Genomic DNA, 225,909 nt, shown 5'->3' with positions numbered 1-225,909 from the left:
ACGGAGGACCTGGCGGACACCTGCAGGCCGCACACCCGGCCGTTCCAACAGGGGCCGGGGTGGATCAGCCGCAACAGTTCCAGCTCGGGGGATGGCAGGTGGGTCCTGGCGGGATGGCAGCATTCGGGCTCCTGGCAACGGCGGCAAAATAATAGGCGCCCTGGAGTTTGCACTCCAGGGCGCCTTCGGTACCGGGCCGGGGCGCGGGCAACGATTCCCAGCTGTGGTTCTTACTTGTGCTGGCCTTCCTTGGCGAGGACGTAGTCGTAGACCACTTCTTCGCCGGCCCCGCCGTCGGTGCGGGGCTTGGGGTCGAGCATCAGCTCGGGCTTGACCGCCGAGGCGATGTCGTCTGCGTTGTGCGGGTCGCCCGGGAAGTAGAGCTGCTGGGTTACCGGCTGGAACCCCGGCGCGGAGACCTTGATATGGATGTGCGCCGGGCGCCAGGCGTGCCAGCCTGCAGCGTTGATCAGCTGTCCGCAGGCCCCGTCTGTGGGGATCTGGTACGGCGCGGGGCGCATCGTGTTGATGACGAAGCGGCCGTCGTCGTCCGCCTTGACCGTCGCCCGGAAGAGCCAGTCCGGCAGGCCAGGGGCGTACTGGGAGTAGAACCCGGCACTGTCGGCGTGCCAGATCTCCACCTGGGCGTTCTGGATGGGGTTTCCGTCCGTATCGGTGAAGCGGCCGCTGAAGTGCAGCGGGGTGCCCTCCTCGTCCTCACGCATTTCGACGGTGCCCGGAGTCTGCAGCACCGGAGAGCCCGGCACATAGTAGGGTCCCTCGATGGTGCCCACGGTGCCGGGGCGGTCCTGGGAGTTGACATCCTCCACGGTGTGCTCCAGCCACACGTCGAGGAACAGCGGCCATTCCCCGTCAGTTCCTACCTTGATGAGCCAGGCCTTGAGCGCGTTGTACTCCTCGTAGGTGACCTGGTGTTCCACGACGATGTCGTTGGCAGCCTTGATGAGCGCACCGGCGAGCAGGCTCACCCGTTCCTTGGACACATCCAGGTGCGAGAGCTTGCCGGAGGTGGTGAAGCGCTCAGTGGCTTTGGAGCCGGCTTCGACTGCAGTGCCCTCGTCTTCTTTGCGGGTGTCTGCCTGGGTCTCGGTCATGGTGATGTCCAAACTCCTCTTTGAATATTGGGGGTGATGTCTGTTCATCGTAGATCTCAAATAAGGACGCTACAAATATCGATTTAGCCTGTTTTCTGTCAATAAGGAGACATAAAGACACCCTTGGTCGAACCTAGGTATTTGCCTGATGTGAGAGCTGTCACGGTAGGCAAGACTTGGCTGACAATCGTCCTGGCGCACCGCGCGCTTGCCCGGACCACCAGCCCATCCGCCCAGCACTCTCCAATGAAGGAGCAGCCATGACCGAGAACATGAACCATGTCCGCGAGGTCCTTGCCGACGCCGTGATCGACGACCGTGAGAACGGCGTCATCCGGGCCAAGCGCGAGATTTTCACAGATGAAGAGATCTTCGAACTGGAGATGAAGCACATCTTCGAGGGCAACTGGGTTTACCTCGCCCACGAATCCCAGATTCCCAATGTGGGGGACTACTTCACCACCAACATCGGCCGCACTCCTGTGATGATCACCCGGGACAAGGACGAAAACCTTAACTGCCTCGTCAACGCCTGCTCGCACCGCGGCGCGATGCTGTGCCGCCGTAAGACGGACAACCGCACCACGTTCACCTGCCCGTTCCACGGCTGGACGTTCAAGAACTCGGGTGAACTGCTGAAGGTCAAAGACTCCCGCAACGCCGGCTACCCGGAATCCTTCAACAAAGAGGGTTCCCACGACCTCACCAGGGTTGCCCGGTTCGAGTCGTACCGGGGCTTCCTCTTTGGCTCATTGAAGGCTGACGTTCTCCCGCTCGAAGAGCACCTGGGTGACGCCACCAAGGTGATCGACTCGATCGTGGACCAGTCCCCGGAAGGACTGGAGGTGCTGCGCGGCGCGTCCACCTACACCTACGACGGCAACTGGAAGGTGCAGGCGGAAAACGGCGCCGACGGTTACCACGTCACCGCAGTGCACTGGAACTACGCCGCTACCACTGCACGCCGCACCGCCGGCGACTCCGCGAACAAGACCAAGGCCATGGACGCCGGCAAATGGGGCAAGGTCAAGGGCGGCTTCTACTCCTACGACCACGGACACCTGCTGCTGTGGCAGGAATGGACCAACCCGGAGGACCGCCCATTGTGGGACCGCCGCGAGGAGCTCGTTGCCAAGTATGGCGAGGAGATGGCCAACTTCATGATCAACATTTCCCGGAACCTCTGCCTGTACCCGAACGTCTACATCATGGACCAGTTCTCCTCGCAGATCCGCCACTTCCGTCCCATCTCCGCGGACCAGACCGAGGTGACCATCTACTGCATCGCCCCCAAGGGCGAATCGCAGGAGAACCGGTCCAAACGCATCCGCCAGTATGAGGACTTCTTCAACGCCACCGGCATGGCCACACCGGACGACCTCGAGGAGTTCCGGTCCTGCAACAAAACGTACTGGGCCACCTCGGCGCCTTGGAACGACATGACCCGCGGGTCAACCCATGAGATCGCGGGCCCTGACGAGCAGGCCCAGGCACTGGGGATGACCAGGGTCATCGCTTCCGGGGTGCGCACCGAGGATGAGGGGCTCTACCCGATCCAGCACGGGTACTGGAAGGAAGTGATGGACCGGGCCCTGGCGGAGCAGGAGCTTTCCGCCCTGGACACCGTTCCCGTCACCGCCTGATCCGGACCACCTCGAACCAGAGAGAGTGCATTAGCCATGACCAACCTGACAAAGGACGCTCCGGCGCTCAAGAGCGCTGAAGAGATCGCGACCCTCGAAACTGTCCGTGCCTTCCTGTACAAGGAAGCCCGCCTTCTGGATGACCGCCAGTTCGACGAGTGGCTCCAGTGCTACCACCCGGACTCTGAGTTCTGGATGCCCGCCTGGGACGTCGATGACCGGCTGACCGGGGATCCGCAGAACGAGATCTCGCTCATCTACTACGACAACCGCGGCGGGATTGAGGACCGCGTGTTCAGAATCAAGACTGACCGGTCCTCGGCCACGTCACTCCCGGAGCCCCGTACCGGGCACAACATCACCGGCGTCGAAATCATGGAACGCGATGGCGACCAGGTGAAAGTCCGCTTCAACTGGTTCACCCTGTACTTCCGCTACAACACAACGGACACCTACTTCGGGACCAGCTTTTACACGATCGATCTTGCCGGCGGCGAGCCCGTCATCCTGAAAAAGAAGGTCGTCCTCAAGAACGACTACATCCATCACGTGGTGGACATCTACATGATCTGACGGCTCCGAGCCGGCGCCCGGCGTATGCCCGGCGCTGGCCTTGGACGCTTCCAAACACGTGTCCCTAGGGCACATCTTTACTTTCCCGGGCCGCGTCGACGCGGCCCCAACCAGGAGGAAACCATGGGCCACAAAGTTGCCCTCAGCTTCGAGGACGGCGTCACCAAGGTCATCAAGGTCGGCGACTACGAGACCGTCATGGACGCCGCGTACAAAGCACGCATCAATATTCCCTCGGACTGCCGTGACGGTGCCTGCGGCACCTGCAAGGCCTTCTGCGATTCCGGCTCCTTCGATCCGGGCGACTACATCGACGACGCTATGACGGAGGATGAGCTCGAAAAGGGCTACCTGCTGACCTGCCAGGCGGTTCCCGAATCGGATCTTGCCATTCAGATCCCCGCCACGTCCGAATCGGCGAAAACGGGAGCCACCACCTTCACCTCAACCGTGAAGGAACTCAACAAGCACTCGGACACCACTGTGTCCTTCACCTTGGAGGTGGAAAACCGGGATGCGCTGGCCTTCCTGCCCGGCCAGTACGTCAACATCAAGGTCCCCGGAACCGACGCGGAGCGTTCCTATTCGTTCAGCAGCGGCCCCGAGGTCCAGGATTCCTCCTTCATGGTGAGGGTTACACCACAGGGTGCGATGTCCGAGTACCTGCGTGACCGCGCAGCCGTCGGCGACAGCATCGAGTTCACCGGCCCGTACGGTTCCTTCTTCCTGCGCGAGCCCAAGCGGCCCCTGCTGCTTCTGGCAGGCGGTACCGGCCTGGCCCCCCTCCTGTCGATCCTCGAGAAGCTTTCCGGGAACCCGGCGTCGGTACCGGTCCACCTGATCTACGGACTGACCCGTGAGGCGGATATCGTCGGGCTCGAGTGGCTGCGGAACTATGAGGCGAAGCTGCCCGGATTCACGTGGGACTACATTGCTTCCGAACCCGGAACCTCTGCCCCCCACACGGGCTATGTCACCCAGATCATTGAGCCCTCACACCTGTTCGACGGCGACGTCGACATCTACCTGTGCGGGCCCCCTCCCATGGTGAACGCCGTGTCGAAATGGCTGGATTCCGAGGGCATCAAGCCCGCCAACTTCTACTTCGAGCGCTTTGCCCCCAAGGAAACCACCGGCGGTGATGCGGAAACTGGCGCGCCGGTACCCGCTGAGAAGATCGCGGCTGAAGGTGACACGATGAGCCGCAGCGAGGCGGTCTCGTCCCTGGAGACCGGCCGTCTTGATTTCCGTAAGGAGGACAGCTTCGCCCAACTCGACGCGCGCATGGGACTGGAGCTTGCCGTGAGCGAGCTGATGCTGGGCCGGTTGAGCGACGAGCAACTGCAGCAGTTCCGCCGGCTCGCCGAAGCCACCACCCGCTTCGTCAATGCCGGCACCATCCAGGAACCGGACGAGTTCGCGCGGACCAATGAGGAGTTCCACGAATACCTCTTTATGGTCTGCAACAACCCCATGCTGCTCGAGTCCTACCGCCGGCTGGACGTCCACGCGCAGATGGCGGCGGCCTTCGAAACGGGAACCAGGATTTTCGAGCGGGTCACCCAGGACCACGTCGATATCGTTGACGCCTTCGAGCGCCAGGACAAAGCGCGGGTCCGGGAAGTCATCATGGCCCACGCCCACGACGCCAAGGAAACCATGGCCGGGGCCATCGACGCCAAGGCCGGACGCTGATGTCGCAGCCCTATGCCGGACAGTTCGTGACGCCCGGCCGGTACGCCGGCAGGGTAGTTGTTGTGACAGGGTCCGCGCAGGGCATCGGCCAGAAGGTGGCCGAGCGCATCGGGGCCGAGGGGGGCGCCGTCGTCCTCGTAGACCGGGCCGAGCTGGTTCATGAGGTGGCGCGCGGGATACAGGAGGCGGCAAATGTTTCCGGTTCCGGCGGCTCCGCCCTCTCCGTGACCGCGGACCTGGAGACCTTCGCAGGAGCACAGCAGGCCGTGGACGCGGCACTGGCCGCCCACGGCCGCGTGGATGTGCTCGTTAACAACGTGGGCGGCACCATCTGGGCCCGCCCGTACGAAGAATACGACGAGGACAAGATCGAGAAAGAGATCCGGCGATCCCTTTTTCCCACCCTCTGGACCTGCCGGGCGGTGCTGCCGGCAATGCTGCAGCAGGGCTCCGGCACCATCGTCAACGTTTCGTCAGTAGCCACCCGCGGGCTCCACCGGGTGCCGTATGCGGCTGCCAAGGGCGGTGTCAATGCACTGACCCAGTCATTGGCGATGGAGGTGGGAGGACGTGGCATCCGCGTGGTGGCGACAGCCCCCGGTGGAACCGAGGCCCCGGCCCGCAAGGTCAAGCGTGGCCCGGAGGCCGAATCCTCCGCGGAGAAGGCCTGGTATCAGGTGATCGTTGACCAAACCGTCGACTCGTCGATTTTTAAGCGGTACGGGACTTTGGACGAACAGGCCGCCCCCATCGTCTTCCTCGGCTCAGATGAGGCGTCATACCTGACCGGAACCATCATTCCTGTTGCCGGCGGGGACCTGGGTTAAGGCCACCGTGATGGAAGCCCGCAGTCAGGTCCGGACGGCCGGCTCCGGTAGAGTTGCGGCCATGACGGCGGGCTCCATCAAAGGCGAATCTTCTGAGGGATTTCCCCTTGCCGGCCGGGCAGGAATCTTTGAGGAACTGCTGGGCATTCTCCGCACGGTCCGTAAGGGCAAAGTGGGCGCAGTTGTGGTCAGCGGCCCATCCGGGTCCGGGAAGACCGCCCTGCTGGAGCTCTTCCTCGAGCACTGCCGCACCGTGGCCCGTGGTGTCCGGGTGCTGTCTGCCATGGGCGACGAATGGGAGGCGCAGTTTCCGCTCGCCGGATACTCCCAGCTGATGCTCACCTCGCCGTTGCGCTCGGCAAAGGATTACGACGGCGGCCCTGCACTGCCCGCGGGCCCCGTTCCGGCTCTCACGGCCGCCCAGGTGGTTAATTACGCTTCCACCCTCAGTACCCACCTCGAAGCACTGCAGGCCCACGGCGGCGTAGTCGTCGCCATCGACGACGTCCACAAACTTGATGTTGAGAGTCTGCGCATCCTGACGTTTGTCATGCGCCGGCTGTACGGAAAACGGGTTCTTTTCGTGCTCACCCTCAACCCCGATGACGCCCTGCGCGTCCCCGGCGGTGTGCTGGACTTCCTGACTGGCCACCAGGTCGCCAGTATCCCGTTGGATCCGTTAACCCCGCAGCAGGTCCAGGATCTCGCGCGGAGGATGCTCGGCCTGGACCTCAGTGCCACGGCAGCACACGGCCTGGTCCAGCACACGCGAGGACTCGCTCAACCGATCGTGGAGCTGCTGCGTGAGCTGCCGGCGGAAACCTGGCAGACCTGGTTTCCCTCGCTGCCTCCGACGTCCCGTGTCCGCGCCCGGGTGCGCAGTGTCCTGGAGGCAGCGTCCCCGGAGCTGGTTGCTGTCGCGGAGGCAGCGTCAGTGCTCGGTCGCGCCGCGAGCATGGCGGAGGTTTCCCAGGTCAGCGGGGTGGAACACATTATGGCAGCACTTGACGAGGGGCACCGCGCCAGGCTGTTGGGGTTGAGTGTTGACCAGGCACGTTCCGCCGTCGCGTTCTTTGAACCGGGCACCGACGCGGCTGTCTACGAACAGATCGCCCCCAGCCGGCGGATCGCGCTTCATCGGCTGGCCGCTGAAGCCGTGCAGCCCGAGGGCGAACGGTTGGGCCACCGTGTCTCCGCCACACCCGGCGCGGATGAGGCCCTTGCCGGGGAGTTGGAGGATTTTGCCCGAGGCCAAGCACTTGTTGGAGCGTGGCAGGACGCCTCGACGGCCTTGTTCTCCGCGTCCCGTCTTTCCCAGGACATACGTTCCCGGAACGACAGGCTCCTGAGGGCGGTGGATGCCCTGGTGGGTTCGGGCAACATTGCGCAAGCCCAAATGTGGATGGCGGCAGTGGACGCGCTGCCGGCCTCGCCGCTTCGCTCCTCCGTATTGGGATACCTCTCCACCGCGTCGGGACAGAACGACAGTGCCCAGACGCAGTTGGAGATGGCCTGGCGCACCTCCAACCCGCAGCGTGATCCAACGGCCGCCGCGCAGGTGGCGCAGCGTTTCGTCCTGCACGGTGTGGCCTCGTGGGACGGGCCGGCCATTACCACGTGGGCAGAACGGGCCATGGAACTTACTCAGCCGGGGACCCCCGCCCACATTGAGTCGGAGGCCATCTACGGCCTGGGCCTGTATGCCCAGGGCCGGCTTTCCGCTGCGGAAGCCTCCTATCGCCGGGCCTTCGAACATGCTTCCGAGAACGCCCAGAAACAACGGGTCCAAATGGGCGCGGGCTGGCTGGCATTGCGCCTCGACAACGTCGAGACAGCGCTGGTGAACTTCGAGTCGGCAGCCCCTACTGAATACCGGGGTGGTTCCATGAGGATTTCGCTGTGGGCCGAGGCCTGGCTGGCCCGCACCCACCTGGTCCTCGGCAACTGGGATGCAGCAGCCGCCACCGTGGCGCGCGCCTCCGTTCGCCTTGAGACTTCGCGGATGCCGCTGATCCGCCCGCTGCTTTATTGGACTGCAGCGGAGCTTTGGTCCATGCGGGGCGACTGGGACCGGGCCCGGTACTACGTGTCGCAGGCAGCTGTGCAGCCAGGAACGTACCGCGCCATGCAGGTACCGGCCACCCTCGCCCGTGCGCGCTTTCACGAGGCGAGGGCGGATTATGAGGGGGCCTTGGCTGTCCTGCAGCCGCTCACGGAGCTGGACCCGTGGACCGAGAACCGGGTGTCCTTCTGGCCTTGGCAGGACACCTATGTCAACGCCCTGGTCATGACCGACCAGCTGGACGCCGCCGACGTTTTCCTCACGGCGTTCGAGCGCGTGCCGCGCGAGCGGGAAGTACCCTCGGATATGGCCCGGATGGCCTGGGCGAGGGGGAGACTGGTGGCTGCGCAGGGAGACCCCGACACTGCCAGGGAGCATTTCGAGGCGTCCTTGGGGCACCTCAGGGGGATCAACCGGCCATATCTGCGGGCGCGGGTCAGTTTTGCGTACGGCCAAAGCATGCGAAGGGCAGGCAAGCGGCGGCTGGCCTCGTCGGTCCTGCGGGCGGCCCGGGACCTCTACGACTCCCTGGGTGCAACCACCTACGTCGAACGGTGCGACAGGGAGCTCAAGGCAACAGGGCTCGACGTCGGGAACCTGCCGGACCCGGCCGACCCCATGCTGACCGCCGTCAGCGACCACCACCTTCAGCTCACGGCACAGGAACGCGCCGTGGCCGAGCTGGTAGCCGGCGGCGCCACCAACAAGGAAGCGGCCCGGACCCTGTTCCTGGCAGAGAAGACCGTGCAGTACCACCTGACCCGGCTTTACCGGAAGATGGGAATCCGCTCCCGCAGCGAGCTCGCCGCCGTGTTCCGGGCCAAGGATTGACACCGGAACACGGCAGGCACTGGCAGCCCCCTGGGCCGTCGATTACTTGATGTCTGGGATTACTTGACGTCAGACGGGTGTTTCGCGAGCGGGACCACGGAGATATCCATGTACGGGAACAGCGGCAGGTTCTGGAGGATCTCGTGGAGTTCATCGTTCGAATCGACGTCGAAGATCGAATAGTTGGCGTATTCACCCACCACCCGCCAGATCTCCGGCCACTTGCCCGAGCGCTGCAGCTCCTGCGAGTAGGCCTTTTCCGTGGCCTTGATCTCCGCGGCTTCAGCAGCGGGAAGGTCTGCGGGCAGGTTTACGTCCATGTGGACCAGATACTTCATGAATGTCCTTTCGGTACAGCGGTTGCTTAGCGGTCGGTGCGGTAGTGCGAGAGCTTTTCCTCATCAACAGCGGTGCCCACACCAGGCCCCTCCGGGACACGGATGCGTCCGCCGGTGATGGCCAAGGGCTCGGCCAAGAGGTCATCGGCCATGTCCAGGTAGTTGGACAGCTCCGCTGCACGCTTGGCCGAATGGGCGAAGGCGGCGCCGAAAACCACCGAGGCCACCGTGCCGACCTGGGTGTCGATCTGGTTGCCGATGTAGACGTCGATGCCCATCCCCTCTGCCATGCCAACAATTTTCGCCGCCTCGGTAAAACCTGACCGGGCTGTCTTCACCGCCAGGAGGTTTGCGCCGCCGGTAAGAATTTCCCGTGCGGCCTCCCCAAGGTTTGCAGCAGACTCGTCCGCGGCGATGGGGATGGGGGAGTTCGTCACGAGGCGACGCCGGCCGAGGACCTCGCGGGCGTCGTCGGGCTCCTCCAGGAACTGCAGGCCCAATTCCGCCGTACGGCGCAGCACCTCGGCTGCCTCATTGGCTGACCATCCGCGGTTTGCGTCCATGTACAGCTCAGCGTCCTCGCCGAGACCTTCCCGGAGTACCCGTGCGGCGTCAATGTCGAGGCTAAGGGGACGGCGGCCGGTCTTGAGCTTGAACGTGTTGATGCCATGGCGCTCGCGGAACTCCAGCGCCAAGGCCAGCAACTCCTGGGCAGGCTTAAAGCCGAGCATGTGGGAGACCCGGAGCGAGTCGGTGTACCCGCCCAGCAGCTTTGTCACCGGCTGACCGAGAGTCTTGCCGATGACATCCCACAGGGCGATGTCCACGGCCCCCTTGGCCGTCTGGTTGTGAATGGTCCGGTGCAGGATTGACTGGACTTTTTCGCGGTCAAAAATATCGACGCCGATCAGCTGCGGAGCGAAAATGTCCTCCACCACCGCCACGATCGACTTCTGCGTCTCACCGTAGGTGTAGGGGCGCGGCGGGGTATCAGCGGTTCCCACCACGCCGTCATCGGTGCGGAGCCTGATCAGCACGTGGTCTGCCTCGTGTACGGAACCGGACGCGAAATGCAATGGATGAAGATAGGGGATCGAGTAGGGAATCGCCTCAATGGCTGCGATCTTCATGAGCGGGAAAGCCTTTCATCAGTGGGAAACGGCAGAGGGCCGGCGGTGGGGCCTTGCGCCGCCGGTGCCGCGGTAGCGGTGACGACGACGTCCAGAAAGTTTTTGAGCAGTGCAGAGTGGTGCCCGCGCATCCAGGCGACGGCGAGCTCCACTTCGGGGACGTTTTCAATTTCGCGGTAGGCCACACCTTCAAGCTGGAAGGCCTGCACGCCGGACGGCATGACCGCCACGCCGCCCCCTGCGGCCACAAACGCCAGCATCGTCGAGGTCTCCCCGACCACCTGCGTGATGCGCGGCTGGAAACCCGCCTGGCGGCAGAGGTCGGCGGTGGTGCGGTAGAGCACGGATTCGGGCGGGTAGGCAATGAAGTCCTGGTCCTGCAGTTCGTGCATCGCCACGGGCTGGTCCACGGCCAGGGCACTGAAGGAGGGAAGCGCGACAATCAGTGGCTCGCGGGCCACGGTCAGGTAGTCGATGTCCTGTGCTGTGACTGGCGGCCGCAGCAACGCGGCGTCCAGAGTACCGTTCCGCAGGCCCGCTTCCATGGACGGCGTGAGCATTTCGCCGTGCAGGGCAAGGGACAGGCCCGGCAGCAGTTGTTTGGCAAGGCGCGCAACCTGGGGCATGACGCCATAGGTTGCCGAGCCCGAGAAGCCCACCCGCAGGACACCGGTTGCGCCCTTTCCCACCTGGTAGACGTCGGCCTGAAGAGTCGCTACGTCATTGACGATCTGACGTCCCCGGTCCAGGAGGAGTTGGCCCGCCGCCGTGAGGTCCACCCTGCGGGTGGTGCGGTTCAGCAACTGGACCCCAATCAGGTCTTCCAGCTGGCGGATCTGCTGTGAGAGCGGTGGCTGGGCCATATGGAGGCGCTTGGCCGCGCGGCCAAAGTGCCGCTCTTCGGCAACCGCGATGAAGTAATTCAGTTGGCGGATGTCCACGGTAGTGCCGTCCTTCAGCTAACCGGCCAGCGACGGTACCGCCCCAGGCTCATTGATTCAAATAATAGCCATAATAAGCCCTACTAGGATATCCGGAAGACGTAATAATGTCTGGGCGGCCGGGGTCCGCTACTTGAGTACCCCGGAAGGTGCGCTGTCCACTGTCCGCCCTTCGGCAATCTCCTCTACTTTGTGTTCGGCCTCCTCAAGTTTCCGCTGGCGGGGTACCAGGACTGTGACCACAGCGCCGAAGAGTGCCACGGCACCGTAGATGTAAAAAGCCGTGGACCCGCCGATGCCGGCAGCTGCCAGCCAGCCTCCGATGATCGGGCCCAGTACCCCGCCCAGCCGGCCCACGCTGGCGCACCAGGCAACGCCGGCCGCGCGGGCATTGGTGGTGAAGTAGTTGGACTGGAACCCGTAAATCAGTACCTGTGTGCCCAGCGTTCCGACGCCGGCGAGGGCAATGAAGGCGAAAAGCAGGGGCAGCGGGAAGCTGAAGGTCATCAGTGCCAGGGAAATCGTGGCCAGCGCGAACGTTGCGGCGATGACCCGCTGGGGTCCGCTCTTGTCAGCCAGGCGGGACGCGAGCAAACCGCCTGCCACTGCGCCAAGGTTCAGGGCGAGCGGGAAGAAGAGGGAGTACGTCCGCCCATAGCCGTAGCCTTCCATGATCTTGGGCAGCCAGGTGTTGAGTCCGTACGTCAGCAGGAGGCCGGAGAAGGACATCAGGGCCAGCAGGACCGATGCGACGGCGAACTGACGGGAGAATACGGCCGCAAAGCCGGTCTTCTGCGGCGCGGCACCGACCTCCAGGATGACCCGCTCCTCGATGAGCGGGACGCCGGTACGCTGTGCTGCGGCCAGGGCCTCCTGTTCACGGCCTCGGGAGAGCAGCCACCGCGGCGACTCCGGGAGCTTGAACCAGGCGATGGGCAGCAGGATGACCAGGGGGAGGGAGCCCAGGATGAACAGCCCGCGCCAGCCGATGCTGTTGAGGAACAGGATGCCGAGGATCGAGGCCATGACCCCGCCTGCCGGGACCCCGGAGTACACGATCGCGTTGTAGAACTGCCGCCTTCCCGCAGGGGCGAATTCAGCCATGGTGGCACCGGCCGTTGCGATAACGACTCCCAGGCCGAGCCCGGTGATAAACCGCAAGGCACCGAAGGCTGGGACGGTGGTGGCGAATGCTGTAACGAACATACCGACGGAGAACCAGGCGATGCCCAGGAGCATCAGACGCCGCCGGCCGAAAAAGTCACCGATGGCGCCGCAGACCAGTGAGCCCACAAGGACTCCGATGAGTGCCCAGGAGCCGAGAAGGCCGGCAGCAACCGCATCAAATGAACCGATCTGGCCCGGGTCGGCAAGCAGCCCCGGAAGGACGGTGCCGTAAATGACGAGGTCGTACCCGTCAAACAGGAGAGCCGTGCAGATGACGAAGGCGACCCAGTTTGCCGTGCGCGCCTCTTTTTGTGGATTTTCGGCGATGACAGCATGCGGTTGTGACATGGTCTCCAAGTCCTTTCTGAGCGAGGTGGAGGCCTGCGGCACCGGGAGGTTCCGAGGGGCCGTCCTCCGAGTGCCTCCAGCCTGACAGACGTGTGACACAAGCCATATGAGGGGAATGCCCGGCTTTCCGCCCGGGGGTCATTCATATGCCGGGGCTCTCAAAAGGCCCGTTTTAGTGGCGGCGGGTCCGTCGGTCTATCCCGTCTCAGTCCAGACGATTTGGGTATGGAACAGCGGCCCGCGAACGGTGGTTCGGGTAGCGGCCCGTGGGTAGGCTGGCACCATGATCAACCCAGCACGCCTCCACTCGGATCTGTCCCGCCTCGGCAGGGAGACGGACATGTTGCTCGCCACCGTCGAGTCCCTTGCCGATGACGAGCTCACCGTTCCCTCGCTGTGTGAGGGGTGGACACGCGCCGATGTTATTGCACACCTCGCCTCCAATGGCCAGGCGCTGGTAAAGCTCATTGACTGGGCGACAACGGGCGAGGAACGCCCCCTCTATGCCTCAAGCGAGGCCCGCTCCCAAGAGATCGCCGCCCTGGCAGCCCTGCCACGGGAGGAGCTCGTTGGGCAACTGCGGATATCCGCCCGGAAATTTGCCGAACAGGCACAACGGCTCAACGGGGAACTCGTGGCGCAAGAGGTGCAAGTGGGCGGCAATGCGGTCCCGGCCACCTCCATTGTGGCCCTCCGGATAGCCGAGGTGGTGGTGCATCACCATGACCTCGCCACAGCCTGGACCATTGAGGAAGCGGATCCGGATTCGCTGCTGAATGCCCTTGAATCCGCAGTGCGGTCGCTGCGTGCCAAGGGTGCTCCGGATATGACCCTGGTGACCGAAGAACGGGACGAATGGGTCATCGGCGACGGCAGACTGCGCGTGGCATCCGACCGCGAAGGCCTGCTTCAGTGGCTGGCTCGCGGAGATGCCGAACATGTAGATGCTGACGGCCCGCTGCCGGTCCTCCCGTCCTGGTGAACTGACCGGCTCCTCTGCTCCCGTTCCGGGGTGGCGAATTTCGCGGCCTCTGTTTCTGGCTGCCGGCGAGGCCTGGACTGGTTTTTGCATCCAGCGTTGTATGCAAAGGAGAACGTCATGTCGGTCATTGAGCAGGTGCGTGAAGGAATGCACGTGGTGGCTCCGGACGGGAAAAGCTCGGCAAGGTCGAGGACCTGAAGATGGGTGATCCTGAGGCCGTGACTTCGGATGGACAGGTCGACCCTGAAACGGGAGGCCTCGTCGGTTCGGTGATCAACGATTTCGCGGAGGCGTCCAAGCTGTCCCACCACACCGCCGAGAGACTGCTGCGAATCGGCTACGTGAAAGTCGACAAGCCCGGTTTGTTCGCTGGCCACGCATACCTGGCCTCGGATGAGCTCGAGCGGGTTGAGGGCGGCACGCTGTGGGTCAAAGAAGGCGTGCACACCGATCGTTGAAGAGGTCTCCGGCTGCAGGACGCCCGGCGGAGATCAGCCGTTGGTGGAAGCAGTCGCGAGGCGCGTCCACGGCCCGGTGATTGCCAAAGTGAAGCCGGGGGACTGGATGTTGGCGAAGAGCCACTTTCCGTCCTTGCTGAAGGCCGGCCCGCAGAACTCGGAGTCGTTGTACTCGTTCCGGGCCAGCGGGTAGGACATGCCCTCGCTTGTCACGCCAACAAGGTGGGTCATGCCTCTGCCGTCTTCGGCGACGATCAGGCCGCCCTGGGGTGCCACCGTGATGTTGTCGGGGCCCTCGAAAACCCGGTCGGGATCCGCGCCGCGGGTGATTCCAAAGCTGGTGGTCAGCGTGATCGACCTCGTGCCGGGGCTGTAGTGCCATACCTGGCCGTCGTGTTCGTTGACTGAACCATCACCCCTGCGGGCGAAGCTCGAGACGAAGTATGCTCCGCCGTCGCCCCACCACTGCCCCTCCAGTTTGTGCGCCCGGGTGACCTCGTTGCCGGAAAACTGCTTCCGGACAGAGGTGGTGCGGGCGTCACGGTCAGGCACGTCCACCCATTCCACTGTGTAGCAGGTGCCAACCGTCGTGGCCTCGGAAAGCTCCTTGATATGGGTGGAGCCAAGGAAGCACTTCATCGCCTGCAGCCGTCCGGCGACGTCGCCGCCGTTGGACATTGCCAGGTCATGGAGGGAGCCCTTGCCGGGGGTGAATCCTGCAGGCGGGGTCCAGCGGAGGTAGAGGCCGTTGGGGTTGACGGCATCCTCGGTGAGGTAGATCTGCGTGGTGGCGGGGTCGACGGCGACGGCCTCGTGGGAGTAGCGGCCCAGGAACTTCAGCGGGATGGCTGCGCGGCCGATGTTGGCCTCGCGGCTGGTGGGGTCCACCTCGAAGACGTAGCCGTGGTCCTTGGTGTTGCTGCCGGTCCCCGCGCGTGCTTCGGTTTCCTCACACGTAAGCCAGGTGCCCCAGGGGGAGATGCCCCCTGCGCAGTTATTGTTGGTGCCGGCAACGGAGGTGTACTGCCCCACCCGGTTGCCCTCGGTATCCACCAGGATGGTGGATGTTCCACCCTTCGCACCGGAATCGTAGGTAAGGCCCTCGACGACGGGAACCGGGTAAGGTTCGGACCCGCCGTTTTCATGGTTGCAGACCAGGACCGAGCCACCGTTGGGAGCGTCGAACACTCCGATCCCATCGGGGTCGGAGGGGTGCACTCCCTCGGCGGTGGACGTCTTCCCGGAACGAGCCAGGATCCTGTAGGAGAAGCCTTCGGGGAGCGCGAGGATGCCCTCCGGGTCCGGGACCAATGTCCCGTAACCGAGGGCGTTGCGCATGGGGGTTGTAGCAGGTCGCGCGAAGGGCGCCAGGCTTCCGGCCACTCCGAAGACGAAGCCCAGGGCAGCCGCGCTGGCACCGGCACCAAGCACGTTGCGGCGGGACGGGAGAGGGGACGACAAGCAAGCTCCTCGGTCAGGGATGGGGCCGTTCGGACCGTGGTTCGAGTGCCCCATCCGCAGAGTGCCCCGGACGCCTGGGTCCGCCGGCTTCGGGACATCATGTCAATACATCGCAATATAGCGCCCCACACCCCTGGCTGGGAGTTTATCGATTGCATCCGTAATGTCCGCCGACCTGCCCCCGGCCGGCATGTGGCTCGGGGACCTCGTTCAGCTTCAGGGGATTGTTGGTTCCGGTGAACTGCCATGCCTTCATGAGGGGTTCCCCTCCGGGTCCGAATCGATCAGTTCCAGGAGTTTCCTGGCGGCATCGCGGATTTCGTCGTGCCCGTGTTGGGCGGCCCGGCTTTCCAGCGAAATGACAGCACACCGGTGGACCTTTTTGAAGTCCCCGAAGGGAAAGCTGACGCTGCCCTTTGTCCCCTCGGACCTGTCGTCGTCCCGGCCAAGGTGCCATTCTGCGAAGTCTGCAAAGCCGTGTTTATCGATGAACGCATTCTCGTCGTCCGCAGAAGGTGCATGCTCGCTCCAGTCATCGCGGACATCGTGTGCAACTTTTCCGGCTTTTACCAGTTTCCGCGCGAGCGTCAATGCTTTGTGGTTGAGTTTGACGGCCATGCTGCCTCCCGGGGGCTACAACGTGGATTGCTTGGGTTTCCAGCGTAATCCCGGGAGTCACTGACGCAATCTGTCTGGTTGCCCACACTATTGCCTAAGTGAGCGCAGTATGCCCTAAACTGCTTCACTGAGGTGCCTGAAATGGTACCGCGCAGCAACGAAAGTGAACCCCGCCATGGCAACCGATTACGACGCTCCACGCAAGACCGACGACGAGTCTTCCGCCGAGTCACTGGAGGCTCTGCAGGCTTCCCGCGGTAGCAATGCCCAGACCGCGGTCATCGACGTCGAGGAGAACGACACCGCCGAAGGAATCGACCTGCCGGGAGCCGATCTTTCCGGCGAAGAGTTGACAGTGGTTGTTGTCCCCGAGCAGTCCGATGAGTTCACCTGCTCCTCCTGCTTCCTGGTCCGCCACCGGTCCCAGGTGGCACGCGAAAAGAACGGCATGAAGTACTGCATCGAGTGTGAAGGCTAGAGCCTCCCGAAAGCCCGGTCCGGCGTCGTTATGATGCATAACGGCGGGGTGCAGATTGGGCGTCAAACGTGTGTCAACGGTCCCAATTGGTGCTGCGGATTAACGCTTGCGTGACCGGAAAATACCCTCCCTAACAGTTGCGCGCCGAAGCGGCAACAGCCCTTAATAAGGCCGCATGAAACTCCTACGCTTGAGCTACCAAATCACTCGAAGGGTGGCCCACAATGAAGAAGTTTCATACGTGGCTGGCGGTCATTTTGATGGCTGCCGGGTTGGGTTTCGTGGCTCCGGGGCCTGCCTCGGCAACCACATCCTATTGCGGGCTCGTATGGGGATCGCTGGCGAAATCAGACAGCGACATGAGCGGCGCACCCGTCACCAACGTCAGGACGGGGCAGCACTACTGCTTCGACCGGATGGTGGTTGACCTCAACGGTTCAGTGGATGGCTATATGGTCCGGTATGTGCCTGCGGTGGTGCAGGACGGTTCGGGATTCAGTGTCCCGCTCCGGGGCAGCGCGTTCCTCCAGGTCAGGGTTAACTCACCGGCCTATGACGACAACGGACAGCCAACGTACCAGCCCAGCAATAAGGCCGAAGTGTCCAACGTTGCGGGATACCAGACCTTCCGGCAGGTGGCCTGGGCCAACAGCTTCGAAGGCTACACAAGCCTCGGACTAGGTGTGCGTGCCAGGCTTCCGTTCCGGGTGTTCACCCTGGACGGACCGGGTTCGGGATCCCGGCTGGTGGTGGATGTTGCCCACTTCTGGTGACAGCCCGCCCGCTGACCGGTGGCCGTTGAGATAGGAAATGGAACCAAAACAGCGGCGCCCTGCCGGAAGACCTTTCCGGCAGGGCGCCGCTGTGGTTTCTGACCGGCGTCAGTCGGCGAACCTTCGCTGGCGCAACGCCGCGCGCAGTTCCTTCCACGCTCCGGTAGACCACAGTGCCCACACCACCAGCACGGGCTGGAAGAACAGCCTCACCAGCCGGGCACGGTCCGTGTTCAAGCCGAACCCGTCCGTTTGAGTCACGTACTGCGAGATGTTCCCGGGAAAGATCAGGATGAAAAAGGCTGCCGCGCACAGTCCTACCGGGACACGGCGTTTGCGGAGGGCGATCAGTGCGGCCCCAAGGCTTATCTCCACCACGCCGGATGCCAGAACCACGAAGTCCTTATCCAGTGGGAACCAAGGCGGGACTTGGGCCTGGAACTCCTGGCGGGCCACGGTCAGGTGGCTGATTCCGGCGAAGACCAGCGAACCGCCCAGCGCCACTGCGGCAACTACCCGCGGAACCGAGACCCTCCCTGCAGGGCGGGTGAGGAGCCTGGCCAGCGCAGTTCTCGTGCTTGTCATTACTGAAAAGTAACATGGCATCCAACCTTGCCTTGGCAAAATTAGTAAGCTCACTGAGAAATCCGCACCTCTCCCGGTCCGCTGCGCCCGCGTGGCTGATAGCGTCGGCAGTACTGGACCGATCGAGGAGGATTCATGAAAGCTTCACCGACCCTGACCAACAATCTGCAGGCCGTTCTTGCTGATCTGATTGAGCTGCACATCCAGGGCAAGCAGGCCCACTGGAACATTGTGGGTACCAACTTCCGGGACCTTCACCTGCAGCTGGACGAAATCGTGGACGCTGCCCGGCAGTTCGCTGACGATATGGCAGAGCGAATGCGTGCCCTTCACGCCCTCCCGGACGGCCGCAGCGCCACCGTTGCCGAGTCCACCAGCCTGGCGCAGTTCCCCGAGGGCCTTATCAACACCAAGGATGCCATCGAGCGGATCGTCGCGGCACTCGAAGCCGCGGTGGGGACCATGCGCAAGGTCCACGACGAAGTGGATGAAGAGGATCCCACCACCGCGGACCTACTGCACGAATTCATCGCCAAACTGGAGCAGTACGCGTGGATGGTGAACGCAGAGACCCTGAAGGCCTCCGCCAGCGTCACCGCACCCGACGCGAAGTAACAATCCTGCGGCCCGGGGCCGCCGCCACTCTCCTGAGCATGACATCAAGAGAGTACGACGGCGGCCCGGGCTGTGGCGGAACGCCCCCTTCCAGCGGCCCCGGCACGGGTGCGCCGCTATTTGCCCGATGGCGTACCGGGTAGGAGAATTGGGCCTGTAGCGGCCGCCGTCAGGCCGGCCACAAGTCAGCAATTTGTACCTTGAATACGCCGTAGGAGCAGTCCTCTCCAGGAATCCCTCGGGCTAATGGATGGAGTTCCTTGTGAGTGTTGATTCAGCCCCCGCCACTTTCGTTGATCGGCATATCGGTGCCCGCCGCCAGGCCGACATCGACACCATGCTTAAGGCCGTTGGCTGCGACTCCGTTGACTCGCTGGTTGATACCGCGGTTCCGCACTCCATCCGGCAGGCCAGGCCGCTCGCGCTCAAGGACGCCCTCAGTGAGGTTGAGGTCCTTGCGGAGCTGCGGAAGCTCGCGGGCAAGAACAGGACGGCTGTGCAGATGATCGGCCAGGGCTACTACGACACCGTGACCCCTGCTGTGATTCGCCGGAACGTCCTCGAAGCCCCGGCCTGGTACACCGCCTACACCCCGTACCAGCCCGAAATCTCCCAAGGCCGGCTCGAGGCGTTGCTGAACTTCCAGACCATGGTCCAGGACCTGGTGGGCCTGCCGATCGCCAACGCGTCCCTGCTGGATGAAGCCACGGCGGTGGCCGAGGCCGTCCTGATGATGCGCCGGGCCAATAAGAACAAGGCAGCGCACGATGGTAAGACCGTGCTGGATGCTGATGTGATGCCGCAGACCATCGCGATCGTGAAGGGCCGCGCCGAGGCCCTGGGCTTCGAGGTGGAGGTAGCCGATCTGTCCAAGGGCCTGCCCGAGGGCGTTATCAACGGCATCGTGCTGCAGCAGCCGGGCGTGTCCGGCCGAGTGTTCAACCACGCAGAGGTCATTGCGGCGGCGAAGGAACGCGGCGCACTGGTCACGGTGGCTGCTGACCTGCTGGCCCTGACTTTGATCACCCCGCCGGGTGAGCAGGGCGCGGATATCGCCGTCGGCTCCACGCAGCGTTTTGGTGTTCCGTTGTTCTTCGGCGGTCCGCATGCGGCCTACATGGCCGTTGCCAAGGGACTGGAACGCTCCATGCCCGGCCGCCTGGTCGGTGTCTCCAAGGACGACGCCGGCGTCCCCGCCTACCGCCTGGCGCTCCAGACGCGCGAGCAGCACATCCGCCGTGAGAAGGCGACCTCGAACATCTGCACCGCGCAGGCGCTGCTGGCCATCGTCTCGTCGTTCTACGCGGTTTATCACGGCCCGGACGGCCTGAAGGCTATCGCCGAACGCGTCCACAGCCACGCCACCACGATCGCCGCCTCGCTTAAGGCTGCCGGCATTGACGTGCTGCATACGGGCTTCTTCGATACGGTGTCCGTCTCTGTGCCCGGGAAGGCTGCAGGCATTGTGTCGGCGGCCGCTGCCCAGGGGATCAACCTGCGCAGCATCGACGAGGACACGGTGGGGATCTCCGCTGACGAGACAACAACACCAGGGATCGTTGCGGACGTTGTTGGGGCCTTTTCCGCGTCCGTCGTCGACGCGACCGCCAGCGCCGGATTCAGCCTCGATGCCGCCGTGCTCCGCACCTCTGAGTATCTGCAGCATCCGGTGTTCAACACGCACCGTTCCGAGACGCAGTTGCTGCGTTACATCCGCCGGCTCTCCGACCGGGATCTGGCGTTGGACCGGACCATGATTCCGCTGGGTTCGTGCACGATGAAGCTGAACGCGACCGCGGAGATGGAAGCCATTTCCTGGCCGGAGTTCGCCTCGATCCACCCGTTCGCCCCGGAGTCCCAGACGGTGGGCTGGCGTGAACTGATCACCGGTCTCGAAGCCGACCTTGCCGAGATCACAGGCTATGACCAGGTCTCGCTGCAGCCGAACGCCGGGTCCCAGGGTGAGCTCGCGGGCCTCCTTGCGATCCGCGGCTACCACCTGGCAAACGGTGATACCCAGCGGAACGTGTGCCTGATCCCGGCCTCCGCACACGGCACGAATGCCGCCTCGGCTGTCCTGGCGGGCATGAAGGTTGTTGTTGTGGCGACGGCTGCTGACGGGTCCATTGACCATGCTGACCTGTACGCGAAGATCGAGGCGCACAAGGATGCCCTGTCCGCGATCATGATCACTTACCCCTCCACCCACGGGGTGTATGACGCGGACGTGACCGAGATCTGCGACGCGGTCCACGCCGCGGGCGGCCAGGTGTATGTGGACGGGGCGAACCTGAACGCCCTGGTGGGGTTGGCGCAGCCGGGCAAGTTCGGCGGCGACGTCTCGCACCTGAACCTGCACAAGACTTTCTGCATCCCGCACGGCGGCGGCGGACCCGGTGTTGGCCCGGTCGCGGCCAAGGCACACCTGGCACCGTTCATGCCCGGTGATGCGAACAAGGCAGCCCACGAGGCCGGCCACGGCGTCGCGATCAGCGCGTCGAACTACGGCTCGGCCGGGGTGCTGCCGATCTCCTGGGCGTATGTGAAGCTGATGGGCGCCCAGGGCCTGACCGAGGCGACCAAGTCCGCGCTGCTGGCGGCGAATTACGTCGCGGCCCGGTTGAATGAGTACTTCCCGGTGCTGTACACCGGTGAGGGCGGTTTGGTGGCGCACGAGTGCATCCTGGACCTCCGCGAACTGACCGCAAAGACGGGTGTGACGGCCGAGGATGTGGCCAAGCGCCTGATCGACTACGGCTTCCACGCCCCCACCCTGGCCTTCCCCGTCGCCGGGACGCTGATGGTGGAGCCGACCGAGTCCGAGGACCTCGCCGAGATCGATTGGTTCATCGACGCGATGATCGCCATCCGGAAGGAGATCGACCAGGTCGCCGCCGGCGACTTCACTGTCGCCGACTCCCCGCTGCGCCACGCACCCCACACGGCAGCCGCCGTCGTGAGCTCCGAGTGGACCCGGGACTACCCGCGCGAACAGGCAGCCTTCCCGCTGGCCTCGCTCAAGCAGGACAAGTACTTCCCGCCGGTCGGCCGCATCGACGGCGCAGCCGGGGACCGCAACCTCATCTGCTCCTGCCCGCCGCTCTCCGACTTCGAAAACTAGGCCAGCGCACCGAGGCCCCCAGGACGCTCTCTCACTTGATGCACGTTTTGACCGGACGCTCTCTCACTTGATGCAGGTTTTGACCTGACGCTCTCTCACCGCTGCTGACGGTCCGGCCGGGCCGTGATCGGCGTGTCCGGCCGCCGCTGCGGCTGCCCTTCGGAGCAATTCAGTTCAGCGGCAATCCCTGGCATGGTGCGTTTCCTCAAGTTTGGAGGTCAAAAGTGAGAGAGCGTCCGCCGAAAACGCGCGTTAAGTGAGAGAGCGTCCGGTGAAACGTGCACCGGACGGTTGGGCGGTCTCGGCCAGTTACACGCACGCGTCCGGGGCCTGTCAGTTGTTCAGGGCAGCCCAAATGTTGAGGCTGGTGGCGAAAACCAGCCATGAGATGTAGGGCAGCAAGAGCAACCCGGCCAGGCGGCTGATGGGACCGAAGTAGAGAACCGTGACCGTGACCGCGACGATCAGGGCGGCGATGATGGCCAGGGCGATCCAGAGTGCAGCTGATCCCAACGACGGATAGAGGCCGAAGAACACCGGCGTCCACGCGAGGTTGAGCAGCAGTTGGACACCGTACGCAATCAGGGCCGGCCTGGACTCTGCAGACCGGCTGCGCCATACCAGCCACGCTGCCACCGCCATGGCCGTGTACAGGAGGGTCCAGGCCGGGCCGAAAACCCAGTTGGGCGGCGACCATGGGGCCTTGTCCGCGGTGACGTACCAGCCGTCCACATTGCTCAAGGTGGCAAAGGCCCCCAACCATGCCACGAAAGCCGAGGCCCCCAGGAACGCCGCCAGGCCGATGACCTGCACGCCCGGCGTGAACTCCCTCCGGGTTGCGGGTCCTTGGCCGGACTTCTCTGGGTGAACCTGCATGCCTCCACCCTTACGAAGCGCGCATCAGGAGTCAAGGCTGCCCGTGCAGGGCCCAGGCAGGACCCGTTCCAGGCCTGGGCCGGGAGGCGCAGAGCCGGCCCGCTGGAAAGCCCGGAGCAGATCAGGCTTTAGACTTGAGGCTATATGTCCGCCCGCAGCCACGCCTCCAGAACAGCGCACAACCCCCTCAGATTGGACACGGCCCCCTTGCGAGAATTCACCGCCCGCTTTGCCACAGCCGAAGAAATTGAGAACTGGGACAAGCACGTGACGGCCAACCCCCATGGCGGCAATATGCTGCAGTCGGCCGCGTACGCGTCGGTGAAGAACGGCAATGGCTGGAGCGCCCGCTTCCTGGTCCTGGAGTCCGCCGGGACCGCCAGCTACAACCTGGTCCTGGAGAAGAAATTCCCTGTCCTGGGCCGCCTCTGGTACCTGATCAAGGGGCCGGACCTCAACTCCGTGGACGATCTCAAGCCGGCGCTGGAGGCCTGCGCCTCCTTTGCCCGAAGCCGGAAACTCAACGTTTTCACCATTAAGGTTGAACCCGATATCGTCGGCTCCCCGGAGGTCCGGGCGCAGCTCGCCGCGGCCGGCCTGGTGAAGGCACCCAACATCCAGTCCAACGACTCCACCGCGCTGCTGGACATCTCGGCTCCGGAGAGCCAGGTACTCCGCGCCATCTCGTCCCGGGCACGCAATGCGATCCGCCGCGCCGAACGGGAAGGCTGCGAAGTGGTGCAGCAGCCGCAAGGCCCGGAAACATACCGTGCCCTCTATGACCTGATGGCCGATACCGTCAACGCCAAGGGCTCCATGCCGCTGCGCAGCCTGGAGTACTACACCCGGTTCTGGGACGAATTCTGCAACCGCGGCCAGGGCAGCTTCTTCTTCGTCTACGAGAACGGCAAGCCCAGCGTCGGCGCCTTCGTGATCAACTACGGGTCCAAAGCCACCTACAAAGACGGCGGCTCAACCCAGAACCGCAAACAGTACGGCGACTCCCACCTGGTCCAGTGGGCGGCGATCCGGCGGATGCAGGAACTGGGCTGCACCGAATACGATTTCTGCGGAACGCCTCCCGCCAGCCAGATCAAGGACAAGACCCATTCCCTTTACGGCATGGGCATGTTCAAAACGAGCTTCACCAAGACGGTCACCGATTTCGTTGGCTGCTACGACTACGTGCTGGCTCCGGTCAGGCATGCCTTGTGGGTCAAGGGCGCAGAACGGATCTTCCGGCGGCTTGAAACCGCACGCACGGGGCGTCAGTTCTACTGACAGCGCACACAGTCCACCAGACCATTCCCACCACCAAGCGTCCGCGCCTGCCCCAGACGGCAGCACAGCGATAGATGAGGTTACTTCCGTGAATCCCACCAAAGCCGGAACCGGGCTCGAGTTCGGCGTCCTGAGCGATGCCGAGTTCGAGACGTTCTCCGTCAACCACCCGCAAAGCAGCTTCATCCAGTCCGCTGATTTCATCCGCTTCCAGCGCGCCCGCGGACAGGACGTGGAACTGTTCGGTGTCAGGCGCGACGGCGAACTCGTCGCTGCCGGCAAGCTGAACTACACCACCAACCGGTTCGGCTACCGTGTGTGCGAGTGCGCCAAGGGCCCCCTCATGGACTACACCGACTCCGCCCTGGTCAGTGACGTCGTCGGACTTCTCAAAGGACGCGCAGCGGACCGTAAGGCCGCGGAACTGCGGATTTCCCCCAACCTGCCGTTTATCGCCCGTGATGCCGACGGCGCCGAACACCCGGAAATCGCCGATAACAGGCCGCTGGTGTCCGAACTGGGCAGGCTCGGCCTGGCGCACCAGGGCTCGGACATGAACTTCGCCAACGTCAACTGGATGTTCATCAAGAAACTGGATGGCATCCAGGACTCCGAGGAACTCATCATGGGCACCAGCTACCGGACCCGGAAGGCCATCCGGAAAGCTGAAAAGAACGGCGTGTTCCTGGAGCAGGCCACGCTCGAAACCCTGGATGAGTTTTACGACGCCCTGAGCACCGCCGGCGATGAGAAGGGCTTCATCTACCGGGAGCGCGAGTACTACGAACAGCTCCTGCGGACCACATCGGCCGAGTTCACCAAACTCATGATGGCCAAGATCGACATCCCCGCCTACCGGAAATCCATCACCGAACGCCTGGAAGCAGAGTCGGCCTCCGCAGCCGAACTGCGCCGCGAGGTCGAAGAGACCGGCAGTAAAAAGAAGGCCAACCGCCTCAAAGTGGTCCAGGACCTCGTGGACAGCTATGAGCGCAGCCTCAAGGACATCGAACGGTTCCCGGACTCCGTAGGCGTGGCCACCGTGGCCGCCATCCACTTTGTCTGCTTCGGCGACGAAGTGACGTGCGTGATCGGCGGCACCAAGCAGGACTACATCTACTTCAACGGCGCCACCTCGCTGTACTGGGGCATGATGCTCCACGCACTGGAAAAGGGCTACTCGCGCTACAACTTCTACGGCACGTTCGGCATCCAGGGACAGGACGAAGAAGGCCACGGCGGCTACGAGTTCAAGAAGGGGTTCGGCGGGGACGTGGTCCAACTGGTGGGCGACTTCGTGATGCCGGTCCGGCCGCTCGTCTTCCAGGCGAACCGCGTGGGCCGGGCAGCCGTGGCCGCGGCGCGGACCCTGCTCGGCAAACTGCCCCTGAAACGCCAGGCGTAACCCTCGAAACACCAGCCAACCCTCAGGGAGGAGGACCAGCGTGACCAACCGACGTGACGATCCGCGGGGCAGGGCCGCCACCGACGGCCTGCCGAAAACCGAGCGGCTGACGCCCTCCCAGATCGGCCAGGACGCCGCCGCCAAACGGATGCTGCGCCGCCTGGTCCAGGGGGAGCACCCGCCGACGGCGCCGATGAGCATTGTGGACAGGCTCGCCGGGAGCCCATACGCCAACCCGATGATCCAGGTGGGGGGCGTGGACACCTCGGCGCGGAAGACCCTCGATTTTGCCCTGCACCTGGCCGAGACCATGTTCCGGTATGGGGCTGGGGCCCTTGAGGTGGAGACCAGCATCATCGCCGTCACGGCGGCGCTGGGCCTGAAAAACATCGAGGTGGACATTACCAACCAGTCCGTGGCCATCAACTACGCGCCCAAGGACCAGCCGCCGATCGCCCTGCTCCGCGTGGTGCGCTCCTGGACCAACAACTATGCCGGGCTGGCCAAGGTGCACCGGCTCGTGACCGACATCGTGGCGGGGGGAGTGGGCCGGGATGAGGCCATCCGCCGGTTGGATGAGGCCATCACCAGCCCCAAACCGTTCCCGCGCTGGATGGTCACTGTGGCCTTCGGCGTCTTCGCCGCCGCCTTCGTCGGGGTGCTGGGCGGCGGCCCCGTGTCCTCGGCCATCGCCTTCGTGGCCAACATCGGCGTGAGCCTCCTGGCCCGCCAGCTGGGCCGGTGGCGGGTTCCTGACTTCTTTACGACGGCGGCCTGCGCGTTCGCTGTCACCCTCAGCGCGCTGCTGCTGTGGCGTTTTGACCTGACCACTTCGCCGGCCATTGTGGTGGTGGGCGGCATCCTGCTGCTCCTGCCGACAGGCCGGCTTGTCTCGTCAGTCCAGGATGCCATCAACGGCTTCCCGGTGACAGCGGCCGGACGGTTCCTCTCCACGCTGCTCACCTTCGGCGCAATCGTGGCCGGCATCGCCGTAGCCTTCGTGGTGGGTGCGATGACCGGAATGCAGCCCATCAGCGTCACCCAGACCTTCCCGCCTGCCTACGACCTCTGGGTCCTGGTGATCCTGACCGCCGTCGCCGTGATCGCCATCGGCATCACCGAGCAGACGTCCTGGGAGCTGCTGCTGCCTACCGCTGCCGTGGGGGTGGCCGGCTACTTCGTGCTGTTGGGCGCCGGGCAGCTCGGCGTCGGCGACCGGTTCTCCCCGGCGCTCGCCGCCGTCGTCATTGGCCTGCTGGCAAGGGTGGTGGCACTGAAGATGGGCGCTCCACAGCTGGTGGTGGCAGTCCCGGCGGCCCTCATTCTGCTGCCCGGGCTGACCATTTTCCGCTCGATGTACGTGCTGACCATCGAGGAGTCCGAAATCCTGCTGGGCGCCGGCGGGATGCTCAACGCCGGCGCGATTGTCCTGGGCTCGGCAGGCGGAATTGTCCTTGGCGACACCCTTGCCAGGCCGCTGACCCGCAGCCTGGCCAGCAATGAGCGGCGGCGGGCCCGCCGCCGCTGACCGTCCCGGGCGGCCGTCAGAGTCCGCCGTCAGATCTGTCCGACGGGGAGCTTCTTCTCGGCCTGGAAATCATCCTCCACCCGGCCCTTGGCCCAATATCCGGACAGCGACACCTGGCTGCGTTCCAGGCCGCGCCGCACAAACAGCACGTCCCGCAGGGCCTTCATGTAGCCGCGCTCTCCGTGCGCAAAAACATCCACCCGTCCGTCCTGCCACTGAGCATCCGCCACGGCCGAGACCAGGAGGTCGCCGTCGCCGGCCGGGACGCCGTTGCGGAAAAGCCAGCTGACCTGGATTCCCTGCGGCGCTGCGATCGGCTGGATATCGGCCCCGCTGTCCACCTCCAGGAATGCCAGGCCGCGCGCCTCAGGCGGCAGCGCCTCGAGGGAGGCGGCGATCGCCGGCAGCGCGGCCTCGTCCCCGGCAAAAAGGTACCAGTCGGCGTCGGGCGACGGGTTGTAGCCGCCGCCGGGACCCGTGAAGGTGATCGCGTCCCCGGGCTGTGCAGCAGCAGCCCATGGCCCGGCCAGTCCCTCGTCGCCGTGGATCACGAAGTCAATGGCCAGTTCCCTGGCCCCGGCGTCCACCCAGCGGACCGTGTACGTGCGGGTAAAGGGCCACTGGGCGCGGGGCATGGTTTCGCGGATGGTCCACAGGTTCAGCGGCTGGGCGTAGTCAACCCCCGGCTGTGGGAAAACGATCTTGACGTAGCGGTCCACGAAGCTGTTGTTGACGAAATCGGCAAAGCCGTCGCCGCCTGCAATGATCCGCACCATATGCGGTGAGAGCTGTTCGCGGCGGATCACTGTGAGGTCGATCTGCGGGCGGGATTTCCTGGAGGCGCTTGTGGCTGCGGGGACTGTGCTCATAAGGCAACCCTAAGCTAAGGGGCCGGGGGGAGCTCCCAGGTTACGCCCGGGCATCCCTGTTCACGCAGGAGTCCGTTGATCCGGCTGAACGGCCGGGAGCCGAAGAAGCCGCGGGACGCTGACAGTGGGCTGGGGTGAGCGCTGGACACCACCGCTGCACCGGACAGGAGCGGCCTGACGCTCTCCGCATCCTTGCCCCACAGCACCGCAACAAGCGGGGCCCGGACGCCGTCGGGGGTGCGCCGGGTGGCAACGGCGGTAACTGCCGCCGTCGTGACGGCTTCCCACCCCTTGCCCCGGTGGGATCCTGCGCTGCCGGCGCGTACGCTCATGACGCGGTTCAGCAAAAGCACCCCCTGGTCTGCCCAGGCGGACAGATCGCCGTGGACGCGGGCGGGGATGCCGAGATCGGCCTCCAACTCGCGGTAGATGTTCGCAAGGCTCCGCGGAATGGGCCGGGTCCTGGCATCAACAGCGAATGACAGCCCGACGGCGTGGCCCGGCGTCGGGTAGGGATCCTGGCCTACCACCAGGACCTTCACGCCGGCCAGCGGCTGCCGGAAGGCACGCAGGACGTTCGACGGCGAGGGGAGCACTTGGTGGCCGGCGGCAACTTCCGTTGCCAGGAAGGCGAGAACGCTGCGCAGTTGAGGCTCAACGTCAGCCAGCGCCGCCGCCCAGTCCTCAGCCATCAGCTCGCGCAAAGGCAGTCCGGCCATCTCCGCGAAGCCCAGGGTGTCTGCCGGGTCCGTCTCCAGCTCAAACAAAGCGTCAGATTCAAACACGCTCCCATTCTCGCAGGGAAGCGGGCCCGTCTTTTGGATTATTGGGAAGGCGGTGGCACTGCCGGCGCGTTGAGGGGGCAAGGATTGGCCAGAAAACCGGAGCCGGGGGAAATGACAAGCGTGTTATTCGCGCCGTAACATGGGGTGGGATTTCCAACTTATCCAGCGAAGGGGTGTGACGTGGCGGAACCTGCTCGGGAGCACGTGCCGGAGCCGGCAGAGCTGACCTCACAGCTTGCCGATCTTACGCCGCGTGACTCACCGCTCAGCGGGCGCGACCAGCAGATGCTTGCCCTGGAACGCCAGTGGTGGAAGTACCCCGGCGCAAAGGAACAGGCCATCAGGGAGCTGTTCGATCTGTCCGCGACGCACTACTACCAGCTGTTGAACGCCCTCATCGACACCGAGGCTGCGCTGGCCCACGACCCCATGCTGGTCAAGAGACTGCGTAGACTACGTACGTCGCGTCAGCGGGCACGCACAGCACGCCGCCTGGGTTCCGACGCCTGACCACGTCTGTGCTGAGCCATCAGCAGCAATCAACAAGGATGTCTCACCACCATGACCAAATACGCTCGGGATGAATTCGACAAGGTCCCGGAGACCGCATCGCGCCAAGGTGTCCACCGTGCGGCCTCGGCGCCCGCCCGGCGCAAGCTGTGGCCCGTACTGGCAGTCGGTGTCGTGGCGTTGGCCATCGGCCTGGTTGCTTTTCTGATCCTTCCCAAACTCGGTTTCATGCAGGCCGGGAGCCAGGTGTCCACGAGCGTCGAAACCACCGCGACCCCGGATTCAAGCGCAGCTCCGTTGGCCACCACCGGAGCGACGCCCAGCGCCCAGCCCACGGCAAGCTCGGAGTCCGCGATGGCCAAGGCTGAGCCGAGCACTGCACCCAGCGCCACGCCGTCGGCCGCTCTCCTGGACAAAACACAGGGGATTGCGGTCTATAACGCCGCCGGAACGGCAGGGCTCGCTGGACGCATCAGCTCGCTGGTCCAGGCCGACGGGTGGACGCTTGGGCAGGTGGGCAACTGGGGTGGAGCGCCGCAGCAGACCTCGGCGATCTACTATTCAGGTCCGGCGCAGAAGGCGAACGCCGATGCAGTTTCTGCCTTGCTGAGCATCCCTACAGTTGTCCAAAGCCCTGATTTCCAGGTGCCGCTGGTAGTAGTCCTCGGACCCGATTACCGCTAGTGCCGCCTGCACAACACGTGGGCTCCCATAACTATTGGGCTCCGGCCCGGCCGGGTGCCTCGGCCTTCGGGGGAGCTTGTCGCTAGAGTGATTTCAGGCCTTGGTCCGTCACAAGCGGCACACAGCGAGGTGGGCCGGCGGCACGACCGAAAGAGTGGAAATCATCATGGCATTGGGAACCGTTAAGTGGTTCAACGCGGAAAAAGGCTATGGCTTTATTACCGTGGACGGCTCCGGCGACGACGTTTTTGTCCACTGGTCCGCCATCGAGGGCGAGGGGTACCGCGCACTCGATGAGGGGCAGCGCGTTGAGCTTGAAATCGGCGAAGGCGAGAAAGGCCCCCAGGCAGAAAGCGTCCGGCCCGCGGAGTGAAGCCGGCCAAATTCAGTTCGACTTTCCGTGTAGCCGCCCTTCGTGCCGTGGCCGGAAGCGCTGCCCTCCTGGCGCTGGCTGGCTGCTCCGGAGCGCCAGGCAATGCCCGGCTGGAATCCGTCGAAGCGTCAGGTGATGGCACCCTGCGCATCGGGCTGATTCTGGACAGCATGGGGGACCAGGCGTTCCTCAATGATTCCCAGTTCGCCGCTGCGACGCTGGCCGTGCAGGAAATCAACGCCGCGGGCGGCCACAAAGGCAGGCCGGTGGAGTTCCTTCCCAGGCCGGCAGGCACTGACCCGGCTGCACAGGCGGGGGAGCTGGTAGCTGCCAAAGCTGACGTGGTGATCGGACCCACTGATTCCAGCCATGCCGCCGCCGCCATCGATGTGCTCTCCCGGGCGCGGGTGACCCTGATTTCACCGGCAAACTCAGCTGCCGGCCTGACCGGCTATAAGAGCGGCGGCTACTACTTCCGGACTGCGGCGGCGGACGTTGCCCAGGCTTCCGTGTTGGTGAAGCTCGCCAAGGACGGCGGCGCAAAGAGGCTGGCTGTGGTCCACCAGGACAGCGCTTACGGCAAGGACGTCGCGGCTGCGGTAGCAAGCGCTGCGAAAGACGCCGGCCTGGACACCGTGGCCACGGCCGGATTCAAACCCGGCGATGCCCGGAAGGCGGCCGCGGAGGCCCAGGGGGCCACACCCGACGCCGTTGTGCTGATTGCCAGGGACGGCGCACGGGGCGCCATCGCCGAGCTCAACAATGTGGGGCTTTCCGGCGAAAAAATCGTTCTCAGCGAGGGCGCGTTCGCCCAGTACGGGTCCGGGCTGGGCTCCAAAGCCCTCGACGGCGCCCGGGCCGTGGTGCCCGGCGTCCTTCCCTCGGCCGGCTTCCAGGCGCGGTTGGTGGCAGTCAACCCGGCGTTGAAGGACCTGTCCTTCGCAGCGGAGACGTACGACGCCGTGAACCTGGCGGTCCTGGCGGCAGCCGCTGGGCAGGACGATGCCGGGCGCTCCATCGCGGCCAACCTGATCGCCGTGTCCGGGGGAGCGGCAGGCGGCCAGGCCGGCGCCCAGCCCGGCAAGCCGTGCCTGTCCTTCGCAGAGTGCAACGGCATTCTGAAGACCGGTGCCGGGATCAATTACGACGGCGAATCGGGGCCGGTTGCCTTCGACGCCAACGGTGACATCACCACCGCCAACTTCATGGTGTTCACCTATGCCGCAGACAACAGGGCCTCGCTCAGCGGCCGTGAGGCGGCCGGCCGGGCAGCTGGCTGATCGCCCGCGGCGAAACCGCCCGCCCGCAGAGTGAATAACCGGGCCGTTCGCTTGCACTCTCACCTGTGGAGTGCTAATTATTGAGTTAGCACTCTTACGTACCGACTGCTAAAGCATCGTCCGTTTTATCCCGGAAACGAAGCTTTGCGAAGGTCGTGGAGCGAAAGAAATACCAAGCTGGAGTGAGATCCCCAGCCGCGGCATACAGAGGCCGCCGGTTATGGATCGTCCGTCGCGGGCACTGCAGTGCGGTTCATTCTTAACGACTGTCCCGAAAGGACTACTGCCGTTATGGCCAAGATCATTGCATTTGATGAAGAGGCACGCCGCGGTCTTGAGCGGGGCCTGAACATCCTCGCCGACGCCGTCAAGGTCACCCTCGGCCCGCGTGGACGCAACGTCGTCCTCGAAAAGAAGTGGGGCGCCCCCACGATCACCAACGATGGTGTTTCCATCGCCAAGGAGATCGAGCTGGACGATCCTTACGAAAAGATCGGCGCAGAGCTGGTCAAGGAAGTTGCCAAGAAGACGGACGACGTCGCCGGCGACGGCACCACCACGGCCACCGTGCTGGCCCAGGCCCTCGTCAAGGAAGGCCTGCGCAACGTTGCGGCCGGCGCTGACCCGCTGTCCCTCAAGCGCGGCATCGAGAAGGCAGTAGAAGCCGTCACGGTTGAACTGCTGGCCTCCGCCAAGGAAATCGAAACCAAGGAAGAGATCGCGGCCACGGCTTCCATCTCCGCCGGTGACGACGAAATCGGCGCGCTGATTGCCGAAGCCCTGGACAAGGTGGGCAAAGAAGGCGTCATCACCGTCGAGGAGTCCAACACCTTCGGCCTGGAGCTTGAGCTCACCGAGGGCATGCGCTTCGACAAGGGTTACATCTCCGCTTACTTCGTCACCGACGCTGAGCGCCAGGAAACGGTCCTTGAGGATCCGTACATCCTGATCGTCAACTCCAAGATCTCCAACGTCAAGGAACTGGTTGCTGTCCTGGAAAAGGTCATGCAGTCCTCCAAGCCGCTGCTGATCATTGCCGAGGACATCGAGGGCGAGGCCCTGGCCACCCTGATCGTCAACAAGATCCGTGGCACCTTCAAGTCCGTTGCCGTCAAGGCTCCGGGCTTCGGCGACCGCCGCAAGGCCCAGCTGGCCGACATCGCTGTCCTCACCGGTGGCCAGGTCATCGCCGAGGAAGTCGGACTCAAACTGGAGACCGCCGGACTCGAACTCCTGGGCCGCGCCCGCAAGGTTGTTGTCACCAAGGACGAGACCACCATCGTTGAAGGTGCCGGCGACGCCGACCAGATCGCCGGCCGCGTTTCCCAGATCCGTGCCGAGATCGAAAACTCCGATTCGGACTACGACCGCGAGAAGCTGCAGGAACGCCTGGCCAAGCTGGCCGGCGGCGTTGCAGTCATCAAGGCCGGTGCCGCAACCGAGGTTGAGCTGAAGGAACGCAAGCACCGCATTGAGGACGCTGTCCGCAACGCAAAGGCTGCTGTTGAAGAGGGCATCGTCGCCGGTGGCGGCGTTGCACTGATCCAGGCCGGCGCCAAGGCGTTCGCCAACCTGAACCTCACGGGTGACGAAGCAACCGGTGCGAACATCGTCCGCGTTGCCATTGACGCTCCGCTGAAGCAGATCGCCTTCAACGCTGGCCTTGAGCCCGGCGTTGTGGTGGACAAGGTCCGCGGCCTGCCTGCGGGTCACGGCCTGAACGCAGCAACCGGCGAGTATGTCGACCTGCTGGCTGCCGGCATCAACGATCCCGTCAAGGTGACCCGCTCTGCCCTGCAGAACGCGGCTTCCATTGCCGGTCTCTTCCTCACCACCGAGGCCGTAGTGGCCGACAAGCCGGAGAAGAACGCTCCGGCCATGGGTGGCGGCGACGAGATGGGCGGCATGGGCGGCTTCTAGTCCCCATCTGCCGGAATCTTTCCGCACAAAAACGCGGCCCCCTCAGTGAGGGGGCCGCGTTTTTGTGTCCTGGAAGTCTTGTCTGAGCGGGAAGCAGGCCTGCTCTACTTGCGGGCAGTGGCGAGCATTCCCTCGACCTCTTTCTTGAAGGCCTCCGCTGCAGCCTGGGGCGTGAGGCGGTCATAAAGCACCTCGTCGGTGAAGCGCTTGATCACATTCTGAACGCTTCCGGCCCCTACCGGCGGAACCGGCGGTGCGTCAGCGATGTCCGGGGCGATGTCCTTGAGAAACGCCACCACGGTGGTGTCCGCCGGCTTGAGGTCAGGGGTGATTTTCTCAACGATTTCCGGGTTACTGGGCACCCCGCGGTCTGTCATGAGGATGGTGCCCGCTGCCGGGCTGTTGGCAAGGTAATTGATGAACGTGGCGGCCGCCTCCGGGTGCTTGGACCGTGAGGACGCCGACCAGAACATCGTGGGCTTGTAATACATTCCGTTCTCCGAGGACTGTCCATCAACGCTTGGGGCGCGGAGCATCTTGATGCCGCTCCCGGTGGTGGTTTCCAGCGAGCCAAGCTGGTTGGTCCACCACCACGCCATGCCGACGCGGTTGGTGCCGAACAGGCTTTCCTCAAGGCCCGCTCCCGAATCCTCCGTAGCTACCGTGGCCGGCGGGCTCGCCTTGGAATCGCGCTGTTCCTTCAGGCGCTCCCAGAACGAGGCGGCTGTTGCGGTGTCGAAGCCAAGGGTGCCGTCCTGCGAGTACAGGTTCTCGCCGTGCTGCCGCAGCCAGATGATGAGGTCGGCCTCGTTGCTGCCGTAGGCCGCACCGTAGTTCTTGCCATCCCCGGCTGCACTGAGTTTGCTCGCCGTTGCCATGAAGTCGTCCCAGGTCCAGGTGGTGTCGTCTGGAACAGGGACGTTGGCCGCTTCAAAGACCTTGGTGTTTGCCATGATGACGTAGGCGTTCTTCCCGGTGCTCAGACCGTACTGGGCGCCGTCGTACTGGCCCGAAGCCAGGGATTCCTTGTCCAGCTTGGTGGTGTCGATCCCGCTCTGCTTGGAAAGGTCCAGCAGCGCTCCGCGTCCGCCGTACTCGGCAATGTATTTCTGGTCCATCTGGATGACGTCGGGAGCGTCGTTGGCAGCCGTTTTCGTCGCAAGCTTGTCCCAGTAGCTGGCCCATTCGCCGGGTTCGGACTCGATCTTGATGTTCGGGTGCTCGGCCTCGAACGCGGAGATGACTTTCTCGGTCTGCGCGTTGAGGTACTCGTTTCCCCACCAGGCGAACCGCAAGGTGACTTCTTTATTGCTGTCAGACCCCGTGGACGCTCCGCATCCTGTAGCGAGCAGCGATACGGCCACTGCAACGGCGCTGAGCTGAAACCTTCGCCGGCTGAATTTCCGCTGATCTGTCTTAATCGTCATTGATCTGCCTTTCCTCGTCCTCGTGGAGCCACGCTCCAGGTATTCCGCTGAGGCGCCTTCGCCCTGGGGAAGTCTGCTGCTGAGAAAGCGGTTTCTCATCACGGTTGATTCTGCAGGATGTGGGCATTCCGCGTCAAGAGCTTCGGTAAGCGTTTTCCCACTTGTCCGTGCCGGCTGTGCGGAGATTCCTGCAAGGCGGTGTTGTGGCGGGCCGTCTGGCAGGATGGTTCAGTGACGATTACTGCGGCGGCCGATGGTTCGGCTTTAGGAAATCCGGGACCTGCTGGCTGGGCCTGGTACGTGAATGATGACTGCTGGCGGGCAGGCGGCTGGCCGCACGGCACCAACAACCAGGGCGAACTGATGGCCGTCCTCGATCTCTTCCGTGCCACCGCCCACGTTCCGGGTGAAGACCTGCGGGTCCTGTGCGACAGCCAGTACGTGATCAACTCCATCACCAAATGGATGCCAGGGTGGAAGCGTAAGGGATGGCGGAAGGCGGACGGTAAACCCGTCCTGAACGTAGAGCTCCTGAAGGAGCTGGACCGGGAACTCGCAGGCCGGAAGTACACCTTCGAGTGGGTCAAGGGCCACGCCGGCCATCACCTCAACGAGGCAGCTGATGAGCGCGCACGTGCCGCTGCCACCGCGTACCAGCAAGGGGTTGCGGCCCGTTCCGGTCCTGGCTTTGCAGGTGCTCCGGCCGCAGAAGCCCCTGCTGCCCCAGCCCCGGCGGCAGCAGCAGGTGCTCCGGCCGCAGCCGCTCCGGCACAGGCAGGCTCGGTTGCAAGCCCCGTCAAAGCCCAGTCAACCAAAGCCCCGGCAGCCCACGTTCCGGCGGCCAGGATTCCTGCGGCCGCGAATGGCCGAACCGGGTCTTTGCGTCCTGAGAGCTACGACGAGCCGGACCTTTTCAGCGAACTGGAAAGCGAATCCTTTGGCGCGCCCCAGGCCAATGGTGGAGGGCCTGGCCCCGAAGAAATCGCTGAGGCACTCGAACGCGAGCTGTCAGGCCCGGACGTCCGCGGCGACATCGGCCGCACCGGGGTGCTTCTCCACCCCGACTTCATGGAGATCGGGGCCTCCGGCAGGGTCTGGACCCGCGATGCGAAGATGATGGCCCTGGAGGAAGACCCCGGACACCAGGCGGAACTGGAAATCCTGGGCGCGGACCGTATCGGCACCGGCGCGGTCCTGCTGACGTACCGATGCTACTCGCGCTCGGGCACGACCCTCCGCAGTTCACTGTGGGTCCTCGACGGCACCAGGTGGCGGCTCCGGTTCCACCAGGAGACGCCCGAAGCCTAGCAGCGCCGCCCTGACCGGTCCCGGGGCCCAGCTCAGCTGAAGCGCTGGGTGTTTCCCTGCTCGGCCTGGGCATAGCTGGCGGCCGCCGAAGCCAGAGCCATGTTGATGGACGCCAGCGAGGCCTCAACCTTGCCTTGGGTCAGGGTCCATTCAGTGACCAGGGCCTGGAAGTTGTTGGCCGCGGAGCCGCGCCAGGTGGCCTGGAGTTCGTCGAGGCCACGTTTCATGGTGTGCACATCGGCGCTGATCCGGTCCACAGTTGCCCTAACGTTGGCTGACTTGAGCTCGAGCAGCTCGGTATCGACGGAAATGATGCTCATGGCAGGTGCCTCTCGACGTAGTGGGACAGCATCCGCTGCCCGGCCCGGCTGCTCCGGACCACTTCAACGAGCCTACGGAAGGGCCGCACAGGCCTGCCACGCTCAGTTCCTATATGTGGACAACCCTGCCGTCACTGGCCCCGCCGGTGCCTCCGTCGCCGTCGCCCGTAGCATCGTCGCTTTCACCGGGGTCGCTCGCATAGCCATGGGCGTCATCCGCGGGAGCCTCGTCCCGGATGGGCAGGCTGACCACAAGTGTGGCGCCGCCGCCGTCGGTCTGTTCCACCCGGACGGAACCGCCGTGCGAGCTGACGATTGCCGCTACGATCGCGAGACCCAGGCCGCTGCCACCGGTTTCACGGGTCCGTGAAGTGTCCGCCCGGTAAAAGCGTTCGAAGACCTTTACTGCGTCCGCATCTGAGATGCCGGGGCCGTGGTCCCGGACCTCAACGACGGACAGCTGCCGCCCGCCGTCGGACGTCCGGACACCAACCGCAAGTTCGATCGGGCTCCCCTCAGGCGTATAGCGCAAGGCGTTCCCCACCAGGTTTCCCACCACCTGGCGCAGCTTCGCTTCGTCGCCCAGCACAGGCGCCGGGGCCGCCGGGCCGCCGTCGAGCCCTATGAGGGAAATGGGACGCGTGCGGTCGCTGGCCTGGGTGTCCACCAGCGCATCATGGGCAATCAACTGCAGGTCAACCGGCTTCTGCTGCAGCGGGCGCTGTTCGTCCAAACGCGCGAGCAGCAGGAGGTCCTCCACCATGGACCCCATCCGTTTGGCTTCGCTTTCGATCCGGCCCATTGCCGTGGCCACGTCCTCGTCGGTGGTCAGCGCGCCGTGTCGGTACAGCTCGGAGAATCCCCGGATGGTCACCAGCGGCGTCCGGAGTTCGTGGGAGGCGTCGGCGGCAAACCGGCGCATCCTGCCCTCGGAGGCGGTCCGGGCAGCAAAGGCGGTCTCAATGTGCGCCAGCATGGCATTGAGGGAACTGCCGAGCCGGCCCAGCTCCGTGCCGGGATTATCAACATCCACACGCCGGGAGAGGTCCCCGGCGGCGATGGCGGCGGCGGTCTTCTCCACCCTGGCAAGCGGCCGGAAAGCCCGCGAGACCGTCCAGCTGGCAATCAGGGACGCCAGCAGGAGGGTGATCAGGCCAACCCCGCAGACCACCAGTGTGGCGTGCTGAAGGACATCGTCCACACTCTGCAGCGGCAATCCGATCACCACGACGGCGGGACGGTTGTTGCTGAGCACCGTCACGGCCACCACGCGCCAGTTCTGGCCGTCTGTGCCCCTGACCTGGTACGGGCGTGCCTCACGCTGTTGCGCTTCCTCAACCGAGAGGGTGCTGATGTCCGGGTGGTCGTCCGGGTCGCCGCCGAACAACTGCGGATTCTCGCCGGGCGTGAAAAGTATCAGGGAGTAGTCCGTGAGGACCATCGGGTTGGGCGCCGTCAGCGGCGTGAAGGAACGTTGTTTATCCGCGAGGTCGACGGCGGCGTTGAGCTTGTCGTCCACCTGGCCCTGAAGATAGCTGTGCAGCAGGGTCAACGTGCCCGCGCCGGTTACCGTCAGCGCAACAATCAGCAGGGCCATGATCATGGCCACCAGCTGGGACCTCAGGGAGGCCGATTTCCACCGCTGCAGCAAGGTCAGCGCTTCTCTGCCGTCCGGAGCACGTAGCCCACGCCGCGCTTTGTCTGGATCAGGGCGGGGACATCCGGATCGATGTCCACCTTGCGCCGGAGGTAGGAGATGTAGGACTCCACAATCGAGGCGTCGCCGTTGAAGTTGTACTCCCACACGTGGTCCAGGATCTGGGACTTGGACAGCACACGGTTGGGGTTCAGCATGAGGTAGCGGAGCAGCTTGAATTCGGTCGGCGACAGCTCGATCACCACGCCGCCGCGGCGTACTTCGTGGGCGTCGTCGTCGAGCTCCAGGTCATCCACGCGGATGACGGCGTCGTCGTCGAGCAAGGGCTGGGTACGGCGCAGGACCGCGCGGATGCGGGCCACTACCTCGTCCAGGCTGAAAGGCTTGGTGACGTAGTCATCCCCGCCCACGGTGAGGCCAGTGACCTTGTCCTCGGTGTCGTCCTTGGCCGTCAGGAACAGGACCGGGAAGTGTTTGCCGGAGGCGCGGAGCTTGCGTGTGACCGTGAACCCGTCCATGTCCGGCAGCATCACGTCAAGCACCGCAAGGTCGGGTGCGTGGAGCTCGGCTGCGGCCAGCGCATCACGGCCGTTCGCGGCAGATACCACCTCGAAGCCGGCGAAGCGCAGGGACGTTGACAACAGCTCGCGGATGTTCGGTTCGTCATCAACAACCAGCAGCTTGGCTTCGGGCCCGGTCTTCTTCATGCTCCCATCATGCTCCCGGAATCTGTGAGTTTTCTGGACGTTCACTGTGCTTTCGGCGGGAGGGCGGACGGATCCCTCACCAGCCCAGTGTGCCCGGCTCACCCTTGAACGGCCCCACCACCCTGTCAGTGACCCAACCGCCGTAGAAGCCCCCTGCCTGTGGACGCACACTTTCGCCGTCCACCTCGCAGCGGTCCACCCGGCCCGGATACACGGCCACTCTGTCAGCCAGGATCTCAAACCCTGCCGTCGGCCTCGGATAGAACCAGGCCGCTTCCCCGGCAACTGTTCCCCCGGCGCGGATGCTGAGGTAGCTCGCCGTACCTTTGAACTCGCAGAGACTGCTTCCCGCAGCCGGTTCCAGCACGCCCGGACGGAAGGCTGAGCGGGGCAGGTAGTAGACCGGCGGATGGCTCGTCTCGAGGACGCGGACCGAGTCATTGGTGTCCACGATCAGTTCACCACCCAGGAAGATACGGACCCTTTCCTTGCTGGCCTCTACACGGGGCGGCCGCGGGTATTCCCACGCCGATTCCTGGCCGGGAAGGGGGATGACGGGAGTGGGGTTCTGGCGCATTCCTCCAGTGTGCGGGACCACCGGGCTTTCTGCACGCACGACGCCGGGAACGCATTTTGGGTGCAGAACGTTCAGGTCCCTTTGGGTTCCGCAGCGCCCGCAGCGGGAATACAGTGAGGCTACCGGGCCTTCCGGGGCCTTCGTTTCCCGCAACAAACCAGTGACTCACAGCTACTGCCTACTAAGGGGAATTACCGTAATGCCTGATTTCAACACCTCCGAAAACACCGCCACCAGCGAGCGCAGCATCAGGGACTGGGCCGATCTGGCCGAGGAAATGTGGTCCTATCTCACCGGCAAGGGCGCTGCCATCAACTACCAGTTCGTTGACATGACAGTTGAGGTGCCGCGTGACATCGGCCCCGACGCCCCCCGCGCCACGTGGAAGCTCAACGGGAGCCTGCGGGTGACCACCAGCGACAACGACGCTGCCGGTTCAGACCAGAACCGCGCCTGACCGCCGTGCCCGGATACCGGCTGGACCTTGATCTGGATTTCTCCTATACGGACGAATCCGGAACCGTCACCCGCGGCAGCGCCCGGGCGGCGGGAACAGCGGTCACCATCACCGTGGACGGCTTGGATGCAGTCCGCGGGGGATCCATCCCATCCCTGGAAGAGATCCGGCCATTGGCCAAGACGCTCGCCGACCAAGGACTGAGTGTCACCATCGATGGCCCGGATGGAAGCATCGTCAGCCTCGGGGCCGTCAACAGCCCGGCGTCCCAGCGGCTGGTCACCCGATCACCACACATCAAGCTGGGAAAGCTCGGCGCCCTGGTCCCCTTGATGAGGCCAGGCCGCCGTCCATCCCGGGCCTTCTCGCTGCTGCCTCCCGAGACCCCGCTGCCTCTGATGCCCACGGTTAAACGGAAAATCACCCGGCGTGTCACCACCACGCACCACACACGTGGCAGCGGCCGGCCACGACTGATTTTTGTCCAGGACGCCGCAAAGTGGGACGGCCAGATCCCGCGGGAGGTGACCCTGGACCGGGAGACCTTCAGCATCGGGGCTGATCCCGCCTCGTCCCTGCAGCTCGCCGGCCTGGACCCGCTGCACGCGGAGATCAGGCATGACGAGAACGATGAGTACATTCTGGTACCGCATGGTGAGGTCAGCGGCAGTGTCAGCCGGACCGGTCCTTCCGTGCTCCGGACGGGCGCCAGGATCCAGCTGGGCCAGTGGCGGCTGGCCTACTTCCGGGAAGAGTTTGCTGACCACGGCAGGCCGTTCGGCGGCCGCAGCGGCGGCGAACTGGCCTACCAGCGGCCCCAGTTTGATCCGCGGACCGGCACGACGGAACGGGATGGCTCGCAGGGCATTACCTGAACCGGGGGGCTACCCCGGCAGTCCCACGTCCTTGGCGTCCATGATGCGGTAGGCATACCCCTGCTCGGCCAGGAAACGCTGCCTTTTGGCGGCGAAATCCTGGTCCAGGGTGTCCCTGGCAACCAGGGAGTAGAAGCGGGCAGCCCGGCCGTCTTTCTTGGGCCGCAGCAGCCTGCCCAGGCGCTGGGCCTCTTCCTGGCGGGATCCGAAGGAGCCGGACACCTGGATGGCCACTGCGGCCTCAGGCAGGTCGATGGAGAAGTTGGCCACCTTGGAAACCACCAAGGTCTGCACTTCCCCGGCGCGGAACGCATCGAACAGCCGCTGGCGTTCCTTCACGGAGGTGTCCCCTTTGATCACGGGAGCCTGCAGGCGCTCGCCGATTTCGTCCAGCTGGTCGATGTACTGTCCGATCACCAGCAGCTGTTCGCCCTGGTGCCTGGCCACGAGCTGTTCCACGACCAAGGTCTTGGACTCTGACGTGGAGCAGAGGCGGTACTTGTCCGCGTCCTCGGCCATCGCGTAGGCCACCCGTTCGTCACGGGGCAGGTCGATGCGGACCTCGACGCAGTCCGCCGGGGCGATGTAGCCCTGGGACTCGATGTCCTTCCAAGGCGCATCGTAGCGTTTGGGCCCGATGAGGCTGAAGACCTCGCCTTCGCGGCCGTCCTCGCGCACGAGGGTTGCGGTCAGGCCCAGCCGGCGCCGCGCCTGGAGATCGGCGGTCATCCGGAAGATCGGTGCCGGCAGGAGATGGACCTCGTCGTAGATGATCAGGCCCCAGTCGTGCCCGTCCACCAGTTCCAGGTGCGTGTACAGCCCGCCGCGCCTGGTGGTGAGGACCTGGTAGGTGGCGATGGTTACCGGCCGCACCTCCTTGAGCGACCCGGAGTACTCGCCGATTTCATCCTCGGTCAGGGAGGTGCGCTTGAGCAGTTCATCCTTCCACTGCCGGGCGGCAACGGTGTTGGTGACCAGGATCAGGGTGGTGGTGGAGCTGGCGGCCATGGCCGCTGCACCCACGATGGTTTTTCCCGCGCCGCAGGGCAGCACCACAACACCGCTGCCGCCGGCGCGGAAGTTGTCAGCGGCGAGCTGCTGGTAGGGGCGCAGCTTCCAGCCGTCTTCCTGCAGGGCGATCAGGTGCGGGGTGCCGTCAACGTAGCCGGCCAGGTCCTCGGCAGGCCAGCCGATCTTCAGGAGCTGCTGCTTGAGCTGGCCGCGCTGGGAAGAATGGACCACCACTGTTTCGCCGTTGATCCGCGGGCCGAGCAGCGGCTGGATCTTTTTGGCACGGATCACTTCCTCGAGCACCGGGTAGTCGTCCGTGCGCATGACCAGACCGTGCTGGGGGTCCTGCTCCAGCCGCAGCCGCCCGTACCGGGACATGGTCTCTTCGACGTCGATCAGCAGCGAATGCGGAACCGGGAACCTGGAGTATTTGAGCAGTGTGTCAAGGACCCTTTCGGCGTCCAGGCCGGCGGCACGGGCGTTCCACAGGCCCAGGGGGGTCAGCCGGTAGCTGTGCATGTGCTCCGGCGCACGTTCCAGCTCCGCGAAGGGGGCAATGGCGTGCCGGGCCTCCGTAGCGAGTTCATGGTCCACTTCAAGCAGGATGGTCTTGTCACTCTGGACGATCAACGGGCCGTCGTTCACGCGCAGGATTCCTTCACTGGCGCGGTTCCTCTGCGCCCTCAATATCGATGATGCGATGGATGGACAGGACCCGCTCGGTGTCCTTGGCGGGATCGAACACCCTGACGCGTCCGCCGCTTACGGAAAGGGGAACAACGATCTCAAGGTTGGCATTCCCGGAACTGTCCACCACGTTCATGCTGACCCGCTGCTTGAGCCGGATGGCCCGTTGCAGGGTCTCCAGCCCCAGCTGGGTTGCCGCCTCGCCCGACCCCGGCCCCGTTCCCGGCGCCGTACCGTTCCGGCTTCCGCCAACGCCGGCCCGTACCTGCCTCAGGACAGCCAGCTGGGCGTCGACGTCGGCCTCTGCGGGAGCGTTCCGCGGCGCGGTGTAGACGGGCCGGGCACCGCCTGGGGCGGTCCCGTTGGTCCGGCGCAGCCGGATCACGGAAGGTTCGGATTCCTCCACCGACGGCGAGAGCCCCAGCCCCCGCAGGATCTGGGCAGTTTCACGCGGCGTTGCGGAGGAGATCAGGACGGTGGGTGCGATCCGCGACAACGCCAGGCCGGCTGCCTTGGATTCAGCCGCCAGCTCCAGAACGGTTGTTTCGTCGTCGCTTTGGATGAAACTGGCTGCAGCGCCCACCCGGAGCCGGCCGTGCCGGGATGCCGTGTCCTCCACCAGGTAGGCGAGCGGCTGAGGCACGGCTGTTGCTGAATGCTCGCGCAGGAAGTCCAGCAGGGACGACGCGTCATGGCCGGCATCCAGTGCCCGTCTGATGGAGGCCGGCGAGAACCGGTAGATGGTGGCGGGTCCCTGGCCTTCGGCGTCCGCCATGAGCAGGAGCTTTTCGCTCAGTTCCGGCGCCAGGTAGCCCGGTGCCACTGCCGTGAGGTCGGCCTGGAGCAGGACGTGGTTCAGGGCGGCGGGAAGGTGCTCACCCAGGATGGCGAGGGCGTCGTCCGGCCGGTCCACCGCAATGGCGCTTCCGAGCTGGCTCAAAGCACCGGAGCCGATAAGGCCAAGCAGTTCCGCCTCCGCCAGGACCCCCTTGATCATGGAGCTGAACCGGCGGGCCATCCGTGGCTGCGCCCATTCGGCCCGCTGCAGCACTGCTGCTGCGTCCAGGACCGGGGCTGTGCCGTCCTCGGCAGCTGCCTCGGCCGTCAGTTCGTTGAGGATTTCCAGAATCCGTTTCCGGACCACCGGGGCGTCCGGCCGCTGCGCCTCGGCTGAGAGGGCATTCACGGTGTTGCCCGCCAGCGTCCGCTGGACGGCGGCCACCCCGGGACCGTTCACCGGCAGACCCACCAGCGAGGGCACCCGCTCACTCGCGAGCCAGGCGTTGACCAGCCACAGCCATTGTTCCTGCCGGGGGAGCGCCAGCCATTCCAGCTGCGGTGGCTGAACCCAGGCGGAGGAGTCCACATCCAGGCGCAGCAGGCCGGACAGGGCGCTGAGCTCCAGCAGCAGGCCTGCGAGGTTCTGGTCTATGCGGAGCACCTCGGCGACCCGCTTCATCTCCCGGACTCCAACCCCGCCGCTGCGCAGCGTCGCCAGCGGCTGTTCCTTGACCGCATGGAGGAGCTCGCCCAGCAGCCGCAAGGTCTCCGCGATGGCACCGAGGGCCGCGTTGCGTCGGAGCGCCGCGGTAGTGGTGCCCAGCTCCGGGACCGGCGGCGAGAGCGTGAAATCAGTGATGACGGCACCGCCACGCAGGGACAGACCCACGCTGTGCGGCAGTTCCACGTGTGCGGCATCCAGCGGGACCAGAAGTCCGCGTGCCAGGAGCCAGTCAACAGGCCCGACGGCGTGGCCCTGGTTCGCGACGGATGCTTTCCGTTGCGCCTGGGGGACGGCACCCATGGCCCAGTTGCCGAATTTGGCGAGCAGCGCCGTCGTGCGCTCCGGGGCCCCGGTCAGAGCCTCACTGAGGGCTTCGGGCGACGACGTCCAGTGCTGCAGTGCCAGCGCAGCCTCCATCGGAGTGGTGGCCTCCTGGATGGCGACTCCACTGCGGCGGAGTTCCGCCACCAGCTGGACTGCGCGCTGTGCAAACGCAGGTTGGAGCCGGACCAGCTCGGTGTAGCTGCGCCCCAGCCCGGCCGGATAGATGCCCACGACGTCCTTGAGACATCCCACGGGCAGGTAAAAGCGTTGCCGATGGCCGGGAACCGTTCCGTGTGGCGGCTCAGCGCGGTGAACGAGGGCAAGTTCCTGCAGGGCCGCCAGGATCCGTTCGACAGAAACGAGTGTTGCCCCGGCGATGAGTTTTCGTACGGTGGCTGCACTGGCGCTGTGTTCGGTGTCAGTATTCGTGCACAGGTGCAGTGTCTCCAGGACCTGCATCTGGGGCCGGTTCAGGCGTTCCAACGCGCGCTGGACGCTCACTCTTGCGCTGGCCCGCGCCGCCAGCGCCGGGAAATCGGGCACCGTGGGGGATATAAGGTCCGGCCGCGCCGCGAAGAGGGCCCGCAACGATTCGTCGCTGCGTGCCTCGAGTTCCTTGCTGAGCGCGCGAATAAGGGACATCAGGCCAACGTTACCGCCCGCCGGACTTTCCTGCCCGGCGTCTGCCGGCCACGCTGTCCAGCACCAGGAAAAGCATCAGCAGGAAAGCCACCGGCAAGCCGTACAGGGCCGTGGACGTAACCCATACCGGGGCAGCTGAGCCCGCGAAGGCCAGCGCCATCACGGCCCCCACCGCCACGAGGGAAAGCATGGCAACAACCGCTGCGCAGATCATCAGGGGCCGCCGGAAACGCGAGGGTGTCATGCACGTAACGCTAACAGGCGGGCGGCCCCGGGGGCGGTCCGGCCGCCTCTGCAAAGTCCCGGCCGGATGCAGCCGGTGACCTGTACAGGATGACGGGGCCCTAACAGCAGGTTTCCGGGCCCGGCAGGATAACCTTGAAGCAACAGACCAACACGGTCCGTGGCAGTCACACCCTGAACCCGCATATCAGTGCGGATGCGGTGGTTGCCCGCCGTGTCAGCAGACGCAGAACGAAGAAGGTTGATTACGTGCCTACCGGCAAGGTCAAGTGGTATGACAAGGAAAAAGGGTTCGGATTCCTCGCGGGCGAGGACGGCCAGGAAGTCTTCCTGCCCAAATCATCGCTGCCTGAGGGCGTCACCGAGCTGAAGGCCGGCACCCGGGTTGAGTTCGGTGTTGCCGACGGCCGGAAGGGTGCCCAGGCACTCGGATTGCGCGTCCTGGACAAGACGCCATCCATCGCCAAGGCCAAGCGGCCCAGTGCGAAGGATTTGGCCCCGCTGGTCCAGGACCTGGTGAGCGTGCTGGATAACCTGTCCGGAACCCTTTCCGCCGGCAAATACCCGGAAGGCAACAAGGGCAAGGCCATCGCGGCTGCCCTGCGCAAGGTTGCCGACGAGCTGGACGTTTAGGCCCCGATGATCCCGGAAGCTGAACAGCCGGAGCAGACCGCAGGGGACGCACTGCGCGTTGAACCTGTCCCCGTCAAGCGCCGCGCCGGCATCCCTGCATGGCGGACCGGCAAACCGGATGTCTTCCTCGCGGCCGCCGTCGATTTCGCGCGGACTGCCATCGAAGGCATCACTGCGCCATCCGACATCGGTGCTCACCTTTCTGCCAAAAGCGAGGGCGACCGCCTGGTCACGCACCTGTTCGAATCAAAGCTGCCCGGCTACCAGGGGTGGCAGTGGTACGCGGTCCTGACCCGGAATTCCCGCTCGAAAGTTGTCACGGTCAGCGAGCTTGGCCTGCTGCCCTCGGAGGACTCCATCCTGTCCCCGGAATGGGTTCCGTGGGCCGAGCGTGTCCGTCCGGAGGATTCCCGGGAAGCCGAGGAAGACGAGTCGCCTGCAGCAGAGGCGGAGGCAGAGCCTGCCCCCGCAGCTGGGCCGGAGGACGAAACCGGGCTCCACGACCCCGCCGATGAGGCTGACTAGGCGCTTGCCTACGGGCAGGGCTGATCACCACGGAGGCCGGACCTGATGTCCACCTTCAAATCCCTGCACATCCTCAACTACCGCATCTGGTTCTTCGGCGCGCTGGTCTCCAACATCGGAACCTGGATGCAGCGGACCGCCCAGGACTGGCTGGTATTCGACCACCTCACGGACCACGACGCCGGCGCCATGGGCATCACCATGGCGCTCCAGCTCGGCCCCCAGCTCTTCCTGGCGCCGGTAGCCGGACTGGTGGCGGACCGCTACAGCCGCCGGCAGCTGCTGGTGATCACACAGTCGACGATGGCTCTGCTCAGCACAGGGCTGGGCGTCCTGGTGGTACTGGGCGCAGGCCAGTTATGGCACGTCTACGGCTTCGCCCTGCTGCTGGGCATGGTCTCCGCGCTCGATGCTCCGGTGCGGCAGACGTTTGTTTCGGAGCTCGTCCGTGATGACTAGAACTCCATCATGGCCATCGGCTCGGTGGCCGGCGCCCTGCTCTCCGCAGGCCGCGGAAAACCCCGTCTGCGGATGATCTTCGGCGCGTCAGCTGCCTTTGGTGTGACCTCCGGGCTTGCCGCTCTGGCCCCCAACTACTTCTGGTTCGGCGCCGCCCTGGTACCCGTGGGCCTGTTCGCGATCACCATGCTGACCAGTGCCAACGGCTACGTCCAGACCACCACTGATCCGGTCATGCGCGGCCGGGTAATGGCCCTCTATATGGCCATCTTCATGGGCGGCACCCCTATCGGGGCGCCGCTGGTGGGCTGGGTGGCCAACGTGGCAGGGGCCAGATGGGCGCTTGCGGTTGCCGCCGCGTCAGGGATCATCGCCGCGCTGATCGGACTCGTGTGGATCATCCGGGCCCGGCAACTGAGAATCGCGTTCGACCGGCGGGCCCGCGGTCTGCGCCACTTCCAGGTGGTATCCCACCTGCGCGACGTCGCCCAGCCGGGGGACACAGCAAACGGCGCCGGCCGGGAGCAAAACCCGGACGACGCCGTCGGACGTTGAAGCGTCCACTACTTGCGGAGTTCGCCCACGACGAAGTCGATGCTGGCCAGCAGCGCGGAGACGTCATCGGGTTCGATGGCCACAAACGTGGCGATCCGGAGCTGGTTGCGGCCCAGCTTGCGGTAGGGCTCGGTGTCCACTACGCCGTTGGCCCGCAGCACCTTGGCGATCGCGGCGGCATCGATGGAGTCGTCAAAGTCGATGGTGGCGATGACGTTGGAGCGTTCCTCGGCCTTGGCCACAAAAGGCGTGGCGAAGTCCGACGCCTCGGCCCAGCTGTAGATCCTGCCGGCGGAGTCCGCAGTGCGTGCGGAGGCGAAGTCCAGGCCTCCGCTGGCGTTCAGCCACTGCACCTGCGCGTCGAGGGTCACCAGGGTGGAGAGCGACGGCGTGTTGTAGGTCTGGTTCAGCCTGGAGTTGTCGATCGCCGTCTGCAGGTCCAGGAAGTCCGGGATCCAGCGGTCCGTCGCCTTAATCCGGGCCGCACGTTCCAGGGCGGCGGGAGAGAACAGCCCCAGCCACAGGCCGCCGTCGGAAGCAAAGTTCTTCTGCGGCGCGAAGTAGTACACATCGGACTCGGCAACGTCAACGTCCAGGCCGCCTGCCGCCGAGGTGGCGTCAACCAGGACCAGCGAACCGGAATCGGCGCCTTCAACACGCTTGACCGGAGCCGCCACACCCGTGGAGGTCTCGTTCTGCGGCCAGGCGTAGACGTCCACGCCGGCTTCCGCCTTGGCCGCCGGGCGGGTGCCGGGGTCCGAGGTGATGATGGACGAGGCATCAAGGAACGGGGCCTTGTTGGTGGCCGAGGCGAACTTGGAGCCGAACTCGCCGAAGGACAGATGCTGGGCTTTCTTCTCGACCAGACCGAAGCTGGCGATATCCCAGAACGCCGTGGAGCCGCCGACACCCAGCACCACTTCATAGCCCTCGGGAGCGCGGAAGAACTGGCTAAGGCCCTCGCGGACGGACCCGACGAGGTTTTTCACCGGCGCCTGGCGGTGCGAGGTACCCAGGATGGTCCTGGACGCCGCGGACAGCGCTTCGATCTGTTCAGGCCTGACCTTGGAGGGGCCTGCGCCGAACCGTCCGTCCTTTGGCAGGAGGTCGGCAGGAATAGTGATGCTGGTTTCGCTCACAGGGGCTCCAAATTTCGGCGTTTGACATGACTCATGTCCGAAGGACGGTGGGGTGGCCGGCAGTGACTGCACAAAGGGCCTCCTTTATTCTGCCTGAACCGGCTATTTGGCACCGAACCGGCACCGTCATAGTCCAGTCAATGAGACAGAATGGCCCGGCTGCTGCATCGCCCGGAATTATCCGGACAAATTCAAAATAGGCTAAGCTTTTCACCGGACCTCGCCGCTGCGCCGGACGCGATACGGTGGGACAACGCAAGGTACTGCGCTCGAGGAGCTGAGCTGGATGACGGATCTGATTGATACCACGGAGATGTATCTTCGGACCATTTTGGAGCTTGAGGAAGAGAACATTGTTGCTCTTCGCGCCCGCATCGCCGAACGGCTGCGGCACTCGGGGCCCACGGTGTCCCAGACCATCGGCCGGATGGAACGTGACGGGCTGGTTGTTGTCTCGGGGGACCGCCACCTGGAACTGACCGGGACCGGGCGCAAGCGGGCCACCGAAGTCATGCGCAAGCACCGTCTCGCGGAGCGGCTCCTGGCCGACGTCATCGGCCTCGACTGGGCCTACGTCCATGACGAAGCGTGCCGGTGGGAGCACGTGATGAGCGAGCGGGTTGAACGGCGGATCTATGAACTGCTGAACCATCCCACAGAGTCCCCATACGGCAACCCGATCCCTGGGCTGGCCGCACTGGGCGGAGCACCGGCGTCCCTTCTTGACGACGGTGTGATCAATCTCCTGGAGGCCATGCAGGGCTACGGGCCCGATTCCACCATCAGGGTCAGCCGCCTGGCGGAGCCCATCCAGGTGGAGCCGGAGTTGCTGGTCCAGTTGGACGAAGGCGGGATCCGTCCGGGCGCTTCGGTCACCCTGGAGCGCGTAGGGGAGTACATCTCCGTCCGTGTTCCGGGCATTGAGGGAGCGCTCGAGCTGCCTCCTGAAGTGGCAGCGCACGTGTTCGTTTCCGTGGGCTGACGGGGCAGTCCTGCCTGCTCACGCGGGACTGAAGGGCTTTTGCGTGCCCGCTTTAGCGCAGTGACGGCTGATCTCCAAAGATAACGGAATTGTTACTGTCCGGCTTAATCATTTATAGTTTTAACAGAACGTCGATACAAAAGCGTTACCTGATCCGGAGCCGAGCTCTGCCAGCGGATCAGGTGCACGAGTCACTAACTGGCAGAGGCGGGGGAACCACAACCGGCAGTCGCAAGGCTGCCTTGGGGTGTAGTCCGTCAGCAGCAAGCCTCTCTCAATGAAGAATCCTCACGGGATATTTCTGCGCCAAGTGCTTGTCACGGCGGACCGGGTCTTTGATCTCTCTGACCCGAATCCGACAGCTAACTTCGCAGGCTATCCAGAGAGGAACATTTTTGACCACGCAATACTCCAGGGGCCGCCGTCGCGCTGCGGGCCCCACTTCGGCGCCGCGTGCGCCCGAGGTTATTACTGCCGACAGGCCGCGTGATTCGCAGCGCGAAGCCCGCCGTCGCCGGGGGCCCTTCCGGCAAATCACTGAATTCGCTTCCGCCAGTGGCATCGGCCAGAAGGCCGGCATCGCCCTGGCCGCAACCGGACTGGTCCTCACGGTGACGGTTCCAGCCACCAGCCCCGTGATGGCACAGCCGGAGCCGGGGCAGCCCGCATCGGCTGTTTCCGCCGCCCCGCAGCCCGAAGTCTCCGCCGCCGCCGGTGCGCAGATCGATTTCAGCCGCTCTTCCGTGGTCACGCAGGGCGATCCTGACGGCAAGCTCAAGCAACTACTGAGCGCCCAGTCTGCGGGCTCCATTACCCGTGCGGCCTCGGCGGGAAGCCTCGGCGCACCCTTGGCCCAGCTGGCCACCGCCTCACCGTTCGGCTTCCGGATCAGCCCCATCACCGGCGGTTCCGGCGACTTTCACCGGGGCCAGGACTTCGCCGCACAGTGCGGGACTTCGGTCCTGGCCGCCGCGAGCGGCACTGTGACGTTTGTTGGCTGGCACCAGTACGGCGGCGGCAACCGCGTGGTGGTGGACCACGGCAATGGCCTTGAAACCACGTACAACCACCTCTCGTCCGCCAGTGTGACCATGGGCCAGACGGTCAGCCGCGGCGACGTCGTTGCGCTCAGTGGAACCACCGGAGCCTCCACCGGCTGCCACCTCCACTTTGAGGTGCAGGTCAACGGCGAAGTCGTTGACCCGTCCGGCTGGCTCTGATCCAAATGATGGCCAACTATCAAATTCCAGTGACATGCCGTGACCTGAATGTGACATTGGCTGAGAAGTCCTGTAACGTCTAAATCGCGCCAGCTTTTCCGAAGCTGACGTTCTTGAGTGGATTGCCTAGCTCTGCCACCGCTCAAGGTCCGTTCGCATGAATTCGTCTGGCAGGGGCGGGGGAACCAATTTTGGCCTTTGATTCTGAAGGCCTTGGGGTTAAGTCACAAAGCTTCCCAGGAAGCCGCGTGGCCGGGTGCACTCCCATCCGAATCCGACAGCTCACCTCGCAGGCATTGGGAGAGGCTACCTTCGTGTCTTCACGCCATAATTCTGCGCGCCACCGTGCGCAAACGGTTCGCACGAACCCCTTGGGCTCAATGTCCAAGGCAGTAAGTGCAAACGCCGGGACCGTAGGTCGCCAGGCTGCTGTCATCGCAGCCGCGTCAGGTCTGATCCTGACAATGGGGCTTCCGGCCAACGCTGCGGATTCAACCGCCGGCGTGTCCGCCTCCACAGAATCCGGGTCAGCCCAGGCTGCCCTGGCCGTCACCGCGGCTCCCACGGCTACTGTTTCCTTCGAGCGTCCCGTGGTCAAGACCACCGCTGCGCCGAAGATCGAAACGGTCCGTGCGCAGTCAACGGCTACCGAAACTGCTGCCGCCAGCCAGGGTGCTGACGCTGCGGAGAAGGTTGCGACCAAGCTCGCAGACGCCGTCTCCACTGCTTCCGGCTCCGGCCTGGCAGCCATTGCCTACACCGGCATCGGCAGCCCCTACCTGTGGGGCGGCACCACTCCCAGTGGCTGGGACTGCTCAGGCTTCACCCAGTGGGTCTACGCCCAGGCCGGGATCAGCATTCCCCGTGTCAACGCCTGGACAGCAATGAAGCCGACCTCCACGCCGGTTCCCGGTGACCTGGTCATGCAGAATGGCGGCGCGCACGTTGGTATCTACGTCGGCAACGGCATGATGATCAGCGCGCTGAACCCCGGACAGGGCACCCTGCTCCACTCCGCGGCCTCCACGGGCACCTCCTCCTTCTTCACCATGGGCGGCTGACCAGCCAACGCCCCCGGTTCCTGCCTGGCAGTAGTTCCTGCAGCTTCACGCTGCAGGAACAGTGCCACCTGAACCATTTCGCTAAATCCCCGTTCGGGACGTGCCGGCGTACCCCCAAGATGCCGGCGCGTCCAAAACCCCTGGCCTGCCCACGCGGTCCTGAGGAAATCGAAAGAGAGAAATTAATGACTACTCGTGCAACAGTTGCACGGCACCGCGCCGAGGTCACCACCAAGACCAACTCGCTGGCTGTCATTGCCAAGGCTGTCGGCGACAACGCCGGCGGCATGGGCCGCCAGGCAGCGGTTATCGCTGCTGCCTCCGGCCTGGTCCTCACCAGCGGTATCGCGGCCAACGCCGCAGACACCAACGTCCAGCGTGAAGTGTCCCCGGTCTCGAACCTTGAGCTTGAGGTCTCCGCCCCGGCTGTCATCTCCGCTGAATCCACCATTGCCATCTCCTACGAAAAGCCTGCTGTCACCACCTCGCCGGCTCCCGTTGTTGAGGCACCTGAGCCCGAGGTTGAGGTGCAGGAAGCTGCAGCTCCCGTCGCGGCTCCCGCTCCCGCAGCTGCCGTCAAGGTAACCACCGCTTCGGCTCCGGCCGCCCCGGCTCCGGTTGCCGCCAGCGGCAAGGGTGCGGCAATCCTGTCCGCCGCTTACGCGCAGCTCGGTGTGATGCAGGACTGCACCATGCTGGTGACCAACTCGCTTGCCGCCGTGGGCATCAACTTCCACGACTGGCCTGCCGGCTACCTGGGCCTGGGCCGCACCGTCAGTGCCGCCGAGGCACAGCCGGGAGATCTCATCTACTACGCCGACGGCGGCGCAGGCGTTGCCCACATCGCTGTCTACGCCGGCAACGGCCAGGCAGTACACGGCGGCTACAACGGCAACCAGACCGTTGTTTTCAGCGCCAACGTTGGCTCGGGACCGGTCTTCATCCGCGTTTCCTAGCACCCGCTTCAGCACTAAGGACCCCCGCCACCATGGCGGGGGTCCTTTGCTGTCTCCGGCCCCCACATGGCGTCCCGTGGTGAACCCCAGTATGAACGGGACAGTGGGGTGGGCCCGACACGACAGCGGGCCGGCTGACGGCGATTAGCTGATAGCGGGTTTCTTTGTTTACTCTTGTGGTGTCGATCCATAGCCCGGATATGCCGGGGGCAGCCGGCCCTCGTGCCCCTGACGGGTGCGGCCACGAAGAGGTACGTGCATGCGCACTCTCGTTCTGAATGCTGGATATGAACCGCTGGCGGTGATCACCTTCCGCCGGGCGCTGGTCCTTGTGCTCACGGGCAAGGCGAGCGTTGTCGCCGAAGGCGAAGACCCCGTGGTGGGACCGCAGGAGATTCTGGGCCGCCCGTCCGTGATCCTCCTGAACCGCTACATTCGCCCGAGGTACAACCACAGCACCGCAGTGAGCCGCCGCGGGGTATTGCGGCGCGACGGCCACCGGTGCGCCTACTGCGGCAAAGCAGCCCACACGATTGACCATGTCCAGCCAAAATCACGAGGCGGCGCGGACTCCTGGGAGAACCTTGTGGCCGCCTGCCTGCGGTGCAACAACACCAAAGGCGACCACACCCCGTCCGAAATGGGGTGGAAGCTGAGGATTGTTCCCGAGCCGCCCCACGGCACCATCTGGCAGATCAAGGAACTGGAGAAGCCGACGCCGGCCTGGGACCCCTTCCTGCTGCCTGAACGGGCGGCCTGACCACCAGCGCCAACGGATCGCCTTGGAGCCTGCGCCCCGGGTGTGCCGCGGCGTGGCTGCACGGTTAGGCTGGAACTGTGGATCCTGACCCCCTGGACTTTGATGCCGTCATCCTGGCCGGCGGCCGTTCGTCCCGGCTGGGAGGTGTGCCCAAGCAGGGCCTGACGTACGACGGCGATACGCTCCTTCGCCGTTCGGCCGCCGCTGCCGGGGCCGCCAGGGCCGCCGTCGTAGTTGGTCCAAGCACCGCGGAACTGCCTGAAGGGCTGCTCAGCTGCCGGGAGGAACCCGTCTTCGGTGGCCCCGCTGCCGCGATCGGTGCCGGGCTCGCACGGCTGGCCGCCGTCGGCGGAAAACGCCCACCCTTCACCCTGGTGTTGGCCTGCGATATGCCTCATGTGGAACTCGCGGTGGCAGAGCTCAGGAAGGTGCTGGGCACAGCCTTAGCCGGGCAGCCTGACGGATTTGTTGCTGTCTCGGAGGACGGCCGCCGCCAGCCCCTCGTCGCGTTTTATAGCACATTTGCGCTACAAAACGCGGTGAATGTGCTCGCGGCCGGCCGAGGCCTCACCAACGCTTCAGTCACGGCACTCCTTGCTAGTCTGGACGTGCAGCTTGTCGCCGTCCCGGCGGGCTCCACGGCTGACGTGGATACCCGGGACGATGCCGCCGCACTTGGAGTGGCCGGCGTGGAACCCTTTGGTGGTTCGCAGCAAAACGCCGACGCAGATGATTTTGGAGGCAAAGCGTGAAAAACCAGGACGAGACACTGGACGAGTGGTGCCGGGCACTGCTTCAGGCCTACGAACTGGAGGACGTCCAGATCGATGTCAACGCGATCCTGTCGCTGGCCGGGGTGGCCGCGCATTCTGTGGTGCGCCCGGCCGCTCCGCTGACCACTTTCATTGCCGGTTTTGCAGCCGGGTTGGCTGCCGGATCGGGACAGGCCACTGACGCCGTCTCCATGTCCTCCGCCATGGAGGTGGCCCGCTCGCTGGCCAAAGACTACGACGCTGAAGCCGCAGGGACGCCCGTCGAATGATTCCCGTCGAATGACCGCCGCCCCTGGCGACGCAGACGAACGTCCGGACCCGCAGCAGCCCCCGGCACACCACCTGGCCCATACGTGGGAGGAGGCACGCAAGGCGGCCTTCGATGCCGCCACGCCGATTCCCCCTGGACGGGTGCCGCTCGGACAGGCTCTGGGCAGGGTCCTGGCAGAAGACATCACAGCACTGCACGATATGCCGCACTATGCGTCCTCCGCCATGGACGGCTGGGCCGTCAACGGCAGCGGCCCATGGATTGTCGCGGAGCGCGGCCAGCGGCTGGCTCCGCACCAGGCAAGCCCCATTGTCACCGGCGGACTGATTCCGCCGGGCGCCAAAGCAGTCCTGCGCAGCGAGAGCTCGGTGCTGGGCACCGACGACGACGGCCTGCCGCTCCTGCTGACCGGCGGAACCGCCCGCCCGGGAGAGCCCAAAAACGGCCAGCACATCCGGAAGGCGGGCGAGGAGGCGTTGGCGGGGGAGGCGCTTGTCAAAGCAGGTGTGGCTCTGAATCCGGCGCATCTGGCTGTCGCCGCACTGGCCGGACACGATGACCTGCTGGTCCAGGGCAAACCGGTAGTCAAGATGCTCCTGACCGGGTCCGAAGTGGTGGCCAAAGGACTGCCCGTTCCCGGGCAGGTCCGCGACACCTTCGGACCCCAGCTCGCCGCCGTCATAGGCATGCTTGGGGGCATCTACGGCGGGCAGGAAAGAATCGGCGACTCTTACGCCGAGTGGCTGGCAGGTCTGGAGGATCTCGCACCCGAGGTGCCGGACGCCGCGACCCCGGCTGCCGACGTCGGCCGTGACCGGATCATGCCGGGCGGACCGGGCCTGACCGGGATGGTACCGGATGACTTCGTGCCCGCAGACGTCGTCATCACCACCGGCGGCACCGGCCGCTCCGACACGGACCACCTCCGCCGCGCCGTGGCCGAACTCGGCGGACGGCTGATCATCGACGGCATAGCCATGCGTCCCGGCCACCCCGCCGTCCTGGCCGAACTCCCGGATGGGCGGTTCGTCCTGGGGCTGCCCGGCAACCCGTTGGCAGCCATGATGGCCTTGTCAACGGTGGGCGGACCGCTCCTGGCTGCCCTGGCCCACGGCCCGCTGCCCCCGGTGCAGGAGGTCCCGTGCGGAACCACCCTGGACCCCGAGCCGGGCCGGACCCGGCTGATGCCTTTCCGGCTCCTCTATGGCATGGCCTCGCCCGCCCGGCACACCGGCCCGGGAATGATGCGCGGGCTGGCTACGGCCGACGGCGTCATGGTGGTGCCGCCGCATGGGGTGCAGCTCGGCGAACTGGTGCCCGCATTCGCCCTGCCCTGGGGGCCGCCGGTGCCTGGCCCGGAACAGCCGGGCACAAAAACACGGGGCAGGGCCGCCAGGAGTGCCCCGCGGGCCTCCGCCACGGACAACGGCGCCAAGGACGGTGCAGGCAAGGAAAAGGCAAAGCCCGCCGGCCCGGTGGACTGGAGTGCCCTGCTGGATTGAGCGCCCCTGCCCGTCCCGTTCCCACGGTCCCCGTCCGTCGCCGGCGTCCGTGGTGCGATGATTGACTTATGAACACCCCCAGCCGGAACACCAGTAACATCAGCCAGAATCCCGCGGGCAGGACGGCCGGCCGCTGATGGGACGCGTGACCCAGCGCCGGAAGGTCCACAAGTACGTCCTTGACGGCTCGCCGAATGCCCTCGAATTCCCCGTCCGGCACCGCGAAGACGTGCTCGCCGTGGAGGAACCGCTCGAAATCAGGCTCGGCAGCATGTCCTTTTCGGTGACCATGCGGACACCCGGTGACGACTTTGACCTGGTGGCCGGTTTCCTGGCGTCCGAGGGGATTATCTGGAGTGCCGAGCAGCTTGTTTCCCTGCGGTTCTGCGCCGGCGAGGACGAGGACGGTGTCCAGACCTTCAACGTCGTGGAGGCACAGCTTCGCCCCGATGTGCAGCTCCCGGAAAAGGGCCGGAACGTCTTCACGTCCAGTTCATGCGGTATCTGCGGCACGGATTCGATCGATGCCGTGCGCAAGTCCTCCCACTTCAGCCCGGTCGCGGATCCGTTGACCGTTCAGGCGGACGTCCTGGCCTCGCTTCCGGAGCGGCTCCGTGAGGCCCAGGCTGTTTTCGATGTGACGGGCGGCGTTCATGCCGCGGGCCTCTTCCGCGTGGAGGACGACGGCGGCGTGCAGCTCCTGTGCCTCCGAGAGGACGTGGGCAGGCATAACGCAGTGGACAAGGTAGTGGGCTGGGCGCTGCGCGAACGTCTCCTTCCCCTCTCCGGTCTCATCCTTCAGGTGTCCGGCCGGGCATCATTTGAGCTCGTCCAAAAAGCGGCAATGGCCGGCATTCCGGTCCTGGCGGCGGTCAGCGCGCCGTCAAGCCTGGCAGTTGAACTGGCCGAGGCCAGCGGAATCACGCTCGCCGGGTTCAGCCGCGGCCACAGCCTGAACATCTACGCCGGGCAACGCCGGATTACCCTGCCGGACCTCCGGATTTCCGCGGAGCTTCAGGGATAAAGGCCGCAGGCCGGCACCCGGGATGGCGGGTGAAGCTTGGCTATTTGGCTACTTGCCAGTAGATTTTATCCATCGTTTGGACGGGTTTGTCCGGATGTGAATTCTCCAGTTCAAGCATTAAAGAGGGCTTACATTGCATGACAACCGCCGGATCACCGAGGTCCGCCTGGACCGGTTTGTCCGGGAGCGGATCAACCCCGCCGTCTACACCCGCAGCATTCCCCTGAAGCTGAGCAGCTGGGATGTGCCGGACGAGCCTGTCTCCGTGATGGAGGCACTGCGGCACGACTTCCTGCCACAGGAACATGGAGCGGCCTGGGGCAAGCCCTGGGGGACCAAGTGGCTTCGCCTGCAGGGCGACGTCCCTGAGGGCTGGGGCACGGGCCAGGACACTGCGGTGGAAATTGTGGCAGACATCGGGTTCACCACCGAAGCCCCGGGCTTCCAGTGCGAAGGCATTGCCTGGCGGCCGGACGGCACCATCATCAAGGCCATCTCGCCGCGGAACCAGTACATCCCGCTGAAACTGCTCGGCAGCGGTATGTCCGTGGACTTCTACATTGAAGCGGCAGCAAACCCTGATGTTGCGCAGGGTTGGACTTTCGCCGCCACGCCGTACGGGGACAAGTCGACGGCGGGAACGGCCCCGCAGTACAGGCTTGGCACCATCGCCATCGCAGAACTGAACCAGACCGTCTGGGAGCTCCAGCAGGACATCCGTACCATCGCCGGCCTGATGCATGAGCTCCCCACCGAGCTGCCGCGCCGCCACGAGATCCTCCGTTCGCTGGAACGGATGATGGATCTGATGGATCCTGACGACGTCGCCGGCACTGCGGCAGCCGGACGCGAGGCGCTGGCGGAAGTCCTGTCCAGGCCGGCGTACGCCTCGGCCCACCAGCTGGTGGCGACCGGCCACGCCCATATCGACTCCGCCTGGCTCTGGCCCGTGCGCGAGACCATCCGCAAATGCGCCCGGACGTTCTCCAACGTGGTGGCCCTGATGGATGAGGACCCGGGTTTTGTGTTCTCCTGTTCCTCGGCGCAGCAGTTTGCGTGGATGAAGGAGTTCTACCCTGAGCTTTTCGGCCGGATCCGGGAGAAGGTCAAAGCCGGCCAGTTCGTTCCCGTCGGCGGCATGTGGGTTGAATCAGACACCAACATGCCCGGCGGTGAGGCCATGGCCCGGCAGTTCATTGAAGGCAAGAACTTTTTCCTGGACGAGTTCGGCGTCGAATGCCGCGAGGCGTGGCTGCCGGACTCCTTCGGCTATTCCGCAGCCCTGCCGCAGATCGTCAAATCCGCAGGCAGCCGCTGGTTCCTGACCCAGAAGATCTCATGGAACCAGATCAACCGGATGCCGCACCACACCTTCAATTGGGAAGGCATTGACGGCACCCGGCTCTTCACGCATTTCCCGCCGGTGGACACCTACAACTCGGAGCTGAGCGCGCGCGAGCTCGCCCATGCCGAGCGCAACTACCGCGACCATGGGCGCGGTACCACCTCCCTGGTGCCGTTCGGCTACGGCGACGGCGGCGGCGGGCCCACGCGGGAAATGCTGGCAGCCGCCCACCGCGCCGCGGACCTCGAGGGCTCACCCAAGGTCAGGATCGGATCCGCCGAGAGCTTCTTCACCGAGGCGGAGGAGGAGTACACCGCGCTGCCCGTATGGGCAGGCGAGATGTACCTGGAACTGCACCGCGGGACGTACACCAGCCAGGCCCGTACCAAGCGCGGGAACCGGCGCAGCGAACACCTCCTCCGCGAGGCCGAGCTCTGGTGCGCAACTGCCGCGGTCCGCACCACCGGCGCCTACGAGTATCCGGGCGCTGAACTGAAGCGGCTCTGGCGGCTCGTGCTGCTGCACCAGTTCCACGACATCCTGCCGGGCAGTTCCATAGCCTGGGTCCACCAGGACGCCGAGCGTAACTACGCCGCCATCAGCGAAGGCCTCGAAACGCTGATCGGCCAGGCAGCAACGGCCCTGCTGGGTCAAGGATCACAGACCTTCCTGCTCAATGCGGCGCCCCATGCACGGAGCGGCGTCCCGGCCCTGGGTGTGGGCGAACCGGCAGCCGCCAAGGAACCCGTTCAAGCCACCGCCGCCGACGGCGGCTACGTGCTGGACAACGGTGTGATCAGGGCCGTGCTGGATTCTGATGGGCTCCTTGCCTCCCTCACGGACTATGCCACCGGCCGTGAGGCCATCGCTCCCGGGACCCGCGGCAACCTGCTCGAGCTGCACCGGGACACGCCGAACGAATGGGATGCCTGGGACATCGACGAGTTCTACCGCCGGAACGTCACACCCCTGACGGAGGCCCAATCAGTCAGCCTCGAGCGCACCGGCACCAGCGCCGTCATCGTGGTGAACCGAACGGCGGGCTCGTCGCCGGTGACCCAGCGGATCATGCTTGAAGCCGGCAGCGATTCCCTGAGCATCACCACTGCCGTTGACTGGCAGGAGCACGAGAAGCTGCTCAAGCTGGGCTTCCCGCTGGACGTCAAGGCGGACCGATCGGCGTCGGAGACGCAGTTCGGCCACGTCTTCCGGCCCACCCACGTCAACACCTCCTGGGAGGCCGCGAAGTTCGAAATCTGTGCGCACCGCTGGATCCACGTCGCGGAGCCGGGATACGGCGTCGCGATCTCCAATTCGTCCGCCTACGGCCACGACGTCACCCGGAGCATCAGGGAGTCCGACGGCGGGACCACCACGGATGTGCGGCTCTCCCTTTTGCGGGCACCCAAGTTTCCGGACCCGACGGCGGACCGCGGCCAGCATGAACTGACCGTGACAGTTCGGCCCGGTGCCGGCATTGCGGAGGCTGTGGAGGAGGGCTACCGCACCAACCTCGTGCCCCGGATGATGCGTGGCGCCCACGGCGCGGAACCGTTGTTCACCGTGGACAACCCCGCCCTCGTCATCGAGGCCATCAAGCTGGCCGAAGACGGCTCAGGCGATGTTGTGCTGCGGCTCTACGAGTCCTGGGGCCAGCGTTCCACGGGGTTGGTGACGGCGAACTTCCCGGTCTCTTCCGTCCTGGCGACGGACCTGCTGGAGCGCGCAACAGAAGCCCCAGGCGTCCGCATTTCCACCGGCAAGGCTGGAACCCACCCTGGCGCGGAGCTCTCGCTGCGTCCCTTCCAGCTGGTGACCCTGAGGTTTGCACGGTAGTTTCCGCGGCCGGGAATATGCGTATGCATACAAAGCTTGCACAGGGCATGGAACTTGGAATTTTCACCTTTGGCGATATCCACAAGGATCCCGTGCATGGCACCACCGTGTCCCCGGCGCAGAACACGCTGGACATCCTGGAGCGGGCCCGGCTGGCGGATGAGGTAGGACTGCACTACTTCGGTGTGGGTGAGCATCACCGGCCGGACTATTCTGTGGCCTCGCCTGCCACAGTGCTCGCAGCCGTGGCCGCCCAGACCAGGCGGATCAAGGTGGGCAGTGCTGTCACCGTCCTCAGTACCGAGGATCCGGTGCGGGTGTTCCAGCAGTTCGCCACGATCGACCTCATCAGCCAGGGGAGGGCCGAACTCACAGCGGGGCGGGGAAGTTTCATCGAGTCCTACGCCCTGTTCGGGGCCCGGTTGGAAGACTACGACGCGTTGTACGAGGAGAAGCTGGACCTGCTGCTGAAGATCAACGCCGGGGAGCGCGTGACCTGGAACGGCCGGTTCAGGCCCGCGCTCGACGACGCGGAGATCCTGCCGCGGCCCTTTCCAGCTCCGGACGGGCGTTCGGAGCTGGATATCTGGATCGCCACCGGCGGCACTCCGCAGTCAACCGTGCGGGCCGCAACCTTGGGACGGAATGTCATGTATGCCCTCCTGGGCGGATCCCTGCGGAACTTCGAGAGCCACGCCGCGCTCTACCGGAGGACCGCCGCGGGGCACGGCTTCGGGGACGCGGGCCTGAAAATCGGGGTGAGCACTCCTGGTCTGGTCCTGCGGGACGGTTCGGCAGGCTCCGGCCCGGCCGCACTCGGCCAGGCCGCCGCCAGCCGGGCCGCCGCCAGCCGGGCCAAGGACGCTTTCCGGCCGTACTGGACCGACTCCATGCGCCGGCTCGCGGCGGAGCGCGGTTTCCCCACACCCAGCGGAGTCACCTACAACATGGAATCAGCACCGGGCGGCGCCCTGTTCGTGGGGAATCCCGAGCAGGTGGCGGAAAAGATCATCCGGATGCACGGCCACCTCCACCACGACAGGCAGATCTTTCAACTCGACTTCTCGTCGGTTCCGCAGAAGCTGGTGTTGGAATCGATTGAGCTGCTGGGCACCGAAGTGTTGCCGCTGGTCCGGCAGGAACTTGGCTCAGTGGCGACCCGCTGAAAGGGTCACCCGGCAACCGTCCGCCGTATGGGCCTCAAGCGCGGTATGGGCTTTAAACAGGCTGAGTGGGGGCGGTCCCCAACGGCCCGCCACCACTCATCCCCCCAATGCGTGCAAAGGATCAACAGGCCCGGCGTCCAAGAAGTTATCCCCGTTCGTAAACACCGGCACCGACCTTCACACATTCATGATTGTGCCACATCTAATGATTTTGTGAAATGCAGAGGATGTTACTTTTCGGTAGAAGTCCGCCGGGTCGCCATTTTGCCCCCGTACCGCACCCTTGCGGCCCAGATCAGAGCCAGACCAACCACAAAACAGAGCACCGCCGTGTAATTGATCACAAACTGGATGGAACCCATCTCCGGGGGGATCAGGGGAAACAGCAGGCTCAGGCCAATGGCAACCGAGCCGATGGCCAGCAGGAGGGCCGCCAGCCGGACCAGCCGGGGGAGGGTGCTTCGGCAGGCGCGGCACATTGCGGGCAGCAGAACCAGTGCTACATAGGCCGGGTAGGCGCGCCCGGCGGCAGCGTAGTACTCCACGAGCACCTCATTGGGCCCGTCAGCGGCGGACAGTGCGCTTAGGCCTGCCGAAGAGCCTGCCGTATCCATCATCAGGAACACAGCCACCACCACCAGCGAGACCAGCCCCAGTACGGACATGCCGATCCGCCCGGTGATCAGCCGGTAGCCGTCGGCGGCATCGAACCCCTTGGTGATCCGGATGCCTACGAAGTAGATGGCGGCGAAGATGACGAAGCGGAGCAGGAGGTTGGCTGCGTTGACTCCGCCCATAGCCTGGTCGATGACGAGATAGGGACCCTCGATGCTGAGGAGGATGGCCAGGGCCATCAGCGCGAAGATGTAGAAAAGGGAGCGGTTCTGCCCCCGGACGGCGCTGGGCACACGGGCTGCCGCCACCACAACGCAGACGGCCAGTGTTGACCACTGAAGAATTGCGATCATCCCAGGTTCTCCCAGATTTTTTCGGTTTGTTCCTGGTCATGTTCGTGCCGGCGCAGGGCCCGGCCGAGGGCCTGAAGCCGCTCTCCGGCCAGTGTGGTCAGCTCTCCGTCGGAGAGGCTGACCAGGGCGTCCTGGCGGGCTCCGGGTGCCCAGCCTGCCTCGGCCTCCGTGACCAGGCCCGTGGCCACCAGGCCGTTGGCCGGTCCGACGCCGGCGGCCAGGGAAGTGGCCACCGCCAGTTCGGGTGCCAGCCGGTTCGCGGTCAGCTGGGCCGAATAGTTCTGCGGGGCGATTCCGGTGGCCTCGGAGACACGGTGCCGCAGCTCGCCGTCGTCGATTGCCTCCACCCAGTTCTTGACCGAGGTGGCATGCGGGGGCGGCTCCAGGGCCGGCGCGTCCGTCCCGGGCACTTCCAGAGCCGGCGCTCCGGACGGTGCGCCGACTGAGCGCGCCAGCAGCGCCCGCAAGAGGTCCGGTGTGGCGATCTGGCTGACCAGTTCGGACCTGGTGGGCTGCGGGGCCAGTTCCGCCAGGGAACTGTAGGCATCAAAAGCAGCCAGGGCAGAGAGCGGATTAACGTTGTAGGCGCGGCTGATGCTCACCACGGTTGACTCCGCCACCTTGCCGCGGACCAGTTGCTGCGCCAGGGTGGTCCGCTTGATTCCGGAGACCCGGCAGATGTCTGAGGTGCTGGTATCCGGGGCGATCCCTTGCAGCCAGCGTTGGAACACCTTGGCGGAAATGGGCATTAAGGGCTCTCTGCAGAACGGATGATTGACTTGATTTTAGCCTGAATCCGGGGTGCGGTTTGGTGCGGCGTGAAGAGTCGACTATGCTTGATGGTCGAGCCCGTTGGTCCGTACACCCCCCAAGTCCGGACCGGCGGGCTCTTTAGTGCCCCGGCACTTTGCGGAGCGCCGAGCTGCGGGAATACCCGCATTCCAGGCGGATTCACGCGGCTCCTCCAGCCCGGCGGCAGTGAGAGGAAAGACCCAAACCATGACTGCAACCCTTGTTGCCAAAGACCTTTCCGGTGGCCACGACCACCGCACCCTCTTCTCGAAGCTGTCCCTCACCGTGGCGCCGGGCGACGTGGTGGGCGTGGTGGGTGCCAACGGAGCCGGCAAGTCCACGCTGCTACGGTTGCTGGCCGGTGTGGACGAACCACAGGGCGGCACCGTGAGCCTTGCGCCTTCGGACGCCTTCGTGGGATGGCTGCCCCAGGAACACGAACGCGTGGCGGGGGAGACGGTGGCCGGCTACATCGCACGCCGGACCGGCTGCGCTCACGCCACCGCCGAGATGGAGTCCACCGCCGAGGCGCTGGGCTCGGGCGCTCCCGGCGCCGACGACGCCTACTCCCTGGCCTTTGACCGCTGGATGGCTTCCGGGGCCGCCGACCTCGATGAACGCATTCCGGCGGTTCTTGCCGATCTCGGACTGGAGACCGGTGCCGACGCACCTATGACAGGGCTGTCCGGCGGCCAGGCTGCCCGTGTGGCCCTGGCTGCATTGCTGCTCAGCCGCTTCGACATCGTCCTGCTGGACGAGCCCACCAACGATCTTGACCTCGCCGGCCTGGCCAAACTGGAGGCCTTTGTCCAGGGCCTGCGCGGTGGTGTCGTCCTGGTGTCCCATGACCGGGAGTTCCTGGCCCGCTGCGTGACCACCATCGTGGAGCTGGACCTCGCCCAGAATTCCGTGGCCGTGTACGACGGCGGCTACGAGGCATTCCTTGAAGGGCGCGCCGTTGCGCGCCGGCACGCCCGCGAAAAGTTCGAGGAGTTCGCTTCCACCAAGGCTGACCTCGTCTCCCGGGCGCGCACCCAGCGCGAATGGAGCTCACAGGGCGTACGGAACGCCATGAAAAAGAGCCCGGACAACGACAAGATCCGCCGGGCCGCCAGCACCGAATCCTCAGAGAAGCAGGCGCAGAAGGTCCGGCAGATGGAATCCAGGATCGCCCGGCTGGACGTCGTGGAGGAACCGCGGAAGGAATGGCAGCTGCAGTTCACCATCGGCCAGGCTCCGCGATCCAGCGCCGTCGTGGCAACGCTGCGTGACGCCGTCGTGACGCAGGGAAACTTCACGCTTGGCCCGGTCAACCTTCAGCTCAACGCGGGGGAGCGGATCGGCATCACCGGCCCCAACGGGGCGGGAAAATCAACATTGCTCCGCCTGCTGCTGGGCGTCCAGGAGCCTGACTCCGGAAATGCGGCCATGGGCGCCTCCGTGGCCATTGGCGAAATCGACCAGGCCCGCGGCCTGCTGGCCGGGCACCTCAGCCTGGGGGACGCCGTCGAAGCCGTCCTCACTGACCTGACGCCCGCAGAAGTCCGAACCCTGCTGGCCAAGTTCGGCCTGAAGGCTGACCACACTGCGCGTCCGGTCGATTCGCTCTCGCCCGGGGAGCGCACCCGGGCAGCGTTGGCACTGCTGCAGGCACGCGGGGTCAACCTGCTGGTCCTGGACGAGCCCACCAACCACCTTGACCTGCCCGCCATTGAGCAGCTGGAAGAGGCCCTGGGAAGTTATGACGGCGCTTTGCTGTTAGTAACCCATGACCGGAGACTGCTCGAAAACGTCGAGCTCGATGTCCGCTGGAATGTTGAAAATGGGATGGTAACTGAATTGATGACCGCAACGGAGCAGCCGCGATGAGCATGGATGGCGTCGCCTGGCACTCCCTCTACAACATTTCCCGGGCCAAGAACGGCTCCAAGCCCTTCTCCAAGGCCACCCTGAAGCGGGTCCTGGGCTTCGCCCGGCCGCACCGGACAAAACTGATCGCATTCGTGGCGCTGTCCGTCGTGATGGCGTTCCTGGCCGTGGCAACGCCCGTCCTGGCCGGCCAGGTGGTGGACGCCATCGTTGCCAAGGCCGGCGCCGACCAGGTGATCCGGCTGGCATTGCTGATCGCGGTGGTCGCCGTGGCCGAAGCCGGCGTGGGGCTGGTCAGCCGGTGGCTGTCCTCTAACATCGGCGAAGGCGTCATTGTGGACCTCCGCACGAGGGTCTTTGACCATGTGCAGAAAATGCCCATCGCGTTCTTTACCCGGACCCGCACCGGTGCCCTCGTCAGCCGCCTCAACAACGACGTCATCGGGGCCCAATCCGCCTTTGCCGGCACCTTGTCCGGTGTGGTCAGCAACGTGGTGGCCCTGGTCCTGACGCTGATCGTGATGCTGGGAACCTCCTGGCAGGTCACCGTGCTGGCCATGATCCTGCTCCCGATCTTCCTGATCCCCGCCCGCCGGATGGGGTCCCGCCTCGCGGACCTCCGGCGAGAAGCGGCCGAGCACAACGCAGCCATGGGCACCCAGATGACCGAGCGCTTCTCCGCGCCGGGCGCCACCCTGGTCAAGCTGTTCGGCAGGCCGGACGAGGAATCCCGGGAATTCGCGGTCCGGGCTGGCCGCGTCCGCGACATCGGCGTCCGCACGGCCATGCTGCAGTTCACGTTTGTCACCGCACTCACCCTCGTCTCCGCCCTCGCCCTGGCGCTGGTCTACGGCCTGGGCGGCTGGCTTGCCATCGGCGGGCAGCTCGCAGCAGGCGACGTCGTGGTGCTGGCCCTCCTGCTCACCCGCCTCTACGCCCCGCTGACGGCCCTGTCCAACGCACGCGTGGAGATCATGAGTGCCCTGGTCAGCTTCGAGCGGGTCTTTGAAATCCTCGACCTCAAACCTTTGATCCAGCAGAAGCCGGATGCAGAAGCCGTGCCGCGCGGCCCGGTATCCGTGGAATTCGACAACGTCCGCTTCGCCTACCCGTCCGCGGACAAGGTCTCACTCGCTTCGCTGGAGGAAGTCTCCACGCTGGACACCCGGGGCGGCGAGGAAGTGCTGCACGGCATCAGCTTCCGGGTTGAACCGGGGCAGACGGTGGCACTCGTGGGGTCATCCGGCGCCGGTAAATCCACCATTGCCCAGCTCCTGTCACGCCTGTACGACGTCGACTCCGGGGCAGTGCGGCTCGGCGGGGTCCTGCCTAAATCGGGGATGGACGTCCGGGATGTCACCTTCGATTCGCTGCGGGACACCCTGGGCATGGTCACCCAGGACGGCCACCTCTTCCACGAGTCGATCGCCTCCAACCTCCGGCTCGCCCGGCCGGATGCCACCGAGGACGACATGTGGGACGCCATCCGGCAAGCCCGCCTGGAAACCATGATCCGGTCCCTGCCTGACGGCCTGGACACCGTGGTGGGGGAGCGCGGCTACCGGCTCTCAGGAGGTGAACGCCAACGGCTCACCATCGCCCGGCTGCTGATCTCCCAGCCCCGCGTGGTGATCCTGGATGAGGCAACGGCCGCACTCGATTCCACGAACGAAGCCGCCGTCCAGGCAGCCCTCGGCGCGGCGCTCGAGGGGCGCACCGCCGTCGTGATTGCCCACCGGCTGTCCACCATCCGCGCCGCCGACGTCATCCTGGTGGTGGAGGACGGGCAGATCGTGGAGCGCGGCTCGCACACCGAACTGCTCGCAGCTGAGGGCCGCTACGCCGAGCTGTACCGCACCCAGTTCGCTGAGGCCACGGCCGTGGCTGAGGAAGCCGTCCCGGAGTACTGACGCAGGCTCAGCGTCGGGAGGCAGCGAGCTCCGGCAGGATATGGTCCGTCAGGAGCGGCGCCAGGTCCGCGGGAAGCGCCGCACTCCTGGCCAGTGCGGCCAGGTCCAGCCAACGGATCTCCTCGATTTCGGCGGAGGGATGCGCCGTCCAGGTCCCCGGGGCCCTGAACACCGTTGCCTCGATGTCCGTGGCGGCCTCGTTGGCGGCGGCGGCGATCCAGACGCCCATCAGCTCCAGCTCCGCCGGCTGCAGCACGATCCCCACTTCTTCGCTGAGTTCACGGGCTGCGGCCTCCACGGCCGATTCGCCGGCCTCCGGCTTGCCGCCGGGGTGCATGAACATCCCGGTGCCGCGCTTGCGGACGGTCAGGAGGCGCCCGGCGTCATCAAAGACACAGACGGCGGAGACAACAATGCGGGCTTTCACGGTTCAGAGCCTAGCCGTCCGCCCGGCATCCTGTGCAGCCGCGAGGTGAGCAGCAGGTTTTTGCGCGGTCCGCTGACATCCCAGGTGTAGCCGAACCGGTCCGGGCCCTGGAAGGTGTAGCTCACGCGGTAAGTGTCCGGATCGCACCAGTGGGCGTCGTGGCTGGCCGCCGGAGCGAAGCTCATCCGGTGGAAAGGGCGGCCGTCGGCGAAGAACACGTCCAGGGCACTTGTGTCGGCAGAAGGCCTGAGGAGGTATTCCCGGAAGGCGGGACCGGTGAAGGTGGGCCAGCGCACGGTGCCTTCCTCGCGGAAGGCCAGGCCGCCGTCGTCCGTGGGGGAAAACTGCACGACGCCGGAAAAGGTTCCATGGGTGCCTGTTGCCCGGTCCAGCAACTGCCGCTCCACAGCCCAGGTCCCAGGCCGCCCGGTACCCATGGCGGGACCCAGCAGGTACGTGCGGAGGTCAAACTCCTGGACGGACAAGTTCAAGTGCCCTCGATTGGAATCGAACCAACGACACCGGCTTTAGGAGAGCCGTGCTCTATCCACTGAGCTACGAGGGCGTGTTTCCCGATGATCCGGCAGGGCCGGTCCGTCCGGACACGGATACCAGCATACAAGGTGCGCGCCCGTACTACGCTCTTGGCATGAGATCAGCCCCGTCCGCTGCGTCCGCGGTGGCGTTTATTCCCGATACCACCTCCACCCGGCAGTACATCGGCGCGTGGTCCGTCCTGAGCGTGCTGCAGTACTTCGCCGCGGAGGCGGCGGTGATTGCAGCCTGGGCCGGCCCGCGTCCCTACGACCTGCGCACCGGCTATATCAGTGACCTGGGAGCCATCTACTGCGGGATCTACGATGGCCGGGAGGTGTGCTCGCCCCTGAACTGGCTGATGAATGCCTCGTTTGTGGTCCAGGGGCTCGGAATGCTCCTCGGAGCGCTGCTGCTCAGCACCGGCCTGTTGTGCGTGGCAGCCAAAGCCGGAGCACCGGTCCGGCCTGCCCGCAGGAAGCCGTGGCTCGCCGCCGGAGCGGTGCGCGTCCTGACCGGGACCGCCGGAGCGGGTACGGTGCTGGTGGGCCTCGTGCCCGAAGACGTGGGCTCGGGCTGGCACTTCGTGGGCGCCGTGATGTACTTCGTCGCCGGTGCACTGGCCCTGCTGGTCCTGGGCCTGCTCTGGCTGCACAAAACCCCGCTGGCCTGGTTCATCCTGGCCTGCGGGGTGGTATCGTCTGCAGCGCTGGTCACCGCAGGGCTGACCCGGCTGGACGTCCCGGAGCCTGGCACGCTGGAACGGCTGATGGGCTACCCCGTCACGGTGGGTGTTGCCGCTGCAGGGCTGGTGATCGCCCAGCGGGTGCACCGGCACCGCCAGGAACTGCGTTCTTCTGCGTCTGCGCGTGGAATCAGGACCGGTTGAGGAAGAATTCGCGGAAATCGGTCAGCGAACTGCCCCCGGGGTAGCCGAGTGCATCTGCCCCCACCGAGACGGCATCGTCCGGTGAGAAAATGCTGGTCGAGAAGGTGCCCGACTGGAGGTCTTCCGTTTTCTCAAGCATCGCCGGCAGGGCTCCGTCCAAAGCCTGAGCCAGCGCTGCCTCGTCGCTGTCAGTCCCCACAAGCTTCGCGGTGATGAAGTTTCCCGACGTGTTCATGTTCACGTGGACCTGGGCCGATGCCACCCCCGGAACTGACATCGCAGCTTCCTCCAGGGCGGATTTCAGGCTCTCAGCATCCGTCGCGCCTTTCACCATGCACGCCGAGAGGCCCAGGACGATCAAAGATAAGGATGCCAGCGTTCCGGCGAGGGCTACGAGTCGGCGCATCATCACTGCTTTCGGGAAATATTGGACACCGTTGCGGTCACCTGGCCGGCATCCGAGGTCAGGAATCTTTGGGTTGATTGCTGTTGACTGTACTGGGCAATGGGCCCGCCGGCCTCGTGGTTCCCGGTGGACTCCACGTAGGCGGAGCCGTCGTGATAGTTGATGCCCGCGATGCCTGGGTCGCCGGCGGGGTTTGGCATCGTCACAATGGTGGCCCCGTTGTCCTGGGTGGTGGAGACGATCCCGCCCGGCCATGCGGTGGCGTCTGCCAGGTCCACTTGCGGTACGGGATCTCCGGCATGCTGCAGGGCCAGGACATCGATGGACGGCGGGATGGGCGTCGAATCCACGGGCGAACCGAACGTGACGACGTTGGTGACGTTGAAGCGGTCCGTGAACGCGCCGTCGGAAGCGAGTGCCGCAGCGATCATTCCGCCTTGGGAGTGCCCGGAGAGCATCACCGGTGCGCCTTCGGGAATGCCTGCGTTCTCCATGGCCAGCCTTACAGCCTCGGCCGCGGTGGACAGGTTGCCGCCGGCCAGTTCCAGGTTCCCGGTGAGATCGGTGGGATTTTCCGCGCCGTCGGGCAGCCACCGGGTAGTGCCGGGGATGCTGACAATGTACGCGGGCGGCTCGCCTGGCTTCTCGATCCTGGTGATCCGGACCCCGGTGTCCTCGGTGCCGGGTTTGCCCTGGTCGCCGTAGGCCAGGTTGGTTGTGGCCAGGACATCGCTGATGGCGGCCGGAACGGGCGTATTGCCCCGGCCATTGGCGTCCAGGCTCCCGGGATCTCCGACGCCAACTGCGATGGGGTCCCCGGCGACCGGCCGGCCATCGTCAAACAGGTGCGGGTTGGACAAACCCAAGGCGTAGGCGGTGGCGCGCAGGTTGTCCACGGCGGCGGCCACCAGCAGGCCGTTGGAGACAAGCTCTGTGACGGAGGGTGGCTCACCGGATGTTAGCCACCGCCAGCCCATGTCCATCACGTTGCCGGTCTGGTCGAAGACATTTCCTTGGGCGTCCATCAGGTTACGGATGGGAAGCGGAGCAGCGTCCTGAACGGCGTTCCAGGCGTCGCCCACCGCATCCTGGACAGTGTCTGTGACGTTTCCGGCCGTGTCCCACAGGTCCCCGGCGGCGCCGGTCACGGAGTCCACCAGCGAGTCGAAGAACGATGGTGCATGTGAAGCCGGCGCGCCGCCCGATCCCTTGCCGCTGGCCGCAATCTGCTCCTGTACATTGCGCCTGACAGCATTGGAAGCGGCCTTGAGCGCATGCGCCGTACCGATCAGCTTTGTCCTGTGGCCGGTCCATTCCGCCGTGAATTTCCGGGCGTCCCCACCCTTCCAGGGCGAGCCCTGGATCAGGGGGGTAAGGCTGCTGCCGAGGGCCGTCAGCCGGTCACTGGCCCGGGCGAGCTCTTCGCTGAGGCGCCGTCCACTCTCGATGTCCATTCCGTAGAGGGTCATGATCAGGCCGCCTGTTCCGCAACGCTGGCGAGATATTCCCGTGCGCCCAGCAGGCGCCACGCAAACTCCTGGCTGATGGCATCCGAAGGAACCGGCGCGAGGGCGGATCCGTCACCGGCCAAACTGGTCCCGACCGCATACAGGCGGTCCGCCAGCGCCCAGATGTCCCAGCTGACATGACCGGGAGCGCCGGCCAGAGCGGGACCCGCCGCCGGACCTGGCCCCGCGATTCGTGATCCGCCCGGGTGGGCCGACACCTGGAGGTGAATGGTGTACCTGGCATTGGCAACGGTTTCGCCGACGGTGGCCTCCGCAAACTGAGGCAGTCCGGAAACTTCCGGCATGTCCGGGAGGTGGGGCTTGAGGGCGGCCCAGGCATACTGTTCCGCGAAGAAGGAAATTTCGACGGCGTTGCGGACATCCGTTACCTCGACGCCGGCATCCCCGTGACGTATCAGCCGGGCATAAGTGACTCCGATGCCCCGGCCGCCGGCGAGGGCGAGTTCGGTGTGGACGGACAGGTCCGAAGACTGAACCACTGAACTGACCTTCAACGGGCCGAAAGCCGAAATCCAGACGGCCAGCACCCACTGCCGGGTAATGGCGCCCTTCAGGTCCACTATTCCTGCCTGGCGCAGTTCGGCCTCGAGAGTCTGAACGGCCTCGGCATCCATCTCCTGGACTGCCTGGGCCTGGACTGAGCCGGCGTAGGCGGAGAAGTCAGCGTCCGGCTCGTGCGCGAGTGCCCCGGCCGCCTTGTGAACAGTCAGTGCCCAGGCCAGCCCGCTGATCTTGAAGACGTTGAGCGCAACGTCCGTCCGTGATTCCCCCAAGGATTCCCCCGATGTTAAATTCTCAGCACGCGCCCAGCGCACCTGTTCGCCACACTATCGGCCCCTGCTCGGGACGGTAATGGGGAGAACTATCCGGCCTTTGGCCGCTGCGGCTTTTTCCGCAGGAACACTGCGGCCGCACCGGCCAGCAGGCTGAGGACCAGCAGCACCCACCCCGCGATCGTCAGCCCGGACGCCAAAGCGGCCTGGCCGGCGTCGGGCGTTTCCGATCCAAACAGCGCATCGATGGCGACGTTGCCCCACAACCGGGCCACCACGAACAGCAGAGGGAGTGCCCAGAGCGCCCAACGGAGGGCCTTCCTGGCCACGTTGGTCCCGATCAGCAGCAGCCACGTGAAACCGAAGATGAGCGGGAACAGGGTGCCCGCCGTTTTGTGGACGTAGTTGAGCTGGCCGCGGGCGTCGCCGTCCATGGCATCACGCAACTGGCCCACGTACCCCGGGTCAAAGCCGCCCACCAGCGAATCCGGCATGGCAAGTCCATCGGAGAGCTGGGTCAGCTGGTTCAGCGTCAGCAGGTGGAGGTACCAGAACAGGAACAGGCTGACCACCACGCCGGCGATCAGGATGAGGTTGCTGTTGCTCTGGGCTTTCTGCGGCGACCGTGCCGTGGTGGGGTTGATGACGGGCGGCAGGTTGTGCTGTGGAACAACAGCCTTCGAGCCGTGCTTCTTGATCCGCTGCGCTGGGGTCTTAGCCATGGCACCATTATCCCGCCCCATAAACTGGGTCAATGACCACTGGCCGGCACAGCGCCCTTGAACTTGATCCCACCCTGGACGACTACCAACTGGCGGCCGCGCTGGTCCGGGAAGCCGGCCAGCTCGCGCTCCTGATGCGGATGGCCGGGCTGCAGTCGCAGCAGAAGACGTCGGTCTCGGATGTGGTGACAGCCGCGGACCACGCCGCGGAGGCGTACGTACTGGAGCAGCTGCGGCGCTGCCGGCCGGAAGACGGGATCCTCGGCGAGGAGGGCGCCTCGGTGGCCGGCACCAGCGGCCGCACCTGGGTCATCGATCCGGTGGACGGCACCTACAACTTCCTGCACGGCTCCACCTACTGGTGCTCCGCGCTTGCACTGAAGGACACGGCGGACGTTCTGCTGGGCGCGATCTTCCAGCCGGAAGAGGACAAACTCTGGCTCGGCGGCACCGCCCAGCCCACCACTTTGAACGGCGCGACGGTCACCGCCTTCCAGAACGACGGCGGTGCCCGCAACTCAACCCCGCTCGCCGAATTCGGCGCCGCCACCTACATCCACCCCACCTGGCTGATGGATCCGCTCTGCGCCATGCCCTGGCATTCGGCGGCCACTTCCGCCGCAGCCCTGCGGATGTTCGGCTCCGGATCCTGCGACCTGGGCCGGGTGGCAGACGGACAACTGGGCTGCTGGTTCCAGCACAGTTGCCCGGAATGGGACTGGCTGCCCGGCCAAGCGATCGTCCGTGCCGCCGGCGGGGCCACGGACACCGTCCGCATCAACGGCCTGGACTGGTTCATGGCCGGAGGAACGACGGCGGTGCGCGAGCTGCGGACGGCCCTCGAGGCGGGCTCGGTCACCTGAGCCCGCCATCTCCGTGGTAGCTGTCCAGGGGCCGGCTGGTTATGGGCCGACTTTTTGGGTCGGCACAAGGTGAGACGTTATCCACAGGCTGAAGTGACTGTCGGCCCCACCGCCTAGACTTGTAGGCACCATGGATATGTTGTTTGACCCGTACTCTGACGGACCGTTCAAGGCCGGCTCCAAAGCTGCCGCCATCACCAAGTCGCGCCCGGAGGGTTTGGCAGCGTTCCCGGAATTCGGTGGCGGCGGGCCGGCCAGGGAAGCCGGAGGCGGTGCCGGACACACCCCTGAACGCCGCGCCGAACCCGGCACGCAGAACGCGGGTTGGGCCAGCCAGCAGCCCGCCGGCGAGGGCAACGGAGGCGCAGGACACCATGAAACGCACCACAGGCCAAATGCCGCCGAACTCCTGGAGGGCCTGAATCCCCAACAGGAGGAAGCGGTCAAGCACGCGGGGAGTGCCCTGCTGATTGTGGCAGGCGCCGGCTCCGGTAAGACCCGTGTGCTCAGTAACAGGATCGCGTACCTGATTGCCACCCGGCGCGCCCATCACGGCGAGATCCTGGCCATCACCTTCACCAACAAGGCCGCCGCGGAGATGCGGGAGCGCATCTCGGCACTGGTGGGCGGACGCGCCAAGATCATGTGGATTTCCACGTTCCACTCTTCCTGCGTGCGCATCCTGCGGCAGGAGGCCGCGAACGTCGGGCTGAAGTCCAACTTCTCCATTTATGACTCCGCGGACTCCCTCCGGCTCGTGACCCAGGTGTCCAAGAGCCTGGACCTTGATCCCAAGAAGTTCGCGCCCAAGGCCATCCAGCACAGGATCTCGGCACTCAAAAACGAGCTGATCGACGCCGATTCCTACGCCTTGTCCGCCAACCACAACGATCCCTTCGAATCAGCTGTGGCCGACGTCTTCAAGGGCTACACCCAGCGGCTGCGCCAGGCCAACGCCATGGACTTCGACGACCTCATCGCCGAAACGGTTTACATGTTCCGGGCCTTCCCTGCGCTCGCAGACTCCTACCGGCGGCGGTTCCGGCATGTGCTCGTCGACGAATACCAGGACACCAACCACGCCCAGTACGCCCTGGTGCGCGAGATTGTGGGCGAGGGCCCGGGTGCCTCCGAGCTCACCGTGGTGGGCGACTCCGACCAATCCATCTATGCCTTCCGCGGCGCTGACATCCGCAACATCGTTGAGTTCGAGAACGATTACCCGGATGCCCGCACCATCAAGCTGGAGCAGAACTACCGCTCAACCCAGAACATCCTCAGCGCCGCGAACTCGGTGATCTCACGCAACCCCAACCGCCCGGAAAAGCGGCTGTGGACTGCCGAGGGAGAGGGCCACAAGATCATCGGCTACGTGGGCGAAAACGAACACGACGAAGCCCAGTTCATCGCCAAGGAGATCGACCGGCTCCAGGACGAGGACAACCTCCGCCCCGGCGATGTTGCCATCTTCTACCGCACCAACGCGCAGTCCCGCTCCATCGAGGACGTGCTGGTCCGCGTAGGCCTGCCGTACAAGGTGGTGGGCGGCACCAGGTTCTACGAACGCAAGGAAATCAAGGACGCCCTCGCGTACCTGAGGGTCCTGGTGAACCCGGACGACGACGTCAACCTGCGCCGGGTGCTTAACGAACCCAAGCGCGGGATCGGCGACCGCGCCGAGGGAGCCGTGGCCGCGCTGGCGCAGCGGGAACGGATGTCCTTTATGGCCGCCGCGCGCCGCGCCGACGAAGCCCCCGGCATGGCCACCCGATCCGTCAACGCTGTCCTCGGTTTTGTGAAACTCCTCGATGACCTCGCAGAGGTAGCCACCGGTTCCGGTGCTGCCGCTGCGCTGGAGGCCGTCCTCGAACAGACGGGGTACCTGGCCGGGCTGCGTTCCAGCACCGACCCGCAGGACGAGTCCCGCGTGGAAAACCTGGCTGAACTGGTCGCCGTCGTTCGTGAATACGAGCAGGAGAACCCGGAGGGTTCCCTGGGGGCGTTCCTCGAACAGGTCTCGCTCGTGGCGGATGCCGACCAGATTCCGGACGCACCCGGCGCGGACATCGATGCCGCCGTCGCCGAAGCCAAACGGCTGGGCGTGGTCACGCTGATGACCCTCCACACCGCCAAGGGCCTCGAATTCCCCGTGGTGTTCCTGACCGGCATGGAGCACGGGCTGTTCCCGCACCAGCGCTCCGCCACTGATCCCAAGGAACTCGCCGAGGAACGCCGGCTCGCCTACGTGGGCCTGACCCGCGCCCGGAAGCGGCTGTACGTGACGCGTTCCGAGGTCCGGAGCATGTGGGGCCAGAGCCAGTACAACCCCGCCAGCCAGTTCCTCGAAGAGATTCCGGCCGAGCTGGTGGAGTGGAAGCGTGAAGGCACCAGCCGGCAAACCGGTGGCTGGGGGAGCGGTGGGTCCATCGGCTCCAGCCGGTACGGCGGATCGTTCTGGGGTGCCGGCACATCCCGCGGCGCCGCCGCGGATTCCTCGGCCGGTTTCAACGCCGACGTTCCAGCCATCATTGCCAAGAACCGGGTCCAGCCGCAAAAGGAGATTGTGGCGGTCAGCGTGGGGGACAAGGTGAACCACACCAGCTTCGGCAACGGAACGGTGCTTGCCCTCGAAGGTGCGGGGGACAAGACGGTCGCCAAGGTGAAGTTCGACGTCGGCGAGAAACGGCTCCTGCTCCGTTATGCGCCGCTGACGAAACTCGACGCCTGACCGTTCACAGTGGGCAAGAGGTAACGCACAAACCACTCGGCTGCCAGTGCCGCCACCTGGGTCAACGTCCCCGGCTCTTCGAAGAGGTGCGTGGCTCCGCGGACAACCTCCAGCCGGGCGGTTGCCCTCAGCCGGGTGAGTGCCTGCCGGTTGAGGGCAAGGACATGGGGGTCGGCACTCCCCACGATCAGGAGCGTCGGGGCGCGGACAGCGGCAAGCCGCGGGCCTGCCAGGTCCGGGCGCCCGCCGCGTGAAACAACGGCTCCCACCTGGGCGCCTGGCTCTGCCGCGGCCCACAGCGCGGCGCCGGCGCCGGTGCTGGCACCAAAGTATCCGACCAGGCTCGACGCCGTGTCCTCCCGGGTGCTCAGCCACTGGGTTGCCGCCGTAAGCCGCGCTGCCAGGAGCCCGACGTCGAACACGTTCTCCCGGTTGGCTTCCTCGGCGGGGGTGAGCAGATCCAGCAGCAACGTGCCCAGCCCGGCTTTCTGGAGCACCGCGGCGACCTGCCGGTTGCGGGGACTGCGACGGCCGCTGCCACTGCCGTGGGCGAAAACCACCATCGCAGGGCAGGGCACGGGCACGTGCAGGTTTCCACGGAGCCGGGCATCAGCCGAGGGGATTTCCACGTCCTCATCGATGGCTTTCCCGCCGGTGGCGGTGGGTATGTCAGCCGGGACCGGCTGCACAGGCCGGGCGGCCGCCTCGAGCAGCTGCATGACCTCCTCATCCCCCGTGGGGGAGAAATCGCGGTAGTAGTTGCCCACCGAACGGAAGTTCCAGGCACGAACAAGGCAGACGACGTCGTCGGGGCCGGTCAGCGAGGCCAGCGCCCTGCCCGAGGCCACCGGAACGGCCAGAATCACCCTCGCCGCTCCCCGTTGCCGGGCAACCATGCAGGCGACGCGGGCGGTGGAGCCGGTGGCGATGCCGTCGTCGACGATAAGGGCTGTGCAGCCGGTCAGATCAGCCGGGGCCCGTCCCTGCCGGTACCGCACAACCCGGGACTCCAGCAGTTCGCGTTCGCGCCGCTCCACGGCTTCAAGGCTGGCGTCATTCACGCCGGCGGAGGAGACAACACGCGGGTCCACCAGCCGTGCATTTCCCTCGCCGATCGCCCCCATCGCAAATTCCGGCTGGAATGGGACGCCCAGCTTGCGCACCACGATCACGTCCAGCGGCGCGCCGAGGATTTCCGCAACCTCGAAGGCTACCGGCACCCCGCCGCGGGGCAATCCCAGGACCACCACGTCCTGCCCCCGCAGCTCGACCAGCCGCTCTCCCAGCTTTCTGCCTGCATCGGTCCGGTCCTGGAATTCAAACATCACCCAGGTCCACTCCAATCTCTGGCCGGAAAAGGCCCGCGACGGGGCCAATGTCCCTTCAGTAGATACCCCCCCGGGGAACGGGTGAAAGGGACGAAAGGCCCGATCATAGGTGGGCCCACCCGCCTGAACCGGAGCGCACCTCCCGGCTACTGGGGATTATCCAGGGAGACGGATTCGAGGTACTCGGGGACGCGGACCTTCCATCCCAGTTCCCGTTTGATCCGGAGGCGGAGGGCATCGGACGAGTCGGCTTCCCCGTGGGTGACGTAGGTCATGGCCGGCGCTGTGGGGGCCGCCTGCATCCATTGGATCAGCTCATCGGCGTCAGCGTGGGCGGACAGGCCTTCCATTTGGATGACTTCCGCGCCGATCGGGATGTCCCGGCCGTAGATGCGCAGATGCTGCCCGCCCGCTGCGAGGGACGCGCCTCTTGTCCCGCCGGCCTGGTACCCGCTGAGGATGATCGCGTTACGTGGATCCGGGCCGTAATTCTCCAGGTGGTGCAGGATTCTGCCCCCGGTGAGCATCCCGCTGGCGGACAGGATGATCATGGGCCCGCCGCGGAGATTGAGCAGTTTGGAATCATCGGCACTTCGAACGGGGGTGGCCAGCTTGTACATCGCTTCAAATTCGTGCCGCTCGAGCCGGTGTTCTTCACGGTGGCGCTGATACATGCCGGACGCATCAATGGCCATCGGACTGTTCAAGTAGACGGGGATGTGCGGGATTGCGTCCTTGCCCATCAGGCGTGACAGATGCAGCAGCACTGTTTCGGCGCGTCCCACGGCGAAGGCCGCAATCATGATCACACCCTGTCTCTTGGCGACGCGGCTGATGATTTCACCAAGCTCCGCTTCAGGGTCTCCACTGGGGTGTGCGCGGTTCCCATACGTGGATTCAGTCACGAGCACGTCAACGGTCTCCAATGCTCTGGGCGGATGCATCAGGGGATCGTTGGCCCGGCCAAGATCGCCGGTGAAATGGATGGAATGTCCACCAGCGTTGAGATGGATCTGTGCAGCGCCGAGGATGTGGCCGGCGGGAAGGAACGTGGCTTCCATTCCGTCTCCCAGTCCGAACGGGGCGTCGAAATCCCGGGTCTCGAAGCTGTTGAGGGACCGGACGGCGTCTTCCGCGGTATAGAGGGGTGCCGGGGGACGGTGCCGGGACGAACCCCGGTAATCCGCGTAGCGGGCCTCCTCCTCCTGCAGGTAGCCGCTGTCAGGCAGGAGCAGCGTGCACAGCTCAGTGGTTCCCGGTGTCGCGTAGACCGGGCCGCGGAACCCGTCACGGACCAGCGCCGGAATGTAGCCGGTGTGGTCCAGGTGGGCGTGGGTGAGGACCACAGCATCGATGCTGGCCGGGCTGACGGGAAAAGGGACGCGGTTTCGGTCGCGGATCAGTTTATAGCCTTGGAAGAGCCCGCAGTCGATCAGGATTCGCCGTCCGCGTGACTGGATCAGGTACCTGGATCCGGTCACGGTATCCGTTGCGCCGAGAAAGCGTAACCGCGGCGGGTGGTGCTCCTCCATGAGTGCTCCTAAGGTGCGGCATGCCGGCTAAGTGCGCAGTTCCAGGGGCTGTGCCCCGCTGGGGTCCTTCCAGTAGATACCTCCGCGGGACGGGGTGACAGGGACAAAAGGCCCGTGGAAGCCGGGGCGGCCGGTCGCAGGCGTGAGCGTGGCGATAAAGCATAATGGGGACCATGCGACGGACTGCTCTGGGGATCTTCGCCGCCTTCTTTTTGCTGGCGGCCACTTCGTGTTCCATCACCACCGAGGACCCGGGCTACGTGGCTCCACCGCCGCTCCCGGCCATGGAACAGCTGGAACAGGCAGCCCTGGTGGACCCGGCCGGGTACCGGTCCGGCGACAGCGTCATCTCCTTCATCACCGAGGACCGGAAGGTGGCCTGCTCGCTGACTGACGCCCGCGGGGAGCACCTGAACCTCTCTTACGAGCTGAACGGCTTCAGCGACGCGGACAACAACAAACTCGCCATCGTCCCCGTGGCACACTGCGAGCTCGCTGACTATCCGAAACCGGCAGCGGGCGACATCAAGGACGACTGCGCGGGCACCGGCCTGGGCTATCTGGGCGGAACAGCGCTGCTGACCCCGGACAAAGCAACCTACGGGGAGTGCCGGTCCGGCGTCACACAAATGGAGGCCGCCTACGGACCCAAGGGGGACAAATCCGGCCCCCTGACCAAACTGACCGTCCTGGCAGAGGGCGCAAACCTGGAACGGAACGGGCTGCGGTGTTCGGCATACAACGGAGGCGTGGCATGCGGAAATGTCTCTGCCGGCGTCGGATTCTTCGTTTCCCCGGAAAGCTACGAACTTATTTCAAAGCCGCTGGAAACCGCCGCGCCGGCACCGGCAGAGGCCTCAAAAACCCCGTAATCTAGGGGTTTTTCTACGCTCCATAGAATAGTGTCCTTACTCACATAAGCGGTACTGTGGGACGGGCCGGTCCTTGATAAGGACTAGAGTTCCGAATGGAGCATTGCGCTGGGTGGCTGGTTTCCGGACCGGCCGCAGGCGCTATCAATCCGCAGCCCGGTCATCGTCTTGCGATGGTGTCCGACTGTACAGAAACTACTTCGACGTAGAAGGACACTAAACCGTGGACCTGTTTGAATACCAGGCGCGCGATATGTTCGAGGCGCACGGTGTACCCGTGCTTGCCGGCATCGTGGCGTATACCCCAGAAGAAGCTAAGGCAGCTGCCGAGAAGATCGGCGGCGTAACGGTCGTCAAGGCCCAGGTTAAGGCCGGTGGCCGCGGTAAGGCCGGCGGCGTCAAGGTTGCCAAGACCGCTGATGAGGCACTTGAGCACGCCACCAACATCCTGGGCATGGACATCAAGGGCCACACCGTCAACAAGGTGATGATCGCCCAGGGTGCTGACATCGCCGAGGAGTACTACTTCTCCGTGCTGCTGGACCGGGCCAACCGCAACTACCTGGCCATGTGCTCGGTTGAAGGCGGCATGGAAATCGAACAGCTCGCCGTCGAACGCCCTGAGGCGCTCGCAAAAATCGCCATCGACCCCGCCGTGGGCATCGACCAGGCCAAGGCTGACGAAATCGTTGCAGCCGCAGGCTTCGCTGAGGAACTGCGCGGCAAGGTCGCCGCCGTGATCCTCAAGCTGTGGGACGTCTTCAAGAAGGAAGACGCCACCCTGGTGGAGGTCAACCCGCTGGTCAAGACCGGCGCCGGTGAAATCGTTGCCCTGGACGGCAAGGTTTCCCTGGACGAGAACGCTGAGTTCCGCCACGCCAAGCACGCCCTCCTTGAAGACAAGGATGCTGCAGACCCGCTCGAGGCCAAGGCCAAGGCGCAGGACCTTAACTACGTCAAGCTGGACGGCGAAGTGGGCATCATCGGAAACGGTGCAGGCCTGGTGATGTCCACCCTGGACGTCGTTGCCTATGCCGGTGAGAACCACGGCAACGTCAAGCCCGCCAACTTCCTGGACATCGGCGGTGGAGCTTCCGCCGAGGTCATGGCTGCAGGCCTCGACGTCATCCTGGGCGACGAGCAGGTTAAGTCCGTGTTCGTGAACGTCTTCGGCGGCATCACCGCGTGTGACGCCGTCGCCAAGGGCATCGTTGGTGCGCTGGCCGAGCTGGGCCACTCCGCGAACAAGCCGCTGGTAGTCCGCCTCGACGGCAACAACGTTGAGGAAGGCCGCCGCATCCTGGCCGAGGCCAACCACCCGCTGGTTACCCTGGCCGCAACCATGGACGAGGGCGCCGACAAGGCTGCCGAGCTCGCCAACGCAGCTAAGTAAGGGACGCACCATGTCTATTTATCTGAACAAGGACTCCAAGGTCATCGTCCAGGGCATCACCGGCGGCGAAGGCACCAAGCACACCGCCCTGATGCTGAAGGCGGGCACCAACATTGTTGGCGGCGTCAACGCCCGCAAGGCCGGCACCACGGTCCTCCACGGCGACAACGAAATCAACGTCTTCGGCACCGTCAAGGAAGCCATGGCTGAAACCGGCGCAGATGTCTCCATCGTCTTCGTGCCGCCGGCATTCACCAAGAACGCCGTTGTTGAAGCCATCGAGGCCGGCATCGGCCTGGTTGTTGTCATCACCGAAGGCGTGCCGGTCCAGGACTCCGCCGAGTTCTGGGCACTGGCCCAGTCCAAGGTTGACGCCGACGGCAAGCAGGTCACCCGCATCATCGGCCCGAACTGCCCCGGCATCATCACCCCGGGCGAGGCACTGGTGGGCATCACGCCGAACAACATCACGGGCAAGGGCCCCATCGGTCTGGTTTCCAAGTCCGGTACCCTGACCTACCAGATGATGTACGAACTGCGTGACCTCGGCTTCTCCACCGCCATCGGCATCGGCGGCGACCCCGTCATCGGCACCACGCACATCGACGCCCTGGCCGCGTTCGAGGCTGACCCCGAAACCAAGGCGATCGTGATGATCGGCGAAATCGGTGGCGACGCTGAAGAGCGCGCGGCTGACTTCATCAAGGCCAACGTCACCAAGCCCGTCGTTGGCTACGTGGCTGGCTTCACGGCTCCCGAAGGCAAGACCATGGGCCACGCCGGCGCCATCGTCTCCGGTTCCGCCGGAACCGCCCAGGCCAAGAAGGAAGCCCTCGAGGCTGCAGGCGTGAAGGTCGGCAAGACGCCGTCCGAGACCGCCAAGCTGCTGCGCGAGGTTTACGCAACGCTCTAGGCTCCACCAACAAACAACGCGGGGTCACTTTCCGCCCGATCCAGGGACCTGGACGGGCGTTTAGTGACCCCGCGTTGCTGTTTAAGTTAGGCGCGTTGAGTACGACGGCGGGAGGTTCCCTTTTCGCGGGAGGCGGGGGATCACGCCGTCGTACTTTTCCTGCCTGGCTGTCAGATCTGCTCAGTAAACAAGCAACGCGGGGTCACTTCCCGCCCGATTCAGGGACCTGGAAGGGCGTTAAGTGACCCCGCGTTGCCTGAGTCAGACTTTGGCGGCGGACAGCAGCCCGTCCAGCCGCTCGTAGCCTTCGCTCATGCCGCCCTCCATGCCGGACTGCGCCATGCCGTCGCGCGCTTCCTGGCTGGGGTAGACCGAGTGGCCCCGCAGGCGGGTGCGTCCGTTGCCGAGGTCCTCAAAGGTCATGAACTCGAGGCTGACCACGTCAGGGTAGCCGCCGAACTCGAAGGTCTGGATGGCGAACTCGTTTTCACGGACGGTGTGGAAGATGCCCTTGAATTCGTAGGCGACGCCGTCCGGTCCGGTGTGCAGGTAGCTGTAGCTGCCGCCGGTCCGGAAATCGTAGTGGTCGAGCTCCATCTTCATGCCACGCGGGCCAAGCCACTGGACGATCAGGTCCGGCTCCTTGTGGGCGCGGAATACCTCTGTGACGGGGAAGTCGAACTCCCTCTCGTAGTCGATGAACGGAAGGCCTTCCGGAACGGAGAGATGCAGTGGATTGCTCATGATGACTCCTTGGATTCTCTGCCATTGAGGGTGCCGCCGGTGCCGGCGGTTCTTGAGTGGAGCACGGCGTCGAGGCGGCGGAACTGATCTTCATGGATCAGCCGGTACTGATCGATCCAGGCTGTGAGCGCCTCCAGCCGTGCCGGGTCCAGGTGGACGGGCCGGCGTTGGGCATCCCGCGACCGGGTGACCAGCCCTGCCTGCTCGAGGACCTGGATGTGCTTCGAGACCGCCTGCTTGGTGATCGCGAAGGGTTCTGCCAATTCATTCACTGTGGCCGGGCCGCGGCTGAGCCGGGCAATGATGCGGCGACGGACTGGATCGGCCAGGGCCATAAAGGCCTGGTCCAGCGATCCGTCGTCCGCTTCCATTGGTGGCTCCGCCTTGCGCAGTGACAACTCGTTTATGATCAACGTTTTTATTGATCAACCATCTGGTTGTTTAAGAATAAATCCGACAGCCAAAGTGGTCAAGAGCCCGAAGCTTTCGTCCAAGGGGCAAGGGTATTAGACGGCTGCGTGGAGTCCCGGGAGGGCGTGGACCAGTGCTGCCAGTTCGGGAACATCCCGCGCCTCGGCGAGGGCGCGTTCGAGGGTGGCGTCGTGGACCGGCCGGGCTTCTTCGAGCAGTGCGACTCCGTTTGCCGTGAGTTCGGTGTAGATCCCGCGGCGATCGTCCGCGCAGAGGATCCTGGTCAGCAGCCCCCGGTCCTCCAGCCGGTTGACCAGCCGCGTGGTGGCGCTGGCGCTCAATGCGGTGGCGCGGGCCAGTTGCTGCATGCGCATGTGCCAACCGTCCTGCCGGCTGAGGGCGTCCAGGACGGTGTACTCCACCACGGACAGCTTTGACTCGGCCTGGAGGGAGCGCTCCAGCTCGCCCTCGATCAGTCCGTGCAGTGCCGCGAGTGTGCGCCATCCCTGTGCGCGGACCTCCACGGCGTCGTCCTTGATGCCCATCGTCTGTTCCTTTTCCGGTGTGCCACCCAACGCCGCGGGGCGTGAGGGTAGACACGACCACTGATAGTTGCTTGCGCGGGGTATCTGCTTGTGCAACAATAAATAAAGCGTCTGCAACTACTAGCTTACGCGCACTACCTCATTCCGTACAGTTTCAAAGGAGCATTCCATGCCCATAGGCCTGATAGCTCTTGCCCTCGGCGGGTTCGGCATCGGACTCACCGAGTTCGTCATCATGGGCCTGCTGCCCGAGGTTGCCGCGGACTTCCGGGTCAGCGAAGCAACAGCCGGCTGGCTGATCTCCGGTTACGCACTCGCGGTTGTGGTTGGTGCCCTGGTGCTGACGGCAGCCGTGACCCGCTTCGAACGCAAGCCGGTCCTGGCAGTCCTTTTGGTCCTGTTCATCGCCGGCAACCTGATCTCCGCCCTTGCTCCCGGCTACGGGATGATGATGGCCGGCCGCATTCTTGCCGCCCTGGCCCATGGTGCATTCTTTGGCATCGGTGCGGTGGTGGCCGCCGACATGGTGGCGCCCACCAAAAAGGCCGGTGCCATCGCCATCATGTTCACCGGCCTGACGGCTGCCAATGTCCTGGGCGTGCCCTTCGGCACCATGCTGGGACAGGCCGCGGGCTGGCGCTCCACCTTCTGGGCCATCACAGTCATCGGCGTCGTCGCCCTCGCCGGAATCCTGGCCCTGGTGCCGAAAACCGGCCATGGGGACACCACACCAGGAACCCTCCGCTCGGAACTGCGGGCGTTCCGCTCCGGCCAGGTATGGCTCTCCATCCTTGTCACGATTCTTGGCTACGGCGGTATGTTCGGCGCTTTCACCTACATCGCCTTCACGCTCACCGAGGTCACCGGCTTCGCGGCATCCACCGTGCCGTGGCTGCTGATTGTCTTCGGTGTGGGCCTCTTCATCGGCAACACCCTTGGCGGCAAGGCGGCGGACCGCAACGTCGACCGGACCCTTATTGTGGTGCTCGCCGTGCTGGTGGTTATCCTCGCGGCCTTCGCCCTCACGGCTAACAACCAGGTGCTCACCGTGGCCTCCCTTGTCTTGATGGGCGGCTTTGGCTTCGCCACCGTACCCGGGCTGCAGATGCGGGTGATGAAGTACGCCGCCGGCGCCCCCACCCTCGCTTCGGGTGCCAACATCGGTGCTTTCAACGTGGGCAACGCGCTCGGCGCCTGGCTCGGCGGGGTAACCATCACTGCGGGACTCGGCTACACCTCGCCCATCTGGGCCGGTGCAGGCATCACCCTGCTCGGGCTCGCGGTCATGCTGATCGCTGCTGCCGCTGCGCGGCGGTCGGCTGAGCAGCAAACTTCCCCGGCGGCCACCGAGCCCGCGGCCGCAGATCCCGCAGCCGCAGACCCCGCGGCCGCTGAGCCCGCGGCCGCCCTCCGCTAACCATCCACTCTCAACAGGAGCACCACCATGACGTCCACCTCCGTCCCCGCCGTCGTCCTTAATAACGGGGTCCGCATGCCGCAGCTCGGCTTCGGCGTTTTCCAGGTGTCCGACGACGACACCACCACCGCGGTCAGCCACGCCCTGGCTGCCGGTTACCGGAGCATCGATACTGCCGCCATCTACGGAAACGAAGCGGGCACCGGGCGGGCAATCGCCGAATCGGGCATCGACCGCGGCGAGCTGTTCGTCACCTCAAAGCTCTGGGTGGCCGACCTCGGTTATGATTCCACCCTGGCGGCCTTTGACGGCAGCCTGGCCACGCTCGGCCTGGACTACCTCGACCTGTACCTGATCCACTGGCCGGCGCCTTCCACCGACCTCTACCTTGACTCCTGGCGTGCCCTGGAGAAACTGCTCGCTGAGGGCAAGGTCCGGGCTATCGGGGTGTCCAACTTCCTGCCCGAGCATCTCCAAAAACTGATCGGGCTGGGCGGGACGGTGCCCGCAGTCAACCAGATCGAGCTTCATCCCGCCCTCCAGCAACGGGACACTGCCGCGTCCAATGCCGCGCACGGGATCGCCACGGAGGCCTGGAGCCCCCTCGCCCAGGGGGCGGTACTCGCAGATCCGGCTGTTACGGACATTGCGCACGAGCACGGGGTGACTCCCGCGCAGGTCATTCTGCGGTGGCACTTGCAGCAGGGACGGATCATCATTCCCAAGTCCGTCACCCCCCAGCGCATCAAGGACAACCTGGACGTCTTCGGCTTCGACCTGGCCGCAGGCGAGATCGCGGTCATAGACGGCCTTGAGCGTGACGGGCGCACGGGCCCGCACCCCGCAGACTTCAACGGCTGACAGCTTCACGTTTGTGAAGCACGACGACGGATGGTCACCATCGCCACTTTGGTGACCATCCGTCGTCGTACTTGTTTAAGGCCTGTCGTGGGGATGGTCCCTCTGGAGCGCGCCGGTCGCGGGCATTGCATTGTTCCTGGCAGCTTTGTTAGTATGTCAGGACAAAGTTGAGGAGATGGAAATGCCACTGGTACGAATTGATGTCAATGAGGGCCGCAGTGCCGAAGCCTTGCGCGAACTCAGCCGGGGAATCCATGATGCGATTCTCGCTGAGTATGGAATTCCGGAGCGCGACTACTTCCATGTCCTGACGGAGCATCCGCGGGGCCAGATATTCGCCCAGGACGCGGGCCTGGGGTTTGAGCGCACGGCTGACGTCGTTATGATCCAGATCTTCACGCAGGGAGGCCGTACCCAGGGCGCCAAGCAATCCCTTTTCGCGGCAATCGCAGGCGGTCTGGCGGAGTTGGGCGTGGCCGGGGAGGACGTCTTCATCGGTTATGTGGAAAACACTCCCGGGGACTGGTCCTTCGGGTTCGGGCGCGCCCAGTATGTCACCGGCGAACTGGCCGTGCCGCGCAAATAGGCACTGCATCGGGAGGGCCGGGGCTCCGATCAGCCTGGCTTTGGCCGCCAAATGCAAGTTGTAGTTATGTCAGTACAAACCTTTGACAGGACATTGATTCTAGGGCAAAGTAGTGGTGTGTTCCCGCTCACGGGAATGGCCAGGCAACGGAGCTCCAACTGTCACAGGTACCGAGTTCAATCAGGAAAGGTCCGCGATAACCGTGACCCACGAACTTCTTACGATCGGGCGCATCAGCGTTGATATTTACCCGAACGACATCGGGGTGGGCCTGGAGGACGTCACGTCCTTTGGCAAGTACCTCGGTGGTTCCCCGTCCAACGTGGCAGTAGCTGCGGCCCGGCATGGACGCAGCGCTGCTGTCATCACCCGGACCGGTGACGACGCGTTCGGCACCTACCTTCACCGCGAGCTTCAGAAGTTCAACGTGGACGATTCCTTTGTCACCCCTGTGCAGGAGTGGCCCACGGCAGTGACGTTCTGCGCCATCATGCCGCCGGATGATTTCCCGCTGTACTTCTATGGACGTTTTCCCACGGCTCCGGACCTTCAGATCAAGGCCGCGGAACTGGACCTCGATGCCATCCGGAACGCCCGGATCTTCTGGTCCACGGTCACCGGTCTGTGCCAGGAACCCAGCCGTTCAGCCCACCTGGCAGCCCACGAGACCCGTTCCCGCGCGGACCTTAAAGACGGTCAGTTCACTATCCTGGACCTTGACTACCGCCCCATGTTCTGGGCCTCCGAAGAGGAAGCCCGCGCCCAGGTTGCCAAAATTCTGCCTCACGTGACGGTGGCGATCGGTAACGACAAGGAGTGCGCGGTAGCGGTGGGGGAGGGAACCCCTGACGAGCAGGCAGACCGGCTCCTCGCCGCGGGCGTCGAAATCGCCGTCGTCAAGCTTGGTCCTGAAGGTGTGATGGCCAAGACCCGCACCGAGCGGGTTGTCTCAGCCCCCGTTCCGGTCGAAACACTCAACGGACTGGGCGCAGGGGACTCCTTTGGCGGGGCTTTCTGCCACGGGCTCCTCTCCGGCTGGCCCCTGGCCCAGGTTCTGGACTACGCCAACGCCGCCGGCGCCATTGTGGCCTCCCGCCTGTCCTGCGCCGATGCGATGCCGACGCCGGAGGAGGTCACCTCGCTGCTCGCGGAGCGCGGCCGCCTGGTTCCCGGGCAGTATGCCGCCGAAGAACTTGCCACCAAAGGACTTGCCACCGAAGGAGCAGCCCTGTGAGCACCAATCTTGGCACCGCCCCCATCGCGGTTGATGACGATCCCCGCCGCTACGCCCACCTGAGCACCATCCGCCTGGAAGACCCGGATGCGATCTCCCGGGCCGCCAAGGCGCGCCGCCGCCACCCCGGCCTGAAATCCGGCCGGCAGAACTTCATCGTCGCTGCCGACCATCCGGCCCGCGGCGCACTGTCCGTGGGGAGCGATCCGGTGGCGATGGCGGACCGCCGGCAGCTCCTGGACCGCCTGCAGATTGCCTTGGCCAACCCGGCTGTGGACGGCATCCTGGCCTCCCCGGACATCATGGACGACCTGCTGCTCCTGGGCGCGCTGGAGGGCAAGCTGGTCTTCGGCTCCATGAACCGCGGCGGCCTCACCGGCCTGGTCAACGAATTCGACGACCGCTTCACCGGCCACACGGCCGCGGCCCTGGAAGCACTGGGGGCCGACGGCGGCAAGATGCTGACGCGGATCTGCCTGGGCGATCCGGACACCGTGTCCCTGCTCGAAGCAACGGCCAAGGCCATCGATTCGTTGGCCGAGCGCAAGCTGATCGCCATGGTGGAGCCGTTCCTGTCTGTCTGGGAGAAGGGCAAGGTCCGCAATGACCTCTCCACTGACGCGGTGATCAAATCCATCGCGATCGCCGAAGGGCTGGGTTCAACCAGCGCCTACACCTGGATGAAGCTGCCCGTGGTGGCGGACATGGAACGTGTCATGGCCGCGACCACCATGCCCACCGTCCTTCTGGGCGGGGACCCGGACGGCACCCAGGAGGAAGTGTTCTCCACCTGGGAAGCTGCCCTGTCGCTCCCCGGCGTCCAGGGCCTGACCGTTGGGCGGACCCTCCTCTACCCGGCGGACGGAAATGTTGCCGGCGCGGTAGCTTCCGCTGCCTCCCTCCTCCACCACACCGCATCCGCCGACACCACGGCAGCCCACACCGCAGAAGTAACGGAGTAATCTCCCATGGGAATGAAGAATTCATCGGGAACACGCAGGATGACGGTCGCACAGGCTGTGGTCGAGTACCTTTCGAAGCAGTACACCGTGGACACGGTCGGGGGAGTCGACTACCGCGAACGGCTGATCCCCGGGACGTTCGGCATTTTTGGCCACGGCAACGTCGCCGGGGTGGGCCAGGCCCTGAAGCAGTACCAGCAGCTGGATCCGACGATCATGCCGTACTACCAGGGACGCAATGAGCAGGCCCAGTCGCACCAGGCCGTGGGTTATGCCCGGCACACCCGCCGCCGCCAGACGTTCGCCATCAGCACCTCGATCGGTCCCGGGTCATCGAACCTGCTGACCGGTGCTGCGCTGGCCACCACGAACCGTTTGCCGGTGCTGCTGCTGCCGAGCGACACGTTCGCCACGCGTGCCGCGGACCCGGTGCTGCAGCAGCTTGAGCAGCCGTACGCGTACGACATCACGGTCAATGATGCGTTCCGTCCGCTGTCGAAGTTCTTTGACCGGGTGAACCGGCCGGAGCAGCTGTTCTCCGCGTTCCACCACGGACTGCGCGTCCTGACTGACCCGGCGGAAACCGGCGCGGTGACCATCTCGCTGCCGCAGGATGTCCAGGCCGAGGCCTTTGATGTCCCGGAGGAGTTCCTGGCCGAGCGCGAGTGGCGGATCCGCCGTCCGGACGCCGACGACGACGACATCGCCCGCGCAGCCGCTGCCATCCGTGCCGCGAAGCGGCCGTTGATCATTGCCGGCGGCGGTGTCCTGTACGCCTTCGCCAACGACGAACTCGCTGCCTTCGCCGAGCTGACCGGGATCCCGGTGGGCAACACGCAGGCGGGCGTCGGCGTCCTGCCCTGGGACCACAAGTTCAGCCTCGGCGCGATCGGGTCCACGGGCACGACGGCGGCGAACGCCATCGCTGCCGAAGCTGACCTGATCATCGGGATCGGCACCCGCTACGAGGACTTCACCACCGCCTCCCGGACAGCGTTCCAGAACCCGGACGTGAAGTTCATCAACATCAACGTCGCACCCATCGATGCATACAAGCACGGCACCTCGCTGCCGATCGTGGCCGACGCCCGCAAGGCCCTGGTCAAACTCAACAAGGCCCTCGGCGGCTACCGCGTCGGCGCCGACCTGGAAGAGCAGGTCGCGGCCGAGAAGAAGCGCTGGGACGCCACGGTGGACGCGGCCTTCGACACCCGGTACACCCCGTTGCCTGCGCAGAACGAAATCATCGGCGCCACCTCCCGCGCCATGGACACCGCCGACGTCGTCATCTGCGCGGCTGGTTCCCTGCCCGGGGACCTGCACAAAATGTGGCGCGTCCGGGACCCGTTCGGCTACCACGTGGAGTACGCCTACTCCTGCATGGGCTACGAAATCCCGGGCGGCCTCGGCGTCAAGCGCGCGGCACTGGCCGAGGCGGCAGCGGGCGGAACCCAGCGCGACGTCGTCGTGATGGTGGGGGACGGCTCCTACCTGATGATGCACACCGAACTGGTCACCGCCGTCGCCGAACGGATCAAACTGATCGTGGTCCTGATCCAGAACCACGGCTACGCCTCCATCGGCTCGCTCTCCGAAATGCTCGGCTCACAAAGGTTCGGGACCCAGTACCGGGCCCTGAACGAGGAACAGCACAGCTTCGACGAAGGCGAAACCCTCCCGGTGGACCTGGCCCTGAACGCCGAGTCCCTGGGCGTGAAGGTCATCCGGATCGAACCCGGCGAGAAGGTCATCGCCGAACTCGAACAGGCCATCCGCGATGCCAAGGCAGCCCCGGAACGCGGCGGCCCCATCCTGATCCACGTCGAATCAGACCCGCTGCTGGACGCCCCGAGCTCCGAATCCTGGTGGGACGTCCCCGTCTCCCAGGTCTCCGAACTGGAATCCACCAAGCAGGCCTTCCAGACCTACATCGAGCACAAAGACCGCCAGCGAAAATTCCTCGGCTGAAGACCTACACGCTGAAGCCCGCCAACTGACACTTCGTTCCACCTACTCAAGGAAGAGTCCCATGACTGCCACCACCACTGAGACCACCACCATCAACCACTTCATCAACGGCGCCGAAACCGCCGGCGAAGGCACCCGCACCCAGCCCGTCTACAACCCGGCCACCGGCAAGGTCAGCGGCGAGCTGCGGCTGGCAAACCGTGCCGACCTGGACGCCACCGTCGCCGCTGCCCGCAAAGCAGCCGACTCCTGGGGCGATATTTCCCTGGCCAAGCGCACCGCCGTCCTGTTTAAGTTCCGCGAACTGGTCGCCGCCCACGTGGACGACCTCGCGGCCCTGATCACCGCGGAGCACGGCAAGGTCCTGTCCGATGCGAAGGGCGAGATCGGCCGCGGCCTGGAAGTCATCGAATACGCCTGCGGCATCCCCAGCCTCGTCAAGGGCGACTACTCGGACCAGGTCTCCACCGGCATCGACGTCTTCTCCTTCCGCGAACCGCTCGGCGTCGTCGCCGGCATCACCCCGTTCAACTTCCCCGTGATGGTGCCGCTGTGGATGGCCCCGATGGCGATCGCCACCGGCAACGCCTTCATCCTCAAGCCCTCCGAACGCGACCCCTCCGCCTCCATGCTCCTGGCCAGGCTCTGGAAGCAGGCCGGCCTGCCGGACGGTGTCTTCCAGGTCCTGCACGGCGACAAGGAAACCGTCGAGGGCCTGCTGACCCACCCGGACGTGGACGGCATCTCCTTCGTCGGCTCCACCCCGATCGCCCAGTACGTCCACGAGACCGCCACCCAGCACGGCAAGCGCGTGCAGGCTCTCGGCGGGGCGAAGAACCACGCCATCGTGATGCCCGACGCCGACCTGGACAACGCAGCTGACCACCTCGCTGCCGCCGCGTTCGGCTCCGCCGGGGAACGCTGCATGGCCATCTCCGTCGCCGTCGCCGTGGGGGACGCCGCCGACCTGATCGTCAAGAAGGTCGAAGAGCGCGCCTTGGCCGTGAAGGTCAACAACGGCACCGCACCCGACGCCGAAATGGGCCCGGTCATCACCCCGGCCTCCAAGGAACGCATCGTCCGGATCGTCACCGAAGCCGAAGCCGCGGGAGCGGCGATGGTGGTTGACGGCCGCGACCTGGTGGTCCCCGGCCACGAGGAAGGCTTCTGGGTGGGCCCCACCGTTATCGACCACGTCAAAACCGGAATGACCGCCTACACCGAGGAAATCTTCGGACCCGTCCTCGTGGTTGTCCGCGTCGACACCCTCGAAGACGGCATCACGCTGATCAATGCCAACCCCTACGGCAACGGCACCGCCATCTTCACCTCCTCCGGCGCCGCAGCCCGGAAATTCCAGCGTTCCGTCACCGTCGGCATGATCGGCATCAACGTGCCCCTGCCCGTCCCGGTGGCCTACCACTCCTTCGGCGGCTGGAAGGCCTCCCTCTTCGGCGACAAGCACATCTACGGCCCCGAAGGCGTCTCCTTCTACACCCGCGGCAAAGTCATCACCTCCCGCTGGCCCGAAACCCACCACGCCTCCGGCGCCTCCTACAACTTCCCCTCCAACTAATCCCCGAGAAAGACAACGCTGTCATGACTGAGAACAAGCTGATCATCGGCACCGCGCCGGATTCCTGGGGCGTCTGGTTCCCTGATGACCCCCAGCAGACCCCGTGGGAGCGGTTCCTCGACGAAGTCGCAGAATCCGGCTACAAGTGGATCGAACTTGGCCCCTACGGCTACCTGCCCACCGATCCCACCCGGCTGGCCGAGGAACTAAAACAGCGTGATCTGAAGATCAGCGCCGGCACAGTCTTCGCCGCCTTCCACCGCGGCCTGGACCAGTGGGAAACCGCCTGGGAACCGGCCCGCAAGGTCGCCGAGCTCACCGCGGCCATGGGCGGCGAACACATGGTGGTCATCCCGGCCATGTGGCGCGATGACGTCACCGGCGAGGCAGTGGAGAGCGGCCAGCTCACCGAGAAGGCCTGGAGCGACCTCTTCACAGGCCACAACCGGCTCGGCAAAACCCTGCTGGAGGACTTCGGCCTGAAGCAGCAGTTCCACTCCCACGCAGATTCCCACGTGGGCGCCCAGGAAGACATCGAGACGCTGCTCGCGGCAACGGATCCGCAGTTCCTGAACCTGTGCCTGGACACCGGCCACGCTGAGTACTGCGGCGCTTCCAGCCTGGAGCTCATCAAGAACTACCCGGACAGGATCGGCTACCTGCACCTGAAGCAGATCAACCCGGAGATCCTCAAGAAAGTCAACGAGGAAAACATGACCTGGGCGGCAGCGAACCTGGCCGGTGTCATGACCGAGCCGCCGAACGGCCTGCCGGACCTGCGCGCAGTCATCGAAGCAGTTGAAGCACTGAACCGGCCGATCTTCGGCATCGTGGAGCAGGACATGTACCCGGTGGCCTTCGATGTCCCCATGCCGATCGCCAAGCGCACGCGGAACTACCTGCTCTCCTGCGGCTCCCGCACCACCGTCAACTGACGGACCCCCCCTACCTTTCCAGCCTCACCCCAAAGGACACCACAATGACTGAAATCCTCCGCGTCGCTGTCATCGGCGCCGGACGCATGGGCGCAGACCACATCCAGCGACTGACCAAGCGGATCAATGGAGCCGAAGTTGCCGCCGTCGTCGACGTCGACCTGGCCCGGGCCCAGGCAGCCGTCGACGGCATCCCGGGTGCCGTCGCCCTGGCCGACGCCGAGGAGGCACTGAACAACGGGGACGTCAACGCCGTCCTCATCGCCACCCCGGGCTTCCTTCACGAGGACATCCTGCTTAAGGCCCTTGCCAAAGACATTCCCATCCTCTGCGAGAAGCCGCTGACCCCGGACGCCGCCTCCTCCTGGAAGATCGTCCAGGCGGAAGAGAAGCTCGGCCACAAGAGGATCCAGGTGGGCTTCATGCGCCGCTTTGACGCTGAATACGCAGCGCTTGGCCAGATCATCCGGAACCACGAGCTGGGCGAACTGCTGATGCTGCACCACCAGCACCGCAACCCCACCACGCCGCCGGGGTTCACCAACGAAATGCTGATCAACGACTCCGTGGTCCATGAATTCGATGCAATCCGCTACTTCACCGGCGAGGAAATCACCAGCGTCCAGGTCCGGCTCGGCAAAGCCACAAAAAACGCACCCGCCGGGCAGCACGACCCCCAGCACGTCCTGCTCGAAACCGAGTCGGGCGTCCTGGCCGACGTCGAAATCTATGTCAACGCAAAGTTCGGCTACGAAGTGGCCACCCAGGCCTCCTTTGAAGAGGGCATCGTCAGCATCGGCGGGGACAAGGGTCCGTACACGCGCAGTGCCGGACACTGGGGCGGCAGCGTCACGCCCGGGTTTGAGGAGCGCTTCGGTGCCGCGTACGACGTCGAGATCCAGTCATGGGTGGACGCCGCCCTTCGCGGTGAAATCGGCGGTCCAACCGCCTGGGACGGCTACGCTACAGCTGCTTGCTGCGAGGCCGGCGTTGAGGCGCAGAAGAACGGCGAAAAGGTTGCCGTGAAGCTCAACGCCAAGCCCGCCCTCTACAGCTAGCGCATGCCCGCAACCGCCCTGACGACCCCCTGAACCACCATGGAGTGTCCTTCGTGAAAATCGCCCTTGACCCCACCCCGTTCCACCACTCGCACAGCCTGCTCGAATTCCCGCGGGTGGTAGCCGACCTGGGCTACAAGTACATGCAAATGACCCCGCATGCCGACTTGATCCCGTTCTACAACCACCCCAAAGCCGACGACGAACTGGTGGGGCAGCTGAACAAGGCATGCAAGGATGCGGCCATCGAAATCGCCTCCGTCCTGCCGGTGCTCCGCTGGTCCGGTCCCGACGAGGATGCCCGCGAGGCCGCGGTCCGTTACTGGAAGCGTGCCATCCAGATCACTGTGGACTTGGGCGTCAGCACCATGAACACCGAGTTCTCCGGCCGGCCGGAGAAGGCCGAGGAGTCCGAGCGGGCCTTCTACCGCTCCATGGAGGAACTTCTTCCCATCATCGAACGGGAGGGGATCGATCTCCTGATTGATCCGCACCCGGACGACTTCGTTGAGGAAGGACTTGCCGCCATCCGGGTTATCCGTGGGCTGAACTCGAAAAATGTCGGCCTGGTCTACGTCGCCTCGCACAGCTTCCACATGAAGAACGCGCCGCTGGAGATCATGCGGGCCGCCGGGGACAAGCTCCGCCTCGTCCACGTGGCCGACACCATGGACCACCATGCCTCGCACGGGTTGCGCTACATCACCAACCCGCCCGGCAACCCGGTCCGGGTGCACCAGCACCTCAAGATCGGCGACGGCGACGTCAACTGGGATGAATTTTTCGGCGGCCTGCAGGAAATCGGCTTCCTGGACAACGAGAGCGCCGTCATGGTCTCCAGCGTTTTCGCTGAAGACGACAACGCTGCGGAGGTCTCCCGCTACCAGCTGGAGACCATGCAGCAATACGTCCGAAAGGTCAGCGTATGACGGGGACGTCCGCTTCCGCGGACACCAGCCGAAGGCAGCCAGCCAACCACAAACGCGCCCTGCGGACCGTCACCATCATCTCCACATTCGGCGGACTGCTTTTTGGCTATGACACCGGCGTGATCAACGGTGCGCTGCCGTACATGCAGGAAGACCTGGGACTTACGCCGCTAACAGAAGGCCTGGTGACGTCCTCACTGCTTTTCGGTGCAGCCTTTGGCGCGCTGTTCGGTGGCCGCCTCGCGGACCGGAATGGCCGCCGCAAGATGATCATGGTCCTTGCCGTCATCTTCCTGGTGGGAACGCTGGCCTGCACCTTCGCTCCGAACACCGAAGTGATGATCCTGGCCCGGTTTGTCCTGGGCCTGGCCGTGGGCGGGGCGTCCGTCACGGTTCCCGTCTACCTTGCCGAGGTCTCACCGAGCACACGCCGCGGGCGGATCGTCACGCAGAACGAACTCATGATCGTCACAGGGCAATTGTTGGCGTTCATCTTCAACGCCTACCTTGGCAACACCTTCGGCGAAGCAGGCGGAATCTGGCGCTGGATGCTCGTCATCGCCACGCTGCCGGCCATTGCCCTGTGGATCGGCATGAATTTCATGCCGGAGAGTCCCCGCTGGCTTGCGTCCATGGGGAGCTTCGGTGAAACGCTCAGCGTGCTCCGGCGAATCCGTTCCCAGGAGGAAGCCCGGACGGAGTTCGAGGAAGTCAAAGCGATGGCCGTGGAGGACTACAAGTCCAAGATGGGCTCGTGGAAGGACCTTGGCATTCCCTGGCTTCGGCGGATTTTTGTGGTGGGCATCGGCTTGGCCGTCATTCAACAGATCACCGGCGTGAACTCCATCATGTACTACGGCACCCAGATTCTCGCCCAATCAGGTTTTGGACGCGAGGCTGCACTGACGGCCAACATCGCCAACGGCATTATCTCTGTTGTGGCCACGTTCGTGGGCATCTGGCTCCTGGGCAAGGCCGGCCGGCGAAAGATGCTCGTCACGGGCCAGATCGGCACCACCAGTGCACTGCTTCTGATCGGAATTTTCTCCCTGGTCCTGCCGGAAGGGACCGGGCGGGGCTTTGTAATTTTGGCTCTGACCGTCACCTTCCTTGCTTTCCAGCAAGGTGCCATCTCGCCGGTGACGTGGCTGATGCTTTCCGAGATCTTTCCCCTGAAAATGCGCGGCCTCGGCATGGGGGCCTCGGCCTTTGTGCTCTGGATCGTGAACTTCCTAGTCGGTTTCGGGTTCCCGCAGCTGCTTGCGGCGATCGGGCTCTCCAACACGTTCTTCGTCTTTGCGGTCCTGGGCGTGGGCGCCATCCTGTTCGCCTCAAGATTCGTTCCTGAGACTAAGGACAAGAGCCTCGAGGACCTGGAGCACTACTTCAAGAACATCGCCGGAGTGAAACCGGAAGGCGCCAAAACACTCGCCGTCTGAATCTCCTGGCTACGAGAACCGAATGGGCAGTTCCGCCGAACACGGCGGAACTGCCCATTGTCGTATCCACAAAGCAACGCGGGGTCACTTTCCGCCCAAAAACCGGTCGTTATTGGGCGGAAAGTGACCCCGCGTTGTTCCCACACAAGGGAGACGTGACCCTGCCGTCCATCATTCCTGGCGCGAGAACGGTCGCCTCCAGCACGCAGGGTTCAATGTTTTGTCACGATTTACGTGTTTACATACTAATGTCAGGACAAAGTATTGACATGTGTGGTTCAAGTCACCATGATCGATGTAGGCGATATTCCGGCGGCTGCAAGGTAGCAGCCCGGAGCTGAAATCAAAGGAGATTCACAGTGGTAAAACTCTCTTGGCGTAAGGCGGCACTGGTAGCAGCAGTTGTCCCGATGCTGGCCCTCAGCGCATGTTCAAGCACCGGCGGCAAGTCCGAGGAGACCGGCGGCGGTGCGGGCGGCGGCCAGGTGGCCACGACTGAACGGATCAAGATTGCCCTCATTACCCATGCAGCCCCGGGCGACACCTTCTGGGACATCCTCCGTAAGGGTGCCGAAGAGGCGGCCGCCAAGGACAACGTGGAACTGCTCTACACCTCGGATCCCGAAGGTGGCCGGCAGGCCCAGCTGATCCAGCAGGCCATTGACCAGAAGGTGAGCGGCATCGCCGTAACCCTGGCCAAGCCGGACGCGCTCAAGGACGTCCTGAAGAAGGCCACCGACGCCGGAATCCCGGTTGTCAGCCTCAACTCCGGTGCGGATGTCTGGGGGGACGTAGGTGCCTTCACCCACTTCGGTTCCGACGAAAACCTGGCCGGCGCCGCTGTTGGCGAGAAGCTTGCCGCTCTCGGAGCCAAACGCCCGATCTGCGTGATTATGGAACAGGGAAACGTGGCACTTGATTCCCGCTGCGCAGGCGTCAAAACGAAGATCCCTGCCACCGAAAACCTGTTCGTCCAGGGAACTGACATGACCCAGGTTTCCTCCACCGTGACCGCAAAGCTACAGGCCACCCCGGACGCAGACGCGATCATCGGCCTCGGCGCACCGTTCACCCTCACCATCAACAAAGCGGTGGAAGCCCTGGGGCTGCAGGACAAAGTCAAGGTTGCTTCCTTCGACATGAACGGTGACCTTGCCCAGGCCATCATCGACGGCAAGGTGGCCTTCACCGTTGACCAGCAGCCATGGCTTCAGGGCTACGGCGCTATCGACGCCCTGTGGCAGGTCAAGCGCGGCGGCTACCACGTGGGTGGCGGACTTCCGGTCCTGACAGGACCGTCGATCATCGATCAGGCAGCAGCTCCTGACGTCCTCAAATTCGCCAAGGAAGGCATCCGCTAAGGATGCTCTGAGCCGGGTTCCGGAGTCCTCGGGCTCCGGAACCCGCCCTAGCAGGAGAACCCCATGACCCAGACATTATCCAAGTCCCCCCTCCCCGTTGCCGATGAACGAATCGGTAAGCGCAACCCCCTCCAGAAGCTCCTCGGCCGCCCGGAAGTCGGCGCGCTCGTCGGCGCGATCGTTCTGTTCATCTTCTTCGCGGTGGTTTCCCAGACCTTCCTCCAGCCGGCGTCCTTCGCCACAGTGCTGTACGGCAGCTCCACCATTGGCATCATGGCCGTCGGGGTATCGCTGCTCATGATCGGCGGCGAGTTTGACCTCTCCACCGGTGTCGCCGTGATCTCGTCGGCCCTCACGGCATCGATGTTCAGCTGGTACTTCAGCACGAACATCTGGGTGGGGGTGGCCTTGGCCCTGCTGGTTTCCCTGGCCATCGGCTTCATTAACGGCTGGATCCTGATGAAGACCAAACTCCCCAGCTTCATCGTCACCCTCGCTACCTTCCTCATGCTGACCGGCCTGAACCTGGGCCTGACCCGCATGATCGGCGGCGGTGTGTCTTCCCCCTCGATTTCGGACATGGACGGCTTCGCTGCCGCCCGTGCGGTCTTCGCGTCTTCAGTGAGGATTGGCGGGATTGACGTCAACATAACGGTGTTCATCTGGATCGCGCTGGTGGCCGTCGCCACCTGGGTGCTGATGCGGACCCGGGTGGGGAACTGGATCTTCGCCGTCGGCGGGGACGAGAACGCAGCCCGCGCCGTGGGTGTCCCGGTGAAGGCAACCAAGATCGGCCTGTTCATGGGAGTGGGCTTCTGCGGCTGGATCCTGGGCATGCACAACCTCTTCGCCTTCGACACCGTGCAGTCCGGTGAAGGTGTGGGCAACGAATTCCTCTACATCATCGCCGCGGTGATCGGCGGCTGCCTCTTGACCGGCGGCTACGGATCCGCGATAGGCGGCGCGATCGGCGCCTTCATCTTCGGCATGGCCAACAAGGGCATCGTCTACGCCCAGTGGAACCCGGACTGGTTCAAATTCTTCCTGGGCCTGATGCTTCTGCTGGCCACCATCGTCAACCTCATCGTCAAGCGCCGCGCGGAACTGAAGTAAGGGGCCGGAGAAATGAATGCAAAGCAGATCGACCAGCAAACACTGCTCAAGAATGAACGGGATCCGCTCACCCACACGCCCGTCCACCTGCTTTCCCTCGAAGGGGTGGGTAAGCACTACGGCAATATCATCGCCCTGTCCGATGTGACCATGGCCGTGGACAACGGCCGGGTCACCTGCGTCCTGGGCGACAACGGTGCGGGTAAGTCAACGCTGATCAAGATCATTGCCGGCCTGCACCAGCACGACGCCGGGGTACTGAACATCATGGGAGAGGAACGGAAGTTCAGCTCACCACGTGACGCCCTCGACGCCGGCATTGCCACGGTGTACCAGGACCTCGCAGTGGTGCCACTGATGCCGATCTGGCGGAACTTCTTCCTTGGCTCCGAACTGACGTCCGGCTTCGGCCCGTTCAAGAGCATGGACGTTGAAAAAATGAAGGACATCACGCTCAAGGAACTCGCCGAGATGGGCATCGACCTACGTGACGTGGAACAGCCCATCGGCCAGCTCTCCGGCGGTGAGCGCCAGTGTGTCGCCATCGCCCGCGCCGTGTACTTCGGCGCCAAGGTCCTGATCCTGGACGAACCGACGGCGGCACTGGGCGTGAAGCAGTCAGGCGTCGTTCTCCGTTACATCCTGCAGGCCCGTGACCGTGGGCTGGGGGTCATCTTCATCACCCACAACCCGCACCACGCCTTCCCCGTCGGTGACAGGTTCCTGCTGCTCAAACGCGGCAAGTCGATCGGCTACTACGACAAGAAGGACATCACCCTGGACGAGCTCACCGCACAGATGGCCGGCGGCGCCGAGCTGGCGGAGCTCGCCCACGAGCTCGAACAGCTCGGTGGCCACGGCGACATCGTCAAGGAAGTTAAAGCGGAAGTCGCTGACGTTGCTGACGTCGCCGAAGCCTCACGGGAAAGCAGTCCACGGCACGCCTAGGCAGCCGGGAGGGGGTCCGCCTGAAAGCAGGACCGGGCCCCCTCCCGCCACGCCGTGGCGCAGATGCCACCGCACGAAGCAGTTATAGAAGCAGAACGGAACACAACATGCCGATCCGGGTTGGCGTTATCGGCGCCGGTGTCATGGGCGCAGACCACATCAGGAACCTCTCCACCACCATCAGCGGGGCTGAGGTCACCTTCGTGGCAGACCTCGACGCCGGCCGGGCGGCGGCAGCAGCGCCGCCGTCGGCTCGCATCACCACCAACCCAACCGAGCTCATCGACTCGAGCGACGTTGACGCCGTCGTCATTGCCTCGCATGATGACACCCACGCCGGCCTGGTGCTGGAGTGCTTTGAAGCGATGACCCCGGTGCTGTGTGAAAAGCCGTTGGCCCCGACGCTCCTGGAAAGCCGCGAAGTGGTGGAAGCTGAGGCAGATATCCTTGCCGCAACCGGGGCCAGGCTGCTCTCCATGGGCTTCATGAGGCGGTTCGATCCCGGCTACGTCGCCTTGAAAGAAAACACCCGGACGCGCAGCCAGGGCGAGCCGCTGCAGGTGCACTGCATCAGCCGGACGGCAGACTCGGGACCGGGCGCAAGCTCCGAATCCGCCATCACCAATTCGGCCATCCACGAGTTCGACATCATCCCCTGGCTGCTGGGCTCACCTGTCACCGAGGTCTCCTGGCAGGCGGGACGCAGTTCCCGGCACAGCACCGGAGATCTGCGGGACCCTTCCTTCATGCTGCTGCGCGCAGCAGACGGCACGCTCGCCACCCTGGAACTCTTCCTCAACGCCCGGTACGGCTACACCACCGCATGCGAGGTCGTGTCGGAATGCGGCACCGCCGCACTGCCGGAGCCCGCCGCCTTGGCCATCAACCAAGAGGGGCACCGGCGTTCCGAGGTCCCCGCTGACTGGCGCCCGCGCTTCGCCGACGCCTACCGGCTGCAGCTCCAGGCCTGGATTTCCTCGCTCCGCCGCGGTGAACCGGCACCGCTCGCCACCGGGGAGGACGGCCTGCGGGCATCGCAGGTTGCCCAAGCCATGATCCGTTCGCTCCACAGTGATGGAGCCTTCACGAAAGTGACCTACTGATGCCCCTCAGCACCCTGCCGGCATCACGGGTACCGGACTCACGGGACGCACCTTCCCTGCGGTGGGGGATCATGGGCCCGGGGTGGATTGCCGAGCGCTTCACGGAATCGGTGCAGGCCCACACAGATCAGGTGATCGCCGCCGTCGGCTCCCGTTCCCTGGCCCGTTCCAAGGCCTTTGCCGATACCTTCGGTCTGCCGGCCGCCTACGGCAGCTACGAGGAGCTGGCCGAATCTCCCGATATCGACATCGTTTACGTCTGCACGCCACACAACGTCCACCACAGCGCTGCCCTGCTCGCCATCGACGCCGGCAAACACGTCCTCATCGAGAAGCCCATCGGGCTCAACGCGGTGCAGGCGCGGGATATCGCCGCGCGGGCCACAGCTGCCGGCGTCTTCGCCGCCGAGGCAATGTGGAGCTTCTTCCTGCCAAAATTCGACGTGATCAAGCAAGTGCTCGACGCCGGAACGCTGGGGACTGTGACCACCGTCCTGGCAGAATACGGCGAGTTCTTCGACCGGAGCCACCGCATCTTTGATCCGGCACTGGCCGGCGGTCCGCTGCTGGACCTGGGCACCTACCCGCTGGCACTCATCACCGAAGTCCTGGGCTCGCCCGAACGGCTGCACGCCGCGGGCCAGCCACACGAATCCGGGGTAAACGCCCAGCTCTCCGCCATCATGGAATTCCCCGGCGGGAGCCAGGCCGTGATGAACACCCAGCTCCACAATTTCACACCCACCGCAGCAACCATGGTGGGCTCCGAGGCCACATTGACCATCGACGGCCCCTTCAACATGCCCGGCGGTTTTGAGGTCAGGTTTCCCGACGGGAGCCGGCTCCGCCACGACGAACCAGCCGGCGGCCACTTCGAAGGCCTGCACTATGAAGCAGCGGCGGTGGCCCGCACCATCGCCGCCGGTCAAACGGAAACCACGCAGCGGCCCCTCGCTGCTTCCATCCGGACCATGGAAACAGCCGATGAAATCCGCCGCCAGCTTGGCATTGAATTCCCGGGCGAACACAGCGCTTCCGCCTGAGCAATTGTTGCATTGACTATCGAAAGGACGGGCCAATGGCCTATATCGAACACCGTTCCGCCGGACTTCCCGCCCCGGTGCGGCTGGGCCTCATCGGGTCCGGGTGGATGGGGGCGTTCCATGGTGAGAGCATCGCCCGACGGGTTCCCGGCGCTGTGCTGGCCGCCGTTGCCGATCCAAACCTGGACTCCGCAGCCTCTGTGGCAGCCGGCCTTGGCGCAGCGAAGGTCACCGCCGACGCCGCAGACATCCTGGCCGATCCGGACATCGACGCTGTCATCATCGCCAGCCCTGCCCGGTTCCACGCTTCCCTGATCGCCCAGGCCGCCGCGGCGGGAAAGCACGTCTTTTGCGAGAAGCCTGCTGCGCAGACCCTCGAAGAACTCGACGCCGCCCTCCACGCTGTGGAAGCGGCGGGAATCCACTTCCAGATCGGGTTCAACCGCCGCTACGCCGCTGACTTCCAGGCTGCCAAGAACGACCTGGCCAACGGTGTCGTCGGGACGCCGCAACTCCTGCGCTCGCTGACCAGGGACCCGGGCACCGGGAGCATCGGCCACGCAGCCAGGATCCCGGCCTGGACCATCTTCCTGGAAACACTGATCCACGACTTTGACACGCTGAACTGGTTCAACGAGGGCGCGGAGCCTGTGGAGGTCTACGCCGCCGCGGACGCCCTGGTGGAACCAGGCCTCCGCGACCAGGGATTCCTGGACACGGCCGTGGTCACCATCCGCTACAGCAACGGAGCCCTGGCGGTGGCCGAAGCGAACTTCAGCGCACTTTACGGCTACGACGTCAGGGGAGAGGTGTTCGGCTCCAAGGGTATGGTCCAGGCGGGACGCCCCACCGAGACAGCTGCCGTGAGGTACACCGCCGAAGGCCTGTCCGCAGACACGCCACGGCTCAACGTTGAGCTCTTCCGCGATGCCTACACGGACGAACTCGTGGACTTCACTTCGGCGGTCCGTGCGCGCCGCGATGGCGACCAGCCGCCGTCGGGCGCTTACACCCTTACCCCGGGGCCCGCCGATGCCCGGCGTGCCCTGGCCATGGCATTCGCGTGCATCGAGTCTGTCCAGCGAGGCGGACCGGTTGCTGTTGCCCAGAAGGCGGCAGTCTGATGCGGCTGGCCGTGTGCGCCGAAATGGTGTTTATGGGGCTGCCGTTCACCGAGCGGGTGCGGCGTATCCACCAAGCCGGATTCGACGTCGAACTGTGGGACTCGAGGAACAAGGACATCGCCGCGCTCAAGGCCACCGGCGCCGTCTTCTCCTCGATGACCGGCTACACCTCGGGCAGCCTGGTGGACCCGGACACAGCTGATGACGTGGTGAAGACCGCCGAAACCTTGATTCCCACAGCGTTGGAACTTGGCGTCAGCCGGATGGTGGTCCACTCCGCGGAGCTCATCGACGGGAAGGCGGCGCGTCCCGCCTACCGCTCCACGGGCAAAATGTGGATCACCGGCGCACGTACCCTGGAACGCCTTGGCGCGCTCGGTGAGAAGCACGGCCTGACGTTCTGCCTCGAAAACCTCAACACGGTGCTGGACCATCCGGGCATTCCGCTGGCCCGTGCTAAGGACACGCTGGCCCTTGTGGAAGCGGTGGCTCACCCCAACGTGAAACTCATGCTGGACCTGTACCACGCACAGCTGGGGGAGGGGAACCTGATCGAGCTCGTACGCACGGCCCTGCCGCACGTTGGCGAGATCCAGGTGGCGGACGTTCCCGGCCGCTGCGAGCCCGGCACCGGCGAAATCAACTACGCGGCCGTGGCCCGGGCGCTCGCGGCCGCCGGCTATGAGGGAACCGTAGGCATGGAGGCCTGGTCCAGCGGCGACGACCTGGCGGCGCTGGAATCGTTCCGGCGTGCCTTCTCACCACAGGACCTTTCCGCGCCAGCCACCACCGGTGAGGCAGCCGGGCACAACAGGACTTTTACAACGGAGGCAGCAGTATGAAGGACGTCATTCTCGGCTTGGTTGGCGTGGGCCGGATCGGCGTGATGCACGCCAACAACATCGCAGCGCTCAACGCGGAAGTCGCGGGCCAGGGCATCAGCGTCAAACTGCGGCTGACCGACGTCGCCGAAGACCACGCCCGCACGGTAGCAGCGGGCCTCGGCGCAGAATTCCTGCCGTCGGTGGATGCCTTGATCGCCTCCGGCATCCAGGGGCTGGTCATCGCAACCGGAACAGGCACCCATCCGGAACTGATCCGGGCGGGAGTGGACGCAGGGATTCCCGTTTTCTGCGAGAAGCCCGTGGCCATGAATGTGGCCGATTCCCTGCCCGTCCTGGAACACATCCGCGCCAAGGACGGCGTGGTCCAGATCGGCCATCAGCGCCGTTTTGACGCCGGGTACCTTGAAGCGAAGCGTGCCTACCAGGCCGGGGAACTCGGCTGGATCCACTCGCTGCGGGCCGTCACCTGTGACATGACGCCGCCGCCGGTTGAATTTCTGGCCACCTCCGGCGGGCTGTTCCGCGACTGCTCGGTCCATGATTTCGACATCCTGCGCTGGCTGACCGGGCGCGAAATCGTGGAGGTCTACGCCAGGGGTTCCAACAACGGCGATCCCGCCATCGGCGGGGTGGGGGATGTGGACACGGCCCTGGCTGTGATGACTTTCGACGACGGCACGGTAGGCACAGTTTCCGCCAGCCGCTACAACGGGGCCGGGCATGATGTCCGCCTCGAAATCCAGGGCTCCAAGGGTTCCCTGATGGTCGGCCTGGACGAAAAGTCCGCCCTGAAATCAGCCGAGGAGGGGATCACCTTCCCCGCGGGCGAGTCACACACAACCTTCGCTGAACGATTCGATACGGCCTACCGCTCGGAAATGGCAGCCTTTGTGGAGCTGGTCCTCGGCCGGCGGGCGAACCCCTGCACGCCGGAGGACGCCGTGGCCGCTTCACGCGTGGCGGATGCCGCGCAGGAGTCGCTGGCGAGCGGGGTTCCGGTCAGGGTGGCCCTTGCCGTGGCGCCAGCCGCATAAAGCACAGCCAACCAGAACCGCCCGGTTGAACGCCAAGGCGCCCCTGACGGAATCACTTTCCGTGAGGGGCGCCTTTGGTTTGCCGGCCGCTCTAGGCGCCGAACGGCAGGCGGGGGTCCACGTCCTGGCCATCCCAGCTCTGCCGCACCCAGCCGTGGTGCGGATCGTCGCTGATGAGCCATTCGCGGACTGGCCCCGGGCCCGCCATAACGTTGAGGTAGTACATGTCATAGCCGGGGGCGGCCATGGCAGGGCCGTGCCAGCCGTACGGAACCAGCACAACATCGCCGGTGCGGACCTCCGCGGCGACATCAATGGGACGGTCATCCGACGCGTACACGCGCTGGTACCCGATCGCATCGGCGTCGGCCGGAGCTCCGGAGCCGTCGGCCACCCGGGTCTCGAAGTAATAGATCTCTTCGAGCTGGGTCTCGCCGTCCTTCTCCTCATCGTGCTTGTGCGGGGGATAGGAGGACCAGTTGCCGGCGGGCGTGAGCACTTCACAGACGATAAACCGGTCAGCTTCCAGTGCTGCAGGCGTCCCGAAGTTGTGGACCTGGCGTGAGCAGTTTCCGGCGCCGCGGAGTTCCACGGGGGTTTCGGCGGCGGTGACCAGCCGGGTGGGGTAGGACGAGCAGGCGGGAGCGGTGGCGACCGCCACCCTGCCGCCGTCGGCCGAGCTGATGGTGACAGCCTTTCCCATGCCTGTGTAGAGCACATCGCTGGGGCCGTGGAAAACCGAAACCCGCCCGCCCAACCGGTGCTCGACGCCGTCGACCGTTGCGGTGAACGAGCCACTGAGGGGAACGATGATGCGTTCCTCGCCGGCGGCAGGAAGGACGACGGCGGCGCCGGCGGCCAAGGTGGCCACCTTCAGGCCGGTGTGCGCCCAGCCGTCTAGGGCCAGCGATGAATCAGAGGTTCCGAGTGAGATGTCCCAGCCGCCGTCGGCGGCGGTGCCCAGGGGATAGACCCAGTTGGCCATGGAGTTTTTCCTTGCGTTAGCGCTGTACGAGTGTCATTTCAAAGCTGTAGGAATCGGCGCGGTAAACGTGGTTCCCTGTTTCCACGCGCCGTCCGGTGTCGTCGGTGGCGGTTCGCTCCATCGTGACCAGTGCTGAATTCACCGGGGTATCCAGGAGGCCCGCCTGGTATTCATTGGCGATGACTGCGCCGATCCGCTGGGTGGCGAGGCGGAAGTTGACGCCGCCCCGGCGCAGCACGGCGTACAGGCCCTCGGCTGCGAGGGTTGCTTCGTCGATGGCGACGATGTCGTCCCGGACCCAGTTCTCCATCAGTGCCAGCGGTTTTCCGCCGACCTTGCGCAGGCGGGTGAAGTGGTAGACCGTGGACCCGGCGGGGATCTGGAGGGCGGCCACTGTGGCTGCGTCTGCCTCCCCATGCGAGAAGCTCAGTACCTCGGTGGTGGGCTTTTTGCCGTTGTTGGTGAGATCGTCGAACAGGCTGGAAAGCTCCAGGGGCCGCCGGACCTGGCTGGAGACCACCTGAGTTCCGACGCCGCGCTTGCGCACCAGAAGCCCGGCGCGGACCAGCTCATCCATGGCCTTGCGCATGGTGGGCCGGGACAGGTTGAGCTGGGCGGCGAGGTCAATCTCGTTGTCCAGCCTGCTGCCAGGTTCGAGGACGCCGCTGTGGATGGCCGCCTCAATTCCCTGGACCACCTGGTGGTACAGGGGGACAGGGGAGGACCGGTCGATGATGAGGCCGAGTTGGTTCGTCACTGAATCTTTCCTCAGGTTCCGCGTGTTGCCCGGCCGGCCGCTCTTGTGGAGGTGCTGGTCTGCATATGTTCGCTTGATAGGACATACTTCTTTATCGATGATATCAGCAGGCATGCGGCCGTCAAGGCATCCGCGGACCCGCGCCGAGGGCGACGGGGAAGCATGTCCGGACATGCGCACGGAACGCTCTGATGGGAGTTCAGTCATGGCGGCAGTGGCCGGCTGCCTCCCTGACCGGCTGCCTCTAGGCTGGGGGAATGACTAACCGATACCTCGTCTCCCGTGAGCGCTTCATCGCGGCCACCCCCGAAGCGATCTTTGAAATCCTTGCCACCCCGGCGATGCACAGCGTCATCGATGGCTCGGGCACGGTCAAGGGCGCCCAGCCCCGCGGCCCGGAGCGGTTGTCGGCCGGAGCGAAATTCGGCATGGAGATGAACGTGAAGGTGGACTACAAGATCCTCAACACGGTCTGCGAATTTGAGGAAGGCCGCCGGATCGCGTGGCGCCACTTCTACGGCCACGTGTGGCGCTACATCCTGGAACCAGCCACCGCCGCGGATGGAACCGCCGGGACCAAAGTCACTGAGCAGTGGGATGCGCGGGCTGTTCGCGGCAGGTTCTTCCTGCGGCTTGCCGGGTACCTGCGCCGCCATCCGGTCAGCATCGAGGAAACCCTTGCCCGGTTGGATCACCACCTGACGGGCACCGCCGAAGTGGCCGGCTAAACAGCCATGGTGGACCTCACCGCCGGCCGCGGCCACAGCCCGCGCACCCTTGAAATCGAAAGCCTTGACAGCTTCGACCGGCTGGTGGGCGCCGGGGCAGTGGCCATGCACGGCTGGCATGCCCAGTCCCTGGACCTCCGGGGCCGGCAGGCCGCGCTGGACACCCTGGACGTGGAAGGCGCCATTTTCCTGGGCTGCACCTTCGATCCGGGGGTCGAGGACAGGATCCGCAGGCGGGGCGCCCTGATATTTCCACGCCTCGAAGGTGTTCCGTTCGATCCCTACCGTGCGCGGCTGTACACACCGCAGGAGCTGTATACCGGCCTGGAAAATTCACCGTACGAGGAACTCCCGGATGCGCTGGTGTATCAGTGGAGCATCCAGCCCGGGCAGCGCCACCAGTTGGAGTCCACCCTGGCCTCGGCGTTACACGATCACGCGATCGGAGACGCCCTGGAGGAGTTCCTCCGCTCGGATGTTTTTGCTGGCCGGACCGTGGTGGGAGTGATGGGCGGCCACGCGGCGCAGCGCGGCAGCGAAGGATTCAGCCAGGCCGCGGCGTTGGGCAGGCTACTTGCCCTCAGCGGGCGGGTTGTTGCAACCGGTGGCGGCCCGGGCGCCATGGAGGCCGCCAACCTGGGCGCCTACCTCAGCGGCTTCCCTGAAGCCGAGGTGGAGGCGGCGCTCGCGGGCCTGGGTTCCATCCCCGGCTTCCGCCCCTCCGTGTCAGCGTGGGCACGGGCTGCTGCTGCCGTCGTCGAGCGTTTCCCGAACGGAACGCCGTCGCTGGGGATCCCCACATGGTTTTATGGGCATGAGCCACCGAATTACTTCGCGACGCACATCGCCAAGTACTTCGCCAACGCCGTGCGGGAGGCGATCCTGCTGGAGGTTTGCGACGGCGGGATCATCTTCCTGCCGGGCGCGGCCGGTACGGTGCAGGAAATCTTCCAGGACGCGTGCGAGAACTATTACAGCGCCCGCGAAGCCGTCACGCCCATGGTGCTGGTAGGGAAGCGGCACTGGGAGGAGGAGTACCCGGCGTGGCCCATCCTTCAGAAGCTGGCCGCCGGGCGTGTCATGGAAGACAGGATCTTCCTGGTGGACAGCGTTGAGGAGGCCCTCGCGGTCATGGGCGGGTAGGGCCTGCCCGCTCCTGACTGCGCCTCCGGAGAGCTACAGGTCCTTGCGGCACTGGGCTTTGCTGAGTTCGTACAGTCCGTTCAGATCGCCTGCCGCGAGTCCCTCGGGGCTGCCGATCTCGGGGTACATCAGCTGCCTCGGATCGTCCACGTGTTCCAGCCCCATCACGTGGCTGAGCTCGTGCAGGATCACTGCGGTGGCGTACAGCTTCCCGTCCGGTTGCCGCAGGTCCTCGGTGATCTGCAGGGCGTCCAGTTCAAGGCTGCCGGTGACGAAGGTCTTGGGGCCGTCGTCGAAGCTGTAATGGGTGCTCCCGCCTGTACCGATGACTTTGCCCTTGAGCTGCGGGGCAACCTCGGGGGTGGTCCAGGCGATGAGCAGCGGCGCCCACCGGTCACCGTAGGCATCAGGCTGGTACGGATCCCGCTGCGCGGACGGCTGCTCCGTGGTGGCCCCGTCATAGATGAACCGGATGCCGGTGGCCCGGGAAATGGTGTCTATGGCGTCCGGAACCAGCTGCTGCGCGCCGGCCGGGACCAGCTCGGCGTTCACCACGTAATGCAGCGGCCTGCAGGGGGAGTACCCCACCGGAGTACCGTCGCCGTTGACCGCCAGGAAACCGTAGGAGTCGCTCCCCATGACCGGCGCCTCGGGGGTGCCAAGCGGAGCTTCCGCTTCCTCCAGTCCGGGCGGCGGGGCTTCGGCGCTCCTGCCGGCCCGCTCAGCGGTTCCGGGCTCCGGCGTCCCGGATTGGCCGGCGCCGGGTTGGGCAGCGCCCCGCTGCAGGCCGCCCGGACCGATCCGGACGTCCAGCAGGCCCAGGATGCGCGGATCGCCGTAGACGAATCCCGCCACCAGGAATGCCGAGGCACCGATGGCCGTCACCAGAAGGAAGTTCCGGACAATCCCGGCGCGCCTCCGCGGACTCCCGTCGGAGCGACGCCCGTCGGAGTGGCGCCCGTCGGAGTGGCGCGGAGGTCTCTCGTCCACTAGCCCACCACGGTGCCGAAGGCCAGGCCCAGCAGGTACGTGACTCCGGCGGCTCCCAGGCCAATCGCCAGCTGGCGCAGCCCGCGCGTCAGCGGCGACGTGCCGGACAGCAGGCCCACGATTCCGCCGGTCACCAGCAATGCCAGGCCCACGAGTACGCCGGCAACCACGAGCGCGGCCACACCCGTCATGCCGAACAGGAAGGGCAGGATGGGCACAATGGCGCCGGAGGCGAAGAAGCAGAAGCTGGAGAGTGCTGCCCCCCAGGCGGTGCCCACCGCCTCATGCTGGTCGGCGGCCTCGGGCAGTTCGGGCTGCAGGGACAGGCTGGGGTCGCAGTCGCAGGCCAGCAGTCCCGTGCGTTCGGCCACACGGTGCTCGGCGGCCTCACGGGACATGCCCCGGGCCAGGTACACCAGCAGCAGTTCGTTGTGTTCAAGATCGAGTTTGGGTGCGGCGGCCAGGGTGATCTGGGTGGGCATGGTGGCAGCGAGGAGTTCGCGCTGGGAACGCACCGACACAAATTCGCCGGCACCCATGGACATGGCGCCGGCCAGGAGCCCGGCGATGCCGCTGAGCAGCACCACGCCGCTCGACACTCCGGAGGCGGCCATACCCATGACCAGGGACAGATTGCTGACCAGGCCGTCGTTGGCGCCGAACACGGCGGCGCGGAAGGTGCCGGCAAGCCGGTTCCGGCCACGGGTGGCCAGGCCGCGGACCACTTCTTCGTGAATCTGTTCGTCTGCTGCCATTGCATCAGTGGCGTTGGGGTCCCGGGAGTAGGGGGAGCGGCCCTCGGCGCGCTGCGCCAGGGCAAGGACGAACACCGAACCGAAGTGCCGGGCAAGGAAGCCCAGCACTTGGCTGCGCAGCGATGCAGGACGGGATTTCTGGGCGTTGTCGCCCAGGAGCTTCAGCCAATGGGCTTCGTGGCGGCCTTCAGCTTCAGCGAGGGCCAGGAGGATGTCCCGCTCTTCGCCGACCCTGTTCTGCGCCAGATCGCGGTACACGGCGGCCTCGGCGCGTTCGTCCGCGAGGTACTGGCGCCACCGGCGGATGTCGGCTGCAGTGGGCTGCGGTGCAGATGGTCTGTTCTCCGCGGAGGGGTGGGCGCGGTTGGCTTTGGCGTGCTGAGTCACGAAGGCTCCTGTGCTTGATAGGGCATGGTTCGGCCCCATTGCATTGCCTAGCCTACCGCGGAAATCCGCGGATTTTCGGCTGGCAAACCTCACTGACAAGTTTCGGCTTCCCTTAAAATCACGTCCTCCGGCGGGTCTGCCGCGGAGGGCCGTCCGGCCCTTGACCCCACATTCCTGTGGTGCTGTTATGAAGGTGTGGGCGCCCGCCACCGCCCGGACGCAGGAGCATGTCACAGGCGAATAATCGGAGGTTGGACTATGAACACCACCGGAGAGCACCCGGACCTGCCGCACCTCGAATCAGTTGAAGCGGACCCCGCCTACGACTATGCCGAGGATATTCCGGTTGACGAGGACGATTGGGACGCAGAGGACGAATTCCTGGATGCCGAAGAGGTCATCGTTCCGACGCCCCCGGTCAAGGTCGACGCCGAGGAGCGGCTGGTTCCGCTGGATGAGGACGAATTCCGGGACATTGAATAGGCGCGGAACCGGATGGCAGGTCCGCTGACGCACGTCAGGCAGAACGCACGACGGCGGCACCCTGGTTCGCTGAAAAGCGAACCAGGGTGCCGCCGTCGTACTTCCTGCTGGTTACTGCCGGTTCCGCGCTATGGCGCGGGAACTGCTACCGGTACTTCCTCGTTGTCCTTGCCGGCGACGCGCCGGACCCAGTTGCGCATGACCTGGGGATCCGTGGGTTTGGTCAGCAGCGAGACCGCCACGTAAACCACGGCCGAACTGATCAGGCCGAAGTAGATCGGTTCGTTGGCGAAGACGCCGTCCAGGGGGACCTCCGCGTTGATCTCCAGCACAATCATGGTGCCGAGCGTGACCACTGAACCCACGGCCATGGAGGCCGCAGCGGCGAGGCCGGTTCCGCGCTTCCAGACCAGGCCACCCAGAATTGCCACGAGCAAGCCTCCCACCAGGATGTCGTAGGCAATGGTGAGGGCGGCTACGACATCCTTGGTGACGATGGCGATCAGGATGGCCACGATACCGAGTCCCAGCACCCACATGCGGTTGGCCTTGACGTCATGCTCGGGGTTGTCGGTGTCCCCGGTATTGATGTCCTTGCCGAACCAGCTGGCGACGAAGGGCAGGACATCGGCGCGCGCCACGGTTGCTGCGGCGATCAGGGCGCCGGAAGCGGTGGACATCATGGCTGCCACGGCTGCGGCGAGGACCAGCCCGCCGATGCCGATCGGGAGCAGGTTCTGGGCAACCTCGGCGTAGACGACGTCCTTGCCGCCGGTGGCGACGTCGATGTCAGGCAGGGCGACTTTGGCACCCAGGCCGATCAGTGCCCCGGCCACACCGTACAGGATGCAGTAAACGCCGGCCGTGGCGCCGCCCCAGCGTGCCACACCCGCGGTTTTGGCGGTGAACACGCGCTGCCAGATGTCCTGGCCGATCAGGAGGCCAAGGGTGTAGACCACAAAGTACGTGATGATGGTCTGCACGCCGATGCCGTCCAACTGGAAGAAGCTTTCATCCACGCGGCTGCGGATACCGTCCAGCCCGCCGGCTGCGTTGAGGGTGAAGGGGAGCATCAGGAGGAAGATGCCTACCGTTTTGATGACGAACTGCACCTGGTCGGCCAGGGTGATGGACCACATGCCGCCGATGGTGGAGTAGACCAGGACGATGGCTCCGCCGATGGCGATGGCGAGCCAGCGCTCCCAGCCGAAGAGGACCACGAAGATGGTGGCGTAGGCGCCGGTTGAGGTGGCGCAGAGCATCAGGGTGTAAGCGAGCATGACGATGCCGGAGGTCTGCGTCGCCTTGCTGCCGTAGCGGAGGGTGAGCATCTGGGAGACCGTGTAGATCTTCAGCCGCTGGATGGTGCCCGCGAAGAGAAGGCTCAGCAGCAGCACGCCGGCACCGATGGCGACCACAAGCCACATGCCGGAGATGCCGAACTTGTAGCCGAGCCCAACGCCGCCCACAGTGGAGGCTCCGCCGAGGACCACGGCAGCCATGGTGCCTGTGTAGAGGAAGGGACCGAGGCGACGGCCGGCCACGAGGAAGTCGCTGTTGTTCCGGGTGCGGGACTTGCCCCACCAGCCAAAGGCCAGCATTGCAATGAGATACACCACCACGATGGCGATGTTGACGAAGTTAGGGTCCATGTTGGGGGCTCCTGGAGCTGAGGTGCAGCGTGCATAAACCGGCGGTGGGTGCTCTGAGGGAGCCGGTATTCTGCTGCTCTTGCGGAGTGAAAGGGGAACAAGAAGCTAACAATTGCCTTATAGGCAACACTTGTTGTCCAAAAGCATATTCTGTGACCGGCGTAACAGTCAACGCCGCGACGCCACATGCTGGTGTGCGACGTCTCCGGCCGCGTTGCGGGGGCTGGTGGCCATTAGTATTGCTCCAAAGATGGGGCCGGACCACCGGCCATGAAAGGTTCGCATATGAAGGCACTGCCAGTTGAGCCGAGCAACACCCCGGTTGCCATCGGTTCCCGGATCCGTGCCGCCCGGCAGTCCCAGCGGCTGACCATCGAGCAGGTGGCCGACGCCACCGGCCTCACCAAGGGATTCCTCAGCCGCGTGGAGCGGGATCTCACCTCACCGTCGGTTGCCTCGTTGGTGACCCTGTGCCAGGTGTTGTCCATCTCCATCGGTGACCTTTTTATGGCCCCGGAAACCCACCTGACCAAAAATGGCGCCGGGCCACGGATCTCCCTCGGCGGCGAAGGGATTGTGGAGCGGCTGCTGACGGCGCGGTCCGAACGGCGTGTCCAGATCATCCAGGCAGTCATTGAGCCCCGTGGACGCGGAGAGTCGGAACTGTATGCCGTGGACTGCGATGTTGACGTGCTCCACGTGACCAAGGGGCAGATCCGCCTGATCCTCACCAACGAGGAATATGAACTCAGTACCGGCGATACCGTGACGTTCCCCGGCCGCGAACCGCACACCTGGGTCAACCCCACCGACGAGCCGGTTGAAGTGCTCTGGGTTTTGGTGCCCGCCGCCAGCCGGTAGGTTGCCGGGCCGGGGGCCCGCCACGTGGCGTTGTAAACATTTGGTGCACGTGACGAAACTTTTGCGTATGATGGGTGTCACACCCGCCGATCAATCTCAAAGGAGAGGCTCACCGTGAAAGAGCTGCGCATCGAAGCCAATGGCAATCTTGGTCCGATCGACTCATCCCGCATCCCGCGTTACGCCGGTGCTGCCACGTATGCCCGCCTGCCCCGGCTGGACCAGGTGGCCAAGGCTGATGTGACGGTGGTGGGGGTGCCCTTCGACTCCGGGGTCTCCTACCGTCCCGGTGCCCGGTTCGGCGCCAACCATGTCCGTGAGGCGAGCCGCCTGCTCCGCCCGTACAACCCGGCCTGGGATGTCAGCCCGTTCGAAAACATCCAGGTTGCCGACGCCGGTGACATGGCGGTCAATCCGTTCAACATCAACGAGGCCATTGAGGTCATCCAGCAGAACGCGCTGGACCTGACGGCGGCCGGCAGCAAGCTGGTGACCCTGGGCGGGGACCACACCATCGCCCTCCCTCTGCTCCGCGCAGCGGCGGAACGGGCGGGCGGCCCCATCGCCATGCTCCACTTCGACGCCCACCTGGACACCTGGGACACCTACTTCGGTGCCGAATACACGCACGGCACCCCGTTCCGCCGGGCTGTGGAAGAGGGCATCCTGGACACCGAGGCCATCAGCCACATCGGCACCCGCGGCCCGCTCTACGGCAAGAAGGACCTCGACGACGACCATCGCTTCGGGTTCGGCATCGTTACCTCTGCGGACGTCTACTACCAGGGCGTCCTCGAGGCGGTGGCCAAGGTCCGCGACCGGATCGGCAACCGCCCGCTCTACATCTCCGTGGACATCGACGTCCTGGACCCGGCCCACGCCCCGGGCACCGGAACCCCTGAGGCCGGCGGCATCACCAGCCGCGAACTCCTGGAGATCATCCGCGGATTCCGCGGGATGAACCTGGTGGGCGCAGACATCGTCGAGGTGGCCCCCGCCTACGACCACGCCGAAATCACCGGGGTGGCAGCGAGCCATGTCGCCTATGAACTGGTCACCCTCATGGCGGACAATGCTGTTCCGGGGGACCGGTTCGGCGCAGCCAACGGCTACGCCGCCCAGGCCCTCGGCCAGAAGATCCGCCAGCCTGCCGGCTTCGCCGCTGGAATCAAGGAGTAGCACGCATGATTGACTTCGATCCGGGCACAGCAGCTCCCACCAAAGGCACCGGCGCACGCAATGGCGGGGATCTCGTCGTCGAGACCCTTGAAGCCCTGGGGGCCAAGACGGTCTTCGGCATTCCGGGCCAGCACGCACTGGGCCTGTTCGATGCCATGGGCCGCGGAAACCTGCACTTCGTTTCCTCCCGCGTGGAGAACAACTCAGCGTTCGCCGCTGACGGTTATTCGCGCGCAACCGGTGAAGTAGGCGTCCTGTTCCTGTCCACCGGGCCCGGCGCGCTGACGTCCCTGGCCGGCCTGCAGGAGGCCTACGCAACGGGGGTGCCCATGGTGGTGGTGGCCAGCCAGATCCCGCTCGAGGGGTTGGGGGCCCGCCGCAAGGGCATGCTCCACCAGCTCGACGACCAGAAGGCCTCCGCCGCCAACGTCACCAAGAGCCAGCGCCTGATCCAGCACGCCTCCGGTATCCCGTCGGCCATCCAGGATGCCTGGACCGAGGCGATCTCCTCCCCGCAGGGGCCCGTCTGGCTGGAAATTCCGCAGAACGTGCTGCTGGATCCCATCATGGTCCCGCCGGTTGAGGACGCGCTCGCCGAAGCGGCAGACAATCCGCCCCGCGTGGAGCTGATCCGCGAGGCAGTGAAATGGCTTTCGACGGCGGAACGTCCGGCCATCATCGCAGGCGGCGGTACCCGCCGTGGCCGGGCAGAGAAGTCCCTGCTCGCCATCGCCGAGAAGCTCCGCGCACCCGTCATCTGCACGCCGGGCGGCAACGGGGCATTCCCCTGGAACCACGAGCTCTCCCTGCAGTCCTGGATCGAGGACCGCCACATGACGGACCTCCTGGAAGACGCCGACGTCCTGATCGTCATCGGCTCCTCCCTGGGCGAGGTCACGTCCAACTACTTCACGTTCGAGCCCCGCGGCCGGATCATCCAGATCGACGCCGAACCGCGCGTGCTCGAATCCAACAGCCCGGGCCTGGGCATCCGCGCCGACGCAGGCCAGGCGCTCGCCGCCCTGGAGAAGGCACTTCAGGCAGTACCGGAAACCACGCCCAACTGGCGTGGAGTCACCCCCGAAACCCTGGTGAAGGAGTCCCTGGCCAAGGTAAGGGCCCGGCTGGAATCGCAGGACCTGGGCAAGGAACTGAAGTTCATGGCCGACATCCGGGAAGCAGTCCCCGCGGACATGCAGACCTTCTGGGATATGACCATCGCGGCGTACTGGGGCTGGAGCTGCTGGGATGCCAGGGACGGCCAGTTCCACTCGGCCCAGGGTGCGGGCGGACTGGGCTACGGTTTCCCGGCCGCAATCGGCGGCTCCGTGGGCCTGGAAACGGTAGGCAAACCCGGCAGGGTCCTTGCGGTTTCCGGCGACGGTTCGTCCATGTACTCGATCTCCGAACTTGCCACAGCCAAGCAGCACAATGTGCCGGTCACGTGGCTGATCGTGGACGACGGCGGCTACGGCATCCTGCGCGAATACATGGTGGGCGCGTTCGGCAAAGCCACGGCCACCGAGTTGGCGCGCCCCGACTTCGTCAAGCTCGCCGAGGCGTTCGGCGTGCCGGCCACCCGGGTGGCCCCGGAGGACGTGGGGGACGCGCTCAGGGCGGGCTTCGCCGCTGACGGGCCCAACGTCGTCGTCGTCGAAACCCTGCTCAAAATGTTTGGCCCCACCCACCTGGACGACTGAGAACCCGCTTCAGAAACAGCGCGGACCGGCAGCTGAGAACCCCTCGAAACGGGGCTATCGGCTACCGGTCCGCGCTCGGCGTTTAAGGGCCCCTGCTTGTTAGTTTCCTAAAGCAACCATTTTCGGATATAGTTGCCTGAGGCAAGCAAAAGAGGAGAGCCCAATCATGGCCGTCGCGCCAGACACTGCCGCGGATCTTGTCTCCCGCATTTTCGACCTCCAGCGCGTGGTCCGGTACGTCGCGAACGCAAGTTTCCGCGGCATGGATACCGGCGTGGCGGTGCAGGGCGTCCTGAGGTTTGTGGGGGAGGGCGAATCCCGCGCCACCCACCTGGCAGAGCGGTTGGGCGTCAGCGCCCCCGTCCTCAGCCGCCACATCGCGGATCTCGAAATGCAGGGATACGTCACCAGGCGGCAGGATCCCTGCGACGGCCGCGCCCAGTTGGTTGCTTTGTCGCCGGCCGGCGTGGAGAAGCTCCGGCAGATCGAGGAGCTCCGCGCAGCCACCCTGCAGGACTACCTCAGCAACTGGAGCCAGGACGATGCCGAAGAAACGGCGCGGACCCTGGCGCGGCTGACGAACTCCCTCAAACTCTCAGCCCGGGCAACGGCGACCGGTCCCATCACGATGACCAAGACCCTCCAGGAGCACTGAAATGTCGAATCCACCCGCTACAGCGCCGCCCTTGGTGATGACCCACCGCCAGATCATGGAAGCCCTCACCGGGCTCCTGGCGGCCTTCTTCACCGCCATCCTCAGCAGCACCATCGTTGCGAACGCGCTGCCCACCATCATGTCCGATCTCCACGGGACCCAGACCGACTTCGCCTGGGTGATCACGGCAGCGCTGCTGGCCAACGCCGTCACCACCCCGCTCTGGGGCAAGCTGGCTGACCTCTTCAACAAGAAGGTCCTGGTCCAGCTGAGCATTGTCATCTTCGTGGCCGGCTCGGTCATGGCCGGACTGTCCGAAACCATCCCGCTGCTGCTAACTGCCCGCGTTATCCAGGGTGTTGCCATGGGTGGCCTCACGGCACTGTCCCAGGCCATCATCGGCACCATGATCCCGCCCCGGGACCGCGGCAAATACTCCGGCTACATGGGCGGCGTCATGGCAGTCGGCACCGCCGGCGGGCCGCTGCTGGGCGGCTTCATCGTGGACAGCCCGCTCGGCTGGCGCTGGACGTTCTTCGTCTGCGTGCCGCTGGCCGTGATTGCCCTCATCCTGCTTCAGGTCACCCTGAAGATCCAGCACATCAAACGACCCGCCAAGATCGACTGGCTGGGCTCCATCCTGCTGACCTCCGGCGTCAGCCTGCTGCTCATCTGGGTCTCCTTCGCCGGCAACCCCGCCTACTACGGCTGGGTTTCCTGGCAGTCAGCCGCCATGGTGGGCGGCGGCGTGGTGCTCCTTGCCCTGCTGGTGCTGGTCGAATCCAAGGTGGAACAGCCCATCATCCCGCTCAAGATCATCTCCGAGCGCACCACCGCCCTTGCCATTCTCGCCTCTGTGGCCGTTGGCATCGCCATGTTCGGTTCCACCACTTTCCTGGGCCAGTATTTCCAGGTGGCACGCGGCGCCTCGCCCACCGAGGCCGGCCTGCTGACGCTTCCCATGATCGCCGGAAACCTCACAGGCTCCGTGGTCTCCGGCCTGCTGATCAGCCGGACCGGAAAGTGGAAGGGCTACCTGATCGGCGGGTCCGTCCTGCTGATCGGCGGACTGGGCCTGGCCGGCACCATGGACCACACCACCGAACTGTGGCAGGCCGGGATCTTCACGGCAATCCTGGGCGTGGGCCTGGGCATGCTGATGCAGAACCTGGTGCTGGCAGTCCAGAACACCGTGCGGGCATCGGACATCGGAACGGCCAGCGCATCAGTGGCCTTCTTCCGCTCGGTAGGCGGCGCGATCGGCGTGGCTGTCCTGGGAGCGGTCCTGAGCAGCCGGGTCAGCCAACTCGCCACGGAGGGCCTCGCCGCTGCCGGCATCCCGGTGGCCGGCGGCACCGCTGGAGCAAGCATGGACCTGGTGGATATGCCCGCCCCGGTCCGCGAGATCATGCGGGCCGCCTACGGTGATGCCACCGCCGAGGTGTTCCTGATCTCCGCCGTCGTGGCCGTCGTCGCCCTGGTCTCCGTGCTGTTCATCAAGGAACGCCCGTTGCGGCGCACCGTGGATGTGCAGCCTGATAGTCAACAGGACGTGCAGCCTGACGTTGAGTCTGATCTCCAGCTTCACGCGGACGCTGAACGCACGACGGCGGAACTCGCACCGGCGAACAGGTGACAGCCCAGCTCATGGTCACATGAGGCCCGGTCACCCCCTGGGGAACCGGGCCTCGTTTTTCCACCCGCTTCAGGCTTTCCGATGAACTTTGGCTGCCGATGTTACGCGTCGGCACTCTATTTCGTAGAGTGGGGACCGTCAGGAATGTCAGCCACGGCTGCTAGTACTTTGACTCGCTAATTCGCGCTTTCTCCCTAAGGACCCGTGGGCATGCTCTTCACCCTGATACGGCGCTACTCCAAGCCGTATATGCCATACATCGCCGCCGTCGTCGCTTTCCAGCTGGCGTCCACCATCGCGGCGCTGTACCTGCCCAGCCTCAACGCACAGATCATCGATGAGGGCGTTTCCCGCGGGGACACCGATTTCATCTGGCGGACCGGCGGCCTGATGCTTCTGGTGGCCTTTGTCCAGGTGGGCGCCGCCATCGCAGGGGTGTACTACGGCTCCAAGACGGCCATGGCTGTGGGCCGGGACCTCCGCCGTGGGGTGTTCCGCAAGGTCACCAGTTTCTCGGCCAAGGACGTGAACATGTTCGGGGCGCCCACGCTGATCACCCGCGGCACCAATGACGTCCAGCAGGTACAGATGCTGCTGCTGATGGGCCTGAACTTCATGGTTGCCACGCCCATCATGTGCATCGGCGGCATCATCATGGCCCTGCGCGAGGACCTCAGCCTGTCCTGGCTCGTCTGGGTCTCGGTGCCTGTGCTCCTGGTGGTGGTGGGATACCTGGTGGTGCGGCTGATGCCGCTGTTCCGCTCCATGCAGAAGAAGATCGACCGCATCAATGCCGTCCTGCGCGAGCAGATCATTGGTATCAGGGTGGTCCGGGCATTTGTTCGCGAACCCTTCGAAACCGAGCGTTTCGGTGTGGCAAACAAGGAACTGACCGATGTTTCGCTGAAGATCGGGGCCCTTTTTGTCCTGATGTTTCCCGCCATTGGCATGATCCTGCACCTGTCCACGGCCGCTGTCCTGTGGTTCGGCGGGCAGCGTGTGGATTCCGGCGAGATGCAGGTGGGCGCCCTGACGGCGTTCCTGCAGTACTTGCTGCAGATCCTCATGGCGGTGATGATGGGCACGTTCATGGCCATGATGATCCCGCGCGCCTCGGTGTGTGCGGACCGCATCGGGGAAGTGCTCGACGTCGAACCGTCCATCCACGACCCCGAACGGCCTCAGGCCCCCGCCACCCTTGCCGGCGTGGTGGAATACCGGAACGTCAGCTTTGCCTACCCCGGCGCCGAATCGCCGGTGCTGAGCAACATCAGTTTCACAGCGAAGCCGGGGGAGACGGTGGCCATCATCGGGTCCACCGGTGCGGGAAAGACCTCCCTGCTGTCCCTGTTGCCGCGCCTTTACGATATTGCCGAGGGCGAGGTCCTCCTGGACGGTGTGTCCGTCGCCGACCTGGACCGGGCCGAGATCACCAGGCGGGTAGCGATGGTGCCGCAGAGGCCGTACCTGTTCTCCGGCACCATCGAGCACAATCTTCGTTTCGGTAAAACCGAAGCCTCCGACCAGGAACTCTGGGACGCGCTTGAGGTGGCCCAGGGCGGGGACTTTGTCCGCGAAAAGAAGAACGGGCTGAACTCCCGGATCTCCCAGGGCGGGACCAACGTTTCCGGCGGCCAGCGGCAACGGCTCTGCATCGCCCGCGCGCTGGTCACCAAACCCAAGGTGTACCTCTTTGACGATTCCTTCTCCGCTCTGGACGTTGCCACCGACGCCCGGCTGCGCGCAGCACTGAAGAAAACCACCGCCGACGCCACCGTGATCATCGTGGCGCAACGGATCTCCACCATCACCGAAGCAGACCAGATCCTGGTGCTGGACAACGGCCGGATCGTGGACCGCGGAACCCATGAGGAACTCCTGGAAACCTCACCCACCTACCAGGAAATCGTCGAATCCCAGCTGAGCGTGGAGGAAATGGCGTGAGCGCCCGCAAGAAGGACGCACCACTGGCCGCGGAGCAGGGCACGGATGTGACCCCCGAAACCGAGGCAACACCAGAGCTCCCCGACGACGACTTCGTTGAGGAGGAGTACAAGCCCTCCGAGGCCGACGGCGACATGTTCGGCGGGGTGCCCGCCAAGAAGGCAGAGCACTTCTGGCCTTCCGCGAAGCGCTTGATGGGGCTGCTGAAACCCGAAGCCATCGGCATCTACGCCGTGGTTGCCCTGGTCATCGTTTCCGTGATCCTGAACGTCATCGCGCCCAAGATCCTCGGCCAGGCAATGGACGTGATCTTCGGCGGTGTGGTGGGAAAGCAGCTGCCCGCAGGCGCAAGCAAGGACGAGTACGTGGAGGGCCTGCGCCAGCAAGGGCAGGACAACTTCGCGGACATGATCGCCAAGATGGAACTGGTGCCCGGCACCGGGATCGACTTCCAGAAGCTCTCGGTCCTGATCGCGATCGTCCTGGTCATGTACTTTGTGGCCAACATCTTCCTGTGGTTGCAGGGCTACGTGCTGAACCGGATCGTCATGAAGGTGATCCGCAAGCTCCGCGACGACACCGAAGAGAAGCTGAACCGGCTTCCGCTGAACTACTTCGACACGCGCCAGCGCGGTGACGTCCTCTCGCGGGTAACGAACGACGTCGACAACGTCCAGCAGGCTCTCCAGCAGGCTTTCGCCCAGCTGATCAGCTCGCTCCTGACCGTGATCGGCATCGTCATCATGATGTTCATCGTGTCCTGGCAACTCGCCCTCATAGCCCTGATCGCGCTGCCGCTCTCCGGCGTTGCCGCCGGCATCATCGGCTCGCGCAGCCAGAAGCTCTTCTCCGCGCAGTGGAAGAACACCGGTGCACTGAACGGCCAGATCGAGGAATCCTTCTCCGGCCACGACCTCGTGCGGGTCTTCGGCCGCGACGCCGACATGCTGGCACGCTTCGAAGAACGCAACGAGGAACTCTACAAGGCCAGCTTCGGCGCTCAGTTTGTCTCCGGCATCATCTTCCCGGTGATGCAGTTCGTCTCCTACCTCAGCTACGTGGGCATCGCCGTGGTGGGCGGCCTGCGTGTTGCCTCCGGTTCCATGTCCCTGGGCGACGCCACCGCCTTCATCCAGTACTCACGGGAATTCACCCAGCCGCTGGGCCAGATGGCCGGCATGGCCAACATGCTGCAGTCCGGTGTTGCGTCCTCTGAACGTGTTTTCGAGTTCCTTGACGCCGATGAGCAGGAGTCAGAGACGGCCACCGAGCACCTGCCGGCCAAGACTGACGGGCATGTCGAATTCAAGGACGTCACGTTCAGCTACACCGAGGACAAGCCCCTGATCGAAAACCTGTCCTTCACGGCCGAACCCGGGCACACCGTGGCAATCGTCGGTCCCACGGGAGCGGGCAAGACCACCCTGGTGAACCTGGTGATGCGCTTCTACGAGCTCAATTCAGGGGCCATCACGCTGGACGGCGTGGACGTGACGCACCTCAGCCGTGCCGAGCTCCGCTCCAAGGTGGGGATGGTCCTGCAGGATGCCTGGCTGTTCGGCGGGTCCATCTACGACAACATCCGGTACGGCAACCTGGACGCCAGCGAGGAACAAGTCATGGCGGCCGCGAAGGCCACGTTCGTGGACCGCTTTGTCCGTGCCCTGCCCGAGGGCTACAACACCGTGATCGATGAAGAAGGCAACAACGTCAGCGCCGGCGAAAAGCAGTTGATCACCATCGCCCGCGCGTTTGTGGCCAACCCATCGCTGCTGATCCTGGACGAGGCCACCAGTTCCGTTGACACCCGCACCGAACTCCTGGTCCAGAAGGCCATGGCGGCGCTGCGGACGGACCGCACCAGCTTTGTGATCGCGCACCGGCTCTCCACCATCCGGGACGCTGACACCATCCTGGTCATGGAGAACGGCATGATCGTGGAGCAGGGCAACCACAAGACGTTGCTGGCCGCGGAAGGTGCCTACTACCGGCTGTACATGTCGCAGTTCGCCGGTTCCAACGTGGAGGAATCCGTCGTGGATGATTCGACGGCGGTACACAGCTGAGCGCGCACAAGGGCCCGTCCGCCCCGCAGCGCGCGGAGCCGCAGCCCACGGACCCGCAGCACGCGGATACACAGGACACGGAGCCGCAGCGTACAGATCCCCGGCGCATCGAGGTCCTTGTCCCGATGCGCTGGGGAGACATGGACGCGTATGGGCATATCAACAACGTCCAGATCGTCCGCATGCTCGAAGAGGCGCGGATCTCCGCGTTCGGCCCACCACGCGGTGCGGGCCTGCCGGGTATCGAACCGGAAGTATCCCTCTTTAACGATGTTCCTGAGGGGGTTCTGGCCCTGGTGGTGGACCACCGGATCCGCTACGTGAAGACCCTCGAGTACCGCAACATCCCGGCCGTGGTGCAGGTATGGATAGGAGCCGTGAAGGGCGCCAGCTTCGACATCCACTACGTGGTCCAGGACCCCGTCACCCGGGAGGACTGCGTACGGGCCAGCAGCCACCTGGCTTTCGTGGACGAGGCCACGGGCAGGGTCCTGCGGCTCACTCCGGAGCAGAAGGAGCGGATGGCGCCGTTTGCTGTCTGAATCCCCGTAAAACCTTGCGCAGCAAGCACTGTTTCAAAACTTTTTCTCAAAACACTGCACGTAAGCCCTGCCGGCAAACTGCTTCCATGTCCGCCCGGGGGCGGGGGGAGGCGTTGCAGGTGGGTCTTTAGCCCGTTGCGCCGGGCTTGGCGCACACTGGAAACTGAATGTCTATCAAAGGAGCGTTGGTCATGGCCAAGAACCCGCAGCATCACAAGGTCCCCAAGCAGCGGAAGAAAACCTGGAAAGAGATGTCCCCGGGTGCACGGGCCTCTTTTGTGGCGATAGGGCTCGTGCAGATGTCCTTGATGGTGGCCGCCCAGCGTGACATCTCCCGCCGCCCGGCGGCTCAGATCAACGGTCCAAAGGCGGCCTGGCGTGCTGCGTCCCTGATCAATTTCATTGGGCCCATAGGCTACTTCGTCCTGGGACGCAAGAGGCCCGGGTCAGTCAAGTAGGCCTCCGGCCCCGAGTCCACATAGTCACGGCCTATGGAGCAGGCACCCAGCTTGAGGCTGTAAATTTGAAGCCATGACTCCAAGCCCCAAACCTGTCATGGCCCGCGCCCCCGGCATCTCCCAGGAGATCGAGGACGCTGCCTGGTTTGTGCTCGGACCGGGGCTGCAGGGCAGGCCGTCTGCGCTGGACGGCAAGACCCTGACCTGGACGGCGGACGCTGCCGCGGAGCTGCTGGAACGCCTGGAGAAGGGTGTCCCCGACGCCAAGGCGCCCATGATGACCAACCTCCGGCAGAACCTCGAGGAGGCCTCCCGGGAGGCCAAACAGCTTGCCGTCGAACTGCTCTTCCTGCAGTCGCTGCCCCTGGCCCACGAGGTCAAATCGCTCAAGGTCAAGCGCGCCCGCGTCGCTGAGGCAGCATCCTGGCTGGAGCCGCCGCTGGAGCTGCCCGAGGAACTCTACAAAGGCATGACGGACCACGGCGTGATCAGGGACCGGACGGCCGAGTTCAACTGGACCATCTGGGACCACCTCAAGTGGCTGTGCCGGTTCGTCCAGCACGTGGACCAGCAGTCACCTTCCACCATCGCCAAAGCCCTGAAGGACCCGCAGAAATTCCACCAGCTCGCTGCAGCCACCCCGGGGGACCAGCCTGCCATCCGCCGCAGCATCGAATACCTGGCCTGGCCCAGCTTCTTTGAACCGGTGGTGGCGGACGTGGAGCGCCAAGAGATCAGGGACGCTTTTGCCTCCCTGGTGGGCGGCGCCAAGAGCGACACCGACGAGGACATCACCGCGGACATCCACCGCATCCGGCTGCATCTGGACGAGCAGGCCGGTCAGCGGATCGACTGGTACGCCCGCCAGCTGGTCAGCCAGTGGCGCAAGGTGGGGGATCCGGGCCGCCGTGCCTGGCTGCTCCGCACCCACAGCGACAACACCGAACTCCTCGCCGCCTGGCAGGCCGAGGAGAAGGTGACGCTCGACGTCGAACATCTCCGCCTCCTGGACCCCGGCGTGACTGCCGGGCTGGTCCAGCATGCCGTGGACGAGGACTACAAGCACTTGGGCTATGTGGAACGGGAGGACACCAAAACCGCCGTCTTCGCTTTCCTGACGGTGATGAAACCCGGCGACCTCGTCCTCTGCCAGCACGCCGGCGCTGTCCGGCTCGGTGTGGTGCTGGGCGAACCGGAACACAACGAGGACAACCGCAGGATGCGGCGCAAGGTCCGGTGGTTCGACGACGCACACACCACCGCGGACCTGCCCCGGCACGTCCAGCGGCAGCTGGCCACACCGGGAATCATCGTTGACGTCACCAAAGTGGTGCAGGCCCTCCAGTCGCTCGTTCCCGCCGAGGCGGAACCCGACGATGACGACCCCGCCACTGCCGCCGTCGAGGTTGTCCCGGTCCACGAGGGCTTCCGCCCGCTCAGCCGCGGCTTCGCGGATTCGCTCCATATGGACCTCGAACCGCTGCAGGAAATCGCGGAACTGCTGGAGGAAAACCGGCAGTTGGTCCTGTACGGCCCGCCCGGGACCGGCAAAACCTACCTCGCCAAGCACCTCGCCGCGGAGCTTGCCGATGACAGCACCGACGAGCGGGTGAAGCTGGTCCAGTTCCACCCGTCGTACGCCTACGAGGACTTCTTCGAGGGGTACCGGCCGGACAAAACGGATGAGGGCCAGGTGTCCTTCAAGCTTGTGGCGGGGCCGCTGCGCCGGCTCGCCGAGGAGGCGGCCAAGCCCGGGAACGAAAGCAAACCCTACTTCCTCATCATCGACGAGATGAACCGCGCCAACCTGGCCAAGGTATTCGGGGAACTGTACTTCCTGCTCGAATACCGCGATGACCGGATCTACCTGCAGTACAGCCCCAACGAGCCATTCACCCTGCCTGACAACCTCTACATCATCGGCACCATGAACACGGCGGACCGCTCCATCGCCATGATGGACGCCGCCATCCGCCGCCGCTTCGCGTTCATCGAGCTGCATCCGCAGACCGAGCCGGTAAAGGGTTCGCTGCTGCGCTTTCTCCAGGCCCGGCAGCTGGACACCACGCCTGCGCTGTTGCTGGATGCGCTGAATGCGGCCATCGACGAGTGGGACCGGGACCTGATGATCGGCCCGTCCTACTTCATGAAGCCCGCAGCCCAGACCCCCGCCGGCCTGCGCCGGATCTGGAAGTACGAACTGATGCCGCTGCTGGAGGAGCACTACCACGGCCAGCTGAACCGGGCCCAGCTTGAGGAACGGTTCGGCCTGGACCAGTTGCTGGGACGCCTTGCTGCCAGCTAAGCCTGTGCCAGCTGAAAAACTGCCAGCCAAGCGGCTGCCAGCTGAAAAACTGCCAGCCAAGCCGCTGCCTGCTGAAAAACTGCCGGCAAAGCCTGCCCACGATCCCGCGGCACAGCATCCGCCGGCTGCGGGAGCGGCTCTGGGCGTGGCGGTGCGGGCCGCGACTGCCCGGGCGGGGGCAGAACGCGGCACTGGCAAGGCTGCCAGGCACCTGGTGCTGGACGAGCTCTCCGGCGGGATCGTAGAGCGCTTGGATTCCGGCACCGCGGCGTTCGTGAACTCCAGCGGCCTGGCAAAGGCTTCGCCGATGGGTATGGGCCTCTACCGCATCGAGCCGGTGGGGAAGGTGGGTTCAGTCCGCACCTCCACGCTCCAGCTGGATGTGCGCCCCAAGGACCGGCTGGGCCTGAGCAGGCTGCTGTTCCTGCTCGGCTATGCCGGCGAGCAAGGCTTCCGTCCGGATTCCGTGGCCGCCGCCGAGGACCGTGAACTGTGGAGCGCGCTGGCAGAATCCCTCGCCCAGTTGGCGGAGCGTGCTTTGGGCCGCGGCGTGCTCCAGGGCTACCTCACGGTGGATGAGTCGCTGCGGACAGTGAAGGGGCGCATCAGGATTTCGGACCAGATTTCCCGCCGCCCCGGCATGCTGGTGCCGCTGGAAGTCTCCTACGACGAGTTCACGGAGGACATCGCCGAAAACCGTATCCTGCGGGCCGCGCTCGAGCGCATGGGCCAGGTCCCGCGGGTCAGGCCTGAGGTTCTGAGCCGCCTCCGGCAACTCAAGGGAAAGCTCGACGCCGTCACTCGCCTTCCGGCCGGAGCCCCGCCACCGCCGTGGACGCCCAGCCGGAAGAATGTCCGCTACCACTCCGTCCTGCGCCTGGCAGAACTGATCCTGCGCAAAGCCTCCGCCGAGGCAGGCGAAGGCAAACAGCAGACAGCTGCGTTTGTGGTGGACATGGAGCAGGTGTTTGCCGATTTTGTCAGCACCGCCCTCCGCGACGCCATGGCCGCGTACCCGGGGGAGATGCGGCTGCAGTACAACGCACTGCTGAGTGAGGCCGTCAGGGATTCGGACCGGCTCTCCGTGCGGCCGGACGCCGTCCACATGCTGGGCGGCCGTCCCGTGGTGGTCTATGACGCGAAGTACAAGGCCGCCGCGGATCTCGGTGCATCCCTGACCGCTGACCATTACCAGATGCTCGCGTACTGCACCGCCCTCAAGGTTCCCACCGCCTGGCTGGTCTACGCAGGTGCGGGCGAGGTCAAACTGCGGCGCATCCTGAACACGGACATCGACGTCGTCGAGTTTCCGCTGGATCTGTCGCGGCCGCCGTCGGAAATCCTGGCTGCCATCGGCGAATTGGCAAGGCAGTCGTGGGGCGAAGTGGTCCGCGCCGCCCGCTAAACCTTCACGCGGAACCTAGACCGGCACCCGGAACGTGAACGTGGTGCCATGGCCCAGCTTGCTTTCCACATCGATGGTTCCGCCGTGGGCCTCCACAATCGCCTTGCTGATGGGCAACCCCAGCCCCACGCCGGGAATGGCTGTCCGGCGGACGTTGGAGGTCCGGAAGAACTTGGTGAAGACCTCGGCCTGGTCGGCAGGGGTCATGCCCATGCCGGTGTCGCTGACGTGGCACGTGAGATGGCCGTCCTCCTGTACCAGGGCAACCACCACATTGCCGCCGTCGGGCGAGTATTTGATCGCATTGGAGACCAGGTTGTCCAGCACCTGGGAGATGCGCGGGCCGTCGACGTGCGCCTCCAGCTGAACCGGGATGTCCGTCTCCAGGACCACCCTGGAGGAGTCGGCCCTGGGCTGGGCCGCGGACACGCTGGCCCGCACCAATTCAGCCACATCCACAGCGTTCGGCTTCACGAGAAGCTGGCCGTTCCTGCTGGCGAGAAGGTCAGAGACCAAGGTGAGCAACCGCTCCGAATTCCGCTTGACGATCTCCAGGGGCTGCTGCTGCTCCTCGTCCGGGCCGTCGGCCAGGAGCAGTTCCACATAGCCGAGAATCGAGGTCAAGGGTGTCCTGAATTCGTGCGACACGCTGGAGACGAAGTCGTCCTTGGCCGCCAGGGCGTCCACCAGGTCTGTCACATCGCTGAACACGATCACGGATCCGGCGAACGTCCCGTCAGCATCCTTCATGGCGCGGGCGGAGGTGCTGATGGCCCGCTGCTGAGGCCCGGCGCCCAGCCAGACCAGGTAGTCAGTAAACGTCTCGCCGAGCACGGCCCGGCGCACCGGCCGGTCCGCAACAGGGACGGGGGTGGTGCGGTCCGCCGCGAACACCAGCAGTTGGGACTCGTTCGGATCGGGGATGTCCTGGGGCGTGGCGAGCACGTGGTTGGCCCGCTGCTTCCGGTTCATCAGGATGTCGTGGCCGTCGGCATCCACGGCAAGGACGCCAACGTGCACGGTATCCAGGATGGTGTTGAGGAGGGCCTCCTGCCGCAGGGATTTTTCCAGGCCGGCCTGAAGCTGCTGGTCCTTCTCCTCCAGGGTCCGCTGCTGGCGCATCATGCTCTGCGTCAATACGCTGACCGAGACTCCGATCCCCAGCATCATCAGCGGAATGAGCAAGGCCTTGGCAAGGCTCGGGCCGGACACGTCCCCCCGCACGAAGAGGGGGACCCAGATGATTGCCAGCGGTCCAACAAAGGACAGCCACCGGGCAGTCCGCGGGTAGTAACCTGAAGCGCAAAGCCAGATCACGGGGAACACGGCAAGCAGGCTGAGGCCGGTCAGGCTGTCCTGGCCGCCCTCCCGCCCCACTCCGATGGATACAAAATCCAGCAGCGGAATGAGCAGGAAGCTCGTGAACGGCAGCCGGTCCCAGGGAACCAGAAAGCACAACGCCGTAATGACCAGCTGGGAGACCAGGAACGTCACAAACAGCGGGTTCTCGAAGACGCCGGGGAAAAACGCCAAAACCAGGAACGCCGTAAAGAGGGCGGTGACGGACAGCGGTGCCTGGCTCAGGACCACCCGGGATGTCAGGGTGTTCTCGTGGAAGGGCCGACGGAATGACATCAGCCAGCCCAGGGCGCGCGGCGCGGCGGACTCACGCATAAATTCCGGCCTGAGATGGGACGATAGGGAGACGCATACCAGCAGGATATCGGCAGCGGGCTATACTTCTGACGTTGTCAAGCTGGCTGAGGGGGCTGGGATGAGTGAAGCACGAGTGGGGCTGGTCATTGAGGATGACCAGGATATCCGCGAACTTGTACGCACGGTCCTGACCCAGGCAGGGTTTGAGGTGACGGTGGCCAGCAGCGGCCACGAAGGGGTTATGGCCGCCAAGACCTTGAATCCCGACGTCATCACGCTCGATCTCGGGTTGCCGGACATTGACGGTTTTGAGGTGTCCCGCCAGATCCGCGAGTTCTCCGATGCCTACATCGTGATGCTCACGGCCCGGGCGGATGAACTGGACACGCTGATCGGGCTGGAGTCCGGCGCGGACGATTACCTCACCAAACCTTTCAGGCCGCGCGAGCTCCGAGCCCGCATCGCTGCCATGATGCGCCGCCCCCGGTCCCTGCCGGACCAGGCCGAAGGAGTTCCCGGTACGGATCAGCCCGTTGACGCGGCCGCCACCACCACCGGCGACGGAACCTATAGCCACAACGGCCTGGACCTAAGCTACGCCTCGCGGTCCGTCACGGTGGACGGTTCAGAACTGAACCTGACGCGGACCGAATTCGAATTGCTCTACGCCCTGCTTGAAGCGGGCCGGACGGTCCGGACCAAATCGGATCTGGTGCGCAGGCTGCGGGACGAGGATTACGACGTCGGCAGTTACATCAGCGAGGCAGACGAACGTTCAGTAGAAGTCCACATGGGAAACCTGCGGAAGAAGCTCGGTGATTCACCGCAGCGCCCGCGCTGGCTGCAGACAGTCCGCGGCGTGGGCTACCGGCTGGCGCCGGCGGAGCGCTGAGATTGCAACCGGTGAACCGTTTGGCGGCTGCAATGGCTGATTGGCTTAAGGTATGTGGCGGCCAGCCGGGGCAGGGCAACTGAGGGATCCATTCCCAGTGACTCGTCCCGGATGGAGCGCTCCAGGGTCATGGCCAGCCCGGCGAGCCGTTCGGCGCCCACCATCTGGCTGGATGTCTTCAGGCTGAGGATGGCGTCCACGGCCCCGGCCAGGTCGCCGGTGGTCAACGCGAGCCGAAGCCTGTCAATCCTGACGGGCAGGTAGCCGATGAAATTCCCCACAAAAACGGTGCTGTAGCCCTCGTCCTCGTCCAGTTCAGCCCGCAGCCGGTCAAGGACTGATTGGTCTACCAAGGGCCGCCCGGCGTCGTCGGAGGGTGCCATTACTGTCCTTTCCGCTGGGGCTTGCCACCCCGGAAAGGGGGCGGCGCCGTCGGGCATTGCATCCACTTTCAGACTAAGACTGTTATGTAAGCCCGGCATGGCTCAGCACAAGGAATGTGGCTTTACTGAGGAGACTGCGGGTTTACCTTCAGGAGTTCAATCCTCGCGGGCGCCCATCAATTCGGGAGGAGGCAAAGGGTCAAGATTGACTCAAGTTCCGTCGGCGGGCTGCAACAGTGGCGGGGAACCAGGCGGACCGGCAGCAGCGGCGCCGAGGAAGCGCACCAGCTGGGCTTCGAGGGACGAGCCGTCTTTCAGCTCGCACTCCCAGACGGTGAGCACCTCCCAGCCGGCGTCCTCCAGTAGCCGGCGCTGGGATGCATCGCGGTGCAGGGTGCGGGTGCGCTTGGCTTCCCAAAAAGCGGCGTTGGCTTTGGGGGCATGCTGGCCCACCCTGCAGTCGTGGAAATGCCAGAAGCAGCCATTGACGAAGATGACTTTGCGCCGCCCTGCGAACACGAGATCGGGACGGCCCGGCAGGCTGGTCTTGCCGGCTTTTCCGTGCAGGCGGTAGCGGTATCCCTTGGCGTGGAGCAGGCGGCGCACCAGCAGTTCAGGCTTGGTGTTCTTGCCCCTGATCCTGGACATGTTCCAGCTGCGCTGCTCGGGAGTCAGCCTGTCCGCCATGATTCCAGTCTAGAAGCTACCTGCTTGAGGGGTTACAGGAGGTACCGGTGCAGTAATACCGGTGGAGGAGAGCCTAGATCTCGCGCTCGGGCTGCTCGCCGAACTGGAAGTGGCGGCCGCTGACGGAGCGGGGTTCGATCTCCACATAGAAGTCCTTCAGCGTGGGTACCCAGGTTTTGAGGCCCAGGCTCTCAACCTCGGCGAGCTCCGCGGAGTTGCTCAGGACGCGCGCCGTGCCCCGGACCACTACCGACCACGCCTCGTCCTCGAGGATGCCATCGGTTTCCAGGAGCACGGTGGAGTTGATGGTCAGCTGGGCGAGCTTGTTTCCCGGCGCTGTGCGCAGGTAAAGCTTCCGTCCCGAGGCAAGGTAGTTGACGGGAAAGATGTCGGGTTCGCCGGCCACGGAAACCACCAGGCGGCCGTGCTTGGTGGCCTCCAGGAGTTGCCAGGACTGCGCGTCGTCGAGCTCGAGGACAGGGTTTCCATCTGCGTGGTTGAACATCATGTGGGCCATTCTTCTACGATCCGTAGAAGAATGCTAGACCCCCGCTGAAATTTGCTCGGTGGCCGGAAGTCCTCAGCCGCTGAAGCTGCCATGGCGGGAGCAGGTGGCCCACCACTTCAGCGGCGCTACCTGAACCTTGAGGCGGCGCCCGCACTCCCGGCAGAAGCGCGGTGGCTCCAGCTGGAGAAGGGCAGAACACCCGGTGTGGGCGTCCGACGGCGGTGACGCACCGCCGTCGGCCGTCCCGCCGTCGGACGCCCGGCCGCAGTGCCCGCAAAAGGAGGCGCGGGCAGGTGCCGAGACAAGTGCTGGAGCCACGGCGCCGGCAGGAACATTTGTGGCTGATGCTGCTGTCACAGGGTCTTCTGGAGTTCTTTGATGGGCATGCTGAGTTCCACCAGGAGGTTCAGGTCCGCAGTGGCCGGCCGGCCCAGTGTGGTGAGGTAATTGCCCACGATGACAGCGTTGATACCGCCCATGAGACCCTCACGGGTGCCCAGGTCCCCGAGGGTCAGTTCGCGGCCGCCGGCGTAGCGGAGCACCGTGCGGGGCATGGCCAGGCGGAAGGCCGCGATGGCTCGAAGGGCGTCCTTGCCGTCCATGATGCCCTGGTTCTCCAAGGGGGTTCCCGGGCGGGGGTTGAGGAAGTTCAGCGGGACCTCGTGCGGTTCCAGGGCCGCCAGTTGCGCGGCCAGTTCCGCGCGTTGTTCCAAGGACTCGCCCATGCCGATCAAGGCACCGCAACACAGTTCCATCCCTGCGTCCTTGACCATGGCGCAGGTTTCCAGGCGCTCCTCGTAGCTGTGGGTGGTGACCACCTGCGGAAAGTAGCTGCGGGCCGTTTCCAGGTTGTGGTTGTAGCGGTGGACGCCCCAACTGGCGAGCTGGTCCACCTGCCGCTGCGTGAGCATGCCCAGGGAGCAGGCGATGTTGATGTCCACTTCCTCCTTGATGCGGTCGATGGCGAACTTGATCTGGTTCATCAGCTTGATGTCGGGACCCCGGACGGCGGCCACAATGCAGAATTCGGTGGCGCCGGTGGCAGCGGTTTCCTTGGCCGCTTTGACGAGTTCCGGAATGTCCAGCCAGACACCGCGCACCGGACTGTCAAAAACGCCCGACTGGCTGCAGAAGTGGCAGTCCTCCGGGCAGCCGCCGGTCTTGATGGAAATGATGCCTTCCACTTCGACGTCGTCGCCGCAGTGTTTCAAGCGGACCTCGTGGGCCAGTTGCAGTGTCGCGGGGAGGGCGCTGTCCGGAAGGTTGAGAATCTCCACCAGCTGGTCTTCGGCCAGGCCAATGCCCTGTTCGAGCACCTGCGTCCGGGCGGTTTCGAGAATCGTGTAACTGTCCGGGCGTGCTGCCTGCATCGACATTGATGGTCCTTATATGGGGTTCCGTGGTCTTCTTCGACGCTAGTTCGGGGATTGTGGGGCGGTTTTGTGGGATGTCTACAACGGCATCCGAGCGCGTTTGTCCGGCGGCGGAACCATGATCCGCGTCTCATCCGGAATAGTTGCAGGCGCCGGGCAGTTGGGCCAAGCAGTACCCATTCATTTTCGAAAGGAACCGCGCATGCTGTTTTCCCCGTTGACCCTTGGCGAGCTTGAACTGCCTAACCGCCTGGTGATGGCCCCGCTGACCCGCATCCGTACCGGCGAAGAAGGCGTTCCAGGTTCGCTGGTAGCGGAGCATTACCGGCAACGCGCATCCTTGGGGCTCATCGTGAGCGAAGGCATCTTCCCGAGCCCCGCCGGGCGCTCGTACACAGGCCAGCCCGGGTTGGTCAACGCGGAGCAGATCGCCGGGTGGAAGAAGGTCACCGACGCCGTCCACGCCGAGGGTGGCCGGATGTTCGCGCAGATCATGCACGGCGGCCGGGTATCCCACGAGGACATCACGGGTGGCCGGACCATCGTAGGACCGAGCGCGGTCGCCATCGACGGCGAAGTCCGGACGCCGTCCGGCAAGCAGCCGTTCCCTGTGCCGCACGCCTTGAGCACTGGGGAACTGTCCGTCGTGATGCAGGAGATCGTCACCGGTGCCGTCAACGCGATCGAAGCCGGCTTCGACGGCGTGGAGCTGCACTCAGCCAACGGCTACCTCCTGCACGAGTTCCTGGCCCCGAACTCGAACGTCCGCTCGGACAGCTACGGCGGCTCGCCGGAAAACCGGGCACGCTTTGTGATCGAGACTGTCAACGCCGTGGTGGCGGCCCTGGGTTCAAACCGCGTGGGCATCCGGATCTCACCCGAGCACAATGTCCAGGGCATCGCGGAAACGGATGCGGCCGATGTCCGCGCCACCTATGAGGTCCTGGTGGACAGCATTGCTTCCCTGAACCTGGCCTACCTGAGCATCCTGCACCACGACCCGAGCGGGGAGCTGGTGCAGGACCTCCGGACTCGCTTCGGCGGTCCGTTCCTGGTGAACAGCGGCTTTGGCGTGGTCACCACCCGCGAGGAAGCCCTGGCACTGGTAGCCGACGGCCACGCGGATGCCGTGGTGGTGGGGCGCCCGGCCCTGGCGAACCCCGATCTGGCCCGCCGCTGGAAGGAAAGCCTCCCGCTGAACGACATCGACCCTTCCACGTTCTACGCCGAAGGTGCCAAGGGCTACACCGATTACCCCGTGTACTCCGGCTAAACCGGGTCACTGCGGCGCCTGTCTGAGCGGCGACAACTGCTGCCCAGCCAGCAACATACGGCGACGGCGGCACCCTGGTGGGGTGCCGCCGTCGTCGGCTGCGCGGTGTGCTGTTCCGGCAGCCGGTGCCAATTAGCCATCCGACGGCTGTTTGGCTGAGTTACAAGTTGGCCCGCCAGGTCCGTAGAAAACCCGGCGGTGATGACAGGATACTCCAGCGAATGGACTATCGCTAGAGGCGAGTTAAAGGAAGGCTTCGCGGCCGGTGCCTTCCCGCATGACCAGTTTGCCGTCCTGGATTGAGACGAGCAGGCTCTTGGGTTTTCCGCTGACTTTGAGGATGCCTTTGAGCCCCCGGTTGGTGACTTCGACGCCCACCTGCGCACCCTTCGCGGGCAGTTCGACTGAAGTTTCGAAGGCTTCTCCCAGAAGCTGGTTGGTGGAGACCCCGACGTCACGGCGGACCTCCTTGCCGTTGACCAGTACGGTGATGTTGGCCTCGTCGAATCCTTCCTGAAAGACGATGAGTAGTTCCCGCATGGTGGCCTCTTCCTCGAAATGATTACCGATGACGGCAACTCAACTACAGCACTTCACGGCCCGGAGTGGAATACCCGTTTCCGCTGCCGCACCGGCGGGAGGTTCAGGCCGGCCGAGTGACGGTTGGAGTCGCCAACCCCAGCCCTCCGGTGGAGACCGTCAGGGCAGTAGGGCAAAATGTTCAGGTGACTCAACTCCCGCAGCGTCCCTCGGCCCCCGCATCGCCTGCCCAGACCGGCGCGATCACGCCGGACGACACAATTTATGCCCAGATTGCCGCTGAACTTGGCGTTCAGACCTGGCAGGTGAAGGCCGCAGTGGAACTGCTCGACGGCGGGTCCACCGTCCCTTTCGTCGCCCGCTACCGCAAGGAAGCCACCGGGACGCTGGACGACACACAGCTCCGCGAGCTCGACGAGCGTCTGCGTTACCTCCGCGAACTGGAGGACCGCCGTCGTACCGTCCTTGAGGCGATCGCCGCCCAGGGCCAGCTGACGCCGGAACTGCAGAGGACGATCCTTGCTGCGGACACCAAGTCCCGGCTCGAGGATATCTACCTGCCGTTCAAGTCCAAGCGGCGCACCAAGGCCCAAATCGCCCGCGAGGCTGGGCTGGAGCCGCTCGCCGAGACGCTGCTGAAACGCCCGGACCTCGATCCCGAACGGGAGGCGGCCAAGTATCTGAACCGGGAGCACTCCATTGACGATTCGGCCGCAGCGCTCGCCGGTGCCCGCTCCATCCTGGTGGAACGCGTTGCACAGGATCCGGATCTTGCCGCCAACCTGCGTGAGCGGCTCTGGACCCAGGGCCGGATGGTATCGCGCGTGAAGAAGGGCAAGGAATCCGACGGGCAGAAATTCGCGGACTACTTCGAGTTCGCCCAGGCTCCGTCCGGGATGCCCTCACACCGCGTACTGGCGTTGCTGCGCGGCGAGAAGGACGGAGTGCTTGAACTGGACCTCGCCGAAGCGGACCCCACTAACGACGACGCCCTTGCCGCCGCGCGTGCGCGCTACGAGGCCGCGGTGGCCAGATGCCTCGGGGTTGCCGACCGTGGCCGTCCCGCCGACGCGTGGCTGATGCAGACCGCTCAGCTCGCCTGGCGCTCGCGCGTGCTCGCGCGGCTGACTGCTGACCTTCGCGGCCGGATGTTTACGGCTGCAGAAGACGAGGCCGTACGGGTCTTTGCAGCCAACCTGCGCGACGTCCTGCTCGCGGCGCCGGCCGGTAACCGGGCCACCCTCGGTTTGGATCCTGGCCTGCGGACCGGGGTGAAAGTCGCTGTGGTGGACGGGACGGGCAAAGTGGTAGCGACGGACACCGTCTACCCGCACGCGCCCGCCCGGAAGTGGGACGAGGCGCTCGCCACGCTGGTCCGGCTCGCGCAGAAGCACCACGTGGAGCTGGTGGCCATCGGCAACGGCACGGCGTCCCGCGAAACGGACAAGCTCGCGGCCGAACTGATCAAGCAGTTGCCCGCAGCGGAGCAGAAACCGCAGAAACTTGTGGTCTCCGAGGCCGGCGCGTCGGTGTATTCGGCGTCTGCGCTGGCGGCCGCTGAGCTGCCCGGCATGGACGTGTCCCTGCGCGGGGCGGTGTCCATCGCGCGGCGCCTACAGGATCCGCTGGCCGAACTGGTGAAGATCGATCCGAAGTCCATCGGTGTGGGGCAGTACCAGCACGATGTCACGGCGTCGAAGCTGGACCGGAGCCTCGACGCGGTGGTGGAGGACTGCGTGAACGCGGTGGGAGTCGACGTGAACACGGCCTCGCCTGCGCTGCTGAGCCGGGTGGCCGGCGTCGGGCCGTTGCTGAGCGAAAACATTGTGGCGTACCGGAACGAACACGGACCGTTCGCCAAGCGCAGCGAACTGAAGAAGGTGCCGCGGCTTGGTGCCAAGGCGTTTGAGCAGTGCGCCGGGTTCCTGCGGATCACCGGGGGAGCGGAACCGCTGGACGCGTCGAGTGTCCACCCGGAGGCCTACGCTGTGGCACGCAAAATCCTGGTGGCGGCGGGATCCGCACCGGCGTCGTCCCTGGATCCGCGCACCTTTGTTGACGGGACTTTCGGGCTGCCCACAGTGCAGGACATCCTGGCCGAGTTGGATAAGCCCGGCCGCGATCCCCGCCCGGCCTTTGCCGCTGCGACCTTCTCGGAGGGGATCGAGAAGATCTCCGACCTTAGGCCCGGAATGGTGCTGGAGGGGACTGTCACGAACGTGGCCGCTTTTGGAGCCTTTGTTGACGTGGGTGTTCACCAGGACGGACTTGTCCACGTTTCGGCGCTGGCCAACCGCTTCGTGTCCGACCCGCGCGAAGTGGTGAAATCCGGGCAGGTGGTCCGGGTGAAGGTGCTCGAAGCTGATCCGGAACGGAAACGCATCTCGTTGACTTTGAGGCTCGACGACGAGCCGTCGCCTTCCGGCGGCGCGAGAACTCCGGGTGGCGCGCGGGAGTCCGGCGGTCGGGGCGCCGGTGGGCAGAACTCCGGGGTTCGCGAGTCCGGCGGTGGGGGTGCCGGTGGGAAGAACTCCGGCAACCGCGGCGGCGGCAAGAACAGCGGCGTGCCGAACTCCGGTGGCCGGCCTCCTGCCCCCAAACCGGCCACCGCCAATACCGCCATGGCCGAGGCGCTCCGGAAGGCCGGGTTGGGCAGGTAGCCCGGTGCTTTAGGCGAGCGACAAAACGAACGCCAGAACAAACCCGGCGGCGGTGCTCAGCGCCACCGCCGGGCCGCCGTGCTCAAAGGCTTCGGGCATCAAGGTGTCTGCCAGCGATGCAATGACGGCGCCTGCAGCAAAGGCCAATGGCAGCGAGATCGCCTCAGGATCGGTTCCGGAAAGCGGTCCAGCGCCGACCACGACGGCCACTACCAGCAGCACCGCGCAGGCGCCCCACAGCCCGATGATGCTTCCGGCCGAACGGCCTTGGGTCCGCATGGAGGCAGCGCCTACCAGGGCCTCCGGAAAATTGGACACAAAGATGGCGGCCAGCAGGGCCAGGCCGCCGGTTCCTTCACCGAGGGATACCCCTAAGGCCACGTTTTCGGGCACCCCGTCCAGTGTGACTGCAGCCAGGAGGGCAAGTCCTGCGGCGCCGCGGGTCGATTCAACAGTTGCGGGTTTGTCAGCGGCCGCTGCGTCGGTATCGAGCTTGGCGCTGCCCTGGAACTCGTCCGCTGGTGTGGCTTTGGCGCCGGGCTGGGCCCAGCGGTCCAGCAGGGCGCTGAGGGCGGTGAACACGATGGCTCCCACCATCAAACCAATCGCCGCCCTCAGGATGCCCCCACGCTCGTAGGCGTCCTCGAACAACTCGAAGGTCAGGGCGGTGATGAGGGCTCCCGCGGCGAAGGCGAGGAGCATCGCCAGGAGGCGCTTGGGGAGTTCGAACTTAACACCGATGAAGGCACCCAGAATCAGTGCACTGGATGCTATGGCGCCGAAAACCAGCGACATCATCATTTCGACAGTATAGGAGCGGGATGCTACGGGAGGAACCTATATTTGCAGGTCAGGGGTCGAAGCGGACAGCTCATCACGCACAGCCGGGCAACCGAGGGAGAACTGTATCTTGACCCCTCCACCTCCCTCCAAGCTGGTGTGGGAATCTTGGTGGCCAGGTTTGCTGAGGGTAGCGGCTTGCTGGACGCGTAGACGCCTGATGCTCTTGGTAGGTGACGCACTGGTAGTGCCCGTCCTCCGGAGGGCGGCGTCGGCGAGCTAGGTACTCACAACCCTCGGCCGGCCGAACTGAGTCCGAACTCCCGGCGAGAAAAGGACCGAGTCCGGGGGACCAGCCACAACCATGCCGGCAGCGCTGACTAGTCCGTCGTCGAGCTTGGTCAACTCGGCCTGGTGCAAGGGCCAGGCTGAGTGCGTGTTGGGGATGTACAGCGTGCGGCCGCGGAAGCTGGTGTGAAGGCCAAACCTTGCGGTGAGGTGTACAGACAACGGATCGGTGACGACGCTTTCCAATTCAGGTACAGCTGCGAACTCGCTAGTGGCGCCACCCCGAAACCGCCGCACAGAGTAGCCTGTGGAACCGTCAGACGCTGCGGAGCGGAAGCCAGTCCTGGACCAGACGTACGGTATTCCTGCTGCCCGGGCTGTGAGCACCACCGCCAGCCGGTCAGCATCAAGGCTCAGGAACACCACACCTCGAGTGCCATCCGGTTCACGGGAGTACAGGCGGACATTGACCTCGTTGAAATCTCCGAAGAACGGTATTGCCGGGCCACGGCCGAGGCCGGCCTTACGCATCCGAAAACCTATCAGCCCCACCCAGGACGAACCGTCGTAAACATCGGGGATCACGCCGGGCGGCATGAAGGCGGCTGCGGTCGCCTGGGGCACGCGCCAGTGCAGGAACAGGGCATCTATCCAGCGCTGGTCCATGATGATGGGACCAGGCAGTTGCGGCGCTTCCGGCCACGGATCAGGGCTACCCAGCTGGGGATTCATCATCGCATCCACCTTTCATCCTGCATCCCTGAATTACGGTCCGGTCTATGCTCGGGCATGTCAGCCTAGCCGCAATTCCCCAGCAGATTGTCACGTTTGTAGTATCCCGGGTTGCCGCCGTCCCGGAAGTGGCTCGTCGGATATCGCCGTCGATGTGAAGATCGCGGGACAGCACCATTTGTTCCCCAGGTGCCATGTTCATGGCTCCGGCCGGCCCCGTTTTTGTGAGTGCTTCCGGTAACCGTGGTGGTTCCCAGTCGGGTTGTTCGCTGGCGTAGTGTCTGCCTGTGGGTGAGATCCAGCCCGGCGGTTCGGTCTTGGAGGCGGGTCCGGGTGTCCAGCCGGTGTTGTGCCTGAGCTTGTGGTGCTTCGGGCACGGCTGGGCGAGGTTGCTGATCCCGGTGGTTCCGCCGTGCGCCCAGGCGAGGAGATGGTCCGCTTCGTTATCCAGGGAGGCGTTGCTGCAGCCAGGGAACGGGCACTTGCCATCCCGGAGTCTGAGCCATTGGCGTTGGGCTTTGGTGACCGGGTAGCTGGTCCGCCCGATCTCCAGCGGTGCACCGTCCCTCGGGTCGATCAGGACCCGGGGGAAGGAGGAGGCGCCGTCCGCGATGAGCCTGCGTGCCATGGTGACCGGGATCGGACCGTACCCGTCCAGCATCGCCGGTTCATCCGTGGCACCGAGGAGGGACATGACGGGCACGGTGACCAGGACCTGCGCCCGCGGCACCGGGACCCGCCCCACGGCACTTCCGCCCGTGCCGCCACCCATGGTTCCGCCCCCACCCGGCTGGCCGGCAGTCTCACCTGCGCCTTCGAGGAGCAGGGTCGCGGCGGTGTCGGCGCGCATCTGGGTCAGGGTGCGGTCCTCGTCCGGGCCCTGCAGCGCCCGGGCCGCGGCCGTGGTGCGGTTCCAGATCCCGGCGGCCTGGTCCGCGGGCAGGTACGCCGAGAGCCAGGCCATGCCGTCCCGGTCCGGGCGGTATTCGAGCCGCCGGTCCGACACAGACCGGGTGTGGCGTTTTTCGATGCTGACCGGGTGGTGCCGTTCCCGCCATGTCCGGGCCTTATGCCGGAACCGGGACGCGACCAGTTCCCCGACCGGGCCGCCACGGGCAGGGTTGGGCGCGTCAGGGTCCAGGAAGTGCGCCTCCAGAGCCCCGGCTGCGGCAGGGTAAAGGTTGGTGGTCTCGTCCACCATCACCCGGGCATGCTGCCACGAGATTTCCCCGGCCGTGAGTGCGGACAGGGTCAACGGCAACGCGGTGGTCAGAGCCTGGGACTCGGTCAGCAGGGCCCCGACGGTCCGTTCACCGACCGTCAGGGCGCACGCGACCTCGGCCACGACAGCCATCTCCTGGGCCCGGTCAGAGTCATCGGGAGCCGCCAGAGCCTGGGCCGTGTCCGCGTAGCCCGCGGCTGCGTGGACGGTGACGGCGGCGACCTGGGCATTGATCCGAGCAGTCAGGGCCAGCGTATCCAGCCAGCCATCAGCCTCCCGGCGCAACGGATCACCATCCGCACACCTGGCGGCCCCGGCGGAATCCGCGCCGCGCTTGGCCGCAGCAAGCAGCAATGCGGCGGAAGCACAAACAGCCTCCGCCGCCTCAACCGCTGCCCTGTTTCCCATACCCACATCATCCCGCCGGGCACTGACAGAAACCCCGAAGCTACAGGCCTATGTGAATAACCCTGCGGCTGTGGATAACCCTGCGGTCACCCGAAGTAGCCTTAGGAACCTGCCCGCGCGGGCTCGGCAGATTCTCCGGAGTCAGACTCTGCTCCTGAGTCAGACTCCTTCTGCCACGGCCAGCGCCCGGTGATTTCGAGCTCCAGCGAGAAGCTCAGGAAGGTTCGGATCAGCACGATAATGGCCAGTACGCCCACGCTCTCGAAGGTGGGCGTTACTGCGACTGTGCGGATGATGTCGGCCGCCACCAGAAGCTCAAGGCCCAACAGGATGGACCGCCCCAGCAGTTGCCGATAGGCGCGGTAGACGGTCAGTTTCTCAGCCCCGGCGGGGAGCTTGCGTGGCTGATAGCCGCGCACAGCCATGGGAATGGACACGATGGCGCCGATGACCATCACGGCCACTCCGGCGAAGTCCATGTATTTGCCCACGGCCTCAATGATGTGCTGGAAATCCACCGTGCTCCTCGTCTGCCAGGATCAGTACTCTGCCTTGCCCCAGCCTACGGGTGGCGGACTCCGGAGCCGGCCAAGACTTCCCGGTAGCCTTCGCGGAACGACGGGAAGGCGAAGGTGAAGCCGGTCCCACGGAGCAGGGCGTTGCTCACCCGCTTGTTACCGCCACGGGCCTCGCCGGCCGGACCAACAGGAGGTTCCGGATAACCCATCTCAGCGGCCAGGAAGCGAAGTACATCTCCCATGTCCGCGGGATCGTCGTCCACCCCTATGTATACCGGTGCAGGCATGGACTCCAGGGTGGTGAGGTGGACGATCGCGGCCGCAGCATCGTCCCGGTGGATCCGGTTCGTGTAGCGCGGTTCATCGGGAATCACCGCGGCCCCGCCGCGGACCTGATCAATAAGCCTGGTTCGCCCAGGACCGTAGATCCCGCCCAGCCGGAGAATGACCGGCGAGGATTCGGTGCCGCGCAACCGCGAGAGCAGGAGCTCCTCCGCCTCCCGGATGATGCGCCCCGAGAAACCACCAGGTGCCGGCGTCGTACTTTCATCCACCCAGCCGCCGGCGGCGTCGCCGTAGACGGCAGTAGAGGACACGAACAGCACCCGCCGCGGCCACACGCCGTCGCGCGCCAACGCGTCCAGGACGTGCGAAAGCCCGTCCACGTAGGCAGCCCGGTAGGCCGCCTCGGTGGGTGAGTCTGCCGCTACGGCGACGACGACGGCGGTGGTGTCCGCCGGAATGGCCGGGAGGTCGGCGGAACTCAAGTCAGCCGGAACGCCTTCTATGGCGGCCGGCAGCTTCTCGGGGGAGCGGCGCCAGCCAACGACGCGATGGCCGAGGGCAGCAAAGCGCAGGCCCGCCTCGGTGCCTAAATCGCCGCAGCCGGCCAGGAGGATGCTCACGTGGTCAGGGTGCCTGGACCGGGAAGAACACGCGGGGATCCTGCAGGAGTGCCGGGTAATCGAACGCGGACCGGTCAATCACCTCGGTGACCGTGAAGTTGCGGCCGAAGCGGCCGTCGTCGAGCGTGATGGGCCTGCCCACCACCTGGCCGACAGCGAACTTGGCGCCGTCCTCGAACATGACCGCCACGGCTGTCTTGCCCGGCAGGGTAGCGAAGGCGTTCTCCTGGGCCTGGCGCTTCCGCGTAGGTTTTTTCACCTGCTGTTTGGGAGGAAGCTTGCGGGGCTGCTTGGACGGGCGGCGCGATCCGTCGTCGACGTAGACGGGGGAGTAGCCGTCCGGTTCGACCGCGACGGGAGCCACAGCGTGGCCGCGGACCGGCGGCAGAGCCACAGTGTCCAACGTTTGGGGATCGATCTCGGCGTGAGGGTCGCGGAGGATCCAGAGGATATCGCCCTCTGGTTCCGCGGGATAGAACTCGTGCTTGGGCTCGGGCCAGAGGTAGTCGAGGTCCACGTCAGCGTCCGGAAACACTTCCTTGTAGAACTTCGGTTCCTTGTGGACCAGCTTGGCCCGGTGGCTCAGGTGGAAGTCCGGATTTCCGAGCCATTCCGGCATGGGGATTTTGGCGGCGTAATCCGGGTGGGCTGCCTGCGGCGCGAACTCGGTGATGTTGGCGCGCGTGTTGTCGGCGTGGCCGCGGGCGGTCCATTCGTCCACCATCGCCAGGCCGTACATGGTCAGGGCCGGCACATGGCCCATCCACATGCGGACGGCGGGGTGGGTCTGCCAGCCGTACTCGGGGATCACCAGCGCACGGAGGGTCTGCAGCGCTTCGACACGCTGTTTGCCAAGCCTGGCGGTGTCCAGTGCTGCGGCGCTCTGCCGGAAATCGGGGTACGGGAGGAAAGTTTGCATTCTTTCAGTCTGACGGCACCGGGCGGATGTGCCAATTGCAGTGCCCGCCACCACACGCGAGCCGCTTGCCCGCGGAGCAAATGTTCACATAGTGGACCGATGCATACAGCGGATATCGCTATCCACTAAGATCACCGAAACGCCCCACCGTCCCGGAAGCCCCCTCATGACAATTTCAGCTGATTTGACCCACGGAAACACGAGTTCTTTTGTGCCCCGCTTCGGGCAGATGCTCAGTCCGGAGGCCAAGGGCATTCTGGTCCTTGATGAATTCACCATCGATCCGGCGGCCGCGCGCAAGGAGCAGCATGGCTTCCGCGCGTCGTTGGCCTCGGTTGCGCTGACGCTGCGCCGGATCGTGGCCCTGCGCGTGGTCATTGCCCTGGTGGCCATCGGGAACCTGCCACTGTTCCTGCTTTCCAGCGGCTGGTGGATCTACGCCGTCTCTTTGACTCTGGTGGCTGCTGTCCACCTGGCCGTCTCCTGGCTGAACCGCCACGAGCCCAAGGTCCGCCAGCGCCAGATGCTCGAACTGCACATGCACCGTGAGAAGAGCGCGAACTACCGCAAGGTCCGCGACGCCGTGAAGTACATGATCGACACGCCCAGCCGCATGAACGAGCACCTTTACCTCGAACTGCTGGCAGCCAAGCGCGTGGCGTTGAACCTCGCCCACGGGACCGTTGCGCTGCTGGACACCAGCGACGACGCCGCCTGGAAGGTGCGCATCATCCGCGAAATCAAGGTCGCCGTCTAACAAGCCAATACAACGTACGACGCCGGCGCTCCCCTTTTGAGGGGAGCGCCGGCGTCGTCGTTTGGGAGGCAGTCCGTTCCCGGCCCAGTCAGGAACCGGGGTCCTTAGGCGGGAAGCTGAATGACCTGTCCCTCGAACACCAGGTTGGGATCGGCGATGGTGTCCAGGTTGGCGTCAGCCAACTGCTGCCAGCCGCCGGCGATGCCGAGTTTTTCCGCAACGATGCTCAGCGTGTCACCGGCTTCCAGCGTGTAGGTCTCGCCGCTGAGCGCCACCGGGGCGGCATGCTGCGGAACCGTTACGGGCGCGGTCTGCACGGGCGCGGTCTGTACCGGAGCCGCCTGTACGGGCGCGCTCTGGACCGGGACGCTCTGAGGTGCCACCGCCGTCGCGCCTCCTCCGCCGCTCAAACCGAGCTGCGCGGCGCAGGACGGCCAGGCGCCCCAGCCCTGCGCGGCCTGGACCTGTTCTGCCACGGCGATCTGCTGTTCGCGGCTCGCATCGGCCGCGGAGCCGGTGCCGCCGTAGGCCGCCCACGTGGTGGGGCTGAACTGCAGGCCGCCCGTGTAGCCGTTGCCCGTGTTGGTGGCCCAGTTGCCGCCGCTCTCACACTGTGCCAGGGCGTCCCAGGTTGAGGTGCTCGCTGCGTTGGCTCCCGTGGCGGACAGTGCAAGCCCCGCCATGGAAATGGCAGCAACAGTTGCTCCGCGGCGCGCGACAGTACGGATGGTGGTGTTGTTCATGGTGTTGATGCTCCCGAAGGCCACCTGCGCTCGGTCCGTCCCCGGACGTTATCGCGCCACTGCCCGCCCCTGACGAATAGAGGTCATTTTCGGTGTCTGCCGGCCGGGCAGTTCTGGTGGAGGCAGCACCGGGCATTCATCGGCCCGCCTGACGGGCCTGCATTTCACGCTAGGACATCACGGCGGCGATATCAAACCGGGGTGCCGGCAAGAGTCTGGGCTGGTGGCGGGCTGGTTGCGGCCCGGGGAAGTGCCGCCGCCAGGTAGGGCGCGGTGCGGCTGTGGGGTGAAAGCGCGACGTCGGCCGCGGTTCCGGCGGCGACGATCCTGCCGCCGGCGTCCCCGCCCGACGGCCCCAGGTCAATGACCCAGTCCGCGGCGGCCACCACCGCCATCTCGTGTTCGACCACCACCACGGTGTTGCCGCTGTCCACCAGGCCGTGAAGCTGGGCCATCAACAGTTCGACGTCTGCCGGGTGGAGTCCTGTGGTGGGTTCGTCGAGGAGGTAGAGGGTGTGGCCCCGCTGGGCACGCTGCAGTTCCGTGGCGAGCTTGATGCGCTGCGCTTCGCCGCCGGACAGCTCAGTGGCCGGCTGACCCAGCCGGAGATAGCCCAGGCCAACGTCCCGGAGGCTCTTCAAGCTGCGGGCGGCGGCAGGAATGCCGGCCAGGAACCCGGCCGCGTCATCCACGGTCAGCCTCAACACTTCAGCCACATTCTTGCCACGGTAGGTCACCTCCAGGGTTTCCGGGTTGTAGCGTGAGCCGCGGCACTCCGGACAGGGACCGTAACTGCCCGGGAGGAACAGCAACTCCACGGCCACAAACCCCTCGCCCAGGCAGGTCTCGCACCGCCCGCCAGCTACGTTGAAGGAGAACCTCCCGGCCCCGAACCGTCTGGCGCGCGCCTGCTCCGTGGCGGCGAACTCCTTGCGTACCGCGTCGAACAGGCCCGTATAGGTGGCCAGGTTCGAGCGGGGCGTGCGCCCGATGGGCTTCTGGTCCACGGTCACCAGCCTGTCGATCCGTTCCGCTCCGCTGACCGGCCCCACCGACAACGGCGTCGCCGGGCCTGCGTCATCCGGATCTGCAGGCTGTGCGGCCCTGCCCGAGGGTGCAGCCTTTGCCGAGGGTGCAGGCGTTGCCGAGGGTGCCGGGTGGTCCTTCAGCCCGGATCCCACCACTTCACCCAGGACATGGCTGACCAGTGTGGACTTGCCCGAGCCGGACACTCCCGTGACTGCAGTCAGGACGCCCAACGGGAACCGCGCATCAACGTCCCTGAGGTTGTGGCGGCTGATGCCGGCCAGCTCCAGCCAGCCGTCCGGCTCCCTGATGCTGTTCGCAAGAGGCGCGCGGCCTCCTTGTGGTCCGCCGCCGCCGGGCGTGTCGCTCTCGTGGGGCGCGCCGCCGTCGGGCACTTCATCGCTGAACAGGAACGGGCGCGTGACCGATGCCTCGATCGCCGCCAGCCCGGCAACCGGCCCGCTGTAGAGCACCTCGCCGCCGCCCTCGCCGGCCCGGGGACCCACATCCACCAGCCAGTCGGCGCGGCGGACAACGTCCATGTTGTGTTCCACCACGAAGACGGAATTGCCGGACGCTTTGAGCTGGTCAAGGACCGCCAGGAGGGGCTCGGCATCGGCAGGGTGGAGGCCGGCGGACGGTTCGTCCAGCACGTAGATCACGCCGAACAGGCCGGACCGGAGCTGCGTGGCGATCCTCAGCCGCTGCATCTCGCCGGGGGAGAGGGTAGGGGTGGCGCGGCCCAGGGCGAGGTATCCCAGGCCAAGATCCAGGAGCACGGTGACGCGGTTCAGGAGGTCCGCGGTGATGGCCACCGCCACTTCGTTGTCCTCCCCGGACGTCTGCGTGCGGGATGCGGTTCCGGCTTCCTTCAGGCCGGCGGTGGGGCGGATGATCTCGGCCAGTTCCACCATCGGCGTCGCGTTGAGCTCGGCGATGGTCCGCCCGGCGAAGGACACGGCGAGAGCGTCGGCCGTGAGCCCGGTGCCGCCGCAGAGCGGGCACGGCCCGGACTCCATAAACGCCAGGACACGCTCGCGCATGGCAGCGCTCTGGGAGTCCGCCAGGGTGTGCAGGACGTAGCTTTTGGCGCTCCAGAAGCGGCCCTTGTACGGCTTGGCAACACGGTCTCGCTCCGGGGTGACTTCCACCACCGGCTGTTCCTCGGTGAACAGGATCCAGTCGCGCTGCTTCTTCGGCAGTTTCCGCCAGGGCACGTCGACGTCGTAGCCCAGGTGACTGAGGATGTCGCGGAGGTTCTTGCCCTGCCAGGCGCCCGGCCACGCGGCTATCGCACCGTCGCGGATGGTCAGTGTCGGGTCCAGAACCAGGGATTGCTCGCTGACCGTGTGGGCGACCCCCAGCCCGTGGCATTGCCGGCACGCGCCCGCGGCGGTGTTTGGCGAAAAGGCGTCCGAGTCCAGCTGCGCGGCACCTGCAGGGTAGGTTCCGGCGCGTGAAAACAGCATGCGCAGCGAATTGGAGAGGGTGGTCACCGTGCCCACGGTGGACCGGCTGCTGGGTGCGCCGCGGCGCTGTTGAAGCGCGACGGCGGGTGGCAGCCCCGAGATCATCTCCACCTTGGGATTGTGGCCCTGCTGGATGAGGCGGCGGGCGTAGGGGGCCACTGATTCGAAGTAGCGCCGCTGGGCTTCGGCATAGATGGTGCCAAAGGCGAGTGAGGACTTCCCGGAACCGGAGACTCCCGTGAACGCCACGATGGAGTCGCGCGGCACATCCACGTCAACGTTGCGCAGGTTGTTCTCCCGCGCGCCCCGCACACGGACAAAGCCGTCCGCGAGGTGGCCGGAACCGGCGTGGGATGAAAAGTCAGCCTGCTGAGGATTGTGCATCGATCGACTCTAGCCGCGATGCGGCCGGCGGGCGATATCCTGACCGGATGAACACCTTTGCCGACGCTACTGCCGCGCCTGAGACCATAGCTCCCGAAGAGTTGACCGAAGAAGAGTTGACCGAGGCCCAGCCGGCAGAGGTGCTGCGGCCCCTGACCGTCGCCGAGCTGCACCTGCACATCGAGGGCACCCTGCAGCCGGAGCTGATTTTCGAGCTGGCCGCGCGCAATGGCATCGCACTGCCGTACGCGGACCTCGACGAGCTCCGCGGACGGTATGAGTTCACCGACCTGCAGTCCTTCCTTGACTTGTACTACGCCAACATGGCGGTGCTGCAGACCGAACAGGACTTCGCCGACATGACCCGCGCGTACCTGACCCGGGCGGCCGCTGCCGGCGTCCGGCACGCGGAGATCATGATGGACCCGCAGGCACACCTGTCCCGCGGCATCCCGCTGGAGACCTGCGTGAATGGCGTGGCTTCGGCCTTGGCGACGTCGGTGGAGGACTTCGGCATTTCCACCCTGTTGATCGCCGCGTTCCTGCGGGACCTTTCCGAGGAATCCGCGCTGGAGGTCCTTGATGCGCTGCTGGCCATGGACGCTCCGATTGCGGCCATCGGCCTTGACTCGGCGGAGGTGGGCAACCCGCCGGCAAAGTTTGAACGGCTCTATGCAAAGGCCCGCGCAGCGGGCCTGCGGCTGACCGCCCACGCAGGCGAGGAAGGGCCGCCGTCGTACATCATCGAAGCGCTGGACATCCTGGGCGTGGAGCGGATCGACCACGGCATCCGGTGCATGGACGATCCCGAGCTGGTGGAGCGCCTCGTTGACGGGCGGACGCCGCTGACCGTGTGCCCGCTTTCCAACGTCCGGCTGCGGGCCGTGAATACCCTGGCGGACCACCCGCTGCCGGCAATGCTTGCAGCGGGGCTGAACGTATCGGTGAACTCGGACGATCCGGCCTATTTCGGCGGGTACGTGGATGACAACTTTGCCCAGCTCAGGACCGTGTTCGAGCTGTCCGAGTTCGACGTGGTACGGCTCGCCGCCAATTCCATCCACTCATCGTTCGCTTCCGAGGAGCGTAAAGCGGAGCTCCTGAACGAGCTGAACGGCGTATAGCTCCACGCCGCCCGCTCGCTTACACTGGTGCGCAGGCGTGTCCGGGAAGCGTCCGGCGGTACCCAGTTACCAGCGCACAGGGTTGAGCAAACAGCCCCTTTCCGAGACCCCTGCCTCAGTTCCGGCGTAATCCGCGTCATAGATGGTCACGACACGCAGAGTTAACCATTTCAAGTCGCGCGATTAACAAGCTGTTGGCAGGATGCCTAGAGACCGATCGCATTACTCAAGGGGAACCATGGCCAAGTCCACCGCAGATAACACCAACCTCCGACTCAAGACCGTACTGAACGTCCTGACCGAAGGCGTGTGGTCCGGCGACACGTTGAACGCCGGGGAGGTCCTGGCAGAAGCCACCGCCCGCGTGCCGTTCAGTGACCACGAGGCGGCGTTGCTTACCGGCGGCATTCCCCGTGGCCACAAGGCGCTCACGTCCGCCACGGCCAAGCTGGTCAAGGCAGGCTGGCTGGTCAAGGGCCGGTCAGGCTGGACCATCACCGAAGACGGCATGCGCGCCACCGTTGCGTTCCCCGATGCGGCGTCCTTCGCTGCAGCGCTGGACGCCGGCACTCCGGTTCCGGCCGACGTCCCGGTTCCTGCGGCCCCGGCCGTCCTGCCCGCCAAAGCAGCGAAGAAGGCACCGGCCACGCCAGCCACCCCGGACGCACCCGTGACGAAGACTCCCGCCAAGAAGGCGCCGGCCAAGCGGACCCCCGCCAAGAAGGCAGCGGATGCAGTGGGCAAGGCGGCAAAGATCATCGAGGACGCAGTAGAGCCCGTGGTCAAGGCCGTCCGCTCGCGCAAGGCAGCCCCGAAGGAAGGTGCCGCGCTTGCCGGCGCAGCGTCGTCGTCCAACGGAACGCACGCTGTGGGCAACACCGCGGAGACGTTCCCCCAGCCTGAAGCTGTGGCAGTTGCCGGCGACTTCAACACCATCCTCGGAGCGCCGGAGAACTGGGCCCCGCAGTACGACGAGGCCCAGCTGGCCCTGGACACCCTGGACCAGCTGTGGAAGATCAGCGCCGACCTGCCGGCCGGCTACTACACCTTCAAGATCGCCCTGAACCGGTCGTGGGAAGAGAACTACGGCGCCTTCGGCACCTTCGATGGCCCCAACCACGAACTGCACCACGACGGCGGCACTGTCACCATCAGTTACGACCACCGCACCCGGGACATCACCATCAACTGATCCCCGGTCTCTGGACAAAAACTCCTGAGTGAAGCAGTGTGGAAACCGGTCGTCCTGACCGGTTTCCACACCTTTAAGGAGATGCTGAAATGACCCTTCCTTCCGGCCTTACCCCGGGCAATTGGACGTTGGATATGTCGCACAGTGAGATCGGTTTCACGGTGCGGCATGCAGGCATCAGTAAAGTCCGGGGCCGGTTCACGGACGCAACGGCCGAGGCCCGCGTCGGCGAATCGCTGGCCGATGCCTCCCTTCACGCCACCGTCATCACCGCCAGCTTCGAGTCCGGTGATGCCAACCGCGACGCGCATGTCAAGGGACCTGATTTCTTCGACGTCGAAGAGTTCCCCGAGATGAAATTCCGCGCCACCTCGGTAGAGGGCGACGGCGAGGACTACACCCTCACCGGCGACCTCACCATCCGGGGCATCACCAAGCCGGTGGAGCTGGAAGTCGAATTCACCGGGGTAGCGGTGGATCCGTTCGGTGCCACCCGCGCCGGCTTCTCTGCCGAGACCGAGATCAGCCGCAAGGAGTTCGGCCTTACGTGGAACGCAGCGCTTGAGGCCGGCGGCCTGCTGGTCAGCGACAAAGTGAAGATCAACGTCGACGCCGCCTTGGTCAAGCAGGCCTGATCCCGGCGCCCATCATGGCTCCTGACAGTCCCCCATTCGGCATCTCCCGGTCCGAGGACCCCCAGACAGGTGATGTCCGGCTCTCTGCCCGCGTCTTTGGCGTGGTGCAGGGGGTCGGATTCCGTTTCTGGACGATGGGCAAGGCCGACGAACTGGCCCTCAAAGGGTTAGTGAAAAACCTCGACGACGGTTCGGTGTCCATCGTTGCCGAAGGCCCTGAGCAGCAGGTCCGGAAGCTCCTGGACTGGCTGAGGTCAGCGAATGCCCCTGGCCGGGTGGAGCGGGTGGAGGAGTCCATCTCCGCGGCCGAGAACTCGTTCCGGGATTTCAGGGCCCGCTGAGGGTGCCTGTACCGGCCGCACCTGCACGTGCCGTGTCCGGTTTGCCTGACTGGCCGAGGGGGCGTTCTTTGGGGCCCGGCGGATACGCGTGCCGCCGCCCCGCCAAGGTGATCACCAACGCGAGGACGGCGGGAATTGCTGCCGCCACCGGAACAAGCAGAGGCCCGGCGAAGGTCAGTGCAGCGGCGCCGAACATGGCACCGATCATGATCCCGATCTGGATGGTCAGGACGGTCAGCCCGTTGGCGGCGTCCCGGTACTCGCCGCCCGCACGGAGGATGGCGGACTGGTTGTAGATTCCCATGGCACCGATTCCCGTGCCCCAGATAAACATCAGGACCAGGGTGACAGCCAAGGCCAGACCGGGCAAGGCAACCCCGGCCAGGGGCAGCAGGAGCATGGACACCACCACTCCGGCAATGGTGATCAGGAGCCATCGCCGCGGCCGGGAATCCACGGTAATCCCCGCAATCCAGATGCCTACCAGCCCGGCAACCCCGAGGACGCTGATGGACAGCGGGATGCTGAAATCAGGAAGTTTGGCCTCGCGGAGGAACGGCGCAATGTAGGTGAACAACGCGAAATGGGCCATCAGCATCAGCGGCCAGCCGACGGCCACAACTTTGACGCCGGGCTGGCTGATCGCCTGGCGAACAGAGGGGTGCGGCGCGTCGGGGATGCGCCGGACCGGCGGAAGCAGCCAGATCGCCAGAATCGCCAGCAACACACCGGAGGCCGCGAGGACCAGGAACGCCGCGCGCCAGCCGAGCAGGTTGCCCAGGAAGGTGCCCACGGGGGCGCCGATCGCCAGGCCCAGGCTGTTGCCACTGAAAACGATGGCCAGCGCCTTGCCCACTTTGTGGGCGGGCACAATCCGTGCCACAAACGGGGCCATGGCTGACCACAACAGGCCGTGGGCGATGCCGCCCACCACGCGTGAACCCATGGCAGCGCCGAAATCGGAAACCACGGCCACCAAAGCATTGCTCGCAGCGAAGGTCAGGATCAGCGCGATGAGCAGGAAATGCCGTGGAATCCGGGAGAGCAGCAGAGACAACGGGATGACGGTCACCACGATGATGGCCGCATAACCCGCCGTCAGATACCCGGCCGTCGCCTCCGACACCCGGAAATCCGCGCTGATCTGGGGCAACAGCCCGGACGGCAGGAGTTCGGTGGTGATGGCGGTGAAACCAATGGCGGCGAGCACTACGAGGGCGCCGACGGGCAGCTTGGTATTCTGGGATGTCACCCCCTGAATTTACCCTGCCGGCGGCTTGGGCTCAGGCCGATGAAGGCCCCGAGCTCCTCCAGAACAGCCGGTTTGTGGGGCATGTAGTTCGTGAGTTCGGGAGAACGGATCACCACGGCACGCCACTGGCCCCGGGACACCGCGACGTTGATCCGGTTCCGGTTCAGCAGGAACTCGGCTCCGCGGGGCGCCTCGGCAACCGCCGAGCAGGCCATCGAAACCAGCACCACGGGCGCCTCCTGGCCTTGGAACTTGTCCACGGTGCCCACCCGGACACCTCCCAGCCCCGCCTGTTGCAAGGTAAGCCGGATCAGCTGGACCTGGGCGTTGTACGCCGCCACCACCAGGAGGTCCTCCGGAGTCAGCGCCCGGGCCGGTTTGTCGCCCCCGGGGAGCCACTTCAACCCGATGTGCCGGTTGGCCTGCCGGACTACCTCGGCTGCCTCTTCTGCGGAGGACGTGGTGTTCCCGCTGTGTTCCACCAGGATGGTCTCCACACCGGCGGGAAGGCCGTCCAGGCTGCGCAGGGACGCCGCGGGCGCCGACTCGAGCTTGCCGTCGTAGCTGAGGACGGACACGGCACGGCACAGGTCAGGATGCATCCGCCAGCTGTCCGCCAGGAAGTAGCCGAGGCTTTCGGGGAGCGTGGCGTGGCCTACGGCGAGCCAGCCGAGGGCAGATTCGTCCACCGGCTCCGGGTGCGAGCCCTGGGTGACCTGCGGCAGCTGCTGCGGGTCACCCAGGAGCAGGAGCCGCTTGGCGGACCGGGCAACAGCCAGGGTGTTGGCCAGCGAGAACTGGCCGGCCTCATCTATCACCAGCAGGTCCAGGGAACCGGCGGGCACGGCTTTCCCGGTCATGGTCCAGGCAGTGCCGCCCACCAGGCAGCCGCCCGGGGAGGCCAGGAGTGTGCCGACGTCGGGGTCCTTAATGTGGCGCCACGGGACGTTGTGGGCTGTGACGAGCTTCTTGGCCACGCGGGCCGGATCCACGCCGGCGGTTTCGATGGCTGTGCAGAGCATGTTCTCCACCACGGCATGGGATTGCCCCACCACGCCGACTTTCCAGCCCTCCGCCACCAGCCTGGCGATGACGTGTGAGCCGACGTACGTCTTGCCCGTCCCGGGAGGGCCCTGCACCGCCAGGTAGGAGCGGTCCAGGTCCAGCAGCGAGGCGGTGATCGCCGTGACGTAGTCGGCCGCTCCCGAGCTGTCATCCCGTACCGGGGCGGGGGCTGGCAACGACCGGAAACGCGGCGGGACCTTGCGCAGGATGTCGATGCCCGGGTGCGCGGGCAGGGAAGGCAGTGCACCCCCGACGGTTTGGGCCAGTTCAGCAAGGGCGGCGTCGATGCTGGCGGTGCCCACAGGCTGGTCTTCGGTGAGGGCTACGGGAAGGTGCGGGTATGCGGGGACCTTGCCCGTTTCCCGTTCCTCGATGGTGATGATGGTCCTGCCAGGGACGCCGGGGTGGTCCTCCACGGCGGTAACCAGGGTACCGAAAGTGAAACCGCGTCCCTTGGTGCCACCGGTGGGATTCTCCAGTCCGTCCGGGACCGGTGCGTCGTAAAGCCGGCACCAGGTGCTGCCGGGTTTGAAGTCCGAGCCCTCGCTCATGGTCCCGGCGAGCCTGAGTGTGCGGGTCCGCATCCGCTCCCGGGGTTTGGCCAGGACCCAGTCCGTGAGGATCTCAGCCGTGTCCACCACAAACACGTTGCGGTGATCGGACCAGGTGTCGAGCTCGGCTTCAGTCCGGTCGAAGTGCTCCCACCAGAACTGCTTCCGTTCGCGCCGGTGGTAGCCGACTGCTGCAGCCACCATCGCAATGGCGCGTTCGTCGTCGGTCCAGGGCCGGTTGTCTGGCAAGCCAGCGAGGTATTCCTGCAGGCGCCGTTCCTCCGGCGAGGGCTCGGGGTCCGGGGCCCCGGCCACCACGTCCGGTACCACACCCTCACGCAGCAGCTGCCCGCCGTCGTCGGGCGTTCCTTCTGGCGCGGCGCTGGCGGGGCCCGTCTCAGCGGCGCCAGTCTCAGCGGCGCGCGTGCCGCGCAGCTCCAGCAGCCAGTCGCGGAGGCGGAGCGTGGAGAGGCAGTCGTACTCGTTGTAGTCGGAGATGGAGGCGAGGACGTCAGCGGCCTCAGTTGCATTGCCGCCGTCACGGGCAGCGCAGTAAGCGGCATACGCCACCACCGAGGCGCCGGCGTCCTTGACGTCCCCCGAGCGGAGGTTGTCTCCCATGTAGAGGGGCTCGAGTTTTTTGATGGAATAGGAAGGCTCGGAGATCCGCAGCGAATGCCGGGCGGTGGCGTAGAGGTCCACCAGGACGCCTTCGCGCAGCCAGTTGTCCACGATGTCCTCGCCGGCCAGGTGTGTCACGGACAGGTTCCGGAGCGCTGATTTCTCGTAGGCGGCGTAGTGGTAGACGTGCATGTCCGGGTACCGGGAACGCCGTTCCTCGACGTAGGCGAGGAAGTCCAGGAAGGCCTGCCGTTCCTCATGGCGGGAATGTGCCCAGAAGGGCCGGAACACGGGCTTGTCAGTGGTGCGGGCGTCAGCTGCCGGCGCCACGATCACGCCGAAAAGGTACTCCAGGCCCCACTTGCCGGTGGCAGGATCCTGCCAGAGGGGATCGCCCTCGAAGTCGAAGAAGATGTCGCCGCGGCTCGGTGCGGGGATGCCGGCCAAGGCATTTTCCGGGAGCACCTTGAACGTGACGGTGTGCTCCTCGCCGTCCTTGGTGAAGCTGCGGGAACCGTCCGGCAGGTCCAGGCCCAGCTGCATCCGGGCCTGGCCGCGGAGCCGGACCACCGGGCCGGTGGCTTTGCCCGGCGGGAGACCGGCCAGGGCGTCGATGGTGGTGATCCGATCGGCAATGAGCTTCTTCCGCCGGAGCATGCTCATGCCGCCCACCATCAGGAGATCGCGGTGGGACTGGACCTGCTCCGCGCAGTAGTTGCACCTCCCGCAGTACCCGACGCCGGGCTGCTGCCACTGCACCGCCGAACCGGACTCGCGGTGGGAGGCGGTCAGCTCGCGGAAGCGGTCGCGGCGCTCGCGGAAGACCGGCAGCAGGTCAGGCAGGGAATGGTGGCTGCGGACGTACTCGCCGTCCACCACTGCCCCGAGCACCAGGGTGACCCTGGGCGACGGGTCCAGGCCCATGCCGATGAGTTGGTCGCCGTAGGCAGCAAGCTGAAGGAGAGCGCCCACTTTCGCGTGGCGGGCGAGCTTGGTGTCCCACACCTCGTACCGCCCAGGCGTGCCGGTGCCCGCTGCCTCGTTGACGATGAAGTCCGCGTAGCCCAGGAATTCGCCGTCGAAGAAGGTTGCCTGGAAGACGACGTCGGCCCCGGCCCGGAGCGCGAGTTCAGTTTCGGCCTGTTTGGCCAGCAGCGCGCCGCGGGTATTCCCGCCGCGCTCGAGGGAGTACACACCGGCGCCCCGGCCGGCGTCCCATTCGCCGTACTGCGCGATCAGGCCGGTCAGGACCTTGGCCTCATGCCGGTCACCGAGCGCCCCGGCACGGCGCTGCATCTCGTCGTCGGGAAACTCCGCCTTGGGGGAGCGGCCCAGTTTCTCGTCCAGGATCCGGAGCGTGAGGTACTCACATTCGCTGGCGGCCACCAGATCGCTGGCGGAAAACACCAGGTCCTGCTGCGCGTCAACGCCGACCGGATCGAGCAGAAACACGGGGCCTCCCCATTAAAAGCCTGGCCGGGAACAGTTTCCGTGGCCATGTTCCGAATCTACCAACAGCCACTGACAACGCGGGGTCACTAGATGCCCTCCCCAGGCCTCCGGAAGGGCATCTAGTGACCCCGCGTTGCTGGTGGTTCTGGTTGTTTAGTCCTGGGCGGCCCGCACCTGGGCTTTGTCGTGCTCGATGTGGGCGCTGCGCAGGAGGTCCATGAACTCGGTCTCGTTACGGATGAGCCGCTTGTACTTCTCCGGCAGGCTGCGGATCTGGTCTTCCTCGCGGACCATGTTGGCGAAGATCTTGTCCCGCTCGTTCATGTCCGTCTCGTAGTTCAGGTCCAGGTATTCAGTGGCGTGCCGCTTCGCTCCGGATACCGCGTTCTTGGCCTTGCCCTTGGGGCTGAAGATCGAGGCCAGGACGGTGACCGCCAGGACGCCGAGGATCACGCTCAGGGAGACTTCGGTGCTGACCTCCACCACGTTGACCTTTTCGCCCTCGTTGATGAACGCGAGCGTGTTCTCGTGGAGGGCGTGCAGGATGAGCTTGACGCCGATGAAGCCCAGGATCGCCGCCAGTCCGTAGGCGAGGAAGATCAGCCGGTCCAGCAGCCCGTCGATGAGGAAGAAGAGCTGGCGCAGGCCCATCAGCGAGAACGCGGTGGCCGTGAAGACGATGAAGACATTCTGCGTCAGCCCGAAGATTGCCGGAATGGAATCAAGGGCAAAGAGGATGTCGGTCCCGCCGATGGCCACCATGACCAGGAGCATCGGCGTGAGCACACGTTTGCCGTCCTCCATGGTGAAGAGTTTGTCGCCGTCGTAGTGCTGCGACGCCGGGAGGTACTTTTTGGCGAGCCGGACCACCAGGCCCTCGGATTCGTCCTCGTGGCTGTCCGGCTTCAGCAGGTTGCCGGCGGTGATCAGCAGGATCAGCCCGAAAATGTAGAAGATCCACGCGAAGCTGTTGATCAGCGCGGCACCCAGGAAAATGAACGCGGTGCGGGCAATGAGGGAGAAGACGATGCCGAACAGGAGCACCTTCTGCTGGTCGGCGCGGGGGACCTTGAAGCTGGCCATAATGATCAGGAAGACGAAAAGGTTGTCCACGGACAAGGCCTTCTCCGTGACATAACCGGCGAAGTATTCGGTGCCCATGGTGGGTCCGCCGAACCACAGCACACCGAGGCCGAAGAGCAGGGCGATGCTCACATAGATGCCTGACCAGATGGCGGATTCCTTCAGGGAAGGCGTGTGGGCCTTGCGCACATGAAAGAAGAAATCGAAGGCCAGGAGGCCCACGATTCCCACGATGGTCAGGGTCCAGACATACGGAGGTACTTCCACGCGGCCGGCCTTTCGTTGGAGTCTGTCTTCCAGACTACCTAAGCGGGCCTGAGGAGTTCATATTCCAGGACGGCCGTCCGGGACAGGGTCTTGTAGCCCTCCCGCTCGAAGAGGACGGTGATGACGTCATCCTCGTGCCGCATCACCAGGCCAGGTCCCCACTCCTTGTGGACGACGGCTGTCTGGAGGGGGAACGGCTGGCCGGCCGTGTCAGGGGCCGTCCCGCCGTCGTCGTCCTTCACTGCTTCCGGGTGCCGGGGCTCCGGCCGCGCGGCTGATTCGGCGCAGGCATCGCAGTTGCCGCAGGGCTCATTGAAGTCCTCGCCGAAGTAGCCGAGCAGGTACTGGCGCCGGCAGCCGTCCGTCTCGGCGTAGCCGCGCATCATGTTCAGCCGGGACTGGTCCACGCGCTGCCGTTCTTCGGAACGTTCGACGGCGGCGCGCACCACGGCGGGAAGTTTGGCTTGGGAGATGAGCCGGATGCCGCGCTTGCCGGTGCGGACGGCGCCCACCTCCTCGAGCTGGTTCACCAGGGCCGTGACCCGGCGTGCCGGGAACCCCGTGAGCTCGGCCACGGCAGTTTTCGGAGCGGGAGCGCCGGCGGCCCGCAGGACCTTCAGCAGGGCAAGGAGCGAATCCGGATCGGCGGAGTGGGTCCCGAAGAACGTCCGCAGGCCCAGGTCCTCTGAGCGGTAATGGAGGATGGCGGAGGCCGGCCGCCCGTCCCGCCCCGACCGGCCGATCTCCTGGTAGTACGCGTCCAGGGACTCCGGGATGTCTGCATGGACCACGAAGCGGACGTTGGGTTTGTCGATCCCCATGCCGAAGGCGGTGGTGGCAACCACCACGTCCAGCTGGTCGGCGAGGAACTGCTCGTGGACGCGTTCGCGGTCAGCTGCCGGACGGCCCGCGTGATACGCCTCCGCGCGGAGCCCGTTCGTCACCAGCTTCGCCGCGTATTTCTCGGTGTCTTTGCGGGTGGCGGCATACACCAGGCCCGGGCCTTCAGCGGCGAGGGCAGTCACTTGTGCCAGCACGGCCCTGAACTTTTCTTCTTCCTCGTGGTGGCGGACCACATCGAGGCCGATGTTCGGCCGGTCGAAGCCGCGGACCAGCACCAGGGGGTCCCTCATGCCCAGCCGTTTCATGATCTCCTCGCGTACCGGCGGCGAAGCGGTGGCTGTCAGGGCCGCCACCGGAGGGTTGCCCAGCCGCTCCCGGACAGCACCGAGGGTCAGGTAGTCCGGCCGGAAATCATGACCCCAGGACGAGACGCAGTGTGCCTCGTCCACCACAAACATGGGGATGTCCAGGGCGGAGATCCGCTCCACCGTTTTCTCTTTGGCGAGCTGTTCGGGTGCGAGGAAGAGGAAAGTGGCGCGGCCATCCTCCGCCCGTTGCCAGGCAGCTTCCACCTCAGCGTCGCTGCGCGATGAGTTGATGGCGGCTGCGGTGTCCGGACCAAGCCGTTCGTTCAGCCCGTCCAGCTGGTCCTCCTGCAGGGCGATCAGGGGTGAAACGACGACGACGGGGCGCCCGGTCTGCTGTTTGAGGTAAAGGGCTGCAACCTGGTAGATCGCGGACTTGCCGTAGCCGGTGGGCATCACTGCAAGGACATCGCGGCCGCTGGCCAGGGCGGACATGCCGGCGAGTTGGCCGTCGCGCAGTTGCGGCAAAGAGAAGGAAGAGGAGGCAAGCGCTCGGAGCGCAGGGTTCTTGGACATAACGGCTCCGGCGGGTGGTTCCTGCGGCCGCTTGCTTCAGCCGTGGTGACAAGCCTAGCGTGCCGTGACCGCCGCCGTCGTGCGCGGTCATGAATGTCCGTCTCCGACGGCGGGGCGTCTTCCTTGACTTACAGGGTCCCCTGAACAAGTGTGGAAAGTGACCGTTCCGCCGGTGATCCCGGTGTGCCTGCGGTCCCGGCAAGAACCAAGGAGATCCAGCGTGACGCGCAAAAACCCGCAGGTTGAAGAGGCCAACGAAGCTGACATCGAAGTCACCGGCCATCCGAAGACGTGGGCCGCCGGCGTCCCCGGCGTCTACCACTCGCTTGAGCCTGCCATCAAGCACATGGGGCCGGGCCGGGCAGGGAAGACGCTCCTGGCGCTGAACCAGAAAGACGGCTTCGACTGCATGAGCTGCGCGTGGCCGGACCCCGGTCACCGCAAGACCTTCGAGTTCTGCGAGAACGGCGCCAAAGCCGTCACGTGGGAAGCCACCCCGGTGGTGATCGGCTCCGAATTCTGGGCCGAACATCCGGTGAGCGCGCTGCGGGAGCGGTCCGAATACTGGCTGGGGATGCAGGGGCGCCTGACCGAGCCGGTCCACAAGCCTGCGGGGGAGGACCACTACCGGCCGGTCAGCTGGGAACAGGCCTTCACCATCATCGCGGACAAGCTCAAGTCCCTGCCCAGCCCGGACCGGGCCACCTTTTACACCAGCGGCCGGACCTCCAATGAGGCTGCGTTCCTGTACCAGCTGTTCGTCCGTGCCTACGGCACCAACAACCTGCCGGACTGCTCGAACATGTGCCACGAATCCTCGGGCTGGGCCATGGGCCAGACCATCGGCATCGGCAAGGCCACCATCTCCTATGATGACTTCGCCAAGGCGGACCTGATCATCGTCATGGGCCAGAACCCCGGCACCAACCACCCCAGGATGCTGACGGCGCTGGAAGAGGCCAAGGAAGCCGGCGCGGCCATTGTGGCTGTCAACCCGCTGCCGGAAGCCGGGCTGATGCGCTACAAGAACCCGCAGAAGGTCAAGGGAATCGTGGGCCGCGGCACGCAGATTGCTGACCAGTTCCTTCAGGTCCGTATTGGCGGTGACATGGCCCTGCTGCAGGCCATCTCCAAGCGGGTCCTGGACGCCGAGGCCGCGGATCCCGGATCCGTGCTGGACCACGCCTTCCTGGCGGAGCACTGCCAGGGGCTGGAGGAACTGCGCGCGCACCTGGCCGGGCTGGACGAGGCCGCCGTGCTGGAAGCCACCGGGCTGCGGGTCGAGGAGATTGACGAACTGGCCCACCGCTACCTCAAAGCGGACAAGGTGATCATCACCTGGGCCATGGGAATCACGCAGCACAAAAAGGGCGTGGCCACCATCAAGGAGATCATCAACCTGCTGCTGCTCCGGGGGAACATCGGCAAGCCGGGCGCCGGCGCGTCCCCCATCCGCGGCCACAGCAACGTCCAGGGCGACAGGACCATGGGCATCTGGGAACAGATGCCGCCCGCGTTCCTGGACGCCCTGGGCAAGGAGTTCAGCTTCGAACCGCCGCGGGAACACGGCGTGGACGCCGTCGAAACCATCCGGCAAATGCGCGACGGCGGCATCAGGGTTTTCCTCGGCCTGGGCGGAAACTTCGTGGGCGCCATGTCGGACACGGACGCCGGCATCGCGGCCATGGAGAACACCGAACTGTCGGTCCAGATTTCCACGAAGCTCAACCGCTCGCACACGGTCACAGGTGCCGAAGCGCTGATCCTGCCCACCATGGGCCGCACGGAGATCGACCTGCAGGAATCCGGTCCGCAGTTTGTCTCGGTCGAAGACACTGTCTGCGCTGTTCACGCCTCGCATGGAACTGTGGAGCCGGTGGCTCCCCACCTGCTGTCTGAGGTTGCCATCGTCAGCAGGCTGGCCAACAAGGTGGTGGGGAATTCCGTCCAGGCCGACTGGGCCGGGTTCGAGAAGAACTACGACCTTGTCCGGGACCATATCTCCCGCGTGGTCAGCGGCTGCGAGGACTACAACCGGAAAATCCGGCAGGACGGCGGTTTTGTCCTGCCCAACGGGCCGCGGGACTCGCGGACCTTCAACACGCCCACGGGTAAGGCGATGCTGACGGTCAACGAACTGGAGCATGTGGAACGGCCCGCGGGGACCCTGATCCTGCAAAGCATGCGCTCGCACGACCAGTTCAACACCACCATCTACGGCAACAACGACCGCTACCGGGGCATCAAGAAGGGCCGCGAAGTGGTTTTCGTCAGTCCGGCGGACCTGGCAGAGCTGGGCCTCAGCGACGGGCAGCACGTGGACATCCACGGTGTGTACAAGGACAACGTGGACCGGGTGCTGCGGAACTTCCGCGTGGTGTCCTACCCCACGGCTGACGGGTGTGCTGCTGCCTACTACCCTGAGGCCAACGTGCTGGTCCCGCTGGAGAGCGTCGCCGAGGGAAGCCAGACTCCGGTGTCCAAGGCCATCATTGTGCGGCTGGAGCCGGTTGCCGGTGCCTGAGGGCGGCCCGCCCCTGTAAGCAGGTAAAGGCCGCTGAAGCGGTGCCTGCCGGCACCGCTTACCCGGCACCGCTTACCCCGGGCCAGGTTGCCTGTGGGGCGGGGCGCCGCGTTATTGGCCCGTGTCCGCCCAGCCCTTGGCCGCCGGGCCGCCGTCGTGACCGTCCGCGCAAAGCTGGAACGCGACGTCGGCCGCTTTGGAAACAGCGGCGGTGGACGAGTCTTTGGAGCCGGCGCTCCCGGTGCCGGCTTCCAGCCCGGCCGCGTAGCCCACCAGGAACGTGGTGACGGGGGCGGCTGCGTGGATCACAGAGCCGGCAGACTTCCTGGCCAGGTCAAGCAGCAGTTCCTGGTCCACGTCCAGGTCCAGGATCTGAAGTGCCTGGGCCAGCCGGTGGGTCCACTGGTCCAGGACCTGTGCTTCGTCGTCGGTGACGGCCATGTTTACTCCTTAGTCACGGGTACTGGGGCAGCATCGGCGTCGCGCCCCGGTGCCCTCGACACTACAAGCCCCGGGGGCCCAAGTCACCGGCTTCCGCGCCCAGGCGCGCTACGGCCCGCTGAACTCAGCCCAGCCGGGCGTTGACCGCGGCGGCCGAAAAGACCTGGTTCACCAGCAGTGAGGACATTCCGCGGATTCCCGCATCCTCACCCAGGGCTGCCAGCCGGACGTCCAGGTGGCGGGTGGCCCGGGGGAGGGACATGGGGTACAGGGTTTCGCGCATCCCGCCGATCAGCGACGACGACGCGAGGTCCCCGGCGATGAGCAGCACTGCAGGGTTGAACAGGCACACCACGGTGGCCATGACTTCGCCGAGCCGCTGGCCCGCTTCGTGGGTCAGCCGCATGGCCTCGACGTTTCCCGCCAGCAGCAGCCGGTGCACGTCCCGCCCCGAGTAGGCTTCGATGCCCTGCTCCTTCAACGTCCGCGCGATGGCACCGCCGCTTGCTCCCGCGGCGAGGCAGCCGAAGGACCCGCACTGGCACTGCAGCCCCGTGAAGGCGGGGTGCCGGACGTGCCCGATATCGCCGGCGCCGCCGTCGACGCCCTGGTAGACCTGGCCGTTGATCACCAGTCCGGTGCCGATTCCGGTGGAGACCTTGACCAGGCACAGGGACGTGGTGCCAGTGAACCCGGCGCTGTATTCGCCTACCGCCATGGCATTGGCATCGTTTTCCACCAGGACCGGAACGGGGAACGTGTCCTGGAGGAAATCGACAATGGGGTAGGCGTCCCAGCCCGGCATGATGGGCGGCTGGCTGGGCCGCTGGGTGTGTGGATCCACCGGTCCCGGGATGAAGATGCCCACGCCGGAGACCTTGCTCATGGGGGTTTTGGAACGCGTGAGGAGCTGCCGGCCGGTCTCCGTGATGGCGTGCAGCACCTTCTCGGGGCCGTCCTCCACTGCGATGTCCACGTGCTCGTCGGCGAGGATGGCGCCGCTCAGGTCGGTGAGGGCCACCCTGCTGGACGTGGTTTCAACCGAGGCCGAAATGGTGCAGGAGTGCTGGAGGTTAAAGGCCAGGTCCGTTGGACGACGTCCACCCGATGGCCTCGCAGTGCCGGCTTCGCGGATCAGTTCCGCCTTCAGCAGCGCGTCCACGCGCTGCGCCACCGTCATCCTGGACATGCCCGTTTCCTCTTGGATGTCTCCGCGGGTCCGGGCCTTGCCGGAACGGATCAGATGGAGGACATCCCCTGGCCCCACGTACATCTACGGCTCCTACTGTTGAAAGGCACTTTTGCAATCCTAGGTGCTCCGCCGGTCTACAGGGCATAACCTGCAGGCGCTCGTGTCGAATGACTCTGCAGCTAATGCTAGACAGCTAGGCAACATTTGGATAGCCTTTAGGCACAAGTCCCGGCTTTGTGACGACGCTCACGGCTTGGGAAGTTCGCCTGCACTTTTCTGCCGGCCCGGCCGAGGTGGTCCGGGACAGGCCGAAACGGGGGGCGGAGGACGAACGACGTGGCGCCGGATCCGGGGCCGCCTAAGACAGGAGCAACGAAGTGATGAGAACCAGAGACCGGTCAGTCGCCGTCATTGCCGCGGCTTCGCTGACCATGGCGATGCTGGCTGGCTGCAGTTCCAATGAAGGCTCGAATGACGGTTCAACCCAGGGCGCTGATGCCCAGGAAATCACTGTCTGGACCGCGGACACGCTGCCCGATCGCGTAGCCAAGACCCAGGAAATCATCGCGAAGTTCACCTCCGCCACCGGCGTCAAGGTCGAGTTGGTGGGTGTGCCGGAAGACCAGTTCAACCAGGTCCTGACCTCCTCCGCCGCAGCGGGGGACCTCCCGGACGTCATCGGCTCCATCTCGCTGGCGCAGGTCCGCACCCTGGCCGCCAACGACCTGGTGGACTCGGGCACCAACAAGGCCATCATCGACAGCCTGGGCGAAGGCACCTTTACCGAGCGGGCGCTGGAACTGACGCGCGACGGCGACCAGCAACTGTCCGTCCCGGACTCCTCGTGGCAGCAGCTTCTCTACTACCGCAAGGACCTCTTCGACAAGGCCGGGATCGCGGCGCCGAAGACCTACGACGACATCAAGGCGGCAGCCCAGAAGCTGGACACCCCGCAGCTCGCCGGCCTGGCCGCAGCCAACAAGCCCGGCGAGGCGTTCACCCAGCAGACCTTCGAGCACATTGCCCAGGGCAACGGCTGCGAAATGGTCAACGACCAGGGTGACATCACGTTCGACAGCCCCGAGTGCGTGGGGGCACTGACCTTCTACCGCGACATGCTGACCGAATACTCCGTCCCGGGCGCCCAGGACGTGGACACGGTCCGCGCTTCCTACTTTGCGGGACAGGCTGCCATGGCCATTTGGTCCACCTTCATCCTGGATGAGATGGCCGGCCTGCGCGACAACGCCAAGCCCACCTGCCCGGAGTGCGTAGCCGATCCGGCCTTCCTCGCCAAGAACACCGGAGTCGTGACGGGCATCCAGGGCCCGGACGGTGACCAGCCCGCCCAGTTCGGCGAGATCGTCTCCTGGACTGTCACCAAGGAGTCGGCCTCGGAATCCGCGAAGAAGTTCGTGGAGTACTTCATGACCGACGGCTACGTTGACTGGCTGTCCATCGCCCCTGAAGGCCGGCTTCCGGTCCGCGCCGGAACAGAGGCCAACCCCACCGAGTACGCAGACAAGTGGAAAACCATGCCTGCCGGTGTGGACCGCAAGGAACCGCTGGGCAACTTCTACACGGAGGATGTCCTTTCCATCCTGGAGAAGGGTCCGGATGACCTGAAGCGCTGGGGCATCACCCAGGGCCAGGGCGACCTGGTGGGTGCGGCCCTGGGCGAATTGCCCATCGCCAAGGCCGTCAGTGACGTGACCTCCGGCGGCGTCGATCCCGCAACGGCTGCCAAGCAGGCCGCGGAATCCCTCAAGTCCATTCAGGGTTCGCTGAAGTGAGTTCGGTCAAAAAGGACGTTCCTGCCGGGCCGGCGGCATCAGCCGCCGGCCCGCGGGGGCGCCGCAAGCTTTCACCGATGGCCAGGGAGGAACAGCGGGCGGGTTTCACCCTGCTTTCGCCCACGCTGATCCTGGTGGTGGTCATGGTGGTCCTGCCCATCCTGTGGACACTGGTGCTGGCTTTCCAGCGGGTCCGGATCCTGAACATCCGGACGGCAGGGATTTTCGGTCCCTACACCCTGGACAACTTCAACAATGTGTTCTCGCCGAGCTTCTTCACATCTCTGAGCACCACGCTGGCATACTCCATCTTCGGTACGGCAGGTGCCATCGCACTGGGGCTGATTGCGGCCCTGGCGCTCCGGAAACCGTTCAAAGGCAGGACACTGATCCGCGCGTCCATGCTGATCCCGTACGTCTCACCCATCGTGGCAGTGACGTTCACCTGGACCACCATGCTGGACCCGCAGTTCGGGCTGGTTAACCACTGGGGCAAGACGTTCTTCGGCTGGGAGGAGTCCATCCCCTTCCTGAGCGAGCGTGCCAGGGAGGTCTCCTTCCTGGGGCTGAACTTCGAGATGCCCACAGCCCTGATCGCCGTCATCCTGTTCGAAATGTGGCGGTCCTTCCCGTTTGCCTTCCTGTTCCTCACCGCCCGGATCAACGCGATTCCGGACAGCCTGGAGGAAGCGGCACGGGTGGACGGCGCAACACCGATCCAGCGCTTCTTCCACATCATCCTGCCGCAGCTGCTTCCCACCATCGCCATGCTGTCCGTCCTCCGGTTCATCTGGACGTTCAACAGTTTCGATGACATCTACCTGCTCACCGGCGGCGGTGGCGGCACCGAAGTGGTGGCCGTGACGGTCTTCAACTTCCTGACCGCCCGCGGCGACATCGGCGCAGCCTCGGCACAGGCACTGGTCCTGGCCGTTATCCTCGGCCTGCTGGTGGGCATCTACATTCGGTTCTTTGGCAAGAAAGAGGAGGTCTCCTGATGGCGATTCCCGTCGAAACCAGACGCCCGGCCTCCCCGCCCCGGCCGCCGGAGGGGTCCCGCTGGACGCGCGACGTCGTCGAGACCCGGATCTTTGGTGTGCTCCGCTGGGTGGTGATCGTGGGCCTGGTGCTGGTCACCCTGTTCCCGTTCTACTACATGTTCATCCTCAGCATCCGGCCGCTGGACTCCCTGCTGCGCGATCCCGGCTCGCTGGTCATTCCGTTCGCCGAACTGGACTGGAGTTCCTACCAGAACATCCTGACGCCACAGGAAAACGGCGGGCAGGGCTTCCTGAAATTCATGGGCAACAGTGCTTTGGTAGCACTGGGGACTGTGCTGATCTCGCTGATCGTGGCCATTCCTGGCTCCTACGCCATCAGCCGGCTGAACTTCTCCGGCCGCCGCCAGGTCAGCGCCCTGTTCCTGGCGGTCTACCTGTTCCCCAGCATCCTGCTGGCCATCCCGCTGTTCACGTTCTTCACCCGGCTGGGCCTGCGGGGCCAACTGGTAGCGCTGCTCATTGTGTACGTGGCCCAGGTCATCCCGGTCACCATCTACATGCTGCGCAACTACTTCGACACCATCCCCACCAGCCTGGAGGAAGCGGCAGCCCTGGACGGCTGCAGCAGGCTCGGTGTGCTGCGCCGCATCAGCCTGCCGCTGGCCATGCCGGCCATTATCTCCAACGCCCTGTTCGTGTTCATGATCGCGTGGAACGAATTCCTGTTCGCCCTGCTGTTCCTGGTCAATACCCGGCCCAACTGGACCGTCTCTCTGGGCCTGTCGCAGCTGGCCGGCAGCATCGAAGTACCCACCACCGTGCTGATGGCGGGCTCGGTGATCCTCACCCTGCCCATCATCATCATCTTCTTCGCCTCCGAGCGGCTCCTCACCGAAGGGCTGACTGCCGGAGCGGAGAAAGGCTGATGGTATCAAGCCCTGCGGACATTGCCGGTGCACTCATCGGCAGCGTCCGCATGCTTATGGAGGAGCATTGGCGCCCGGACCATGGCTACTCGGTTCCCAACCCGGGCACCTACCCGCACCTCTGGCTGTGGGACAGCTGCTTCCACGCCATCACCTGGGCCGCGCTCGGGGATCCACGTGCCGCCCAGGAGCTCGACGCCGTCCTGGCCGGGCAGCTGGACAACGGCATGGTGCCGCACATGCGTTACGGCGGCGCCGGCCCGGACACCTGGCTGGGCCCGCTGACCAGGACGTCCTCACTGACTCAACCGCCCATGTTCGGGCACGCCGCCCGTGTGCTGTCCGACGCCGGCATTCCCCTTTCCGACGCAACCCTCGCTAAAGCGAAAGCGGGCCTGGACTGGTTGTGGCGGGAACGCCGGACCCCGGACGGACTCATGTACGTGATCCACCCGTGGGAGGCCGGCAATGACCACGCCCCGCGCTGGGACGATTGGGGAGCCCCGGGCCGGACCAAGGAGGGCTACAGCCGCCCCTCCCGAACGGCCTGGAACAAGGAGCGCATGAAGGAAATCTCTTTCGACGGCGACGGCTCAGCCAAGTGGTCCACCAGCTTCGTGGCGTGCCCGGCAGCCTTCAATGCCTACACCGCATTCAACTTCCGGGAACTCGCCGCAGTCACCGGGGATGCGACCCTGGAAGAACGGGCCACCGAACTGGCGGCTGCCATGGACGAGCACCTGTGGGACCGCGGGGAGCAGCTCTGGTCAGACCAGGCGGTGGTGGGAGGCGGGGCGTCGGTCCGGATTCCCATCAGCGATGGCGTGATGGGCGCCCTGGTCACCGCGGACGAAAGCAAGGCCAAAGCAGCCCTCGCCCAGCTGGCGGACCCGTCCCGGTTCGGTGCGGAGTTCGGTCCCGCCAACGTGTCCCGGGAACACCCCGCCTACGATCCCGACATGTACTGGCGCGGCCCTGCCTGGCCGCCGCTGAACTATCTCTTCCAGCAGGCCTACCGGCGCCTGGGCATGGAGCACGAGGCCACGGCGCTCGCCGAACTCACTGCGAAAGGCGCCGCTACCAGCGGCTGGGCAGAATATTGGAACCCTGACAACGGGCACGGCCTCGGCGCCGTCCCCCAGACGTGGGCGGGCCTTGTCATTGCCATGCAGCACTAGCAGCCGCGACGGCGGCGCGCGCCAGGCAGCGGTGGCCGGCATCGTTCGGATGCACCGTGTCCTCGTCCAGCATGGTGCCGGCGTCCCACCCGGCAGGCTCAACCACCACCACCTGCGGGAAGCCCGCGGCCACCCGGCGCAGTTCACGGTTGTAGCTGTCCACCAGAGCGTTCGAACCCTGATGGTGCGGGGCATGGAGGCTGAAATCCAACAGTCGGGGCTGGGCGAGGGCCACCACCCAGGCGCCGGGGGAGGCCTGCCTAAAGGCACTGAAAATCGTCGCCAAGGCATCGGCGTACGCCTGTTGGGCCGACGCCGATTCCCCGCCCAGGCGGAGATCGTTCAGTCCCGTCATGAGCAGGTAGAGGCTGGCCGCCGGGGGAGGATCAGCCCGGACCAGCGCCGCCGTCCCGGTGCTGCTGGTGCCGCCCACGCCGCGGTTATCCAGCTCCAGGTCCAGCCCGGCTGCCACCAGCGCTGCCATGGAGGCCGCTGCGGTGGAGGCGCCGTCGCCGTCCACCCACGAGTGCCCGTAGGCCACCATCCGCCGCACTGCGGCACCTGCCCTTCTCCTGTTCGACCGTGCGGTTGCAGCCCAACCTTGGGTTCACCCCGCTTAGTGATTGCACGCTACCAAAACAAACCCGGATCGGAAGACCATGAGCCACATTCCTCCCAGCCGCTACGACAAATTCCCCACCGTCACCGTCCCGGGCAGCCCGCGGGCCTGGTCCGGCCAGGACGCCTGGCAGGAGATCGCCCGCGGCGGGCGGCAGGCCATCGTGGTGGATACCTACCCGGGCGTGAAGCTGGATGAGCTGCTGGAATGCATCGGCCAGGCACTGCCCGGCCACCGGGTCCTCAACATTGAAGAGCTCGCGGCGCGGCCTATCGCCGAGATCGACGCCCTGATCGCCGCCAACCTCACGGACGACCGCGTCTTCGGCGTCATCAGCCACCACACCCTCGCCGACTTTTACGATCCGCAAAGGCTGGCCGACCTCGGCCGCCAGGTGGCGGCGTTGGAGGTTCCCGTAGTCCTGGTGGGCTGGGGAGCCGCGCTGGTGCCGCTTCCGGAACGGACCTTGGTCCTGGCCGACATGGCGCGCTGGGAGCTGCAGCAGCGCCAGCGGGCCGGCGCCCCGAACTGGCGCTGCCACAACACCAACGAGGACAACCTGCGCAAGTACAAGCGGAGTTTTTTCGTGGAGTGGCGCGTGGCGGACCGGCACAAGCGGCAGCTGTTTCCCGCCGTCGACTACGTCCTGGATACCAACCGCAGCGTCGCCGAGGGGAAACTCATCACCGGCGACACGTTCCACCGGGGAATGGCGGCTGCCGCTGCCGCGCCGTTCCGGGTGGTGCCGTTCTTCGATCCCGGCGTGTGGGGCGGGCAGTGGATGAAAAAGGTGATCGGCCTCGATGCCGGGGCGGACAACTACGCCTGGTGCTTCGACTGTGTGCCTGAGGAGAACAGCATCCTGCTCGACGTCGGCGGGGACATTGTGGAGCTGCCGTCAGTGGACGTGGTGTTCACCCAGCCCGCGGCGCTCCTGGGGCCGCAGACCTATGCACGGTTCGGCGCCGAGTTCCCCATCCGCTTCGATTTCCTGGACACTATGGAGGGCGGCAACCTGTCCCTGCAGGTGCACCCCCTGACGGACTACATCCAGGACCGTTTCGGCATGCACTACACCCAGGACGAGAGCTATTACCTCCTGGACGCCGGACCGGACGCCGTGGTCTATCTCGGTCTGAAGACCGGTACGGAACCGGACGCCATGGTGGCGGCTTTGAGGGAAGCGTCCGACGGCGGCACGCACTTTCCGGCGGAGGATTACGTTAACGCCTTCCCGGCTAAAAAGCATGACCATTTCTCGATCCCTGCCGGCACGGTCCACGCGTCGGGGGCCAACTCGATGGTGCTCGAAATCTCCGCGACGCCCTACATCTTCACCTTCAAGATGTGGGACTGGGACCGCGTGGGACTGGACGGCCGGCCCCGGCCCATCCACGTGGAGCACGCCAGCCGCAACATCCAGTGGGACCGCACCACGGAATGGGCACACGAGCAGCTGCTGGACCAGGTGGAGCAGCTGGGCTCCGGGCCGGGCTGGACCGAGGAACGCACCGGGCTGCACGAACTGGAGTTCATCGAGGTCCGCCGGCACTGGTTCACGGACGTGGTGGACCACCACACCCACGGCACTGTGAACGTGCTGAACCTGGTGGAGGGCGCCGAAGCCGTGGTGGAAAGCCCGGACGGCAGTTTTGAACCGTTTGTGGTCAGCTACGCGGAGACGTTCATCATTCCGGCCTCCGTTGGCCCGTATACGATCCGGCCGCACGGCCCCGGGGCAGGACAGAAGCTTGCCACGGTCAAAGCCTCCGTGCGCGGGACCGAAACCGCGTTGCCGGCCAGTGTGGTGGAGGCCCCGGCGTCACGGCTCGCCGATGGCTAGGGGTCAGTGGCGGCACGCTGTGCCCGGAAGGCTGCGCCGATCAGCCCAGCCTCTTCGGTCCGCTCCGCCTTCCGGATAGGCAGCGCCGCCAGCCGTGGTGCCACCGCGGCGAGGCCTCTCCGGATGGCAGGTTCCACGATGTCCCATGACGCCGCCATCGATCCGCCGACGATCAGGAGTTCCGCGCCGAACCGCTGAAGGTACGGCCCGGTGGCCTCCCCGACTGCCGCGAGGGCAGCCTCGAGCACCGCCGCTGCCAGGGCATCGCCGGCCCTGGAGGCCTCGGCTATTTCGCGCACGTCCGGGGTGGCGGCGTCGGGATCCGCGGCGGGATCCCAAGTGGCCGGGCTATCACTGACGGCGGCGTGATGTCTGACATCGGCAGCGGCTGCGGCGTAGGCGCGGCGGATGGCCCGGCGGGACACGGTGTCCTCGAGTGGGCGTCCGCGGAATTCCAGGCGGTAGCAGTGGCCGTCGGGTGGAACGTCAGCGCCGGTCCTGACGGGGACGCCGTCGGCCAGGAACACCGAACCAACGCCCGTCCCGAGGGTGATGCATACGGCGCGGCGTCTCCCTCCTGCGGCGCCGAGGACGAATTCGCCGATCCCGAAGGCGTCGGCGTCGTTGAGGAAGGTGATGCTGCGGGGCTCCATGCTCAGCCTTTGTGCCAGTCCTGCCCGGACATCCACGCCCAGGAGCTGGTCGAACTTGCCCACATCCTCGTAACGGGCGATTCCGGTCAGGTAGTCGAACGGCCCGGGCAGTGCCACCCCCCATTGGCCGTTGTGGGCTTCGCCGAGCGCGTCTGCTGCTGCGGCGATGGCGTCGAGCAGTGAGGCAGCGGACCCTTGGGCGTCAAGGCCGCGGCGGACCACGCTGCCCGCCACAACCCGCCATCCGCCGTGCCCGGGCCTCGCACCCTCGCCCTCGGGACCCTGAACCTTGGAACCCTGGACTGCCGGACCCTGAACCAGGGCAGCCGTGACGTGCGTGCCGCCGATCTCCAGCACGGGTGTGGGCAGCCCCTGATCGCTCAATTTCAGCCGCCCGCCAGGAGCCCGGCCACGCTGACCAGCCGTTGTTCACGGAAGGAGAGGGCGGCGGCCTCAACCAGGGCCTGGAGGTAGAGGGCCCGCTCCACATCCACGGTGACGGCTGTGCCAAGCCGGACGGCGTCGGCGAACTCCCTGCGAAGCACCGGCCAGCATTCGGAGTGGTCCATGCCTTCGGTGCTGTAGTCCAGGCTGCCCGCGGACGAGTACAGGCTGAGCGTCGTCCGGGCCGCCGGCAGCCTGACGGAGCCGGACAGGGATGCCTGGCCGGTGGCTCCGCCGCTGTGGAAAGTGGTGAGGGCTGCATACTGTTTGCTGCCGTTGGCGCGGACGGCTTCGATCGGCCCCGCGGCGAGGTCCATGAGGTCCAGCAGGTGCGGGCCCAGATCGTACAGCGCACCGAACTCGTCCCGCCAGCTCTGAGCACCGTGAGCGCCCCGGCCGGATTGATCGGCCCGGCCGCTACGGCCGCCAGGTGCCACAAAGCCGCCAGCCAGGAAGCCGCCATGCAGGTAGGTTCCGGTCACCCCGAGCACGGCGCCCTGACTGCGGAGTTCCGCCGCGGCCGCAAGGAAGGTGCGGGTGCGTTGGTGGTAACGCTTGGTGAGTACGACGGCGTTCGCCACACCGTTGCGGCGGACGGCCTCAGCGACGGCTGTTGCCTGCTGAAGCGAAGCACCGAGCGGCTTCTCGAGCAGCAGGGCGAGCCCGGCGTCTGCCGCCCGTGGCGCGAGTTCGGCCTGGACGGGCGGCGGTACGGCGAAGTCCACAGCTTCGCACGATGCCAGGAGTTCCTCGAACGTGCCGAAGGCCGGTACTCCGTGCTCCGCGGCCAGTGCCGCCGCGGTACTTCCGCTGGCGGACCAGATGCCGGCGAGTTCGGTATCGGCCCCCGCACTGTGCAGCGGCGCATGCATGGTGGCGGCCCACTGGCCGGCCCCCACCAACCCCACCTTCACAGGAGGGTATGCGGCACGGGAAGAGGCGTCGGAGGGCATGTGATGAAGATACTGCAGATTATGCCCAAAGTCTATACATAAGTGGGCTAGTGGTTGTGCTAATGTCATGTACATCACTTTTTGATACCCACAACAATCCCTCCGTCAAAAGGACCGATCCCAAGTGTCCCGCTTCCTCCGCATCGCGGCGCCGCGCAGTGTCGCCGTGATTGACCAGCCGTCCGTCCCGCTCGAAGCAGGCCAGGCCCGCGTGCGGACCATGTATTCGGGCATTTCAGCGGGGACCGAGCTCACCGCGTACCGCGGCACCAACCCCTACCTGACCTCCGTCTGGGATCCCGCGTCGCGGCTTTTCGCCCCGGGCACCGAGGCCCTCGGCTATCCGCTGGATGGCTGGGGATACTCCGAGGTGGGCGAAGTGGTGGAGCTGGCACCACCGAACGGCGACAGTGCAGCGGACCCCGTGGCCGATGCTCCGGTCCAGGTAGGCGACATCGTCTGGGGGATCTGGGGCCACCGCGACGAAGGCATCCTGGCAGCGGAATCCCTCCGGGGCCATGTGCTTCCGGAGGGGATGGATCCCCTCGCCGGCGCGTTCGTCCGGGTCGGCGCGATCGCCCTTAGCGCCGTGCTCGCTGCGGACCTGGGCCCGGGCTCCACGGTTGCCATCTTCGGACAAGGCGTCATCGGCCTGCTTGCCACGCGTTTCGCTGTCCTTAACGGCGCGAAGGTGATCGCCGTGGACGGGATCGCGGCCCGCCGCCGTCGTGCGCTGGAATGGGGCGCCCTTCATGCCCTCAGCCCGGTTCCCGAGCTTGCAGGAGACATCCGCCGGATCACCGGAGGCGCCGGCGTCGACGTTGCCATCGAACTCAGCGGCAACTACCGGGCCCTCCACGAAGCCACCCGCGCCGTGGGGGCCGACGGCACGGTCATCGCGGCCGGCTTCTACCAGGGCGAAGCGGCCGGTGTCCGGTTCGGCGAGGAGTTCCACCACAACCGGGTGCAGCTCCTGGCCTCCCAGATCGGCTCCGTCCCCAACAGGCTCCGGTCCCGCTGGACCGTTCCGCGGCTGCAGCAGACCGTGGTGGACCACCTGGCCGACGGGCGCGTGAACGCTCCCGCGCTGGTGACCCACACCTTTTCCCTGGCAGATGCCGCCAAAGCCTATGAGCTCCTGGATACGGACGCTGAATCCGCGCTCCAGGTTGTATTGGAGTTCCCATGACCCTCATTACCGTCCAGGAGCAGCACCTGCCGGGCACCAGCCTGGAGGAAAAGTTCGAACACGCCCTGGCCTGGGGCTACGACGGGATCGAACTCCGCTCCGCCGGCGACCTGAATTTCAAAGCCCGGCTGCCCGAACTCCGCCGGGCACGGAATGCCGGCGTCATCATGCCCACCGCCTGTGTGGACATGACGCACTTCGTGGGTGCGTTTGACAGTGAGTTGCGGAAGGACGCCGTGGTCCAGTTGAAGTCGCAGCTGAGCGTGATGGCCGAAATCGAGGGCCGCGGCGTGATGACACCTGCCTCCTACGGCATGTTCTCCAAACGGCTGCCGCCCTTCATCCCTCCCCGCACCGCAGACGAGGACACCGCCGTCCTGATGGAAGCGTTCAGCGAACTGGGCGAGCATGCGGCCGCCGAAGGCGTGGAAATCTACCTGGAGCCTTTGAACCGCTATGAGGACCATATGATCAACACCCTCGCCGACGGCGTGCGGTTGCTGAAGCTCGTGGGCCAGGACTCCGTGCGCCTGGCTCCGGACACCTATCACATGAACATCGAGGAAAGTGATCCGGCCGCGGCGCTCCAGGACGCTGCCGGCTACATCGGCCACGTCCAGGCCAGCGATTCGAACCGCCTCGAACCCGGTGCCGGAAACATCGACTGGGCCCTGTTCGGCGCCACCCTGAAATCCATCGGCTACCAGGGGACCGTCGCCCTCGAGTCCCGGCTTTCAGGACCGGCGGAGGACGTCCTGCCCCGGGTGCCGTCCCTCCTGGGGCGGTACCTGTGACGGCCGCTGGGGCGTCCGACGGCGGGACCGCCCTCGGCGCGACGCTCACTGGCGGTTCGGCCGACGTCGGGACCTCCAACGGCGGCCATCCCGTGACGGCGGCGCTGATCGCCGCCCGTTCCACGGCAGTGCTTGAGGCCAACTGGCGCAAGACCCACACGGTTCCCGCGGCCGGCCTGTATCCGCACCAGTGGAGCTGGGATTCTTCCTTCATCGCGATGGGCCTGCGCCGGGTCTCACCGCGCCGTGCCGGCCAGGAAATGGATGCCCTCTTCGCCGGCCAGTGGGACGACGGCAGGCTGCCGCAGATCATCTTCGATCCGCACCGCGACCAGGATTATGCGCCCGGAGCGTCGTTCTGGCAGTCACGGAGCATCCCCGGGTCACCCCGGCACGCGGAGACCGCCGGGCTGGTGCAGCCGCCCAACCACGCCTGGGCCGTCTGGAAAATCCACCAGGCGGACCCCGCAGAGTCACGCCGCCGGTCCTTTCTGGAGCGGAGCTATCCCAAACTGGTGCGCTGGCACGAATACCTTTCCGGCCGGCGTGACCGGGGCGGCTCAGGGCTGGCCTGCATTGTGCACCCCTGGGAATCCGGCACGGACAATTCCCCCCTGTGGGACACCGTGATGACGCGGGTCCCGGCAGACTGCAAAACCGTCCTGAACCGTCCTGACCTCCAGCACGCGGACGCGGGGGAGCGGCCCAGCCAGAAGGAGTACGGCAAGTACTTCTGGATGGCTGAACGCTACCGGGACCACGGCTGCGACGACGCCGATCCGGACTACCCCTTCCTGCTGGAAGATCCCATGTTCAACACCCTGCTCGCGGTGTCCGAGCTGGCCCTGGCGGACATCGCCGCCGAACTGGGCCTGCCTGGCGAAGCGCACGCGGAGCGCGCGACGCGGATCACGGAAGCGTTGGAAGCCCTGTATGTGCCGGAGCTGGGCTGCTATTCCGCGCGGGACGTCACCGACGGAACCGTGGTCCCGAAGGCAACCATCAATGGCCTCATTCCGCTGCTGCTGCCGGATCACGCGCACACCGACCAGCTGCTGGAAACCCTCAATGGGCCCCGCTTTATGGACGGCCGTGCCCTGATGGTGCCCAGCTACGACGCCACCGCCGAGGACCACAACCCGGCCCTTTACTGGCGCGGCCCGGCCTGGTTCAACATGTCCTGGATGGTGTCCGAGGCGCTGGAGCGGCTGGGACGGACCGGGCAGGCGGAGTTCCTCCGCGGCAACATCGGCCGGCTCGCCGCACAGCACGATTTCCCTGAATACGTCGACCCCTGGACCGGAGCGGCACACGGCACACGCAGCTTCAGCTGGACCGCCGCCCTTGCCCTTGAAACCACCTACCACCGGAGCGCCCCGTGACCGCCATTGCACCCCCATCAGCAGTCTCTGTATTGGTAGCCCATGGGGCGATGATGCGCGGAGCGGCCGACGGAAGCGTGGGCCGCACTGACGCGCCCGCCCAGGGAACCGAAGGCCTGTACGTGGCGGACACCCGGCTCCTGTCCCGCTGGATCCTGGAGATCAGCGATTCCACGTTCTGGGACGTGGGCAGCGTCCGCGAACCCGGCCGCCGCAACACCGCCCTCAGCCCGGCCGCCCGGCGGAACCAGACCCACGATCTGTTCGTGTTCCGCACGCAGGAACTCGACGCCGCCGGCCTCACAGAAACGCTCCGCATCCGGAACCTCGGACTGGAAACCATCAGCGCACGGCTGGTCCTGCGGGCCGGCACCGACTTCGCGGACCAGTTCACCGTCCGCACCGACGGCCGGGTCTTCGATCTCAGCGGCGCGGCAAGCAGCCTTGACGTGCTCGACGACGGCTCGCTGGCGTTCGGCTACGCGCACACTTTCCGGGACCGCACCTTTGAGGCCGGAGTCCGGCTGGCGGCGAGCATCCCGCCGTCGGTCCGCCGCGAACCCGACGACGGGCGCTTCGTCGGCGCTGAACTCTCCTGGGAGCTGCCCGTGGCCGCCGGCGAAACGCAGACGCTGACCATCTCAGCCGGTTCCACCAGCGCGCAGGCACGGCGGCCGGTTCCCGCCGCCGTCGGGCGTTCCGGGACCGGACCGGCAGGCAACGCGCTGGCAGGCGCCGGCCTGACCGGCAACGGGCTGACCGCCCTCGCACGCCAGAGCCTCATTGACCTTGATTCGCTGCTGATGCCCTGTCCTGTCAAGCCCGAGCTGATCATTCCGGCCGCGGGCCTGCCCTGGTTCCTGACGCTGTTCGGCCGCGATTCGCTGCTGACATGCATGCTGACACGAAAGGAAGCCCCGCAACTGCTGGGCGATGTCCTCCGGGCCCTGGCGGCAACCCAGGGAACCGTGGATGATCCGGCCCGCGTGGAGCAGCCCGGAAAGATCGTCCATGAGGTGCGGATCAGTGAACTCGCCCAGCTGGGCGCCGTGCCATACGGCCGGTACTACGGCACCGTTGATTCCACGCCGCTGTTCCTGATGGCGCTGGGACACGTGGAAGACGCCGCGCTCATCAAGGAAATGGAGGCGCCGGCACGCGCTGCCGTCGAGTGGATCCTCGGAGACGGCGGCCTGAAGGAGACAGGCTTTGTGCGGTACACGCCGGATCCCGCCGGGTTGCTGCACCAGGGCTGGAAGGATTCATTCGATGCCGTCGCAGGGGCCGACGGAACGCAGCCGGAGGGTGCCATTGCCCTCGCCGAGGTCCAGGGCTACACGTGGCGCGGCCTCCGCGAATGCGCCCGCCTGGCCGAGGAGCAGTGGGGCGACCAGGCGTGGGCCGACACGCTTTACGGGCTCGCGGACGAACTGAAAGCACGCTTCCGGGACGCTTTCTGGATGGCGGACCGGAATTTTCCCGCCCTGGCCGTTGACGGGCAGGGCCGCCAGGTCGACGCGCTGGCCTCCAACTCCGGACACCTCCTCTGGGCCGGGATCCTCGATGCCGCCGACGCCCGTGCAGTGGCCAACCGGCTGCTGCAGGACGATTTTTTCACCGGCTGGGGGATCCGTACGCTCGCGGAAGGCCAGCACTATTACCACCCGATGTCCTATCACAACGGCTCGGTCTGGCCCCATGACACCATGCTGGCCTCGGAGGGAATGGCGGCCTACGGGCTGACCGACCAGGCCCGGACCGTCGCGGAAGGGATCCGGGATGCCGCCGCCCACTTCGGCAACAGCCTGCCGGAACTGTTCGGCGGATTCTCCCGGACGGACTTCCCCGTGCCGGTCAAGTACCACCACGCCGGCTCCCCGCAGGCGTGGGCGGCCGCTGCCGGCCTGACCGCCGTCCGCCACGCGTAGGCGGCCGCCGGCTGTGGTCCACCGTGCGGAGTCCCGTATTAGGCTGGCAGGAGCAGCTACCCAGGAGATCCCCATGACTGAATCCACCATCCGGCACAACCCGGCGCGCGAGCGCTTCGAAGTGCTCGTGGCCGGAAAGGCGATCGGCAAGGCGGCGTACAAAACGTACGACGGCGGCGCCGCACCCCAGCGGATTTTCTACCACACCGTGATCAACGAGGAATACGGCGGCCAGGGCCTTGCCGGGAAGCTGGCCGCTGCCGCCCTCGATGACACCGTGGAAGCCGGGCTGGGGATCGTGCCGGTGTGCCCGTTCATCAAGAAATTCCTGGTCAAGCACCCGGAGTACTCGGGCAGCACCGTGGCCATCACTCCGGCGCACCTGCAGTTCCTGGAGGATTCGCTGGCGTCCCGGGCCGCCAAGGCCTGAGGGCCGCGCGGGTTCACGAAGTCGCTGTCCGGCGGCCGCGTGCACCAGACTGTTTCCGTGAGCAACAAACCCCGGACCGGCCTGGCGGTGGCCGGCCTCAGCCTGGGCACGGCGCTGAACCCGCTGAACTCGTCCATGATCGCCGTGGCCCTGGTGGTGCTGCGCGCGGATTTCGGGCTCGACGTCGCCACCGTCACCTGGGTCATCACTTCCTTCTACCTGAGTTCGGCCGCGGGCCAGCCTCTGATGGGGCGGCTGGCTGACCGGTTCGGGCCGCGGCGGATGTTCATGCTCGGCATGGCGCTGGTGGCCGTGACCTGCGCGCTGGCCCCCTTTTCACCGAACTTCGCCCTGCTGTGCGTGGCGCGGGCCGTGATGGCGCTTGGCACTGCCACCGCCTACCCCAGCGCGGTGGTAATGGTGGGCGACATAGCGCACCGGGCCAAACTGGAGTCCGCCCGTCCGCTGGGCAGGATCCAGATGGCCAACACCTCGGCGGCAGCGGTGGGGCCGGTGCTCGGCGGCCTGCTGGTGGGCTTCGTGGGGTGGGAGGCGCTGTTCCTGGTCAACGTTCCGCTGGCCCTGGCGGCTTTGATGATCGTGCGGCAGACGGCGCCGGCAGACACGGCAAGGGAACGCGGGAGCCTCGCGGAGCTGCTGCGCGACTCGGACATCCCGGGCATCCTTGCCTTTGTCAGCTCCCTGCTCCTGGTGATGATGGCCATGCTGGACGTCGCCCCGGGCTACCGCTGGTATCTGCTTGGCGCCGGTACCGTGGTGGCCGCGCTGTTTGCCTGGCGCGAGCTGCGCTTCAGCCCGCCGTTCCTGGACCTGCGCCTGCTGGGCCGCAACCGGCCGCTCATGCTTGTCTATGTAGGCTTCGCGGTGTTCAACGGCGTGTACTACTTCGTGTTCTTCGGCCTGCCCCAGCTGCTGCAGGAAGCCGGCGGCTACGATCCCGGCTTGGTGGGCCTGCTGATGCTGCCCATGGCAACCCTGTCCGTTCTGGCCACGCCGTGGGCTGTCCGGGCCATGGGCCGGTTCGGCGTGCGGCGGGTGATGATTGCCGGCGTCGTACTTCTTACGGGGGCGGCCGCCCTCACGTGGCTGCTCACCGCGTCACTGGCCGTTCCGCTGGTCCTGGCACTCACGGCGCTGATCGGCATTCCGTACGGCGTGGTGAGCATCGCCTCGAACCAGGGCATGTTTGTGTCCACGCTGCCGCAGGAGCGGGGCGTCGCCGCCGGCATCTTCCAGACGTGCCGCTACGTGGGCGCGATCACCGCCACCGTGCTGATCGGCGTGTTCGCGGGCAGTGGCGTGGACCAGGAGAGCTGGGGGCAGATGGTGCTGGCCATGCTGGTGCTCAGCGCGGTGGTGTTCGGCGTGACGCTGCTGTGGCGCGAGCGAACGGACTAGCCTTCATCCGGCAGGCACATTTCTCCGCCCACCTCCGCAGGACGGCACTTCGCGCTGGTCCGGGCCTCAACATCAGCGCAAAGTGCCGTCCGGACAGTTCCTGCCCGTGCAGAAAGCTAGAGCTGCGCGGGGTTCAGCGGCTGTGGAACGATCGGCTGATCGTTGGCGGTCAGGTCGATGCCCAGATCCTTGGCGAAGACGAGCCGCGTGTCTGCGTAGACGTCGGGGTGGTTCTCATCCAGTTCAAAAACACGCGCACCGCGGAGGCGGTTACGCTCAGCGCCGGACAAACCGTAGGCGCCGAATCCGGTTCCGGGTGCATAGCCGAGCTGGACGCCGTAGTAGTTGCCCACGTAAGTGTTGACATGGTCGTGGCCCACGAAGTAGCCCTTGACGTCTCCCCGTTCAAGGAAGGCACTGAACAGGCCTGAGTTGATGGGGCCGGGGCACTCGTCCTCGTTCCGCTCGCCCACAATGCCGTGTTTGGTGAGCGCGCGCCCGTGGTCGGCGTCGGTCCGTGAGTCCAGGCTGGCGAACCACATGTTGCGGTGCTCGTGAAGGGCAATGTGTCCCCACATGAGGGACGGGATCTTCTTGCCGTACTTTTGCTCTGTAGCGATGGACACGTTGCGGTACCAGGTGACCTGGTCCATGCGTACCCAGTCCCAATCCGGATAGCCTTGGAAGTCCTGGCCGTCGATGGTGTCCGGGGCGTAGCGTCCGGTGTCGATGAGCCAGAGGCCGAAGGCAGGCGCTTTGGTCTTGGCGGACTGCACCAGCAGCAGCGAGTTAGAGGTGCCGGTCAGGCCGTCGGTGGAATCGCCGTTGACGTTGAACTCGTAGGTCTGAAGGAACTGCAGCATCCTGGCCTCGGTCATGCCGGTCCGGGACACTGAATCCTCGTCGTGGTTGCCGAACGTGATGGCCCAAGGAATCTTCCTGCTCTCCATGGGCTGGACCACGTGGTTCAGTGCCTGCTTGACGTCCAGTTCGGTATGGCAGTCACCGTTAATGACGTCCCCGTTGATCACCACGAAGTCGGGCTGTTCCGCGTCAAGGGTTTTGTCCATGAGTTCGATGGTGCGCCGGTCGGTCTGCTCGTCGTCCTGGGTGTCGTTGAACTGGACGACCTTGAACCGGCCGTCCGGGCGAAAGGCAAGTGTGGGTTTGGGCGCTTTAGTTCCTGGTGCTGCGTTACTGGCCACGCCGGAGGCGACGGTCAGTCCCAGCGCTCCAAGGGTTCCGGCGGCGGCCAGGGCCGCCCGCCTGCTCAGTTTGGCCTGGTGGATTCCGGTGTTCATTACTGCCTCTCGTCGCTGTGGCGGCCCCTGATTCAGGCCGCCGCTCCGGTGAGCGTAGAAGGGGGAAGCATCCCTCCCTGAAACTTCCGGTGAACGTCGGATGCAGGACGTGTTGTTTGAACGCGGGCGCCTATGATTGCCGCATGTCAACATACGAAGTCACCCGCAGCGCCCTCATTCCCGCCCCGGCGGAGGCAGTCTTTCCGCTGGTCAACAGCTTTCACGAGTGGACCAAGTGGTCCCCGTGGGAGGCCGTCGACCCCACCATGGACCGGTCCTATTCCGGCAACGACGCCGGTGTTGGTGCGAAGTACGAATGGAGCGGCAACCGCAAAGCAGGCAGCGGCAACATGGAGATCGTCGAGTCGGATTTCCCGCGCAGCATCAGCGTGCGGCTTGAATTCACCAAGCCATTCAAAGCCGTCAATCCCACCACGTTCACGTTGACACCGGCCGACGGCGGCACACGGGTGACGTGGCGGATGACCGGGGAGAACAAGGGACTTGGGAAGGTCTTCGCCCTGTTCATGAACATGGACAAGATGGTCGGCTCCGATTTCGAGCGCGGGCTCGCGTCACTGTCTTCCGCCACGAAGGCCAACAAGGCCTGACTTCCCAGGCCGCGGGCCCAGGCACGTATCTTGGCGGACCGGACGTCAGGGGGCAAGGATCTGTTCGCGCAGGATGTCCGCGTGCCCGCAGTGCTGGACCAGCTCACGCAGCATATGCAGGTAGACCCAATGCAGGGGGAGCGGGCCGCGGCGGTTGCCGGGGAGCTCGTCGTCGAGGCTCAGCGGCGACGTGGCCCGGCGGGACGCTTCGCATGCCCGTTCGTGAGCCGCCTGGACGGTAGCGATGGTGTCATCGTCCGTGAGGATGAACGACTCGTCGGGCGTGTCGGGGCTGCCGATCTCGGTGCGGGGCCGGCAGGTGATGGCCTCATCGAACCAGACTTTTTCCACGAAGATCGCGTGTTTGACCAGACCCAGCAGCGTGGTCCGGGATGGCACCAGCCGCCGCCGTGCTTGCTCCTCGGTCAGGCCGTCCAGGCAGGCGTTGAGCAGGTTCCTGTGGTCATCGAGGAAGGCCTCGAACTGGGCGCGGGCAGGCTCATGGATGGCGGTCTCGGCCAGCGGGGCGGGGTGGGCAGGCATGGACGAAGTATTCCATGGCCATCGCCGTGGCCCGAGCCTATGGTGGATTCATGGCTGATACATTTTCGTTCCTGGTAGACGCTATGAAGAACGTCGGCGTGTCCAAGGCCTACGGCCAGCCCCTCCAGGTCGGCGGGGAGGAAGTCATCCCCGTTGCCCTCGTTTCCTACGGTTTCGGCGGCGGCAAGGATGCCGAGGGCGGTTCCTCCGGGGGTGGAGGTGGCGGCATGGTGCTTCCGCTGGGTGTCTACCGGAACGTCGGCGGGCAGGCGGTGTTCCGGCCCAACACCATCATCACACTGGTGTGCCTGGTGCCGGTCCTCTCGGTGATCGGATCCGCGGTCCGCCGTTCAATCCGAGCCGCCCGGTCCTAGGCAAGAAGTGATCCCCTCGTCAGAGTCGAGGACGGGCGGCAGAGAAGGAGCACGGCATGGGACTCATCCACATTGACCTGTTCACCACGCTCGACGGCGTCGCGCAGGCGCCCGGCGGCCCGGACGAGGACACTGAAGGCGGTTTCGCGTTCGGCGGCTGGCAGGCGCCTCTCATCGACGAAGTTGTGGGCGGGCAGATCGACGCCGGGATGGAGGGGATGGACGCCCTGCTGCTTGGCCGCAAGACCTACGACATCTTTGCCGGGTACTGGCCGCACGCCGGAGGGGACATCGCAGAGCTGTTCAACCGGCTGCCGAAATATGTGGCCTCGCACCAGAATCCAACCCTCGAGTGGGCCGGATCCACGCTGCTGGGCCCGGACGTCGCCGCTGCAGTCCGCGAACTGCGCGACCGGCACGAGAACACCCACGTCATCGGCAGCCTGGACTTCGTGCAGACCCTGCTCGCCGAGCGGCTCTTCGATCGGCTCACGCTCTGGGTGCATCCCATTCTCCTCGGCAAAGGAAAGAAGGTGTTCGCCGGCGGGGTGGTTCCAACGAACCTCACGCTCATCGAGCCTGTCATCGCCTCACCGAAGGGCGCGGTGCTGCAGCGCTATGCGCTCGCCGAAGGCACCCCCGGCGTCGGCGACATGTCCGCCATCGACCAGCAGGGTTAGGGCACGAACCCCAGGCGTACCGCGTGCCGGGATCAACGCCGCCTTAGCTGGAGGGGCGGCGCGTGCGGGCCTGCCGCACCAGGCGGATGAATGCATAGATGAAGATCGCCTCGATAACGGCCATCAGGACGAGCAGCAGCCACTCGCCCTGCGCGATGAAGACCATGGTGCCGGTGAGGACCAGTGTGGTGCCCAGGACCAGCGCGTACACGGCGAACCCGATGGCCACCTTGGCGCTGCGCACGCCGGTCCGGAAGCCGAAGCCCACAGGCTCGCCTCCGGGGTAGCCCTCCACACGGTCCGGGGCTGCGGGCTTGAGCCTGTCGAACTCCTCCCACGGGTCCCGGTCCTGATCCTGATAGGTCATGGTTCCATTATCCCGCGGCCGGCGCAGCGGGGCTGAACATTGGTGGGCATAGAGTGTGGGACAGCACCAACCCGTCAGGAAGAATCGGCCGGGACAGAGGACCTGAGAAGGGGCAGCCGTGGCTCACGCCCAGAATGAAACCACCATCAACCGCCCGGCGGAGGACGTTTGTGCTTTCCTCGCGGACGGCCTGAACAACCCGGCCTGGCGTTCAGGGGTGCAGGCCATCGCCCTGAAAAGCGGTACGGCAGGGGCCCTTGGTGCCGTGTACAGCCAGACCCTCTCAGGCCCGGGCGGCCGGCCCCTCGCGGTCCGTTTCAGCCTTGACCTGCAGCCCAAAGGCCTGATGAAGATCGTGGGTCCCCTGATCTCCCGGACCATGGAGACCGAAGTGGCGCAGCTGTCCAAGCTCAAGGCTGTGCTGGAAGCGGCATAGAAGGGCTGGCCTGGGACGATCGGCCCTCGGCAACACCGTCAATCGTGGGTACGGTAGCCACATGCAAAAGATATCGATCCAAGCCCTGGCCCGCCAGCAGATCACCGCCGCGGTGGCAGCCCCCAGCGGCCGCGCCGCGGATACCGCTTTCGGCGGGCACGAGAAGAGGCTCCGCCAGACCGTGATGGCTTTCCGGGCCGGCACTCAGCTCAGCGAGCATCAGAACCCGGGCGAAGCCACGGTCTTTGTGCTGCAGGGTTCCGTCTGGCTGAAAGCGGGCAGTGAGTCCTGGCAGGGCAAGGCGGGGGACCTCCTGATCGTGCCGAACGGCCTGCACAGCCTCGAAGCAGAGGAGGATTCGGCTGTCCTTTTCACGGTGGTCAAAACCGACCGGTAGCGGCTCAGGCTGCCGGAGCACCGCCGTCGGGAATTACGACGGCGGCACCCGGCCCGGGAGAGCAACGCGCCCGCACCGAAGGCCGGCTACTGACCGCCTTTGATTTTCCGCCAGCCGCCGGCGCGGTTGTTGGCGATGATCGCCCTGAACAAATCGAGGAGGGCTCCCTCGTTCACTGTTTCGCCTTCGCGGAACGCCGCGGTGCGGGGGTCGCTGATGAAAGGCCTCGTGGAGGAATTATGCGCCTACCCCCACCCGACCTGCAGGAATACAATCGGCTGCATGGGCACCGTTGACGATTCCTTGGCCGAACTGCCTGAACCCAACCGCGGCTGCCTGCAACGGGTGATCGAGATAGCCCGGACCGTGGTGCCGGAAGCTGAGGAGGGGATGAGTTACGGGATGCCTGCGCTGAGGTTTGAGGGCAAGCCGCTCCTCGGCGTCACCGCGGCAGCCAAGCACCTCTCGGTCTTTCCTTTTTCGCCGGCGGTGATCGACGCCGTCGCGGACCGGCTGGAAGGGTATTCGCTGTCCAAGGGGACCATCCGCTTCACCCCCGGGCATCCCCTCCCGGAGGACGTGGTGACTGACATCGTCAGGCTGCGCCGGGCCGAGATCCTCAAGTAGGGCAAGTCCTGGAATGCACAAGCAGTCCCCTATTTCAGTCTGTCCCGGATCGTTCCATAATGGCCACATAAGCTTCGGGGACCCTCGCGCCAATGATGGCTGGCGGGGCGTTGCAGAGTCCCAGGCGGCCGCCCCGGCACTTGGCGCAACGGGCGGCCACACGGACCGGGACACTGATGTGCCCGGACCGCACCAGGGGGAGAGCATCGCCATCGTTGCTAGAACTGAATGCACAAAAGGAAATCAACATGCTCAATTCAGCGCCTATGGCAGTCCTTCCCGCAAAGGACATCAACAGGGCAAGGGATTTCTACCGGGACAAGCTGGGACTGGAACCCGCTGAAACAGTGGAGGACAGCCTGGTTTACCGCGGCGACGGCGGAACAGGCTTCCTGATCTACCAGACTGAAAATGCCGGGACGGCCAAAAACACGCAGATGGGCTGGCTCACGGACAACCTGGAAGGCGAGATGGAGGAACTGCGGGCCAAGGGCGTCGTCTTCGAAGAGTACGACTTGCCCGGCCTGAAGACGGAGAACGGCGTTGTCGACAATTCATGGGGAAAGGGCGCCTGGTTCCTGGACAGCGAGGGGAACATTCTCAGCCTTTCCCAGCGGGCCTAGGGAACATCCATAAGCCCTGATGGGGCGGAGCCTGTGCGGGCTCCGCCCCATCAGGGAACAGGGGACCTCATGGGCGCCCTTGAATACTCGGAGTGGATCAAGGCCCCGCCGGAGGATGTCTGGCGGGCCTATGTTGACCCGTCCCGCCTGCCCGAGTGGCAGACCGGCTCGCCCGTAATCGCCGATATTCAGGGTTCAGGGGACCAGCCTGGCTCCTCCTACACCTCGACCCGTGGCCCGGGAACCGCCCGCACCATGGTGCTGTCCGCGGACCCGCCGCACCGGATCTTCACCCGGACCGTGGCCTACTTCGGGCTGAAGTTCGACGTCGACAGCAGGCTTCAGCCAGAACGCAACGGAACGTTGCTGCGCCTGCGTGCCGAGACGCACTAGCCCCGCGGGCTGGGCCTGGCGGGGAGGCTGGTGGAGCGCGCCTTCCTCAGCGGCTCAGAGGCCCGCAAGGAACTGGCCAACCTCAAGGCCCTGATCGAGCGGGAGGCGGGGGAGCCCCCGGTCCACCCATTCCACTGAGAAGGTTGCGGCGCAGGGGGCGCACCGGGAGCCGGTCGGGGCTAGCATGGGGCTCACCGACACACTGCGCAGTGATGGGATGCCATGGAATCGAACGAACTGCTGCTGGACGCCTTCGGCCGGATCCGGGAGACCGTGGAGTCCGTGCTGGACGGGCTCGACGACGACGTCCTGGTCCGCCGGCCGGGCGGCACCGGAAACTCGATCGCATGGCTGATCTGGCACCTGAGCCGGGTCGAGGACGCGCAGGTGGCTTCCGCCGCCGGCCTCGAACAAGTCTGGACCTCCCAGGATTTTGTGGGCCGTTTCGGCCTCCCGCTGTCCAGGCGCGACACCGGCTACGGCCACACAACGGACCAGGTGGACGCGGTCAGGGCCAGCCCTGAGCTGCTTCTGGAGTATTACGACGCCGTCCACGGGCAGACGGCCGGATTCCTGGGAACGCTTGGCAGCGAAGACCTGGAGCGCGTGGTAGACGAGAGCTGGGATCCGCCCGTGACCCTGGGTGTGCGGCTGGTCAGCACCGTTGCAGACTGCCTCCAGCACGTGGGGCAGGCCGCCTATGCCAAGGGCCTGAAGTCCGAAAGAAACGGCAGGCCGTTGACCGGCACGGCAGAGGCGGTCCTGCACGACGGCACCACCATTGCCCTCACCATCCGGGGCGACGGCCCCGCCATCCTCCTGCCGGTCAGCCTCGCCACGCACACGGCGGCGGAAGCGGAGACGCTCCGCCAGTGGGGCGGCGACCCGGACCTGGGCCCCAGCCTCATCAAGGGATTGGCGGCGACGAACCTGGTGATCGCGGCCGACTACGAAGCCCACCGGATGGCACACCCGGCACCGGCGACGCTGACACCGGAGAACATTGCGGCGGACCTGCTGGCCATAGCGGACGCGGCCGGCGCCGAAACCTTCGCCTATTACGGCTACTCCTGGCTGGCGCTGAGCGGCCTGCAGCTTGCGCTGCGCACAGACCGGCTCCGGGCACTCGCCATGGGCGGCTTCCCGCCGCTGGACGGCCCGTACCAGAGCATGCTGACGGTCACCCGGGCAGCCCATGTGATGTCGGGAAAGGCGGCCGGCCAACCGGCCGCGGCGGTCCCGGAGCCCGAGCCGGGGGACTGGGACTCGGTGTCCATCCAGACCACTGAGGAGCAGACGCAGCAGTTCGTCACCCTGTACGAAGCGCTTCAGGACTTTGACGATATCGCCGCCGTGCTCCCCGCCGACCTGCCGCGGTTGGCGTTCGCCGGCGCCGAGGACAGCATTGACTACAAGCCGCTGTGGGGTGGCGTCCTCGTGAGAATCGGGGAGCCCTTGGCCCGGCACCAAGGGACACTGACCAAAGCGGGGTGGGACGTCCGCGTCCTGCCGGGCCTGGACCACCTGGGCGCGATGCACAGCAGCGTTGTCCTGCCCATCCTCAGCGACTGGTTGCAGAAATCGGGCTGGGTGAAGTAGCCGGACCTATCTGTGCCCGGGCCTGCGGTGCCGGTGGTGGAGTTCGTAGCTGTCGAACACGTCGGAGGACGTTGTTCCGGAATGGCCGAACCTCCCGCGAAGGACATCCGCGAGCCCCTCCAACGCTGCGTGCAGCATCCGCCCGGCGAACTGCAGTTCGGGGTTGCCGCTGTCCTGGGCATGGGACGCGAGCTGCTGGGCGTAGGCAATGGTTGCGGGCAGGGAACCCCGCTGCTCCACTTCGCGGAAATAATAGGTTTCGTGGAAAGCCAGCAGGTCGATACTCACCGCCGCTACGTTTCCGGCCATCGATTCCAGCAGCCCGGCAGCGTGACGGGGTTCCAACGAAGCCAGGCCGCCGTGGCCGGCCGCCTCCCTGAACAGATTCAGCTGATGGGCGAGGGCGCGGCGGCGGTTCAGGGCCGGGTACGTCTGCAGGATCCAGGTGACCGTTGCGGTCAGCAGCCCGAATCCGGTAACCGCCTGCAGGGCGGCTACCAGCCTGAGCAGAGCATGCGCCGGGACGATCTCCCCGAAGCCCACGGTGGAAAGGGTCACCAGGGAAATGTAGAGGGCTTCGGCAAAGTCGCCCCGTTGTGGAACCCCGCCCCCGTAAACAAATCCGTCCGGCAGGTGGGGCAAGTACAGCAGGGCCCAACCGATGGCAGCCAGGGCGGCCCACGCCGCGATCACGGCGGCCATGGCCAGCGGGGCTGCGATGAAGGGTCCGCGGCCCCGGAGTTCCCGCGACAGGAGCCAGAACCCGCGCATGATCGCGCGGCCCACCGGACCGGAGCCGTGCGGATAGAGGAGGGTCTGGAAAACATCGGCGAGCATCAGCAGAATCAGCGCGGCGCCCACCACGGTCCAGAGCAAACCCACGAAGTCCATGCCTCATCTTATGGGCGGCTGCTCAGCCGAGGTTGGTGCCGATGGCCCCGGTGAAATAGGGGATAAGCCAGATGCCCCAGACGAGAAGCGAAAATTTGTGGAACTGTTTTTTCTCAGCGTCGCGGTTGCGCAGCAGCACAATGGCGGCCCAGGCCAGATGAATCACCATGAGCAGCAATGCGGCCGCTCCGGTGACGGCCATAACTGCGTTGAGTCCCGCCCCGGCTCCCTCGGCCCGGCCTTCGCCGGATGCCGCGAGCTGGGTCATCAGGAAGGTCCCGCTGGCGTCGCAGAGCAGTCCCAGCGCAAAGAATCCCGCATGCCACCACTTCAGGACGCGTTGGATGCGCTCCGCCCAGATGCCGATCGAATAGAAGACCAGGGCAGCGGTGATGAGGATGATCGCAGGCAAGAGCATGTCCTGAGACTACGGGCGAATCCAGGACTCCGGATCCACTGAAAGGTTGATGTGGGGCGTTAGCCCGGCGGCGTTGCCTCAGGCCGGACGCGGGCGCACCACGGACCCCTGGTCGCAGAGCCTAGCCTCCGGGACGCACGGCGCACAGCGTGCGACCATCAAAGTGCCGGCGGAGGTTGAACCAGCAGGAACGGCGATCAGGGGGACGTTATGCGTAGGGAATCTGGGGCGGCCACAAGGTCACTGCCCCGTTGGGCAAATGCCGCCGTCGTTATTTATCTGGCGGTGACCGCTGCCGTTGTTGCCGTTGCGCTCCTGAACAGCGCGCTCAATCTGGGGCTGGACCAACTGTGGCTGCTCCGGGCACTGATGCTGCTGACGCTGCCCGTTTCGGTTGCCTACCTGGTGGTCGGCATCCTGCTGGATCTGCCGAATCCGCCGTTGCCGCGGGAATTCAGTTTCGGCGGGTTAACCCCGACGGCGCTGCTCTACTATCTGGGCTATCCCGCCCTGGCGGTGGTCAACGCAGCGGTGTTCCGGTGGATTGTGCTCAGCACCCGGAAGGGCAAGCGGGTTCAAGCGGCGGCCACCGCTGGTCCTGCCAAGCCGCCGGAATCAACCGCGGATCAGGCGGCAAGGCCCCGCGGGGTCAACCAAAACGTCAAACACCTGTGGTGGACCGTCCCGGTGGCTTTTGTGCTGAGCCTTCCGCAGTGGCTTGTGGCAAGTTTTATGTGGTGCGGGGTCAGCGGATGCAGCGGCGGAGGATTCGGGGTGTCCACCGGGACCGAATGGGTGGCGGTCATCCTGAGCGTGGTCAACGGCCTCATTTTCGCGGGGTCAGTTTTTGCCGTGCGCTGGCTGTATCCGGCCAGGAAAAGGGCCCTGATTGCCGTGGCTGCCGGGACGCTCTTCGGGCTTCTGGGTGCCGCGGTAACGCACGGGTAGGACTGCGGACGGGCAACATCGCGTGAAGCGGCGGCTGGCGGGCAAGTCCGCGTTGCCCGCCGGCCGCGCGCAGTATTTCAATGGCTGGACAGTTGTTGGGTCATGGATTCGGGCAGCAGTCCAAGCTGTGCCATGAACTCCAGCTGGTCAAAATAGAAGTGGTGGGACTTGATCTGTCCCCCTTCCACCTCGGCGATGTCGCAGCTCCTGAGCCTGATCTTCTTGCCGGTGGGTTGCAGCGTTTCACCGGAAGGCATCCTGATGGGCCCGGTGTTTGTCGCGACGACGTAGCCTTCATCGATTGCCACATCCCCGGACTCGTGCTTGGCCGTGTACTCATACTTGAAGTCCGGGAACGCCTCCCAGAAGTGGAGAAGGTAGTTGGTGATTTTGTCACGCCCGTTGATCTCGCCTTCGTCAGGGGTAGAGATGACGGCCTCATCGGCGAAGCTTCGCGCCAACATGTCCCTGTCCTGTGTGTCCATGGCCGCGGTAAACCGGTCCATGACCTCGCGTGCCTGTCCCATTTTCGACCTCCATTTGGTTAGGGGCGGCCGCACGGAAGCGTGGGCCGCTTCGTGGTTTTGGCTCTTGCAGGGGAGCCAATTTAAGTACATGCCCGCCGCCCCGGAGTGTCAACGAACGGGGCTACCCTGCCTCAGAACGGCAGTGCGATGAGTGCCAGCAGGGCCGGGACCACGGAGCCGAGAGTGCCGGGGATGCTGTCGCCCTTTTTGGGATAGTGCCCCAGCCAGTCCGCGAGCGCCATGGTGGACCCGCTGAGCACCATGTTCGCGCAGCAGTAGACCACCAACGTGTAGCCCACCACCACGTAGCCCAGATTCACGGCGATCACCCCGGCGAGGACCCCCAGGCCGATCAGGAGGTTGCGGAACCCGGTGGGGATGGCCCACATCATCACCGCCGGCACGTTCTGCGCGGGGGTGCTGAGGAATCTCTGCGCTGCCGGATGCTTCAGGAAGAAGCTTTCCAACGGGAAAACGGCGATATAGATCAGCGCGGCGAGTATCGCGAAGAGCTGGGATACGGCGTTCATGCTGGAACTGTACGACGGCGGTACCGGCGTCCGCGATCCCCTCACCGGGGGTTCCGGACGGCTGGGCGGATCCCCTCTTTGGGGGATTGCGTCACCGCGCGCCTTCCGGATACTGGAGGTATGTGGGAGGAACGCGCTGAGCGTGCCCGGCGCGAGATCGCGGCCATGGCCACCAGCGGACAGAACCTGGCCGACCTGTACACCGCGGCGCTCGCCGTCGTGGAGCAGACGGTGCCGTTCGAGCAGGCGTGCTGGGCCGGTGTCGACCCTGACACGCTGGTGATGACCTCGGTGACCAACTGGCGGCAATGGCCGGTGCCGGCGAAGGAATACGAGGAGTATTCCGTCCGCTTCGTCGAATGCGAATACACCGGGCAGGAGCCGAACAATTTCGCGGCGCTGCTGCGGCGCCCGCGGCCGGTCGCCAGGATTTCCGATGCCCCGCACCGTGAGGTGGTCCGCAGCGTCCGGATCAACGATCTCCTGATGCCGCAGGGCCTGGAACATGAGCTGCGCGCGGCATTCAGGGTGGACGATTCGTGCTGGGGCGTGGGCAGCCTCTTCCGCGAGGCCGGGAAAGACTTCACCGACCGCGAGCTGGAATTCCTGGCCGCAGTGGCGGCGACGATCGGAGCGGCCAGCCGGATAGCGGTCCGGGCCGCACACCGGACCCGGCCCGCCGACGTCGGGCCCGTCATTGTCCTGGCAGGTCCGCACGGTGAGCTGCAGGCGGCCACGCCAGCCGCTGCCTCGTGGCTGGCCGAGGTGGAGGACGCGGCGCCGGGCCGCTTCACCATGACGCTGTACGCCGCGGTGGCGCGGGCGCACGCTGCCGCGTCGGGGACCGCCCGCGCCAGGATGCGCGACGCCGGGAACAGCTGGGTGGTGCTGCAGGCCAGCCGGCTCATCACGGGCGATGATCCCGAACAGATGGTGGTCACCGTGGAACCGGCCACCACCCAGGACCTGGTCAGCCTGCTGCTGACGGCCTACGGAGCCACCGCCAGGGAACGGGAGGTCTGCCTGGAGGTACTGGCGGGAAGCCCGACGGCGGAGATCGCCCGCCACCTCTTCATCTCCCCGCACACCGTGCACGACCATGTGAAGGCGCTCTTCGAGAAGGTGGGCGTGGGCAGCCGCGGGGAGCTGGTGGCGAAGCTGCTGGCCTGAGCGGTGTGCCTGGCAGCGAGAAGGTGCCGGCTAGGCTGGGCTGATGGACTTTCACATCCGGCAAGCCACCCCGGAGGACGCCGAGGCGCTGGTGCTCATGCACACCATCGCCCATGAGGAAACCTACGGACATCAGTTGTCGGCGGAGTTCTTCCGCGCCCGGCGCGCCGCGATTCCCGAACGGGTGGAACGCCGCCGTCCCTCCCTGGCAAGCGCCGATCCGCGGATCATTGCCTTCGACCCAGGCGGTGAGCTGGTGGGGTTCGCCGACGCCGGCCCGGGACGGGATGAGGACGGCCCCGAGGCGTTGGAGCTGTATTCGCTCTATTCACTTCGGCGGACGCACGGCAGTGGTCTCGCCGCTGCTTTGCTCAGTGCCGCCATCGGTGAAAGCCCGGCGTATCTCTGGGTGCTGGCGGACAATCCGCGGGCGGCGGCCTTCTACCGCAAGCACGGTTTCCGCCCGGACGGGAAGCGCGGGCTGCTGCCACCCGAATGGGAAGAACTGCCCGAATTGCGGATGGCCCGGTCCGCGGGGGACGGGTAGGATCGAAGGCGTTGCCGCAGGTCAGCGGCGGTTTTGGGGGAAACTGATGAACAATTTGCTGCTGCGCCGCGCATTCCGCGCAAGGACCGCATTCCGCGCTGGGACGGCACTGCTGGCGGCGGCCGGGCTGCTGCTGGCCCCCGCCGTCGCCGCCCTTCCGGCGTCGGCCGACGACACAACGGCACGCGACGCAACGGAGGTCGGTATCGGCCTCCAGCCCCTGGGGGTGGTGTCCGCGCCGGATGGGACGCTGTACGTCAGCGACTACCACTGGGCGGGCGGCGTCGCCGTGTTCAAGCCCGGCGAAACCCGGGCGTCCCGCACCATTACCGCGGGGCGGTTTCCCTCATCCTTGGCGATAACGCCGGACGGGACGCTGTATGTGCTCCAGACAACGGACTCCGGGCAGGCCGAGATCGGAGTGGTTTCCGCCGGTGCGGCCAAACCGGACTATGCCATCGCCGTGAGCCCCGGCATGCACTGGCTCACTGCGGGGCCGGACGGATCGCTGTACGTGGCCAACCCGGCGGAGGGGAGTGCCTCGGTGGTCCCGCCCGGCCGCACCTGGACCGAGCGCACCATCCAGGCCGGGCCCTATCCGGTGGAGGTAACGGTGGCCAAGGACGGGACGCTCTATGCCGCCAACGAATATGAAGGCACAGTCACCGTGGTCCCCGCCGGTTCGCCCAGCCCGTCGCACACCATCAGCGTCGGCGCGAAGGCCCACCCGCACGGCATCGCGGCCGCCCCGGACGGAACCGTGTATGTGGCAAACATCCTGACCAACGACGTCGCGGTCATTGAACCCGGCGGTACTGAAGTGGCCAGGCGGATCCCGGTGGGCGGCGCGCCGCAGGAGGTGGTGGCCGCCCCGGACGGCACGGTTTTCGTGTCCAACAGCACGGACAACACGGTCTCGGTCATCCAGGCCGGCGCTGGCGCCGTCGCGGAAACCATCCCCACCGGCGAGGATCCAGGCCGGATGGCGGTGCGGGCCGACGGATCAGTGGTGGTGGTCAACCGTGGAGGCAGGTCCCTGACCGTGATTGGCACGGCCACGGAAGGGCCCGGCCCTGTGCCGGCTGCCGCCGGGGTGCCCGACGCCGGCGGGTCAGGGGCCGCGGCCCAGGCGTCCGACGGCGGTTCCTCCGGCGCTGCCGCCGCGCCGGGTCTTCCGGCTATTGCCACGGTGGCAGCAGTGGTGTTCCTTGGCGGTGCCGGTGCCCTGATCGTGGTGGCGCGGCGCCGTCGAAAGGACCGGCCGGACGTCCCGGCATGGACCCTCAGCCAGGGGCAGTGACGGTCCTCAGCTTCTCGAAGGATTCAGTCCACCCGTCCCGGTGCAGGGCCAGCCGCTCCTCGGTGAGGAACGGCCCCTGCGAGAGCACCAGGCGGGTGCCGGACCCGGCGCTCCGGAGCGAGAGGTCCACCACCGTTTGGCCGTCGTCCGGGGTGGGTTCCTCCCAGTTGAAGGTGTAGACCAGCCGCCACGGCGGATCGATCTCGAGGTACTCACCCGAGAGGTGGAAGGGCTCGCCGTCCGGCGGCGTCATGCGGAACCGGTAACGTCCGCCCACCACCAGGTTCACGTCGGCGGCGGGGATGATGAAGCCGTGCGGCCCCCACCACTTCACCAGCTCCGAGGCCTCGGTCAGCATCCTGAAGGCGCGTTCCGGCGGTGCGGCGAGCGTGCATTCAAGATTCAGGACCAGCCCGCCGGTTTGCTCAGTCATGGTCCCACTCTGGCATCCGCAGGACGCGGGCGGAAGGCCGCCAAGCTGGTTAACTGTCAGGTGAACTGAGAGAAGGAGCCATCCATGCCCGATCTGGCCGCGTCACGGAAACTGCGGGTAAGCCTGCCCGATCAGAAGCTGCTGGCGGCACTCGAGCCGTCCGACGGCGTCGAACTTCTGCTATGGGACCTGACCGGGCCCGCCCCGGCGGAACAGTTGGACCTGGTGGTGCCGCCGTACATGGGCGGGGCGGGGCCGCTGGCGGCGCTGGATTCCGTGGACGTGGGGCTGGTGCAGAGCCAGTCAATCGGGTACGACGGCGTGGCCGCGGCTCTTCCGCCCGGGTGCCGTTTCGCTAACGCCGCCGGCGTCCATGAGACGTCGACGGCGGAGCTGGCTGTGGGCATGATCATTGCCAGCCAGCGGGGGATCCCGGACTTTGTACGGAATGCGGAGACGGGCACCTGGGACAACTCACAGCGCCCCAGCCTGGCCGACCGGCGCGTGCTGCTGGTGGGCTACGGCGGAGTGGGGAAGGCGATAGAGGCCAGGCTGCTGCCGTTCGAGACCGAGGTGACCCGGCTGGCCAGCCGGGGCCGCGACGATGAGCGCGGCAGGATCCACGGGATTGATTCCCTGCACGAACAGCTGCCGCTGCACGACATTGTGGTGGTCAGCGTGCCCCTGAGCGAACAGACGCGGCACCTGGTGGATGGCAGGTTCCTGGCGGCGATGGCCGACGGGGCGCTGCTGGTGAACGTGGCGCGCGGGCCGGTGGCCGACACCGAAGCGCTGCTAAGCGAAACCTCCTCCGGCAGGCTGCGGGCGGCGCTGGACGTAACGGAGCCGGAACCGCTGCCGCAGGACCACCCGCTCTGGAACGTACCGGGGGTCCTGATCACCCCGCATGTGGGCGGCGCGAGCTCGGCCATGCTGCCGCGGATAGCGCGGCTGATCCGGAAGCAGATCGGGCTGCTGCAGGCCGGACAGGAACCGGTCAACGTGGTGCTTGGCGGCGAATCTCTTTAACCGAGGGACGCAAGGAACGCCGCCGTATCCTCCGCCACCTGCTCCGGGCACTCCCACAGCACCACGTGTCCCACGTCCGGATAGACCCTCAATACTGCGCCGGGGATCCGGGCGGCGAGCGTTTCCTGGTCGCCACGGGGCAGCAGGTTGTCCCGGCCGCCGCAGAGAATCAGCGTGGGTGCTTCGATGGTTGCCGTTTCCGTGGGCGGCGTTGCTACGCACAGGCCGGCCAGGATCCCTTTCCAGGCGTGGGCGGGCATCCTGAGGCCGTCGCGCACACGGTCCTCGATGTACCACTCCGGGACGTGGTGGTGCAGGGGAAACCAGGACAATGAGGCCCGGACCCAGTCCTCGTCGAGGGGGTCCGTCAAACGGTTCACTTCGTCGGCGAATGTGGTCCGTCCCTGAAGGCTCAACGGCGAGCCCACCAGCACCAGCGCAGCCACCCTATCCGGATGGGTAACGGCGAGCTGCTGTGCGACGTAACCGCCGCTGGAGGAGCCGACGACGGCGGCCCGGGGCGCGTTGAGGGCCTCCAGGATCGCTGCGGCGTCCTCAGCCTGTTCCGCCAGGGAGTAACCGCCCTCCGGTTTGTCCGCTTCGCCCTGCCCGCGCAGGTCCGGCGCGTAGACCCGGAAATCCGCCAGCAGGGGTATCAGCCGGTCAAAGCTGCCGCGGGATTCGCCCCACGCATGCAGCAGCAACACGGGCTGCGCTCCGTCGTCGCCGTCGGTACTGTCCCTGACCAGGCATGGCACCGTGATGCCGGTGCGGAGCGCGAGGTCCCGGACTTCCGCGTCCATGGCTGCTCACCGGGTGACCCGATACCGGACGTGGGTGACCAGGCTGCTGCCGCGCACCTCCGTCGGCTCGAGCTTGAGGTTCCCCACGCCGTCGAGCAGACGCTCGCCCGCTCCCAGGATTATGGGCGAGATGTGGAGCCGCAGTTCGTCGATCAGCCCCGCCGACAGGTATTGCCGGGCAGTCCGGGCGCCGCCCGCGACGGCCACGTCCTTGCTGCCGGCGGCGTCCCGGGCCTGGGCCAGCGCCGCTTCGATCCCGTCGGTGACGAAGTTGAACGTGGTTCCGCCCTCCATCTCCAGGGGCTCCCGTGCATGGTGGGTGAGGACGAAGACCGGGGCGTGATAGGGCGGCTCCTCTCCCCACCAGCCCCGCCAATCCTCAGCCCACGGCCCGGGGCCGGGCCCGGCGAACATGTTCCGGCCCATGATGAAGGCGCCGGCCGCGAGGATGCCTTCCCTTTCGGCTGCATGGGCCTCAGGTTCTTCGAACTGCCACCGGTGCAGGCTCTCGCCGCCCTCGCCCAGCGGTTCCGCCATGCTTTGGTTTGGGCCGGCGAGGTAACCGTCGAGGGAGATGGTCAGATCGCACGTGACTTGGCTCATGCGCACATCATGCCACCCGGTCATGGGCCTGAGTAGGGCCAGGCTGCTCGAGCGTGACGGTGCCTGCGTCGCCATCCACACGGATCTGCTGGCCGCTGGCGAGACGCTGGGTGGCCACCCCGGTGCCCAGCACCGCGGGGATGCCGTACTCGCGGGCCACGATGGAGCTGTGGCTCAACGGGCCGCCCACATCGGTGACCACGGCGGAGGCCATCGCGAACAGTGGGGTCCACGCGGGTGTGGTGTTCCGGGCCACCAAGGCCTCGCCGGGCTGCATCAGGGCGAAATCCTGGGGCCCCCTCAGGACGCGCGCCGGCGCAGTGACCCGGCCCGAGCTTGCGCCCGTGCCCTTGATGACGTCACCGGCCTGGTGCTGCGAGCCTGCGGGCATCATGGACGTCAAAGACTTTTCCATCCAGCGGCTCTCGGGGAGCATCTGCGGGGCAGCGGCCTTCAGCTGGCCACGCCACAGCATTTTCCGTTCCTCGACGGCGGCGGCCCGGACAGGCCGGTCCGCCCCGGTGATGGCCACGGCCGCCCGGGTACCCGGTGCGGCCAGGCCGAAATCGACGGCGCTCCGCAGCTCCTGGTACCGCAGCCAGAACACGTCGGGTGCGTCACCGATGACACCGGAGTCCACCAGCCGCCGGCCGAGTTCGAGCAGCATCCGCCGCAGCAGCGGCCAGGCCAGGCCGACGTCGGCCAGTGCATCTTCGCGGATCGGCGCCGTGGTCTGTGCCCAGCGGAGCAGTCGGAGGAACGCGGCGCGGCGGCGTGGCCCGAGGCGGGTGCTGACCAGCCGGGTCTGGTTCTCCCGGCGTTCGGCGGAGCGCCGCTGCCGTTCGTGCGGGTCAGTGCCCTGCCCCCGCAGATAGAACTTCACCGTCCCCAGCAGTGCTGACGGATCGTCGGCCGGCACGGGGTCGGCGAAGTCCAGGTTGTAGACGGTGTGGCCGAACCGGTCCAGGTGGGCCTGAAGGCGGGAATGCCACTGCCCCCACAGCGACTGATCGAACCCGGCAGGCGCGGCGCCGGTGCGCTGGGACCCGGCCAACGCCGTCGTCGGTTCATTGAGCAGCGCCGCGGCCAGTCCGGGAACGCCGCGGGCCCAGGCGGTAAGGCCGTACAGCGACTTCTCCGCCCGGATGGGCTCGCTGTCGTAGCCGAGGATGAAGGTCTGCGCCGGGGGATCCCCGTCCCGCCGGACGAGCTTCTCGTAAAACGCCCGGAAGGAGAGTTCGCTGCTCGCGGCCAGCGGAATGATGGACTGCACGGCCGTGTAGTACACGGTGCCGGCGTCCAGCAGCGCCTGCGCCCCCTCCAGCAGCTCCTCGCCGGAGAGCTCCGCGACCGGCGTCGCCTGCCAGTCCTCGATCACCCGTTCGTACTTGGGATGCGAGTAGTCGCGCCAGCCGGCCACCCCCATATGCGCCTGGCCGCGGGCCAGCGCGCGGACCGCCGGCAACGTCTTGCCCAGCATCCTGAGCATCCCCGCGGTGCGGTAGTAGTAATAGGCGTAGCCGTTGATGGTGGGCATTTTGATGTCGCCCTCTCGGATGATGTTCCTGCCCAGGGCGTCGGCCAGCAGGGCTTTCAGCGAGCGCGACACTGAGCCGTCAATGAGGTCGGCAAAGAGCGGCGAGAGCGGGTCGGGCAGCTGTTCCACGATGCTGGCCCGGAAATACAGGCCTTTCGGATACGGCACGGGCCAGGTCTCCGGGGTATCGGCCGCAGGTTCGGGGAGCGCGGTGATGGGCCGGGACTGCAGCAGGAAGAACCTGTCACCGGCCCGCGCCCACTCGATGTCCTGCGGCGCCCCGAAATGATCAGCAATCCGGGCTCCGTAGCCCGCCAGCTCGGCGGCGGCGCGGTCATCAAGAACAGGCGCACGACGACGGTCCGCCGGCACCGGTCCCTCCCGCGTCCCGTGCTCCGAGTAGACAGTCATGACCGCCTTGTCGGCGGTCTGCCGGGACAACACAGTGCCCGTCCCGACGTCGACAACCAGGTCATCCGTGGTGACCGTCCCGCCCACCACGGATTCGCCGAGGCCCCAGGCGGCGCTGATAACTGTCTGGTCGAGGCGCCCGTTGGCAGGATTGGCGGTGAACATCACCCCGGCGGACTCGGCGTCAATCATCTGCTGGACCACCACCGCGAGGCGCACCGAGCCCGGTGCGATGCCTTCCCGGGCGCGGTAGGCCATGGCCCGCGCCGTCCACAGGGAGGCCCAACAATCGATCACTGCAGCGGACAGAGATTCAGCCCCGCGGACGTTCAGGTAGGACTCCTGCTGCCCGGCGAAGCTGGCCGCCGCGAGGTCCTCGGCCGTGGCGGAGGAGCGCACCGCAACGGCCGTGGCCCCGCCGTCGAGATTTCCGTAGGCGGCCCCGAGTTCCGTTGCGATGTCGGTGGGCATGGTGCCGCTCCTAAACAGGGACTGGATCCGCTCCGAGGCGTCCGTGTAGTCCTGTGGCGCCGCGTCATGTGTGAGCGCGGCCAGTTCCTGGATGGCGTCCCCGAGCTGGTTGGCCTGCACAAAGTGAGAGTAGGCGGCGGTGTTCAGCACAAACCCCGGCGGCACCGGAAGCCCGGCCTGGATGAGCCCGCCCAGTCCCACGGCCTTGCCACCGGCCACGGCGATGTCGCCAGGTCCCACCTCGCCCAGGTTGTTGACGTAGCTCATGATTCGGCGTCCTCACTGCCCCGCCTTTGGGGGCGTTTGAGCGAACCTGATTCTCCACATACTGGCACTGCCGCCTGCAAGAGGCCATAGACTCGGAGTCATGTCAGCTCTTGGGGGGATGCGGACGCAGCGCAGATCAGTCCTGGTCATGATGGCCGCGCTGGTCATGGCGCTCGCAGGGTGTGAATACGGCGGCCTTGATGCGCGGCCGGCCCCGGCATCTTCCCCGGTATCACCTGCGCCCCGGTCCTTCGAGGAAAACGCCGCCGAGGTGGTGCGGCTGCTCGAGGCTCCGGCGTCGGATCCCGGTATGCCGTCCGAGGCGGAACCGGCCGGGAAGCTTTCCCTGGTTCTGGCGCCCGGTGACTATGTGGTCACGGGGGCATGCGCGGGTGTTTACGGGGCCAAGCTCACCATTGTGAAGGGTGAGGGCATGCCGGAGGCTTCCAGCTTTGAATGCGACGCGGCGTTGGACCGTTTTGTCAGGCACTCCGGGGGGCCCATCACCATCAGCGCGGTCCCGCCCACGGGCAGGCCGTCCGCAACCGGTGTCAAGGTCCGGCCCAACACGGATCGCAGGGCTTCGGAGCTGGAGGACTTCTCTGAATGGTCAGCAACGCAGCTGCAGCCGTATGTGACTGGTGAGTCACGTGGTGCCACCAGTGCGAGCTCAACCGCCGCCGGATCGGTGCAGGCCGAACCCGGCCAGTACGAGCTCCATTTCGTCTGCAGCGGGCCGCCAGGGGCAACGCTGTCGGCGGCTTCCTGGGCTGGCGCCGAAGTTCTGGCGCCGGTGCAGGTCATCTGCGACGGACAGGTGTTCACGACAACCCTTATGCTCCCCACCGAGGGCGTGGACCTGACGATGAGCCCCGGCGGTGGCCTGGACGGCCGCTTCGCGTACAAGCTCGTGCCGGCTGCCCTGAATCCGGTCCCGCCGGGCAGCGCAGGCTACTGACACCCGGCAGGAGGCAGTCTGTCAGCGTTGGCATCCGTGTCATAGGATTCGCGCACCCGACCCACGCATTATTGTCGAATCATGGGCAAGGATCAGAACAGTGAGCTGGAGGGGCAGACCTCCATCAACGAGCTGCTCGACAAGCCCGTCGGAGACACCCATATCCAGCTGGTGCTGCCCATCCACGTCCAGCTCCGCCCGGGGGAATTCCGCCGCGTGTCCTGAGGGCCAGGACCGGCCCCAGGACACGCGGCGGGGTCCTGAACGGGACTGGTCCTAGAAGGAGACCGGCTGGTCGAACCGCTGGCGCTCCTGCAGGTCGAACCGCTGGCCCTCCGGCTTGGCATCCATCACTGCGAAGACGATGATGACAATTGCGCCGAAGAACGGAATCAGCACGAGCAGCGCCAGCCAGCCGCTGACGTTGACGTCATGGAGCCGGCGGGCAATCAACGCCCACGCCGGAACAAGCGTGGCGAGCAGCCAGGTGCTCGCCAGACCCTGCACAATCATCAGTCCTACCTCGGCTTCGTTGAGGGCGGAAAGTATGGCGGCCGCGTAAAACAGGATGAGGACGATGCCGTTGGCGAGCACCCACCACCAGTATTCACTGCGGCTGGCCCGCCCTGAGAACGTTGCGTACTTCTTGAAAAACCGGCTGACGGCGTCCGGCAAAGATGCTCCGTAGAGTGGCGCCGAGAGCGACGGAACGCCACCGGCCGGCTGGGCATACTGCTGTTGCGGTGTGTAGGTCATGAAGGTCCCCCGAGTGTTTGAGTGAAGCTTTGGTGGTGAGTGTGCGTCCGCGCGGAGCAACTCCCTCTACGGGATTGACCGCGACGGGCACCGGGTACATCGTAGCGGGGTTTATCCATCAAAAAGAATAATTGGCCGATGGGCGGAGCGCGGGCATGGAAATTAGGGTGTGGCCGGGCTGGTGCGCCCCGGCGGGCCTGAGACCAGCAGGGCGAGCAGCCACACCGTCCGCGGGATCGGCCAGACAATGGCCAGCGCGAGCACCGGCACCAGCGAGACGCCGACGTCGGGGAACTGGCGGATGATCACGGACAGGTGGGTGTCGAACCGGGCCGGGGCGTAGACGAGGCACAGCCACAGAACAAAGGCGTCGAGGGCAAGGGCCGCGGCAGCCCAGGCCAGGGGAGTCCGCCGTGTCCGGGCAGCCAACGGTTCCCGCAGCACCAACCGCAGTGCCAGCCAGAAGCTCAGCAGTTCCGCGAGCAGCAGTGACAGCGCCACAGCCCAGCTGTACTGCTGCAGCCAGTCCTCGTGAACCACGGCAGGCACGGGGGACTGGCCATGTAGGATCCGCAGCAGGTTGGTGTCGATGGCTTTCAGTCGGGACGGGGCAGCTGTGTCATTGCCGTTGATCACCAGGGCAACGCCCAACCCCGTGGACGGAACGAGACCCAGGTAGGTGTGGCTGTTGCCCCATTCGCCCTGGTGCTCCAGCAGCAGCGGGAGTGCCGCGGGATCAGTCCGCGTCGCCGGATCAACGGACTCCACCAGCGGCCTGGTGAACCAGCCCATGGCGTACCGCTTGGCGCCGTCCACCCGCACCCTTGGCTCGAACATCGCCGCCACGCTCTCGGGCCGGAGGATGCGCGCGTCCCCGTACCGGCCGCCGTCGGCCAGTGCCATCAGCACATGGCTCAGGTCCCCGGCCGAGGCGTACATGGTGCTGGACGGCATGCCGGTGGTGGGTGCCGGCACGTCGGTCTGCCGCCAGAACGAGCTGAACCAGCGGGAGTAGCCGGCGGCCGCGCCGTCCGCCCGCGCATCACCGCGCGTCGGATGGCTGTGGTCCATCCGCAGCGGCGCGAAAACGTGCTGTTCCACGTACTCCCCGAACGGCTGGCCGGAGACTGTCTGCACCAGGAGACCCAGGACGTTGAAGTTGGCGCTCGCGTAGCGGAAACCCTCGCCCGGCGCTCCGGCCAGCGGGGAATCCGCCAGGGCACGGACCCCTGCTTCGAGGGCGTCCGGGTCTTGCGCGTCCGACGCTTCGAAGGCTGTGTCGCGGGACGACATGCCGCTGGCCTGGTGGAGCAGGTGACGCACTGTGATGGCCCACGAGCGGCGGTCGTCCAACCTGAACCAAGGCAGGTAGGTCTGCACCGGCTCATCCAGCCGCAGCCTGCCGGCCTCGACCTGCTGCATCACAGCGATCGCTGTCAGGGACTTGGTGGCTGAGGCAAGCAGCACCGGCGTCTGGACGGTCATCGGCCGCCCGGCGTCATCGGCGCGGCCGAACGCGGCGGAGTGAACCTGGACGCCGTCACGGACGACGGCGACTGCGGCGCCCGGAATCCCCAGGACCTCGAGTTGCTCGCGAAGGAACGCGTCCAGTGCCTGGTACGTCTGTTCTGAATTTATGGATTGTGCGGGCGACGGAACGTCAGGGGCCGGTGCCGACGGGGTGGTGCCGCCGAGGATACAGGCGGCCACAAGGCACATCAGGAGGCAGCGCGATGACCAGGAAATAGCTCGCATGCCCGCACCTGCACTTCAGCCGACCGTCCCTACACGGTAGAACCTCAGCAGGTGGAACACAATGCGTTCAGGTCCTGCCTGCGCCGTTCCACGGGGGCCGCTTCCACAATGCCATGGCCAGCACAGCCACCCAGACCATAAAGGCCCAGATGCTGATCCGTTCGCCGATGCCCAGCACGAGGTTCGGTCCCGGAGCCGCCATGAACGCCACCATGCCCATGACCGCGGAAACAGCCAGTGACACGAACGAATACACGCGCATCCGGCCAGGGAACCCCACAGCCACAAAGCACATTGCCGCCACCATCAGGGCAAGCTGCACGTTGGTGGCCACAATATGCATGGGAACAGACGCCTCGTCACCCAGCGTCAGCGGATAAAAGCCTCCCATGATGTTCCACAGCCCGTACCCGATGAGCAGGCCGCCGCCGATCCGCAGGGCACGGTTTCCGCGCGCGGACATCCAGACGCCTACGCCGAACGCCGTGAACAGCAGCGTGTAGAGCCACGTGAAGGGGACCAGGACGTCACGGCCGGGGGAACCGACGGCGAACAGCTCGCTCACCATTTGTTCGGTGCGGCGGTATCCCTCCCATCGGGATGCCGCCAAGCCGTCCGTGGCAAGGACGTAGGACAGCGATGACAGGGCCCCTGCAGCGAGCAGCCCCTTGCGGAGCGTGTCACCAGGTTGGGTTCCCGGCTGGGCAGTCCGCCTGAGTTGCGGAACCCGATGCTTCTCGATTGACATTTCCGGATGTCCTCAGAGCCCGCAGCCTGACCGGAGTGTGGCGTCGGGCCCGCGGGCGTCCGCTCCGACTCCTCGGTTTCCAGCCTGCGCCGTGCTGCCGGAGCACCGCTAGGGGCAAACGTCCTTGGCCCGAGGCCACGAGGTGCAGCCGTAAGGACTTTCCCGGGCCGGGCAGCGGGGGCAACCCGCGGCACACCCCTGTATCCTGACAGTGCAGGGTGAATGGCCAATCGGCCCGCCGCAATCGTCACTCTCAGCGGCCCCAGACTCTTGGAATGGATCCATATCACCGATACGCCAGCTTCCGTGGGAACTCCGACGCCGGTCCACGACCCCGCGGTTACAGCCGCGGTGGATGATCCCGCCGTCGTGACGTGGGCCGAGGCGGGTGTCAGCCTGACTGCGCGCTGGCGTTCGGCGAACGGCAGACCGGCCCCGGCACGCGTTGAAGTGGTCGACGACTCCCTCACGGCCGATGAGGCGAACCGGATGGCGTCACAGGGGATCGCGATGCTCTGGCACGGCGACTTCCACAACGCGCGGCAGATCCTCAACGCCATGGACCGGCGGATAAGCGCCGGAAAGAAAAAGCCCGCAGGGTCCCCGGCCGACGGGTTCTATAGGCACCGCCAGTCCCGCTCGCACCGTGCACGCATTCTCGGCCTGCTGCTGGTTCCCCTTGATCCGGGTCCCGTGGTGCCGCTGCGCCGCGCACCCGATATCCGGGAGGCCGCCAGTGAAGCGTACGGCGGGATCGGCGAATCTTCCGTCGTGTCCCTGCATGAGCTCGTCGGGGCAATCGGCGCCCACGAGTGGCGGCGGAACGGCGTGTACGTCGATGCCCTGCAGGGCCGCATCCACCCGCACTACGGCACGTTCTTCCCCACCCGGAGTGAGTACGTGGACCTCGTGGCCGCCGCGCCGCTGCCCTCTGACACGCTGGCGTTCGACGTCGGAACCGGCACCGGGGTGCTCGCTGCCGTCCTCGCGCGCCGCGGCTTCCACCGTGTGGTGGCGACGGACAACGAACCGCGTGCCATCGCCTGCGCCGGTCAGAATTTCCGGGACCTCGGTGTCCAGGACCGTGCCGAGGCCGTCCTGACTGACATGTTCCCGCCCGGACGGGCACCGCTGATCGTGTGCAACCCGCCCTGGATTCCGGCCACCCCGCATTCCAGCCTGGACAGCGCCGTCTACGACCCCGGGAGCAGGATGCTGTTCCGCTTCCTGAACGAACTCCCCGATCATCTGGAGCCGGGCGGCGAGGGCTGGCTTGTCCTCTCCGACCTGGCCGAGCACCTTGGCCTGCGGTCGCGTGAGGACCTGCTGGCCGCCATCGAAGCGGCGGGGCTGAAGGTAGTGGACCGGCTCGACACCAAGCCAACGCATCCGAAGGCATCGGACCGGGACGATCCCCTGTTCGAGGCGCGCGCGGCCGAGGTCACATCACTATGGCGGCTTGTTCCCTGCTAGCCCGCCTTAGGTGTACATCAGGGATCCCGGCGTGGTGAGGAGTTCTCCGGTTTCCAGCCAGGTCTTGAGGCCGGAGAGGATCATCGGCCAGCCGCCGTAGAGCTGATCGTTGGCGCCGTCGCGGAGCTGGTCGTGGGTGACGGTGAGGTGGCAGGAGTCGCCCACGGGTTCGATCTCCCACGTGATGCGGGAGGTGCCTTCGGCTTTGACGTCCTCGCCCCAGAGCGCCGTCATGGTCTGGACGAGTTTCCGCGGCGGGTCAACTTCGATGTTTTCGCCCTCGCCCAGCAGCTCACCGCCTTTGGGTGCCATCTCGAAGCGGGATCCCGGTGTGAAATCCGAGTTGATGACGGCGCCGAACTGGTACTTGCTGCGGATCTCGCCGTCCGTGATGGCTTCCCAGAGCCGTTCCGGGGTGGTCTTGATGTAGATTTCGAAGATCTTTTCCATGGGACTTTCCAATCTGGTTTTGAGGTCGCTGAGGCCAGCGGCCCATGGTTCGGCATATTTGCTCACCCAGCGGTCGTGGACGAGCCGGATGGGCACCGGATTCAGGAAGTGGAGTTTCTCCCGCCCCCGACGGCGGGTCACCACCAGGCCGGCATCCTCCAGCAGCTTGAGGTGCTTCATGACCCCGTAGCGGGTCATCTGGAAGTGCAGCTCAAGAGCATGCAGGGTCTGCCCGTCTTCCCGGAAAAGCTCATCGAGGAGCTCCCTGCGGGTGGGGTCGGCGAGGGCCTTGAATACGGCGTCCACGGTTTAAGAATAGGTGACCAATTGGTCACATGTCTAGAGGTTCGGGTGGATGATCCGCCGTCGTAAATGACGACGGCGGTGCTCTACCGCCGTGCGGGCCCGAACCACCGGGCCAGTGCGTCCTCCAGCCCCTGCCGGGTCCCTTCTCCCGTCCACGCCACGTGCCCGTCCGGCCGGATCAGCACAGCGGCCGGGGCGCTGACCGGACCGAGCACCGGAAGCTCCCATCCGCCGTCGTACGTGGCGTCCACCAGCTGCACCCGGTCCGCCCAGGGGCCCGCGTCAACGCTGCCCGGCACGCCGAGGTTAAGCAGCACCGCACGGGCACGGTGCAGGAAAGCGAACAGACGGAGGGGACCGTTGGCGGTGACGACGTCGAGATCGGGCATCCGCCGCCCCAGCAGCGGGTGCCCCTCGCCGAAGTCGTAGCGGACGTCCAGGCCGGAAATGAGCCCGGCCACCCGCTTCCGGGCCTCATCGATGGTCAGCAGGTCGGCCACCGTGTCGGCCAGGGCGCCCACGCGCGGATCGGCCTTCTGCATCAGCGCCTGCGCCATGGTGTGCTTGAGTGCGCGGGCCCCGGCGGGGTGACGCTCGGCGTGATAGGTATCCAGCAGGCTGTCCGGCGCGGTGCCCTTGACCACCGCGGCGAGCTTCCAGCCGAGGTTCACCGCGTCCTGGATGCCGAGCCCGATCCCTTGCCCGCCCGTGGGGGAGTGGATGTGCGCTGCGTCCCCGGCCAGCAGCACCCGGCCGCTCCGGTAGGCAGCGGCCTGGCGGGTGGCATCGGTGAACCGCGAAATCCAGGTAGGCGAGTGGACCCCGAAATCGGTGCCGTAGATGTCGGTCAGGGCCTTGCTGAGGTCCGCCAGGCCGGGCTCGGTGGCCGGCCCAATCTGCTTCTCTGTCACCACCACCCGCGTGGTCCGCCCGTCCTCCATCAGGTGCAGCCCGTGGACCCCCACCCCGTCAATGCGCATGCCTGTGGGCGTCTCCGCAGTCACCTCCACCTCGGCGATGAGGCTGCTTCTGGTCGCATCCCAGCCGGGGAACCCGATGCCGGCCGCCTTGCGGACAGCACTCCGCCCGCCGTCGGCGCCCACCAGGTACAGCGCGCGGATCGACCCGCCGCCGGCGAGCCGCACGTCAACGCCGCCGCCGTCCTGGGCGAGGCCGGCAACCTCCAGGCCCCGGTGGACCGGCACCCCCAGCTCCTCGATCCAGCCGGACAGGATCCGCTCGATGCGGTTCTGCCACAGGCCCAGCGTGTAGGGGTGCCGGGTGGGAAAGTCGCTCATGTCCAGCATCGTGGTCCCGAAGAACGCCGCCTGGACCTGCTTGCCCTCGGCGAGGAACCGGCCGGCAATCCCGCGCTGATCGAGGATTTCGATGGTCCGCGCGTGGAAGCCGCCGGCACGCGACCCCACAAGGTCCGGCGTCGGGCGGCGCTCCACAATCACCGCGTCCACCCCGGCCAGCGCCAATTCGCCGGCCAGCATCATCCCGGTGGGACCACCTCCGGCAATGACCACGTCAACCATCGCATTCCCCGCCTCTCCAGGCCTGTTGCGTGCACTTCTTCGGGGCGCGTCTGAGCCAGTTTGGGGCATGCCTGGGGCCTTGCCGCAAGACCCCGGGTGGGGGATACATTGGAAATGGAGGGACATACGACGGCGGCGCGGAGTGGGTGCGTCCGCCCGCCGGCTCTGGCCGCACCCGCCGGACCGGCGTACCGTCTGGAGAACTATGACCGAACAGCAAACCTACGAGCTGGTTCACCGCTACCCGCACTTTGAGCTGCGCCGCTATCCCGGGCATGCTGTGGCCGAGGTCACCGTCAACGCCACCTTTGACCGGGCCGGCAACGCCGCCTTCCGGCACCTGTTCAACTACATCAGCGGCAGGAACACCGCACGGCAGAAGCTGGCCATGACCGCCCCGGTGGTCCAGGGTGTCGAATCCTCAGAGAAGCTGGCGATGACCGCGCCGGTGCTGCAGAGCGTTCCCTTGCCGGGAGCCGATGCCCCCGCCGACTTTGTGATCGCGTTTGTGCTCCCCTCGGGGGTCACCGCCGAGACCGCGCCGGTCCCCACGAACCCCGATGTCAAAATCCGGGCCGTTCCGGGTTCGCTCGCGGCGGCCGTGCGCTTCTCCGGCAGCGGCACGGAAAAGGCCTTTGCCCGCCACACCACCGGACTGCAGGCCGCTCTGACCCTCGCCGGGCTGACCGCGGTGGGGCCGCCCCGGTTCGCCCGCTTCGATCCGCCGTTCAAGCCGTGGTTCCTCCGCCACAACGAGGTCATTCAGGACGTGCAGGAACCCAGCTAAAACGCGGCCGACGGCGGAACCCGCCTGCCGCCGTCGGGCACCCCCGCTAGGAGGTGCTTCGCCTGGCCCGGCCCGGCTTCAGCAGCGTGGCCGTGAGCCAGGTGACCACACTGCAGGCCACAGCTCCCCAGGCGATGTCCGTCACGGCAACAAGGGCCGGGAAATCCTTCAGGACGGCGAGCCCGGTCAGCGCCCACGTGGCGTAGGTGAAGAAGCCGAACAGCGCCGCTCCGGTCACCCGTTGCCGCAGCGTGGCGTCAGGCTTGTTGGGCTGGACGCCATAGTGCACCATCCCCGCCACGAAGATGACGTAGAAGGCCACGGCGCCGGCGAGGTTGGGGGTGTCGGCGAGGAGGCCCCCGATCTGGCTTTCATACAGCCTGCTGGCCACGGTGGTGATCCAGACGACGTCGAGGACTGCGAAGACCGCCGCGGCCACAGCGTAGGAAAGCAGCCACTTCTTGACGTTGGTGCTCATGCTTGGCTCCTGGTGTCGGCGTACAGGTTGTCCACGATGTGGCGGGCGCGCTCGGTGAAGGCGCCGCGCTTGAGCTTCATGGTGGGGGTGACGTTTCCGTTGGTTTCGCTGAGAGCGGCGAGCAGCAGCACAAACCGCCGCACCTGCTCGGAGCGGGCGATCTTCGCGTTCGCGGCACTGACCGCTTTGCCGATGGCGTGGAGGAGCCGCGCGTCCTCGATCTGGACGGCGCCGCCGTCGTCCGGGATCCGCAGGCCGGCGAGATCGGCGATGCCCTCGCGCTCCGCCCAGGCCGCTACAGACTCCGGGTCCAGCAGCACCAGCCCGCCGAGGTAGGGCTTGCCTTCGCCCACCATCACGGCGTGGCCACGAGAGGATCGCCCTCCACGTAGCCTTCCCAAATGGCGGGGGAGATGGTCTTGCCGCCGGCGGTGACAATGACGTCCTTGATCCGGCCCTTGAGGGTGAGCCGTCCCAGGTCATCGAGCTCGCCGAGGTCGCCGGTGCGGAAGAACCCGTCGGTGAAGGCGTCCGCGTTGTCGGCAGGCCTGCGGTAGCCGGCGAACACCCCCACACCGCGGGCCAGCACCTCGCCCTGTTCCGAGAGGCGCACGGTGGTTCCGGGCATCGGGACGCCCACGGACCCCGCGCTGATCGCCCCGGGCATGTTCCCGGTCAGCGGGGCAGTGGTTTCGGTGAGGCCGTAGCCCTCGATGACCGGCAGGCCCAGGCCGCGGAAGAACAGGGACAGGTCCGCGTCGAGCGCGGCGGCGCCGGAAAGAAGGTAGCCCAGCCGCCCGCCCACCAGCTTCCGGAGGCGTGCGTAGAAGAGGCGGTCGAACAGCGCGTGCCTGGCACGCAGGCCGAACGGGGCACGCACGGCGGTACCGGCGTCGTGCGCTTCGGCGAACCGGCCCCACTCCACCGCGGTGCGCTGCGCCGACGCCCACACGCGGCCGAGGCGTTTCTTCGACGCGGCGGCCGCGGCGGACGCCTGGATCTTCTGCAGCACGCGGGGGACCACCACCAGGAAGGTGGGCTTGAGGGCGCCGAGGGCGGGCACCACATCGCGGGGATCAGACAGGTGCGCGATCCTCATGCCGTTGGCCAGACAGATCAGCTGCAGCCCGCGGGCCAGCACGTGCGCCATGGGCAGGAAGATGATGGTGTTGCCGCCCTCGCGGACCACTTCCGTGTAGGCGGCCGCGACGTTCAGCACCTGGCCCACGAAGTTGCCGTGCGTGATCAGGGCGCCTTTCGGTGCGGCGGTGGTGCCGGAGGTGTAGACGATGGTGGCCACCGAATCCAGGTCCGCGAGCAGGCGCCGCTCCTCCACGGCGCTGTCCGGAACTCCGGCGCCGAGCAGCACCAGGGCGGCCAGGTCCGCGCCGGGCCGGGTGTCCATGGTCCAGACGCCCAGGCCGGTGATCCCTGCATGGTCGAACCCCCGCTCCAGCAGGACGGCGTGCCCGGCGCTGCCGGCTACCGCCAGCCGCACCTCGGCGTCGGTGAGGATGGCTGTCACCTGGGGCAGGGCGGACGTCTCGTAGATGGGAACCACGACGGCGCCGGCGAACCACGCTGCCATGTCGGCCAGCGCCCATTCGTAGCGGGTGGGGGACATGATTGCGAGCGATTCGCCCGGCTGGAGGCCCGCGGCGATGAAGCCTTTGGCCAGGGCGCGGACCTCATCGACGAACTGCCCGGTGGTCACCTGCCGCCAGGGATCCGTAATGGCGGCATCCGCGGCGCGCACCTCGAAGGCTACGTGGCCGGGGGAGGACCGGGCCCGCTGCATGAGCAGTTCGGTGGCGTTGCGGTGGCCGGAGGTGGCAACCAGCGGCGGGGAAGTGAACTCTCTCATCGGGCGTCCTTCTCCGAAAGTGTGTGCAGGTGGTCCTGCATCTGGTGCTGGGCGGCATCGAGAAAACCGGCGACGACGGCCTGGTGGGCTGCAGGGAGGGCGTTGAGGTAGGTGCTGGTGGCGGTGACCAGCGGCCGCATCAGGTCCATGAGTGCCTGCGATGCGGCCGGGGTGACGTTCACGTGGACCTGGCGCCGGTCCTCGGCACCCCTGAGGCGTGCCACATAGCCGTGCGGCTCCAGCCGGCTGATGATGGCCGTGGTGGTGGCCGCCGTCGCGCCCAGCTCACCGGCCAGCCTGCCCACCGTTACCGGGCCCAGTTGTGCCAGCACGGACAGGGCGCGGTAATCGGTGAGGTTCAGTCCGAGCCTGCGGGCCACTTCCCGCTCTGTCTCGTTGGCGAGACTGAACATGTTCTGCAGCGTGAACGCGGCTGGGTGGACGGGCGGGCCTGCGGTCCCACCTACTTGCATTTGCATGGATCCACCCTACCCAATATTGTTTGATGTTCAAACAGGATTGAATAATAGGCCTCCTAGTGGATAGCCTGCCTAGGTGTTATTGCCGGCAAACCGCCGGCGTCTGAAAGGAAGCTCTCATGAAGGAATCCGACCGTAAAGCGCTGATCATCCTCCCGGTGGTGGTGGTCATCGGCGCCCTGGTGGCCGTGGCCGGCAGCCAGGGCGGTGCCACCGTGGGCGGATTCCCGCTCTTCGGCCTGGGGGTGGCGGCCGCGTTCCTGATCCAGTGGCTGGCGTTCATCCCGGCTTTCAAGGCGCAGACCGAACACTATTACGACCTCACAGGAGCCCTGACCTACATCTCCATCACCGTTCTTTTGGTCCTGCTGACCCCGGGCGTGGATGCGAGGGGGCTGCTGCTGGCGGCCATGGTGGTGGCATGGGCCCTCCGGCTGGGAAGCTTCCTGTTCCGGCGCGTCAGAAAACACGGCAAGGATGACCGCTTCGACGAGATCAAGCCTTCGTTCGTCAGGTTCCTGAACGCCTGGACCGTGCAGGGGCTCTGGGTGGTCCTCACTGCAGCTGCGGCCTGGATTGCCATCACCAGCGCCACCCGGGTGGCGCTGGACTGGTGGGCCCTGGCGGGCGTTGTGGTCTGGGCCGTTGGCTTCGGCATTGAGGCCGTGGCTGACAACCAGAAGGGCCGCTTCAAGGCAGACCCCGCCAACGGGGGCAGGTTCATCTCCACCGGCCTGTGGTCCAAGTCCCGCCACCCCAACTACTTCGGCGAGATAGTCCTCTGGATCGGCGTGCTGCTGATCGCCGTGCCGGTGGTGCAAGGCTGGCAGTGGGTGGCGCTGCTGTCCCCGGTCTTCGTGGCGTTCCTGCTGATCAAGGGCAGCGGCATCCCGCTGCTGGAAAAGAAGGCCGATTCCAAGTGGGGCGGCCAGGCAGACTATGAGGCGTACAAGAAGAACACGCCGGTCCTGATCCCGAAGCTCTAGCAGTGGCCAGATCCCACCGCCCCGGCCGGATGGAAAACGGGCGGCCCCGTGCTAGTCTCCCCGCTATGGCCGTGGATCCCGCCGTTCTTCACTGGATGCTTGACTCCGACCCCGCGCTGCGCTGGCAGGTCCAGCGCGACATCGCCGGGGAACCGCCGGAGGTGTGGGAGGCAACGCGTGCCCGGATCGCCACCCACGGGTTCGGCGCCCGGCTGCTCGCGCTGCAGGACCCGGACGGGCAGTGGGCGGGCGGGGCGTACTTCCCCCAGGACTTCGACTTCGACGGCCCGGAAGCGGCCGAGGATGCCGGGCAGCCGTGGACCGCCACCACGTGGTCCCTGAACGCCCTGCGCGATTGGGGCCTGGATGCCGCCGCCCTCACCGGGACCGCCGAACTCCTCGCGGTCAACAGCCGCTGGGAGTATGACGACCTGCCCTACTGGGGCGGCGAGGTGGACTGCTGCATCAACGCCTTCACGCTGGCCAACGGGGTGTGGCTGGGCGCGGATGTGGCCGGCATCGCCCAGTGGTTCCTGGACCACCAGATGGCCGACGGCGGCTGGAACTGTGAGTGGGTGGAGGGGTCCAGACGGTCCTCGTTCCATTCCACGATCAATGTGCTCAAGGGGCTCCTCTACTACGAGGCTGCGACCGGCGGCAGCAGCGAGCTGCGTGCCGCCCGGCGCACCGGCGAGGAGTACCTGCTGAAGCGCCAGCTGCTCTACTCCCGGTCCACGGGGGAGCTCGTGGGACCATGGGTGGCCCGGTTTGTGTACCCGTCCCGCGCGTTCTACAACGCGCTCAACGCGGTGGACTACTTCCGGGCCGCTGCACTGCACGACGGCGGCGGGCCGGACCCGCGTTTGGCCGCGGCCATCGACGTGATCCGGTCAGGCCGGGAGGCGGACGGGACGTGGCTGCAGGAGCGGCGCTATCCCGGGCGGGTCTGGTTCGAGGTGGACGTGCCCCCGGGTGAACCGTCCAAGTGGCTGACGTTCCAGGGGACCCGCGTGCTGGACTGGTGGGACCGCGCAGTTCCCGGCTCAGCCGGGTGGGGCGCCTAGGCCGGGCCGCTCGTCCTTACGACCAGGTGATGGTGTGGCCGCTTGGGCTCAGGTTGATGACGCCGCCCTGATAGTTCTGAGCTACGCCGCCATTGGCGGTCGCGTATTCCTCACTGGTGGGGTAGCCGAGGCGGCCTGTCTCGTACCCTGTGGAGGCCCAGATGGTGCGGATGCCGCCAACGGAGAGGTGGGCCCCTGATGCCGGCGAGTACATGATCGCGCCGCCCTGGTAATTCTGGAACACCCCGCCGTCCCTGAGCCCGCCCACTTCGTCGCTGACCGGGTATCGGAGCCTGCCGTTTTCATACCCTGACTCCGCCCACCTGCCGCGGATCGCCCCCACGGAGATGTGGGCTCCCGTTGCGGGGGAGTACATGATCGTGCCGCCCTGGTAGTTCTGGAACACCCCGCCGTCCCTGAGCCCGCCCACTTCGTCGGTGACCGGGTATCCGAGCCTGCCGTTTTCAAACCCTGTCTCCGCCCACTTGCCACGGATCGCTCCGAGGGAGACGTGGGCCCCTGTTGCCGGCGAGTAGAGAATGCAGCCGCGTTGAAAACACTGGAACCCGCCGTTGTCCTTGAGGCCGTAGACCTCTGCGGTGGTGGCTGCACCCAGCGCACCATTCAGCGACGCTGCTTTGGCCGCAATGGGGCTCTGCCCGGTTCTGAGATCTATATAGGCGTGCCAGTACCGGGGGTTGGTCCTCGCGGCCGCCAACACCACCAGGCCGGTCTGGCCGGTCACATTTTGTTTCGTTGATGTGGGGTCGTTGATGTCGTTGTCGGTACTGCTTCTGATAATGGGCGTGCCGGCGCCGAGCGGGAAGGAAATGTTGTCGATCGGCGTCTTCTTGTAATAGACGGTGCCGCCCTCCTCCGGCGCGACCGCGAACATCCAGACCTGACGGTGCTCCTCGTCGATCATGACCATGGGCCGGGTGTGGGCGTCCTCGACAACGCCGAACGGCGCGCTGGTCCATTGGCCCTTACCATCGCGTACCAGGAGCGCCACAAACGTTTGACCGGCTAGCTGGGCGGCCGTCTTGATCGCTGCGTAGAGGCGGCCGCTGCCGTCGCTTGTCAATTGCCTGAGGTTCAGGTGATCGTTCGCGCATCCCCCGGTGCAGTTGTTTCCCCCGCCGTAGGCGGTCTCTGTCTGCCACGAGTTCTCTGGCTGACCGTCCTGGTGGATGGCCAGGTAAAACCTCTTATGCTCCGGCCGCTGGTTGCTCCACATGATGGCGATCTTGTCGCCCTGGAACGACGTGACTGCGGAGATGTCGTCGTGGTGCACCTGGGCGTTGGTTGTCGGGAGGACGAAGGGAGTCCCCCACGCGGTTTCGCTCGTCGTTGAGTGGTTGACGTAGACACGGTTGCTGTTGTCGGCCGAGACAACCGTGTAGGTGACCCACAGCGTACCGACGGAGTCTTTGGCCACCGTGATGGATTCCGTGCTCCCACCGTGAACGGTGACGGGGAATCCGGCGTCCCGTGAGTAGGTCTTCGTCGACGCGTTGTAGCTGAAACGGTGAAGCTCCGCGGACCCGGAGGTCACCGCCTCCTGGGATGGTGGCGAGCTCCACTCAGAGAGCACAGTCGAGCCCGACACGACATAGAGCTTGCCGTCCTTTGCGTCCCAGAGCGCGTCACCGCGCGCATTCGCCCGGGCATCAACGACCGTTCCAGTCTCTTGCCACGCCTGCGTAGCGACGTCGAGCTTGTGGATCTTGGTCGCATTCGCGGACGCGCTCCACAGCAGCCCCCACCAGCTCCCGTCCTGGAACCAGAGCTTGCTCTGGGCCTTGTCCGCAGTGGGGGTGGTGACGCCGTCGCCTTCGTATGATGGCCCAGGCGTCCCGACATCGGCCGCCAGGGCGGTGACAGGAAGCGCGACAAGGGCGGCCGCAGCGACTAACAGAGCGATGAAAAGGCGTAGTAGACGCATAGTGGGCCCTCGGAGTTGTGTCGGTGGACTAATTTCCTGCTGATCAGTGCAACTGCTGCAACCATGAATTCGCCGAAGCCCAGCTCAGGGCGATATTTATGCCGTCGGTGGAAGGCGGAGGCCATTTCATCACCTCCCGGAGGGACGAGCTTACGTCCAGCCGGCATACCCTGAGCCGGAGCAGAGCCAGATAGGGGAGGCTGAAGGGGGGATTACGTAGTCATTAGGTAGGCGAACCTCAAGATCTGCCCCGCTCGTCGTGAATCTCCTACCGTTCGACGCATAATCCGTACGTTTGCTTAGTATCTGCACCATGATTGCCGGAGGCGTTCGTCCGTATAGGGTCTTTCGCCTCCAGATCGATGGACACCGACGTCTTCGAACAGGCAAAGGAGCAAATATGGGTTGGCTGGACCGTGAACGAACCGTTGCACCGCCGGGATTCAACCGCTGGCTGGTGCCGCCCGCGGCGTTAGCCGTCCATCTCTGCATCGGACAGGCCTACGCCACCAGCGTCTACAAGACGGCACTGGTGAAGCACTTCGGGGCCAGCCTGACCGAGATCGGCGTGATCTTCTCCATCGCCATCGTGATGCTGGGCCTCTCGGCCGCGATCATGGGCACCTGGGTGGACAAGAACGGCCCGCGCAAGGCGATGTTCACCTCGGCCATGTTCTGGGCCAGCGGCTTCCTCATCGGCTCGCTGGGCATCTTCACCAGCCAGCTGTGGCTCGTCTACCTCGGCTACGGCGTGGTGGGCGGCATCGGCCTGGGCATCGGCTACATCTCACCGGTGTCCACCCTGATCAAGTGGTTCCCGGACCGGCCGGGCCTGGCCACCGGCATGGCCATCATGGGCTTCGGCGGCGGCGCGCTGATCGCCAGCCCCGTCTCCACCGCACTGCTGAAGATGTACGATCCCAACTCCGGCGCCCAGGGCTGGGTGGCCAGCGGGGACGCCGTCGGCAAGCTCTTCCTGACCCTCGCCGTCGTCTACCTCGCGTACATGCTCTTCGGCGCCTTCACCATCCGGGTCCCCGCCGAAGGCTGGAAGCCGGCTGGGTTCGACCCGTCCAAGGTCAAGGCCGCCACCCTCGTCACCACAGACAACGTCTCCGCCAGGAACGCGGTGAAGACCAGGCAGTTCTGGCTCGTCTGGATCGCCCTGTTCTGCAACGTCACCGCCGGCATCGGCATCCTGGAACAGGCAGCGCCGATGATCCAGGACTTCTTCCGCCAGCCCGACGGCGTGTCCCTGGTCAGTGCCGCAGTGGCCTCCGGCTTCGTGGGGCTGCTCTCGATCGGCAACATGTCCGGCCGCTTCGCCTGGTCCGCCACCTCGGATGTGACCGGGCGGAAGCGCATCTACATGGTGTACCTTGGCGTCGGCGCGGTGCTGTACACGGTGCTGGCTCTGGGCGGATCCAGCAGCACGTTCCTATACGTGGCGCTGGCGTTTGTCATCATCTCCTTCTACGGCGGCGGCTTCGCCACCGTCCCTGCCTACCTGCGGGATCTCTTCGGGACCTTCCAGGTGGGCGCCATCCACGGCCGGCTGCTGACCGCGTGGTCCGCTGCCGGCATCGCCGGTCCGCTGATCGTCAACGCCTTCCTGGACGCCCAGGGCAAACCCGGCCAGCTTGACGCCGCGTCCTACCAGCCGGCGCTGCTGACCATGGTGGGGCTGCTGGTGATCGGCTTCGTGGCCAACCTCCTGGTCAAGCCTGTTGATGCACGATTCCACGAACCCCGCCCCGAACGCGAGCGGCCGCACGAACCAGCCATGGAGGCCTGACATGAGCACAGCACACACTCCCGGCACGCAGGTGCCGGCAAAAGCATCCACCGGACGGCTGGGCGTGGCCTGGGCCCTCGTCGGGGTGCCGCTGGCCTACGGTGTCTACGAGACCCTGACCCGGGTGGCGGCGCTGTTCGGGTAGTGACGGGGAACCCAAGGTTAAAGGACGAGCGGCCCTACTTATTAGTAGGGCCGCTCGTCCTTCGAACCAAGTGATTCCTTAGAACCAGGTGATGGTGTATCCGCTTGGGCTCAGGTTGATGATGCCGCCCTGATAGTTCTGGGCCACGCCTCCATTGGCTGTGGCGTATTCCTCACTGGTGGGGTAGCCGAGGCGGCCTGTCTCATACCCTGTGGAGGCCCAGATGGTGCGGATGCCGCCAACGGAGAGGTGGGCCCCTGATGCCGGCGAGTACATGATCGCGCCGCCCTGGTAATTCTGGAACACGCCGCCGTCCCTGAGCCCGCCCACTTCGTCGCTGACCGGGTATCCGAGCCTGCCGTTTTCATACCCTGACTCCGCCCACCTGCCGCGGATCGCCCCCACAGAGATGTGGGCCCCCGTTGCGGGCGAGTACATGATCGTGCCGCCCTGGTAGTTCTGGAAGACCCCGCCGTCCCTGAGCCCGCCCACTTCGTCGGTGACCGGGTATCCGAGCCTGCCGTTTTCGAACCCAGTCTCCGCCCACTTGCCACGGATCGCCCCCAGGGAGACGTGCGCCCCTGTTGCCGGCGAGTAGAGGATGCACCCGCGTTCAAAGCACTGGAACCCGCCGTTGTCCTTGAGGCCGTAGACCTCTGCCGTCGTGGCTGCACCCAGGGCACCATTCAGAGACGCCGCCTTGACCGCAATGGGACTCTGCCCGGTCGGAGACCCGGCCGTGGTGAAGGTCCATGTCCTGTCCGTGGTCAGGGCGGTACCGGCAGCATCCTTCACCCCACTGGTGCCGCCCTTGATCGTCGCGGTGTACGTCGTACCCGCAGCCAGATCCGCACTGGGATTCAACGTCGCTACGTTGCCTGTGCTGTTGTACGTCACAGCTGCAGGAACGGCCGTCGTGCCGGCCGTCAATGTGAAGGTGCCCGCCGTAATGGTCGATGAATTCATGGCCTCCGAGAAGGTCCCCGTCACATTCGCGCCCACCGCCACACCAGTGGCACCTGCAGCCGGAGATGTACCCGTCACCGTGGGTGCCGTTGTATCTCCACCACCGCCGCCGGTGCCGTCGTAGTAATGCCAGTACTGGCTGGTGGCGTTCACATCGGCGAGCACCAGCAGGCCGCTGTTGGCCGTGCCCCGCGCCGAACTGTTCAGGTTCTGCTTCGTCGACGTCACGTTATGGACATACTGGTCGGCGTCGACGATACGGGGAGTCTTCGTCGCAGTGCTGAAGTCAATATTGCTCAAGGGCGTGGACTTCTCGTAGATCGCACCCCCGGAGTTGGAGCAGACGCCGGCGTTCGTTGTGCCGCCCGGCTTCGGGTAGGTGGCGAAGGTACGCAGCCTCTGCGTGCTCTCATCAATGAGGACGATCACCCGGTTCGGGCACTCCGCCACAGTGGCGATGGTGTGCGCCGTCCACGTGGTCCCATTCAATGCCAGCAGCTGGATGAGCGGCTCGGACGCCGCCAGGTTCGAGGTCTTAACGGCGGCGAAAACCCGGCCACCAGAGGTGTCCAGCCACTTCAGGTTCATATGGTCATCAGCGGTGCGGAGCCCCTTCACTGCAGCCACCGGAGTAGTCCAGGCGGTGTTCGATGCCCCATCGACGTGATAGCTCCAATACATGCCGTCGGTGGAATCACCGACCTGCCGGCTCCACATCACACCTATTTTGTCCCCACCGAAGGCAATCACAGCCGACGTGTCGTCCACAGAAACGTTGCCCAGCGATGAGGGGTGGGCGAAGGGCGTCCCCCAGGTCCTGCCATCCGTGGCGGTGACGTTCAGGTAGATCTGGTTTTCCTGCTGCCAGGTGGCCCACACCCGGCCGGTGGAGTCCTTATCGATGGTCAGGGTCTCAACGCGGGAGTTGTTGATCTGTGTGGAGCCCAGCAGCGTGTAGGTTTTTGTGCTGGTGTTGTAGCTGTAACGCCGCATCGTCGTCGGGAAGCCGGGCTCAGCCGGTGAGGGGTCGGTGATCAGGAACCGGTAACTCGCCACATACAGTGTGGTCCCGTCCCACAACACGTCGTGGTGAGTCTGCGCCCGGGTGTCGGTTGCCACGCCCGTATCCACCCACGAACTCGTTACGGCATCGAACCGGAAGATATGGAAATCCGAGCTGGCGGTGTCCCACAGGTTCCCCCACCAGGACCCGTCGTTGAACCACAACGCACTCGTTGCGCGCTTTGTGCCGGTCGGTGACCCCGTCCCCGTATGCGACGGGCCCTCCACCCCGACATCACCCTCAGCAGCCGACGCTGGAACCGGCACCACGAAAAATGCCAGCGTTACAAGCAGTGCTGTCAGCAGTGCATGGAGCCGCAGATCAGGCCACCGGCGCGGAGGCGGACCACCCAAGGGATCAACGCCTCGCTTGAGGAAAAGCACGGAAGCCTTGGCACTACTGCCACGCCCGCCTCCGCGGAAAAATGGATAATTATTCAATTTCACTCCCCAGGGTTGAATGCCAGCGCCAATTCCCAGATGGTTCATTGTCATTGCTCAGGGCATCCGAAACAATCCCGGGCACCCCCTAATCGATGCCCCTAATGCCTATGTACGGAAAAGACGGCCATCGTTATTCCTTCCACAATTGAGACAAACCAAGTACCGGGGGCAGAAAATCAGGTAGTGCCGGCCGATATTCGGGTACCGGTCCTTATTCTGGGCTGGTCCGGCCGCGGATAGGATGTATCTACGACGCTGAATGTTGCTGGGGGCATCCGTAGCGGACGTCCGGTGCCTTTGTGCAGCGCGCCGGCCGACGGATAGGAATTCCATGGCTCACAGTGTTAGTTTTCGACGCACTCAGGCGGCTGGCGGATCTTTGCGCCACGCTCCCACGCTGCTAAGGTTCCTGCTTGTCGCGGTCTTAATTGCCGCACTGGCAAGCCTCAGTGTACTCATCGCCCCGCAAGCGCATGCGGCGGACGTCCTTGTGATTCCGTCGGCAGAGACAGCACCCGTTCCGAGTTCCGGTGACGCGGCGGACGACACCGCGATCTGGATACATCCCACGGATCCGTCGCAGAGCGTGGTGATTGGTACGGACAAATTAACTACCGGAGGCGTAGGGGTCTACGACCTGGCGGGGCGCCAGCTACATTTCTACCTGCACGGCAGTATGAACAACGTTGATCTCCGCTACAACTTTCCGTTGGGGGCTGAGCGCATCGCCCTCGTCGGGGTGACGGAGAGGAATGTGGAGTCGACCGGCGTCCGGTTCTACAAGGTGAACGTCGCCGATCGGTCCCTGACAGAGGTGGGGCGCATCAGCACTCCAGGTAGGCCTCGCGGCTTCGCAATGTATCACTCCCCGGTCTCTGGGAAGTATTACGCCTTTGTGCATGACTTCAATACGAATGTGATTTCCCAGTTCGAGCTGGACGGCTCTAACGGATCGGTCCGAGGGACTGCCGTGCGTACTTTCGACAACGGCGACAGCTCCGAAGGCATTTCTGCAGATGATGAGCTGCAACGTATCTATGTGTCCGAGGAGAAAGTCGGCCTGTGGCGGTACGGGGCTGAGCCGGGGGACGGGTCAACCCGGTCACTCGTGGACCGCACCGTGGCCACCGGTGGACGCATAGTGGAGAACGTCAAGAACTCCGCCATTTATTATGGCCGGCAGGGGACCGGTTACCTGATTGTGTCGAGCCAGGGTGGATCCAACTTCGTGATCTACAACCGCGGAGATAACGCCTACGTCGGCTCCTTCAAGATCACAGATGGAGGCGGCGTCGACGGTGTTAATGGTCAAGACGGGATTGATGTCAACAATTTCCCGCTCGGACCCTCCTATCCCGCTGGACTTTTCACCAGCCAGGACCACAACAACACCAATGCGGGCAACGGCAACAGCGGCAACCAAAATCACAAGCTTGTTTCCTGGCAGCGAATTGCCGATGCTTTCAGCCCTCGGCTGCTTGTGGATACCACTTTTGACCCGCGTCAAATAGGAGCAGCGGGCGGGGGAGGAAACCCCGGACCGGGCACCCCGCCGCCGCCCGATACGTCGACTACGAGTCCCATTGCGGTCAAGGCAGCGTCGCTGAATGGTGCCTTGGGTGCAGCCACCACCGCAGAGGTGTACGGCCTCAAGGACAACGGCGGGTTCCAGTGCTTTGAACGCGGGTGCATCCTCTACTCGCCGGCAACAGGGGCGCACGTCTCCCTCGGGGCGATCCGTGGCAAGTGGGCGGAGACAGGGTTCGAAAACGGCAGGCTCGGATACCCGGTCACCGACGAAGTGGGCGGGCTCAGAGACGGCGGGGTGTTCCAGAACTACCAGGGCGGCACGATCATGTACTCGCCCGCAACGGGGGCCCGCATCTCTGTGGGGGCGATCCGTGGCAGGTGGGCGGAGTCAGGGTATGAAAACGGCAGGCTCGGATACCCGGTCAGCGACGAAGTGGGCGGGCTCAGGGACGGCGGCGTGTTCCAGAACTACCAGGGCGGCGTGATCATGTACTCACCGGCAACCGGGGCCCACCTCTCCGTCGGCGGCATCCGCACCATCTGGGCCTCCACAGGGTACGAGACAGGTCGCCTCGGCTACCCCACCAGTGAGGAATACGCTACCCCCAATGGAGGCGTGGCCCAGAACTATCAGGGCGGCATCATCAATCTGAGCCCAAGCGGATACACCATCACTTGGTCGTAAGGACTGAGGGCGTGATCGTCCCCAATATCTCCCAGAGCGCCGCGGCGGTCGCGGACCACTATGACGAGCTCGATCCGATTTATCGCCGGGTGTGGGGTGATCATGTCCACCACGGGCTATGGACGACGGGACGCGAGACCCCCGCCGAGGCCGTCGAGGCGCTGGCCGACACCGTCGGTGATCGGCTGCGACTTGAGCCCGGCGAGGCGTGCGTCGACATCGGCTGCGGCTATGGCGCCACCGCAAGGCAACTCGCGGTGACACGCAGGGTCCGCGTTACCGGCGTCACGCTTTCCGCTGAGCAAGCCCACTACGCCGCGGCGCACCCCCTACCCGACGTGGACATCCATGTCCGCGACTGGCTCGTCAACGGGCTGCCCGATGCCTCGGCCAATGCCGCATGGGCAATCGAGTCGAGCGAGCACATGGTCGACAAGCCCAAGTTCTTTGCCGAGGCCCATCGCGTGCTGTCGCCCGGCGGCCGCTTCGCCGTGTGCGCCTGGCTCGCCGAGACTGATGCCAGCGGATGGAAGGTTCGCCACCTGCTCGAGCCGATCTGCCGCGAAGGGCGCCTGCCCTCAATGGGCACGCGCGAGGAGTATGAAGCGATGGCCATGGCGGCGGGCTTTACGATCACTGGCTATGAAGATGTCAGCCGCCGCGTCGCGCGTACATGGACGATCTGCGCCCGTCGGCTTGTGAAGGCCCTGCTCGTTGATCGCGAGACCCGTCGCCTCGCCCTTGGCGCACGCAACCGCATTTTCGTTCTGAGCATCCCCCGCCTGATCCTGGCCTACCGCACCGGTGCAATGCGCTATGGGATATTCACGCTGTCGAAGGCGGGGGAGAGCGGGGCGGCGACTATCGCAACTTGATCGATGGTGCACGGGCTGATCCATAACAGCGAACTCATAGATTACCGCCGTCAATTATGACGCTGTGGCACCGCCCTTTTGGACACAGGCTCAAGATCAGATCAAGGAATACCCAGCCTTACCCAAAGATTCAAAAAATCTAGCATACGGCTGGCTTCTTATAAATAGACTGCCGGGAGAAACAATTATCGACGGAGAAAAGGCCCGGCTGATTGCCGGGCCTTTATTTTTGGGGGAAAATTTGTCGAACTTTGAAACGCTGCTGGGTTCATCGGCGTACGCTTCGGGGCCGGCAGCGAGACCGCCGCGGAAACCCCGCTCTTCCACACTTATTGTCGGGGCCATTACTGCACTGTTTATGGTGATAGGGGCTCTCACCAGCGGCCTGGGCGGTGCCCTCATTTTCCTGGCAATCACGGCTGCCCTGACTGGCCTCTATGTTCTGGCGACAGGGCGACGGTCGTGGGCGTGGCTCCCGGCCAAGCGCAAAGCCGGCGGGATCGCGATCGCCACAGCGCTCGGGCTCTTCATCGCTGGTGCTGTCGCACTGCCGCCTGCTTCATCAGACGACCTTCTGCCGGCATCCTCGGGCAGTGTCGCAGCGGCGGCCTCCCCGAAAGCGAGCGCAACAGCTACAGCCGCACCGACGCCGTCGTCCGCTCCGACCGCCCGGGAAACCGGCGCTCCGCTGGATCCGGAATCCGCGAACACACTGGCGCAGGGCGCCAGCGCCACGGCACCGAAAGCGCAGCCCGCCTTCGCCACCACGGCGCTTGACCTCCTGGCCAGCCTTCCCATCAAGGGCCGCGCGCCGAAGACCGGATATGACCGCGCGTTGTTCGGGCAGGCCTGGCTGGACGTCGACCGCAACGGCTGCGATACCCGCAACGACACCCTCAAGCGCGACCTGACGGGCATCACCTACACGAACAGCGTCCCGTGCAAGGTGCAGTCAGGAATCCTGGCTGACCCCTACACGGGTACCACCATCAATTTCCTCCGGGGTTCAGCCACCAGCACCGCGGTGCAGATCGACCATGTGGTGGCCCTCAGCGACGCCTGGCAGAAGGGTGCCCAGCAGCTGACCACGGAACAGCGGACGGCGTTCGCCAACGATCCGCTGAACCTGCAGGCGACGGACGGCCCCACCAACATGAAAAAGGGCGACGGCGATGCGGCCACCTGGCTGCCGCCGAACAAGGGCTTCCGGTGTGAGTATGTTGCGCGTCAGATTTCGGTCAAGGCCACCTACAGCCTGTGGGTGACCCAGGCGGAACATGACGCCATGGCCAGGATCCTGGCGGACTGCTCAGGGCAGCTGGCACCGACGAATGAGAAGGCGCCGGTGGTCGCGTCGCCTGCGCCTGTGGCGCCCCAGCCCGCTCCAGCGCCTGTAGCTCCGGCCGCTGTTGCGCCTGCTCCCGCACCCGCCGCCGTTGCGCCGGCTCCGGCACCTGTGGCACCTGCCCCGGTAGTGCCCGCGCCGGCACCTGCGGCTCCGGCGGCCGCCTACTACGCCAACTGCTCCGCTGCCAAAGCCGCAGGTGCCGCACCGATTTACGCGGGCCAGGCCGGCTACCGCGCCGCTCTGGACCGCGACTCCGACGGCGTGGCCTGCGAGAGCTAGACCTGTTCCATCACTCCACTGTTTCAAACTTTCCAAGGGGGAAAAATGAAGAAGACTCTGTCATTAGTTGTAATGGCCGGCCTCATGCTGACCGGATGCGGCGGCGGGAAGTCCGCGCAGCCGGCCGAAGCTGTGACCGCAGTGGCCGAAGTCGTCGCAAGTGTCACGGTTCCGGGGGTGTTGAACCTGACCCTGGACAAAGCCACGGATCAACTGGAAAATCTCGGATTCAAGGTCGAGGCCGTGGATACCTTGGACGGCAAGACGATCGTTGCGAAGAAGAACTGGCAGGTGACGTCCCAGGATCCCACCGGAGGTGCTTCCGCTGCCAAGGGTTCCACCGTTCGCCTCGGCGTCAAGAGCCTTGACAAGATCGCGGCGGAAAAGGCGGCGGCCGAGAAAGCAGCGGCAGAGAAGGCTGCTGCCGAGGCAGCCGCGGCCGCGAAGGCCGCTGCGGATAAGGCCGCGGCAGACAAGGCTGCAGCAGATCAGGCCGCCGCGCAGGCGGCTCAGCAGGCTGCAAAGGCGGTGCCCGCTCCTGCGCCAGCCCCGGCTCCCGCACCGGTTGTGCCTGCGCCGGCTCCCGTCGTGCCCGCTCCCGTCGCACCACCGGCGGCTGCGTACTACGCCAACTGCGCCGCAGTGAAGGCTGCGGGTGCCGCACCGATTTACGCGGGCCAGCCTGGCTACAGCACCAGCCTTGACCGCGACCGTGACGGCGTGGCCTGCGAAAACTAGCCCCCATATTCGCCTGAGGCACCCAGCCAGCGCACCGCCGTCGAACGTTCAGACGGCGGTGCGTTTCTGCGCGTATTGACTGCCCGTAGTGAAAGGAATAGTTTCTGCGTTAACGGGGTTCGGACACCCCGTTTCCACGGAATGAGGGGCCGGATCTGGGCCGCTCCTGCATGGCGATGGAGCCAGGTGAGGAGGATTCTGTGTCTGCGTCATCCTGGCACCCGGCGCGATGAGTGCCGGATGGAACGAACACAGGAGGGAAAGATCATGCCGAAGTATCTGTTTGAAGCGACCTACGTGGGCAAAGGAATCCAAGGGCTCATGCAGGAAGGCGGCACCAAGCGGCGGGATGCTCTGACGGAGGCCCTCAAATCCGTCGGAGGAACGCTGGAAAGCTTCTACTACGCTTTTGGTTACTACGATGTTTTGGGCGTTTTCGAGGCGCCGGACGATGCAAGTGCTGCAGCACTGTCGCTGCTGATCAACTCGACGGGGAGTGTCAACGTCCGCCTGAAGCCGCTCCTGACGGTCGAAGACCTCGATGAAGCGGCGAAGAAGACGCCGTCCTACCGGGCGCCGGGACAGTAGCTTTTGGGTACGTGGCCGGCGGGCCAGCGTCAGTAAGCACGACGGCGGCCCGCCGGCTGGGTGCCGCATGCTCGGGGTTAGACGCCGGGCGGCGGCAACAGGACGGCATCGGCCCGCTAAAGTCATGAAATGACCACTGACGCTCTTCGGCCTGTCTATTTCCTCTCGGACAGCACCGGCATCACAGCGGAAACGCTGGGCAACACGTTGCTGACGCAGTTCCCCGGGAACAATTTCGACCGCATCACCATCCCGTTCATCACCACCGTTGCCCAGGCCCGGTCCGTCGTCGGGATCATCGACGGCGTTGCCGCCACGGGCCCCACGCCGCTTGTCTTTTCCACGGCGGTCAGCAG

The 225,909-nt window shown here is 65.7% G+C and carries 208 protein-coding genes, 1 tRNA gene, 2 pseudogenes and 2 riboswitches (2 of these 213 only partly in view); of the genes and pseudogenes, 125 read left to right on the top strand and 86 right to left on the bottom strand.

All coding sequences use genetic code 11. From position 1 onward, the window contains the following. Positions 1 to 33: the start of a benzoate/H(+) symporter BenE family transporter gene (locus AC1MCA_RS06335; RefSeq protein ID WP_479802013.1), read on the bottom strand. It extends 1,212 nt beyond the left edge of the window; the window shows 33 of its 1,245 coding nt (coding positions 1-33); the start codon lies at positions 31 to 33; its stop codon lies beyond the left edge, outside the window. Positions 34 to 230: 197 nt separating this feature from the next. Beyond that, entirely contained in the window at positions 231 to 1,115 is an 885-nt protein-coding gene (gene catA / locus AC1MCA_RS06330; protein WP_479802010.1) for a catechol 1,2-dioxygenase, read from the bottom strand. A gap of 260 nt (positions 1,116 to 1,375) precedes the next feature. Between catA and benA the strand changes: the two genes are divergently transcribed. The 5 genes from benA (at position 1,376) to AC1MCA_RS06305 (ending at position 8,746) form a co-directional block, all read left to right on the top strand. Beyond that, on the top strand, positions 1,376 to 2,758 hold the full coding sequence (gene benA, locus AC1MCA_RS06325) for a benzoate 1,2-dioxygenase large subunit (protein WP_479802008.1): 1,383 nt from the start codon (positions 1,376 to 1,378) through the stop codon (positions 2,756 to 2,758). A 36-nt stretch (positions 2,759 to 2,794) separates the two neighbouring features. Beyond that, on the top strand, positions 2,795 to 3,331 hold the full coding sequence (gene benB, locus AC1MCA_RS06320; RefSeq protein ID WP_479802006.1) for a benzoate 1,2-dioxygenase small subunit: 537 nt from the start codon (positions 2,795 to 2,797) through the stop codon (positions 3,329 to 3,331). 123 nt (positions 3,332 to 3,454) lie between these two features. Beyond that, complete coding sequence (gene benC, locus AC1MCA_RS06315; protein ID WP_479802002.1) at positions 3,455 to 5,026, top strand: benzoate 1,2-dioxygenase electron transfer component BenC; 1,572 nt, start codon at positions 3,455 to 3,457, stop codon at positions 5,024 to 5,026. Further along, the gene (locus AC1MCA_RS06310; RefSeq protein ID WP_479802000.1) at positions 5,026 to 5,853 is read left to right on the top strand and encodes a 1,6-dihydroxycyclohexa-2,4-diene-1-carboxylate dehydrogenase; all 828 of its coding nucleotides are present in this window, start codon (positions 5,026 to 5,028) and stop codon (positions 5,851 to 5,853) included. Before benC ends, AC1MCA_RS06310 begins: the two co-directional genes overlap by 1 nt. A 10-nt stretch (positions 5,854 to 5,863) precedes the next feature. Next, positions 5,864 to 8,746 carry an AAA family ATPase gene (locus tag AC1MCA_RS06305; protein ID WP_479801997.1) on the top strand — a complete coding sequence of 961 codons (2,883 nt, stop codon included), beginning with the start codon at positions 5,864 to 5,866 and terminating at the stop codon, positions 8,744 to 8,746. A 59-nt stretch (positions 8,747 to 8,805) separates the two neighbouring features. On the opposite strand, the gene catC is transcribed toward AC1MCA_RS06305, so the two are convergent. The 4 genes from catC to AC1MCA_RS06285 all read right to left on the bottom strand — a co-directional run bounded on the left by catC (position 8,806) and on the right by AC1MCA_RS06285 (position 12,670). Continuing rightward, positions 8,806 to 9,084, bottom strand: a complete 279-nt coding sequence (gene catC / locus AC1MCA_RS06300) for a muconolactone Delta-isomerase (protein WP_479801993.1) — start codon at positions 9,082 to 9,084, stop codon at positions 8,806 to 8,808. A 26-nt stretch (positions 9,085 to 9,110) separates the two neighbouring features. Continuing rightward, positions 9,111 to 10,214, bottom strand: a complete 1,104-nt coding sequence (locus AC1MCA_RS06295; RefSeq protein WP_479801991.1) for a mandelate racemase/muconate lactonizing enzyme family protein — start codon at positions 10,212 to 10,214, stop codon at positions 9,111 to 9,113. After that, positions 10,211 to 11,155 carry a LysR substrate-binding domain-containing protein gene (locus tag AC1MCA_RS06290; RefSeq protein WP_479801989.1) on the bottom strand — a complete coding sequence of 315 codons (945 nt, stop codon included), beginning with the start codon at positions 11,153 to 11,155 and terminating at the stop codon, positions 10,211 to 10,213. Before AC1MCA_RS06290 ends, AC1MCA_RS06295 begins: the two co-directional genes overlap by 4 nt. A gap of 129 nt (positions 11,156 to 11,284) precedes the next feature. Further along, positions 11,285 to 12,670: an MFS transporter gene (locus AC1MCA_RS06285; protein WP_479801987.1), complete on the bottom strand. Its 1,386-nt coding sequence runs from the start codon at positions 12,668 to 12,670 to the stop codon at positions 11,285 to 11,287. Between the two features lie 283 nt (positions 12,671 to 12,953). Here AC1MCA_RS06285 and AC1MCA_RS06280 point away from each other — a divergent pair, with 283 nt between their 5' ends. Together AC1MCA_RS06280 and AC1MCA_RS06275 are read left to right on the top strand one after the other, a co-directional pair. Beyond that, entirely contained in the window at positions 12,954 to 13,652 is a 699-nt protein-coding gene (locus AC1MCA_RS06280) for a maleylpyruvate isomerase family mycothiol-dependent enzyme (RefSeq protein ID WP_479801985.1), read from the top strand. 200 nt (positions 13,653 to 13,852) lie between these two features. Next, the gene (locus AC1MCA_RS06275) at positions 13,853 to 14,110 is read left to right on the top strand and encodes a hypothetical protein (RefSeq protein ID WP_479801983.1); all 258 of its coding nucleotides are present in this window, start codon (positions 13,853 to 13,855) and stop codon (positions 14,108 to 14,110) included. Between the two features lie 33 nt (positions 14,111 to 14,143). Here AC1MCA_RS06275 and AC1MCA_RS06270 read toward each other — a convergent pair whose 3' ends face one another. Then, positions 14,144 to 15,571 carry an alkaline phosphatase PhoX gene (locus AC1MCA_RS06270; RefSeq protein WP_479801981.1) on the bottom strand — a complete coding sequence of 476 codons (1,428 nt, stop codon included), beginning with the start codon at positions 15,569 to 15,571 and terminating at the stop codon, positions 14,144 to 14,146. A gap of 252 nt (positions 15,572 to 15,823) precedes the next feature. Further along, the gene (locus tag AC1MCA_RS06265; protein WP_479801980.1) at positions 15,824 to 16,189 is read right to left on the bottom strand and encodes a hypothetical protein; all 366 of its coding nucleotides are present in this window, start codon (positions 16,187 to 16,189) and stop codon (positions 15,824 to 15,826) included. A 175-nt stretch (positions 16,190 to 16,364) separates the two neighbouring features. On the opposite strand from AC1MCA_RS06265, the gene AC1MCA_RS06260 reads away from it, so the two are divergent. Beyond that, on the top strand, positions 16,365 to 16,667 hold the full coding sequence (locus tag AC1MCA_RS06260) for a DUF4193 domain-containing protein (RefSeq protein WP_108597886.1): 303 nt from the start codon (positions 16,365 to 16,367) through the stop codon (positions 16,665 to 16,667). A gap of 224 nt (positions 16,668 to 16,891) precedes the next feature. After that, a complete protein-coding gene (locus AC1MCA_RS06255; RefSeq protein WP_479801978.1) occupies positions 16,892 to 17,440 on the top strand; it encodes an AMIN-like domain-containing (lipo)protein in 549 nt (182 codons plus the stop codon). A 108-nt stretch (positions 17,441 to 17,548) separates the two neighbouring features. On the opposite strand, the gene AC1MCA_RS06250 is transcribed toward AC1MCA_RS06255, so the two are convergent. Continuing rightward, positions 17,549 to 18,025, bottom strand: a complete 477-nt coding sequence (locus tag AC1MCA_RS06250) for a DoxX family protein (protein ID WP_479801976.1) — start codon at positions 18,023 to 18,025, stop codon at positions 17,549 to 17,551. A gap of 135 nt (positions 18,026 to 18,160) precedes the next feature. Between AC1MCA_RS06250 and AC1MCA_RS06245 the strand changes: the two genes are divergently transcribed. Beyond that, complete coding sequence (locus AC1MCA_RS06245) at positions 18,161 to 18,640, top strand: Dps family protein (RefSeq protein ID WP_479801974.1); 480 nt, start codon at positions 18,161 to 18,163, stop codon at positions 18,638 to 18,640. A gap of 262 nt (positions 18,641 to 18,902) precedes the next feature. Further along, complete coding sequence (gene gcvP, locus AC1MCA_RS06240) at positions 18,903 to 21,761, top strand: aminomethyl-transferring glycine dehydrogenase (protein ID WP_479801972.1); 2,859 nt, start codon at positions 18,903 to 18,905, stop codon at positions 21,759 to 21,761. Between the two features lie 333 nt (positions 21,762 to 22,094). Here gcvP and AC1MCA_RS06235 read toward each other — a convergent pair whose 3' ends face one another. Then, the gene (locus AC1MCA_RS06235) at positions 22,095 to 22,637 is read right to left on the bottom strand and encodes a TspO/MBR family protein (RefSeq protein WP_479801970.1); all 543 of its coding nucleotides are present in this window, start codon (positions 22,635 to 22,637) and stop codon (positions 22,095 to 22,097) included. 207 nt (positions 22,638 to 22,844) lie between these two features. On the opposite strand from AC1MCA_RS06235, the gene AC1MCA_RS06230 reads away from it, so the two are divergent. From AC1MCA_RS06230 to AC1MCA_RS06220, 3 genes are all read left to right on the top strand, one after another. Continuing rightward, positions 22,845 to 23,918 carry a lipid II:glycine glycyltransferase FemX gene (locus AC1MCA_RS06230; RefSeq protein ID WP_479801968.1) on the top strand — a complete coding sequence of 358 codons (1,074 nt, stop codon included), beginning with the start codon at positions 22,845 to 22,847 and terminating at the stop codon, positions 23,916 to 23,918. An 88-nt stretch (positions 23,919 to 24,006) separates the two neighbouring features. After that, positions 24,007 to 25,323, top strand: coding sequence for a peptidoglycan bridge formation glycyltransferase FemA/FemB family protein (locus AC1MCA_RS06225; RefSeq protein ID WP_479801967.1), 1,317 nt, complete (start codon positions 24,007 to 24,009; stop codon positions 25,321 to 25,323). A 40-nt stretch (positions 25,324 to 25,363) separates the two neighbouring features. Next, the gene (locus tag AC1MCA_RS06220; RefSeq protein WP_108597893.1) at positions 25,364 to 26,851 is read left to right on the top strand and encodes a threonine/serine exporter family protein; all 1,488 of its coding nucleotides are present in this window, start codon (positions 25,364 to 25,366) and stop codon (positions 26,849 to 26,851) included. A 29-nt stretch (positions 26,852 to 26,880) separates the two neighbouring features. Here AC1MCA_RS06220 and AC1MCA_RS06215 read toward each other — a convergent pair whose 3' ends face one another. Continuing rightward, positions 26,881 to 27,720, bottom strand: coding sequence for a siderophore-interacting protein (locus AC1MCA_RS06215; RefSeq protein ID WP_479801965.1), 840 nt, complete (start codon positions 27,718 to 27,720; stop codon positions 26,881 to 26,883). A 14-nt stretch (positions 27,721 to 27,734) separates the two neighbouring features. Further along, on the bottom strand, positions 27,735 to 28,505 hold the full coding sequence (locus AC1MCA_RS06210) for a uracil-DNA glycosylase (RefSeq protein WP_479801963.1): 771 nt from the start codon (positions 28,503 to 28,505) through the stop codon (positions 27,735 to 27,737). A gap of 180 nt (positions 28,506 to 28,685) precedes the next feature. On the opposite strand from AC1MCA_RS06210, the gene AC1MCA_RS06205 reads away from it, so the two are divergent. From AC1MCA_RS06205 to groL, 5 genes are all read left to right on the top strand, one after another. After that, positions 28,686 to 29,015 (top strand): DUF3263 domain-containing protein, encoded by a 330-nt coding sequence (locus AC1MCA_RS06205; protein WP_479801961.1) that lies wholly within the window; start codon positions 28,686 to 28,688, stop codon positions 29,013 to 29,015. Between the two features lie 51 nt (positions 29,016 to 29,066). Further along, complete coding sequence (locus AC1MCA_RS06200; protein WP_479801959.1) at positions 29,067 to 29,699, top strand: LytR C-terminal domain-containing protein; 633 nt, start codon at positions 29,067 to 29,069, stop codon at positions 29,697 to 29,699. A gap of 166 nt (positions 29,700 to 29,865) precedes the next feature. Then, entirely contained in the window at positions 29,866 to 30,072 is a 207-nt protein-coding gene (locus AC1MCA_RS06195; protein ID WP_108600346.1) for a cold-shock protein, read from the top strand. Further along, positions 30,069 to 31,352, top strand: a complete 1,284-nt coding sequence (locus AC1MCA_RS06190) for an ABC transporter substrate-binding protein (RefSeq protein WP_479801957.1) — start codon at positions 30,069 to 30,071, stop codon at positions 31,350 to 31,352. The genes AC1MCA_RS06195 and AC1MCA_RS06190 overlap by 4 nt, the downstream gene beginning before the upstream one ends. Positions 31,353 to 31,643: 291 nt before the next feature. Further along, positions 31,644 to 33,272, top strand: a complete 1,629-nt coding sequence (gene groL / locus AC1MCA_RS06185) for a chaperonin GroEL (protein ID WP_108600340.1) — start codon at positions 31,644 to 31,646, stop codon at positions 33,270 to 33,272. Positions 33,273 to 33,376: 104 nt separating this feature from the next. On the opposite strand, the gene AC1MCA_RS06180 is transcribed toward groL, so the two are convergent. Beyond that, a complete protein-coding gene (locus AC1MCA_RS06180) occupies positions 33,377 to 34,699 on the bottom strand; it encodes an ABC transporter substrate-binding protein (protein ID WP_108600339.1) in 1,323 nt (440 codons plus the stop codon). A 231-nt stretch (positions 34,700 to 34,930) separates the two neighbouring features. Between AC1MCA_RS06180 and AC1MCA_RS06175 the strand changes: the two genes are divergently transcribed. Next, on the top strand, positions 34,931 to 36,007 hold the full coding sequence (locus AC1MCA_RS06175) for an RNase H family protein (RefSeq protein ID WP_479801954.1): 1,077 nt from the start codon (positions 34,931 to 34,933) through the stop codon (positions 36,005 to 36,007). Positions 36,008 to 36,039: 32 nt separating this feature from the next. Here AC1MCA_RS06175 and AC1MCA_RS06170 read toward each other — a convergent pair whose 3' ends face one another. The 4 genes from AC1MCA_RS06170 to AC1MCA_RS06155 form a co-directional block, all read right to left on the bottom strand. Further along, positions 36,040 to 36,327: a WXG100 family type VII secretion target gene (locus tag AC1MCA_RS06170; protein ID WP_108600338.1), complete on the bottom strand. Its 288-nt coding sequence runs from the start codon at positions 36,325 to 36,327 to the stop codon at positions 36,040 to 36,042. Between the two features lie 109 nt (positions 36,328 to 36,436). After that, complete coding sequence (locus AC1MCA_RS06165) at positions 36,437 to 37,978, bottom strand: sensor histidine kinase (protein WP_479801952.1); 1,542 nt, start codon at positions 37,976 to 37,978, stop codon at positions 36,437 to 36,439. 2 nt (positions 37,979 to 37,980) lie between these two features. Then, complete coding sequence (locus tag AC1MCA_RS06160; protein ID WP_479801950.1) at positions 37,981 to 38,691, bottom strand: response regulator transcription factor; 711 nt, start codon at positions 38,689 to 38,691, stop codon at positions 37,981 to 37,983. 76 nt (positions 38,692 to 38,767) lie between these two features. Then, positions 38,768 to 39,268 (bottom strand): DUF427 domain-containing protein, encoded by a 501-nt coding sequence (locus AC1MCA_RS06155; RefSeq protein ID WP_479801948.1) that lies wholly within the window; start codon positions 39,266 to 39,268, stop codon positions 38,768 to 38,770. A gap of 199 nt (positions 39,269 to 39,467) precedes the next feature. On the opposite strand from AC1MCA_RS06155, the gene AC1MCA_RS06150 reads away from it, so the two are divergent. Continuing rightward, on the top strand, positions 39,468 to 39,725 hold the full coding sequence (locus AC1MCA_RS06150; RefSeq protein WP_108600335.1) for a hypothetical protein: 258 nt from the start codon (positions 39,468 to 39,470) through the stop codon (positions 39,723 to 39,725). Between the two features lie 5 nt (positions 39,726 to 39,730). Next, a complete protein-coding gene (locus AC1MCA_RS06145; RefSeq protein ID WP_479801946.1) occupies positions 39,731 to 40,600 on the top strand; it encodes an FHA domain-containing protein in 870 nt (289 codons plus the stop codon). 9 nt (positions 40,601 to 40,609) lie between these two features. On the opposite strand, the gene AC1MCA_RS06140 is transcribed toward AC1MCA_RS06145, so the two are convergent. From AC1MCA_RS06140 to AC1MCA_RS06130, 3 genes are read right to left on the bottom strand one after another with little or no spacing between them, the layout of a single operon-like run. Beyond that, the gene (locus tag AC1MCA_RS06140) at positions 40,610 to 42,256 is read right to left on the bottom strand and encodes a DNA repair helicase XPB (protein ID WP_479801944.1); all 1,647 of its coding nucleotides are present in this window, start codon (positions 42,254 to 42,256) and stop codon (positions 40,610 to 40,612) included. 13 nt (positions 42,257 to 42,269) lie between these two features. Beyond that, positions 42,270 to 44,768 carry a helicase-associated domain-containing protein gene (locus tag AC1MCA_RS06135; protein ID WP_479801942.1) on the bottom strand — a complete coding sequence of 833 codons (2,499 nt, stop codon included), beginning with the start codon at positions 44,766 to 44,768 and terminating at the stop codon, positions 42,270 to 42,272. Between the two features lie 10 nt (positions 44,769 to 44,778). Beyond that, positions 44,779 to 45,012, bottom strand: coding sequence for a hypothetical protein (locus tag AC1MCA_RS06130; RefSeq protein ID WP_108597267.1), 234 nt, complete (start codon positions 45,010 to 45,012; stop codon positions 44,779 to 44,781). Between the two features lie 248 nt (positions 45,013 to 45,260). On the opposite strand from AC1MCA_RS06130, the gene AC1MCA_RS06125 reads away from it, so the two are divergent. The 3 genes and pseudogenes from AC1MCA_RS06125 (at position 45,261) to AC1MCA_RS06115 (ending at position 47,183) form a co-directional block, all read left to right on the top strand. Next, complete coding sequence (locus tag AC1MCA_RS06125; RefSeq protein WP_108597270.1) at positions 45,261 to 45,644, top strand: cold-shock protein; 384 nt, start codon at positions 45,261 to 45,263, stop codon at positions 45,642 to 45,644. A gap of 6 nt (positions 45,645 to 45,650) precedes the next feature. Then, on the top strand, positions 45,651 to 46,169 hold the full coding sequence (locus AC1MCA_RS06120; RefSeq protein WP_479801940.1) for a DUF3027 domain-containing protein: 519 nt from the start codon (positions 45,651 to 45,653) through the stop codon (positions 46,167 to 46,169). A 45-nt stretch (positions 46,170 to 46,214) separates the two neighbouring features. After that, positions 46,215 to 47,183 (top strand): annotated as a pseudogene (locus tag AC1MCA_RS06115) (MFS transporter). Between the two features lie 8 nt (positions 47,184 to 47,191). Here the strand turns inward: AC1MCA_RS06115 and serC are convergent. Further along, positions 47,192 to 48,322 carry a phosphoserine transaminase gene (serC, locus tag AC1MCA_RS06110; protein ID WP_479801938.1) on the bottom strand — a complete coding sequence of 377 codons (1,131 nt, stop codon included), beginning with the start codon at positions 48,320 to 48,322 and terminating at the stop codon, positions 47,192 to 47,194. Between the two features lie 286 nt (positions 48,323 to 48,608). Here serC and AC1MCA_RS06105 point away from each other — a divergent pair, with 286 nt between their 5' ends. From AC1MCA_RS06105 to AC1MCA_RS06055, 11 genes are all read left to right on the top strand, one after another. Beyond that, entirely contained in the window at positions 48,609 to 49,304 is a 696-nt protein-coding gene (locus tag AC1MCA_RS06105) for an iron-dependent transcriptional repressor DtxR (RefSeq protein ID WP_108598889.1), read from the top strand. 173 nt (positions 49,305 to 49,477) lie between these two features. After that, a riboswitch (cyclic di-AMP (ydaO/yuaA leader) is annotated at positions 49,478 to 49,696 on the top strand. 3 nt (positions 49,697 to 49,699) lie between these two features. After that, entirely contained in the window at positions 49,700 to 50,524 is an 825-nt protein-coding gene (locus tag AC1MCA_RS06100; RefSeq protein WP_108598888.1) for a M23 family metallopeptidase, read from the top strand. A 144-nt stretch (positions 50,525 to 50,668) separates the two neighbouring features. Next, positions 50,669 to 50,834: riboswitch (cyclic di-AMP (ydaO/yuaA leader) on the top strand. A 70-nt stretch (positions 50,835 to 50,904) separates the two neighbouring features. Continuing rightward, a complete protein-coding gene (locus tag AC1MCA_RS06095; RefSeq protein WP_479801935.1) occupies positions 50,905 to 51,585 on the top strand; it encodes a C40 family peptidase in 681 nt (226 codons plus the stop codon). Between the two features lie 185 nt (positions 51,586 to 51,770). Continuing rightward, positions 51,771 to 52,541 (top strand): NlpC/P60 family protein, encoded by a 771-nt coding sequence (locus tag AC1MCA_RS06090; protein WP_108598887.1) that lies wholly within the window; start codon positions 51,771 to 51,773, stop codon positions 52,539 to 52,541. Positions 52,542 to 52,800: 259 nt separating this feature from the next. Beyond that, a complete protein-coding gene (locus tag AC1MCA_RS06085) occupies positions 52,801 to 53,301 on the top strand; it encodes an HNH endonuclease (protein ID WP_479801933.1) in 501 nt (166 codons plus the stop codon). Between the two features lie 77 nt (positions 53,302 to 53,378). After that, positions 53,379 to 54,053 (top strand): molybdenum cofactor guanylyltransferase, encoded by a 675-nt coding sequence (gene mobA / locus AC1MCA_RS06080; RefSeq protein ID WP_479801931.1) that lies wholly within the window; start codon positions 53,379 to 53,381, stop codon positions 54,051 to 54,053. Next, positions 54,050 to 54,343, top strand: coding sequence for a DUF6457 domain-containing protein (locus AC1MCA_RS06075; RefSeq protein ID WP_479801929.1), 294 nt, complete (start codon positions 54,050 to 54,052; stop codon positions 54,341 to 54,343). Before mobA ends, AC1MCA_RS06075 begins: the two co-directional genes overlap by 4 nt. Positions 54,344 to 54,353: 10 nt before the next feature. Then, positions 54,354 to 55,847, top strand: a complete 1,494-nt coding sequence (locus AC1MCA_RS06070; RefSeq protein ID WP_479801928.1) for a molybdopterin molybdotransferase MoeA — start codon at positions 54,354 to 54,356, stop codon at positions 55,845 to 55,847. A 136-nt stretch (positions 55,848 to 55,983) separates the two neighbouring features. Next, positions 55,984 to 56,871 (top strand): formate dehydrogenase accessory sulfurtransferase FdhD, encoded by an 888-nt coding sequence (gene fdhD, locus AC1MCA_RS06065; protein WP_479801926.1) that lies wholly within the window; start codon positions 55,984 to 55,986, stop codon positions 56,869 to 56,871. Positions 56,872 to 57,004: 133 nt separating this feature from the next. Next, complete coding sequence (locus AC1MCA_RS06060; RefSeq protein WP_479801924.1) at positions 57,005 to 60,052, top strand: alpha-mannosidase; 3,048 nt, start codon at positions 57,005 to 57,007, stop codon at positions 60,050 to 60,052. Between the two features lie 47 nt (positions 60,053 to 60,099). Beyond that, positions 60,100 to 61,218, top strand: coding sequence for an LLM class flavin-dependent oxidoreductase (locus AC1MCA_RS06055; protein ID WP_479801922.1), 1,119 nt, complete (start codon positions 60,100 to 60,102; stop codon positions 61,216 to 61,218). Between the two features lie 230 nt (positions 61,219 to 61,448). On the opposite strand, the gene AC1MCA_RS06050 is transcribed toward AC1MCA_RS06055, so the two are convergent. Beyond that, the gene (locus tag AC1MCA_RS06050) at positions 61,449 to 62,186 is read right to left on the bottom strand and encodes a hypothetical protein (RefSeq protein ID WP_479801920.1); all 738 of its coding nucleotides are present in this window, start codon (positions 62,184 to 62,186) and stop codon (positions 61,449 to 61,451) included. Further along, complete coding sequence (locus AC1MCA_RS06045; protein ID WP_479801919.1) at positions 62,183 to 62,935, bottom strand: hypothetical protein; 753 nt, start codon at positions 62,933 to 62,935, stop codon at positions 62,183 to 62,185. The genes AC1MCA_RS06050 and AC1MCA_RS06045 overlap by 4 nt, the downstream gene beginning before the upstream one ends. Before the next feature lie 250 nt (positions 62,936 to 63,185). Here AC1MCA_RS06045 and AC1MCA_RS06040 point away from each other — a divergent pair, with 250 nt between their 5' ends. Both AC1MCA_RS06040 and AC1MCA_RS06035 read left to right on the top strand, forming a co-directional pair. Next, complete coding sequence (locus AC1MCA_RS06040) at positions 63,186 to 64,847, top strand: ABC-F family ATP-binding cassette domain-containing protein (protein WP_479801917.1); 1,662 nt, start codon at positions 63,186 to 63,188, stop codon at positions 64,845 to 64,847. Further along, positions 64,844 to 66,757 carry an ABC transporter ATP-binding protein gene (locus tag AC1MCA_RS06035; protein ID WP_479801916.1) on the top strand — a complete coding sequence of 638 codons (1,914 nt, stop codon included), beginning with the start codon at positions 64,844 to 64,846 and terminating at the stop codon, positions 66,755 to 66,757. Before AC1MCA_RS06040 ends, AC1MCA_RS06035 begins: the two co-directional genes overlap by 4 nt. A 7-nt stretch (positions 66,758 to 66,764) precedes the next feature. Here AC1MCA_RS06035 and AC1MCA_RS06030 read toward each other — a convergent pair whose 3' ends face one another. The 3 genes from AC1MCA_RS06030 to AC1MCA_RS06020 all read right to left on the bottom strand — a co-directional run bounded on the left by AC1MCA_RS06030 (position 66,765) and on the right by AC1MCA_RS06020 (position 67,749). Continuing rightward, positions 66,765 to 67,184 (bottom strand): NUDIX hydrolase, encoded by a 420-nt coding sequence (locus tag AC1MCA_RS06030; protein ID WP_479801914.1) that lies wholly within the window; start codon positions 67,182 to 67,184, stop codon positions 66,765 to 66,767. Beyond that, a complete protein-coding gene (locus tag AC1MCA_RS06025; RefSeq protein WP_479801913.1) occupies positions 67,181 to 67,675 on the bottom strand; it encodes a DUF6314 family protein in 495 nt (164 codons plus the stop codon). Before AC1MCA_RS06025 ends, AC1MCA_RS06030 begins: the two co-directional genes overlap by 4 nt. Before the next feature lies 1 nt (position 67,676). Then, positions 67,677 to 67,749, bottom strand: a tRNA-Arg gene (locus AC1MCA_RS06020). 84 nt (positions 67,750 to 67,833) lie between these two features. Here AC1MCA_RS06020 and AC1MCA_RS06015 point away from each other — a divergent pair. After that, on the top strand, positions 67,834 to 68,607 hold the full coding sequence (locus AC1MCA_RS06015) for a DUF998 domain-containing protein (RefSeq protein WP_479801911.1): 774 nt from the start codon (positions 67,834 to 67,836) through the stop codon (positions 68,605 to 68,607). Here the strand turns inward: AC1MCA_RS06015 and AC1MCA_RS06010 are convergent. The 4 genes from AC1MCA_RS06010 to AC1MCA_RS05995 form a co-directional block, all read right to left on the bottom strand. Then, complete coding sequence (locus AC1MCA_RS06010) at positions 68,594 to 69,013, bottom strand: hypothetical protein (RefSeq protein ID WP_479801909.1); 420 nt, start codon at positions 69,011 to 69,013, stop codon at positions 68,594 to 68,596. The two genes, AC1MCA_RS06015 and AC1MCA_RS06010, sit on opposite strands and share 14 nt — an antisense overlap. A gap of 2 nt (positions 69,014 to 69,015) precedes the next feature. Further along, positions 69,016 to 70,482: a PGAP1-like alpha/beta domain-containing protein gene (locus AC1MCA_RS06005; protein WP_479801907.1), complete on the bottom strand. Its 1,467-nt coding sequence runs from the start codon at positions 70,480 to 70,482 to the stop codon at positions 69,016 to 69,018. A 2-nt stretch (positions 70,483 to 70,484) separates the two neighbouring features. Next, on the bottom strand, positions 70,485 to 71,315 hold the full coding sequence (locus tag AC1MCA_RS06000; RefSeq protein WP_479801905.1) for a hypothetical protein: 831 nt from the start codon (positions 71,313 to 71,315) through the stop codon (positions 70,485 to 70,487). An 89-nt stretch (positions 71,316 to 71,404) separates the two neighbouring features. Then, the gene (locus AC1MCA_RS05995; protein WP_479801903.1) at positions 71,405 to 72,037 is read right to left on the bottom strand and encodes a hypothetical protein; all 633 of its coding nucleotides are present in this window, start codon (positions 72,035 to 72,037) and stop codon (positions 71,405 to 71,407) included. 32 nt (positions 72,038 to 72,069) lie between these two features. Here AC1MCA_RS05995 and AC1MCA_RS05990 point away from each other — a divergent pair, with 32 nt between their 5' ends. Next, complete coding sequence (locus AC1MCA_RS05990; RefSeq protein WP_479801902.1) at positions 72,070 to 72,900, top strand: inositol monophosphatase family protein; 831 nt, start codon at positions 72,070 to 72,072, stop codon at positions 72,898 to 72,900. Positions 72,901 to 73,030: 130 nt separating this feature from the next. Then, positions 73,031 to 75,628, top strand: a complete 2,598-nt coding sequence (gene pcrA / locus AC1MCA_RS05985) for a DNA helicase PcrA (RefSeq protein WP_479801900.1) — start codon at positions 73,031 to 73,033, stop codon at positions 75,626 to 75,628. Here the strand turns inward: pcrA and AC1MCA_RS05980 are convergent. Together AC1MCA_RS05980 and AC1MCA_RS05975 are read right to left on the bottom strand one after the other, a co-directional pair. After that, positions 75,598 to 76,953 carry a phosphoribosyltransferase family protein gene (locus AC1MCA_RS05980; RefSeq protein WP_479801898.1) on the bottom strand — a complete coding sequence of 452 codons (1,356 nt, stop codon included), beginning with the start codon at positions 76,951 to 76,953 and terminating at the stop codon, positions 75,598 to 75,600. The two genes, pcrA and AC1MCA_RS05980, sit on opposite strands and share 31 nt — an antisense overlap. A 149-nt stretch (positions 76,954 to 77,102) precedes the next feature. Further along, a complete protein-coding gene (locus AC1MCA_RS05975) occupies positions 77,103 to 78,488 on the bottom strand; it encodes an MBL fold metallo-hydrolase RNA specificity domain-containing protein (RefSeq protein WP_479801896.1) in 1,386 nt (461 codons plus the stop codon). A 164-nt stretch (positions 78,489 to 78,652) separates the two neighbouring features. Between AC1MCA_RS05975 and AC1MCA_RS05970 the strand changes: the two genes are divergently transcribed. The 3 genes from AC1MCA_RS05970 (at position 78,653) to sucD (ending at position 81,666) form a co-directional block, all read left to right on the top strand. Continuing rightward, a complete protein-coding gene (locus AC1MCA_RS05970) occupies positions 78,653 to 79,360 on the top strand; it encodes a hypothetical protein (protein ID WP_479801894.1) in 708 nt (235 codons plus the stop codon). Positions 79,361 to 79,583: 223 nt separating this feature from the next. Further along, a complete protein-coding gene (sucC, locus tag AC1MCA_RS05965) occupies positions 79,584 to 80,753 on the top strand; it encodes an ADP-forming succinate--CoA ligase subunit beta (RefSeq protein WP_479801892.1) in 1,170 nt (389 codons plus the stop codon). Between the two features lie 10 nt (positions 80,754 to 80,763). Continuing rightward, positions 80,764 to 81,666: a succinate--CoA ligase subunit alpha gene (sucD, locus tag AC1MCA_RS05960; protein WP_108600293.1), complete on the top strand. Its 903-nt coding sequence runs from the start codon at positions 80,764 to 80,766 to the stop codon at positions 81,664 to 81,666. Positions 81,667 to 81,927: 261 nt separating this feature from the next. Here the strand turns inward: sucD and AC1MCA_RS05955 are convergent, their stop codons facing one another. From AC1MCA_RS05955 to AC1MCA_RS05945, 3 genes are all read right to left on the bottom strand, one after another. Then, the gene (locus AC1MCA_RS05955) at positions 81,928 to 82,410 is read right to left on the bottom strand and encodes an SRPBCC family protein (RefSeq protein WP_479801889.1); all 483 of its coding nucleotides are present in this window, start codon (positions 82,408 to 82,410) and stop codon (positions 81,928 to 81,930) included. Beyond that, entirely contained in the window at positions 82,407 to 82,781 is a 375-nt protein-coding gene (locus tag AC1MCA_RS05950) for an ArsR/SmtB family transcription factor (protein ID WP_479801887.1), read from the bottom strand. Before AC1MCA_RS05950 ends, AC1MCA_RS05955 begins: the two co-directional genes overlap by 4 nt. Positions 82,782 to 82,916: 135 nt before the next feature. Continuing rightward, positions 82,917 to 83,366, bottom strand: a complete 450-nt coding sequence (locus AC1MCA_RS05945; RefSeq protein ID WP_131682358.1) for a MarR family transcriptional regulator — start codon at positions 83,364 to 83,366, stop codon at positions 82,917 to 82,919. Positions 83,367 to 83,535: 169 nt separating this feature from the next. Here AC1MCA_RS05945 and AC1MCA_RS05940 point away from each other — a divergent pair, with 169 nt between their 5' ends. From AC1MCA_RS05940 to AC1MCA_RS05850, 19 genes are all read left to right on the top strand, one after another. Then, complete coding sequence (locus tag AC1MCA_RS05940) at positions 83,536 to 84,783, top strand: MFS transporter (RefSeq protein WP_479801884.1); 1,248 nt, start codon at positions 83,536 to 83,538, stop codon at positions 84,781 to 84,783. A gap of 27 nt (positions 84,784 to 84,810) precedes the next feature. Then, positions 84,811 to 85,644 (top strand): aldo/keto reductase, encoded by an 834-nt coding sequence (locus tag AC1MCA_RS05935; protein ID WP_479801882.1) that lies wholly within the window; start codon positions 84,811 to 84,813, stop codon positions 85,642 to 85,644. A gap of 181 nt (positions 85,645 to 85,825) precedes the next feature. Next, positions 85,826 to 86,230, top strand: a complete 405-nt coding sequence (locus tag AC1MCA_RS05930) for a tautomerase family protein (protein ID WP_479801880.1) — start codon at positions 85,826 to 85,828, stop codon at positions 86,228 to 86,230. Positions 86,231 to 86,432: 202 nt separating this feature from the next. Then, a complete protein-coding gene (iolC, locus tag AC1MCA_RS05925) occupies positions 86,433 to 87,464 on the top strand; it encodes a 5-dehydro-2-deoxygluconokinase (protein ID WP_479801878.1) in 1,032 nt (343 codons plus the stop codon). After that, positions 87,461 to 88,426, top strand: coding sequence for a Cgl0159 family (beta/alpha)8-fold protein (locus AC1MCA_RS05920; RefSeq protein ID WP_479801876.1), 966 nt, complete (start codon positions 87,461 to 87,463; stop codon positions 88,424 to 88,426). The genes iolC and AC1MCA_RS05920 overlap by 4 nt, the downstream gene beginning before the upstream one ends. Positions 88,427 to 88,465: 39 nt before the next feature. After that, positions 88,466 to 90,394: a 3D-(3,5/4)-trihydroxycyclohexane-1,2-dione acylhydrolase (decyclizing) gene (gene iolD / locus AC1MCA_RS05915; protein ID WP_479803299.1), complete on the top strand. Its 1,929-nt coding sequence runs from the start codon at positions 88,466 to 88,468 to the stop codon at positions 90,392 to 90,394. A gap of 61 nt (positions 90,395 to 90,455) precedes the next feature. Then, the gene (locus AC1MCA_RS05910; protein ID WP_479801874.1) at positions 90,456 to 91,970 is read left to right on the top strand and encodes a CoA-acylating methylmalonate-semialdehyde dehydrogenase; all 1,515 of its coding nucleotides are present in this window, start codon (positions 90,456 to 90,458) and stop codon (positions 91,968 to 91,970) included. Positions 91,971 to 91,993: 23 nt separating this feature from the next. After that, entirely contained in the window at positions 91,994 to 92,905 is a 912-nt protein-coding gene (locus tag AC1MCA_RS05905; protein WP_479801872.1) for a sugar phosphate isomerase/epimerase family protein, read from the top strand. Positions 92,906 to 92,949: 44 nt separating this feature from the next. Then, complete coding sequence (locus tag AC1MCA_RS05900; protein ID WP_479801870.1) at positions 92,950 to 93,963, top strand: Gfo/Idh/MocA family protein; 1,014 nt, start codon at positions 92,950 to 92,952, stop codon at positions 93,961 to 93,963. A 53-nt stretch (positions 93,964 to 94,016) separates the two neighbouring features. Then, positions 94,017 to 94,892, top strand: coding sequence for a sugar phosphate isomerase/epimerase family protein (locus AC1MCA_RS05895; RefSeq protein WP_479801868.1), 876 nt, complete (start codon positions 94,017 to 94,019; stop codon positions 94,890 to 94,892). Continuing rightward, complete coding sequence (locus tag AC1MCA_RS05890) at positions 94,889 to 96,331, top strand: sugar porter family MFS transporter (protein ID WP_479801866.1); 1,443 nt, start codon at positions 94,889 to 94,891, stop codon at positions 96,329 to 96,331. Before AC1MCA_RS05895 ends, AC1MCA_RS05890 begins: the two co-directional genes overlap by 4 nt. A gap of 359 nt (positions 96,332 to 96,690) precedes the next feature. Then, positions 96,691 to 97,692, top strand: a complete 1,002-nt coding sequence (locus tag AC1MCA_RS05885) for a substrate-binding domain-containing protein (RefSeq protein ID WP_108599208.1) — start codon at positions 96,691 to 96,693, stop codon at positions 97,690 to 97,692. A gap of 63 nt (positions 97,693 to 97,755) precedes the next feature. Next, positions 97,756 to 98,805, top strand: a complete 1,050-nt coding sequence (locus AC1MCA_RS05880) for an ABC transporter permease (RefSeq protein WP_108599209.1) — start codon at positions 97,756 to 97,758, stop codon at positions 98,803 to 98,805. A 12-nt stretch (positions 98,806 to 98,817) separates the two neighbouring features. Continuing rightward, entirely contained in the window at positions 98,818 to 99,753 is a 936-nt protein-coding gene (locus AC1MCA_RS05875) for an ATP-binding cassette domain-containing protein (RefSeq protein WP_479801864.1), read from the top strand. Positions 99,754 to 99,860: 107 nt separating this feature from the next. Continuing rightward, positions 99,861 to 100,856: a Gfo/Idh/MocA family oxidoreductase gene (locus AC1MCA_RS05870; RefSeq protein WP_479801862.1), complete on the top strand. Its 996-nt coding sequence runs from the start codon at positions 99,861 to 99,863 to the stop codon at positions 100,854 to 100,856. Next, positions 100,856 to 101,899 (top strand): Gfo/Idh/MocA family protein, encoded by a 1,044-nt coding sequence (locus AC1MCA_RS05865; protein ID WP_479801860.1) that lies wholly within the window; start codon positions 100,856 to 100,858, stop codon positions 101,897 to 101,899. Before AC1MCA_RS05870 ends, AC1MCA_RS05865 begins: the two co-directional genes overlap by 1 nt. A gap of 35 nt (positions 101,900 to 101,934) precedes the next feature. After that, the gene (locus tag AC1MCA_RS05860) at positions 101,935 to 103,023 is read left to right on the top strand and encodes a Gfo/Idh/MocA family oxidoreductase (protein WP_479801858.1); all 1,089 of its coding nucleotides are present in this window, start codon (positions 101,935 to 101,937) and stop codon (positions 103,021 to 103,023) included. Beyond that, positions 103,023 to 103,865: a TIM barrel protein gene (locus AC1MCA_RS05855; RefSeq protein WP_479801856.1), complete on the top strand. Its 843-nt coding sequence runs from the start codon at positions 103,023 to 103,025 to the stop codon at positions 103,863 to 103,865. The genes AC1MCA_RS05860 and AC1MCA_RS05855 overlap by 1 nt, the downstream gene beginning before the upstream one ends. Then, positions 103,862 to 104,902, top strand: coding sequence for a Gfo/Idh/MocA family oxidoreductase (locus AC1MCA_RS05850; RefSeq protein ID WP_479801854.1), 1,041 nt, complete (start codon positions 103,862 to 103,864; stop codon positions 104,900 to 104,902). The genes AC1MCA_RS05855 and AC1MCA_RS05850 overlap by 4 nt, the downstream gene beginning before the upstream one ends. Positions 104,903 to 104,993: 91 nt before the next feature. Here AC1MCA_RS05850 and iolB read toward each other — a convergent pair whose 3' ends face one another. Beyond that, positions 104,994 to 105,887, bottom strand: coding sequence for a 5-deoxy-glucuronate isomerase (iolB, locus tag AC1MCA_RS05845; RefSeq protein WP_479801852.1), 894 nt, complete (start codon positions 105,885 to 105,887; stop codon positions 104,994 to 104,996). A 16-nt stretch (positions 105,888 to 105,903) separates the two neighbouring features. Beyond that, on the bottom strand, positions 105,904 to 106,644 hold the full coding sequence (locus AC1MCA_RS05840) for a GntR family transcriptional regulator (RefSeq protein ID WP_479801850.1): 741 nt from the start codon (positions 106,642 to 106,644) through the stop codon (positions 105,904 to 105,906). Positions 106,645 to 106,901: 257 nt separating this feature from the next. Between AC1MCA_RS05840 and AC1MCA_RS05835 the strand changes: the two genes are divergently transcribed. Both AC1MCA_RS05835 and AC1MCA_RS05830 read left to right on the top strand, forming a co-directional pair. Then, a complete protein-coding gene (locus AC1MCA_RS05835; RefSeq protein ID WP_479801849.1) occupies positions 106,902 to 107,372 on the top strand; it encodes an SRPBCC family protein in 471 nt (156 codons plus the stop codon). A gap of 6 nt (positions 107,373 to 107,378) precedes the next feature. Further along, positions 107,379 to 108,515 (top strand): LOG family protein, encoded by a 1,137-nt coding sequence (locus tag AC1MCA_RS05830; RefSeq protein ID WP_479801848.1) that lies wholly within the window; start codon positions 107,379 to 107,381, stop codon positions 108,513 to 108,515. Between the two features lie 33 nt (positions 108,516 to 108,548). Here the strand turns inward: AC1MCA_RS05830 and AC1MCA_RS05825 are convergent, their stop codons facing one another. Then, on the bottom strand, positions 108,549 to 109,505 hold the full coding sequence (locus AC1MCA_RS05825; protein ID WP_479801846.1) for a matrixin family metalloprotease: 957 nt from the start codon (positions 109,503 to 109,505) through the stop codon (positions 108,549 to 108,551). Beyond that, positions 109,505 to 110,647, bottom strand: a complete 1,143-nt coding sequence (locus tag AC1MCA_RS05820; protein WP_479801844.1) for a VIT1/CCC1 transporter family protein — start codon at positions 110,645 to 110,647, stop codon at positions 109,505 to 109,507. Before AC1MCA_RS05820 ends, AC1MCA_RS05825 begins: the two co-directional genes overlap by 1 nt. A 258-nt stretch (positions 110,648 to 110,905) precedes the next feature. Here AC1MCA_RS05820 and AC1MCA_RS05815 point away from each other — a divergent pair, with 258 nt between their 5' ends. Beyond that, a complete protein-coding gene (locus AC1MCA_RS05815; protein WP_108598476.1) occupies positions 110,906 to 111,130 on the top strand; it encodes a hypothetical protein in 225 nt (74 codons plus the stop codon). A gap of 128 nt (positions 111,131 to 111,258) precedes the next feature. Here AC1MCA_RS05815 and AC1MCA_RS05810 read toward each other — a convergent pair whose 3' ends face one another. Further along, complete coding sequence (locus AC1MCA_RS05810) at positions 111,259 to 112,782, bottom strand: sodium:solute symporter family protein (RefSeq protein WP_479801842.1); 1,524 nt, start codon at positions 112,780 to 112,782, stop codon at positions 111,259 to 111,261. Positions 112,783 to 113,067: 285 nt separating this feature from the next. Here AC1MCA_RS05810 and AC1MCA_RS05805 point away from each other — a divergent pair, with 285 nt between their 5' ends. The 11 genes from AC1MCA_RS05805 (at position 113,068) to AC1MCA_RS05755 (ending at position 127,533) form a co-directional block, all read left to right on the top strand. Continuing rightward, entirely contained in the window at positions 113,068 to 113,643 is a 576-nt protein-coding gene (locus AC1MCA_RS05805) for a helix-turn-helix domain-containing protein (RefSeq protein WP_108598474.1), read from the top strand. 114 nt (positions 113,644 to 113,757) lie between these two features. Beyond that, positions 113,758 to 114,822, top strand: a complete 1,065-nt coding sequence (gene speB, locus AC1MCA_RS05800) for an agmatinase (protein WP_479801838.1) — start codon at positions 113,758 to 113,760, stop codon at positions 114,820 to 114,822. Positions 114,823 to 114,827: 5 nt separating this feature from the next. After that, positions 114,828 to 116,522, top strand: a complete 1,695-nt coding sequence (locus AC1MCA_RS05795; protein ID WP_479801837.1) for a thiamine pyrophosphate-binding protein — start codon at positions 114,828 to 114,830, stop codon at positions 116,520 to 116,522. 166 nt (positions 116,523 to 116,688) lie between these two features. After that, positions 116,689 to 117,177 carry a MarR family winged helix-turn-helix transcriptional regulator gene (locus AC1MCA_RS05790; protein WP_479801835.1) on the top strand — a complete coding sequence of 163 codons (489 nt, stop codon included), beginning with the start codon at positions 116,689 to 116,691 and terminating at the stop codon, positions 117,175 to 117,177. Position 117,178: 1 nt separating this feature from the next. Further along, positions 117,179 to 118,813 (top strand): MDR family MFS transporter, encoded by a 1,635-nt coding sequence (locus AC1MCA_RS05785; RefSeq protein ID WP_479801833.1) that lies wholly within the window; start codon positions 117,179 to 117,181, stop codon positions 118,811 to 118,813. 210 nt (positions 118,814 to 119,023) lie between these two features. Then, the gene (locus tag AC1MCA_RS05780) at positions 119,024 to 120,757 is read left to right on the top strand and encodes an ABC transporter ATP-binding protein (RefSeq protein ID WP_479801831.1); all 1,734 of its coding nucleotides are present in this window, start codon (positions 119,024 to 119,026) and stop codon (positions 120,755 to 120,757) included. Next, a complete protein-coding gene (locus tag AC1MCA_RS05775) occupies positions 120,754 to 122,823 on the top strand; it encodes an ABC transporter ATP-binding protein (RefSeq protein WP_479801829.1) in 2,070 nt (689 codons plus the stop codon). The genes AC1MCA_RS05780 and AC1MCA_RS05775 overlap by 4 nt, the downstream gene beginning before the upstream one ends. A 125-nt stretch (positions 122,824 to 122,948) precedes the next feature. Then, positions 122,949 to 123,365, top strand: a complete 417-nt coding sequence (locus tag AC1MCA_RS05770) for an acyl-CoA thioesterase (RefSeq protein ID WP_108598580.1) — start codon at positions 122,949 to 122,951, stop codon at positions 123,363 to 123,365. Positions 123,366 to 123,532: 167 nt separating this feature from the next. Continuing rightward, positions 123,533 to 123,823, top strand: a complete 291-nt coding sequence (locus tag AC1MCA_RS05765; RefSeq protein ID WP_479801826.1) for a PLDc N-terminal domain-containing protein — start codon at positions 123,533 to 123,535, stop codon at positions 123,821 to 123,823. 73 nt (positions 123,824 to 123,896) lie between these two features. After that, positions 123,897 to 126,128 carry an McrB family protein gene (locus AC1MCA_RS05760; protein ID WP_479801824.1) on the top strand — a complete coding sequence of 744 codons (2,232 nt, stop codon included), beginning with the start codon at positions 123,897 to 123,899 and terminating at the stop codon, positions 126,126 to 126,128. Positions 126,129 to 126,345: 217 nt separating this feature from the next. Beyond that, the gene (locus tag AC1MCA_RS05755; RefSeq protein WP_479803297.1) at positions 126,346 to 127,533 is read left to right on the top strand and encodes a 5-methylcytosine restriction system specificity protein McrC; all 1,188 of its coding nucleotides are present in this window, start codon (positions 126,346 to 126,348) and stop codon (positions 127,531 to 127,533) included. A 15-nt stretch (positions 127,534 to 127,548) separates the two neighbouring features. Here the strand turns inward: AC1MCA_RS05755 and AC1MCA_RS05750 are convergent, their stop codons facing one another. Further along, positions 127,549 to 129,207, bottom strand: coding sequence for a sensor histidine kinase (locus tag AC1MCA_RS05750; RefSeq protein WP_479801822.1), 1,659 nt, complete (start codon positions 129,205 to 129,207; stop codon positions 127,549 to 127,551). Between the two features lie 100 nt (positions 129,208 to 129,307). Between AC1MCA_RS05750 and AC1MCA_RS05745 the strand changes: the two genes are divergently transcribed. Beyond that, positions 129,308 to 130,081 (top strand): response regulator transcription factor, encoded by a 774-nt coding sequence (locus tag AC1MCA_RS05745; protein WP_479801820.1) that lies wholly within the window; start codon positions 129,308 to 129,310, stop codon positions 130,079 to 130,081. On the opposite strand, the gene AC1MCA_RS05740 is transcribed toward AC1MCA_RS05745, so the two are convergent. The 5 genes from AC1MCA_RS05740 to bioB all read right to left on the bottom strand — a co-directional run bounded on the left by AC1MCA_RS05740 (position 130,054) and on the right by bioB (position 133,035). Continuing rightward, the gene (locus AC1MCA_RS05740) at positions 130,054 to 130,464 is read right to left on the bottom strand and encodes an Hpt domain-containing protein (RefSeq protein ID WP_479801818.1); all 411 of its coding nucleotides are present in this window, start codon (positions 130,462 to 130,464) and stop codon (positions 130,054 to 130,056) included. The genes AC1MCA_RS05745 and AC1MCA_RS05740 overlap by 28 nt on opposite strands. A 210-nt stretch (positions 130,465 to 130,674) precedes the next feature. Next, positions 130,675 to 131,151, bottom strand: coding sequence for a very short patch repair endonuclease (locus tag AC1MCA_RS05735; protein ID WP_479801816.1), 477 nt, complete (start codon positions 131,149 to 131,151; stop codon positions 130,675 to 130,677). Positions 131,152 to 131,224: 73 nt separating this feature from the next. Further along, positions 131,225 to 131,659 carry a pyridoxamine 5'-phosphate oxidase family protein gene (locus tag AC1MCA_RS05730; RefSeq protein WP_108600779.1) on the bottom strand — a complete coding sequence of 145 codons (435 nt, stop codon included), beginning with the start codon at positions 131,657 to 131,659 and terminating at the stop codon, positions 131,225 to 131,227. A gap of 72 nt (positions 131,660 to 131,731) precedes the next feature. Beyond that, positions 131,732 to 132,016: a biotin synthase auxiliary protein BsaP gene (gene bsaP / locus AC1MCA_RS05725; protein WP_479801814.1), complete on the bottom strand. Its 285-nt coding sequence runs from the start codon at positions 132,014 to 132,016 to the stop codon at positions 131,732 to 131,734. Beyond that, on the bottom strand, positions 132,013 to 133,035 hold the full coding sequence (bioB, locus tag AC1MCA_RS05720) for a biotin synthase BioB (protein ID WP_479801812.1): 1,023 nt from the start codon (positions 133,033 to 133,035) through the stop codon (positions 132,013 to 132,015). Before bioB ends, bsaP begins: the two co-directional genes overlap by 4 nt. A 199-nt stretch (positions 133,036 to 133,234) precedes the next feature. Here bioB and AC1MCA_RS05715 point away from each other — a divergent pair, with 199 nt between their 5' ends. Next, positions 133,235 to 134,305 (top strand): alkene reductase, encoded by a 1,071-nt coding sequence (locus AC1MCA_RS05715; RefSeq protein WP_479801810.1) that lies wholly within the window; start codon positions 133,235 to 133,237, stop codon positions 134,303 to 134,305. A 243-nt stretch (positions 134,306 to 134,548) separates the two neighbouring features. Here the strand turns inward: AC1MCA_RS05715 and AC1MCA_RS05710 are convergent, their stop codons facing one another. Beyond that, on the bottom strand, positions 134,549 to 134,845 hold the full coding sequence (locus AC1MCA_RS05710; RefSeq protein ID WP_108600771.1) for a hypothetical protein: 297 nt from the start codon (positions 134,843 to 134,845) through the stop codon (positions 134,549 to 134,551). 185 nt (positions 134,846 to 135,030) lie between these two features. On the opposite strand from AC1MCA_RS05710, the gene AC1MCA_RS05705 reads away from it, so the two are divergent. Next, entirely contained in the window at positions 135,031 to 137,505 is a 2,475-nt protein-coding gene (locus AC1MCA_RS05705; protein ID WP_479801808.1) for a Tex family protein, read from the top strand. 9 nt (positions 137,506 to 137,514) lie between these two features. Here AC1MCA_RS05705 and AC1MCA_RS05700 read toward each other — a convergent pair whose 3' ends face one another. The 6 genes from AC1MCA_RS05700 to AC1MCA_RS05675 all read right to left on the bottom strand — a co-directional run bounded on the left by AC1MCA_RS05700 (position 137,515) and on the right by AC1MCA_RS05675 (position 143,277). Further along, positions 137,515 to 138,306 carry a ZIP family metal transporter gene (locus AC1MCA_RS05700; protein ID WP_479801806.1) on the bottom strand — a complete coding sequence of 264 codons (792 nt, stop codon included), beginning with the start codon at positions 138,304 to 138,306 and terminating at the stop codon, positions 137,515 to 137,517. A 258-nt stretch (positions 138,307 to 138,564) separates the two neighbouring features. Continuing rightward, positions 138,565 to 139,305 carry a YqjF family protein gene (locus tag AC1MCA_RS05695; protein WP_479803295.1) on the bottom strand — a complete coding sequence of 247 codons (741 nt, stop codon included), beginning with the start codon at positions 139,303 to 139,305 and terminating at the stop codon, positions 138,565 to 138,567. Beyond that, positions 139,286 to 140,935: an HNH endonuclease signature motif containing protein gene (locus tag AC1MCA_RS05690; RefSeq protein ID WP_479801804.1), complete on the bottom strand. Its 1,650-nt coding sequence runs from the start codon at positions 140,933 to 140,935 to the stop codon at positions 139,286 to 139,288. Before AC1MCA_RS05690 ends, AC1MCA_RS05695 begins: the two co-directional genes overlap by 20 nt. Positions 140,936 to 141,036: 101 nt before the next feature. After that, the gene (locus AC1MCA_RS05685) at positions 141,037 to 141,453 is read right to left on the bottom strand and encodes a DUF1622 domain-containing protein (protein ID WP_108599065.1); all 417 of its coding nucleotides are present in this window, start codon (positions 141,451 to 141,453) and stop codon (positions 141,037 to 141,039) included. Between the two features lie 44 nt (positions 141,454 to 141,497). After that, the gene (locus AC1MCA_RS05680) at positions 141,498 to 142,358 is read right to left on the bottom strand and encodes an SDR family oxidoreductase (RefSeq protein ID WP_479801802.1); all 861 of its coding nucleotides are present in this window, start codon (positions 142,356 to 142,358) and stop codon (positions 141,498 to 141,500) included. A gap of 4 nt (positions 142,359 to 142,362) precedes the next feature. Beyond that, entirely contained in the window at positions 142,363 to 143,277 is a 915-nt protein-coding gene (locus AC1MCA_RS05675) for an MSMEG_6728 family protein (protein ID WP_479801801.1), read from the bottom strand. A gap of 166 nt (positions 143,278 to 143,443) precedes the next feature. Between AC1MCA_RS05675 and AC1MCA_RS05670 the strand changes: the two genes are divergently transcribed. Next, a complete protein-coding gene (locus tag AC1MCA_RS05670; RefSeq protein WP_479801799.1) occupies positions 143,444 to 144,034 on the top strand; it encodes a hypothetical protein in 591 nt (196 codons plus the stop codon). 104 nt (positions 144,035 to 144,138) lie between these two features. On the opposite strand, the gene AC1MCA_RS05665 is transcribed toward AC1MCA_RS05670, so the two are convergent. Both AC1MCA_RS05665 and AC1MCA_RS05660 read right to left on the bottom strand, forming a co-directional pair. Next, on the bottom strand, positions 144,139 to 144,777 hold the full coding sequence (locus AC1MCA_RS05665; protein WP_479801797.1) for a transglycosylase family protein: 639 nt from the start codon (positions 144,775 to 144,777) through the stop codon (positions 144,139 to 144,141). 191 nt (positions 144,778 to 144,968) lie between these two features. After that, positions 144,969 to 147,656, bottom strand: coding sequence for an excinuclease ABC subunit UvrA (locus AC1MCA_RS05660; protein ID WP_479801795.1), 2,688 nt, complete (start codon positions 147,654 to 147,656; stop codon positions 144,969 to 144,971). A 47-nt stretch (positions 147,657 to 147,703) separates the two neighbouring features. Here AC1MCA_RS05660 and AC1MCA_RS05655 point away from each other — a divergent pair, with 47 nt between their 5' ends. The 4 genes from AC1MCA_RS05655 to AC1MCA_RS05640 all read left to right on the top strand — a co-directional run bounded on the left by AC1MCA_RS05655 (position 147,704) and on the right by AC1MCA_RS05640 (position 150,948). After that, complete coding sequence (locus AC1MCA_RS05655; protein WP_479801793.1) at positions 147,704 to 148,780, top strand: adenosine deaminase; 1,077 nt, start codon at positions 147,704 to 147,706, stop codon at positions 148,778 to 148,780. Positions 148,781 to 149,018: 238 nt separating this feature from the next. Then, positions 149,019 to 149,972 carry a pullulanase X25 domain-containing protein gene (locus AC1MCA_RS05650; protein WP_479801792.1) on the top strand — a complete coding sequence of 318 codons (954 nt, stop codon included), beginning with the start codon at positions 149,019 to 149,021 and terminating at the stop codon, positions 149,970 to 149,972. A gap of 89 nt (positions 149,973 to 150,061) precedes the next feature. Next, entirely contained in the window at positions 150,062 to 150,607 is a 546-nt protein-coding gene (locus AC1MCA_RS05645; protein ID WP_479801790.1) for a YceI family protein, read from the top strand. A gap of 14 nt (positions 150,608 to 150,621) precedes the next feature. Beyond that, entirely contained in the window at positions 150,622 to 150,948 is a 327-nt protein-coding gene (locus tag AC1MCA_RS05640) for an acylphosphatase (protein ID WP_479801788.1), read from the top strand. Here AC1MCA_RS05640 and AC1MCA_RS05635 read toward each other — a convergent pair. The 4 genes from AC1MCA_RS05635 to AC1MCA_RS05620 form a co-directional block, all read right to left on the bottom strand. Further along, positions 150,935 to 152,200: an MFS transporter gene (locus tag AC1MCA_RS05635; protein WP_479801786.1), complete on the bottom strand. Its 1,266-nt coding sequence runs from the start codon at positions 152,198 to 152,200 to the stop codon at positions 150,935 to 150,937. The two genes, AC1MCA_RS05640 and AC1MCA_RS05635, sit on opposite strands and share 14 nt — an antisense overlap. Next, complete coding sequence (locus AC1MCA_RS05630; RefSeq protein ID WP_479801785.1) at positions 152,197 to 155,889, bottom strand: TM0106 family RecB-like putative nuclease; 3,693 nt, start codon at positions 155,887 to 155,889, stop codon at positions 152,197 to 152,199. Before AC1MCA_RS05630 ends, AC1MCA_RS05635 begins: the two co-directional genes overlap by 4 nt. A 153-nt stretch (positions 155,890 to 156,042) precedes the next feature. Beyond that, positions 156,043 to 157,239, bottom strand: coding sequence for a TerC family protein (locus AC1MCA_RS05625; RefSeq protein WP_479801784.1), 1,197 nt, complete (start codon positions 157,237 to 157,239; stop codon positions 156,043 to 156,045). A 38-nt stretch (positions 157,240 to 157,277) separates the two neighbouring features. Beyond that, the gene (locus AC1MCA_RS05620) at positions 157,278 to 158,963 is read right to left on the bottom strand and encodes a RecQ family ATP-dependent DNA helicase (RefSeq protein WP_479801782.1); all 1,686 of its coding nucleotides are present in this window, start codon (positions 158,961 to 158,963) and stop codon (positions 157,278 to 157,280) included. 220 nt (positions 158,964 to 159,183) lie between these two features. Between AC1MCA_RS05620 and AC1MCA_RS05615 the strand changes: the two genes are divergently transcribed. Continuing rightward, entirely contained in the window at positions 159,184 to 161,487 is a 2,304-nt protein-coding gene (locus AC1MCA_RS05615) for an FdhF/YdeP family oxidoreductase (protein ID WP_479801780.1), read from the top strand. Positions 161,488 to 161,598: 111 nt separating this feature from the next. Here the strand turns inward: AC1MCA_RS05615 and AC1MCA_RS05610 are convergent, their stop codons facing one another. Continuing rightward, on the bottom strand, positions 161,599 to 161,928 hold the full coding sequence (locus tag AC1MCA_RS05610; protein WP_108599331.1) for a DUF6457 domain-containing protein: 330 nt from the start codon (positions 161,926 to 161,928) through the stop codon (positions 161,599 to 161,601). A 124-nt stretch (positions 161,929 to 162,052) separates the two neighbouring features. Next, complete coding sequence (locus AC1MCA_RS05605) at positions 162,053 to 163,117, bottom strand: ROK family protein (protein ID WP_479801778.1); 1,065 nt, start codon at positions 163,115 to 163,117, stop codon at positions 162,053 to 162,055. Positions 163,118 to 163,500: 383 nt separating this feature from the next. Between AC1MCA_RS05605 and AC1MCA_RS05600 the strand changes: the two genes are divergently transcribed. Genes AC1MCA_RS05600 through AC1MCA_RS05585 form a run of 4 tightly spaced genes read left to right on the top strand, consistent with a single transcriptional unit; the run spans position 163,501 to position 168,018 of the window. Continuing rightward, positions 163,501 to 164,913 (top strand): ABC transporter substrate-binding protein, encoded by a 1,413-nt coding sequence (locus AC1MCA_RS05600; RefSeq protein ID WP_479801776.1) that lies wholly within the window; start codon positions 163,501 to 163,503, stop codon positions 164,911 to 164,913. Then, positions 164,910 to 165,911 carry a carbohydrate ABC transporter permease gene (locus AC1MCA_RS05595; protein ID WP_479801775.1) on the top strand — a complete coding sequence of 334 codons (1,002 nt, stop codon included), beginning with the start codon at positions 164,910 to 164,912 and terminating at the stop codon, positions 165,909 to 165,911. The genes AC1MCA_RS05600 and AC1MCA_RS05595 overlap by 4 nt, the downstream gene beginning before the upstream one ends. Next, complete coding sequence (locus AC1MCA_RS05590) at positions 165,911 to 166,840, top strand: carbohydrate ABC transporter permease (protein ID WP_479801773.1); 930 nt, start codon at positions 165,911 to 165,913, stop codon at positions 166,838 to 166,840. The genes AC1MCA_RS05595 and AC1MCA_RS05590 overlap by 1 nt, the downstream gene beginning before the upstream one ends. Then, positions 166,840 to 168,018 carry an MGH1-like glycoside hydrolase domain-containing protein gene (locus AC1MCA_RS05585; RefSeq protein ID WP_479801771.1) on the top strand — a complete coding sequence of 393 codons (1,179 nt, stop codon included), beginning with the start codon at positions 166,840 to 166,842 and terminating at the stop codon, positions 168,016 to 168,018. Before AC1MCA_RS05590 ends, AC1MCA_RS05585 begins: the two co-directional genes overlap by 1 nt. Here AC1MCA_RS05585 and AC1MCA_RS05580 read toward each other — a convergent pair. Beyond that, positions 167,999 to 168,562 (bottom strand): SGNH/GDSL hydrolase family protein, encoded by a 564-nt coding sequence (locus tag AC1MCA_RS05580; protein ID WP_479803294.1) that lies wholly within the window; start codon positions 168,560 to 168,562, stop codon positions 167,999 to 168,001. The two genes, AC1MCA_RS05585 and AC1MCA_RS05580, sit on opposite strands and share 20 nt — an antisense overlap. 115 nt (positions 168,563 to 168,677) lie before the next feature. Between AC1MCA_RS05580 and AC1MCA_RS05575 the strand changes: the two genes are divergently transcribed. Then, the gene (locus AC1MCA_RS05575; protein WP_479801769.1) at positions 168,678 to 170,480 is read left to right on the top strand and encodes a class I mannose-6-phosphate isomerase; all 1,803 of its coding nucleotides are present in this window, start codon (positions 168,678 to 168,680) and stop codon (positions 170,478 to 170,480) included. On the opposite strand, the gene AC1MCA_RS05570 is transcribed toward AC1MCA_RS05575, so the two are convergent. Together AC1MCA_RS05570 and AC1MCA_RS05565 are read right to left on the bottom strand one after the other, a co-directional pair. After that, positions 170,477 to 171,517, bottom strand: a complete 1,041-nt coding sequence (locus AC1MCA_RS05570; protein ID WP_479801767.1) for an ROK family protein — start codon at positions 171,515 to 171,517, stop codon at positions 170,477 to 170,479. The two genes, AC1MCA_RS05575 and AC1MCA_RS05570, sit on opposite strands and share 4 nt — an antisense overlap. 2 nt (positions 171,518 to 171,519) lie before the next feature. Beyond that, positions 171,520 to 172,530: a Gfo/Idh/MocA family protein gene (locus tag AC1MCA_RS05565; RefSeq protein WP_479801765.1), complete on the bottom strand. Its 1,011-nt coding sequence runs from the start codon at positions 172,528 to 172,530 to the stop codon at positions 171,520 to 171,522. 124 nt (positions 172,531 to 172,654) lie between these two features. On the opposite strand from AC1MCA_RS05565, the gene AC1MCA_RS05560 reads away from it, so the two are divergent. The 6 genes from AC1MCA_RS05560 to AC1MCA_RS05535 all read left to right on the top strand — a co-directional run bounded on the left by AC1MCA_RS05560 (position 172,655) and on the right by AC1MCA_RS05535 (position 179,672). Next, positions 172,655 to 173,719 carry a zinc-dependent alcohol dehydrogenase gene (locus AC1MCA_RS05560; protein ID WP_479801764.1) on the top strand — a complete coding sequence of 355 codons (1,065 nt, stop codon included), beginning with the start codon at positions 172,655 to 172,657 and terminating at the stop codon, positions 173,717 to 173,719. Then, entirely contained in the window at positions 173,716 to 174,513 is a 798-nt protein-coding gene (locus tag AC1MCA_RS05555) for a sugar phosphate isomerase/epimerase family protein (RefSeq protein ID WP_479801762.1), read from the top strand. The genes AC1MCA_RS05560 and AC1MCA_RS05555 overlap by 4 nt, the downstream gene beginning before the upstream one ends. Beyond that, the gene (locus AC1MCA_RS05550; RefSeq protein WP_479801760.1) at positions 174,510 to 175,895 is read left to right on the top strand and encodes an MGH1-like glycoside hydrolase domain-containing protein; all 1,386 of its coding nucleotides are present in this window, start codon (positions 174,510 to 174,512) and stop codon (positions 175,893 to 175,895) included. The genes AC1MCA_RS05555 and AC1MCA_RS05550 overlap by 4 nt, the downstream gene beginning before the upstream one ends. Then, positions 175,892 to 177,823, top strand: a complete 1,932-nt coding sequence (locus AC1MCA_RS05545; protein WP_479801758.1) for a glycogen debranching N-terminal domain-containing protein — start codon at positions 175,892 to 175,894, stop codon at positions 177,821 to 177,823. Before AC1MCA_RS05550 ends, AC1MCA_RS05545 begins: the two co-directional genes overlap by 4 nt. Before the next feature lie 73 nt (positions 177,824 to 177,896). Next, entirely contained in the window at positions 177,897 to 178,253 is a 357-nt protein-coding gene (locus tag AC1MCA_RS05540; protein WP_108597697.1) for a GNAT family N-acetyltransferase, read from the top strand. A 57-nt stretch (positions 178,254 to 178,310) separates the two neighbouring features. Then, positions 178,311 to 179,672 (top strand): MFS transporter, encoded by a 1,362-nt coding sequence (locus tag AC1MCA_RS05535; protein ID WP_479801757.1) that lies wholly within the window; start codon positions 178,311 to 178,313, stop codon positions 179,670 to 179,672. 116 nt (positions 179,673 to 179,788) lie between these two features. Here the strand turns inward: AC1MCA_RS05535 and AC1MCA_RS05530 are convergent, their stop codons facing one another. Next, on the bottom strand, positions 179,789 to 180,973 hold the full coding sequence (locus tag AC1MCA_RS05530) for a metallophosphoesterase family protein (protein WP_479801755.1): 1,185 nt from the start codon (positions 180,971 to 180,973) through the stop codon (positions 179,789 to 179,791). Between the two features lie 143 nt (positions 180,974 to 181,116). Between AC1MCA_RS05530 and AC1MCA_RS05525 the strand changes: the two genes are divergently transcribed. Then, the gene (locus tag AC1MCA_RS05525) at positions 181,117 to 181,584 is read left to right on the top strand and encodes an SRPBCC family protein (RefSeq protein WP_479801753.1); all 468 of its coding nucleotides are present in this window, start codon (positions 181,117 to 181,119) and stop codon (positions 181,582 to 181,584) included. Between the two features lie 45 nt (positions 181,585 to 181,629). Here the strand turns inward: AC1MCA_RS05525 and AC1MCA_RS05520 are convergent, their stop codons facing one another. Next, positions 181,630 to 182,127 (bottom strand): DinB family protein, encoded by a 498-nt coding sequence (locus AC1MCA_RS05520; protein WP_479801751.1) that lies wholly within the window; start codon positions 182,125 to 182,127, stop codon positions 181,630 to 181,632. 50 nt (positions 182,128 to 182,177) lie between these two features. Here AC1MCA_RS05520 and AC1MCA_RS05515 point away from each other — a divergent pair, with 50 nt between their 5' ends. Both AC1MCA_RS05515 and AC1MCA_RS05510 read left to right on the top strand, forming a co-directional pair. Continuing rightward, positions 182,178 to 182,501: a hypothetical protein gene (locus AC1MCA_RS05515; RefSeq protein WP_479801750.1), complete on the top strand. Its 324-nt coding sequence runs from the start codon at positions 182,178 to 182,180 to the stop codon at positions 182,499 to 182,501. Between the two features lie 56 nt (positions 182,502 to 182,557). After that, positions 182,558 to 183,181 (top strand): dihydrofolate reductase family protein, encoded by a 624-nt coding sequence (locus tag AC1MCA_RS05510; RefSeq protein ID WP_479801748.1) that lies wholly within the window; start codon positions 182,558 to 182,560, stop codon positions 183,179 to 183,181. 43 nt (positions 183,182 to 183,224) lie between these two features. Here the strand turns inward: AC1MCA_RS05510 and AC1MCA_RS05505 are convergent, their stop codons facing one another. Continuing rightward, positions 183,225 to 183,548 (bottom strand): hypothetical protein, encoded by a 324-nt coding sequence (locus AC1MCA_RS05505; RefSeq protein ID WP_479801746.1) that lies wholly within the window; start codon positions 183,546 to 183,548, stop codon positions 183,225 to 183,227. 118 nt (positions 183,549 to 183,666) lie between these two features. Here AC1MCA_RS05505 and AC1MCA_RS05500 point away from each other — a divergent pair, with 118 nt between their 5' ends. The 6 genes and pseudogenes from AC1MCA_RS05500 to AC1MCA_RS05475 all read left to right on the top strand — a co-directional run. Continuing rightward, positions 183,667 to 183,984, top strand: coding sequence for an SRPBCC family protein (locus AC1MCA_RS05500; RefSeq protein ID WP_479801745.1), 318 nt, complete (start codon positions 183,667 to 183,669; stop codon positions 183,982 to 183,984). 61 nt (positions 183,985 to 184,045) lie between these two features. Beyond that, positions 184,046 to 184,381, top strand: a complete 336-nt coding sequence (locus AC1MCA_RS05495; RefSeq protein WP_426225173.1) for a cupin domain-containing protein — start codon at positions 184,046 to 184,048, stop codon at positions 184,379 to 184,381. A 282-nt stretch (positions 184,382 to 184,663) separates the two neighbouring features. Next, positions 184,664 to 185,008, top strand: coding sequence for an iron chaperone (locus AC1MCA_RS05490; RefSeq protein WP_108600315.1), 345 nt, complete (start codon positions 184,664 to 184,666; stop codon positions 185,006 to 185,008). 248 nt (positions 185,009 to 185,256) lie between these two features. Next, entirely contained in the window at positions 185,257 to 185,631 is a 375-nt protein-coding gene (locus AC1MCA_RS05485; RefSeq protein WP_479801742.1) for a VOC family protein, read from the top strand. A gap of 69 nt (positions 185,632 to 185,700) precedes the next feature. Continuing rightward, positions 185,701 to 186,024: an SRPBCC family protein gene (locus AC1MCA_RS05480; RefSeq protein ID WP_479801740.1), complete on the top strand. Its 324-nt coding sequence runs from the start codon at positions 185,701 to 185,703 to the stop codon at positions 186,022 to 186,024. Positions 186,025 to 186,246: 222 nt separating this feature from the next. Continuing rightward, a pseudogene (locus AC1MCA_RS05475) lies at positions 186,247 to 186,741 on the top strand (mycothiol transferase); the annotation flags it as partial. 888 nt (positions 186,742 to 187,629) lie between these two features. On the opposite strand, the gene AC1MCA_RS05470 reads toward AC1MCA_RS05475, so the two are convergent. Together AC1MCA_RS05470 and AC1MCA_RS05465 are read right to left on the bottom strand one after the other, a co-directional pair. After that, positions 187,630 to 188,514 carry a potassium channel family protein gene (locus tag AC1MCA_RS05470; protein WP_479801738.1) on the bottom strand — a complete coding sequence of 295 codons (885 nt, stop codon included), beginning with the start codon at positions 188,512 to 188,514 and terminating at the stop codon, positions 187,630 to 187,632. Positions 188,515 to 188,536: 22 nt separating this feature from the next. Continuing rightward, complete coding sequence (locus AC1MCA_RS05465) at positions 188,537 to 188,932, bottom strand: HsmA family protein (protein WP_479801736.1); 396 nt, start codon at positions 188,930 to 188,932, stop codon at positions 188,537 to 188,539. A 210-nt stretch (positions 188,933 to 189,142) separates the two neighbouring features. Here AC1MCA_RS05465 and AC1MCA_RS05460 point away from each other — a divergent pair, with 210 nt between their 5' ends. Continuing rightward, positions 189,143 to 189,880, top strand: a complete 738-nt coding sequence (locus AC1MCA_RS05460; protein ID WP_479801734.1) for an SCO4225 family membrane protein — start codon at positions 189,143 to 189,145, stop codon at positions 189,878 to 189,880. Between the two features lie 77 nt (positions 189,881 to 189,957). Here the strand turns inward: AC1MCA_RS05460 and AC1MCA_RS05455 are convergent, their stop codons facing one another. Then, positions 189,958 to 190,407 carry an ester cyclase gene (locus AC1MCA_RS05455; protein WP_479801732.1) on the bottom strand — a complete coding sequence of 150 codons (450 nt, stop codon included), beginning with the start codon at positions 190,405 to 190,407 and terminating at the stop codon, positions 189,958 to 189,960. 131 nt (positions 190,408 to 190,538) lie between these two features. Beyond that, a complete protein-coding gene (locus AC1MCA_RS05450) occupies positions 190,539 to 190,937 on the bottom strand; it encodes a DUF1304 domain-containing protein (protein ID WP_479801730.1) in 399 nt (132 codons plus the stop codon). Between the two features lie 120 nt (positions 190,938 to 191,057). On the opposite strand from AC1MCA_RS05450, the gene AC1MCA_RS05445 reads away from it, so the two are divergent. From AC1MCA_RS05445 to AC1MCA_RS05435, 3 genes are read left to right on the top strand one after another with little or no spacing between them, the layout of a single operon-like run. Further along, positions 191,058 to 192,107: a helix-turn-helix transcriptional regulator gene (locus AC1MCA_RS05445; RefSeq protein WP_479801728.1), complete on the top strand. Its 1,050-nt coding sequence runs from the start codon at positions 191,058 to 191,060 to the stop codon at positions 192,105 to 192,107. 43 nt (positions 192,108 to 192,150) lie between these two features. Beyond that, the gene (locus AC1MCA_RS05440) at positions 192,151 to 192,654 is read left to right on the top strand and encodes an N-acetyltransferase family protein (protein ID WP_479801726.1); all 504 of its coding nucleotides are present in this window, start codon (positions 192,151 to 192,153) and stop codon (positions 192,652 to 192,654) included. A 46-nt stretch (positions 192,655 to 192,700) separates the two neighbouring features. Next, the gene (locus tag AC1MCA_RS05435; protein WP_479801724.1) at positions 192,701 to 193,954 is read left to right on the top strand and encodes a YncE family protein; all 1,254 of its coding nucleotides are present in this window, start codon (positions 192,701 to 192,703) and stop codon (positions 193,952 to 193,954) included. Here the strand turns inward: AC1MCA_RS05435 and AC1MCA_RS05430 are convergent. Continuing rightward, positions 193,938 to 194,387, bottom strand: a complete 450-nt coding sequence (locus tag AC1MCA_RS05430; protein ID WP_479801722.1) for an SRPBCC family protein — start codon at positions 194,385 to 194,387, stop codon at positions 193,938 to 193,940. The two genes, AC1MCA_RS05435 and AC1MCA_RS05430, sit on opposite strands and share 17 nt — an antisense overlap. Before the next feature lie 84 nt (positions 194,388 to 194,471). On the opposite strand from AC1MCA_RS05430, the gene AC1MCA_RS05425 reads away from it, so the two are divergent. Further along, complete coding sequence (locus tag AC1MCA_RS05425) at positions 194,472 to 195,416, top strand: 2-hydroxyacid dehydrogenase (RefSeq protein ID WP_479801720.1); 945 nt, start codon at positions 194,472 to 194,474, stop codon at positions 195,414 to 195,416. Here AC1MCA_RS05425 and AC1MCA_RS05420 read toward each other — a convergent pair. The 3 genes from AC1MCA_RS05420 to AC1MCA_RS05410 are packed head-to-tail and all read right to left on the bottom strand — an operon-like array spanning position 195,413 to position 199,508. Then, positions 195,413 to 196,219: an alpha/beta fold hydrolase gene (locus tag AC1MCA_RS05420; protein ID WP_479801718.1), complete on the bottom strand. Its 807-nt coding sequence runs from the start codon at positions 196,217 to 196,219 to the stop codon at positions 195,413 to 195,415. The two genes, AC1MCA_RS05425 and AC1MCA_RS05420, sit on opposite strands and share 4 nt — an antisense overlap. A gap of 6 nt (positions 196,220 to 196,225) precedes the next feature. Continuing rightward, positions 196,226 to 196,822 (bottom strand): dihydrofolate reductase family protein, encoded by a 597-nt coding sequence (locus tag AC1MCA_RS05415; protein ID WP_479801716.1) that lies wholly within the window; start codon positions 196,820 to 196,822, stop codon positions 196,226 to 196,228. A gap of 7 nt (positions 196,823 to 196,829) precedes the next feature. After that, positions 196,830 to 199,508, bottom strand: a complete 2,679-nt coding sequence (locus AC1MCA_RS05410; RefSeq protein WP_479801714.1) for a PEP/pyruvate-binding domain-containing protein — start codon at positions 199,506 to 199,508, stop codon at positions 196,830 to 196,832. Positions 199,509 to 199,608: 100 nt separating this feature from the next. Here AC1MCA_RS05410 and AC1MCA_RS05405 point away from each other — a divergent pair, with 100 nt between their 5' ends. Together AC1MCA_RS05405 and AC1MCA_RS05400 are read left to right on the top strand one after the other, a co-directional pair. Continuing rightward, positions 199,609 to 200,466, top strand: a complete 858-nt coding sequence (locus tag AC1MCA_RS05405) for a hypothetical protein (protein ID WP_479801712.1) — start codon at positions 199,609 to 199,611, stop codon at positions 200,464 to 200,466. Between the two features lie 81 nt (positions 200,467 to 200,547). Next, positions 200,548 to 200,691 carry a hypothetical protein gene (locus AC1MCA_RS05400; protein WP_181365248.1) on the top strand — a complete coding sequence of 48 codons (144 nt, stop codon included), beginning with the start codon at positions 200,548 to 200,550 and terminating at the stop codon, positions 200,689 to 200,691. A 51-nt stretch (positions 200,692 to 200,742) separates the two neighbouring features. Here AC1MCA_RS05400 and AC1MCA_RS05395 read toward each other — a convergent pair whose 3' ends face one another. From AC1MCA_RS05395 to AC1MCA_RS05385, 3 genes are all read right to left on the bottom strand, one after another. Then, positions 200,743 to 201,222 (bottom strand): DUF805 domain-containing protein, encoded by a 480-nt coding sequence (locus AC1MCA_RS05395; RefSeq protein WP_479801710.1) that lies wholly within the window; start codon positions 201,220 to 201,222, stop codon positions 200,743 to 200,745. Positions 201,223 to 201,384: 162 nt separating this feature from the next. Continuing rightward, positions 201,385 to 202,977 carry a serine hydrolase domain-containing protein gene (locus AC1MCA_RS05390; protein ID WP_479801708.1) on the bottom strand — a complete coding sequence of 531 codons (1,593 nt, stop codon included), beginning with the start codon at positions 202,975 to 202,977 and terminating at the stop codon, positions 201,385 to 201,387. A 67-nt stretch (positions 202,978 to 203,044) separates the two neighbouring features. Beyond that, positions 203,045 to 203,725 (bottom strand): DUF998 domain-containing protein, encoded by a 681-nt coding sequence (locus tag AC1MCA_RS05385; protein WP_479801706.1) that lies wholly within the window; start codon positions 203,723 to 203,725, stop codon positions 203,045 to 203,047. A 369-nt stretch (positions 203,726 to 204,094) separates the two neighbouring features. On the opposite strand from AC1MCA_RS05385, the gene AC1MCA_RS05380 reads away from it, so the two are divergent. Beyond that, positions 204,095 to 205,198: a methyltransferase gene (locus tag AC1MCA_RS05380; protein WP_479803292.1), complete on the top strand. Its 1,104-nt coding sequence runs from the start codon at positions 204,095 to 204,097 to the stop codon at positions 205,196 to 205,198. A gap of 6 nt (positions 205,199 to 205,204) precedes the next feature. Here the strand turns inward: AC1MCA_RS05380 and AC1MCA_RS05375 are convergent, their stop codons facing one another. Both AC1MCA_RS05375 and AC1MCA_RS05370 read right to left on the bottom strand, forming a co-directional pair. Next, positions 205,205 to 205,954: an ArsR/SmtB family transcription factor gene (locus AC1MCA_RS05375; RefSeq protein WP_479801704.1), complete on the bottom strand. Its 750-nt coding sequence runs from the start codon at positions 205,952 to 205,954 to the stop codon at positions 205,205 to 205,207. Between the two features lie 83 nt (positions 205,955 to 206,037). After that, positions 206,038 to 207,495, bottom strand: a complete 1,458-nt coding sequence (locus tag AC1MCA_RS05370; RefSeq protein ID WP_479801702.1) for an FAD-dependent monooxygenase — start codon at positions 207,493 to 207,495, stop codon at positions 206,038 to 206,040. A gap of 205 nt (positions 207,496 to 207,700) precedes the next feature. On the opposite strand from AC1MCA_RS05370, the gene AC1MCA_RS05365 reads away from it, so the two are divergent. Then, complete coding sequence (locus tag AC1MCA_RS05365) at positions 207,701 to 208,282, top strand: SOUL family heme-binding protein (protein ID WP_479801700.1); 582 nt, start codon at positions 207,701 to 207,703, stop codon at positions 208,280 to 208,282. A 46-nt stretch (positions 208,283 to 208,328) separates the two neighbouring features. Here the strand turns inward: AC1MCA_RS05365 and AC1MCA_RS05360 are convergent, their stop codons facing one another. Genes AC1MCA_RS05360 through AC1MCA_RS05345 form a run of 4 tightly spaced genes read right to left on the bottom strand, consistent with a single transcriptional unit; the run spans position 208,329 to position 211,103 of the window. Then, complete coding sequence (locus tag AC1MCA_RS05360) at positions 208,329 to 208,760, bottom strand: DUF2177 family protein (protein WP_479801698.1); 432 nt, start codon at positions 208,758 to 208,760, stop codon at positions 208,329 to 208,331. Further along, a complete protein-coding gene (locus AC1MCA_RS05355) occupies positions 208,757 to 209,119 on the bottom strand; it encodes a hypothetical protein (RefSeq protein ID WP_479801696.1) in 363 nt (120 codons plus the stop codon). Before AC1MCA_RS05355 ends, AC1MCA_RS05360 begins: the two co-directional genes overlap by 4 nt. After that, positions 209,116 to 210,624 (bottom strand): AMP-dependent synthetase/ligase, encoded by a 1,509-nt coding sequence (locus AC1MCA_RS05350; RefSeq protein WP_479801694.1) that lies wholly within the window; start codon positions 210,622 to 210,624, stop codon positions 209,116 to 209,118. The genes AC1MCA_RS05355 and AC1MCA_RS05350 overlap by 4 nt, the downstream gene beginning before the upstream one ends. After that, positions 210,621 to 211,103: a MarR family winged helix-turn-helix transcriptional regulator gene (locus AC1MCA_RS05345; RefSeq protein ID WP_479801692.1), complete on the bottom strand. Its 483-nt coding sequence runs from the start codon at positions 211,101 to 211,103 to the stop codon at positions 210,621 to 210,623. The genes AC1MCA_RS05350 and AC1MCA_RS05345 overlap by 4 nt, the downstream gene beginning before the upstream one ends. Before the next feature lie 119 nt (positions 211,104 to 211,222). Between AC1MCA_RS05345 and AC1MCA_RS05340 the strand changes: the two genes are divergently transcribed. Both AC1MCA_RS05340 and AC1MCA_RS05335 read left to right on the top strand, forming a co-directional pair. Beyond that, positions 211,223 to 212,089: a DUF1295 domain-containing protein gene (locus tag AC1MCA_RS05340; RefSeq protein WP_479801690.1), complete on the top strand. Its 867-nt coding sequence runs from the start codon at positions 211,223 to 211,225 to the stop codon at positions 212,087 to 212,089. 65 nt (positions 212,090 to 212,154) lie between these two features. Continuing rightward, positions 212,155 to 213,153 carry a squalene cyclase gene (locus AC1MCA_RS05335; protein ID WP_479801688.1) on the top strand — a complete coding sequence of 333 codons (999 nt, stop codon included), beginning with the start codon at positions 212,155 to 212,157 and terminating at the stop codon, positions 213,151 to 213,153. A gap of 16 nt (positions 213,154 to 213,169) precedes the next feature. On the opposite strand, the gene AC1MCA_RS05330 is transcribed toward AC1MCA_RS05335, so the two are convergent. Beyond that, positions 213,170 to 215,098, bottom strand: a complete 1,929-nt coding sequence (locus tag AC1MCA_RS05330; RefSeq protein ID WP_479801686.1) for an LGFP repeat-containing protein — start codon at positions 215,096 to 215,098, stop codon at positions 213,170 to 213,172. A 400-nt stretch (positions 215,099 to 215,498) separates the two neighbouring features. Here AC1MCA_RS05330 and AC1MCA_RS05325 point away from each other — a divergent pair, with 400 nt between their 5' ends. Together AC1MCA_RS05325 and AC1MCA_RS05320 are read left to right on the top strand one after the other, a co-directional pair. After that, positions 215,499 to 216,893: an OFA family MFS transporter gene (locus tag AC1MCA_RS05325; RefSeq protein WP_479801684.1), complete on the top strand. Its 1,395-nt coding sequence runs from the start codon at positions 215,499 to 215,501 to the stop codon at positions 216,891 to 216,893. Position 216,894: 1 nt separating this feature from the next. After that, positions 216,895 to 217,038 (top strand): MFS transporter small subunit, encoded by a 144-nt coding sequence (locus AC1MCA_RS05320; RefSeq protein WP_181365172.1) that lies wholly within the window; start codon positions 216,895 to 216,897, stop codon positions 217,036 to 217,038. A gap of 78 nt (positions 217,039 to 217,116) precedes the next feature. Here the strand turns inward: AC1MCA_RS05320 and AC1MCA_RS05315 are convergent, their stop codons facing one another. Continuing rightward, positions 217,117 to 219,123: an Ig-like domain-containing protein gene (locus tag AC1MCA_RS05315; protein ID WP_479801682.1), complete on the bottom strand. Its 2,007-nt coding sequence runs from the start codon at positions 219,121 to 219,123 to the stop codon at positions 217,117 to 217,119. A 646-nt stretch (positions 219,124 to 219,769) separates the two neighbouring features. On the opposite strand from AC1MCA_RS05315, the gene AC1MCA_RS05310 reads away from it, so the two are divergent. The 6 genes from AC1MCA_RS05310 to AC1MCA_RS05285 all read left to right on the top strand — a co-directional run. Beyond that, positions 219,770 to 221,725, top strand: a complete 1,956-nt coding sequence (locus AC1MCA_RS05310) for a phytase (RefSeq protein ID WP_479801680.1) — start codon at positions 219,770 to 219,772, stop codon at positions 221,723 to 221,725. A gap of 11 nt (positions 221,726 to 221,736) precedes the next feature. Beyond that, positions 221,737 to 222,600, top strand: a complete 864-nt coding sequence (locus AC1MCA_RS05305; RefSeq protein ID WP_479801678.1) for an SAM-dependent methyltransferase — start codon at positions 221,737 to 221,739, stop codon at positions 222,598 to 222,600. A 358-nt stretch (positions 222,601 to 222,958) separates the two neighbouring features. Next, on the top strand, positions 222,959 to 224,227 hold the full coding sequence (locus AC1MCA_RS05300) for a GmrSD restriction endonuclease domain-containing protein (protein ID WP_479801676.1): 1,269 nt from the start codon (positions 222,959 to 222,961) through the stop codon (positions 224,225 to 224,227). 45 nt (positions 224,228 to 224,272) lie between these two features. Beyond that, positions 224,273 to 224,965 carry an excalibur calcium-binding domain-containing protein gene (locus AC1MCA_RS05295; RefSeq protein WP_479801674.1) on the top strand — a complete coding sequence of 231 codons (693 nt, stop codon included), beginning with the start codon at positions 224,273 to 224,275 and terminating at the stop codon, positions 224,963 to 224,965. Between the two features lie 267 nt (positions 224,966 to 225,232). After that, positions 225,233 to 225,553: a GYD domain-containing protein gene (locus tag AC1MCA_RS05290; RefSeq protein ID WP_479801672.1), complete on the top strand. Its 321-nt coding sequence runs from the start codon at positions 225,233 to 225,235 to the stop codon at positions 225,551 to 225,553. A 129-nt stretch (positions 225,554 to 225,682) separates the two neighbouring features. After that, a protein-coding gene (locus AC1MCA_RS05285) for a pyruvate, water dikinase regulatory protein (RefSeq protein ID WP_479801670.1) crosses the window boundary here: on the top strand, positions 225,683 to 225,909 show its 5' portion. It continues 592 nt past the right edge of the window; 227 of the gene's 819 nt are visible here — the first part of the coding sequence; it begins with the start codon at positions 225,683 to 225,685; its stop codon lies beyond the right edge, outside the window.

The organism is Arthrobacter sp. BK1, from assembly GCF_056680055.1.
This window is presented reverse-complemented; position numbering and strand designations above follow the sequence as displayed.

What these genes read in the sequence shown, in the direction of transcription:
- AC1MCA_RS05430 (WP_479801722.1), bottom strand. Translation starts at nt 194,387, where the DNA reads ATGACTGAGCAAACCGGCGGGCTGGTCCTGAATCTTGAATGCACGCTC.
- AC1MCA_RS05585 (WP_479801771.1), top strand. Translation starts at nt 166,840, where the DNA reads ATGGTATCAAGCCCTGCGGACATTGCCGGTGCACTCATCGGCAGCGTC.
- AC1MCA_RS05600 (WP_479801776.1), top strand. Translation starts at nt 163,501, where the DNA reads ATGAGAACCAGAGACCGGTCAGTCGCCGTCATTGCCGCGGCTTCGCTG.
- AC1MCA_RS05455 (WP_479801732.1), bottom strand. Translation starts at nt 190,407, where the DNA reads ATGGGACAGGCACGCGAGGTCATGGACCGGTTTACCGCGGCCATGGAC.
- AC1MCA_RS06150 (WP_108600335.1), top strand. Translation starts at nt 39,468, where the DNA reads ATGCCTGATTTCAACACCTCCGAAAACACCGCCACCAGCGAGCGCAGC.
- AC1MCA_RS05490 (WP_108600315.1), top strand. Translation starts at nt 184,664, where the DNA reads ATGGGCACCGTTGACGATTCCTTGGCCGAACTGCCTGAACCCAACCGC.
- AC1MCA_RS05780 (WP_479801831.1), top strand. Translation starts at nt 119,024, where the DNA reads ATGCTCTTCACCCTGATACGGCGCTACTCCAAGCCGTATATGCCATAC.
- AC1MCA_RS05665 (WP_479801797.1), bottom strand. Translation starts at nt 144,777, where the DNA reads ATGAACAACACCACCATCCGTACTGTCGCGCGCCGCGGAGCAACTGTT.
- AC1MCA_RS06255 (WP_479801978.1), top strand. Translation starts at nt 16,892, where the DNA reads ATGAAGAAGTTTCATACGTGGCTGGCGGTCATTTTGATGGCTGCCGGG.
- AC1MCA_RS06135 (WP_479801942.1), bottom strand. Translation starts at nt 44,768, where the DNA reads ATGTCCCTTATTCGCGCGCTCAGCAAGGAACTCGAGGCACGCAGCGAC.
- AC1MCA_RS05700 (WP_479801806.1), bottom strand. Translation starts at nt 138,306, where the DNA reads ATGATGATGTCGCTGGTTTTCGGCGCCATAGCATCCAGTGCACTGATT.
- AC1MCA_RS06215 (WP_479801965.1), bottom strand. Translation starts at nt 27,720, where the DNA reads ATGAGCACAGTCCCCGCAGCCACAAGCGCCTCCAGGAAATCCCGCCCG.
- AC1MCA_RS05730 (WP_108600779.1), bottom strand. Translation starts at nt 131,659, where the DNA reads ATGATGTTCAACCACGCAGATGGAAACCCTGTCCTCGAGCTCGACGAC.
- AC1MCA_RS05435 (WP_479801724.1), top strand. Translation starts at nt 192,701, where the DNA reads ATGAACAATTTGCTGCTGCGCCGCGCATTCCGCGCAAGGACCGCATTC.
- AC1MCA_RS05905 (WP_479801872.1), top strand. Translation starts at nt 91,994, where the DNA reads ATGACTGAGAACAAGCTGATCATCGGCACCGCGCCGGATTCCTGGGGC.
- AC1MCA_RS06160 (WP_479801950.1), bottom strand. Translation starts at nt 38,691, where the DNA reads ATGAAGAAGACCGGGCCCGAAGCCAAGCTGCTGGTTGTTGATGACGAA.
- AC1MCA_RS05740 (WP_479801818.1), bottom strand. Translation starts at nt 130,464, where the DNA reads ATGGCACCCTCCGACGACGCCGGGCGGCCCTTGGTAGACCAATCAGTC.
- AC1MCA_RS05675 (WP_479801801.1), bottom strand. Translation starts at nt 143,277, where the DNA reads ATGCAAACTTTCCTCCCGTACCCCGATTTCCGGCAGAGCGCCGCAGCA.
- AC1MCA_RS05690 (WP_479801804.1), bottom strand. Translation starts at nt 140,935, where the DNA reads ATGGGAAACAGGGCAGCGGTTGAGGCGGCGGAGGCTGTTTGTGCTTCC.
- AC1MCA_RS05860 (WP_479801858.1), top strand. Translation starts at nt 101,935, where the DNA reads ATGGCCTATATCGAACACCGTTCCGCCGGACTTCCCGCCCCGGTGCGG.
- AC1MCA_RS05940 (WP_479801884.1), top strand. Translation starts at nt 83,536, where the DNA reads ATGCCCATAGGCCTGATAGCTCTTGCCCTCGGCGGGTTCGGCATCGGA.
- AC1MCA_RS05955 (WP_479801889.1), bottom strand. Translation starts at nt 82,410, where the DNA reads ATGAGCAATCCACTGCATCTCTCCGTTCCGGAAGGCCTTCCGTTCATC.
- AC1MCA_RS05710 (WP_108600771.1), bottom strand. Translation starts at nt 134,845, where the DNA reads ATGCGGGAACTACTCATCGTCTTTCAGGAAGGATTCGACGAGGCCAAC.
- AC1MCA_RS06170 (WP_108600338.1), bottom strand. Translation starts at nt 36,327, where the DNA reads ATGAGCATCATTTCCGTCGATACCGAGCTGCTCGAGCTCAAGTCAGCC.
- AC1MCA_RS06265 (WP_479801980.1), bottom strand. Translation starts at nt 16,189, where the DNA reads ATGGCCGTCAAACTCAACCACAAAGCATTGACGCTCGCGCGGAAACTG.
- AC1MCA_RS05495 (WP_426225173.1), top strand. Translation starts at nt 184,046, where the DNA reads ATGCAAAAGATATCGATCCAAGCCCTGGCCCGCCAGCAGATCACCGCC.
- AC1MCA_RS06155 (WP_479801948.1), bottom strand. Translation starts at nt 39,268, where the DNA reads ATGCGCCAGAACCCCACTCCCGTCATCCCCCTTCCCGGCCAGGAATCG.
- AC1MCA_RS05580 (WP_479803294.1), bottom strand. Translation starts at nt 168,562, where the DNA reads ATGGTGGCCTACGGGCACTCGTGGGTGGACGGCGACGGCGCCTCCACC.
- AC1MCA_RS06055 (WP_479801922.1), top strand. Translation starts at nt 60,100, where the DNA reads ATGGAACTTGGAATTTTCACCTTTGGCGATATCCACAAGGATCCCGTG.
- AC1MCA_RS05945 (WP_131682358.1), bottom strand. Translation starts at nt 83,366, where the DNA reads ATGGGCATCAAGGACGACGCCGTGGAGGTCCGCGCACAGGGATGGCGC.
- AC1MCA_RS05325 (WP_479801684.1), top strand. Translation starts at nt 215,499, where the DNA reads ATGGGTTGGCTGGACCGTGAACGAACCGTTGCACCGCCGGGATTCAAC.
- AC1MCA_RS05295 (WP_479801674.1), top strand. Translation starts at nt 224,273, where the DNA reads ATGAAGAAGACTCTGTCATTAGTTGTAATGGCCGGCCTCATGCTGACC.
- AC1MCA_RS05880 (WP_108599209.1), top strand. Translation starts at nt 97,756, where the DNA reads ATGACCCAGACATTATCCAAGTCCCCCCTCCCCGTTGCCGATGAACGA.
- groL (WP_108600340.1), top strand. Translation starts at nt 31,644, where the DNA reads ATGGCCAAGATCATTGCATTTGATGAAGAGGCACGCCGCGGTCTTGAG.
- AC1MCA_RS05345 (WP_479801692.1), bottom strand. Translation starts at nt 211,103, where the DNA reads ATGCAAATGCAAGTAGGTGGGACCGCAGGCCCGCCCGTCCACCCAGCC.
- AC1MCA_RS05805 (WP_108598474.1), top strand. Translation starts at nt 113,068, where the DNA reads ATGAAGGCACTGCCAGTTGAGCCGAGCAACACCCCGGTTGCCATCGGT.
- AC1MCA_RS05815 (WP_108598476.1), top strand. Translation starts at nt 110,906, where the DNA reads ATGAACACCACCGGAGAGCACCCGGACCTGCCGCACCTCGAATCAGTT.
- AC1MCA_RS05795 (WP_479801837.1), top strand. Translation starts at nt 114,828, where the DNA reads ATGATTGACTTCGATCCGGGCACAGCAGCTCCCACCAAAGGCACCGGC.
- AC1MCA_RS05970 (WP_479801894.1), top strand. Translation starts at nt 78,653, where the DNA reads ATGGGGACCATGCGACGGACTGCTCTGGGGATCTTCGCCGCCTTCTTT.
- AC1MCA_RS05365 (WP_479801700.1), top strand. Translation starts at nt 207,701, where the DNA reads ATGACCGAACAGCAAACCTACGAGCTGGTTCACCGCTACCCGCACTTT.
- AC1MCA_RS05750 (WP_479801822.1), bottom strand. Translation starts at nt 129,207, where the DNA reads ATGCGTGAGTCCGCCGCGCCGCGCGCCCTGGGCTGGCTGATGTCATTC.
- AC1MCA_RS05650 (WP_479801792.1), top strand. Translation starts at nt 149,019, where the DNA reads ATGGCCAAGTCCACCGCAGATAACACCAACCTCCGACTCAAGACCGTA.
- AC1MCA_RS06180 (WP_108600339.1), bottom strand. Translation starts at nt 34,699, where the DNA reads ATGACGATTAAGACAGATCAGCGGAAATTCAGCCGGCGAAGGTTTCAG.
- AC1MCA_RS06260 (WP_108597886.1), top strand. Translation starts at nt 16,365, where the DNA reads ATGGCAACCGATTACGACGCTCCACGCAAGACCGACGACGAGTCTTCC.
- iolD (WP_479803299.1), top strand. Translation starts at nt 88,466, where the DNA reads ATGACGGTCGCACAGGCTGTGGTCGAGTACCTTTCGAAGCAGTACACC.
- AC1MCA_RS06005 (WP_479801907.1), bottom strand. Translation starts at nt 70,482, where the DNA reads ATGACCCTCTACGGAATGGACATCGAGAGTGGACGGCGCCTCAGCGAA.
- AC1MCA_RS05385 (WP_479801706.1), bottom strand. Translation starts at nt 203,725, where the DNA reads ATGTCAATCGAGAAGCATCGGGTTCCGCAACTCAGGCGGACTGCCCAG.
- AC1MCA_RS05390 (WP_479801708.1), bottom strand. Translation starts at nt 202,977, where the DNA reads ATGCGAGCTATTTCCTGGTCATCGCGCTGCCTCCTGATGTGCCTTGTG.
- catC (WP_479801993.1), bottom strand. Translation starts at nt 9,084, where the DNA reads ATGAAGTATCTGGTCCACATGGACGTAAACCTGCCCGCAGACCTTCCC.
- AC1MCA_RS05575 (WP_479801769.1), top strand. Translation starts at nt 168,678, where the DNA reads ATGAGCCACATTCCTCCCAGCCGCTACGACAAATTCCCCACCGTCACC.
- sucD (WP_108600293.1), top strand. Translation starts at nt 80,764, where the DNA reads ATGTCTATTTATCTGAACAAGGACTCCAAGGTCATCGTCCAGGGCATC.
- AC1MCA_RS06310 (WP_479802000.1), top strand. Translation starts at nt 5,026, where the DNA reads ATGTCGCAGCCCTATGCCGGACAGTTCGTGACGCCCGGCCGGTACGCC.
- AC1MCA_RS05350 (WP_479801694.1), bottom strand. Translation starts at nt 210,624, where the DNA reads ATGAGAGAGTTCACTTCCCCGCCGCTGGTTGCCACCTCCGGCCACCGC.
- AC1MCA_RS06275 (WP_479801983.1), top strand. Translation starts at nt 13,853, where the DNA reads ATGGGTGATCCTGAGGCCGTGACTTCGGATGGACAGGTCGACCCTGAA.
- AC1MCA_RS05830 (WP_479801848.1), top strand. Translation starts at nt 107,379, where the DNA reads ATGGTGGACCTCACCGCCGGCCGCGGCCACAGCCCGCGCACCCTTGAA.
- bioB (WP_479801812.1), bottom strand. Translation starts at nt 133,035, where the DNA reads ATGTCGATGCAGGCAGCACGCCCGGACAGTTACACGATTCTCGAAACC.
- AC1MCA_RS06235 (WP_479801970.1), bottom strand. Translation starts at nt 22,637, where the DNA reads ATGCAGGTTCACCCAGAGAAGTCCGGCCAAGGACCCGCAACCCGGAGG.
- AC1MCA_RS05300 (WP_479801676.1), top strand. Translation starts at nt 222,959, where the DNA reads ATGGTGATAGGGGCTCTCACCAGCGGCCTGGGCGGTGCCCTCATTTTC.
- AC1MCA_RS05480 (WP_479801740.1), top strand. Translation starts at nt 185,701, where the DNA reads ATGGGCGCCCTTGAATACTCGGAGTGGATCAAGGCCCCGCCGGAGGAT.
- AC1MCA_RS06250 (WP_479801976.1), bottom strand. Translation starts at nt 18,025, where the DNA reads ATGACAAGCACGAGAACTGCGCTGGCCAGGCTCCTCACCCGCCCTGCA.
- AC1MCA_RS05410 (WP_479801714.1), bottom strand. Translation starts at nt 199,508, where the DNA reads ATGAGCTACGTCAACAACCTGGGCGAGGTGGGACCTGGCGACATCGCC.
- AC1MCA_RS06120 (WP_479801940.1), top strand. Translation starts at nt 45,651, where the DNA reads ATGATCCCGGAAGCTGAACAGCCGGAGCAGACCGCAGGGGACGCACTG.
- fdhD (WP_479801926.1), top strand. Translation starts at nt 55,984, where the DNA reads ATGGGACGCGTGACCCAGCGCCGGAAGGTCCACAAGTACGTCCTTGAC.
- AC1MCA_RS05760 (WP_479801824.1), top strand. Translation starts at nt 123,897, where the DNA reads ATGACTCCAAGCCCCAAACCTGTCATGGCCCGCGCCCCCGGCATCTCC.
- AC1MCA_RS05670 (WP_479801799.1), top strand. Translation starts at nt 143,444, where the DNA reads ATGACAATTTCAGCTGATTTGACCCACGGAAACACGAGTTCTTTTGTG.
- AC1MCA_RS05465 (WP_479801736.1), bottom strand. Translation starts at nt 188,932, where the DNA reads ATGCTCTTGCCTGCGATCATCCTCATCACCGCTGCCCTGGTCTTCTAT.
- AC1MCA_RS05605 (WP_479801778.1), bottom strand. Translation starts at nt 163,117, where the DNA reads ATGTCCAGGATGACGGTGGCGCAGCGCGTGGACGCGCTGCTGAAGGCG.
- AC1MCA_RS05340 (WP_479801690.1), top strand. Translation starts at nt 211,223, where the DNA reads ATGAAGGAATCCGACCGTAAAGCGCTGATCATCCTCCCGGTGGTGGTG.
- AC1MCA_RS05745 (WP_479801820.1), top strand. Translation starts at nt 129,308, where the DNA reads ATGAGTGAAGCACGAGTGGGGCTGGTCATTGAGGATGACCAGGATATC.
- AC1MCA_RS06105 (WP_108598889.1), top strand. Translation starts at nt 48,609, where the DNA reads ATGACGGATCTGATTGATACCACGGAGATGTATCTTCGGACCATTTTG.
- AC1MCA_RS05320 (WP_181365172.1), top strand. Translation starts at nt 216,895, where the DNA reads ATGAGCACAGCACACACTCCCGGCACGCAGGTGCCGGCAAAAGCATCC.
- benC (WP_479802002.1), top strand. Translation starts at nt 3,455, where the DNA reads ATGGGCCACAAAGTTGCCCTCAGCTTCGAGGACGGCGTCACCAAGGTC.
- AC1MCA_RS06090 (WP_108598887.1), top strand. Translation starts at nt 51,771, where the DNA reads ATGACTACTCGTGCAACAGTTGCACGGCACCGCGCCGAGGTCACCACC.
- AC1MCA_RS05735 (WP_479801816.1), bottom strand. Translation starts at nt 131,151, where the DNA reads ATGGCGGACAGGCTGACTCCCGAGCAGCGCAGCTGGAACATGTCCAGG.
- AC1MCA_RS05335 (WP_479801688.1), top strand. Translation starts at nt 212,155, where the DNA reads ATGGCCGTGGATCCCGCCGTTCTTCACTGGATGCTTGACTCCGACCCC.
- AC1MCA_RS05640 (WP_479801788.1), top strand. Translation starts at nt 150,622, where the DNA reads ATGGCTCCTGACAGTCCCCCATTCGGCATCTCCCGGTCCGAGGACCCC.
- pcrA (WP_479801900.1), top strand. Translation starts at nt 73,031, where the DNA reads ATGGATATGTTGTTTGACCCGTACTCTGACGGACCGTTCAAGGCCGGC.
- AC1MCA_RS05870 (WP_479801862.1), top strand. Translation starts at nt 99,861, where the DNA reads ATGCCGATCCGGGTTGGCGTTATCGGCGCCGGTGTCATGGGCGCAGAC.
- AC1MCA_RS06045 (WP_479801919.1), bottom strand. Translation starts at nt 62,935, where the DNA reads ATGCCCATTTCCGCCAAGGTGTTCCAACGCTGGCTGCAAGGGATCGCC.
- AC1MCA_RS05890 (WP_479801866.1), top strand. Translation starts at nt 94,889, where the DNA reads ATGACGGGGACGTCCGCTTCCGCGGACACCAGCCGAAGGCAGCCAGCC.
- AC1MCA_RS05875 (WP_479801864.1), top strand. Translation starts at nt 98,818, where the DNA reads ATGAATGCAAAGCAGATCGACCAGCAAACACTGCTCAAGAATGAACGG.
- AC1MCA_RS06095 (WP_479801935.1), top strand. Translation starts at nt 50,905, where the DNA reads ATGTCCAAGGCAGTAAGTGCAAACGCCGGGACCGTAGGTCGCCAGGCT.
- AC1MCA_RS05370 (WP_479801702.1), bottom strand. Translation starts at nt 207,495, where the DNA reads ATGGTTGACGTGGTCATTGCCGGAGGTGGTCCCACCGGGATGATGCTG.
- AC1MCA_RS05715 (WP_479801810.1), top strand. Translation starts at nt 133,235, where the DNA reads ATGCTGTTTTCCCCGTTGACCCTTGGCGAGCTTGAACTGCCTAACCGC.
- AC1MCA_RS05515 (WP_479801750.1), top strand. Translation starts at nt 182,178, where the DNA reads ATGGCTGATACATTTTCGTTCCTGGTAGACGCTATGAAGAACGTCGGC.
- benA (WP_479802008.1), top strand. Translation starts at nt 1,376, where the DNA reads ATGACCGAGAACATGAACCATGTCCGCGAGGTCCTTGCCGACGCCGTG.
- AC1MCA_RS05850 (WP_479801854.1), top strand. Translation starts at nt 103,862, where the DNA reads ATGAAGGACGTCATTCTCGGCTTGGTTGGCGTGGGCCGGATCGGCGTG.
- AC1MCA_RS05810 (WP_479801842.1), bottom strand. Translation starts at nt 112,782, where the DNA reads ATGGACCCTAACTTCGTCAACATCGCCATCGTGGTGGTGTATCTCATT.
- AC1MCA_RS05290 (WP_479801672.1), top strand. Translation starts at nt 225,233, where the DNA reads ATGCCGAAGTATCTGTTTGAAGCGACCTACGTGGGCAAAGGAATCCAA.
- AC1MCA_RS05610 (WP_108599331.1), bottom strand. Translation starts at nt 161,928, where the DNA reads ATGGCCGTCACCGACGACGAAGCACAGGTCCTGGACCAGTGGACCCAC.
- AC1MCA_RS06130 (WP_108597267.1), bottom strand. Translation starts at nt 45,012, where the DNA reads ATGACACCCTCGCGTTTCCGGCGGCCCCTGATGATCTGCGCAGCGGTT.
- AC1MCA_RS05445 (WP_479801728.1), top strand. Translation starts at nt 191,058, where the DNA reads ATGTGGGAGGAACGCGCTGAGCGTGCCCGGCGCGAGATCGCGGCCATG.
- AC1MCA_RS06015 (WP_479801911.1), top strand. Translation starts at nt 67,834, where the DNA reads ATGAGATCAGCCCCGTCCGCTGCGTCCGCGGTGGCGTTTATTCCCGAT.
- AC1MCA_RS05645 (WP_479801790.1), top strand. Translation starts at nt 150,062, where the DNA reads ATGACCCTTCCTTCCGGCCTTACCCCGGGCAATTGGACGTTGGATATG.
- AC1MCA_RS05395 (WP_479801710.1), bottom strand. Translation starts at nt 201,222, where the DNA reads ATGACCTACACACCGCAACAGCAGTATGCCCAGCCGGCCGGTGGCGTT.
- AC1MCA_RS05310 (WP_479801680.1), top strand. Translation starts at nt 219,770, where the DNA reads ATGTTGCTGGGGGCATCCGTAGCGGACGTCCGGTGCCTTTGTGCAGCG.
- AC1MCA_RS05910 (WP_479801874.1), top strand. Translation starts at nt 90,456, where the DNA reads ATGACTGCCACCACCACTGAGACCACCACCATCAACCACTTCATCAAC.
- AC1MCA_RS06050 (WP_479801920.1), bottom strand. Translation starts at nt 62,186, where the DNA reads ATGATCGCAATTCTTCAGTGGTCAACACTGGCCGTCTGCGTTGTGGTG.
- AC1MCA_RS05420 (WP_479801718.1), bottom strand. Translation starts at nt 196,219, where the DNA reads ATGGACGCGGAAGTCCGGGACCTCGCGCTCCGCACCGGCATCACGGTG.
- AC1MCA_RS05440 (WP_479801726.1), top strand. Translation starts at nt 192,151, where the DNA reads ATGGACTTTCACATCCGGCAAGCCACCCCGGAGGACGCCGAGGCGCTG.
- AC1MCA_RS05415 (WP_479801716.1), bottom strand. Translation starts at nt 196,822, where the DNA reads ATGAGCCAAGTCACGTGCGATCTGACCATCTCCCTCGACGGTTACCTC.
- AC1MCA_RS05405 (WP_479801712.1), top strand. Translation starts at nt 199,609, where the DNA reads ATGTCAGCTCTTGGGGGGATGCGGACGCAGCGCAGATCAGTCCTGGTC.
- AC1MCA_RS05400 (WP_181365248.1), top strand. Translation starts at nt 200,548, where the DNA reads ATGGGCAAGGATCAGAACAGTGAGCTGGAGGGGCAGACCTCCATCAAC.
- AC1MCA_RS05785 (WP_479801833.1), top strand. Translation starts at nt 117,179, where the DNA reads ATGTCGAATCCACCCGCTACAGCGCCGCCCTTGGTGATGACCCACCGC.
- AC1MCA_RS05565 (WP_479801765.1), bottom strand. Translation starts at nt 172,530, where the DNA reads ATGCCCTCCGACGCCTCTTCCCGTGCCGCATACCCTCCTGTGAAGGTG.
- AC1MCA_RS06245 (WP_479801974.1), top strand. Translation starts at nt 18,161, where the DNA reads ATGAAAGCTTCACCGACCCTGACCAACAATCTGCAGGCCGTTCTTGCT.
- benB (WP_479802006.1), top strand. Translation starts at nt 2,795, where the DNA reads ATGACCAACCTGACAAAGGACGCTCCGGCGCTCAAGAGCGCTGAAGAG.
- AC1MCA_RS05950 (WP_479801887.1), bottom strand. Translation starts at nt 82,781, where the DNA reads ATGGAAGCGGACGACGGATCGCTGGACCAGGCCTTTATGGCCCTGGCC.
- AC1MCA_RS05620 (WP_479801782.1), bottom strand. Translation starts at nt 158,963, where the DNA reads ATGTCCAAGAACCCTGCGCTCCGAGCGCTTGCCTCCTCTTCCTTCTCT.
- AC1MCA_RS05990 (WP_479801902.1), top strand. Translation starts at nt 72,070, where the DNA reads ATGACCACTGGCCGGCACAGCGCCCTTGAACTTGATCCCACCCTGGAC.
- AC1MCA_RS05505 (WP_479801746.1), bottom strand. Translation starts at nt 183,548, where the DNA reads ATGACCTATCAGGATCAGGACCGGGACCCGTGGGAGGAGTTCGACAGG.
- AC1MCA_RS05540 (WP_108597697.1), top strand. Translation starts at nt 177,897, where the DNA reads ATGACTGAATCCACCATCCGGCACAACCCGGCGCGCGAGCGCTTCGAA.
- AC1MCA_RS05425 (WP_479801720.1), top strand. Translation starts at nt 194,472, where the DNA reads ATGCCCGATCTGGCCGCGTCACGGAAACTGCGGGTAAGCCTGCCCGAT.
- AC1MCA_RS06295 (WP_479801991.1), bottom strand. Translation starts at nt 10,214, where the DNA reads ATGAAGATCGCAGCCATTGAGGCGATTCCCTACTCGATCCCCTATCTT.
- AC1MCA_RS06010 (WP_479801909.1), bottom strand. Translation starts at nt 69,013, where the DNA reads ATGCGCCGACTCGTAGCCCTCGCCGGAACGCTGGCATCCTTATCTTTG.
- AC1MCA_RS05855 (WP_479801856.1), top strand. Translation starts at nt 103,023, where the DNA reads ATGCGGCTGGCCGTGTGCGCCGAAATGGTGTTTATGGGGCTGCCGTTC.
- AC1MCA_RS05995 (WP_479801903.1), bottom strand. Translation starts at nt 72,037, where the DNA reads ATGGCTAAGACCCCAGCGCAGCGGATCAAGAAGCACGGCTCGAAGGCT.
- AC1MCA_RS06040 (WP_479801917.1), top strand. Translation starts at nt 63,186, where the DNA reads ATGACTGCAACCCTTGTTGCCAAAGACCTTTCCGGTGGCCACGACCAC.
- AC1MCA_RS06200 (WP_479801959.1), top strand. Translation starts at nt 29,067, where the DNA reads ATGACCAAATACGCTCGGGATGAATTCGACAAGGTCCCGGAGACCGCA.
- AC1MCA_RS05770 (WP_108598580.1), top strand. Translation starts at nt 122,949, where the DNA reads ATGCGCTGGGGAGACATGGACGCGTATGGGCATATCAACAACGTCCAG.
- AC1MCA_RS05590 (WP_479801773.1), top strand. Translation starts at nt 165,911, where the DNA reads ATGGCGATTCCCGTCGAAACCAGACGCCCGGCCTCCCCGCCCCGGCCG.
- AC1MCA_RS05360 (WP_479801698.1), bottom strand. Translation starts at nt 208,760, where the DNA reads ATGAGCACCAACGTCAAGAAGTGGCTGCTTTCCTACGCTGTGGCCGCG.
- AC1MCA_RS05865 (WP_479801860.1), top strand. Translation starts at nt 100,856, where the DNA reads ATGCCCCTCAGCACCCTGCCGGCATCACGGGTACCGGACTCACGGGAC.
- AC1MCA_RS06035 (WP_479801916.1), top strand. Translation starts at nt 64,844, where the DNA reads ATGAGCATGGATGGCGTCGCCTGGCACTCCCTCTACAACATTTCCCGG.
- iolB (WP_479801852.1), bottom strand. Translation starts at nt 105,887, where the DNA reads ATGGCCAACTGGGTCTATCCCCTGGGCACCGCCGCCGACGGCGGCTGG.
- AC1MCA_RS05330 (WP_479801686.1), bottom strand. Translation starts at nt 215,098, where the DNA reads ATGCGTCTACTACGCCTTTTCATCGCTCTGTTAGTCGCTGCGGCCGCC.
- AC1MCA_RS05900 (WP_479801870.1), top strand. Translation starts at nt 92,950, where the DNA reads ATGACTGAAATCCTCCGCGTCGCTGTCATCGGCGCCGGACGCATGGGC.
- AC1MCA_RS05470 (WP_479801738.1), bottom strand. Translation starts at nt 188,514, where the DNA reads ATGGACTTCGTGGGTTTGCTCTGGACCGTGGTGGGCGCCGCGCTGATT.
- AC1MCA_RS05520 (WP_479801751.1), bottom strand. Translation starts at nt 182,127, where the DNA reads ATGCCTGCCCACCCCGCCCCGCTGGCCGAGACCGCCATCCATGAGCCT.
- AC1MCA_RS05930 (WP_479801880.1), top strand. Translation starts at nt 85,826, where the DNA reads ATGCCACTGGTACGAATTGATGTCAATGAGGGCCGCAGTGCCGAAGCC.
- AC1MCA_RS05460 (WP_479801734.1), top strand. Translation starts at nt 189,143, where the DNA reads ATGCGTAGGGAATCTGGGGCGGCCACAAGGTCACTGCCCCGTTGGGCA.
- catA (WP_479802010.1), bottom strand. Translation starts at nt 1,115, where the DNA reads ATGACCGAGACCCAGGCAGACACCCGCAAAGAAGACGAGGGCACTGCA.
- AC1MCA_RS05695 (WP_479803295.1), bottom strand. Translation starts at nt 139,305, where the DNA reads ATGAATCCCCAGCTGGGTAGCCCTGATCCGTGGCCGGAAGCGCCGCAA.
- AC1MCA_RS06285 (WP_479801987.1), bottom strand. Translation starts at nt 12,670, where the DNA reads ATGTCACAACCGCATGCTGTCATCGCCGAAAATCCACAAAAAGAGGCG.
- AC1MCA_RS05935 (WP_479801882.1), top strand. Translation starts at nt 84,811, where the DNA reads ATGACGTCCACCTCCGTCCCCGCCGTCGTCCTTAATAACGGGGTCCGC.
- AC1MCA_RS05790 (WP_479801835.1), top strand. Translation starts at nt 116,689, where the DNA reads ATGGCCGTCGCGCCAGACACTGCCGCGGATCTTGTCTCCCGCATTTTC.
- AC1MCA_RS06195 (WP_108600346.1), top strand. Translation starts at nt 29,866, where the DNA reads ATGGCATTGGGAACCGTTAAGTGGTTCAACGCGGAAAAAGGCTATGGC.
- AC1MCA_RS05510 (WP_479801748.1), top strand. Translation starts at nt 182,558, where the DNA reads ATGGGACTCATCCACATTGACCTGTTCACCACGCTCGACGGCGTCGCG.
- AC1MCA_RS06070 (WP_479801928.1), top strand. Translation starts at nt 54,354, where the DNA reads ATGACCGCCGCCCCTGGCGACGCAGACGAACGTCCGGACCCGCAGCAG.
- AC1MCA_RS06085 (WP_479801933.1), top strand. Translation starts at nt 52,801, where the DNA reads ATGCGCACTCTCGTTCTGAATGCTGGATATGAACCGCTGGCGGTGATC.
- AC1MCA_RS05525 (WP_479801753.1), top strand. Translation starts at nt 181,117, where the DNA reads ATGTCAACATACGAAGTCACCCGCAGCGCCCTCATTCCCGCCCCGGCG.
- AC1MCA_RS05980 (WP_479801898.1), bottom strand. Translation starts at nt 76,953, where the DNA reads ATGTTTGAATTCCAGGACCGGACCGATGCAGGCAGAAAGCTGGGAGAG.
- AC1MCA_RS05485 (WP_479801742.1), top strand. Translation starts at nt 185,257, where the DNA reads ATGCTCAATTCAGCGCCTATGGCAGTCCTTCCCGCAAAGGACATCAAC.
- AC1MCA_RS05530 (WP_479801755.1), bottom strand. Translation starts at nt 180,973, where the DNA reads ATGAACACCGGAATCCACCAGGCCAAACTGAGCAGGCGGGCGGCCCTG.
- AC1MCA_RS05660 (WP_479801795.1), bottom strand. Translation starts at nt 147,656, where the DNA reads ATGCACAATCCTCAGCAGGCTGACTTTTCATCCCACGCCGGTTCCGGC.
- AC1MCA_RS05835 (WP_479801849.1), top strand. Translation starts at nt 106,902, where the DNA reads ATGACTAACCGATACCTCGTCTCCCGTGAGCGCTTCATCGCGGCCACC.
- AC1MCA_RS05655 (WP_479801793.1), top strand. Translation starts at nt 147,704, where the DNA reads ATGAACACCTTTGCCGACGCTACTGCCGCGCCTGAGACCATAGCTCCC.
- AC1MCA_RS05555 (WP_479801762.1), top strand. Translation starts at nt 173,716, where the DNA reads ATGACCCTCATTACCGTCCAGGAGCAGCACCTGCCGGGCACCAGCCTG.
- AC1MCA_RS06280 (WP_479801985.1), top strand. Translation starts at nt 12,954, where the DNA reads ATGATCAACCCAGCACGCCTCCACTCGGATCTGTCCCGCCTCGGCAGG.
- AC1MCA_RS05975 (WP_479801896.1), bottom strand. Translation starts at nt 78,488, where the DNA reads ATGGAGGAGCACCACCCGCCGCGGTTACGCTTTCTCGGCGCAACGGAT.
- AC1MCA_RS06305 (WP_479801997.1), top strand. Translation starts at nt 5,864, where the DNA reads ATGGAAGCCCGCAGTCAGGTCCGGACGGCCGGCTCCGGTAGAGTTGCG.
- AC1MCA_RS05450 (WP_479801730.1), bottom strand. Translation starts at nt 190,937, where the DNA reads ATGAACGCCGTATCCCAGCTCTTCGCGATACTCGCCGCGCTGATCTAT.
- AC1MCA_RS05765 (WP_479801826.1), top strand. Translation starts at nt 123,533, where the DNA reads ATGTCTATCAAAGGAGCGTTGGTCATGGCCAAGAACCCGCAGCATCAC.